The 205782-nt window shown below is 60.9% G+C and carries 209 protein-coding genes, 2 tRNA genes, 2 pseudogenes and 2 riboswitches; of the genes and pseudogenes, 121 read left to right on the top strand and 92 right to left on the bottom strand.

All coding sequences use genetic code 11. From position 1 onward, the window contains the following. Positions 1-105 precede the first annotated feature (105 nt). Positions 106-1122, bottom strand: a complete 1017-nt coding sequence (locus HX839_RS03455) for a DUF4917 family protein (protein ID WP_177066731.1) — start codon at positions 1120-1122, stop codon at positions 106-108. Between the two features lie 127 nt (positions 1123-1249). Here HX839_RS03455 and yiaY point away from each other — a divergent pair, with 127 nt between their 5' ends. Then, positions 1250-2398 (top strand): L-threonine dehydrogenase, encoded by a 1149-nt coding sequence (gene yiaY / locus HX839_RS03460; RefSeq protein ID WP_177066732.1) that lies wholly within the window; start codon positions 1250-1252, stop codon positions 2396-2398. Here yiaY and HX839_RS03465 read toward each other — a convergent pair. Then, positions 2365-3552, bottom strand: a complete 1188-nt coding sequence (locus HX839_RS03465; protein WP_177066733.1) for an MFS transporter — start codon at positions 3550-3552, stop codon at positions 2365-2367. The genes yiaY and HX839_RS03465 overlap by 34 nt on opposite strands. A 115-nt stretch (positions 3553-3667) precedes the next feature. Between HX839_RS03465 and HX839_RS03470 the strand changes: the two genes are divergently transcribed. The 5 genes from HX839_RS03470 (at position 3668) to HX839_RS03490 (ending at position 9013) form a co-directional block, all read left to right on the top strand. Further along, a complete protein-coding gene (locus HX839_RS03470; protein WP_102604145.1) occupies positions 3668-4342 on the top strand; it encodes an NAD(P)H-binding protein in 675 nt (224 codons plus the stop codon). Beyond that, the gene (locus tag HX839_RS03475; RefSeq protein ID WP_177066734.1) at positions 4343-5254 is read left to right on the top strand and encodes a LysR family transcriptional regulator; all 912 of its coding nucleotides are present in this window, start codon (positions 4343-4345) and stop codon (positions 5252-5254) included. It begins immediately after the preceding gene. 239 nt (positions 5255-5493) lie between these two features. Then, positions 5494-6687: a CaiB/BaiF CoA-transferase family protein gene (locus tag HX839_RS03480; protein ID WP_102604147.1), complete on the top strand. Its 1194-nt coding sequence runs from the start codon at positions 5494-5496 to the stop codon at positions 6685-6687. Beyond that, the gene (locus tag HX839_RS03485) at positions 6684-7622 is read left to right on the top strand and encodes a hydroxymethylglutaryl-CoA lyase (protein WP_177008902.1); all 939 of its coding nucleotides are present in this window, start codon (positions 6684-6686) and stop codon (positions 7620-7622) included. Before HX839_RS03480 ends, HX839_RS03485 begins: the two co-directional genes overlap by 4 nt. Before the next feature lie 59 nt (positions 7623-7681). Next, positions 7682-9013 carry an MFS transporter gene (locus HX839_RS03490; protein ID WP_177054976.1) on the top strand — a complete coding sequence of 444 codons (1332 nt, stop codon included), beginning with the start codon at positions 7682-7684 and terminating at the stop codon, positions 9011-9013. On the opposite strand, the gene HX839_RS03495 is transcribed toward HX839_RS03490, so the two are convergent. Further along, a complete protein-coding gene (locus HX839_RS03495) occupies positions 9014-9502 on the bottom strand; it encodes a DMT family transporter (RefSeq protein WP_003212086.1) in 489 nt (162 codons plus the stop codon). It abuts the gene before it with no gap. Positions 9503-9570: 68 nt separating this feature from the next. Between HX839_RS03495 and HX839_RS03500 the strand changes: the two genes are divergently transcribed. Together HX839_RS03500 and HX839_RS03505 are read left to right on the top strand one after the other, a co-directional pair. Beyond that, positions 9571-10494 (top strand): LysR family transcriptional regulator, encoded by a 924-nt coding sequence (locus HX839_RS03500; RefSeq protein WP_177066735.1) that lies wholly within the window; start codon positions 9571-9573, stop codon positions 10492-10494. 156 nt (positions 10495-10650) lie between these two features. Continuing rightward, the gene (locus HX839_RS03505) at positions 10651-11178 is read left to right on the top strand and encodes a DUF4142 domain-containing protein (RefSeq protein WP_003212082.1); all 528 of its coding nucleotides are present in this window, start codon (positions 10651-10653) and stop codon (positions 11176-11178) included. Between the two features lie 56 nt (positions 11179-11234). Here HX839_RS03505 and HX839_RS03510 read toward each other — a convergent pair whose 3' ends face one another. The 6 genes from HX839_RS03510 to HX839_RS03535 all read right to left on the bottom strand — a co-directional run bounded on the left by HX839_RS03510 (position 11235) and on the right by HX839_RS03535 (position 14382). Beyond that, positions 11235-11648 carry a low affinity iron permease family protein gene (locus HX839_RS03510; protein ID WP_177019708.1) on the bottom strand — a complete coding sequence of 138 codons (414 nt, stop codon included), beginning with the start codon at positions 11646-11648 and terminating at the stop codon, positions 11235-11237. Positions 11649-11758: 110 nt separating this feature from the next. Beyond that, positions 11759-12241 (bottom strand): methylated-DNA--[protein]-cysteine S-methyltransferase, encoded by a 483-nt coding sequence (locus tag HX839_RS03515; protein WP_003212078.1) that lies wholly within the window; start codon positions 12239-12241, stop codon positions 11759-11761. An 89-nt stretch (positions 12242-12330) separates the two neighbouring features. Next, on the bottom strand, positions 12331-12663 hold the full coding sequence (locus tag HX839_RS03520; RefSeq protein WP_003212076.1) for a hypothetical protein: 333 nt from the start codon (positions 12661-12663) through the stop codon (positions 12331-12333). A gap of 22 nt (positions 12664-12685) precedes the next feature. Beyond that, positions 12686-13096 carry a type II toxin-antitoxin system HicB family antitoxin gene (locus tag HX839_RS03525; RefSeq protein ID WP_003212074.1) on the bottom strand — a complete coding sequence of 137 codons (411 nt, stop codon included), beginning with the start codon at positions 13094-13096 and terminating at the stop codon, positions 12686-12688. Between the two features lie 23 nt (positions 13097-13119). Then, the gene (locus HX839_RS03530) at positions 13120-13302 is read right to left on the bottom strand and encodes a type II toxin-antitoxin system HicA family toxin (RefSeq protein WP_003189411.1); all 183 of its coding nucleotides are present in this window, start codon (positions 13300-13302) and stop codon (positions 13120-13122) included. A 171-nt stretch (positions 13303-13473) separates the two neighbouring features. Next, positions 13474-14382 carry a LysR family transcriptional regulator gene (locus tag HX839_RS03535; protein WP_102604152.1) on the bottom strand — a complete coding sequence of 303 codons (909 nt, stop codon included), beginning with the start codon at positions 14380-14382 and terminating at the stop codon, positions 13474-13476. Positions 14383-14477: 95 nt separating this feature from the next. On the opposite strand from HX839_RS03535, the gene HX839_RS03540 reads away from it, so the two are divergent. Next, complete coding sequence (locus tag HX839_RS03540) at positions 14478-15641, top strand: MFS transporter (RefSeq protein WP_177066736.1); 1164 nt, start codon at positions 14478-14480, stop codon at positions 15639-15641. Then, the gene (locus HX839_RS03545; RefSeq protein WP_177066737.1) at positions 15638-16828 is read left to right on the top strand and encodes an MFS transporter; all 1191 of its coding nucleotides are present in this window, start codon (positions 15638-15640) and stop codon (positions 16826-16828) included. Before HX839_RS03540 ends, HX839_RS03545 begins: the two co-directional genes overlap by 4 nt. Here HX839_RS03545 and HX839_RS03550 read toward each other — a convergent pair. The 3 genes from HX839_RS03550 to HX839_RS03560 form a co-directional block, all read right to left on the bottom strand. Beyond that, positions 16821-17129, bottom strand: coding sequence for an addiction module antidote protein (locus tag HX839_RS03550; protein ID WP_003212064.1), 309 nt, complete (start codon positions 17127-17129; stop codon positions 16821-16823). The two genes, HX839_RS03545 and HX839_RS03550, sit on opposite strands and share 8 nt — an antisense overlap. A 2-nt stretch (positions 17130-17131) precedes the next feature. Further along, positions 17132-17425 carry a type II toxin-antitoxin system RelE/ParE family toxin gene (locus HX839_RS03555; protein WP_063032679.1) on the bottom strand — a complete coding sequence of 98 codons (294 nt, stop codon included), beginning with the start codon at positions 17423-17425 and terminating at the stop codon, positions 17132-17134. Between the two features lie 161 nt (positions 17426-17586). Then, the gene (locus tag HX839_RS03560) at positions 17587-18399 is read right to left on the bottom strand and encodes a helix-turn-helix transcriptional regulator (protein ID WP_008437810.1); all 813 of its coding nucleotides are present in this window, start codon (positions 18397-18399) and stop codon (positions 17587-17589) included. A 95-nt stretch (positions 18400-18494) separates the two neighbouring features. Between HX839_RS03560 and HX839_RS03565 the strand changes: the two genes are divergently transcribed. Together HX839_RS03565 and HX839_RS03570 are read left to right on the top strand one after the other, a co-directional pair. After that, a complete protein-coding gene (locus HX839_RS03565; protein ID WP_008437811.1) occupies positions 18495-19385 on the top strand; it encodes an SDR family oxidoreductase in 891 nt (296 codons plus the stop codon). A gap of 33 nt (positions 19386-19418) precedes the next feature. Then, a pseudogene (locus tag HX839_RS03570) lies at positions 19419-19660 on the top strand (GNAT family N-acetyltransferase); the annotation flags it as partial. Positions 19661-19709: 49 nt separating this feature from the next. On the opposite strand, the gene HX839_RS03575 reads toward HX839_RS03570, so the two are convergent. Continuing rightward, the gene (locus HX839_RS03575) at positions 19710-20060 is read right to left on the bottom strand and encodes a BrnA antitoxin family protein (RefSeq protein ID WP_102604155.1); all 351 of its coding nucleotides are present in this window, start codon (positions 20058-20060) and stop codon (positions 19710-19712) included. A gap of 3 nt (positions 20061-20063) precedes the next feature. Then, entirely contained in the window at positions 20064-20345 is a 282-nt protein-coding gene (locus HX839_RS03580; protein ID WP_008437813.1) for a BrnT family toxin, read from the bottom strand. 574 nt (positions 20346-20919) lie between these two features. On the opposite strand from HX839_RS03580, the gene HX839_RS03590 reads away from it, so the two are divergent. The 4 genes from HX839_RS03590 to HX839_RS03605 all read left to right on the top strand — a co-directional run bounded on the left by HX839_RS03590 (position 20920) and on the right by HX839_RS03605 (position 25442). Beyond that, on the top strand, positions 20920-21726 hold the full coding sequence (locus HX839_RS03590) for a polysaccharide lyase family 7 protein (protein WP_177066738.1): 807 nt from the start codon (positions 20920-20922) through the stop codon (positions 21724-21726). A gap of 222 nt (positions 21727-21948) precedes the next feature. Continuing rightward, positions 21949-22722 carry a 2OG-Fe dioxygenase family protein gene (locus HX839_RS03595; RefSeq protein WP_177066739.1) on the top strand — a complete coding sequence of 258 codons (774 nt, stop codon included), beginning with the start codon at positions 21949-21951 and terminating at the stop codon, positions 22720-22722. Beyond that, on the top strand, positions 22719-23642 hold the full coding sequence (locus tag HX839_RS03600) for a lysine exporter LysO family protein (RefSeq protein ID WP_177066740.1): 924 nt from the start codon (positions 22719-22721) through the stop codon (positions 23640-23642). Before HX839_RS03595 ends, HX839_RS03600 begins: the two co-directional genes overlap by 4 nt. Before the next feature lie 24 nt (positions 23643-23666). After that, positions 23667-25442 carry an amidohydrolase gene (locus HX839_RS03605; protein ID WP_256344677.1) on the top strand — a complete coding sequence of 592 codons (1776 nt, stop codon included), beginning with the start codon at positions 23667-23669 and terminating at the stop codon, positions 25440-25442. Positions 25443-25557: 115 nt separating this feature from the next. Here the strand turns inward: HX839_RS03605 and HX839_RS03610 are convergent. From HX839_RS03610 to HX839_RS03655, 10 genes are all read right to left on the bottom strand, one after another. Further along, positions 25558-25631, bottom strand: a tRNA-Gly gene (locus HX839_RS03610). A gap of 137 nt (positions 25632-25768) precedes the next feature. After that, positions 25769-26653, bottom strand: coding sequence for an alpha/beta fold hydrolase (locus HX839_RS03615; RefSeq protein WP_177066741.1), 885 nt, complete (start codon positions 26651-26653; stop codon positions 25769-25771). Between the two features lie 305 nt (positions 26654-26958). Then, positions 26959-27651: a pseudouridine synthase gene (locus HX839_RS03620; RefSeq protein WP_177066742.1), complete on the bottom strand. Its 693-nt coding sequence runs from the start codon at positions 27649-27651 to the stop codon at positions 26959-26961. Next, positions 27651-27863 (bottom strand): cysteine-rich CWC family protein, encoded by a 213-nt coding sequence (locus HX839_RS03625; protein WP_003212042.1) that lies wholly within the window; start codon positions 27861-27863, stop codon positions 27651-27653. The genes HX839_RS03620 and HX839_RS03625 overlap by 1 nt, the downstream gene beginning before the upstream one ends. Positions 27864-27936: 73 nt before the next feature. Next, positions 27937-31578, bottom strand: a complete 3642-nt coding sequence (gene uca, locus HX839_RS03630; RefSeq protein WP_177066743.1) for an urea carboxylase — start codon at positions 31576-31578, stop codon at positions 27937-27939. A gap of 305 nt (positions 31579-31883) precedes the next feature. Continuing rightward, the gene (locus HX839_RS03635; RefSeq protein ID WP_003212037.1) at positions 31884-32516 is read right to left on the bottom strand and encodes an urea amidolyase associated protein UAAP2; all 633 of its coding nucleotides are present in this window, start codon (positions 32514-32516) and stop codon (positions 31884-31886) included. A gap of 9 nt (positions 32517-32525) precedes the next feature. Next, a complete protein-coding gene (locus tag HX839_RS03640) occupies positions 32526-33251 on the bottom strand; it encodes an urea amidolyase associated protein UAAP1 (RefSeq protein WP_177066744.1) in 726 nt (241 codons plus the stop codon). Next, the gene (locus HX839_RS03645) at positions 33248-34012 is read right to left on the bottom strand and encodes an ABC transporter ATP-binding protein (RefSeq protein ID WP_003212032.1); all 765 of its coding nucleotides are present in this window, start codon (positions 34010-34012) and stop codon (positions 33248-33250) included. Before HX839_RS03645 ends, HX839_RS03640 begins: the two co-directional genes overlap by 4 nt. Further along, on the bottom strand, positions 34009-34824 hold the full coding sequence (locus tag HX839_RS03650) for an ABC transporter permease (protein ID WP_003212030.1): 816 nt from the start codon (positions 34822-34824) through the stop codon (positions 34009-34011). Before HX839_RS03650 ends, HX839_RS03645 begins: the two co-directional genes overlap by 4 nt. A gap of 12 nt (positions 34825-34836) precedes the next feature. Further along, positions 34837-35904 carry a putative urea ABC transporter substrate-binding protein gene (locus HX839_RS03655; RefSeq protein WP_008437831.1) on the bottom strand — a complete coding sequence of 356 codons (1068 nt, stop codon included), beginning with the start codon at positions 35902-35904 and terminating at the stop codon, positions 34837-34839. Between the two features lie 61 nt (positions 35905-35965). Next, positions 35966-36066: riboswitch (guanidine-I (ykkC/yxkD leader) on the bottom strand. Positions 36067-36368: 302 nt separating this feature from the next. Here HX839_RS03655 and HX839_RS03660 point away from each other — a divergent pair. Both HX839_RS03660 and HX839_RS03665 read left to right on the top strand, forming a co-directional pair. Next, positions 36369-36725 (top strand): hypothetical protein, encoded by a 357-nt coding sequence (locus tag HX839_RS03660; protein ID WP_177066745.1) that lies wholly within the window; start codon positions 36369-36371, stop codon positions 36723-36725. 160 nt (positions 36726-36885) lie between these two features. Then, positions 36886-37335: a DUF3757 domain-containing protein gene (locus HX839_RS03665; protein ID WP_177066746.1), complete on the top strand. Its 450-nt coding sequence runs from the start codon at positions 36886-36888 to the stop codon at positions 37333-37335. Here the strand turns inward: HX839_RS03665 and HX839_RS03670 are convergent. Next, entirely contained in the window at positions 37329-38441 is a 1113-nt protein-coding gene (locus HX839_RS03670; protein WP_177028564.1) for an enoyl-CoA hydratase/isomerase family protein, read from the bottom strand. The genes HX839_RS03665 and HX839_RS03670 overlap by 7 nt on opposite strands. A gap of 135 nt (positions 38442-38576) precedes the next feature. On the opposite strand from HX839_RS03670, the gene ung reads away from it, so the two are divergent. Further along, entirely contained in the window at positions 38577-39269 is a 693-nt protein-coding gene (ung, locus tag HX839_RS03675; RefSeq protein WP_003212020.1) for a uracil-DNA glycosylase, read from the top strand. Between the two features lie 68 nt (positions 39270-39337). Here ung and HX839_RS03680 read toward each other — a convergent pair whose 3' ends face one another. The 5 genes from HX839_RS03680 to HX839_RS03700 all read right to left on the bottom strand — a co-directional run bounded on the left by HX839_RS03680 (position 39338) and on the right by HX839_RS03700 (position 44768). After that, entirely contained in the window at positions 39338-40375 is a 1038-nt protein-coding gene (locus tag HX839_RS03680; protein WP_003212018.1) for an AbrB family transcriptional regulator, read from the bottom strand. Further along, entirely contained in the window at positions 40368-41882 is a 1515-nt protein-coding gene (locus tag HX839_RS03685) for a tripartite tricarboxylate transporter permease (RefSeq protein ID WP_087692609.1), read from the bottom strand. The genes HX839_RS03680 and HX839_RS03685 overlap by 8 nt, the downstream gene beginning before the upstream one ends. Before the next feature lies 1 nt (position 41883). Beyond that, on the bottom strand, positions 41884-42342 hold the full coding sequence (locus HX839_RS03690) for a tripartite tricarboxylate transporter TctB family protein (protein WP_008437838.1): 459 nt from the start codon (positions 42340-42342) through the stop codon (positions 41884-41886). Positions 42343-42472: 130 nt separating this feature from the next. Beyond that, positions 42473-43459, bottom strand: a complete 987-nt coding sequence (locus tag HX839_RS03695) for a tripartite tricarboxylate transporter substrate binding protein (RefSeq protein ID WP_166742143.1) — start codon at positions 43457-43459, stop codon at positions 42473-42475. Between the two features lie 28 nt (positions 43460-43487). Next, a complete protein-coding gene (locus HX839_RS03700; RefSeq protein WP_177066747.1) occupies positions 43488-44768 on the bottom strand; it encodes an OprD family porin in 1281 nt (426 codons plus the stop codon). Positions 44769-45004: 236 nt separating this feature from the next. Here HX839_RS03700 and HX839_RS03705 point away from each other — a divergent pair, with 236 nt between their 5' ends. Both HX839_RS03705 and HX839_RS03710 read left to right on the top strand, forming a co-directional pair. Then, positions 45005-45676, top strand: coding sequence for a response regulator (locus tag HX839_RS03705; RefSeq protein ID WP_003212008.1), 672 nt, complete (start codon positions 45005-45007; stop codon positions 45674-45676). Continuing rightward, positions 45669-47054: a sensor histidine kinase gene (locus HX839_RS03710; RefSeq protein WP_003212006.1), complete on the top strand. Its 1386-nt coding sequence runs from the start codon at positions 45669-45671 to the stop codon at positions 47052-47054. The genes HX839_RS03705 and HX839_RS03710 overlap by 8 nt, the downstream gene beginning before the upstream one ends. Here the strand turns inward: HX839_RS03710 and HX839_RS03715 are convergent, their stop codons facing one another. After that, positions 47055-47876 carry an HDOD domain-containing protein gene (locus HX839_RS03715; protein ID WP_003212004.1) on the bottom strand — a complete coding sequence of 274 codons (822 nt, stop codon included), beginning with the start codon at positions 47874-47876 and terminating at the stop codon, positions 47055-47057. 36 nt (positions 47877-47912) lie between these two features. After that, complete coding sequence (locus tag HX839_RS03720) at positions 47913-48854, bottom strand: folate-binding protein YgfZ (RefSeq protein ID WP_177066748.1); 942 nt, start codon at positions 48852-48854, stop codon at positions 47913-47915. 139 nt (positions 48855-48993) lie between these two features. Here HX839_RS03720 and HX839_RS03725 point away from each other — a divergent pair, with 139 nt between their 5' ends. Together HX839_RS03725 and HX839_RS03730 are read left to right on the top strand one after the other, a co-directional pair. Next, the gene (locus HX839_RS03725; RefSeq protein ID WP_003212000.1) at positions 48994-49248 is read left to right on the top strand and encodes a succinate dehydrogenase assembly factor 2; all 255 of its coding nucleotides are present in this window, start codon (positions 48994-48996) and stop codon (positions 49246-49248) included. Next, a complete protein-coding gene (locus HX839_RS03730) occupies positions 49232-49684 on the top strand; it encodes a protein YgfX (protein WP_177066749.1) in 453 nt (150 codons plus the stop codon). Before HX839_RS03725 ends, HX839_RS03730 begins: the two co-directional genes overlap by 17 nt. Here the strand turns inward: HX839_RS03730 and nadB are convergent. Further along, on the bottom strand, positions 49653-51269 hold the full coding sequence (gene nadB / locus HX839_RS03735) for an L-aspartate oxidase (RefSeq protein ID WP_003211997.1): 1617 nt from the start codon (positions 51267-51269) through the stop codon (positions 49653-49655). The two genes, HX839_RS03730 and nadB, sit on opposite strands and share 32 nt — an antisense overlap. Positions 51270-51736: 467 nt before the next feature. Between nadB and rpoE the strand changes: the two genes are divergently transcribed. From rpoE to HX839_RS03755, 4 genes are all read left to right on the top strand, one after another. Then, positions 51737-52318: an RNA polymerase sigma factor RpoE gene (gene rpoE, locus HX839_RS03740; protein WP_003172477.1), complete on the top strand. Its 582-nt coding sequence runs from the start codon at positions 51737-51739 to the stop codon at positions 52316-52318. Positions 52319-52349: 31 nt separating this feature from the next. Further along, positions 52350-52937 (top strand): sigma-E factor negative regulatory protein, encoded by a 588-nt coding sequence (locus HX839_RS03745; RefSeq protein ID WP_003172479.1) that lies wholly within the window; start codon positions 52350-52352, stop codon positions 52935-52937. A 16-nt stretch (positions 52938-52953) separates the two neighbouring features. Continuing rightward, positions 52954-53910, top strand: coding sequence for a MucB/RseB C-terminal domain-containing protein (locus HX839_RS03750; protein WP_003211995.1), 957 nt, complete (start codon positions 52954-52956; stop codon positions 53908-53910). Between the two features lie 245 nt (positions 53911-54155). Beyond that, on the top strand, positions 54156-55595 hold the full coding sequence (locus HX839_RS03755) for a DegQ family serine endoprotease (protein ID WP_003211993.1): 1440 nt from the start codon (positions 54156-54158) through the stop codon (positions 55593-55595). 67 nt (positions 55596-55662) lie between these two features. Here HX839_RS03755 and HX839_RS03760 read toward each other — a convergent pair whose 3' ends face one another. Next, on the bottom strand, positions 55663-57096 hold the full coding sequence (locus tag HX839_RS03760) for a M48 family metalloprotease (protein WP_087692605.1): 1434 nt from the start codon (positions 57094-57096) through the stop codon (positions 55663-55665). Between the two features lie 95 nt (positions 57097-57191). Between HX839_RS03760 and HX839_RS03765 the strand changes: the two genes are divergently transcribed. Together HX839_RS03765 and HX839_RS03770 are read left to right on the top strand one after the other, a co-directional pair. Then, a complete protein-coding gene (locus tag HX839_RS03765) occupies positions 57192-57431 on the top strand; it encodes a sulfurtransferase TusA family protein (RefSeq protein ID WP_003211989.1) in 240 nt (79 codons plus the stop codon). A 40-nt stretch (positions 57432-57471) separates the two neighbouring features. Beyond that, a complete protein-coding gene (locus HX839_RS03770) occupies positions 57472-58542 on the top strand; it encodes an AI-2E family transporter (RefSeq protein ID WP_003211986.1) in 1071 nt (356 codons plus the stop codon). A 133-nt stretch (positions 58543-58675) separates the two neighbouring features. Here the strand turns inward: HX839_RS03770 and HX839_RS03775 are convergent, their stop codons facing one another. After that, the gene (locus HX839_RS03775; protein ID WP_003211984.1) at positions 58676-59149 is read right to left on the bottom strand and encodes a peroxiredoxin; all 474 of its coding nucleotides are present in this window, start codon (positions 59147-59149) and stop codon (positions 58676-58678) included. 10 nt (positions 59150-59159) lie between these two features. Continuing rightward, positions 59160-59720, bottom strand: a complete 561-nt coding sequence (locus HX839_RS03780; RefSeq protein ID WP_003172487.1) for a glycine cleavage system protein R — start codon at positions 59718-59720, stop codon at positions 59160-59162. A 261-nt stretch (positions 59721-59981) separates the two neighbouring features. On the opposite strand from HX839_RS03780, the gene dapA reads away from it, so the two are divergent. The 11 genes from dapA to HX839_RS03835 all read left to right on the top strand — a co-directional run bounded on the left by dapA (position 59982) and on the right by HX839_RS03835 (position 67161). Beyond that, positions 59982-60860 (top strand): 4-hydroxy-tetrahydrodipicolinate synthase, encoded by an 879-nt coding sequence (gene dapA, locus HX839_RS03785; protein ID WP_003211981.1) that lies wholly within the window; start codon positions 59982-59984, stop codon positions 60858-60860. A gap of 17 nt (positions 60861-60877) precedes the next feature. Further along, entirely contained in the window at positions 60878-61993 is a 1116-nt protein-coding gene (gene bamC / locus HX839_RS03790; RefSeq protein ID WP_102604223.1) for an outer membrane protein assembly factor BamC, read from the top strand. A 4-nt stretch (positions 61994-61997) separates the two neighbouring features. Further along, positions 61998-62756: an MBL fold metallo-hydrolase gene (locus HX839_RS03795; protein WP_003211977.1), complete on the top strand. Its 759-nt coding sequence runs from the start codon at positions 61998-62000 to the stop codon at positions 62754-62756. A gap of 28 nt (positions 62757-62784) precedes the next feature. Further along, on the top strand, positions 62785-63498 hold the full coding sequence (purC, locus tag HX839_RS03800; protein ID WP_003211975.1) for a phosphoribosylaminoimidazolesuccinocarboxamide synthase: 714 nt from the start codon (positions 62785-62787) through the stop codon (positions 63496-63498). Positions 63499-63581: 83 nt separating this feature from the next. Further along, positions 63582-63671 (top strand) — tRNA-Ser (locus tag HX839_RS03805). Between the two features lie 121 nt (positions 63672-63792). Continuing rightward, entirely contained in the window at positions 63793-64188 is a 396-nt protein-coding gene (locus HX839_RS03810) for a nucleotidyltransferase domain-containing protein (RefSeq protein ID WP_087692601.1), read from the top strand. After that, complete coding sequence (locus HX839_RS03815; RefSeq protein ID WP_003211948.1) at positions 64178-64612, top strand: DUF86 domain-containing protein; 435 nt, start codon at positions 64178-64180, stop codon at positions 64610-64612. Before HX839_RS03810 ends, HX839_RS03815 begins: the two co-directional genes overlap by 11 nt. Positions 64613-64687: 75 nt before the next feature. Then, positions 64688-65245: a cytochrome b gene (locus HX839_RS03820; RefSeq protein ID WP_177066750.1), complete on the top strand. Its 558-nt coding sequence runs from the start codon at positions 64688-64690 to the stop codon at positions 65243-65245. 43 nt (positions 65246-65288) lie between these two features. After that, on the top strand, positions 65289-65840 hold the full coding sequence (locus tag HX839_RS03825) for a tetratricopeptide repeat protein (protein ID WP_017479232.1): 552 nt from the start codon (positions 65289-65291) through the stop codon (positions 65838-65840). A 59-nt stretch (positions 65841-65899) separates the two neighbouring features. Beyond that, the gene (locus tag HX839_RS03830; RefSeq protein ID WP_003211943.1) at positions 65900-66397 is read left to right on the top strand and encodes an RNA polymerase sigma factor; all 498 of its coding nucleotides are present in this window, start codon (positions 65900-65902) and stop codon (positions 66395-66397) included. Next, positions 66394-67161 (top strand): anti-sigma factor, encoded by a 768-nt coding sequence (locus HX839_RS03835; protein WP_177066751.1) that lies wholly within the window; start codon positions 66394-66396, stop codon positions 67159-67161. Before HX839_RS03830 ends, HX839_RS03835 begins: the two co-directional genes overlap by 4 nt. 2 nt (positions 67162-67163) lie before the next feature. Here HX839_RS03835 and HX839_RS03840 read toward each other — a convergent pair whose 3' ends face one another. From HX839_RS03840 to HX839_RS03850, 3 genes are all read right to left on the bottom strand, one after another. Continuing rightward, entirely contained in the window at positions 67164-68192 is a 1029-nt protein-coding gene (locus HX839_RS03840; protein WP_177066752.1) for an AraC family transcriptional regulator, read from the bottom strand. A 26-nt stretch (positions 68193-68218) separates the two neighbouring features. Further along, on the bottom strand, positions 68219-69040 hold the full coding sequence (locus HX839_RS03845; protein WP_177066753.1) for an SDR family NAD(P)-dependent oxidoreductase: 822 nt from the start codon (positions 69038-69040) through the stop codon (positions 68219-68221). Positions 69041-69152: 112 nt separating this feature from the next. Further along, on the bottom strand, positions 69153-70094 hold the full coding sequence (locus HX839_RS03850; protein WP_003211934.1) for a LysR family transcriptional regulator: 942 nt from the start codon (positions 70092-70094) through the stop codon (positions 69153-69155). Between the two features lie 159 nt (positions 70095-70253). Here HX839_RS03850 and HX839_RS03855 point away from each other — a divergent pair, with 159 nt between their 5' ends. The 5 genes and pseudogenes from HX839_RS03855 (at position 70254) to HX839_RS31810 (ending at position 75815) form a co-directional block, all read left to right on the top strand. Next, positions 70254-71564, top strand: a complete 1311-nt coding sequence (locus tag HX839_RS03855; protein WP_177066754.1) for an MFS transporter — start codon at positions 70254-70256, stop codon at positions 71562-71564. Positions 71565-71586: 22 nt separating this feature from the next. Further along, on the top strand, positions 71587-72816 hold the full coding sequence (locus tag HX839_RS03860) for a Zn-dependent hydrolase (RefSeq protein ID WP_177066755.1): 1230 nt from the start codon (positions 71587-71589) through the stop codon (positions 72814-72816). Positions 72817-72984: 168 nt separating this feature from the next. Then, positions 72985-74010: a histone deacetylase family protein gene (locus HX839_RS03865; protein ID WP_177066756.1), complete on the top strand. Its 1026-nt coding sequence runs from the start codon at positions 72985-72987 to the stop codon at positions 74008-74010. 179 nt (positions 74011-74189) lie between these two features. Then, positions 74190-74957, top strand: a pseudogene (locus HX839_RS31805) (MCP four helix bundle domain-containing protein); the annotation flags it as partial. Positions 74958-75005: 48 nt separating this feature from the next. Further along, the gene (locus HX839_RS31810) at positions 75006-75815 is read left to right on the top strand and encodes a methyl-accepting chemotaxis protein (RefSeq protein ID WP_371315622.1); all 810 of its coding nucleotides are present in this window, start codon (positions 75006-75008) and stop codon (positions 75813-75815) included. Here the strand turns inward: HX839_RS31810 and HX839_RS03875 are convergent. The 3 genes from HX839_RS03875 to HX839_RS03885 form a co-directional block, all read right to left on the bottom strand. Then, the gene (locus HX839_RS03875) at positions 75784-76635 is read right to left on the bottom strand and encodes a hypothetical protein (RefSeq protein ID WP_177066757.1); all 852 of its coding nucleotides are present in this window, start codon (positions 76633-76635) and stop codon (positions 75784-75786) included. The genes HX839_RS31810 and HX839_RS03875 overlap by 32 nt on opposite strands. A 127-nt stretch (positions 76636-76762) precedes the next feature. Continuing rightward, a complete protein-coding gene (locus HX839_RS03880) occupies positions 76763-77083 on the bottom strand; it encodes a type II toxin-antitoxin system RelE/ParE family toxin (protein WP_177066758.1) in 321 nt (106 codons plus the stop codon). Further along, positions 77080-77361 carry a type II toxin-antitoxin system ParD family antitoxin gene (locus HX839_RS03885; RefSeq protein WP_177066759.1) on the bottom strand — a complete coding sequence of 94 codons (282 nt, stop codon included), beginning with the start codon at positions 77359-77361 and terminating at the stop codon, positions 77080-77082. Before HX839_RS03885 ends, HX839_RS03880 begins: the two co-directional genes overlap by 4 nt. Before the next feature lie 382 nt (positions 77362-77743). Here HX839_RS03885 and HX839_RS03890 point away from each other — a divergent pair, with 382 nt between their 5' ends. Next, a complete protein-coding gene (locus tag HX839_RS03890) occupies positions 77744-78646 on the top strand; it encodes a LysR family transcriptional regulator (RefSeq protein ID WP_008437881.1) in 903 nt (300 codons plus the stop codon). On the opposite strand, the gene HX839_RS03895 is transcribed toward HX839_RS03890, so the two are convergent. Both HX839_RS03895 and HX839_RS03900 read right to left on the bottom strand, forming a co-directional pair. Further along, positions 78638-79396 (bottom strand): substrate-binding domain-containing protein, encoded by a 759-nt coding sequence (locus HX839_RS03895; RefSeq protein ID WP_177066760.1) that lies wholly within the window; start codon positions 79394-79396, stop codon positions 78638-78640. The genes HX839_RS03890 and HX839_RS03895 overlap by 9 nt on opposite strands. Before the next feature lie 12 nt (positions 79397-79408). Then, entirely contained in the window at positions 79409-80701 is a 1293-nt protein-coding gene (locus HX839_RS03900) for an MFS transporter (protein ID WP_003211917.1), read from the bottom strand. A gap of 198 nt (positions 80702-80899) precedes the next feature. Between HX839_RS03900 and HX839_RS03905 the strand changes: the two genes are divergently transcribed. Beyond that, complete coding sequence (locus HX839_RS03905) at positions 80900-81046, top strand: hypothetical protein (protein ID WP_003211914.1); 147 nt, start codon at positions 80900-80902, stop codon at positions 81044-81046. Between the two features lie 168 nt (positions 81047-81214). On the opposite strand, the gene HX839_RS03910 is transcribed toward HX839_RS03905, so the two are convergent. Beyond that, entirely contained in the window at positions 81215-81604 is a 390-nt protein-coding gene (locus HX839_RS03910; protein ID WP_177066761.1) for a VOC family protein, read from the bottom strand. A 134-nt stretch (positions 81605-81738) separates the two neighbouring features. Between HX839_RS03910 and HX839_RS03915 the strand changes: the two genes are divergently transcribed. From HX839_RS03915 to HX839_RS03940, 6 genes are all read left to right on the top strand, one after another. Then, entirely contained in the window at positions 81739-82461 is a 723-nt protein-coding gene (locus HX839_RS03915) for a GntR family transcriptional regulator (protein ID WP_003211913.1), read from the top strand. Further along, positions 82458-83246 carry an SDR family oxidoreductase gene (locus HX839_RS03920; protein ID WP_177019685.1) on the top strand — a complete coding sequence of 263 codons (789 nt, stop codon included), beginning with the start codon at positions 82458-82460 and terminating at the stop codon, positions 83244-83246. Before HX839_RS03915 ends, HX839_RS03920 begins: the two co-directional genes overlap by 4 nt. 82 nt (positions 83247-83328) lie before the next feature. After that, positions 83329-84261, top strand: coding sequence for a 3-keto-5-aminohexanoate cleavage protein (locus HX839_RS03925; protein ID WP_003211908.1), 933 nt, complete (start codon positions 83329-83331; stop codon positions 84259-84261). 69 nt (positions 84262-84330) lie between these two features. Next, positions 84331-85209 (top strand): SMP-30/gluconolactonase/LRE family protein, encoded by an 879-nt coding sequence (locus tag HX839_RS03930; protein ID WP_177066762.1) that lies wholly within the window; start codon positions 84331-84333, stop codon positions 85207-85209. A 75-nt stretch (positions 85210-85284) separates the two neighbouring features. Further along, positions 85285-86607, top strand: a complete 1323-nt coding sequence (locus tag HX839_RS03935) for an MFS transporter (protein WP_003211904.1) — start codon at positions 85285-85287, stop codon at positions 86605-86607. Between the two features lie 59 nt (positions 86608-86666). Continuing rightward, the gene (locus HX839_RS03940) at positions 86667-87992 is read left to right on the top strand and encodes an MFS transporter (RefSeq protein WP_102368305.1); all 1326 of its coding nucleotides are present in this window, start codon (positions 86667-86669) and stop codon (positions 87990-87992) included. On the opposite strand, the gene HX839_RS03945 is transcribed toward HX839_RS03940, so the two are convergent. Next, complete coding sequence (locus HX839_RS03945; protein ID WP_023659101.1) at positions 87947-88192, bottom strand: hypothetical protein; 246 nt, start codon at positions 88190-88192, stop codon at positions 87947-87949. The genes HX839_RS03940 and HX839_RS03945 overlap by 46 nt on opposite strands. A gap of 61 nt (positions 88193-88253) precedes the next feature. Here HX839_RS03945 and HX839_RS03950 point away from each other — a divergent pair, with 61 nt between their 5' ends. The 3 genes from HX839_RS03950 (at position 88254) to HX839_RS03960 (ending at position 90836) form a co-directional block, all read left to right on the top strand. Then, a complete protein-coding gene (locus HX839_RS03950) occupies positions 88254-89189 on the top strand; it encodes a LysR substrate-binding domain-containing protein (RefSeq protein WP_003211897.1) in 936 nt (311 codons plus the stop codon). 26 nt (positions 89190-89215) lie between these two features. After that, on the top strand, positions 89216-90403 hold the full coding sequence (locus HX839_RS03955; protein WP_008437907.1) for a low temperature requirement protein A: 1188 nt from the start codon (positions 89216-89218) through the stop codon (positions 90401-90403). 70 nt (positions 90404-90473) lie between these two features. Continuing rightward, the gene (locus HX839_RS03960; RefSeq protein ID WP_177066763.1) at positions 90474-90836 is read left to right on the top strand and encodes a 5-carboxymethyl-2-hydroxymuconate Delta-isomerase; all 363 of its coding nucleotides are present in this window, start codon (positions 90474-90476) and stop codon (positions 90834-90836) included. A 110-nt stretch (positions 90837-90946) separates the two neighbouring features. Here the strand turns inward: HX839_RS03960 and HX839_RS03965 are convergent, their stop codons facing one another. The 4 genes from HX839_RS03965 to HX839_RS03980 form a co-directional block, all read right to left on the bottom strand. Then, positions 90947-91882, bottom strand: coding sequence for a LysR family transcriptional regulator (locus tag HX839_RS03965; RefSeq protein WP_023659100.1), 936 nt, complete (start codon positions 91880-91882; stop codon positions 90947-90949). 137 nt (positions 91883-92019) lie between these two features. Further along, positions 92020-93207 (bottom strand): cyanate transporter, encoded by a 1188-nt coding sequence (locus HX839_RS03970; RefSeq protein ID WP_177066764.1) that lies wholly within the window; start codon positions 93205-93207, stop codon positions 92020-92022. Between the two features lie 231 nt (positions 93208-93438). Next, on the bottom strand, positions 93439-94881 hold the full coding sequence (locus HX839_RS03975) for an aldehyde dehydrogenase family protein (protein ID WP_177066765.1): 1443 nt from the start codon (positions 94879-94881) through the stop codon (positions 93439-93441). After that, entirely contained in the window at positions 94878-96503 is a 1626-nt protein-coding gene (locus tag HX839_RS03980; protein WP_177066766.1) for a 5-guanidino-2-oxopentanoate decarboxylase, read from the bottom strand. The genes HX839_RS03975 and HX839_RS03980 overlap by 4 nt, the downstream gene beginning before the upstream one ends. 111 nt (positions 96504-96614) lie before the next feature. Between HX839_RS03980 and HX839_RS03985 the strand changes: the two genes are divergently transcribed. Further along, positions 96615-97484, top strand: coding sequence for a LysR substrate-binding domain-containing protein (locus tag HX839_RS03985; protein ID WP_003210650.1), 870 nt, complete (start codon positions 96615-96617; stop codon positions 97482-97484). Between the two features lie 131 nt (positions 97485-97615). Here the strand turns inward: HX839_RS03985 and HX839_RS03990 are convergent, their stop codons facing one another. Both HX839_RS03990 and HX839_RS03995 read right to left on the bottom strand, forming a co-directional pair. Then, a complete protein-coding gene (locus HX839_RS03990) occupies positions 97616-98230 on the bottom strand; it encodes an NAD(P)-dependent oxidoreductase (protein WP_177066767.1) in 615 nt (204 codons plus the stop codon). Positions 98231-98264: 34 nt separating this feature from the next. Further along, positions 98265-99152 (bottom strand): MBL fold metallo-hydrolase, encoded by an 888-nt coding sequence (locus HX839_RS03995; protein ID WP_177066768.1) that lies wholly within the window; start codon positions 99150-99152, stop codon positions 98265-98267. Positions 99153-99256: 104 nt separating this feature from the next. On the opposite strand from HX839_RS03995, the gene HX839_RS04000 reads away from it, so the two are divergent. Continuing rightward, positions 99257-100162, top strand: coding sequence for a LysR family transcriptional regulator (locus HX839_RS04000; protein WP_003210653.1), 906 nt, complete (start codon positions 99257-99259; stop codon positions 100160-100162). A gap of 100 nt (positions 100163-100262) precedes the next feature. Continuing rightward, complete coding sequence (locus tag HX839_RS04005; RefSeq protein WP_162835184.1) at positions 100263-100439, top strand: hypothetical protein; 177 nt, start codon at positions 100263-100265, stop codon at positions 100437-100439. Here the strand turns inward: HX839_RS04005 and HX839_RS04010 are convergent. Next, on the bottom strand, positions 100423-101319 hold the full coding sequence (locus tag HX839_RS04010) for a helix-turn-helix domain-containing protein (RefSeq protein ID WP_003210655.1): 897 nt from the start codon (positions 101317-101319) through the stop codon (positions 100423-100425). The genes HX839_RS04005 and HX839_RS04010 overlap by 17 nt on opposite strands. A 189-nt stretch (positions 101320-101508) precedes the next feature. Here HX839_RS04010 and pobA point away from each other — a divergent pair, with 189 nt between their 5' ends. Then, positions 101509-102693, top strand: a complete 1185-nt coding sequence (gene pobA / locus HX839_RS04015) for a 4-hydroxybenzoate 3-monooxygenase (protein ID WP_173883010.1) — start codon at positions 101509-101511, stop codon at positions 102691-102693. Positions 102694-102767: 74 nt separating this feature from the next. Beyond that, positions 102768-104279, top strand: a complete 1512-nt coding sequence (locus tag HX839_RS04020; protein WP_177019679.1) for an MDR family MFS transporter — start codon at positions 102768-102770, stop codon at positions 104277-104279. A 144-nt stretch (positions 104280-104423) separates the two neighbouring features. Here the strand turns inward: HX839_RS04020 and HX839_RS04025 are convergent, their stop codons facing one another. The 3 genes from HX839_RS04025 to HX839_RS04035 are packed head-to-tail and all read right to left on the bottom strand — an operon-like array spanning position 104424 to position 106460. Further along, positions 104424-105263 carry a cache domain-containing protein gene (locus tag HX839_RS04025; protein WP_177019678.1) on the bottom strand — a complete coding sequence of 280 codons (840 nt, stop codon included), beginning with the start codon at positions 105261-105263 and terminating at the stop codon, positions 104424-104426. A 55-nt stretch (positions 105264-105318) separates the two neighbouring features. Next, positions 105319-105789 (bottom strand): cyanase, encoded by a 471-nt coding sequence (gene cynS, locus HX839_RS04030; protein WP_003210659.1) that lies wholly within the window; start codon positions 105787-105789, stop codon positions 105319-105321. A gap of 29 nt (positions 105790-105818) precedes the next feature. Beyond that, the gene (locus HX839_RS04035) at positions 105819-106460 is read right to left on the bottom strand and encodes a carbonic anhydrase (RefSeq protein WP_008437919.1); all 642 of its coding nucleotides are present in this window, start codon (positions 106458-106460) and stop codon (positions 105819-105821) included. A 112-nt stretch (positions 106461-106572) separates the two neighbouring features. Between HX839_RS04035 and cynR the strand changes: the two genes are divergently transcribed. After that, the gene (gene cynR, locus HX839_RS04040) at positions 106573-107439 is read left to right on the top strand and encodes a transcriptional regulator CynR (protein ID WP_003210662.1); all 867 of its coding nucleotides are present in this window, start codon (positions 106573-106575) and stop codon (positions 107437-107439) included. Here the strand turns inward: cynR and HX839_RS04045 are convergent. Continuing rightward, positions 107414-108190 (bottom strand): transporter substrate-binding domain-containing protein, encoded by a 777-nt coding sequence (locus HX839_RS04045; RefSeq protein ID WP_177066769.1) that lies wholly within the window; start codon positions 108188-108190, stop codon positions 107414-107416. The genes cynR and HX839_RS04045 overlap by 26 nt on opposite strands. A 387-nt stretch (positions 108191-108577) precedes the next feature. On the opposite strand from HX839_RS04045, the gene HX839_RS04050 reads away from it, so the two are divergent. The 6 genes from HX839_RS04050 to HX839_RS04075 all read left to right on the top strand — a co-directional run bounded on the left by HX839_RS04050 (position 108578) and on the right by HX839_RS04075 (position 116939). Then, positions 108578-109951 (top strand): glutamine synthetase family protein, encoded by a 1374-nt coding sequence (locus tag HX839_RS04050; protein WP_003210664.1) that lies wholly within the window; start codon positions 108578-108580, stop codon positions 109949-109951. A 145-nt stretch (positions 109952-110096) separates the two neighbouring features. Then, the gene (locus tag HX839_RS04055; protein ID WP_177066770.1) at positions 110097-110747 is read left to right on the top strand and encodes a class I SAM-dependent methyltransferase; all 651 of its coding nucleotides are present in this window, start codon (positions 110097-110099) and stop codon (positions 110745-110747) included. 122 nt (positions 110748-110869) lie between these two features. Continuing rightward, positions 110870-112003: a ribonuclease D gene (rnd, locus tag HX839_RS04060; protein ID WP_003210666.1), complete on the top strand. Its 1134-nt coding sequence runs from the start codon at positions 110870-110872 to the stop codon at positions 112001-112003. Beyond that, positions 112000-112293, top strand: coding sequence for a YcgL domain-containing protein (locus tag HX839_RS04065; protein ID WP_003210667.1), 294 nt, complete (start codon positions 112000-112002; stop codon positions 112291-112293). The genes rnd and HX839_RS04065 overlap by 4 nt, the downstream gene beginning before the upstream one ends. Before the next feature lie 117 nt (positions 112294-112410). Continuing rightward, positions 112411-113343 (top strand): D-2-hydroxyacid dehydrogenase, encoded by a 933-nt coding sequence (locus HX839_RS04070; protein WP_003210668.1) that lies wholly within the window; start codon positions 112411-112413, stop codon positions 113341-113343. A 209-nt stretch (positions 113344-113552) separates the two neighbouring features. Next, the gene (locus tag HX839_RS04075) at positions 113553-116939 is read left to right on the top strand and encodes a hypothetical protein (protein WP_256344678.1); all 3387 of its coding nucleotides are present in this window, start codon (positions 113553-113555) and stop codon (positions 116937-116939) included. Positions 116940-117019: 80 nt separating this feature from the next. Here HX839_RS04075 and HX839_RS04080 read toward each other — a convergent pair whose 3' ends face one another. Then, entirely contained in the window at positions 117020-117619 is a 600-nt protein-coding gene (locus HX839_RS04080; protein WP_008437924.1) for a nitroreductase family protein, read from the bottom strand. 153 nt (positions 117620-117772) lie between these two features. Between HX839_RS04080 and HX839_RS04085 the strand changes: the two genes are divergently transcribed. Next, positions 117773-118222, top strand: a complete 450-nt coding sequence (locus HX839_RS04085; RefSeq protein WP_003210671.1) for a YcgN family cysteine cluster protein — start codon at positions 117773-117775, stop codon at positions 118220-118222. Between the two features lie 12 nt (positions 118223-118234). Continuing rightward, positions 118235-119473, top strand: coding sequence for a hypothetical protein (locus HX839_RS04090; protein WP_177066772.1), 1239 nt, complete (start codon positions 118235-118237; stop codon positions 119471-119473). A 106-nt stretch (positions 119474-119579) separates the two neighbouring features. On the opposite strand, the gene HX839_RS04095 is transcribed toward HX839_RS04090, so the two are convergent. From HX839_RS04095 to HX839_RS04105, 3 genes are all read right to left on the bottom strand, one after another. After that, a complete protein-coding gene (locus HX839_RS04095) occupies positions 119580-119930 on the bottom strand; it encodes a DUF2892 domain-containing protein (RefSeq protein WP_003210673.1) in 351 nt (116 codons plus the stop codon). Positions 119931-119999: 69 nt separating this feature from the next. After that, positions 120000-120467 carry an RNA methyltransferase gene (locus tag HX839_RS04100; RefSeq protein WP_003210674.1) on the bottom strand — a complete coding sequence of 156 codons (468 nt, stop codon included), beginning with the start codon at positions 120465-120467 and terminating at the stop codon, positions 120000-120002. 163 nt (positions 120468-120630) lie between these two features. Next, a complete protein-coding gene (locus HX839_RS04105; protein WP_003210675.1) occupies positions 120631-121005 on the bottom strand; it encodes a YajD family HNH nuclease in 375 nt (124 codons plus the stop codon). Between the two features lie 148 nt (positions 121006-121153). On the opposite strand from HX839_RS04105, the gene HX839_RS04110 reads away from it, so the two are divergent. Beyond that, positions 121154-122068, top strand: a complete 915-nt coding sequence (locus HX839_RS04110) for a ParB/Srx family N-terminal domain-containing protein (protein ID WP_003210676.1) — start codon at positions 121154-121156, stop codon at positions 122066-122068. 573 nt (positions 122069-122641) lie between these two features. After that, positions 122642-123526: an EamA family transporter RarD gene (rarD, locus tag HX839_RS04115; RefSeq protein ID WP_023659097.1), complete on the top strand. Its 885-nt coding sequence runs from the start codon at positions 122642-122644 to the stop codon at positions 123524-123526. 34 nt (positions 123527-123560) lie between these two features. On the opposite strand, the gene HX839_RS04120 is transcribed toward rarD, so the two are convergent. Continuing rightward, positions 123561-124247: a spermidine synthase gene (locus tag HX839_RS04120; protein WP_003210678.1), complete on the bottom strand. Its 687-nt coding sequence runs from the start codon at positions 124245-124247 to the stop codon at positions 123561-123563. Positions 124248-124325: 78 nt separating this feature from the next. Here HX839_RS04120 and HX839_RS04125 point away from each other — a divergent pair, with 78 nt between their 5' ends. Beyond that, entirely contained in the window at positions 124326-124613 is a 288-nt protein-coding gene (locus HX839_RS04125; RefSeq protein WP_003210679.1) for a hypothetical protein, read from the top strand. Here HX839_RS04125 and HX839_RS04130 read toward each other — a convergent pair. Further along, positions 124610-125083 (bottom strand): cyclic nucleotide-binding domain-containing protein, encoded by a 474-nt coding sequence (locus tag HX839_RS04130; RefSeq protein WP_003210680.1) that lies wholly within the window; start codon positions 125081-125083, stop codon positions 124610-124612. The genes HX839_RS04125 and HX839_RS04130 overlap by 4 nt on opposite strands. Before the next feature lie 82 nt (positions 125084-125165). Next, a complete protein-coding gene (locus tag HX839_RS04135) occupies positions 125166-127220 on the bottom strand; it encodes a S9 family peptidase (RefSeq protein WP_177040338.1) in 2055 nt (684 codons plus the stop codon). A gap of 21 nt (positions 127221-127241) precedes the next feature. Between HX839_RS04135 and HX839_RS04140 the strand changes: the two genes are divergently transcribed. From HX839_RS04140 to HX839_RS04150, 3 genes are read left to right on the top strand one after another with little or no spacing between them, the layout of a single operon-like run. Then, positions 127242-127790: a hypothetical protein gene (locus HX839_RS04140; RefSeq protein ID WP_003210682.1), complete on the top strand. Its 549-nt coding sequence runs from the start codon at positions 127242-127244 to the stop codon at positions 127788-127790. Between the two features lie 30 nt (positions 127791-127820). Continuing rightward, the gene (locus HX839_RS04145; protein WP_003210683.1) at positions 127821-128597 is read left to right on the top strand and encodes a class II glutamine amidotransferase; all 777 of its coding nucleotides are present in this window, start codon (positions 127821-127823) and stop codon (positions 128595-128597) included. 11 nt (positions 128598-128608) lie between these two features. Beyond that, complete coding sequence (locus HX839_RS04150) at positions 128609-129151, top strand: DUF2937 family protein (RefSeq protein ID WP_177040339.1); 543 nt, start codon at positions 128609-128611, stop codon at positions 129149-129151. Between the two features lie 110 nt (positions 129152-129261). On the opposite strand, the gene HX839_RS04155 is transcribed toward HX839_RS04150, so the two are convergent. Continuing rightward, positions 129262-130200, bottom strand: a complete 939-nt coding sequence (locus HX839_RS04155) for a LysR family transcriptional regulator (protein ID WP_008437943.1) — start codon at positions 130198-130200, stop codon at positions 129262-129264. Between the two features lie 176 nt (positions 130201-130376). Between HX839_RS04155 and HX839_RS04160 the strand changes: the two genes are divergently transcribed. Genes HX839_RS04160 through HX839_RS04170 form a run of 3 tightly spaced genes read left to right on the top strand, consistent with a single transcriptional unit; the run spans position 130377 to position 132741 of the window. Further along, positions 130377-131120: a 5-oxoprolinase subunit PxpA gene (locus tag HX839_RS04160; RefSeq protein ID WP_177066773.1), complete on the top strand. Its 744-nt coding sequence runs from the start codon at positions 130377-130379 to the stop codon at positions 131118-131120. Next, positions 131117-131821: a 5-oxoprolinase subunit PxpB gene (pxpB, locus tag HX839_RS04165; protein WP_177066774.1), complete on the top strand. Its 705-nt coding sequence runs from the start codon at positions 131117-131119 to the stop codon at positions 131819-131821. Before HX839_RS04160 ends, pxpB begins: the two co-directional genes overlap by 4 nt. Beyond that, a complete protein-coding gene (locus HX839_RS04170; protein WP_177066775.1) occupies positions 131818-132741 on the top strand; it encodes a biotin-dependent carboxyltransferase family protein in 924 nt (307 codons plus the stop codon). The genes pxpB and HX839_RS04170 overlap by 4 nt, the downstream gene beginning before the upstream one ends. Before the next feature lie 136 nt (positions 132742-132877). Here the strand turns inward: HX839_RS04170 and HX839_RS04175 are convergent, their stop codons facing one another. From HX839_RS04175 to HX839_RS04185, 3 genes are all read right to left on the bottom strand, one after another. After that, entirely contained in the window at positions 132878-134056 is a 1179-nt protein-coding gene (locus HX839_RS04175; RefSeq protein ID WP_003210689.1) for a VWA domain-containing protein, read from the bottom strand. 11 nt (positions 134057-134067) lie between these two features. Then, positions 134068-134913, bottom strand: a complete 846-nt coding sequence (locus tag HX839_RS04180; protein WP_003210690.1) for a MoxR family ATPase — start codon at positions 134911-134913, stop codon at positions 134068-134070. A 142-nt stretch (positions 134914-135055) separates the two neighbouring features. After that, entirely contained in the window at positions 135056-136132 is a 1077-nt protein-coding gene (locus tag HX839_RS04185) for a DUF748 domain-containing protein (protein ID WP_087692565.1), read from the bottom strand. 123 nt (positions 136133-136255) lie between these two features. Between HX839_RS04185 and cysK the strand changes: the two genes are divergently transcribed. From cysK to HX839_RS04200, 3 genes are all read left to right on the top strand, one after another. After that, complete coding sequence (gene cysK, locus HX839_RS04190; protein ID WP_177019671.1) at positions 136256-137230, top strand: cysteine synthase A; 975 nt, start codon at positions 136256-136258, stop codon at positions 137228-137230. 186 nt (positions 137231-137416) lie between these two features. Then, positions 137417-138355: an aspartyl/asparaginyl beta-hydroxylase domain-containing protein gene (locus HX839_RS04195; protein WP_003210693.1), complete on the top strand. Its 939-nt coding sequence runs from the start codon at positions 137417-137419 to the stop codon at positions 138353-138355. A gap of 416 nt (positions 138356-138771) precedes the next feature. Further along, the gene (locus tag HX839_RS04200; RefSeq protein WP_023659095.1) at positions 138772-139632 is read left to right on the top strand and encodes a DMT family transporter; all 861 of its coding nucleotides are present in this window, start codon (positions 138772-138774) and stop codon (positions 139630-139632) included. Positions 139633-139663: 31 nt separating this feature from the next. Here the strand turns inward: HX839_RS04200 and HX839_RS04205 are convergent, their stop codons facing one another. Then, on the bottom strand, positions 139664-140560 hold the full coding sequence (locus HX839_RS04205) for a DMT family transporter (RefSeq protein ID WP_177040341.1): 897 nt from the start codon (positions 140558-140560) through the stop codon (positions 139664-139666). Positions 140561-140632: 72 nt separating this feature from the next. Beyond that, positions 140633-142258: a methyl-accepting chemotaxis protein gene (locus tag HX839_RS04210; protein WP_177040342.1), complete on the bottom strand. Its 1626-nt coding sequence runs from the start codon at positions 142256-142258 to the stop codon at positions 140633-140635. A gap of 411 nt (positions 142259-142669) precedes the next feature. Here HX839_RS04210 and aceK point away from each other — a divergent pair, with 411 nt between their 5' ends. From aceK to HX839_RS04240, 6 genes are all read left to right on the top strand, one after another. Further along, on the top strand, positions 142670-144391 hold the full coding sequence (gene aceK / locus HX839_RS04215) for a bifunctional isocitrate dehydrogenase kinase/phosphatase (RefSeq protein WP_177035901.1): 1722 nt from the start codon (positions 142670-142672) through the stop codon (positions 144389-144391). Between the two features lie 70 nt (positions 144392-144461). Then, entirely contained in the window at positions 144462-148373 is a 3912-nt protein-coding gene (gene hrpA, locus HX839_RS04220) for an ATP-dependent RNA helicase HrpA (protein ID WP_177066776.1), read from the top strand. Between the two features lie 355 nt (positions 148374-148728). Further along, complete coding sequence (locus tag HX839_RS04225) at positions 148729-149850, top strand: beta-ketoacyl-ACP synthase III (RefSeq protein ID WP_003210699.1); 1122 nt, start codon at positions 148729-148731, stop codon at positions 149848-149850. A 25-nt stretch (positions 149851-149875) separates the two neighbouring features. Next, complete coding sequence (locus HX839_RS04230) at positions 149876-150490, top strand: RNA polymerase sigma factor (RefSeq protein ID WP_177066777.1); 615 nt, start codon at positions 149876-149878, stop codon at positions 150488-150490. Then, complete coding sequence (locus tag HX839_RS04235; RefSeq protein ID WP_003210701.1) at positions 150484-150717, top strand: anti-sigma factor; 234 nt, start codon at positions 150484-150486, stop codon at positions 150715-150717. Before HX839_RS04230 ends, HX839_RS04235 begins: the two co-directional genes overlap by 7 nt. 339 nt (positions 150718-151056) lie before the next feature. Next, positions 151057-152391, top strand: a complete 1335-nt coding sequence (locus HX839_RS04240) for an OprO/OprP family phosphate-selective porin (protein ID WP_177066778.1) — start codon at positions 151057-151059, stop codon at positions 152389-152391. Between the two features lie 34 nt (positions 152392-152425). Here the strand turns inward: HX839_RS04240 and HX839_RS31505 are convergent, their stop codons facing one another. After that, positions 152426-152581, bottom strand: coding sequence for a hypothetical protein (locus HX839_RS31505; protein ID WP_177066730.1), 156 nt, complete (start codon positions 152579-152581; stop codon positions 152426-152428). Positions 152582-152620: 39 nt separating this feature from the next. Here HX839_RS31505 and HX839_RS04250 point away from each other — a divergent pair, with 39 nt between their 5' ends. From HX839_RS04250 to HX839_RS04260, 3 genes are all read left to right on the top strand, one after another. Beyond that, positions 152621-153745, top strand: coding sequence for a GNAT family N-acetyltransferase (locus HX839_RS04250; RefSeq protein WP_177035902.1), 1125 nt, complete (start codon positions 152621-152623; stop codon positions 153743-153745). 79 nt (positions 153746-153824) lie between these two features. After that, positions 153825-154103 carry a BrnT family toxin gene (locus HX839_RS04255; RefSeq protein WP_177050393.1) on the top strand — a complete coding sequence of 93 codons (279 nt, stop codon included), beginning with the start codon at positions 153825-153827 and terminating at the stop codon, positions 154101-154103. Continuing rightward, positions 154081-154329, top strand: a complete 249-nt coding sequence (locus HX839_RS04260) for a BrnA antitoxin family protein (protein ID WP_003210705.1) — start codon at positions 154081-154083, stop codon at positions 154327-154329. The genes HX839_RS04255 and HX839_RS04260 overlap by 23 nt, the downstream gene beginning before the upstream one ends. Positions 154330-154383: 54 nt before the next feature. Here the strand turns inward: HX839_RS04260 and aqpZ are convergent, their stop codons facing one another. From aqpZ to HX839_RS04285, 5 genes are all read right to left on the bottom strand, one after another. Then, the gene (gene aqpZ, locus HX839_RS04265) at positions 154384-155082 is read right to left on the bottom strand and encodes an aquaporin Z (protein WP_087692558.1); all 699 of its coding nucleotides are present in this window, start codon (positions 155080-155082) and stop codon (positions 154384-154386) included. 179 nt (positions 155083-155261) lie between these two features. Continuing rightward, on the bottom strand, positions 155262-157094 hold the full coding sequence (locus HX839_RS04270) for an ABC transporter ATP-binding protein (protein WP_102605387.1): 1833 nt from the start codon (positions 157092-157094) through the stop codon (positions 155262-155264). A gap of 83 nt (positions 157095-157177) precedes the next feature. Beyond that, positions 157178-157741 (bottom strand): peptidylprolyl isomerase A, encoded by a 564-nt coding sequence (locus HX839_RS04275; RefSeq protein ID WP_003210708.1) that lies wholly within the window; start codon positions 157739-157741, stop codon positions 157178-157180. Positions 157742-157744: 3 nt separating this feature from the next. After that, on the bottom strand, positions 157745-158548 hold the full coding sequence (locus HX839_RS04280) for an alpha/beta fold hydrolase (protein ID WP_177066779.1): 804 nt from the start codon (positions 158546-158548) through the stop codon (positions 157745-157747). Between the two features lie 13 nt (positions 158549-158561). Further along, positions 158562-159485 (bottom strand): LysR family transcriptional regulator, encoded by a 924-nt coding sequence (locus HX839_RS04285; protein WP_177066780.1) that lies wholly within the window; start codon positions 159483-159485, stop codon positions 158562-158564. Between the two features lie 49 nt (positions 159486-159534). Between HX839_RS04285 and HX839_RS04290 the strand changes: the two genes are divergently transcribed. From HX839_RS04290 to HX839_RS04300, 3 genes are all read left to right on the top strand, one after another. Next, positions 159535-159849, top strand: a complete 315-nt coding sequence (locus HX839_RS04290; RefSeq protein WP_026078195.1) for a hypothetical protein — start codon at positions 159535-159537, stop codon at positions 159847-159849. 151 nt (positions 159850-160000) lie between these two features. Then, positions 160001-160600, top strand: a complete 600-nt coding sequence (locus HX839_RS04295; RefSeq protein WP_177066781.1) for an FMN-dependent NADH-azoreductase — start codon at positions 160001-160003, stop codon at positions 160598-160600. A gap of 203 nt (positions 160601-160803) precedes the next feature. Next, positions 160804-161685, top strand: coding sequence for a carboxylate/amino acid/amine transporter (locus tag HX839_RS04300; RefSeq protein WP_177066782.1), 882 nt, complete (start codon positions 160804-160806; stop codon positions 161683-161685). Here HX839_RS04300 and HX839_RS04305 read toward each other — a convergent pair. Beyond that, a complete protein-coding gene (locus HX839_RS04305; RefSeq protein ID WP_177040345.1) occupies positions 161630-162535 on the bottom strand; it encodes a LysR family transcriptional regulator in 906 nt (301 codons plus the stop codon). The genes HX839_RS04300 and HX839_RS04305 overlap by 56 nt on opposite strands. 153 nt (positions 162536-162688) lie before the next feature. Here HX839_RS04305 and HX839_RS04310 point away from each other — a divergent pair, with 153 nt between their 5' ends. Then, positions 162689-163333, top strand: coding sequence for a hydrolase (locus HX839_RS04310; RefSeq protein WP_177066783.1), 645 nt, complete (start codon positions 162689-162691; stop codon positions 163331-163333). Positions 163334-163383: 50 nt separating this feature from the next. Here the strand turns inward: HX839_RS04310 and HX839_RS04315 are convergent, their stop codons facing one another. Then, entirely contained in the window at positions 163384-164682 is a 1299-nt protein-coding gene (locus HX839_RS04315) for a mechanosensitive ion channel family protein (protein ID WP_003210716.1), read from the bottom strand. A 193-nt stretch (positions 164683-164875) separates the two neighbouring features. Between HX839_RS04315 and HX839_RS04320 the strand changes: the two genes are divergently transcribed. Further along, positions 164876-166222: a DEAD/DEAH box helicase gene (locus HX839_RS04320; protein WP_063034035.1), complete on the top strand. Its 1347-nt coding sequence runs from the start codon at positions 164876-164878 to the stop codon at positions 166220-166222. Positions 166223-166268: 46 nt separating this feature from the next. Here HX839_RS04320 and HX839_RS04325 read toward each other — a convergent pair whose 3' ends face one another. After that, the gene (locus tag HX839_RS04325) at positions 166269-166544 is read right to left on the bottom strand and encodes a hypothetical protein (RefSeq protein ID WP_177066784.1); all 276 of its coding nucleotides are present in this window, start codon (positions 166542-166544) and stop codon (positions 166269-166271) included. A gap of 154 nt (positions 166545-166698) precedes the next feature. On the opposite strand from HX839_RS04325, the gene HX839_RS04330 reads away from it, so the two are divergent. Further along, positions 166699-167088: a hypothetical protein gene (locus HX839_RS04330; protein ID WP_003210719.1), complete on the top strand. Its 390-nt coding sequence runs from the start codon at positions 166699-166701 to the stop codon at positions 167086-167088. 3 nt (positions 167089-167091) lie between these two features. Here the strand turns inward: HX839_RS04330 and HX839_RS04335 are convergent, their stop codons facing one another. The 3 genes from HX839_RS04335 to HX839_RS04345 form a co-directional block, all read right to left on the bottom strand. Next, positions 167092-167958, bottom strand: coding sequence for a DUF6279 family lipoprotein (locus tag HX839_RS04335; RefSeq protein ID WP_003210720.1), 867 nt, complete (start codon positions 167956-167958; stop codon positions 167092-167094). 66 nt (positions 167959-168024) lie between these two features. Next, the gene (locus tag HX839_RS04340) at positions 168025-168750 is read right to left on the bottom strand and encodes a TorF family putative porin (RefSeq protein WP_003210721.1); all 726 of its coding nucleotides are present in this window, start codon (positions 168748-168750) and stop codon (positions 168025-168027) included. 208 nt (positions 168751-168958) lie between these two features. Further along, the gene (locus HX839_RS04345; RefSeq protein WP_003210722.1) at positions 168959-169138 is read right to left on the bottom strand and encodes a hypothetical protein; all 180 of its coding nucleotides are present in this window, start codon (positions 169136-169138) and stop codon (positions 168959-168961) included. 323 nt (positions 169139-169461) lie between these two features. Between HX839_RS04345 and HX839_RS04350 the strand changes: the two genes are divergently transcribed. From HX839_RS04350 to HX839_RS04360, 3 genes are all read left to right on the top strand, one after another. Beyond that, the gene (locus tag HX839_RS04350; protein ID WP_008438162.1) at positions 169462-170298 is read left to right on the top strand and encodes a S1 RNA-binding domain-containing protein; all 837 of its coding nucleotides are present in this window, start codon (positions 169462-169464) and stop codon (positions 170296-170298) included. A gap of 53 nt (positions 170299-170351) precedes the next feature. Continuing rightward, the gene (locus HX839_RS04355) at positions 170352-170759 is read left to right on the top strand and encodes a DUF2177 family protein (protein ID WP_177035913.1); all 408 of its coding nucleotides are present in this window, start codon (positions 170352-170354) and stop codon (positions 170757-170759) included. A 211-nt stretch (positions 170760-170970) separates the two neighbouring features. Further along, positions 170971-172413, top strand: a complete 1443-nt coding sequence (locus HX839_RS04360; RefSeq protein WP_008438164.1) for an NCS1 family nucleobase:cation symporter-1 — start codon at positions 170971-170973, stop codon at positions 172411-172413. On the opposite strand, the gene HX839_RS04365 is transcribed toward HX839_RS04360, so the two are convergent. Beyond that, a complete protein-coding gene (locus HX839_RS04365; RefSeq protein ID WP_003210726.1) occupies positions 172325-173533 on the bottom strand; it encodes an MFS transporter in 1209 nt (402 codons plus the stop codon). The two genes, HX839_RS04360 and HX839_RS04365, sit on opposite strands and share 89 nt — an antisense overlap. 104 nt (positions 173534-173637) lie before the next feature. On the opposite strand from HX839_RS04365, the gene HX839_RS04370 reads away from it, so the two are divergent. The 3 genes from HX839_RS04370 to HX839_RS04375 all read left to right on the top strand — a co-directional run bounded on the left by HX839_RS04370 (position 173638) and on the right by HX839_RS04375 (position 177332). After that, entirely contained in the window at positions 173638-174531 is an 894-nt protein-coding gene (locus tag HX839_RS04370; RefSeq protein WP_177066785.1) for a LysR family transcriptional regulator, read from the top strand. Between the two features lie 137 nt (positions 174532-174668). Continuing rightward, positions 174669-174791: a PA1414 family protein gene (locus HX839_RS31510; RefSeq protein WP_003210728.1), complete on the top strand. Its 123-nt coding sequence runs from the start codon at positions 174669-174671 to the stop codon at positions 174789-174791. Between the two features lie 441 nt (positions 174792-175232). Then, a complete protein-coding gene (locus HX839_RS04375) occupies positions 175233-177332 on the top strand; it encodes an FAD-dependent oxidoreductase (RefSeq protein WP_177066786.1) in 2100 nt (699 codons plus the stop codon). A 61-nt stretch (positions 177333-177393) separates the two neighbouring features. Here HX839_RS04375 and HX839_RS04380 read toward each other — a convergent pair whose 3' ends face one another. The 4 genes from HX839_RS04380 to speB all read right to left on the bottom strand — a co-directional run bounded on the left by HX839_RS04380 (position 177394) and on the right by speB (position 181790). Then, positions 177394-178776 (bottom strand): sodium:solute symporter, encoded by a 1383-nt coding sequence (locus HX839_RS04380; protein WP_003210730.1) that lies wholly within the window; start codon positions 178774-178776, stop codon positions 177394-177396. Between the two features lie 111 nt (positions 178777-178887). Further along, positions 178888-180393 carry a cytosine permease gene (locus tag HX839_RS04385; RefSeq protein ID WP_177028531.1) on the bottom strand — a complete coding sequence of 502 codons (1506 nt, stop codon included), beginning with the start codon at positions 180391-180393 and terminating at the stop codon, positions 178888-178890. 21 nt (positions 180394-180414) lie between these two features. Continuing rightward, positions 180415-180840 carry a nuclear transport factor 2 family protein gene (locus HX839_RS04390; RefSeq protein ID WP_003210732.1) on the bottom strand — a complete coding sequence of 142 codons (426 nt, stop codon included), beginning with the start codon at positions 180838-180840 and terminating at the stop codon, positions 180415-180417. After that, a complete protein-coding gene (speB, locus tag HX839_RS04395) occupies positions 180840-181790 on the bottom strand; it encodes an agmatinase (protein WP_003210733.1) in 951 nt (316 codons plus the stop codon). Before speB ends, HX839_RS04390 begins: the two co-directional genes overlap by 1 nt. 244 nt (positions 181791-182034) lie before the next feature. On the opposite strand from speB, the gene HX839_RS04400 reads away from it, so the two are divergent. From HX839_RS04400 to HX839_RS04430, 7 genes are all read left to right on the top strand, one after another. Further along, on the top strand, positions 182035-182928 hold the full coding sequence (locus HX839_RS04400; protein WP_003210734.1) for a LysR family transcriptional regulator: 894 nt from the start codon (positions 182035-182037) through the stop codon (positions 182926-182928). Positions 182929-182934: 6 nt separating this feature from the next. Beyond that, positions 182935-183531, top strand: a complete 597-nt coding sequence (locus HX839_RS04405) for a tRNA-uridine aminocarboxypropyltransferase (RefSeq protein ID WP_003210735.1) — start codon at positions 182935-182937, stop codon at positions 183529-183531. 100 nt (positions 183532-183631) lie between these two features. Next, a complete protein-coding gene (cysM, locus tag HX839_RS04410) occupies positions 183632-184534 on the top strand; it encodes a cysteine synthase CysM (RefSeq protein ID WP_003210736.1) in 903 nt (300 codons plus the stop codon). Continuing rightward, positions 184534-185886, top strand: a complete 1353-nt coding sequence (gene rlmD, locus HX839_RS04415; RefSeq protein WP_008438175.1) for a 23S rRNA (uracil(1939)-C(5))-methyltransferase RlmD — start codon at positions 184534-184536, stop codon at positions 185884-185886. The genes cysM and rlmD overlap by 1 nt, the downstream gene beginning before the upstream one ends. Positions 185887-186022: 136 nt before the next feature. Beyond that, positions 186023-188266, top strand: a complete 2244-nt coding sequence (gene relA, locus HX839_RS04420; RefSeq protein ID WP_008438176.1) for a GTP diphosphokinase — start codon at positions 186023-186025, stop codon at positions 188264-188266. A 153-nt stretch (positions 188267-188419) separates the two neighbouring features. Next, positions 188420-189253 (top strand): nucleoside triphosphate pyrophosphohydrolase, encoded by an 834-nt coding sequence (mazG, locus tag HX839_RS04425; RefSeq protein WP_177066787.1) that lies wholly within the window; start codon positions 188420-188422, stop codon positions 189251-189253. Positions 189254-189278: 25 nt separating this feature from the next. Beyond that, the gene (locus HX839_RS04430) at positions 189279-189824 is read left to right on the top strand and encodes a DUF2058 domain-containing protein (protein WP_003210740.1); all 546 of its coding nucleotides are present in this window, start codon (positions 189279-189281) and stop codon (positions 189822-189824) included. A gap of 224 nt (positions 189825-190048) precedes the next feature. On the opposite strand, the gene HX839_RS04435 is transcribed toward HX839_RS04430, so the two are convergent. The 4 genes from HX839_RS04435 to purM all read right to left on the bottom strand — a co-directional run bounded on the left by HX839_RS04435 (position 190049) and on the right by purM (position 192921). Continuing rightward, a complete protein-coding gene (locus HX839_RS04435) occupies positions 190049-190237 on the bottom strand; it encodes a hypothetical protein (RefSeq protein WP_003210741.1) in 189 nt (62 codons plus the stop codon). Positions 190238-190490: 253 nt separating this feature from the next. Continuing rightward, positions 190491-191204 (bottom strand): DUF3108 domain-containing protein, encoded by a 714-nt coding sequence (locus tag HX839_RS04440; RefSeq protein WP_003210742.1) that lies wholly within the window; start codon positions 191202-191204, stop codon positions 190491-190493. 8 nt (positions 191205-191212) lie between these two features. After that, entirely contained in the window at positions 191213-191863 is a 651-nt protein-coding gene (gene purN / locus HX839_RS04445; protein WP_008438189.1) for a phosphoribosylglycinamide formyltransferase, read from the bottom strand. Then, positions 191863-192921: a phosphoribosylformylglycinamidine cyclo-ligase gene (gene purM / locus HX839_RS04450; RefSeq protein ID WP_008438191.1), complete on the bottom strand. Its 1059-nt coding sequence runs from the start codon at positions 192919-192921 to the stop codon at positions 191863-191865. The genes purN and purM overlap by 1 nt, the downstream gene beginning before the upstream one ends. 359 nt (positions 192922-193280) lie before the next feature. Between purM and HX839_RS04455 the strand changes: the two genes are divergently transcribed. From HX839_RS04455 to HX839_RS04475, 5 genes are all read left to right on the top strand, one after another. Continuing rightward, positions 193281-194321, top strand: a complete 1041-nt coding sequence (locus tag HX839_RS04455; protein WP_003210745.1) for a DUF2066 domain-containing protein — start codon at positions 193281-193283, stop codon at positions 194319-194321. Between the two features lie 53 nt (positions 194322-194374). Beyond that, complete coding sequence (locus HX839_RS04460) at positions 194375-195448, top strand: AI-2E family transporter (RefSeq protein ID WP_177019653.1); 1074 nt, start codon at positions 194375-194377, stop codon at positions 195446-195448. 217 nt (positions 195449-195665) lie between these two features. Continuing rightward, the gene (gene hda / locus HX839_RS04465; RefSeq protein WP_003210747.1) at positions 195666-196370 is read left to right on the top strand and encodes a DnaA regulatory inactivator Hda; all 705 of its coding nucleotides are present in this window, start codon (positions 195666-195668) and stop codon (positions 196368-196370) included. Between the two features lie 213 nt (positions 196371-196583). Continuing rightward, complete coding sequence (locus HX839_RS04470; RefSeq protein ID WP_003210748.1) at positions 196584-197213, top strand: C40 family peptidase; 630 nt, start codon at positions 196584-196586, stop codon at positions 197211-197213. Positions 197214-197357: 144 nt separating this feature from the next. Beyond that, the gene (locus HX839_RS04475; RefSeq protein WP_003210749.1) at positions 197358-197900 is read left to right on the top strand and encodes a C40 family peptidase; all 543 of its coding nucleotides are present in this window, start codon (positions 197358-197360) and stop codon (positions 197898-197900) included. A 133-nt stretch (positions 197901-198033) separates the two neighbouring features. Here HX839_RS04475 and HX839_RS04480 read toward each other — a convergent pair whose 3' ends face one another. Beyond that, entirely contained in the window at positions 198034-199347 is a 1314-nt protein-coding gene (locus tag HX839_RS04480; protein WP_177066788.1) for a sorbosone dehydrogenase family protein, read from the bottom strand. Positions 199348-199446: 99 nt separating this feature from the next. Beyond that, positions 199447-199684: riboswitch (cobalamin riboswitch) on the top strand. 79 nt (positions 199685-199763) lie between these two features. Here HX839_RS04480 and cobO point away from each other — a divergent pair. Genes cobO through HX839_RS04510 form a run of 6 tightly spaced genes read left to right on the top strand, consistent with a single transcriptional unit; the run spans position 199764 to position 205745 of the window. Continuing rightward, positions 199764-200375 carry a cob(I)yrinic acid a,c-diamide adenosyltransferase gene (gene cobO / locus HX839_RS04485; protein ID WP_177066789.1) on the top strand — a complete coding sequence of 204 codons (612 nt, stop codon included), beginning with the start codon at positions 199764-199766 and terminating at the stop codon, positions 200373-200375. Beyond that, on the top strand, positions 200372-201763 hold the full coding sequence (locus HX839_RS04490) for a cobyrinate a,c-diamide synthase (RefSeq protein ID WP_177040351.1): 1392 nt from the start codon (positions 200372-200374) through the stop codon (positions 201761-201763). Before cobO ends, HX839_RS04490 begins: the two co-directional genes overlap by 4 nt. After that, on the top strand, positions 201760-202410 hold the full coding sequence (gene bluB, locus HX839_RS04495) for a 5,6-dimethylbenzimidazole synthase (protein WP_003210753.1): 651 nt from the start codon (positions 201760-201762) through the stop codon (positions 202408-202410). The genes HX839_RS04490 and bluB overlap by 4 nt, the downstream gene beginning before the upstream one ends. Beyond that, positions 202407-203315, top strand: coding sequence for an adenosylcobinamide-phosphate synthase CbiB (gene cbiB / locus HX839_RS04500; protein ID WP_087694822.1), 909 nt, complete (start codon positions 202407-202409; stop codon positions 203313-203315). The genes bluB and cbiB overlap by 4 nt, the downstream gene beginning before the upstream one ends. Further along, the gene (cobD, locus tag HX839_RS04505) at positions 203308-204297 is read left to right on the top strand and encodes a threonine-phosphate decarboxylase CobD (protein WP_177040353.1); all 990 of its coding nucleotides are present in this window, start codon (positions 203308-203310) and stop codon (positions 204295-204297) included. Before cbiB ends, cobD begins: the two co-directional genes overlap by 8 nt. Then, positions 204294-205745 carry a cobyric acid synthase gene (locus tag HX839_RS04510; RefSeq protein WP_177035910.1) on the top strand — a complete coding sequence of 484 codons (1452 nt, stop codon included), beginning with the start codon at positions 204294-204296 and terminating at the stop codon, positions 205743-205745. Before cobD ends, HX839_RS04510 begins: the two co-directional genes overlap by 4 nt. Positions 205746-205782 lie beyond the last annotated feature (37 nt).

Consider the following 205782-nt stretch of genomic DNA (forward strand, 5'->3'; position numbering starts at 1 on the left):
TTTAGGCGTTTGTAAAAAAGTGACTCGCTGTAAGAGCGAAACCATAAGTGGCCGTTACCGCAGCAACGGATATGTACACCCCACCTCACCTCACCCCAACTACCATCACCGCTCCACCGGCACCGAAAGCCCCGAATTCCCAAGCGCATGACTACGCGCATCAAAAAACCGCAACTCCACCTCCATCCCCTCAAACAACTCCGCAAAACGCCGCTTCTGCTGCTGGATAAACCCCGCACTGCGGCCAAACACCGAAATCGCCAACGTGCTGATCTTCGCCTGTCGAATCGCCTGCACCAGATGCACATCCTGCGCGCCGAGGTGATGCCCAAAGATGCATAGCCCACCTTCATGGCCCAACAACTGCTCGTAACAGAACGACAAATAGTCAGAACTGCGAATGGTCTTCAGCTTCTCCTCAACCTTGCCCTCGCTGACAAACAACGGCACATCATCCAGCGTCTTGATCGTATTGTTGATCGCAAAACTGCTAAGCAACGTGCTGTCAGTGGTCGGCAATTTACGCGCCGTACCGTCAAGGTTACGCACCAGGTGCAGGCCACCATGCAGATACAAAATGCGCGTGATGTCGCAGGCAGTATTGCGCAGGTCAAAGCTCGCATCCGCACTGCGAAACAGATCATCGATGCCCGGCGCATGCAGGATCGCCCAGTAGTTGAGCAGGTCGTAATTGCTGGTGAACACCGTCGGGTAACTCGCCAGCTCCTGATGGAGGGTCGCCAGTGTCGACGGCTTCACCAGGCGCCACGGAATATGCACGCTGTGGATCGTATTGATCAGCGCTTCCTTGATCGCGTAATAGCGATTACGCGGCGCAGCCGAGCTGACCGCCAGGGCCTTGTTGACCCGGCTGGTGGTTTTCAGTGCACCCAGCACCTGCTCGAAGCTGCGGGTCTGCATCGCGTCAAACACGCTGAGTTCGGACTGGCTCAGGGGTTTTTCTTCCACGGTGCGGGCGTTTTCGAACAGTGAGTCGTAGGCAAAATCTTCCCACACTGCGCGGCTGGCGCCGTTGCCGATCAGGATCCCGCTGATGGCGGTACTGCTGCGCAAGGCGTTCCAGTCTTCTAGGTGGGCATCAAAATCCTGGGAATCCTTCATTGCGGCGGGTCTACTCGAAATCGGCTGGGCGGTGACTTTATCACGAGCGGGCGTTGATCCTGGTCAAGATGCCGCAGGCAATCGAGGTCGATGCTGTAGGCATAACGACTTTAAAGGATTAGCCACCATGAGCAGCACCTTCTTCATTCCCGCCGTCAACATCATGGGCCTCGACTGCCTCGACGAAGCCATGACCGCGATTCGCAACTACGGTTTTCGCAAGGCGCTGATCGTCACTGACGCCGGGATGGCCAAGGCAGGTGTGGCCAGCATGATCGCCGAGAAGCTTGCGATGCAAGACATCGACTCGGTGATCTATGACGGCGCCAAGCCCAACCCGAACGTCGAGAACGTCGAAAAAGGCCTGGCACTGCTGCAGCAGAGCGCCTGTGATTTCGTGGTGTCACTGGGCGGTGGCTCACCCCATGACTGTGCCAAGGGCATTGCCCTGTGTGCGACCAACGGCGGGCACATCGGTGACTACGAAGGCGTCGATCAGTCGGCCAAGCCGCAACTGCCGCTGGTGGCCATCAACACCACCGCCGGCACGGCCAGCGAAATGACCCGCTTCTGCATCATCACCGACGAAACCCGCCACGTGAAAATGGCCATCGTCGACCGTAACGTCACGCCGCTGCTGTCGGTCAACGACCCGGCGCTGATGGTCGGCATGCCCAAGGGCCTGACTGCCGCCACCGGCATGGACGCGCTCACCCACGCAATCGAAGCCTACGTGTCCACCGCCGCCAACCCGATCACCGATGCCTGCGCGATCAAGGCCATCGAGCTGATCAGCGCCAACCTGCGGATTGCGGTGCGCGACGGTAAAGACCTGGCCGCCCGGGAGAACATGGCCTACGCGCAGTTCCTTGCCGGCATGGCCTTCAACAACGCGTCCCTGGGGTTCGTGCACGCCATGGCGCACCAGTTGGGCGGGCTGTATGACTTGCCTCACGGCGTGTGCAATGCGGTGCTGTTGCCTCATGTGCAAAGCTTCAACGCCAGCGTCAGCGCCGAGCGCCTGAGCCATGTGGCACGGGCCCTTGGCGCAGATATCAAGGGTACGTCGGTGGAAGAGGGCGCCCAGGCGGCCATCGCGGCGATTCGCAGCCTGTCCCTGGATGTGGAAATTCCTGCCGGGTTGCGGGAGCTGGGCGCCAAGTTGCAGGACATCCCGCTGCTGGCGTCCAACGCCCTGAAGGACGCCTGCGGCCTGACCAACCCACGGCGCGCGGATCAGCGTCAGATTGAAGAGATCTTCCGCAGCGCGTTCTGATCAGTCCTGGCCATGGCGACGCACAGCAGTGCGCCGCCCGCCAGCGCCACGCATAACACCGCCAACGGCCAGGCCTGCTGACTCGCCAGCAGGCTGGCCACGCCACCGATCGCCGCCGCCATCAACTGATGCATAAAGCCGCTCAAGGCCATGGCGTAGGAGCCGCTCACCGGTGATTCATCATTGGCCAGGGACAGGCTGATGGGATAACTCATCGATTGGCCGAACACCGCCAGGCAATACGGCAGCCACAGCAGGATCGCCAGCCCATTCGCAAACAGGCTGCCCAGCAACATCGTCGCGCTGCCGCACATCACCAACGCCACGCCCCAACTCATCATCGACAGGCGCCCGGTGCGGGCGACGAGGCGATTGACCATCAACGCCCCCGCCAGATACGCCCCGCTGATTGGCCAGCCGAGCCAGCCATATTGCGCCGCGCTCCACTCGAAATGGCCCTGCAAAATCAACGGTGCGCAGGTGTTGAACGCGATGATCACCCCGTAACCCAAACCGCCCGCCAACGCAGGCCGCAGGAACGCCGGATGGCGCAGGATCGTGCCGTAGATGCGCCAGGCCGAGACGTGTCCAGAGGCTTTTTCCAATCTTGGAAACACCACCCGTTGCAGCGCAATCATCAAGCCGACAGCCGCGACCGCCAGCCCATAAAAGATCGCCTCCCAACCAAACGCCACTTGCAACAGCGAGCCCACAAACTGCCCGATGCCCAGGGCGATCACGAACGTCATGCCCAGCCACGACAAACCTTTGGCCAACAGGGCACCGCTGAAGCTGTCACGAACCAGCACCCGCGCCATCACCGACACACCGCCCGCACCGAGGCCTTGAACCAGGCGCAGGCCGAGGAACGATTCGAGGCTGTAGGCGGACGGAATCGCCGCACTGGCCAGCGCATACAACGCCAACGCTGCCAGCAACACCGGCTTTCTACCCAGGCGCTCACCGAGGCTGCCCCAGAGCAGCATCGGCAACGCCATGCCGATCAAGTACACCGCCAGGGCCAGCGCCACCTGGTCCTCTGCAGCGGTCAATGACAAGGCAATCGCCGGCACGGCGGGCAGATAACTGCTGATGCCAACCTGGGACAAAAAGGCCGCGCTGCAGGCAATGGCGAGGGTCGTTGTGCTTTTCAAGGGGCAAAAGATCCTGTTGAGCAGTAAGCTGCAAGCCGCAAGCTACAAGTTGCCAGTGGGTTTGTCTCTACCTTGCAGCCTGAAGCTAACCGCTTGTCGCTTAGGAACCAACCTTATGAGAGTTCTATTATTCGGCGCCACCGGCATGGTCGGCCAAGGCGTGTTGCGCGAGTGCCTGCTGGCCAGTGACGTGCAGGAAGTCGTCGCCGTCGGCCGTACCGCGCTGACCCAGGAACACGGCAAGCTGCACCAGGTGCTGCATGCCGACATGTTCGATTTCCAGCCCCTGGAGCATCTGCTGCAAGGTTTCGATGCCTGCTTCTTTTGCCTGGGCGTGTCCTCGGTGGGCATGGATGAAGCCAAGTACACCCATTTGAGCTACGACTTGACGCTGGTGGCCGCCAGCACCCTGGCGCGGCTCAACCCGCAGATGACCTTTATCTACGTGTCCGGCGCCGGTACCGACAGCAGCGAAACCGGCAAAACCATGTGGGCACGGATCAAGGGCAAGACCGAGAATGCGTTGCTGCGCCTGCCGTTCAAGGCGGTGTACCTGTTCCGTCCCGGGGTGATCCAGCCGTTGCACGGCGTACGCTCGAAAACCCCGCTCTACCAGTCCATCTACACCGTGGTCGGCCCGTTGTTGTCGCTGCTGCGCCATGTGCGACCGGCCTGGGTGGTGAGCACTGAAACCGTTGGCCGCGCAATGCTCTCGGCCGTCCGGCACGGTGCACCTCTGCCGGTGGTGGAGCAGGCCGATATCAATCGCCTGGCCACCGAGCGCGCCTAGATGCTGCACAAAAGCCTGGTTCGCCGCCTTGACCTGATCACCCTGCAATTGTTTGTGGCAGTGCATGAGGAAGGCACGCTGACCCGCGCCGCCGCCCGTGAAGCTATCGCGGTCTCGGCGGCCAGCAAGCGCTTGATGGAGCTGGAACTGGTGCTGGGCGTCAGCCTGTTTGTGCGCCAGGCCAAGGGCATGCAGCTCACGGCTGCCGGCGAGACCTTGCTGCACCATGCACGGCAGATGCTGTTCAATGTCGAGAAGATGGGCCTGGAGCTGGGCGAACACAGTCACGGCGTGCGCGGTTATGTGCGGATGCTGGCGAACCTCTCGGCAATCATTCAGTTCCTGCCCGAAGACTTGCGCGACTTTTCCGCGCTGCATCCACAGGTGAAGGCTGACCTGGAAGAGCGGCCCAGCAATGGCGTGGTCCAGGGTGTGATTGACGGCGTTGCGGACCTGGGCATCTGTTCCAGCGACACCGATACCAAAGGCCTGCCCGGCGTGACCTATCGCCGGGACAAGCTGGTGGTGCTGATGCCGGCGGATTACCCGTTGGCCTCGCGCAAGACCCTGACGTTCGCCGAGACGCTGGACAGCGACTACGTGGGGCTGCATTCCGCCAGTTCGATCAACATGCGCACCCATGCGGCGGCGCGGGAGGCGGGCAAGGTGCTGCGCTTGCGGATCCATGTGCCGGGCTTCGATGCCATGTGCCGGATGGTCCAGGCCAACATGGGCATCGGCATCCTGCCGCAAAAAGCCTATGAACTGTTTGGCCGCGCGTTGGGCTTGCACGCGGTGCCGCTGACGGATGCCTGGTCGGACCGCAGCCTGATCCTGGTGGTGCGTGACGAGGCGCAGCTGTCGCCGGTGAGCCGGTTGTTGTTCGATTACCTGCGGCGGGAGCAGGCGTAAGCAAACCCTGTGGCGAGGGCGCTTGCTGTGGCGAGGGAGCTTGCTCCCGCTGGGGCGCGAAGCGGCCCCAAAATCCAGGGAGCGCTACGCACTCCAGCGGGAGCAAGCTCCCTCGCCACAACCAGTCCTTACTCAAGCGTTCGCATTTGGCGAACGCTCGTTGCCAACTGACGGTTGGATTTCTACTGCCTGCGTCCTCTAGCCTTGGCCCCACATTCCAAGAACAAGAGGTACACCCCATGACGGCTCCCCTGAGCGGTATCAAGGTGATCGAGATCGGCACCCTGATTGCCGCGCCCTTCGCCGCCCGGCTGATGGCCGAGTTTGGCGCCGAGGTGATCAAGATCGAAGCCATGGGGCAGGGCGATCCGCTTCGCAAATGGCGAAAGCTTCACGAAGGTACGTCGCTGTGGTGGTACCTGCAATCGCGTAACAAAAAGTCCCTGGCCCTGGACCTCAAGTCGGCAGAAGGCCTGGACCTGGTCAAGCAATTGCTGGGCGATGCCGACGTGCTGATCGAAAACCTGCGCCCCGGCGGCCTGGAAAAACTCGGCCTGGGCTGGGACGTGCTGCACGCCCTCAACCCCAAGCTGACCCTGGTGCGCATCTCCGGCTACGGCCAGACCGGCCCTTACCGCGACCGCCCGGGCTTCGGTGCCATCGGCGAGGCCATGGGCGGGATTCGCTACACCACCGGCAACCCGGATTCACCACCGGCGCGGGTCGGTGTGAGCCTCGGTGATTCCCTGGCGTCGCTGCACGGTGTGATCGGCGCGCTGATGTCGCTGCTGCGGGTCAAGACCGGCCAGGGCGACGGCCAGATTGTCGACGTGTCCCTGGCCGAAAGCGTGTTCAACCTGATGGAAAGCCTGGTGCCGGAATACGACATGCTCGGCCATGTGCGCGAACGCAGCGGCGGCGCCTTGCCCGGCATCGCACCGTCCAACACCTACCTGACCGCCGATGGCGCCTATGTGGTGATCGCCGGCAACAGCGACCCGATCTACAAGCGCCTGATGCTCGCCATCGGCCGCGCCGACCTGGCCGAAGCGCCGGAGTTTGCCCACAACGATGGCCGCGCTGCCAAGAGCGGCCTGCTGGACGCCGCCATCACCCACTGGACCAGCAGCCTGCCCATCGACGAGGTGCTCAGTGCCCTGGAAGCCGCCGAAGTACCGGCGGGGCGCATCTATTCAGTGGCAGATATCGTCGCCGATCCGCACTACCAGGCCCGCGACATGCTGCTCAGCGCCGACCTGCCCGGCGGCCTCACGGTGAAGATGCCCGGTATCGTGCCCAAACTGTCGGAAACCCCCGGCGCGGTGAATTGGCAGGGCCCGAGCCTGGGCCAGCACACTGATTCAATCCTCGGCGACCTGGGCCTGAGCGGCGCCGATATTCAACGCCTGAAATCCTCGGGAGTGGTGCAATGAAAAACTATTCCGATGCGCTGATCGTGCAGGAAGTCTCGCCCCGTGACGGCCTGCAAATCGAGCCGACCTGGGTCGAGACGGTCGACAAGATCGCGTTGATAGACCAACTGTCCATGGCCGGGTTTTCCCGGATCGAAGCCGGCTCGTTCGTGTCGCCCAAGGCCATCCCTGCGTTGCGCGATGGTGAGCAGGTTTTCCAGGGCATCACCCGTCATCCCGGGGTTATCTACGTGGCGTTGATCCCCAACCTCAAGGGCGCCCAGCGTGCCATCGAGTCCCGGGCCGATGAGTTGAACCTGGTGATGTCCGCCAGCCAGACCCACAACCTGGCGAATATGCGCATGCGTTGCGAAGCCTCGTTGGCGGCGTTCGGCGATATCGTGAGCTTTGCTGCCGAGCACCCGGTGCGCCTCAACGGCAGCATCGCGACCACCTTCGGCTGCCCGTTCGAGGGCAAGATCGATGAGGACCGCGTGCTGCAATTGGTCGATGCCTACCGCGAGCTGGGCATCCAGGGCATCAGCCTGGCCGACACCACCGGCATGGCCAATCCGCGTCAGGTCGAGCGTCTGGTCAAGCGCGTGCTGGAACGTGTTCCGGCGAGCGACCTGACCCTGCATTTCCACAACACCCGCGGCCTGGGTTTGTGCAATGTGCTGGCCGCCTACGAGGCCGGTGCGCGACGGTTTGATGCGGCATTGGGCGGCCTCGGCGGTTGCCCGTTTGCGCCCGGCGCGTCGGGCAATATCTGCACTGAAGACCTGGTCAACCTGTGTGATGAAGTCGGGATCCACACCGGCATCGACCTGCCGCACCTGCTGAAAATGTCGCGGCAATTGCCGGCCTTGCTGGGCCATGAGTTGCCGGGCCAGGTGGCCAAGGCCGGGCGCAATTGCGACCTGCATCCGCCACCGGCCTACATCGCCACCTTGTAAGCCGTAACCAGACAACAAAAACAATCGGATGCCTGCGAGCAGTCCGCTGGAGAGAATCGATGAGCCTTAATACGTTGGAGGCCGGCGTGCGCCCGGCCGCTGAACACGATGCCGAAAAAGCCCTGGTCAGCAAGGTCGCCTGGCGCCTGATGCCGCTGATCATGGTCTGCTACCTGTTCGCGTTTTTTGACCGCATCAACATCAGCTTCGCCAAGTTCCAGCTACAGGCCGATCTGAGCCTGAGTGACACTGCCTATGGTCTCGGCGCCGGGCTGTTTGTGGTGGGCTATGTGATCTTTGAAGTGCCGAGCAACATGATGCTGTACAAGGTCGGCGCCCGCCGCTGGATCGCTCGCATCATGATGTCGTGGGGGCTGGCGACGGCCGCTATGGTGTTCGTCACGGCCGAATGGCAGTTCTACGGCCTGCGTTTCATCATCGGTGCGATGGAGGCCGGGTTTGCCCCGGGCGTGCTGTATTACCTGACGTTGTGGTTCCCGCAGCACTTCCGTGGGCGCATCACCTCGATGCTGTTCCTGGCGTCGGCGTTTGCCGGGCTGGTGGGCGCGCCGTTCTCCGGGCTGGTGCTGGAACACCTCGATGGTGTGCTGCAAATGCGCGGCTGGCACTGGTTGTTCTTGCTCGGTGGCTTGCCCTGTGTGGGCCTGGGTTTCCTGGTGCTCAAGCTGCTCAAGGACCGTATCGAGGACGCCCACTGGCTGACCTCGACGGAGAAGACGTTGCTGGCCAGCCGCATTGCCGTGCATGAACCCCACAAGAGCGGTGGCTCGTTGCTGGCTGCATTGCGTATCCCAGGCTTCCTGATGCTGGGTTTTATCTACTTCCTGATCCAGGTGGCGTCCTACGGCCTGAACTTCTGGGCGCCGCAACTGATCCGCAGCGCCGGCACCCAGAGCCCGGTGATGATCGGCTTGCTGACGGCGATTCCCTACGTCTGCGGCGCCATCAGCATGGTGGTGATCGGACGCTTGTCCGACGCCACCGGCGAACGTCGCAAGTTCGTCAGCGGCCTGGTGGCGCTGGGGGCGGTGGGGTTCTTCTGTGCCGGGATCTTTGCCGATCACACCACGTTCCTGATCGTCGCCCTGAGCTTGCTGGGCGCGGGGATCATCGCTTCGATCCCGACGTTCTGGACGCTGCCGCCGAAGTTGTTGGCCGGTGCCGGCGCGGGCGCTGCTGGCGGGATCGCGGTGATCAACACGTTGGGCCAGTTCGGCGGCATCGTCAGCCCGGTGATGGTCGGCCGGATCAAGGACCTCACCGGCAGCACCACGCCGGCGCTGTATGTCATCGGCGTGTGTGCGTTGCTGGCGGCGGCGCTGTTGCTGTGGGGCTTGCCTCAGAAGCTGCGCACCCTCGACAAGCGCTGATCAGCCGGCGGTCACCAGCGAGCGGGTGGGTGCGGCACTGAATTGAATCAGGGCCACACCGCCAATCAACATCAGCGCCCCGATCAACCGGGGCGCGGTCAATTGGCGTTCCACCAGCCCGAACAAGCCGAAGTGGTCCAGCATCAACGAGGCGACGATTTGCCCGGCCATCGCCAGGGCGATAAACCCCGAGGCGCCGAGCTTGGGCATCAGGATCAACGCCAGCGAAATGAAGCACACGCCGAACGCGCCGCCGCTCCACATCCACAGCGGCGCCTTGGTGATAAAACCCAGGTTGGGCAGCGGCAGGCGCAGGGCCAGGATCACCGGCAGCAGCACGATGATGCTCACCAGCAGCGAGGCCAGGGTGGCCCACAGCGGATGCCCCAGGCCGCGTCCCAGGTTGGCGTTGATCGCGCTTTGAAACGGCACCACTGCCCCGGCGAACGCGGCCAACAGCAACAAACCTACCCAATGCAACGTCGTCATGATCAATCTCCCAGAGGTTTTGCTGGACTCTAGGCTATTCGTCGCGCAAATTTAAATTCCAAGTTCTTATGCAGAACATGCAGCTGATGAATGATCTACGACGCATCGACCTTAACCTGCTGGTGATCCTTGACGCCTTGCTCAGCGAGCAACACGTGACCCGTGCCGCCGAGCGCCTGCACCTGAGCCAGCCGGCGGTGAGCCACGCGCTGGCGCGGTTGCGGGACTTGCTCGGAGACGCGTTGCTGGTGCGCCAGGGCAGCTCGCTGGTGCCCACTGCTCGTGCTCTGGAACTGGCGATGCCGCTGGCGGAAGCGCTGGCCCAGGTACAGGCGCTGCTGGAGCCCAATCGTTTTGATCCGGCGTCGGCCAAGCGCACCTTCCGGGTCGCCATGTCGGACTACAGTGCGGCGATTTTCTTGCCGGGACTGGTGCGCACCTTGCGCCGGGAAGCGCCGGGGATTGATTTGCAGATTATCCAGGCCAGTCGCGAAGGCATGCTTGACGGTGTGCTCAATGGCGATATCGACCTGGCGGCCGGGGTGTTTCCCGACATGCCTGCCGAGCTGCGCAGCACGCCGCTGTTTGAAGAGCATTACGTGTGCCTGGTGGACCGCGACAGCCTGCCGGCAAGCGGTGTACTCGACCTGCCCACCTATCTGGCGCGGCCCCACGTATTGCTGGAAATGCGTGGCAGCGGCACCCCGGAAATCGAACGGGCGCTGACGGCGATTCGCGAGCGCCGACACGTGGCTATCAGCTTGCCTCATTGGGGTGTCGCGCCGCAGTTGATCCAGGGCACGGACCTGATTCTTACCGTGTCGTCTCGCGGGCTGCTGAACATTGATCACGAACAGTTGTTGGCGGTGCCGCCGCCGTTTCACATTCCGTCGTTTGCGTTTGTGCTGGCGTGGCATTCGCGGCGGGGTGGGGACGCGGCGTTGCAGTGGTTGAATGGGCAGGTGCAGGGCGTATTGTCTGAGCGCGGTTGATAAATACCGTGTTTGTTACCGGGCCTGTTTGGCAGCAGGGCATGACGACCGTTCGTCGCACTAACAAGTTTTTTCTAAACCTTTGCCGCCCTGAAAATTCAGATTCAGAGCGGGGCTCGTTTCCCTACACCTGTTTATTACCTGGAGGAACCCATCATGAGCCGCATGGCTATCCGGTTACGCACCGCCAGTTTCGCGATGCTGCTGGGCCTCGGCGCCAGCAATGCTTTCGCCCAGTCGCCTGCCGATTTCATCGAGCAGGCTTCGGCCAAGGGCATGGCCGATATCGAGACCAGCCGCATGGCACACGCCAAGACTTCGTCCCAGGAGATCAAGGACTACACCATCGAAGTCATCAATGAACGCACCCTGGCCAATCAGCACCTGGCGGCCATCGCCAAGAAGCTCGACTTGCCGGTGGCCCCACGGGACAAGATTGTCGACAAGGCCGAATCGCTGATGCCCGAGCTCAAGGACGGCGACTCCTTTGACGCCGCCTACACCGCCCAGCAGATCAAGGCCAACGAAGACGCGATCGCCTTGTTCAAGCAGGAGGGCGCCGAGTCGGATATCCCGGAAATAAAGGCTTTGGTGGATGAGACCTTGCCCAAGTTGGAAGAGCGCCTGGAGAAAGCCCGGGCGCTGGCGTCGACGTACGGTAAGGGTCACCAGGGCGACGGTTGATTGCCTTGACCCGTTCACAAAAAACGGCGGTTGGATAAGCTCCAACCGCCGTTTTTTTATGCCTGATTCAGGTCGGTCTTGGGCTGTGCGGGTTCAGTCGTCAGCGTGGTGACGGTGATGGTTTCGCTGTCGCCCATGGTCTTGTATTCCTTACGCAACTTCTCAAGCTGCTTGCGATCAAGGCCATCAAGGCTTAGCACCGCGTTTTGTGCGTCTTTGGTGGCGCGCAGCAGTTCGTCGATCTTGATATGCAAAATGTCGTTGTCGCGGTTTTGGGTGTTCTGGATCAGGAACACCATCAGGAAGGTGATGATGGTGGTGGAGGTGTTGATGATCAGCTGCCACGTGTCGTTGTAGTGGAAATAAGGCCCGCTCAAACTCCACAGGAGGATCAACGCTACCGCCGCGTAGAACGTGCGGGCGCTGCCTGCCCAGCGGGACAGGGATTGTGAGATGGCGGAGAATTTCATGACCGTTTTCCTATAAGGGTGGGTGATGAAAATACTGACCGCAGGCGCGCTCTGAAATTTCTTTTTACAATTGAGGATCTGAACAAAGTTGTACGTTTTCCTGCTGGGGGTCAGCCGTGATCCTCCAGCGCCAGCAGATACTGCTTGGCCTCAAGCCCGCCGGCGAACCCGGTCAAGCCACCCGACGCACCAATCACCCGATGGCACGGCGCAACAATCGAAATCGGATTGCGCCCGTTGGCGGCGCCGACGGCACGCACGGCCTTGGGGTTGCCTATCTGCGCAGCGATCTGGCTGTAGCTGCGGGTCTCTCCGAACGGGATGGTCAACAGCGCCTGCCAGACTTTCTTCTGGAAGTCGGTGCCGGCGAAGTCCAGTTCCAGCTCGAAACGATTGCGGGCACCGGCGAAGTACTCCTTCAACTGTCGCTCGGTCTCCAGCAGTACCGGGCTGTTGCTGGCTTCTTGCAGGGCACCCAGGCGAACGCGATTGGGCCGCTCTTTTTCCCAGAGGATGGCGGTGAGTTTTCCGTCACGGGCCACGAGGGTCAGTTGGCCGACGGGGGAGGGCATGTATTTGTATTCGTAGGACATGGTCGGGCTCCTTGAGTGGGTATGGCTCTACTGTAGAAAGGCCGGCCCAGGGTGGAACTACGTTTCTTGCGGTCGAATTCGCGAAAGACTTAGAAGTTCCAGTAAACCCAATCGGCGTAATACGGATACCAATAAAACCACGAGAACCAGTACAGCGCCTTGAGTACCGATGCCGTGCCAATGACAAAAAATGAAGCGATGTTGAGCAGCGTGATGATCACGGCAAATACGGTTACACGCCGACTGGCATGCAGTTGGGCAAACCGGGCGCCATAAACGGAGGCCGTGATGGATGCCAGCACCAACACGAGTCCCAGCGCAAAGGGCAGCCTGAGGAACGAGAGCAGCAGAGGAGCGATCAGTACCCAGCCCAGTACCTTGCGCAGTACGGGGCTGGGCGTGCGGTGTGAGGGAGGGAGCATTGCGCGGTTCCTTGAAGTGCTGTTACCGGTCCTGTTGCAATACCTTGAGGGCAGCAGACGCAAGAAAGCCCGAACGGCTTTTTTCTTCCGGATGATGCAGGACGTATTCGTCAATGCGGTTCAGCAGATAGCCGGGCAACGTGATATTGAGTTTCTGTGCCTTGCCCAGGTACTTGGTCACATCAATATCCACCACCGCCCACGTGCAGCCGGCATATTGCGGGTTGGCGGCATGGAGGGTGACTTTCTGTGCTGTAGGAATGGGCGCACCGTCTTCTGCGAGGATCTCGAAGTGGCCTTCGATCGCTTCGCGGGCCATGGCCATGGCGTCGTCCAGATCATCTCCAGCTGAGAAGCAACCGGGAATGTCCGGGACTTCCACACCCCAGGCATGGTCCTCGTCACCGGTTGAAATTGCGATTGGGTACAGCATGTTTGTTGTCCTCCACGAACGTGTTAGCTGAGCAGAGCTTGTTTCAAAATGCTCTTTGCGGTCTTGTCCAGCAGGTCTTTTTTAGGATGGGGAATCGTCACGAGCCCCGGCTTTGTGGGGTGCTTGAAATGATGATGGCTGCCTCTGATTCGCACCAGATACCAGCCATCCGCAACGATGTGACCTATCAAATATCGGCTGTCCACAGCACCTCCTTGTGGTGTGTGTTGGTGGAGACTATAACTGCTGAAAATAAATTATCAACACTCTACCTACCAGCGGTCGATGACCGGTGTTTCTGTAGGGGCTGTATTCAGTGTATGAGCGCATGGGGACGGTGCCCGACGGAGGTATTGCGAGGTTTTTCGAGAGAACAATCAGGCTTTCTGACGAGCCTGCAGCAACTCATCAATTACCGTGAGAAATGCCGTGACCATCAAGCTGCTTGCGCCGCTACGCGTAAGAACGAGCAGCCGTGCATACGCTTCCGCGTCCACCAACGGCCGATACGTCACGCCCTTGTTCATCAAACTCTGCGTACATTCCGGCACCAGCGCCACACCTTGTCCCGCCGCCACCAGTGCAATGATCGAGGTAATTTGCCGTCCCGACGGCCCGGCCCTTAGTGGCAAACCTTTGTGCCGATAAAGCTGCTCAATGGACTGGTTAAGCCCCGAGCCATAATCGGCTGGGAACAGAATCAACGGGTACCCACTCAACTGCGCCAGGCTGACCTCGGCCTGGTTGGCCAACGGGCTGTCGCTGGACACCGCCGCCACCAGCCGCTCCTCACCCAACGACAACGCTTGCACCTCAGTCTGACCGTCCTGGGGCAGTAACCGGCTCAGGCCGATATCCAGGCGGCCATCAGCCACCTGTGCGCCCAGGCTGCCGGAGGCGCATTCCACCAGCGTCAGTTGCACATCGGGAAAGCGTTGGGCGAAGGCTTGAATCGCCTGGCTGAACAAGTCCGACAGGGCTATCGAACTGACGTAACCCAGCGCCATTTGCCCGGCGGCACCCGCCGCCAATTTGCCCGCGATGACTTCAGCGAGGTCGACCTGCTCCAGCACCGCCCGTGCGTAGGGCAGGAACGCGCGCCCCTGGGGAGTGAGCGAAACCGTGCGACTGGTGCGGTCGAACAGGCGAAATCCCAGCTCAGTCTCCAGCGCGGAAATCTGCCGGGTCAACGGCGGCTGGGCCAGGTGCAGGCGAATGGCCGCTCGGCCGAAGTGCAATTCTTCGGCGACGGTCAGAAAGTAACGCAGCTTGCGTAGGTCGAGCATCCTGGCCCCAGGGTATTGATCGGTTCGAAATCGGTATTGGTCTCGGGTGTGCGGGTCATTCTATAAAGGCCTCAGATAATAAAACGAGAGGTTTCATGAAACCGCGCCTGCATTGTGCCCGTCTTGCCCTGTTCCTGTGTGGCTGCGCGGCGTTTCTCAACCTCTACGCCACCCAGAGCATTTTGCAGACCCTTGCCGCCAACTTTGAAGTGAGCGCCAGGGCGGCCGGTTGGAGCATTACCGTCACCACCTTGGCGGTAGCGCTGACCGCGCCCTTTGTCAGCCGCCTGACCGGGCGTTTTGAGCAACGCACGGTGATCTCGGCGGCCTCGCTGTTGCTGGCGTTGCCGGCTTTGATGACTGCCTATGCCAGCAGCTTTGCCGAACTGCTGGTGTGGCGCTTTATCGAAGGCATGCTGATCCCCGTGGTGTTCGCCACCAGCGTGGCCTACATCGGTGATCGCTGGCGCGGCGGCACCGTCACCGAAGTCACCAGCCTCTATGTGGCCGGCACCGTGCTCGGCGGGTTTGCCGGGCGCTTCGTCACCGGTGTGATGACCGAGTACGTCGGCTGGCGTGAAGCCTTCGAGCTGTTGGCAGTGTTGAGCCTGATGGTGGGCGGGTTTATCCAGTTCCTGCTGCCGGGCAATCCACCCCGAATTGCGCGACCTTCAACCACCTGGGCCGATGTGCTCGGCACGCCGTTGCTGGCAGCCTACGCCGTAGGATTTTGCGTGCTGTTCTCCCAAGTGGCGACGTTTACCTACGCTGGCCTTTACCTCAGCCAAGCCCCGTTCGACCTTGGCCCGGCGGCGCTGGGCACGATCTATATGGTGTTCCTGCTGGCCCTGGTGGTCATTCCCGTTGCCGGGCGCCTGAGCAAATCCCGCCCGCAATCCGAACTGCTGACGGCGGCTGCGGTGCTTGGCGTTTGTGGCTCGGGCCTGACCTTGCTGCCATCCCTGTGGTGCATCGTGCTGGGCCTGGCCCTCAGCTCCACGGGCGTGTTCCTCGCCCAGGCCGCGGCCAGCGCCTTTACCACTGCCACCGCCCGCCACAACAAGGCCGGTGCCGTGGGCCTGTACCTCACCTGCTATTACCTGGGCGGCAGCTTCGGTGCCATCGTCCCGGCGCTGATCTGGGGGCGTTGGGGTTGGGTGGGGTGTGTGGCGCTGATCATCGGTTTCCAGCTACTGTTGTTGCTGATCGCCCTGGCGGGCTGGAAGCCCCTCCAACCTGAACTGAGCAAGACCTCATGAACGATGCCGTTGCCCTGCCGGTACCCGAGACTTCCGCCCGTCGCCGCTCGTTGATCGCCGGCTGCAGCGCCCACGCGATTCACGATGGCCTGACCGATGTGATCTACGTGCTGCTGCCGATCTGGCAAGCGCAGTTCGGCATGACCTACGCCCAGGTCGGCCTGCTGCGCGGTGCCTATTCCGGGATGATGGCGGTGTTTCAGTTGATGGCCAGTCGTGCCGCCAAACGCTGGGGACGCACGCCGATGCTGGTGGGCGGCACGGCGCTTGCCGGTGTTGCCTATCTGTTGGTGGGGCAGGCGACCGGGTTGGGCATGTTGTTGCTGGCGCTGCTGTTGGGCGGGCTGGGGGCGAGTACCCAGCATCCGCTGGCTTCTTCGATGATCACCGACACCTACGAGAGCGGTGGTGGGGTCAAGGAAGCGCTGTCTCAATACAACTTCTCCGGGGACATTGGCAAAACCCTGGTTCCCGGGCTGGTCGGCCTGTTGCTGACCGTCATCAGCTGGCGCGCGAGCGTCACGCTTCTTGGAGTGCTGGGATTGGCCGCGGCGGGGTTGCTGTGGTGGCTGATCCCAACGCAGGCAGCGGCGTCTGCTTCCGGCAAAACCGCCAGGACACTGGTAGGAAGCGGCTCCGTCAGCGGCCTGCGTGCGCTGATCGTCACGGGCACACTCGACAGTGCCGTGCGCATGGGCTTTCTCACGTTTCTGCCCTTTCTTCTGCAAGCTAAAGGCGCCGGCACTGCGGGCATCGGTCTCGCGCTGACCATGCTGTTTATCGGCGGCGCCTTCGGCAAATTGCTCTGCGGCTACCTCGGCGCACGCATCGGCATGATGAAAACCGTATGGCTGACGGAGAGCAGCACGGCGGTGTTGATCGTTGCGGCGGTGTACCTGCCGTTGAGCGGGTTGATGGTGATGTTGCCGGTGTTGGGGCTGGCATTGAATGGCACGTCGTCGGTGCTTTACGGCGCGGTCCCGGACCTGGCCGGCGCGGGTAAACGCGAGCAGGCGTTTGCCGTGTTCTACACCGGCACCATCGGCGGTGGCGCGTTGGCGCCGGTTCTGTTTGGCGGGCTGGGGGACTCGATGGGCGTGCCGGTGGCGGTGATGGTGCTGGCGGGGATGTTGTTGCTGACGTTGCCGTTGGCGTGGGTGGTGCAGCGGGGCTGCTCACTCAAATAATCGAATGATTGGCGACATGCCCCGGCTGTGCTTGCAGATCGATACCCAGTGCGTGAAGCACCTTGAGTACCGTTTCGAAGCGGGGCTTTGCTCCAGGGGCAAATGCCTTGTACAGACTCTCACGGCCCATGCCGGTATCGGTCGCGACCCGCGCCATCCCGCGAGCTTTGGCCACGTACCCGACGGCCCTGAGGAACTCCTCGTTATCGCCGTCGGCCAGAACTTGAGAAAGGTATTCGCTGATGGCTTCATCACTGTCGAGCAGTGCCGCCATATCAAATGTCGTCAGTGTTTGGCTCATGATCAAACTTCCTTTGCCAGTTTTTTTGCTCGCCGGATGTCGGCGTCTTGTGAGGATTTGTCGCCACCGGCCAGCAAGACGATGACGGTTCTTCCTCGCTGCGTGAAATACACTCGATAACCCAGACCGATATCTACGCGCATTTCCGAGACACCATTGCCTACCGTCTTTATATCGCCCAGATTGCCAGCAGATGCGCGATCGATGCGCCGGGCGATGGCGATTTTTGCGCGTAAATCACGTATTGCTGAATGCCAGGTAATGAAGGTCTGCGTTTGCTGGACTAGATAGTTCACGGATTCTCACTGTATCCATATGGATACTTGCTGGCAATAGGCATGAGCACGTGCGCGCGGCGCGGTTAGGCGCAGGAGAATGATGTGAGTAAGGCTAAGGATTCAAATGGTCTCTTGTTGCGAGCGATTGCAGTGTCGAAGTCTCTTGCAGTTGCTGGCGCCTAATCCATCAAGGATGCGATCCGCTGCGCATCCTCCGGCGTCGCCGGGTTGTACACCACCATATTCAGATCCTTGCGCCCATCGACCGCAAACACCGAATACTCAAATTCGATCGGCCCCAACACCGAATGGCGTATCCGCTTGATGCGATCACCATGGGCGCCCTGAACATCGTTTTCGCTCCACATCGCCTTAAATTCAGGGCTGCGTCGACACAGTTCATCCACCAGCGGCTGCACCTGCTCCGCCGCGCCTGAGCGCGCCGTATCAATCCTGAAAGCCCCCAACACAAACCGCGCCACGCTTTCCCAGTCGTATTGGGCCGCGCGGGAATTGGGATCAAGGAACATGAACCGCAGGATATTTCGCTGTTCCGGCGCCTGGGATCCGTAGTCCATCAACATGACCGTCGCCGCCTGGTTCCAGGCCACCACGTCCCAGGTCGCCGTACGCAGGATCGCGGCGCTGGGGTTCAAGGCATCCAGTACCCGTTGCAGGCGTGGCGTCACCGTTTCGTTTTGCTGGTAGCGCACTTCGGGTGGGCGTCCGAAGGCCAGCAGGAACAGATGCTCGCGTTCGATATCGGTCAACATCAGCGCATGGGCAATCCGCTCCAGCACTTCCACCGACGGCGCGCCGCCACGGCCCTGTTCGAGCCAGGTGTACCAGGTGGGGCTGATGTTCGCGCGTTGGGCCACCTCTTCGCGGCGCAAACCTGGCGTACGCCGTCGTGCCGATGAGAAGCCGAATGCCGCCGGATCAAGCCGGGTACGTCGGTCTTTCAGATAGCTGCCCAACTGGTTTGCGCTCATAGCCTGTTAGCCTCTATACCCTGATAACTTCACTACTTTACCCGTATAGGGCAAGCGCACAGATTAGTCTCTGAATACACACGGAGATACGGTTCATGCGCATATTTATAACGGGTGCCAGCGGATTTATCGGGTCGGCTGTCGTCAAGGAACTGATCGCGGCGGGCCATCAGGTGCTGGGGTTGTGCCGCTCGGATGACAAGGTGGCAGCGCTGGAGGCCGCCGGGGCTCAGGTACATCGTGGGTCGCTTGAGGACCTGGGAAGCCTCAAGTCTGGTGTTGCCCAGGCGGATGGCGTGATTCACCTGGCGTTCAATCACGACTTCTCGAAATTCGTCGCGAACTGCGAGGACGACCGCCGGGTTATCCAGGCGCTGGGAGAGGCACTTGCCGGGTCGGATCGACCGCTGATCATTACCTCCGGTGTCGGAATTGCGAGCACCGTGCCGGGGCAGTTGGCGACGGAGGATGGTGCGGTGGTTACCTCAGCGCAAATTCCTCGTGCAGCGTCGGAAGAAGCGGCTAACGCTGTAGCCGCGACGGGGGTGAATGTGTCGGTGATGCGTTTGCCTCAAGTACACGACACCGTCAGGCAGGGGCTGGTTAGCCCGGTGATCGAGTTGTATCGCGAGAAGGGCGTTTGCGCTTACATCGCCGACGGGAAAAACCGTTGGCCGGCGGCACATATTCTGGATGTGGCTCGGCTCTACAGGCTGGCGATTGAAAAGGCCGAGCCGGGCACGAGGTATCACGCGGTGGCGGAGGAGGGTGTGTCGCAACGGGAGATTGCCGAGGTGTTGGGGACGCGGCTAGGGTTGCCGGTTAAATCCATTTCGGCGCAAGAGGCTCAGGGGTTTTTTGGTTGGTTGGCAAGGTTTACCGCTCACGATATGCCTGCATCCAGTGCGATCACGCGCAAGAAGTTGGGATGGGAACCGGTGGGGCCGGGGTTGCTTGCGGATCTTGCGCAGTTGGAGGGCTTTTAAGGTCGAATTGCTGGAGGGCAGATTACTAATGTTTTCGAGAACGGGTTTGTTTCATTAGTCGTTGTTTCTCCAGCATTCCAACGTCAAGGAATAGCGCTTCGGCTGCTTGCTGCGTCTGAGACCGCCTGCAAGACGATGAAGCTTTTTACCTCGGCAAATACGTCCAACGTCGCTTCCCAGAGACTCATCGCCAAGGCTGGTTTTTTCCAAGCGGGGTTATCGAGAACCCGTATGAGGATGATCCGGAGCTGGTTTATTTCAAACGTATTCGGTGAATGAGACGGGCCGTTTGATCATTGTGAAACACCACGCTTGAGGCCTGGCTTAGTGTTTGCCGGAGTTGTGTGCTCCTAACACACGATGCAACTCCCCCGCGACAGCAAGCAGTTGCTGTTCCAAGGCTTCCACATCGGATGCGTTGATCCTGTCATTGATGACAGGCAAGGTTTTCGCCCGCTTTTTCGGGGCGTTTACTAGGTTATGTGCATCCTGGGAGACCAGAGCCTGGCGCAGAATGTTATTGATCACCGTCTGATAGCCCGTACCGGCGTTTTCGGCGCATGTGCGTGCTGCATCGATCACGACGTCATCCAGCATGATGGTGATGCGTGTCTTGCCTTTGTTGCCTGCAATAGCACCGCGCTTCCCTGAGCTGAAATCGTATTCGTCTTTCATGGTTCAAACCTCCAGATACTGGCGTCGTTCACTTTTGGATGCGAGCCTTGCACTGATGATGCGTACGAAATTCGGATCACGGTAGGTGTAGGCCACCACCAATATTCGATCCTTTGCATCTTTGCCCACGACTACCCAGCGTTCTTCATCGTGGTCGCGGTCTTCTATCATCAATGCTTTAGCGTCGTGAAATACCGGTTCAGCATCGGCCAGGCTTACACCTCTGTGCTTTAGCTGATTCAGTGTGTTCTTGGTGTAGTCATACTGGATTCTGAAGGTTTTCATTATGCATATTTTATATGTATAAAAAAGCGATTGATTGGGGGATGGATCTTGAGGGAAGGGATGACGGATTTCCGTCGGTCGACGCTGATGCGCCCGGTATGAGGGGGATGCTTAGTGTGTAGGGAAGGTGAGGAACCAAGGGGGGATTGTTGAGCGCAGCTATCTGGAAGAGAGATCTTGCGGCTTTGCCTACACAGCCATCAGAATCGTCCCGGTTGTACGCCTTGGGCGACGTCTTTAAGGTTCGTCAGCCGCTGCCCATCAGCGGTCGGGTTTAGTAGCCCGATTTGATCAACGGCGTATGGCTGTGCCATTTTTCAGACGTTTGAATGTCTGGTCTTTATGGTGGCTGTACGCGGGGCGCCTTTGGGCGCGCCGGTTTCGTTGATCAACCGGTCTACTAACCCGCGTATAGCCGCCACCCTTTGTTTAGTAGCTTCGGAAGGTGGTCCTAACCGAGGATCAACAGATGTGTACTGGCTCGTATAACTCACCCACATTGATTCGCCCCCCCCAATCGCTGTCGGATTGCTGGCGTTGCAGTTGGCGCTTTGACGAATGATCGGTGACGGTGATGCACGCATTTAAAGTGTTTGGCGCTGGATTTAGCGTGGTGTCGGTCTTGGCCATCGGAGTGATTTTAAACGGTGGAAATGCCTTTGCCCTGGATGCCACAAAAACCCCAGGCGACAACCTGCCCAACCTGAGCCGTGCGTACGTTCTTCAGGATTTCAATGCGCAAGGTCAGCCAGAAGAAATAGCGATAGGCGAAAATCTTCAGAACGCCTATTTCTACACAAACTGTTATCGCTCATCGGGATGCCATCAAGGTGTGCCGGAAGGAGCGCTGGTATTCAACACACCCTCGGGTCTTAACGCGACGCCCAACAGTCACTATCCCCGGGTTGAACTGCGGGCAAAAAGAGAGTTCACCGCAGGTGATGTGTTTGATAACACCCAGTCCGGCGAGCTTTACGTGGTGCAAAATCCAAGCACAAAATCGATCATTTTTGCCCAGATACATGGCGACAAGGCGGGAGGTTCGGAGCTGCTGAAGCTTCGCTGGGAAGGTGGCTCGATCGTCGCCGGGACCAAAACGCGCTATGGGCAAAAGGAGCAACGGACAGTATTGCTGACGGGGCTCGAGCTTAACGACAAGCTGAATTACAAGATTGAGGTCAAGGGCTCCGAGGGTGGCATGGTGCTGCTGGTTTCGGCTGCGGCGAATGGCAGGCAGGCCAGCCGGGAATTCGATATTTCGCCATCGGGTTGGCAGGGCATCAATCTGTATTTCAAGGCCGGGAATTACAACCAGACCGCTGAGCAGGACGGCGGGGCAGCTATTGTTGCGTACACCTCCCTGGATGTGGGTTACCAGTAGCAGTGTGCGCCGGTTCAGAGACTCCCCGGCCCAGCAACCCGCGTACAGTTTCACCCTGTCTGCGCAGTACTGCGTCAGTAATGCCGAGTAAAAAGATTCGTTCCCCCTCTCCCCATTAGCGTCCGACGTCGTTGTAAGACACTTCTCGTTGTTCGCGCCTCCATTGAAGTTCTCCACGGTGATTGCCTATGTTTGATGGCATCAAACCAAGGAGGAATGACCATGCCTCGAAGTGCCTTAGCAGAAGATGGATATCTGCATTACATGCCTCGTGTGAGCCAGACTCATTGCGTCGAAGAGCTCGCAGAATTACGTCGAGAGTTTGAACAGTTGGAGCCGGATGAGTACGCCCCGCCTGGAGTAAACAGGTTTCGACGGTATGGCAACGGAGTCATTCTTCCCTGGCAAGACACGCATGAAGGCCACTGGTTGCCAATCGTCAAAGATGGGGCAGGCCACGGACGCGCAGGTTACGACCAAGGCGGTAACAATCCGGATCACGCAAATATTCGCTACTTTCACGCGTTGAGTGATGCGGTAAAAAACAATCGCGTACTACTCGACCTGATCGATGAAGATTTTTCCCTGACGTTCTGGCAGCATCCTGGCCAGCCCCTTCCTATCTATTTTGGGGTGCATTTTGTAAAACTCACGTCCGCGAGTTCGGATCAGCCAGGTATAAGCTCACCGAACTTTTTTCACCAGGATGGAGAGCCCTTCACGTTTGCGCACTTGATCTACCGTTCTTCGAACATGACGGGTGGCATCAATTTTATTGGGCATCCGGAAATTCGAAACATGCTGTTTGAGGACGCGCGGGCAAGTCAGATTTGGGCGGAGTTTACCCTTTCGGAGCCTCTCGATAGTTTTGCCGTTCATGATCCGAAGGTTTCGCACTACATAAGCCCGATCAAGAAACTTGACGACGCCTCTCCCGGAGTCTGTGAGCGCTGTATTGTTTTGGTTGATTTCTCGCTAACCATTCAGAGGATATGACGGTGCAGGCGTTGAGCTCGGTATTGCCCATCTTGATTGCGTTGGGAATAGGCTATCTATCGAGCAAACTCTTGCTCCCGGATAAAGTTGTTGTCCGATTGGTCAGTCTGATCAGCCCTTTGGTTTGGGGGCTACTTTTTCTGATAGGCACTGAGTTCGGCGAAGTGGTTTCTTCGCCGGATGCGGTTGGGTATGTACTCAAGACATCTTCGCTTGTCGCGGTCGCAACAACAGTGGTGCCTTGCATGCTGCTGCTGGGCTTGGCGGCTTTGAGAGGGGCTGGACGAGAACCAGGCAGGGTTGCCAGTTTCGATATGCATGGCGCTGCTGCTCCTCTGAAAGAGTGCTTTATTGCGCTGCTGATGGTGGCCTTGGGCGTGTTGTTCACATATGCAGAATCAACCGTTGCAAGCTTGTGGCTTCCGCCCAGCAACGTGATGTTAATGGTACTGATCTTCTTGGTGGGACTCGACTTGTCGAGCATCAAGTTAGGTCGTGACTGGATCTCATGGGGCGTTCTATGCGTTCCGATTGCCGTGGTCATTGGCTCAATATTGGGAGCCTATGCGGTTCATTTCATCACTGGCGAAGATATCCGTTTGCTCCTGGCACTCTCGACGGGATTTGGATGGTTCACGCTATCCAGCGTCCTGGTCGGAGGGCTGTCCGGAGAAGTTCATGGCGCTACGGCATTGCTCGCAGACCTGGGGCGCGAACTGATCGCGATCGCTTTACTGTACCTGGTCGGTGGCTTCCACCCAAGGGTCGGTATTGCCGCCGCTGGGGCAACCGCTCTGGACTCGACGTTACCGATCGTGCGCCAAACCTGCCACTGCGACACGCTGCCTACCGCTCTCATGAGTGGTTTGATTCTGACGGTGTTAGCGCCCTTTTTTATAACCTTCTTTCTGACCGCATGACGTGACCTCTTACTGGAGGAAATCATGACTCCACGATTTTCAGGAGAAAAACCGAGTCTGCAACCATCAGCATTTAAAAGTCTCACGCTCGGCCCGATGCTTGCCGCGTTTGAACAGCTGCTGATGTGTATCAAAACTCAGCCCAAGGCGTTGATCCCGGTGGCTATGTTCCTGTCGCTGGCGGGGCCTGTCCGGGCGGAGCCAACGATTATGGAAAATGTGCGTGGTTATACCGTGAGTGGAGGCGGTCTGATGCGTTTTGATGCGTTGGCCTTTGATGCGTCGGGCAAAGTGATTTGCGTCGGTATGGCGGCCGATCTTGCTGGCAAGCATGCATTGGCGACGCGCATCGATGGTAAGGGTGCGTCCCTCTTGCCTGGGTTGACCGATGCGCACGGCCATATCAAATGGCTTGGAGAGTCCCTTCGAAGCATTGCTTTACGGGGCTCTCCAACACTGGTTGATACGCAGGAGAGGCTTCGGGTATTCGCTGCAGCGCGCCCCGGCGCCCGTTGGCTGACCGGCTCAGGCTGGAACCACGTTACCTGGAAGTTGGGGCGGTTTCCGACGGCTGCCGAAATTGATAAGGTCGTTGTCGATCGACCAGTGTGGCTAATTCGGGTGGATGCCCATGCCGGATGGGCTAATACCAAGGCGATGCAACTGGCGGGTATTACTAAGGACACGCCTGATCCGAAAGGCGGACGTATCGAACGGGATGCAGAAGGTAACCCGACAGGTGTATTTATCGACGCCGCTATGGGGCTGGTCGCGGATATTATTCCGCTGCCTGACGAGCAGGAGCGAGAGGTCGCGTTGCAGGCTGCATTGGAGCATCTCAATGCACAAGGCCTGACATCTGTGCACGATGCAGGTGCTGATAGGCAGATGATCAAGACGATGCGCGGTTTTGCCGATCGCGGCCGGCTTCCGTTACGTGTCTACTCGATGATCAACGGTGCGGGGGATGATTTCGCGGTGTTGTCCCAGGACGGCCCTTTGATCGGCTACGGCGATGATCGTCTTACCATTCGTAGCGTCAAGCTTTATGCCGATGGCGCTTTGGGAAGCCGTGGTGCGGCGCTGTTTGAGCCATACACCGACGACCCAACCAACAAGGGGTTGCTTTTTGAAAGCCGGCAGGAGATGAAGCACAAGATTGAGTCGGTACTGAAAGCCGGCTTTCAAGCTAATGTGCATGGCATCGGTGATGCTGCCATCGAGCAGGTCATGGATAGCTTTGAACAGACCTACGCCACAGTCGGTGGGCGCGCCTTGCGTAACAGGATCGAGCATGCGCAGGTGGTTGATGTGGCGCAGATACCGCGCTTTATCGATCTAGGGCTGATTGCATCGATGCAGCCTACACATGCTACCAGCGACATGAATATGGCTGAGGACAGGGTGGGTGTCGAACGGATCAAGGGGGCTTATGCCTGGCGCACTCTGCTTAACCAGGGAACGAAAATTGCGGCAGGGTCAGACTTCCCAGTCGAATCTGCCAATCCGTTCTACGGCATACATGCTGCCGTGACTCGCTCGGATCATGAGGGCAACCCCTTGGCTGGATGGCACCCTGAGCAGGCCATGACCCTCTTCGAGGCTTTCCGTGCATTTACGCTGGATGCAGCTTATGCAGCCCATCAAGAAGCTACCCAAGGCAGCATTGAGCCCGGAAAGTGGGCCGATTTTATCCTGGTTGATCAGGACATTTTTGCCGTCAGCCCGGCAGACATCTGGAGGACACGCGTCCTGCAGACTTGGGTTGGCGGGAAGAAGGTCTATCAGGCGATTGAATGAGCCCGGTTCGACCGTTTAATTTCCAAATCCCACCCATAAAAAAACCGGACACCAAGGACCGGTTTTTTTACACATCCCCCGTCAAAACCAGCCTGACGCAGGAGCAAAATCTGAGTGGAGCGGGTAGAGGGAATCGAACCCTCATCTAAAGCTTGGGAAGCTTTCGTTCTACCACTAAACTATACCCGCTCAGAGCGGCTGACTTTGTACCAGATGTGCTCGCGGATTTGAAGTTTTTCTTCGAAAATTCTGTGTTTTACGTGCCAACGGTCGATCGTGGGCAGGCGGCCCCCCTGGGAAATCCGGCCCGCCCACAACCCCACCGCTCATACGGCAAACGCATGCTGTGGCTGTGACGCGTGGTACCGCAACCGGCTTGGCTGCTGCTCCGGTCTCAAAAAGCCCATCAACGCCTCCCGGCTATCCCGGCACGCGGCCTTGTGCTCCATATCCAGAAAGTGCCCGGTTGCCTGAATCGTGCCGAAGGTGCTTTTCGCAATATGTTGCCCAAACAGCTTGGCATCCTGGGCACTGGTGTACTCGTCCCATTCGCCGTTCAAGAACAACACCGGTATATCAATCTGCTTAGCGGCCTTGAGGTAGCACAGCCGGTCGCTGTTGAGCACGTGGCTGATGTGAAAGTGCATCTGCCCATACTCGTGCTCGGCCAGGCTGCTCACGTGTTTGTGATTGAAGCGTTTGAACAGCGACGGCAGGTGTTTGCCGATGGTGCTGTTGACCAGGTGGCCCACGCGGTCGCGGTCGAGGTTGCCGAGGTAGTCGACACCGCGCTCCAGGTAGTCGCGCATCGGGGCGTTGATCACCGGGGAGAACGAGCTGATCACGGCCTTTTCCACACGGCGCGGGCGGTGGGCGAGGGCGACGAGGGTCGCGGCGCCGCCCCAGGAAAAGGACAGCACGTGTTCGGCGGCGAAGTGGTCGATGAGTTCCAGAAGGATCTGGCCCTCGACTTCTTTCGTCAGCATATGCTCGTGGCGGTTGTGGATTTTGGAGCGGCCAGCGTAGGGCTGGTCATACAAAACCACGTTGAACGTCGGGTGCAGGCTTTTCACGGTCTGGGCGAAAGACGCAGTGGTGGCCATTGAGCCGTTGACCAGGATGATGGTCTTGGCTGCTGCGTCCGCGCGATAGAACTCCGTGTAAACCCGATACTGACCCTGTATATCCAGCACAGCGATTTCTGGCCTCATGTCGTAAGACTCCTGGCAAGCGGGTAATGCGCGCAGATCACTCTGCACGAGCTTTGTGACAGGTAGGCATACGCCTGGAAGTGAGGGCCCATGTCGATCCGGTACTGGCTGGCCGACGGGTGTTGTTATGGCGGGCAATTTGCCGTGAGAGGCCCGCAGGTCAAGCGTGCGGACGGGCAAAGTGTTTCTTGTAGGTAGGGGTGACTCGCCAGTCAGATTGCGGCTGGCTGGGTTGATTCAAGCATCAGGGATGCCAGTTCGCCAGTCGATGGCGTGGGTTTTTGCCATCATCGGCTGAACGGTCATCAGACCTGTTGGATTTCAGCCTCTGTAAGCGCCCGGTAATGGCCTGGCGCAAGGGCTGCGTCCAACTCCAGCGGTCCCATGCGTTCGCGGTGCAGGCGTATCACTTTGTTGTCGAAGTGCCCGAACATGCGCTTCACCTGGTGATAACGCCCTTCAATGATGCTCAGGCGCGCCGTTCTGGGGCCCAATAGTTCCAGTTCCGCCGGTTGGGTGGTGAGGTCTTCAAAGGCGAAGTACAGGCCGGCGGCGAAAGTGGCCGTGTATTGCGGGCCGATGTCCTGCTCGGTCTCGACGTAGTACACCTTGGGCAACTTGGTTTGCGGCTGGGTCAGGCGGCGCGACCACTGGCCGTCGTTGGTAATCAGCATCAGGCCGGTGGTGTTGAAATCCAGACGACCGGCGATGTGCAGCTCGTGCTTGTCCGGTTCATCCAGCAGGTCGAGCACCGTGGGGTGTTGCGGGTCGGACGTGGCGCTGACGCAGCCCTGGGGTTTGTGCAGCATGAAGTAACGCGCGGGTTTGCCGGCTTGCAGCACTTCGCCATCCAGCAACACACGGCTGAACTCGCTTACCGGGTGGTGCGGATCGCTGATGGCCTGGCCGTCGACGCTGATCCGCCGCTCCACCAGCAACAGGCGAACCTGTTTACGGTTGAAACGCGGCAGGTTGCTGAGGAAACGATCTACGCGCATTACGACCGCTCGTTGCCGCGCAGTTGTTCGTCCACCTGGGCACAACGCGGGCACAGGCAGGCTTTGTTGCGCAGTTCCGCCGGCAAGGCTTCGAGCACTGCGGGGTCGATGCTGACGGAATAGCACCAGCATGCCTGGTCGGCAGTGCGCGGGTCGGCCAGGGCGCAATCGTTGCGGGCGCCGCAGGCGGGGCAGAGGGTTGGCGTGGTCATCGGTCGGTTCAGGCTGTATCGGACAAAGTCCCGGTGAAACCCGGTGTGCCTTGCACGATACAGCCCCGCCGCGTTATTGCAAATCACGCTCCAGCACCACCACCCGTTGGCCTGCACCAATGCCGCTGCCGGGCTGCACCGGAATTTCCCGCACGGTGCCGGCGAACGGTGCGACTACCGGGATTTCCATTTTCATCGACTCCAGGATCACCAGCACATCTCCCGCCGCCACGCGTTCGCCAGCGCTGACCTGCACTTGCCAGAGATTGCCGGCGATGTGGCTGTCGATGCTGTATTCGTTGGCCTGCAAGGGCGTGTCTGCGCCCTGTGGTGCGGCGAGTTCCTCGCTGTCGAAATGCGCCTGGCCGCTGACGATCCAGCGTTCGCGTTCGGCGTTGAACGCGCGCTGTTGTTGCCCGCGAAACGCGCCGATGCTTTCGGCTTCCTGCGCGAGAAAGGCCTGGTAATCCGTCAGGTTCAACTGGCTGTGTTCGATGCTCAGTTCAAACCGCCCAAGGGGGAAATCCCGGCGAATCTGCACCAGCTCATCGGCGCTCACCGGGTAAAAGCGGATCTGGTCGAAGAAGCGCAGCAACCACGGTTTGCCATCGAACGCGGCGACTTCCCGGTAGCGGTTCCACATCTGCAAGGTACGCCCGACGAACTGATAACCGCCGGGGCCTTCCATGCCGTACACGCACAGGTAGGCGCCACCGATGCCCACGGAGTTTTCGGCGGTCCAGGTGCGTGCCGGGTTGTACTTGGTGGTGACCAGGCGGTGACGCGGGTCCAGCGGCGTGGCCACGGGCGCGCCGAGGTAGACGTCGCCCAGGCCCATCACCAGGTAGCTGGCATCGAACACGGTGTGGCGCACTTCGTCGAGGTTGGCCAGGTCGTTGATGCGGCGGATGAACTCCAGGTTGCTCGGGCACCACGGGGCATCCTTGCGCACGGTGGTCATGTATTTTTCGATCGCCAGTTGGCAGGCCGGGTCGTCCCAGGACAGTGGCAGGTGGACGATGCGCGACGGCACCTGCAGGTTTTGGCTGGCGCAGACGTCGTGCCATTCGGTGGTGATCAGCGCCAGGAGGTCGGCGAGGGTAAGTTGTTCGGGCTGGTAGTGGATTTGCTGGGAGCGGATGCCGGGTGTCAGGTCGATGACGCCGTGCAGGGCTTGTGCTTCGAGGGCTTGCATCAGGGCGTGGGCGCGAAAGCGCAGCACCAGGTCGAGTTCCGGGGCGCCGATTTCCAGGAGCAGGTGGGTGTCGCCGGCGAGGCGGGCGACGAGGCGGGTGTCGGCCTGGCCGATGTCCAGAACAACAGGCGACCTGATCATTCCCACGCTCTGCGTGGGAATGCATCCTGTGACGCTCTGCGTCATTGCGTCGACAGCGGGACGCGGAGCGTCCCAGGCGGCATTCCCACGCAGAGCGTGGGAACGATCCCAGTTCAAGGCGAGGTTTCGGGCGGTCTTGATGTCGACGGGGGTGAAGCAGATTTTGTCACCCGCCTTGAGCTGGCCCAACTGCCACAAGTCCGCCTCGATCACTGTCACCGGGCATACAAACCCACCCAGGCTCGGGCCGTCGGGGCCGAGGATCACCGGCATGTCCCCGGTAAAATCCACCGCACCGATCGCATAGGGATTGTCGTGAATATTCGACGGATGCAACCCCGCCTCACCGCCATCCGTACGCGCCCACAGAGGCTTCGGCCCGATCAACCTCACACCCGTGCGGCTGGAGTTGAAATGCACTTCCCACTGGGTGGCAAAGAACGTCTCGATGTACTCGGGCTTGAAGTATTCCGGCGCGCCGTGGGGGCCGTAGATCACCCGCAGTGTTCGCACCTCGCCAAGCGGTTCAGGCACTAGCGTATTGCCGCAACTGAGATCCTCCAACGGCAGTAAGTGCAACACATCACCCGCCCGCAAAGCCCGCCCGCCATGCCCACCAAACTGGCCAAGGGTGAAGGTACTTTTGCTTCCCAGATAATCCGGAACCTGCAGCCCGCCGCGCACGCAAAGGTAGCTGCGAGCTCCGGCCCCGGCGATGGTGCCCAGGCTCAAGGTTGCGCCCGCCGGGATCAGCAACGCGGTGTTCATCGGTACCGCTTCATCATTCAAGCGCAGCACAATGTCTGCACCCGTCACCGCCACCACCGCCGCACAATTGAAGCGCAGCAACGGCCCGCTCATGGTGATTTCCAGCGCAGCGGTGCCGTCGGCATTGCCCAGCAGGCGATTGCCCAGGCGCAGCGCGCGACTGTCCATCGGCCCCGACGGCGGCACGCCTACGGCCCAGTAACCGAGGCGCCCCGGATAGTCCTGCACACTGGTTTGCGTGCCGGCGCTGAGCACTTCAAACGTGTTGGCGTGGTACACCAAGTCTTCAAGGCAGCGCGTCCACGGATGGCCACTGGCGAACGGTGTAGCGAGCAGAATCTGGCGCAGATAATCGCGGTTGGTTTCCACGCCGTACAGTTGGCTGTTGCTCAGGGCTTGATGCAAATCCAGGCGTGCCTGTTCGCGGGTCGGCGCCCAGGTGATGAGCTTGGCGATCATCGGGTCGAAGTAGGGCGGAATCTCGCAACCGGCCTCCACCCACGTGTCGATGCGCAGGCCTTCAGCGACCGGGAAGTCCACATACGTCAAAAGCCCCGGGCTTGGCTGAAACTCCCGGCCCGGATCTTCGGCGTACAGGCGTGCCTGAATCGCGTGGCCGTGAGGCTTCAGTTGCAGTTCCCGCAATGGCGGCATTTCCCCGGCGGCCAATTGCACCATCCAGCGCACCAGGTCCACGCCCCACACTTGCTCGGTGACGCCATGTTCCACCTGCAACCGGGTGTTCACTTCCAGAAAATAGAAGCGGCCATCGGCGCTATCAAAGATAAATTCCACGGTGCCGGCGCTGCGGTAATTCACTGCCTTGGCCAGGGTGATGGCGGCACGGCACAGCTCATCCGCCATGCCGTCGGGCAGGTTCGGCGCCGGGGTTTCTTCAAGCACTTTCTGGTTGCGCCGCTGCACCGAACAGTCGCGCACGCCGAGGGCGATGACCTCGCCGCAGCCATCACCAAACACCTGCACTTCCAGGTGCCGGGCGTGCTGGATGTACTTCTCGATAAACACACCGGCATCGCTGAAATTGTTCTGGCCCAGGCGCTTCACCGCCTCGAAACAGTCGCGCAATTCATCGGCGCTGTGGCACACGCGCATGCCGATCCCGCCACCACCGGCGGTGCTTTTAAGCATGATCGGATAGCCCACGGTTTCCCCGGCCAGTAGTGCGGCGTCGAGGCTGTTAAGCAGCTCGGTGCCTTCCAGCAGCGGGATGTTGTGCTGCCTGGCCAACGCGCGCGCGGTGTGCTTGAGGCCGAATACCCGCAGCTGTTCCGGCGTCGGGCCGACGAAGGCGATGCCTGCTGTTTCGCAGGCTTCGGCGAAGGCGGCGTTTTCCGATAGAAAGCCATAGCCGGGATGAATCGCGGTGGCGCCACAGGCCTTGGCCGTGGCGAGGATTTTCTCCACCGACAAATAGGTGCCGGCCGCCGCGCCTTCGCCCAGGCTGTAGGCCTCATCCGCTTGCTGGATATGCAGGCTCGCGGCATCGGCTTCGGAATACACCGCCACGCCCTTGACCGAAAGCTCAGGCAAAGTGCGCAGGATGCGGCAGGCGATGGCGCCACGGTTGGCGATCAACAGTTTTTCGAACATGGCAAAACCCCGCAGGCCGATGAGTGCTCGGCCTTGTCCTGGGATGCGGGCCGTCCCGCAAATGTGGATGGCGCTGCGGTCGTCCGCAGCGCAAATTTCAACACCAATGGAGATCAACTGTGGGAGCCGGGCTTGCCCGCGATGGCGGTGGATCAGTCACCCCATATGTTGGCTGATCCACCGCTATCGCAGGCAAGCCAGCTCCTACAGGTCATCTTCCACAGTTGATCTTCAGCGTTTACGCAGGCACTGCCCGGCGCGGGCCTGGCACAGGGCGAACAACCACTGGCGCAACCGCTTGATCTTCAGTTCCATACCAGTAACTCCGCAGGGGTTGGGTTGTAGCCGTTGCACGGGTTGTTCAGTTGCGGGCAGTTGGAGATCAGCACGATCACGTCCATCTCGGCCCGCAGGTCGACGTACTTGCCGGGGGCGGAAATCCCGTCCTCGAAGGTCAACCCGCCATCGGCGGTCACCGGCACGTTCATGAAGAAATTGATGTTCGGCCCGATGTCGCTTTTACCCAGCCGGCCATCGTGGGCGCAGGCCCGCAGGTAGTTGTCGCGGCAGCTGTGCATGTAGCGTTTTTCCAGGGCGTAGCGCACGGTGTTGCTCTCTTGGGCGCAGGCGCCGCCAAGGGTGTCGTGGCGTCCGCAGGTGTCGTCGACGATGGTCAGCATCGGCTGGCCGAGGTTGGAATACAGCACGCTGCCGGTGCTCAGGTACACGCTGTTTTGCCGACGCAGGGTGCGCTGCACGTCGTAGCGTTCCCTGGGGTTTTTCAGGCTGTAGAACAGCGTGTCGACCGCCTGGTTGCCCTCAAGGTCGAGGATGCGCAGGGTCTGGCCGGCCTTGACTTCCATCAGCCAGGGTTCGCCGGCGGGAATGGTCGCGCGGTACACGGCCGCGTCCGGTTGTTTGGCGAGTGCGATAGACATGGCAGGTCCTCAGGCGAACAGACGGTCGGTGTTGATAAAGCCGCGCTCGTTTTCCGGGCGCGAGGTTCGGCAGTGTTCGGCGACGCTTGGGTCGGCGTTCATCCAGCTGAGTTTCAGCGGCTGCGGCGCGTATTCGGGGTTGGGGTCCATGGGATGTTGCAGCGCGGTGAGCACCACCAGTGTGTCCATCGGTGCGTAGAGTTCGATGTAGTCGCCGGCCTTGGAGTGACCGGGGGCAAAGTGCAGGCTGCCAGCTTCATCTACCGTGACTTTGCTGAACAGGTTGAGGGTCATCAGCAGGTCGGACAGCCCCAGGCCCCACTTGCCCAGTTCCACCAGCAGGTTGTCGGTGCCGTTGCGGTAGAAGCCGTTGCGCAGCTCTTGATAGCGGCCTTTGCCGTATTTTTCCGCGACCTCGGAGGCGCATGACACGCCGCCGATACTGTCACTCCAGCCGCAGGTGTCGGCGGTGATGGCAGCCAGCACGCGGCCCATGTCCGAGTACAGGCAATGGCCGTTGGTGAGCTTGGCGGTGTGTTGGCATTTGAGGCTGTCGGGCAGGTTCAGGCGCTCGGTTTTTTCATTGGCATTGAGCAGGGTCAAACTGACGTTGGCGCCGCCGCGAATGTCGGTGAGGCGCAGCAGTTGGCCGCGCTTGAGCACAAAGGAACGGTGGCCGCCGCCGGGGAGCATTTCCTCGGCGAAGGGTGGGAACAATTGAGTTGAGTCGGTCATTTGGAAGTGGCTCCAAGTTCGGCGGCGATCGCCTTGCGGCGCTCGCTGTTCAAAGGGATGTCGTAGGTGATGCGGGCGCCGTAGGCGCCGGGGGCGTGTGGGTCGAGGCGCACCTTGTCGAATACCAGCAAGCGGGTGCCGAGGCTGAAGCCTTCACTCAGGTCGTGGGTGACCATGAACACCGTCAGCCTGGTTTCGCGCCACAGCTCCAGCAACAGCAGGTGCATGTCTTTGCGAATGCCCGGGTCGAGGGCGCCGAAGGGTTCGTCCAGCAGCAACACGCGGGGCTTCATGATCAGCGCCTGGGCGATGGCCAGCCGCTGCTGCATACCGCCGGAAAGCTGCGCCGGGTACTTGTCCAGGGCATGGCCCAAACCGACTTTATGCAGCAGGGCTGCGGCCTGTTCCCGGGCCTGTTTTTTCGCGCTGCCGAACAGGCGGCCGAGCAACGCTGAACGTGGCAACTCAAGGCCCAGCGCAACGTTGTCCAGCACCGTCAGATGCGGGAACACCGAGTAGCGCTGGAACACCACGCCACGGCTGGCATCGGGTTCGGCGGCGAGCGGTTTACCGTCCAGCAGGATCTCGCCATGGCTGGCGGTCTCCTGCCCCAGCAGCAGGCGCAGGAAGGTCGATTTGCCGCAACCGGAGGTGCCGACCAGGGTGCAGAATTCGCCTTCGGCCACGTGCAGGTTCAGGCGCTCCAATACCACCTGGTCGCCATAGCGCTGCCACACATTGTTGACGCTGATAAAACTCATGCCCGCGCTCCTTCGTACCAGGGGAACGCGCGCCGCGTCAGGGCCTTGAGGCCCCAGTCCATCAGCCAGGCCAGCAGGGTGATCCACACCACGTAGGGCAGGATCACGTCCATCGCCAGGTAGCGGCGCACCAGGAAGATCCGGTAACCCAAACCGTCGGTGGAGGCGATGGCTTCGGCTGCAATCAGGAACAGCCACGCCGAGCCGAGCATCAGGCGCAGGGAGATCAGCAAGCGTGGCAGCAATTGCGGCAGCACCACCCGCAGCATCAGGGTCCAGGTGGAGGCGCCGAGGGTCTGTGCCTTCACCAGCAACTCCACGGGAATTTCCCGTGCCCGCTGTTCCAGGTCCCGCGCCAGGGCCGGGGTGATACCGATCACGATCAGCATCACTTTCGACAATTCCCCCAGCCCGAACACGATGAACAGGATCGGCAGGATCGCCAGCGGCGGCACCATCGACAGCACCGTCAGTAACGGCGACAACGGTGCGCCAAACAGCGGCAAGGTGCCGGCTGCAATGCCCAGGCACAGGCCGGCGAGGGCGCTGATGCCCAGGCCGATCGCCAGGCGGCGCAGGCTTGAGGCGCTGTCTTGCCACAGCACGTATTCACCGGTGCGAGTGTCGGCGCTGAAGGCCAGGCGTTTCACTGCGTCGCCCATTTGTGCGGCGCTGGGCAGCAGCTTGTCGTTGGGGTTGTCTGCCAGGCGCTCGGCCGAGCCCACGAAGTAGGCGAACAGCAGCAGGGCGAAGGGCAGCAGCACCAACAGCAGGCGACTGGAGCGTTCCGGGTGACGGTTGATCAGGCGCATGGCCGCGTCCTCTTACAGCGTGCCGTCGGCGGCCATCTGTACGTAGCTGGGGTCGAAATGCAGCTTGAGGTTGGCAGTGTCGCCGCGGGTCACGCCATTGGCGAAGCTCATGCCCACGGCGTTGGTGTCCTTGGCACCTTCACCCAGCAGGCCGTGTTTAAACGAGAACTCGGCGACTTTGTCCATGGTGGCGGGCAACTGCGCGCTGGTGGCAAAGGCCAGGGCTTCCTTGGGCGTGGCGAACAGCTTGGTGGTGTCCAGTTGCGACTGGAAGCCCTTGAGGTCGGTGCCGGAGGCCTTGGCCATGTGCTCCAGGGCGTCGGTGCTGGCGGCGTTTTTCGCGTTCATCAGCGCCACCACTTCAAACCAGGCGCCGGTCAACGCTTTGCCCAGCTTGGGGTTGTCCTTGAGGGTCTGGGTGTTGACCACCATCATGTCCATGATTTCGCCGGGCACTTTGCTGGAGTCGAACACTTCGGTGACACCGGGCTTGGCCTTGATCTCCGAGAGCATCGGGTTCCAGGTGGTGACGGCCTTGACCTGGTCGGTGTTGAAGGCGGCGGCGATGTCGGCGTCGGAGGTGTTGACCACTTTCAGGTCTTTTTCGCTGAGGTTGGCCGACTCCAGGGCGCGGGCCAGCAGATAGTGGGACACGGAAAGTTCCACCAGGTTGACGTTCATGCCCTTGAGGTCGGCGACGGTCTTGCCTTCACCTTTGATGACCACGCCATCGTTGCCATTGGAGAAGTCGCTGACCACCAGCGCGGTGCTGTCCACGCCGCCGGCGGCGGGAATAGTCAGGGCGTCCATGTTGGTCATGGTGCAGCCGTCGAACTGGCCGGCAGTGTACTGGTTGATGGATTCGACGTAGTCATTGAGCTGCACCATGTCGATCTTGATGCCGTACTTCTTGGCCCACTTGTCGAGGATGCCTTGGCTGCCGGCGTATTCCCACGGCATCCAGCCGGCATAGATCGTCCAGCACACGCTGAAATGGTCTTTGGGGGCGGCTTGGGCGGAAAAACTCACCACGGCGGCGAAGGCGGCGGCGAGCAGGGCGGGTAAACGTATCGAGGGCATGGATGCTTCTCCAGTTGATCAAGGGCGAGCAGGAGCAACGCGGCACCGTGAACGGTGGCTTGTCTCCCGGGCTTTTATCCCGCCGTGTAACCTCAACTGGAGGTCGCCGACTCTCGGACCAGCCACTCGCCTTAGCGAGCCGGAACCCTAGTCAGCCATTGCAAATTGTGGTGCCGCGAACCTGTGATGACTCCTGCACGGGAGAGGTAAAGCGAGAGTCGTGCCAAGTGGCACGGGTGCAGTAATGGCGTGGGTTGGCGCCAGGAGGAGGGAGAAACGTGCAGGGAATATGCATTGTGGTGGTGCGGGGTTGCACTGCAATGAGGCGACCGGCAGATGTATCAATCTATGTCTAAATCGCACCAGATTCCGTTTTTGATGTCAGATATTTCGTCAGGCAGTGAAAGCTGTTTGCCGCCCCCCAGCGTCGCTGGGTGTGCTCTTCCGCGGTCCAGGAGGCCGCCATGTATCGTCGACTGCTTCTCATCGCTTTGCTCGGCTTGACCCTTTCTGCGTGCGCGCCTTATTACGGTGGCGGCCAGGCCTACTACCGTTCCGAGGTCTACACGGCGCCCGCGCCGGCGTATTACTACGGCGGCGGCCCGTATTACCATTACCGCCAGGGTTACTACCCGCCACCGCAGCGTTATTACCCGTCGCCGCGTTATTACCAGCCGGCGCCGCGCTATTATCCTGCGGGGCCGCGCGCGGGTTATCGGCCTTACCCAAACCAGGGTTGGGGCAACAGTCACTGGGGTAATGGTGGCGGACATGGCCAGGGTGGTGGTCAGGGTGGAGGCCGTGGCGGCGGTCATCGCTGATAGGAATAATTGGAAAAACGGCGCTCAGGCGCCGTTTTTGTTTACCGTTGGTCGGTACTGTCATATTTGACAGCTATCCTGTGGGTTACGCCTGTAGTTAATTGGGAGCAGTCGCCTGTTTGGCGTATCGCTTCCAGCATCGACTGATGGAACCCATGACATGAACGTCAGCCCGCTCTACCTGTTATTTTTTGCTTTTCTTGGCGTCAGTACGTTGGCAGCAGCGCAATCCTGTCCTTACCCGAGTGTTGTACGCTACGTTGACGGTCACTTTCAGGGAACTGACAGCGACTCGCCATGGATAAGCCAGGCAATGAGCGGCGGGGAATTCGTGGAAACCTTTGTCGGCGCGCTTTTTACTCCAAGCGAGCAGGACGAGCGCAAGCATGGCTATCTGGAAAAGTGCATTTATAAAACCCTGAGGGGTAAGACAGTCACCCTGAGGTACGGCACGGCTCAAGCCGGGGGCTCAATGTCGCTGGCAGATACCACGCATTGGGTACCGGGCACCGATGCTTTCGGGCAACAGATTTTCCAGTGCGACGACCACCAACCCGATAATTGTGCCTTCACGTTCGAGGGCAAAAAAGCGCCGACGGGCGCTCAATAGTCAGACAGGTCCGCCAGCGGATGCCGCCCTTCCCAGACCTTGTGGAAGTGCGCCTGCACCACGGCCTCGGGGATCAAGTTGATGTCCGGCCAGTGCCAGTGTGGCTGCTGGTCCTTGTCGATCAACCGCGCCCGCACACCTTCGCTGAATTCCGGGTGACGGCAGCAGTTCAGGCTCAAGGTGTATTCCATCTGGAACACCTGGGCCAGGGACAGGTGCCGCGCTCGCTGGATCTGTTCCCACACCAGGTGCGCGGTCAGCGGGCAGCCTTCGTTCAGGGTCTTGCCTGCGCGGCGGAGCAGCGGGTCGGTGTGATCGCGTAACTGGCTCAAGGCTCGCCACGCACAGCGCACATCCCCCACGTCCAGCCACTCGTCGATCTGCCCACGGCGCGGCAGCCATTGGGCTTCGGGCAACTGGCCGGTGGCTTCCTGGGCCAGGGCCTTGAGCAGGCTGTTGAGCTGCATGTCGGTCTGTTCCTGCCAGTTCAGTTGCAGCAGGCCTTCAAGCAGTTCGTCTTGTTGTTCATCCAGCAGGAAACGGTCAGCCAAGCCCAGGTCCAGGGCGTCGCGGCCATTCATATGGGCGCCGGTCAGGCCGAGGAACAACCCCAACTTGCCGGGCAGGCGAGACAGGAACCAACTGGCGCCCACGTCCGGGTACAGGCCGATGCTGATTTCCGGCATGGCCAGGCGGCTGCTTGGCGTGACGATGCGCACGGCGGCGCTTTGCAGCAAGCCCATGCCACCGCCCAGCACATAGCCGTGGCCCCAGCAGATCAGCGGTTTGGGGTAGGTGTGCAGGCGGTAGTCGAGGCGGTATTCCGCGGCGAAAAATTGCGCGGCCAGCGCCGGTACTTCGCCGGGATGTTCACGGCAGGCCTGGGCCAGGCTGCGCACTTCGCCACCGGCGCAAAAAGCCTTGGGGCCATTGCCGCGCAGCAGCACGCAGACGATTTGCGGGTCTTTGGCCCAGGCGTCCAGGCGTTCGCTCAGGGCCAGGATCATCGGCAACGACAAGGCATTGAGGGATTTTTCCGCGTCCAGGCTGGCGATGCCAACGCGGGCGCCGCCGGTGCCAATCAGCTCTTCGAAGTGCAGGTTCATCATGACCTCAATCGAGAAAGTGAAGGTTCAGTATGATCGCTTCGCAGGAAAGTGCGGTATCTGCGTCAGATCAATTGACAAGCAAGGTCGGCTTTCCTAGGGTTCGCCTCATTCTTTTGACTAGACAGCGTAACCATGACCACTGACGACCGTATCAAACTCGAACCCAGCTGGAAACACGCCCTGCGTGACGAGTTCGACCAGCCGTACATGGCCCAGTTGCGGGAATTCCTGCGCCAGGAGCACGCGGCAGGCAAGGAGATCTACCCACCCGGCCCGATGATCTTCAACGCACTCAACTCAACGCCCCTGGACAAGGTCAAGGTGGTGATCCTCGGCCAGGACCCGTATCACGGCCCGGGCCAGGCCCACGGCTTGTGCTTCTCGGTGCAACCGGGCGTGCCGGCACCGCCGTCGCTGGTCAATATCTACAAAGAACTCAAGCGTGACCTGAACATCGACATTCCCAACCACGGCTACCTGCAAAGCTGGGCCGACCAGGGCGTGCTGATGATCAACACCACCATGACCGTGGAGCGCGCGAATGCCAACGCCCATGCGGGCAAGGGCTGGCAGTTCTTTACCGATCGGATTATTGAAGTGGTGAGCGAGCATCAGCCGCACCTGGTGTTCTTGCTGTGGGGCGCCCATGCGCAGGGCAAGCAGAAGCTGATCGACGCTACCAAGCACCTGGTGCTGACGTCGGTGCATCCGTCGCCGTTGTCGGCCTATAGAGGGTTTATTGGCTGCGGGCATTTCAGCCGCACCAACAAGTTTCTTGAGCAGAATGGCGAGACGCCGATCGAGTGGCGATTGCCGCCGGTTTGACATAGCTCCAATGTAGGAGCTGTCTCGCTAAAGCTCGACAGCTCCTACAATTGAATGTCTCTTAGGCTTCAGATTTTGTCTGGCTGCCGGTTCCAGTGCCGAAACAAAGGCTCCGCCAGAAACAGCACAAACAACAAACGCATCACCTGCATCGCCGTCACCAATGGCACCGACAATTGCAGGGTTTCCGCCGTCAGGCTCATTTCCGCAATTCCGCCTGGCATCATGCCCAGTGTCAGCGAACGCAGGTCCAGATGTGTGAGTGCGCTCAAGCCCACAGCCGCCAGCGTCGCAATCAACATGGTCAACGCCGTACCGATCAACGTACGTCCCATGAACAACGGCGCGCGCCGGAAGAACTGCCGGTTGAAGTGGCAGCCCAGGCCGCTGCCGATCAGCCACTGGCCGATCTGGCTGCCGCCGTCGGGCAGCCCGATGTGCAAGTCCCAGGTAATGCTGGCGGCGGCACTGACCAGCAGCGGCCCGAACAGCCAGGGGTTTGGCTGACGCAAGCGCTGCCAGCCCCAGGCCACCAGTGCGCCGACGGGAAACAGCAGCGCCAGCCAGGTCCAATCCACCGTCGCCGGATGAAACTGCGGGGCACCTTCCCCCAGCAAATACTTGAACGCCGCCGGCACGCAGAGCACCACCACCAATACCCGCAAACTCTGGCCCGCCGCGACGCGGCTGAGCACTGCGCCATTGCGTGCGCCGAGGTTGACCATCTCCCCCGATCCACCTGGCATGCTCGAGAAAAACGCCGTGGCGCGGTCTTCACCGCTGCGGCGCATCAACCACACACCCACAATGCTGGAGAGGCTGGTGACCAGCGCTCCGAAGAAGATCAGGCCGAAGTGGCTCATCACCTGCTCGATCACCACCGGGGTGAAGTGCAGGCCGATGCCGATGCCCACCACCCATTGGCCGCATTTGCGGCCGCCGGGAATTTCCGCGAGCTGCCAGGGTGTCAGGCAGCGCACCAGGATGATCGCCAGCAACGAGCCGACCATGTACGGCAGTGGCCAGCCGATCTGGCTGGCGAGATACCCGCCCAGCAGACCGACCAGCGGTGTTGCCCACCAGTTTCTGAACGTGGCCTCAGACATCGGCCACGGCACGACGCTGCAGGGAACGCTTGCGCCAGATGCGCAGGAGCGGGAACAACAGCATCAAGGCCGTCAGTACCCACACGCCGAAGGTGATCGGGCTCGACCAGAGGATCTGCAATTCGCCGTTGGAAATCGACAGCGCACGACGCAGGTTCTGCTCCATCAACCCGCCGAGGATAAAGCCCAGCAGCACCGGCGAGAGCGGGAAATCCAGCTTGCGCAGGATGTAGCCGAAGATGCCGATGCCGACCATCAGGAACAGGTCGAAGGTGGTGGCGTGAACCGCGTACACACCGATCGCAGTGATGATGGCGATCACCGGCACCAGTGCCCAGTTCGGCACGGCAAGGATGCGGGTGAAGATGCGGATCATCGGGATGTTGAGGATCACCAGCATGATGTTGGCGATAAACAACGAGGCGATCAGGCCCCAGACGATGTCCGGTTGCTGTTGGAACAGCAGCGGGCCGGGGGTGATGTTGTACAGTGACAGGGCGCCGATCATCACCGCCGTGGTGCCCGAGCCGGGTACGCCGAGGGTCAGCATCGGCACCAGGGCGCCGCAGGCGGAAGCGCCGATCGCGGTTTCCGGAGCCGCCAGGCCGCGCATGTCGCCCTGGCCGAATTTACCGCTGGCACCGGCCAGGCGTTTTTCGGTCATGTAGGCCACGGCCGAGGCCAGTGTGGCACCCGCGCCCGGCAATACGCCCATGATGAAACCCAGCAGGCCGCAGCGAATATTCACGACGAATACCGCGCAAGCTTCCTTCAGGTTGAACATCATGCGTCCGGTGGCTTTCACGGCTTCCTGGCCACGGTGGGTTTTTTCCAGCAGCAACAGGATCTCGCTGATGGAGAACAGGCCCAATACAAGCACCACGAACTGGATGCCGTCGGTCAGGTGGATGTTATCGCCGGTGAAGCGGTATACGCCGCTGTTGGCATCGATACCCACTGCTGACAGAAACAGGCCGATCAATGCCGCGACAAAGGTCTTCAGCGGCTTGTCACCGGCCATGCCGCCCAGGCAGACGATGGCAAACACCATCAGTACGAAATATTCCGCCGGGCCGAAGGCAATCGCCCATTTGGCCAGCAGCGGGGCGAACAGCACCATGCCGCAGGTGGCGATAAACGCACCGATGAACGAACTCCACGCCGACAGCGACAACGCCACGCCCGCCAGGCCTTTGCGAGCCATCGGGTAGCCGTCGAGGGTGGTCATCACAGTGGAAGCTTCACCCGGGATGTTCAACAGGATCGAGCTGATGCGCCCGCCGTATTCGCAGCCCAGGTACACGGCCGCCAACAGGATCAAGGCCGACTCAGGCGGCAGCCCCAGGGCAAATGCGATGGGGATCAACAGCGCTACGCCGTTGATCGGCCCAAGGCCCGGCAACAGGCCGACCACGGTGCCGATCAAGGTGCCGCACAGTGCGGTGATCAGGTTGTAAGGGGTCAGTGCAACGCCGAAGCCCTGGCCCAAATAGCTGAACGTATCCATATCAGTTCTCCAGAACTTCAAGCAGGCCGAGCGGCAGCGGTACATCCATGGCCTTGTCGAACAGCAGGTAAAGACCGATGCTCATCAAGGTCACGATCACCACGCTGGGCATCCAGCGGCCGCCATACAGGCGCGCCATCGGAATGCCGATCAGCATGCTGCTGAGGATGAAACCCAAGGGTTCGAAGGTGCCGGCAAACACCAGCAGCAACCCGACGCAGATGCCGATCTTGATCAGGGTCTGGCGGTCCAGCGCGGGCTCTTCTTCTGTGTGCTTGGTGGGCTGTGGACGAAACAGCATGTAGATCAGGCCCAGGCCCATCAGCCCGAGCATCAGCAGCGGGTAGGCCCGAGGCCCTACCGGCTCGTAGGAAAACGACGCCTGATATGGCCAGGCCATCAGTGCGAGGCCGGCACATACCAGCAACATCACTGAGGCGAAAATGCGTTGTAAGAGCATGGGAAACTCCTTGGAGACTCTTGTAGGCGCGAGCTTGCTCACGAAGAACGCCAGGACGTCGCGTTTATACAGGCAGCACGCGTCATCGTTGAAGTTTTTCGCGAGCAAGCCCGCTCCCACAGAGGGGCGATTACTGGATCAGGCCGAACTCTTTGGCCAGCACTTTGTAGTCAGCCACCTGTTTCTTCACGTAGGTGTCCAGCTCCGGGCCGGTCATGGCGAACGGGAACAGCTCGCGCTGGTCACGCAGCTTGGCGAACTCTTCGGAAGCCAGCAGTTTGTCGAAGGCGTCTTTCCACCAGGCATAGTCTTCGTCGCTGACTTTTGGCCCGAGGTAGAAGCCACGCACCACCGGCCAGACGATGTCGTAGCCTTGTTCCTTGGCGGTCGGGATGTTCTTCATTTCCGGCTCGTCCAGGCGTTCGTCGGAGAACACCGCCAGCAGGCGCATGTCACCACTGAGGATGTGCGGCATGGAGTCGGAGATGTCGGTACTGCCTACCTGGATATGGCCGCCGAGCAGGGCGGTGGCGATCTCGCCGCCGCCTTCCAGTGCCACGTAACGCAGGTCACGCGGGTTGATGCCGGCGGCCTTGGCGATCAGGGCGGTTTGCATCCAGTCCTGGCTGCCGACGGTGCCGCCGGAACCGATGACCACGCTGCCCGGATCTTTCTTCAGGGCCTTGACCAGATCGTCGAGGTTTTTGTAGGGCGAATCGTTTTTCACCGCGATGGCGCCGTAGCTGGTGCCGACGGCCGCGAGCCAGCGCACAGCGCTTTCATCGAAGCGGCCAAATTTGCCCTGGGCCAGGTTCAACAGCGAGCCGCTGGACCACGCCACCAGCGTGCCAGCGTCGGCCGGACGCTGCGCCACGACGGCGTTGTAGGCCACCGCGCCCACGCCGCCGGGCATGTAGGTCACGCGCATCGGCTTGCTCAACAGTTTCTCGTTGACCAGCGCGCTCTGCGCCAGTTTGCAGGTCAGGTCGAAACCACCGCCAGGGGACGCCGGGGCGATGCACTCCGGGCGCTTGGGCTCGGCGGCCAGCAGTTGGCTGGCGAACAGCATGCAGCTGGCCGTCAGGGCAAATTTACGCAGTGAAAGGGTCATGTTCATCTCCATCATTGTTGTTATGAGGTTGCTGTTACCAGAGTGCGACGCTGTAGCTCACCAGCAGGCGCACTTCATCCGCATCACGGGCCGAATAGTTGGAACGGTAGGTGGCATTGCGCAGACGCACGGCCACGTCCTTGAACGTGCCGCTTTGCACCACGTAGCGGATCTCGCTGTTGCGTTCCCACTCCTTGCCGGTCTCGCCGTTCTTGAGCTTGATGTTGTCACCCGACAGGTAACGGCTCATGAAACTCAGGCCGGGAATCCCCAGCTTGGCGAAGTCGTAGTCGTAGCGGGCCTGCCAGGAGCGTTCTTCGGCGCCGGCAAAGTCGTTGATCTGCACGAAGTTGACAAGGTAAGGATCGCTACCGTCCACGTAGGGAAAGGCACTGTCGCCGGACATGTGCTGGTAACCGGCGCTGAGCTTATGGCCATTGAGGGCATAGCTGAAGAGGCCGTTGAGGGAGGTGTTGTCGATCTTGCCGCCGCGCGCCGCGCCGGTGTCGTCACTGACGGCCAGGCGCAGGTCGGCGCCGAAGGTGCCGGGGCCCATCGGGCGCGAGGCCACGAGGCCGAGGAAATGCTGGCGGTACACGTCGTCGAGTTGGGCGAAGTGGTAGCTGCCGGTGATCTTGTCGGCGAATTTATAGTCCACGCCGCCGAAGTCGAAATGCTTGCCGGTGGCGCCGCTGAGGAAGCGGCTGTTCTTGTTGTTGAGGCCGATGTCTTCGTAGTTGGTGTCGTCGCGGTCCTTGGCCTTGTTGAGGCGGCCGCCGGTGAACACCAGGTTCTTGAATTCCCTGGAACTGAGCAGGCCGCCTTCAAACGTCTGCGGCAGGATGCGCCCGTCGTTGGGCTTGAGGATCGGCAATTCGGGGATCAGCGCGCCGATCTTCAGCTCGGTGGCGGAGATCTTCACTTTGCCGGTCAGGCCGAGTTTGGAATATTCGTTGGCGGCGCGGCCGTCGTCGTGGGTCGGCAACAGCCCGGTGCCGGTGCGGTCGGGGCTGGAGTCGAGCTTGACCCCGAGCATGCCCAGCGCATCCATGCCGAAGCCGACGGTACCGTCGGTATAGCCCGACTGCAGGTTGAGCATGAAGCCCTGGGCCCACTCGTCGCGCTTGGATTGTTGTGCGCTGGTGCCGTCGCGAAAGTCGCGGTTGAAGTACATGTTGCGGGTTTCGAGGGTGGCGGTGCTGTCCTCGAAAAAGGCGGCCTGGCCTGCGGGCGAAAAGCCGGCGAGGGCGGCGGCACTGGCAAGGGCGGTCTGGGTGATACGATAAGAACGAGCAGGCGGCTGTGTGCGCAGCATCGTGGGTGTACTCCGTTATTGTTCTTATTTTGGCGAAAACGCTTCGAGGCGTTTTTCGGGCGCTATGGGTGAAATAGCTCGGCAGGCGAAACCCACCGTGGCTGGATGCTAAAGGGCGAAGCTTTCACTAACCTTTCAGTCGCCTTTCAATGTTTTCGGGCTTCACAGCGCAGGCCGCGCCTGTAAACTCCCCGGCAAAGCGTGGCGCCGACCACCCCCGAACGAGGTAAAAACCCATGCGTGTCCTTCTGGTCGAAGACCATTTGCAGCTAGCCGAAAGTGTCGCCCAGGCGCTCAAGAGCACGGGTTTGACCGTCGATGTGTTGCACGACGGAGTGGCGGCGGACCTGGCCTTGAGCAGCGAGGAATACGCGGTGGCGATTCTCGATGTGGGCCTGCCGCGCATGGACGGTTTCGAAGTATTGGCGCGCCTGCGGGCCCGAGGGAAAAATCTGCCGGTGTTGATGTTGACCGCACGCAGCGATGTGAAAGACCGCGTGCATGGCCTCAACCTGGGCGCGGATGACTACCTGGCCAAGCCGTTCGAACTGACGGAGCTGGAAGCCCGGGTCAAGGCGCTGCTGCGCCGTAGCGTGCTGGGCGGTGAGCGGCAACAGGCGTGTGGCGTGCTGATTTACGACCTGGACACGCGGCGCTTCACCCTGGGCGGCGAATTGCTGACGTTGACCTCCCGCGAGCAGGCGGTGCTTGAGGCGCTGATCGCGCGCCCGGGCCGGGTCATGAGCAAGGAGCAACTGGCTTCCCAGGTGTTTGGCCTGGATGAAGAGGCCAGCCCCGATGCCATCGAAATCTACGTGCACCGCCTGCGCAAGAAACTCGATGGCCAGCCTGTGGCCATCGTCACCTTCCGTGGCCTGGGGTACCTGCTGGAAGCCCGCGATGCATAAGCCCAGCAGCCTGCGCTGGCGCCTGCTGTGGAACCTGGCGCTGTTGCTGGTGGTGTTGATGATTGCCAGCGGCTTGAGCGCTTACTGGAATGGACGCGAGGCGGCGGACACGGCTTACGACCGCACGCTGTTGGCCTCGGCGCGGACCATTGCGGCCGGCCTGTCCCACCGCGACGGCACCTTGAGTGCCGATGTGCCCTACGTCGCCCTGGATACGTTCGCCTACGACAGCGCCGGGCGAATCTACTACCAGGTCAACGATATTCACCAGAAGCTGATTTCCGGCTACGAAAACCTGCCGGGCCCGCCGCCGGGCACTCCACGCACCGATGACTATCCGGCGCTGGCGCGCTTTTATAACGCCAGGTATCAGGGCCAGAACGTGAGAGTGGTCAGCCTGCTCAAGGCAGTCTCCGAGCCGAACATGAACGGCATGGCGGAAATCCGCGTGGCCGAAACCGACGAAGCGCGGGTGGCGATGGCGCGCAGCCTGATGGCCGATACCTTGCTGCGCCTGGGGATGCTGGCCATCGGTGCATTGTTGTTGGTGTTCTTTGCCGTGAGTGCGGCGCTGCGGCCGTTGGAGCGCTTGCGCACGGCCGTGGAAGAGCGTCAGCCCGATGACCTGCGGCCATTGCCGCTGGTGGAAGTGCAGCATGAATTGGGCCCGCTGGTACATGCGCTCAACCATTTCACCGAACGCCTGCGCGGGCAGTTCGAGCGCCAGGCACAGTTTATTGCCGATGCCGCCCATGAGCTGCGCACTCCGTTGGCAGCGCTCAAGGCACGCTTGGAGCTTGGCCTGCGTGCCGAAGACCCGGCTACCTGGCGCACCACCCTGGAAACCGCAGCCCAGGGCACTGATCGCCTGACTCACCTGGCCAATCAATTGCTCTCGCTGGCGCGCATCGAAAACGGCGCCCGGGCGATTGCCGAAGGCGGGGCCCAGTTGCTGGACCTGAGCCAGTTGGCTCGCGAGCTGGGCATGGCCATGGCGCCGCTGGCCCATGCGCGTGGCGTGGCCCTGGCGCTGGAGGCGGATGAACCGGTGTGGCTGCGGGGCGAGCCCACCTTGTTGAACGAGTTGTTGAGCAACCTGGTGGACAACGCCCTGGCCCACACGCCCCCGGGCGGCAACGTGATCCTGCGGGTCACGGCGCCGGCGGTACTTGAGGTGGAAGATGACGGCCCGGGCATCCCGCTGGATGAGCGGGACCGAGTGTTCGAGCGCTTCTATCGGCGCAGCCAGCAGGGCTTGGGGGCGGGCTTGGGGTTGGCGATTGTTGGCGAGATCTGCCGGGCACATCTGGCGCAGATCAGCTTGCATGACGGAGAGTTGGCGGGTTTGAAAGTGCGGGTCAGTTTTATCGCGGGGTAATCAGTAGAACATCGACCGTGCTTCATCCAGCTCGGCGCGCAAGGTGTCGCTGTAGGGGTCGAGTCGCAGCTTCTTGATCGCAGGTACCGTCAATATCGGCACGCTGGCCAGCGGGTGGTCAGTGTCGCGGTGGCAATACAACACGGCGACCTGCACCAGGTCGATATAGTCCAGGCGCTCGGAGTCGCGCTCAAGGTTCATGTACTGCGCCGGCAGGTTCACCAGCATTTCCGGGAAGTCCCAGCGCCGCAGCAGCTTGTCCCCCAGCAACGGGTGGATGCTTTCAATCACGTGATCGAGGCTGACCGGATCGGACAGCAGTTCATAGTGATCTTCGGCGAAGGTCAGGATCGGTAGCACGCCAATCTGGTGCACCAGCCCACCCAGCGCCGCCTGGTCAGGCTTCAACTGGCTGTGGTTGCGGCACAACGCATAGCTCACGCCGGCCACTTCCAGGCTGCGCCGCCAGACATCGCGCATCTTCTGTTCGACCACTTCGGAACGGGCGTGGAAGATCTGTTCCATCACCAGGCCGATCGCCAGGTTGCTGCTGTAGTTGGTGCCCAGGCGGGTGATGGCGGTGTGCAGGTCGGTGACTTCCTGGGTCGCGCGCAACAGCGGGCTGTTGACCACTTTGATCAGCCGTGCCGACAAGGCAGTGTCACGGCCGATCACTTTGCTCAGGTGGCTGATGCTGATGTCCGGGTCTTCGGCGGCCTGACGAATGTTCAGGGCTACTTCCGGCAGCGTTGGCAGAACCAGGTCATCGTTATCGATGGCCACAACCAACGCCTGTTGGACTTTTTCCGCCAGCTTGTTCATTCAAGATCTCTAGGGTGTAGCAAAAAGGTACGACGATCAGCGCTGGATCTCGCGATCACGGTCCAGCTGGTAGGGCAGGTCGAGCAGCTGAAGGCCCGGGCCTTCCAGCGTGCCTACATACACATCGCCACTCTCTGCTGCTTCGGCTTGCAGCACCGCTAGAAGTTCAATCGCCTGATCGGCACGGGCGGCAATCACCACCTCGCCGATGGCACTATTGTGATTCGGGGAAAACAGTGGGGTGCCGGGCTCAGGCAGCTCGCCGGCATTCAGGCTAAGGCGATACAGGCGACGCTTGAGTTTGCCCAAATACTGCATGCGCGCGACGATTTCCTGGCCGGTGTAGCAGCCTTTCTTGAAGCTGACGCCGCCGACGGCTTGCAGGTTGAGCATCTGCGGGATGAACAGTTCGCGGGTCTGGGGCATGACCTGGCCGATACCGGCACGGATCTGGCCCAGCAGCCATTGGTTCAGTTCACCTTCGTGCAATTGTGCGGCGAGTTGGCTGTGCAGGGTTTGAGCTTGGGCGGCGGGGGCCCAGAGTTCGGCACGGCCCGGCGATACGCGGATGGCGATCAGGTCGTCGCTGCGCACCACGCTGTCGGTCTCGGCGGGTAGTTGGAGGCCGAGGCCGGCCAGTACCTGATCGGCATCCGACACACCGAAACGCGCCCAGGCAGCGCTTTCGTCGGTGAGTTTGGATTTGGAGAACACGGCGTACTTTTTCAGGTCCGCCAGTTGTGGCTCCAGCAGTTCGGTGGCCATGGCCAGCAACACGCCATCGCCTTGCAGCAGGATGCGGAAGCTCGACTGCATGCGCCCTTTCTGGGTGCAGCGCGCGCCCAGGCTGGCCTGGGTGTCACTCAGGTAGTTAAGGTTGCAGGTCAGTTGTCCCTGGAGGAACTTGGCAGCGTCGGCACCGCGGACGGCGAGAACGCCTTCGTGGGACAGGGGGCAGAAAAAAGCAGAGTCAGCCATGGGTCATCGCAGGTTAAAAAGTCATGAGTGCATCATAGAGGGGCGCCCGGCAAATGGATAGTTTCCGTATGGCCGACCAAAGCCGACTGTTCCAGGCAGCTTCGGCCTGTATACTTGCGCTCTATTTGAGGAGCGCTCCATGGTCGAAGATGTAGAACTCAATCGCCTCTACTGGCACAGCCGCCGCGGCATGCTTGAACTGGACGTGTTGCTGGTACCGTTCGTCAGGGAGGTCTATCCGCACCTCAACGACGTCGACCGCGACTGCTACCGCAAGCTGCTGGAATGCGAGGATCAGGACATGTTCGGCTGGTTCATGGAACGCGCCGAATCGGAAGACCCGGAGCTGCAGCGCATGGTTCGGATGATTCTGGATCGTGTCCAGCCCAAGTAATACGTTCGAATGCCGCTGGCACGCCTCCGGGCAGTTGCTGGCGGCTTATCTTTTCGCCCAGGTGTTCGCACTGGGTGCGCTGTGGTTTCTCGATGTGTCCCCGTGGTTCGGAGCCTTTGGCGCCTTGTTGTGCCTGGCCCATGCCGGTTGGGTATTGCCGCGTCATATCCTGCTGACTCACCGTTCGTCGATCCGTGGCCTGCGTCGCGACGAGGATGGCTGGCAGTTGTGGAGCGCCGCGCGTGGCTGGCACAGCGTGCAACTGCGCCCCGACAGCCTGGCGTTGCCGTTGATCGTGGTGCTGCGCTTTCGGGTGCAGGGTGACTGGCGGGTGCGTTCGATCTGCGTGCCACGGGATTCGCAGGCTACCGATGTGCATCGGCGCCTGCGGGTGCGCTTGAAGTTCAGCCGCCGTAGGTGGTTGGCACCAGAATAGTGTCGCGCGCTTCGGGCAGCATTTGCGGGTAGTCGAGGGTGTAATGCAATCCCCGGCTTTCCTTGCGCTCCATGGCCGAGCGGATCATCAGTTCCGCCACCTGGGCCAGGTTGCGCAGCTCGATCAGGTCGCGGCTGACTTTATAGTTGCTGTAGAACTCGTCGATCTCATCCAGCAACAGTCGAACCCGGTGCTGCGCCCGCGCCAGGCGCTTGTTGGTGCGCACGATGCCCACGTAGTCCCACATGAAGCGCCGCAACTCGTCCCAGTTGTGGGCGATGATCACGTCTTCGTCCGAATCGGTCACCTGGCTGGCGTCCCAGCGGGGCAGGGCGGCCGGCACCGGAATGCGCGGCAGCTGTTCAAGGATGTCGGCGGCGGCGGAGCGGGCGTACACGAAACACTCCAGCAACGAATTGCTGGCCATGCGGTTGGCGCCGTGCAGGCCGGTGAAGCTGGTTTCGCCAATGGCGTACAGGCCGGGCACGTCGGTGCGGCCGTTCTGGTCGACCATTACGCCGCCGCAGGTGTAGTGCGCCGCCGGGACAACCGGGATCGGGCCCTTGGTGATGTCGATGTTGAACGCCAGGCAGCGCTCGTAGACCGTCGGGAAATGGGTCTTGATGAAGGCTTCGGGCTTGTGGCTGATGTCCAGGTAGACGCAGTCGATGCCCAGGCGCTTCATTTCATGGTCAATGGCCCGGGCGACGATGTCCCGCGGGGCCAGTTCTGCTCGTGGGTCGAAGCGCTGCATGAAACGTTCGCCGTTGGGCAGCTTCAGGTGTGCGCCTTCGCCGCGCAGGGCTTCGGTGATCAGGAAGCTCTTGGCCTGCGGGTGATACAGGCAAGTGGGGTGGAACTGGTTGAATTCCAGGTTCGCCACCCGGCAGCCCGAACGCCAGGCCATGGCAATGCCGTCACCGCAGGCGCCGTCGGGGTTGCTGGTATAGAGGTAGACCTTCGCTGCGCCGCCCGAGGCGAGAATGGTGAAGCGCGCGCCGTAGGTGTCGACTTCGCCGCTGGCCCGGTTGAGCACGTAGGCGCCGAGGCAGCGTTCGCCCGGCAGGCCAAGGCGCTTTTCGGTGATCAGGTCGACGGCGACCCGCTGTTCCAGCAGTTCGATGTTGGGGCGTTGCCGGGCCTGGGCGAGCAGGGTCTTGAAGATCGCGGCGCCGGTGGCGTCGGCGGCATGGATGATCCGCCGATGGCTGTGGCCGCCTTCGCGGGTCAGGTGGAACTCGAAGCCGCCGTCGTCGGTGCCGGAATGTTCGTCGCGGGTGAAGGGCACGCCCTGGTCGATCAGCCACTGGATGGCTTCGCGGCTATGCTCGACGGTGAAGCGCACCGCTTCTTCATTGCACAGGCCGCCGCCGGCATTCAGGGTGTCTTCGACGTGGGATTGCACGGTGTCGGTGTCATCGAGCACCGCGGCGACACCGCCCTGGGCCCAGAACGTCGAGCCATTGGCGAGGTCGCCCTTGCTCAGTACGGCTATGCGCAGGTGGCCCGGCAGGGTCAGTGCAAGGCTCAAGCCCGCGGCGCCGCTGCCAATCACCAGGACATCGTGTTGAAACTGTTGGCTCATTTGAAGGATTCCGCAAAAAGCGATCCGTAGGGGGCGCAAACAGGACGCCTGGATCGGCGAATCAAAGGGTGACACGGCCCACTAGTATATAGAGGGGGGGAGCGGCACAATAGCCGGGCATTCGTGGCATTGTGAGACTACGGGCAACGAACTGCACGGCTTTCATGAAACGGACAGCGATTGGGATGGGAACTTTTTGCATAGGCCCCGACTCAATAGCAGGATGCCCGAAAGCTGGGAACACGCTGGATTTGCTGAGCCGCGTCTGTGTCAGGCGCGTCAGGAAACTGGCGACAGATTATTCGCGCAGCCGGCATTGCCCGCGCTGCGTTTTTCGTGTGTGCCAAATCAGTGCGCGCCGGAAACTTGCTTGGAGGGGGAGAACTTTTGCGAAAAGTCCGAGTCTATGTTTGCAAGCCTGATCGATTAGTTATGCAAGCCTCCTTCAAGTACAACGAGGAGTGTTCATGCTAACCCAGGAAGAGGATCAGCAGCTGGTCGAGCGCGTTCAACGCGGCGACAAGCGGGCATTTGATCTGCTAGTGCTGAAATACCAGCACAAAATTCTCGGGTTGATCGTGCGGTTTGTGCACGACACCCATGAAGCGCAGGACGTTGCACAGGAAGCCTTTATCAAGGCATACCGTGCACTCGGTAATTTCCGCGGTGACAGTGCGTTTTACACGTGGCTGTATCGCATCGCCATTAACACGGCGAAGAACTATCTGGTTTCTCGCGGTCGCCGCCCGCCGGATAGTGATGTTAGTTCGGAAGATGCTGAATTTTATGATGGTGATCACGGCCTCAAGGATCTCGAGTCGCCGGAGCGTGCATTGCTGCGCGACGAGATCGAAGGAACCGTCCATCGCACTATTCAACAACTGCCAGAAGATTTGCGTACGGCGTTAACTTTACGTGAATTCGATGGTCTGAGTTACGAAGACATTGCGAGCGTCATGCAATGTCCGGTGGGTACCGTACGCTCCCGGATCTTCCGGGCTCGGGAAGCCATCGATAAAGCCCTGCAGCCGTTGTTGCAGGAAAACTGAGACAGCGGCGACAGCCAAGAGAGGAACCGCCATGAGTCGTGATGCCCTGCAGGAATCGCTGTCCGCAGTGATGGATAACGAAGCGGATGAACTGGAACTTCGTCGAGTGCTTAATGCATTTGATGATGCCGAAACCCGTGATACCTGGTCTCGTTACCAAGTCGCTCGGGCGGTGATGCACAAGGATCTTCTAATCCCTCGTCTGGATATTGCTGCGGCCGTTTCTGCTGCACTGGCTGATGAAGCCGTTCCGGCAAAAGCTGCTCGCGGTCCTTGGCGTAGCCTGGGCCGTCTGGCAGTCGCTGCTTCGGTGACCGTCGCTGTATTGGCAGGTGTTCGCCTGTACAACCAGGACGAAATCGCCGGTGCCGAACTGGCCCAGCAGACCCAGCAACCGGTCATGGCCGGCCCGCAGGTCAAGGGTCCAGCCGTACTGGCCGGCTACAAGGAAAGCTCCGATACCACCGGGCCTATGGCCAACGGTGTACTTCAAGGGCAATCCGGCTGGCAGGATCAGCGTCTTCCAGGCTACCTGCGCCAACACGCACAGGAATCGGCTTTGAAAGGCACTGAAAGCGCTCTGCCTTACGCCCGCGCTGCAAGCCTGGAAAACCGCTAGTCCGCCAAGGAGCTTTATGCGCGCCATACCGCTCCTTGCGCTTTTGCTCAGTGGCTGGTTTGCAGTCCCCGCCCATGCCGATGAAGCCCAAGACTGGCTGACGCGTCTTGGGCGGGCGGAGCAGCAGCAAAGCTTTCAGGGCACCTTCATCTACGAGCGTAACGGTAGTTTTTCTACCCATGACATCTGGCATCGTGTCCAGAATGGTCAGGTCCGTGAGCGGCTTTTGCAGCTCGATGGTTCTGCCCAGGAAGTCCTGCGCGTCGATGGCCGTACCCAATGCGTGAGCGGCACGCTGGTTGCCGGGCTTGGGGGCTCCCCCAATACCTCTGCGCGTACCCTTGATCCGCAAAAACTCAAAGCGTTCTACGATCTTGCCGTCATCGGCAAATCGCGCGTGGCCGGTCGGAATGCGGTGATCGTCTCCGTGACGCCCCGCGATCAATACCGTTATGGTTTTGAGCTGCATCTGGATCGTGAAACTGCGCTGCCATTGAAGTCATTGTTGCTTAACGACCAGGGCCAGTTGCTGGAGCGTTTCCAGTTCACCCAGCTCAATACATCGGTGCCTGACGATCGTGATTTGCAGCCCAGTGGCGAATGCACGCCGGTGGCGGTGACCAACGCCAAGGCCCCGGAGGTCGAGATCCCTCAGGATTGGCGCCTCGACTGGTTGCCACCAGGCTTTCAGCTGGTCAACAGCAGTGCCCATAAAGACTCCCACACCAAGGTAACCGTCAGCAGTCTGATGTATGACGATGGTCTGGCGCGTTTTTCGGTATTCCTGGAGCCGCTTAACGGTGCGACCGTAAACGAGACCCGCACCCAGTTGGGCCCGACAGTCGCCGTTTCACGGCGGTTGAATACCCTGGAAGGCGAGGTGATGGTGACCGTCGTCGGCGAGATCCCGATTGGCACCGCCGAGCGAATTGCGCTGTCACTACGCAGTGGCACCGTGCCCGCCAAGCCTTGAGTTGTTAATCCTATGTTCATCCTGATATTTCAATGTTGCGCAGGAGATAGTCGATGCCTGCCTCTGCCGAGAGACATGAAATGTCTGGATCATTTTTTTCACTTGCTAATATTCCCTATGTTTTTTATAGGTCAGGGCTTAACGGCCCTGGCCTTGTTTTGTTCGCGGAACAAAAATGTCGGTCGCAGTTTTTCGGCGTTTATTGAACCCTGTCGCTCAACCCTGCTCGTCGTAACGGGAGCTGTATGTCGATACCACGTTTGAAGTCTTACCTATCCATAGTCGCCACGGTGCTGGTGCTGGGTCAGGCCGTTACCGCGCAAGCGGCCGAGCTGCCTGACTTCACCCAGCTGGTGGAGCAGGCGTCGCCTGCCGTGGTGAACATCAGTACTACGCAGAAGCTGCCGGATCGTAAGGTCTCCAACCAGCAGATGCCCGACCTGGAAGGCCTGCCGCCGATGCTGCGGGAGTTCTTCGAACGCGGCATGCCCCAGCCGCGCACGCCGCGTGGCGGTGGTGGCGGCCAGCGTGAGGCCCAGTCCCTGGGCTCGGGCTTCATCATCTCGCCTGACGGCTACATCCTCACCAACAACCACGTGATTGCCGACGCCGACGAGATCCTGGTGCGCCTGGCGGACCGCAGTGAGCTGAAAGCCAAGCTGGTGGGCACCGACCCACGTTCCGACGTTGCCCTGCTGAAAATCGAAGGCAAGGACCTGCCGGTGCTGAAACTGGGCAAATCCCAGGACCTGAAAGCCGGCCAATGGGTCGTCGCCATCGGTTCGCCGTTTGGTTTTGACCATACTGTGACCCAGGGTATCGTCAGCGCCATCGGTCGCAGCCTGCCGAACGAAAACTACGTGCCGTTCATCCAGACCGACGTGCCGATCAACCCGGGTAACTCCGGCGGTCCGTTGTTCAACCTGGCGGGTGAAGTCGTTGGCATCAACTCGCAGATCTACACCCGCTCCGGTGGTTTCATGGGCGTTTCGTTCGCGATTCCGATCGATGTGGCCATGGACGTTTCGAACCAGCTGAAAACCGGTGGCAAAGTCAGCCGCGGCTGGCTGGGCGTGGTGATCCAGGAAGTGAACAAGGATCTTGCTGAATCCTTCGGTCTCGACAAGCCGGCCGGTGCCCTGGTCGCGCAGATCCAGGACGATGGCCCTGCTGCCAAAGGTGGCCTGCAAGTCGGTGACGTGATCCTGAGCATGAACGGCCAGCCGATCGTCATGTCTGCGGACTTGCCACACCTGGTGGGCGCGCTCAAGGCCGGCAGCAAGGCCAAGCTGGAAGTGATTCGTGACGGCAAGCGCCAGAACGTCGAACTGACCGTCGGTGCGATCCCGGAAGAAGGCGCGGCGCTGGATGCGCTGGGCAACAGCAAGCCAGGTGCCGAGCGCAGCAGCAATCGCCTGGGCATTGCTGTAGTCGAGTTGACCGACGAACAGAAAAAGAGCTTCGACCTCAAGAGCGGTGTAGTGATCAAGGAAGTCCAGGACGGTCCTGCCTCCCTGATCGGCCTGCAACCAGGTGATGTCATCACCCACCTGAACAACCAGGCTATCAACTCCACCAAAGAGTTCACCGACATCGCCAAGGCGCTGCCGAAGAACCGTTCGGTGTCGATGCGCGTCCTGCGTCAGGGGCGTGCCAGCTTCATTACCTTCAAACTGGCCGAGTAATCCGCTAGTCCAATAAAAAGCCCCGCTCTCGATGTTCGAGAGCGGGGCTTTTTTGTGGCTGAAAGGTTTAGCCCATCATGTCTTTGATCATGCGTTCCTGGTCGATCAGTTCACGCTGGCGTGCGTCGATACGTGACGAAAGCGGGAAGTTGCTGCCGGCGCGCCGCTTGGCGAAATCCAATTGCTGGATGGCCTGCTTGAAATCTCCCACCAGCGCGAAGTACTCGGCCCGGGCCTGATGCAGGCCGATGATATTGCCCGACAAGCCACGGGTTTCTGCAACCTGGTACCAGACGTCCGGATCGTCCGGGCGAGACTTCAACAATCCTTCCAGGGCTTTTTCCGCGTCAGCGTTGCGGTTCTGCTTGAGCAGCAGATCCACACGAACCTGGTTCAGCGGATAGTTGCCTGGATATTGCGTCAACATTCGGTCCGTACGCTGCTGGGCATCCGGCAGGCGATTGTTGGTCATGTCCAGCTCGATCTGCGCCAGGTTGTAGGTGATGTCGTTGGGCGCCTTGGCCAGCAGCGGCTTGAGGTTTTCCCGGGCCAGGTTGAACTGGGCACCCTTGATCTGAGCGATGGCGAGGCCATAACGCGCGATATCGTTCTTCGGATTTTCATCCAGCTGGGCCTGGAAACGTTTGGCGGCCAGCCCCGGGGTGTCTTCGTAATACAGTTGCACTCGAGCGCGGATCAGTTGATAGCGCAGGCTGTCCTCAATGCCACCCAGCTTGGCTTGCTCCGCACGGTTGCGGGTGTCGGCGATCCGCGATTCGGTTACCGGGTGAGTCAGCAGGAATTCAGGCGGCTTGGCATCGAAACGGTACTGGCGCATCAAGCGCTCGAACATGGTTGGCATGGACCGTGGGTCGTAGCCGGCTTTCTCCAGGTTGAGAATGCCGATGCGGTCAGCCTCTTGCTCGTTTTGCCGGGAAAAGCGCCGTTGCTCCTGGATCGCGGCGGCCTGGCTGCCGGCGATCGCGGCAATGCCCGCATCGCCTGCGCCAGCGGCGGCAGCGATGATGCCGCCGAGCAGCGCAGCCATCATCGGGATCTGCATGCGCTGCTGTGCTTCCACGCCTCGTGCGAAGTGACGCTGGGACAAGTGAGCCAGTTCGTGGGCCAGTACCGAGGCATATTCGCCTTCGGTCTGGGCGTTGAGGAACAGGCCGCCGTTGACCCCGACGATGCCACCCGGTGCGGCAAAGGCGTTCAACTGCGGGCTGTTGATCAGAATGAATTCCAGGCGCCGGTCATTGACCTGGCTGGTTTCCACCAGCTTATAAACGCTGGATTCGACGTAATCCTTGAGCTGAGGGTCGTTGAGTTGCGAGACCTGGCCACGCAGGTAGGCCAGCCATGCCCGACCCAGATCGTATTCCTGTTTTGGCGAGACAATGGCAGAACTGGCGTCGCCAAGTGACGGCAGGTCGTCGGCGAAGCCTGGAGAGGCAAGCAGGCAAGCCAGCGTCAGCAGGGTAGGGCGCAAAAAAGTCATGCACAAAGCCTTTCGACAAAGAGCTTACTGTAGCCGGACACTGAGCTTCGGACCAGATATTCTAAGCGCCCTCGACGCCCACCCGGAGTTAGACCATGACCGACGCTGTAGCCTTCGATGCCGAACTGGATGCCAGTGGCCTTAACTGCCCGCTGCCGTTGCTCAAGGCCAAGCTGGAGCTCAATCGGCTGGCCAGCGGCGCGGTGCTCAAGGTGATCGCCACGGACGCTGGCTCCCAGCGGGACTTTCGTACGTTTGCCAAGCTGGCCGGCCACACCCTGCTGCATGAAGAAGACGAAGCGGGCGTCTATCGTTACTGGTTGCGCAAGGCCTGAATCGCTTGAATATGCTGTCCTTATCGCCTGAGGTTTATTGATGTTCAAAGTGTTACGTGACTGGATTCAGCGCTACTTCTCCGACGAAGAAGCCGTGGTGCTGGCCGTCCTGCTGTTTCTTGCCTTTACGGCCGTGCTCACTTTGGGCGGCATGCTGGCGCCGGTACTGGCGGGGATGGTGCTGGCGTACCTGATGCAAGGCCTGGTCTCCATCCTGGAGCGTCTGCGCTTGCCGGGTGGGGCAGCGGTGGGTCTGGTGTTTGCCTTGTTCATGGGGCTGTTGCTGGTATTTATCGTGATCGTGGTGCCTTTGCTGTGGCACCAGTTGATCACCTTGTTCAACGAGCTACCGGGCATGCTCGCCAAGTGGCAGTCATTGCTGCTGCTGTTGCCTGAGCGCTATCCGCACCTGGTGTCGGACGAGCAGGTCCTGCAGGCCATTGAGGTGGCTCGCGGCGAAATCGGAAAGTTCGGACAATGGGCGCTGACCTTTTCCCTTTCGAGCTTGCCGCTGCTGGTCAACATCATGATCTACCTGGTACTGGTGCCGATCCTGGTGTTTTTCTTCCTCAAGGACCGCGAGATGATCGGTCGCTGGGTGCGTGGCTATCTGCCCCGTGAGCGTGCGCTGATTACCCGGGTCGCCGAGGAAATGAACCGGCAGATTGCCAACTACATCCGCGGCAAGGTTATCGAGATTTTTATCTGCGGTGGCGTCACTTACATCGGTTTTGTCGCGCTGGGGCTTAACTACGCTGCCCTGTTGGCGCTGCTGGTGGGTGTTTCAGTGGTGGTGCCATACGTTGGCGCGGTGGTGGTGACGGTGCCGGTGATGTTGATCGCGCTGTTCCAGTGGGGCTGGAGTGATCAGTTCATCTACCTGATGGCGGTGTATGGCATCATCCAGGTGCTGGACGGCAACGTGCTGGTGCCGCTGCTGTTCTCCGAGGCGGTGAACCTGCATCCGGTGGCGATCATCTGTGCGGTGTTGTTGTTTGGCGGGTTGTGGGGCTTCTGGGGGGTGTTCTTTGCGATTCCCCTGGCGACGCTGTTCAAGGCGGTGCTGGATGCCTGGCCTCGGCAGGAGCCGGTGGTGGCGCCGTTACTCTGATATTTGTGGTGCCGGTGCAGGGCCTCATCGCGGGCAAGCCCGGCTCCCACATTGACTGAGTTGTCCTGTCGAACAATGATCACAGGTGGGAGCTGGCTTGGCTGCGATAGCTATTTCAAAGCCAGCAGGTGAATCAAGCCTGGTTCAGCGCCTGCGCCGCTTCGAGCACTGCATCCACATGGCCTGGCACTTTCACACCGCGCCATTCCTGGCGCAGTACGCCATTCTTGTCGATAAGGAAGGTGCTGCGATCAACACCCAGGTATTCCTTGCCATACAGCTTCTTCAGCTTGATCACATCAAACAGCTGGCAAACCGCTTCGTCCTTGTCGCTGATCAGCTCAAAGGGGAATTCCTGCTTTGCCTTGAAGTTCTCGTGGGACTTCACGCTGTCCCGGGACACGCCAAACACCTCGGTGTTGGCCGCCTTGAACGCAGCATGCTGGTCACGGAAGCCCTGGCCTTCAGTGGTGCAGCCCGGGGTGCTGTCTTTCGGGTAGAAGTAGATCACCACTTGCTTGCCCTTGAGCCCGGCGAGGCTGAAGGTTTGCCCGCTGGTGGCCTGGGCTTCGAAGTCGGCTACCGGTTGGTCGATCACTACAGACATGAAGACTTCCTTACATAGGGTTCTGTGGGCGCCAAGGCTCGATCAGCGCGTCGAGGTTCAGGGCATCGGCGAAATCCAGGAACTGGTCGCGCAGCCAACTGATCTGTACGCCGGCCGGCAAGGTCACGGTAAAGGTGGCGTTGAGCATGGTGCCGCCGGTCTGCGGAGCCTGATAGGTGTCGCAGGTCAGGTTTTCCAGCTCGACGTTGTGGTCGATAAAGAACTGGCACAGCTCGTTGACGATGTCCGAGCGGTAGGCCGAACTGACATAGGCCACGTAGGGCAGGGCCTGCGGACGGTTCTCCAGGGCGGCGCTGCGCACCACGTTGACCGTGAAGTCATGCTTCTTCGCCAAACCCGGTAAACCGGTTTCAAGGCGGGCCAGGGCATCCCAGGTCCCGGAAATCTGCAGGACCAGCGCACTGCACTCGCCATGGCGGGTCAGGCGGGAGGTCACGACGGCGCAGCGGTTTTCATGGCTGGCGCGGCACAGGACGTTAGTCAGCTCCATGGGGTTGGCGCCAAGGGCACTGATGACAAGGAATTGTTCGCGGACTGTGGGGGTGGACATGCAGCCTTCCTAAAGCGATGAGCGGTCGATACGATGCAAGCGGTATCAATCAAAGGATGAAGGGTAGCGAAAACCATCGCCAAGGGCTAGGAGGTGGCGTTTTCATTACGTAATCAGCTTCATCAAACCCCGCTTTGGCAGAATGATGGCGCTGCTGCGAACTAAGTTGATCCAGAACGCATCCTCAGGCGGTACTTCGCTTGTACAAGCATCTTGGCGCCAGTACCATTACCGCTCTCTTTTTCCGGCAGGAGCGGTTGCATGATTGCGGGCAGTATGGTGGCACTGGTCACACCCATGGATGCACAAGGTAATCTCGACTGGGACAGCCTGGGCAAACTGGTGGACTTCCACCTGCAAGAGGGCACCAACGCCATCGTGGCGGTCGGCACCACAGGTGAATCGGCCACACTGGATGTGGAAGAACACATCGAAGTGATCGAGTTCGTGGTCAAGCGCGTTGCAGGGCGCATTGCTGTCATCGCCGGCACGGGCGCCAATTCGACCCGCGAAGCGATCGAATTGACCAGCAACGCCAAGAAAGCCGGCGCCGATGCCTGCCTGCTGGTCACGCCGTACTACAACAAGCCGACCCAGGAAGGCCTGTACCTGCACTTCCGCGCCGTTGCCGAAGCGGTCGATATCCCGCAGATCCTCTACAACGTACCCGGTCGCACCGCCTGCGACATGAAGGCCGAGACCGTGATCCGGCTGTCCACCGTACCGAACATCATCGGTATCAAGGAAGCCACCGGTGACCTGCAGCGCGCCAAGGACATCCTGGCCGGCGTCAGCAGCGACTTCCTGGTGTACTCCGGTGACGACGCCACGGCGGTCGAGCTGATCCTGCTGGGCGGCAAAGGCAACATCTCGGTGACTGCCAACGTTGCACCGCGCGCCATGAGCGAGCTGTGTGCCGCGGCCATCGCCGGTGATGCGGTCAAGGCCCGGGCGATCCACGAACAACTGGCACCGCTCAACAAAACCCTGTTTATCGAATCCAACCCTATCCCCGTGAAATGGGCGCTGCATGAGATGGGCCTGATGCCGGACGGTATCCGTCTGCCGCTCACCTGGCTCAGCGAAGCCTGTCACGAACCGCTGCGACAGGCCCTGCGCCAGTCCGGCGTCCTGGTTTAATTGAGGAAGCACTACGCATGAAGCGATTGGCCGGACTTTCCGCACTTGCCTTGATTATCTCCAGCACCAGTGGCTGCGGTTGGATCTGGGGCCCGGAAGGCTACTTCCGCGACCGCGGTAGCGATTACCTGGAAGCCCAACAAACCGCCCCGATGAAATTGCCGTCGGACGTCAATGTCGCCAAGCGCCTTGACCCGTTGCTGCCGATTCCGCGCAACGTGGCCGACGACACCGTCAAGGGTGAATACGAAGTGCCGCGTCCACAGCCGTTGTCGGCCGTGGCCGACGCCAGCGACTACAGCCTGCAGAAGAGCGGCGACACCCGTTGGGTCATGGCCCAGCGCCCACCTGCCGAAGTCTGGCCGGTGGCGGTCCAGTTCTTCCAGGACAACGGTTTCCGCATTGACGAACAACGCCCGCAGACCGGTGAATTCACCACCGCGTGGCAGCACACCAGCGAACTGTCGGCATCCATGGCCAAGCGCCTGCAGGCCGGTGGTGTAGCCAATGACAGCGAAGCCCGCATCCGCGTGCGTATCGAGCCAGGCGTGCAACGCAACACCAGTGAGGTCTACGTAGTCAGCGCCGAGCGTCCTGCCGGCAGCACCGCCAACGTCGACTTCACCCCACGTTCGGTCAACACCGGCGTGGACGCTGCCCTGGTCGACGAAATGCTCGCCAGCATGAGCCGTATTTCCGAGAAGGGCGGTTCCGTCTCCCTGCTCGCCGCCGGTAGCTTTGACACACCTAGCCGCGTCAGCCTCAGCGAAGACGGCAGCGGCAACGTGGTGCTCAACCTGGGTGAAGACCTGGACCGCGCCTGGTCGAGTGTCGGCCGCGCGCTGGAGCACGGCGAATGGCGCGTTGAAGACATCAACCGCAGCCTGGGCCTGTACTACATCAACCTGGCCGAAAAAGCCGAGAAGAAAGACGACGAGCCAGGTTTCTTCAGCAAGTTGTTCGGCAGCAAGCCGACCAAGGAAGAGATCGAGACCCGCGCCGAGCGTTACCAGGTTCGTTTGAGCAAGGTAGGCGAAAGCGTGCAAGTCACCGTCGAGAAAAACATCAACACCGTGGCGCCGGCAGAAGTGGCACGCAAAGTGTTGGGCGTGATTCAGGACAACCTGGGCTGATCCGATGCGTTTTGCCGTTCTCGGCAGCGGTAGCCAAGGGAACGGCACGCTTGTAGCCCATGACGACACGTACGTCCTGGTTGATTGTGGTTTCTCACTGCGGGAAACCGAGCGGCGCCTGCTGCGCCTGGGGGTTCACCCCGCGCAGCTGAGCGCGATTCTGGTGACCCACGAACATGCCGACCACGTGCATGGCGTGGGTTTGCTGTCTCGGCGCTACAATCTTCCGGTGTACCTGAGTCGCGGCACCTTGCGCGGGATGCGCAAACCGATTGAACCCGCAGGTTTGCTGGCCGGTGGCGAACAATTGCAGATCGGTGCCTTGAGCATCGATGTGATTGAAGTGGCCCACGATGCCCAGGAACCGACGCAATACGTATTCAGTGACGGTGAACGGCGTTTTGGCCTGCTCACTGACCTGGGTTCGTACTGCGCCAAGGTGCTGGACGGTTACCGGGACCTCGACGCATTGATGATCGAGTCCAACCACTGCCGTGACCTGCTTGCGCGTGGCCACTACCCGGCCTTTCTCAAGCAGCGGGTCGGCGGGCAGTTTGGACATTTGAACAACCACCAGGCGGCGTACCTGGTGTATGAGTTGGGCTGGCAAGACCTGCAACACCTGGTCCTGGCCCACCTGAGCAGCAAGAACAACCTGCCGCAGCTGGCCCGGCAATGTTTTGTCGACACCCTTGGGTGCGACCCGGACTGGCTGCAACTGGCCGATCAAGATTCAGGGCTCGACTGGCGACACATCGCCTAGCCCACCTACTTAGCAAGCGGAGCCCATCATGGAAAAACGTGAAGAACTCTACCGCGGCAAAGCCAAATCGGTTTACAAGACCGACGACGCCAACCGCTTGATCCTGCTGTTTCGTAACGACACCTCGGCGTTCGACGGCAAGCGCATCGAACAGCTCGACCGCAAAGGCATGGTGAACAACAAGTTCAACGCCTTCATCATGCAGAAACTCGAAGCGGCCGGCATTCCGACCCAATTCGACAAACTGCTGGGCGACAACGAATGCCTGGTGAAAAAACTCGACATGATCCCGGTCGAGTGCGTCGTGCGTAACTATGCGGCCGGCAGCCTGGTGAAGCGTTTGGGCGTGGAGGAGGGCCTCAAGCTCAACCCCTACACCTTCGAGCTGTTCCTGAAAGACGACGCCAAGGGTGACCCGTTCATCAACGAATCCCACGTGGTTGCATTTGGTTGGGGCACCGCTGAGCAACTGGCTCGCATGAAGGAGCTGTCGCTGAAGGTCAACGACGTCCTGAGCAAACTGTTCGACGACGCCGGCCTGCTGCTGGTGGACTTCAAACTGGAATTCGGCGTGTTCCACGACGGCTCCATCGTCCTGGGCGACGAATTCAGCCCGGACGGCTGCCGCCTGTGGGACAAAGACACTCGCAAGAAGATGGATAAAGACCGCTTCCGCCAGGGCCTCGGTGACGTTATCGAAGCCTACGAAGAAGTCGCCAACCGTCTCGGCGTACCGCTGTAATCGACGCAAGCATCTGATAGCACGGAAAAAAATCGCTTTTGCGCTTTGCTTCCAGGAAACAGGCTGTTATGATGCGCGCCGTTGGAGAGATGCCAGAGTGGCCGAATGGGACGGATTCGAAATCCGTTGTACCTTCACCGGTACCTAGGGTTCGAATCCCTATCTCTCCGCCATTATTGAAAAATGAAAAACCCCCGATAACTTCAATGTTGTCGGGGGTTTTTTGCTTTCAGTCAGAAATTGCATAATGAATTCTGCTACGGTCTTCGTTAATTGGCGCTTCGGACATCGGTCATGAATTTTAAAAAAGTACTGGCGCATTTGCAGGCTGAAGTTCCCGAGCTATTGGCTGTGTATGTGTTCGGTAGCCAAGTGACGGGTGAGGCAGGTAGTGAGAGTGATCTGGATGTTGCGGTCCTTTCTGCGGGAGTGGTCGAGCCTTTATTGCTATGGCAGCTTTCCGGGGAGTTGGCCGATATCGTTGGAGTTCCCGTCGACTTGCTTGATTTGCGCGCAGCCTCAACGGTAATGCAATACCAAGTATTGACCACTGGGCGTCGGCTCTGGTCCGGGAACGTCCAGGCGGGTCTATTCGAGAGCTACGTCCTGAGCGAAAAAACCGCGCTGGACACGGCAAGGGCTGAGTTGTTGGCGGATATCCAGAAGGAAGGGAAAGTTTATGGTCGATGATGTTCTCATCAATAAAGCAGCCAGTATTGAGCGTTGCGTTGCGCGCGCCCGTCAGGAATACGATAAGGATCCCACCAGCTTCACCACCGATTTCACGCGCCAGGATGCGGCGATTTTGAATATTCAGCGTGCCTGTGAGGCAGCGCTGGACATGGGCCAGCACTTGATTCGTCGTGAGCGCCTGGGTGTTCCACAAGGAGCTCGTGACGTGTTTGAGTTGTTATGTCAGGGCGGTTGGGTCAATCCTGCGTTGCTGACCAACCTGAAGAACATGGTCGGGTTCCGTAACATTGCTGTTCACGAGTACCAGACGCTTCAATTGCCGATTACTGTAGCGATCATTACAAAACACCTGGATGAGTTTCTAGCATTTAGTTCGCATATTTTGACCAAGGATGCGGGGTTGGAAAATAAACAAGTCTAATCTGTAAATTTTCCATCCCTCTGAATAAGTTTTCCTGCTGCGGTGTTCACCACACAGACCACTCAGGAAACGCCCATGAACAATCCCGCCGACCGCTACGACCGCCTGACCCGCACCTTCCACTGGCTGACCGCCGCCCTGGTGATCTTCATGTTCGCCAGCGCCCACGTCTGGGAAAACCTGGAAAAAGGCACGCCACTGCGCAAGGCCCTGCAATCGGTCCATATCTCCCTGGGCATCGCCATGGCGGTGCTGATCGCTGCACGTATCCTCTGGCGTGTGTTCGGCGGCAATCACCCAAAGGCCGACAATCACCCTGCGCTTAACGTGGCCGCCAAAATCGCCCACGGCTGTCTATACCTGTTGTTACTGACGCAGGTGACCCTGGGCTTCCTGTTCCGCTGGGCCCAGGGCGAGCCCTTCAACTTTTTCGGACTGTTCCCGGTGCCAGCGCCTTTTGTGATCGATCACGAATTGCGAGGCACCCTGGGTGGCCTGCACAACAATGTCGCCTGGGCGATCATCGTACTCGCCGGGCTGCATGCCTGCGCCGCGCTGTGGCATCACTACATCCAGCGCGACAGCACGTTGCGCCGCATGCTGCCGGCCCCTCGTGGCGATCTTCCCTACTGAGTTTGCTGCTGTACTTTCCCTATCGTTACGGAGCATGAATGCCATGAAGAATCGTCCCGAGCACGCCGTTGGTTACCGCACCGCTTTGTTCTTCGGCGCCTGTATGGCCGCCGCGCTATTGGCCGGCCAGGCCCATGCCTCCGGTGACGAATCGGCGCCGCCCAAGCCCAACTGCCCCAAAGGCCAGGTCTGGGATACCAAGACCGGCAAGTGCGTGCTGCAAACCAGCAAGGCCACGTCGGACGCCGACCGCACCGACTACGCCTACCGCCTGGCCAAGGACGGGCGTTACGAAGAAGCCCTGTCACTGCTCGACACCCTGCAAAACCCGAACACCGCCAAGGCCCTGAACTACCGCGGCTACGCCACCCGCAAACTGGGGCGCACCGATGAAGGCATCAGCTACTACCTGAAGTCCGTGGCACTGGACCCCAACTACGCACAAGTCCGTGAATACCTGGGGGAGGCCTACGTCATCAAGGGCCGTGTGGACCTGGCCCAGGAGCAACTGGTGAAGATCAAGGCGTTGTGCAGCACCACCTGCGAAGAGTACGAAGACCTGGCTGAAGCCATCGCCGCCGCGCCTCAGGCTTGAAGCTGTGAGCGAACAGCCGGGAGATTGCCATCACCACAGACGCTGAGTTGCGCCGAGAGTTGAGCCAGCTGTTGCCACGTTTATGGCGATACGGGCTGGTGCTGTCGCGACAAAAGCATGTGGCTGATGACCTGGTGCAAGCCACCTGCGTGCGGGCGTTGGAGCGTGCAGGCCAGTTCGTGGCTGGCACGCGGCTGGACCGCTGGTTGCTGACGATCATGCATTCGATCTGGCTTAACGAATTGCGCGCCCAGCGAGTACGGCAAGGGCAGGGGTTTGTCGACGCCGAGCAGGCGTTGTCGTTCGACGGTGAAGCCCTGGCTCAGGACCAGGTCCTGGCCGCGCAGGTGATCAAGCGCGTCAATGCATTACCCGAAGCGCAGCGGGAGACTGTTTTTCTGGCCTACGTCGAAGGCCTCTCATACAAGGAAATTGCCGAAGTCCTGCATATTCCCGTAGGAACGGTGATGAGCCGGTTGGCCGCTGCACGCATGAAGCTGGCTGAAACTGCGCACTCAAGCGGCTTGTTGGATAAATCGAGCGGAGAACGACGATGACTCAAAATACACCACCGTCGGATGAACTGCTGGTGGCTTACCTGGACGGTGAGTTAGACCCTCAGCAGCGTCAGGTTATCGATAACCTGCTGGGGATCGATCCTGCCGTGACAGCCCGCTTGGAGCTGCTCAAGCGCGGCCACTTGCCGTTCAAATCAGCCTTCGATTCGGTTCTCGATCAAGCCCCTACAGAGCGTTTGCAGGTGATGCTCGATGCCTTGCCGCCGGCACAAACACCCACCCTGAGTCGACGCAAATTTCTCGCGGTAGCAGCAAGCTTTGCGGTGGCCGGTGTGGTCGCTGATCGATTGTTCATGACCTGGCCCCGGCCTGAGCCCGGTTCGGGCTGGCGTGCCTCGGTGGCCGAATACATGGCGCTGTATACGCCCCAGACCCTGGAAAACCTCAGCGCCGATCCCGACTCCCATATCGCCCAGCTGAGTTCGGTCGGGACCCAGCTCGGCCTGTCGTTGAACCCGGATGCAGTACACCTGCCTGGCGCCGAATTTCGCCGCGCACAAATCCTCGATTATGACGGCGTACTGATCGGCCAACTGACCTACCTCGACGCGCGCCACGGCCCGCTGGCGCTGTGCATTACGGCGGCGAAAAAAGGTGCGGTGGCCATGGCCACCGAACAGCGCCGGGGCATGAACGTGGTGTTTTGGTCCAGCCCGTCCCATGCGTTCATGTTGATTGGCAGAAACCCGTTCGAGGATTTGCAGATCATGGCGCGCAGTGCCGAGAAGGCTTTGTCGGCATAGCTTCAATGAGACGATGAGGGCGTTTGCAACGCCCGCCACTGAGCCGGCGTCGTCCCCTCCCAGGAACGAAACGCACGATAAAACGAGTTGGTATCTTCATAGCCCACCAGGCACGCGATCTCGTCTATCTCAATTGACGGCTCGGTGAGCAGATGCCGCACCACTTCCTGGCGGGTTTCCAGCATCAGTTGCCTGAAACTGGTGCCGGCCTCGGTAATGCGCCGTTGCAACGTGCGTTCGCTCATGCCCAGCTCCCGCGCTACCTCGACCATCTCGGGGCGGCCACTGGCCAGGAAGCGCTTGAGGGTGATCTTGACCTGATGGCTGATGCTGGCCGGTGTCGAGGCCTCGGCAAGCGCTGCCACCAGGCCCGGGTTCAGCATTTCGAGCATTTGCGGGTTGTACCCCGGAAAAGGTCGGTCCAGATCGGCGGCGTCCAGTATCAGCGCGTTGCGCCCGGCACCAAAACGCACGGAGCAACCGAAAAACTCGGCCAGTGCACGGCTGCCATCGTCCGGGCGAACCAGTTCGACCTGCAGGGGAGTGATCTGCGTCCGTGCTCCCCGTCGCCCCAATTCAACAAACGTCGCAAACGCCGCATCCACCAGCAGCGCAGGCGGTAATTCTGGCGTGTGCAACCAGTCGATGGTCACCGTACAGGTACGGCCATCCTCGCAAACCTGCAGGCGCTCGGGTGTGCACAATTGCTTGAAGCGGGCGAGGCGGTGCAGGCCATCGCGATAATCCCGGGCGATAAAAGCGGCAAAGCTGGAGGGTGGAAGCGCGGTGATATCCAGCCGCGTCACCAGTAATATCCCGACAGCCGGATCAGGATTAAGTATGCGCACCGCCTCCCACAAGCGAAAGAACTCCAGCGTCGTCACCTGCCGCCGGTCTCGCCGCTCGCGGATATGCAGGGTCATGGGCAAGCGTGCCTGACGCAACACCACCGACGGCTCCAGCCCGACGCTCTGCAGCGCCAGCCAGAACACATCCGGTATGTTGAAACGGGGTTGGGTCACGTCAGGCATGCGGCACCTTTTTCAAAAGCGTGAGATTAATCCGAGGCTGACACGCTGAGGTCATGCCACTTCTTATCCGACTCGGCCAAGTCTGCCGCTGCCCGGGCGGCGTATTGCACGGCATCGCTGCCGATCAGCAAGCGTAGCGGGGCGTCTTTGTTCAGTGCCAGCTCCAGCACGATTTCGGCAACCCGGTCCGGACCCGTCGGCAGGATGCCGGGGGAGTTGAGCAATTCAACCAGGGCGCCGACCGTTTGTTGGTAGGGCTCACTGATGGCCGGAATCGTCATGGAACTGCCCGACCAGTCCGTGCGCATGCCGCCCGGCTCCAGCACGGTCACCTGGATGCCCAGTGGTGTGACTTCCTGTGCCAGTACTGTGGAAAATCCACCGACTGCCCATTTCGCACTCTGATACGCGGCCAGGCCGGCCATGCCGATGCGGCCACCCAACGACGATACCTGGAAGATATGCCCACGGCCCTGGGCGCGCAGCACCGGCACCACCGCCTTGCTCACGTGCACCACACCATAGAAGTTGGTGCTGATCTGCGCGGAAAAATCCTCCAGCGTCACATCTTCCACCGACGCCAGGTCACCGTAGCCGGCGTTATTGACCACCACATCCAGGCGACCAAAATGTTTCACCGCGGCATCCACCGCTTCCAGCACCTGCTGGTTATTGGTCACGTCCAGCGCGACCGGATAAATCGCCTCGCCGTATTCGGCCACCAGGTCATCCAACTGCTTGGGATTGCGCGCGGTGGCAACCACACGATCACCGGCGCGCAGGGCGGCTACGGTAATCGAGCGGCCGAGGCCGCGGGAACTGCCGGTGATAAACCATATCCTGGACATTCGAACACCTCTTCGTTTGAGACTGCGGGAGTAACCTGTGAACGAATGATGGTCGACCGGCTTCTCTCATACACTAGCAAGAGGCCGCCAAGTGACTTGCATATCACGCCCTTTATTCTGCGGCCAACCGTGCCGACAGGCTTTCGATAAACACCGTCTCCGCCCGGCTCATCTTCTGCTCACGGTTCCACAGCAGGTGGATATCCACGTCGGTAATCCCTTCGTCTGGCGGCAAGCGCCAGAGCAACCCATGCTTCACATCCTCGGCCACCACATGAATCGGCAGGCAGCCCAGGCCAAACCCGGCAATCACCAACCGCCGCACTTCCTCCAGGCTGGAGGACGACGCCACGATGCGCCCGCTGAAGCCCTGCTGGTCGCGAAAGATCGTCAACGGCGAGAGCATCCCGCCGATCTGGTCGCTGGTAAAACTCACGAAGTTCTCCGACTGCAAATCTCCCTCCGCCAGCCCGGTGCGTCCGAACAACGGGTGATGCCGCCCGCAAAAAAATGCATAACGCTGACGTAGGAACAGGTGCTGCTCCAGCCGTGGTTGCGGCCGGCGATTGAGGCTCAGGCCCAGCGTCGCGGTTTTCTCCAGCAGGGCGGCGACGATGTCAGAGCTGCGCATCACCTCAACGTCCAGGTCGACCCGGGGATGCTGGCGATGGAAGTCCGCCAGGAAGTCATCAAAGGTGTCCGAACTGATCCGGCTGATCATCAGCAACCGCACTTTGCCAAGCACCTCGTCGCCAGGCTTTTGCAGGGCGTTGCTCATCTGCGAGACCTGGCCATACATCTCGCCGGCGATCGCGAAAATCTGCTCGCCGGCTTCGGTCAGCACGAAGCGCGGGCCGCGCCGGGCGATCAACTGGCAGTCGAGCTGTTCTTCCAGGCGCTTGAGCGCCTGGCTGATGGCCGGCTGGGTGAGGTGCAGGCGGGCGGCGGCGCGACTGATGCTCAACTCCTGGCCGATCACCCGGAAGGTGCGCAACAGGTTCCAGTCCAGGCGGTCATTGAGCAGCGGATGAACATCGCGGCGATTTTCAGGCATGTCGACAGCTCGATAATAAGCAGGATTTATAATCGGAATAATAAATAGAAAATTGACTAATCATAGGGCCGAGACGAAAAATCACCCTCAACCAGCGCCATCAGAGCGCGTGCGCCAGACCTTTCTCCTGCCAAAAAAATAACCAAAGGAGCCAGCCCCATGAAGCCTTCCGCTTCGCCGCAGCCGCGCCGTGCCGCGGCCGCCGCTTTCATCGGCACCATGATCGAGTGGTACGACTTTTACATCTACGCCACCGCCGCCGCGCTGGTGTTCGGTCAATTGTTCTTCCCTTCCGACGACAAACTGTTCAGCACCATGGCCGCGTTCGGCACCTTTGCCGTGGGCTTTTTCGCTCGGCCATTGGGCGGCATTGTGTTTGGGCATATCGGTGACCGTATCGGTCGCAAGAAATCCCTGGTGATCACGCTGGTGATGATGGGCGTGGTCACCGTATGTATCGGCCTGTTGCCGACCTATGCGCAGATCGGCGTCGCGGCGCCGGTGTTGCTGGTGCTGCTGCGCATCGTGCAGGGCATCGCCGTTGGCGGCGAGTGGGGCGGGGCGGTGCTGATGGCCGGCGAACATGCACCCAAAGGCCGTCGCAATTTCTTTGCCTCCTTTGCACAGTTGGGCAGCCCGGCGGGTTTGATCCTGTCGTTGCTGGCCTTCAGTGCGGTAACCCGTTTGCCGGAGGCCGACCTGCTCAGTTGGGGCTGGCGCGTGCCGTTCCTGGCCAGTGCCTTGTTGTTGATCGTCGGTCTGGCAATCCGCCTGGGCGTCAACGAATCGCCTGAGTTCCTGGAAGACAAAGCCAAGGCAGAAAAGGCCCGGGCCATCACCCAGGATCAGGCCCCGGTGATCGAAGTGCTGAAAACGGCCTGGCGCCCGCTGCTGCTGTGCATCGGTGCCAACACCCTGGGGATTGCCGGGGTGTATTTCACCAACACCTTCATGATTGCCTACACCACCCAGCAACTTAACCTGCCGCGCTCGTTGATTCTGGAATGCCTGTTTGTCGTGGCCATCATCCAGTTCTGTGCCCAGCCGCTGGCGGCCTGGGTGGCGGAGAAGGTCGGTGCCACTCGTTTTCTGTGTGCGATGAGCGTGCTTGCGATGGCCTCGCCTTATCCGATGTTCGTGCTTGTCAGCAGCGGCCAGGCGCCATTGATCATCCTCGGCATCGCCCTGGCCGTGGTGTGCATGGCCTCGTTTTATGCGGTGATTGCCGGCTTCGTCAGCGGCTTGTTCGAAACCCGCGTGCGCTACACCGCCATCTCCCTGGCCTACCAAGTGTGCGGCGCGCTGGCCGGTGGCCTCACGCCGTTGATCGGCACCTGGCTGGCCCATGAATACCAGGGCCAGTGGTGGCCGATGGCAGTGTTCTACAGCGCGATCGCGGCGGTTTCGCTGCTGTGCGTACTCGCGTTGTCCCGTCGTCACGCCACCGCCCACCGTCTTGAAATGGCTTGAAGCGTTTGATTGGAGAATGTGTATGTTGAAGATTAATGGCGAGCGTCTGTGGGCCAGCCTGATGGCCATGGCCGAGATCGGCGCCACGGCTCGCGGAGGCAGCTGCCGCCTGGCGTTGAGCGCCGAAGACCAGGCCGGCCGCGCACTGTTCAGCCGCTGGTGTGAAGAGGCCGGGCTGACCCTGAGCGTCGACGCCATCGGCAACCTGTTCGCCCGCCGCGCCGGCACGGACAATGAAGCGGCCCCGGTAATGATGGGCAGCCACCTCGACACCCAGCCGGAAGGCGGGCGCTTTGATGGCGTCTATGGTGTGCTGGCCGGACTGGAAGTGATCCGCAGCCTCGACGACCACGGCATCAAGACCCGCAAACCACTGGAAATCGCGGCATGGACCAACGAGGAGGGCGCCCGGTTTACCCCGGCCATGCTCGGCTCGGCGGTGTTCACCGGCACCTTGGCGTTGGATAACGCGCTGGCCACCCGGGATGTCGCCGGTGTCAGCGTGGCGGATGCGTTGCGCAGCACCGGCTACAACGGCCAGCGCCCATTGGGCGGCGCGGTGGATGCGTATTTTGAAGCGCACATCGAGCAAGGTCCTATTCTGGAAGACAACGCCAAGAGCATTGGCGTGGTTACCGGTGGGCAGGCGATTCGCTGGCTCGATGTGCGCGTGGAAGGCATGGCCGCCCATGCCGGGACTACGCCGATGCTGCTGCGCAAGGACGCCTTGTACGGCGCCGCGCAGATGATCCAGTCGCTGGAAAACCTGGCGGCTGATTTTGCGCCTGAGGGCCTCACGACCGTGGGTGAATTGAGCATCGCCAAGTCGTCGCGCAACACCATTCCCGGCCTGCTGAATTTTACCGTCGACCTGCGCCATCACCGCGACGCCGACATAGAAGCCATGGAGCAACAGGTGCGTGCCCGCTTGCAGGACATCGCCGCCCAACGTGGTCTGAGCGTCACCGTCAGCCCGCACTGGATCAGCCCGGCGACACCGTTTGATGCCGAGTGTGTCGCCTGTGTGCAGTCCGCCGTGGATGCGTTGGGTTATGCCCAGCAATCGATTGTCAGCGGTGCTGGCCATGACGCCATCCACCTGGCGCGGTTCTGCCCCACGGCGATGGTGTTCATTCCGTGCGTGGGAGGCTTGAGTCATAACGAAGCCGAAGATGTGCTGCCCGAGGACGTTCGCCAGGGTACCGATGTATTGCTCAATGCCGTGTTGAAACGTGCCGGCCAGGCTAATTAACGAAACATTTCTGCAAGGTTGAACACGATCAAAATGTAGGAGCTGGCTTGCCTGCGATAGCGTTGGTTCAGGCAACAAATTTGTATCTGAGCCACCGCAATCGCAGGCAAGCCAGCTCCTACAGGTCCGGTATTCAACCGCAGATGTGTGCCCATCAGGAGAAATCCCATGCGTACTTATTTCCACCCCGAACAACTCCTGCACCATCCTCGCAGCTACTACTCCCGTGGCCAGATGCGTACCCCGCAGGAAGTCCCGGAGCGCGCCCGCAATCTGCTGCTGGCCGCACAAAACCTGGGCTTCGACATCCAGCAACCCCACGACCACGGCCTTGATCCACTGCTGGCTGGGCACGGTGCGGCCTACCTGGCCTTCCTCCAGGAAGCCCACCAGCGCTGGAAAGAAATCCCCGAAGACTGGGGCGACGAAGTCATGTCCAACATCTTCGTGCGCGAGCCCAACGCCCTGCGCGGCATCCTTGCCCAGGCGGCGCGCTACCTCGCCGACGGCAGTTGCCCGATTGGCGAACTCACCTGGCGCTCGGCCTATTGGTCCGCCCAAAGCGCCGTCGCTGCCGCCCGGGACATCCTCGACGGCGCACCCGCGGCCTACGCGCTGTGCCGCCCGCCAGGCCACCACGCGCGTTTTGATGCAGCCGGTGGGTTCTGCTATATCAACAACGCGGCGGTTGCGGCGCAGGCGTTGCGCGCTGGCTTCGAGCGCGTCGCCGTACTCGACACCGACATGCACCACGGGCAAGGCATCCAGGAGATTTTCTACGAGCGTGATGACGTGCTGTACGTGTCGATTCACGGCGACCCGACCAACTTCTATCCGGGGGTTGCAGGCTTTGCCGAAGAGCGCGGCGCTGCTGCGGGTGAAGGCTTCAACCTCAACCTGCCGATGGCGCATGGCGCGAGTGAGGCGGTGTTTTTCCAAAAGCTGGAACTGGCATTGAAGGCAGTGAAGGACTTCTCGGCGGACGTGCTGGTGTTGTCGCTGGGGTTCGATATCTACGAGCTGGATCCGCAAAGCAAAGTGGCGGTGACGCGGGAAGGATTTGCGCGGCTGGGGGAGTGCATTCGTGGATTGGGGTTGCCGTGTGTGATCGTGCAGGAGGGCGGGTATCACCTGGAAACGCTGGACAGTAATGCTCAGGCTTTTTTTGCAAGTGCGCAGGCGTGGTCAATGTAACCCGCTGAATAAAGCGCCCCGGACTGCCTTGGAAATACATTCAAGGCGCGTCCGACCCGTGGGCCTTTTACGTCGATAATTTATATCTCTTAACTTCTGGTCGACACCCCTAAAGTCCCGCCCTGACTGGCCGAAACTCTGTCATACGATGTCGTATGCCCATAATGAGAACAATCGCCATGTCGCTCCGCAGCCTGTCCATCGCCCGCCGTGCGGGTCTCGGTTTTGCCTTGATTGCCTTGCTCGTGGCGCTGTTGGGGTTCTTTGCGCTCTCGAACATGGCAAGCATCCGCGAAAGCGCCGTGCAGGTTGAAAGTGGCCTGGTGCCGAAGATGCGCCTGGTCTCGGACATTCGCGAAATCATGCTGCGTATCCGCACCATTTCCCTACGCATGGCCCTTGATCCCAATCCCGCGAGCCTCTCGCAATACCGTAGCCAGATGGACACCCGCAGCCAGGATCTGACGAAGAAACTGGCCGACCTGAATGCGGTGATTGATACCCCCGAGGTACGCAATCTTTATGATCAGTTCCAGGTCTCCCTGCGTCAGTATCAGCAAGGTCTCACTCAGTCATTCATCCTCGCCGACAAGCAGCAGACCGCCGAGCTGAACAAGTTGCTGCTGGTGGACATGAAGACCGTGGTCGACGGTTCCGGCAATCAGCTCAATGCCCTGGCCGACTATTACAACGCCCAGATAAACCTGCAGGGCCAGACGGCCGAGTTGCAGTACAGCCGCTCGCGCACGATGGTCTTCGGCTTCGTGCTGCTGGCGGCGTTGAGCACCGTGGCCTTGGCCTGGTTGCTGACGCGTAGCATTGTCGGCCCGCTCAGCCACGCGGTGCGTGCCGCCGAAAACGTCGCTCAAGGCGACCTGACCCAGACCGTTGACGTCACCGGCGATGACGAAGTGACCCGCCTGCTGGTGGCACTGCAGAGCATGCAAGGCAGCCTGCGCAGTACCTTGCAGCTGATTCGCCAGTCGGCCGGGCAGATGGCGGCATCGGCCACCGACCTCAACGGCATCACCGACCAGAGCCGCCGTAGCCTGCAAAAGCAGACCGCTGAAATCGAGCAAGCCGCCACCGCGGTCAACGAGATGACCTCGGCCGCCGATGAGGTGGCACGTAATGCGGTCTCCACTTCCGAATCCACCCGGCTCTCCAATGAAACGGCCCGTGACGGCCAGCAGCGCGTCGGCGAAACCGTCAGTGCGATTCAGGCGTTGAGTACCAACATCGGTGAAACCTCGAGCCTGGTGCAAAACCTCGCCGATCAATCGCGGGACATCGGCAAGGTGCTCGATGTGATTCGCTCCATCGCCGAGCAGACCAACCTGTTGGCCCTGAACGCCGCCATCGAGGCGGCGCGTGCCGGTGAGTCCGGGCGTGGCTTTGCCGTGGTGGCCGACGAAGTGCGTGCGCTGGCCCATCGCACCCAGCAATCGACCCTGGAAATCGACCAGATGGTCACCGCGATGCGCAGTGGCTCCAGCGAGGCACTGACCTCAATGCAATCGAGCACCCAGCGGGCCAGCGAAACCTTGATCCTGGCCGAAGGCGCCGGTGGAGCCTTGAGCCAGATCACCGACTCCATCGACCAGATTCACCAGCGCAACCTGGTCATCGCCAGCGCCGCCGAGGAGCAGGCGCAGGTGGCCAAGGAAGTGGATCGCAACATCGTCAATATTCGTGACCTGTCTGCGCAGTCGTCTTCGGGAGCGGGGCAGATCAACGGGTCGAGCCAAGAGCTGGCGCGCTTGGCCGTGTCGCTCAACGAGGCGGTGGCGCGGTTTCAGCTGTAACCGGGTCTACCCGTGCCACGGAGGGCACCAGTTCCAGGATACGGTCACGGCCACCTTCGGCCACCAGGTACGTTCCCTTCGTCGTACGCACAATCGACTGTGGCGCCTTCAGGAAAGACAGGATCGTCTGCTGGCGTCCTTGCTTGTCGATCAACAACAAACGCGCCCGGTGGGTGGAATCCTCGTTGATCCATAACCCGCGTTCATCGCACATCAGGAAGGTGGGTTTGTTCAAATGGCTCAGTACCACCGGGTCGCTACCGTCGATGGTCAGCTCTCGCACCACGCCCTTCTTCTTTTCTGTGTAGAGCATGCGCCCATCCGTGCAGCGAACAATCGACTCGCCTTCGCTGAGTTGGTCACGCACGACGCTCAAGGTCCTGTCGCTCCAGTGATAGCGCAGAATCCGCGCCCCGACCTTGCGGTCTTCGATGGCATACAAGTACTCGCCGTCGTCCCATAGCCCTTGCACGCTTTCTCCCCTGAACAGCTCGGTGACGACGCCGTCCTTGAGGAAGCTGACCGGCGCGCCGTCCACTTCCTGGCTGAACACCCAACCGCCCTGAGTGGCGACCATGCCATCGGGCTTGGATAGTTTTCCTACAACCAGCTCGCGTTTTCCGTCGGGCAAGATGCGCACGATACTGCCAAGCCCATCGCTCAATTCCTGGCTCACCATCAGCGTACCGTCGGGCATCGGCATCAGTGATGCGGCCTTTGCTACGTCTCGGTGGACGACATGAACACTCCAGTCTTCGGCTGCGCTGACCGGGTAGAAGCTTTGCCAGGCGAAGAAGCCCAAAGCTGCAAGGCAGAGCAAACCCAGGAGCCACAACCCCGCTCGAAGCGCTCGATAGAGAGGCGCAGGGCTGGAAGTCCTTTTTATTGTTTCATCCATTGATTGCGTTACCGGTAGCTATTCGTGAATAGAACGATTGGAGCCGAAGTTAACCGTTGTCCTCGTCCTGCAAGAGGGCTGCGTAATCTTGCCCTCCGTAGAACACCCCTAGAATCGATACCGTTTCAGTGTCGGCATCTACTGTAAAAGCGATGATGGTGGTGTGCCGATAGTGAGTGGTACGTAGAGTGGGTAACAAGTCTTCACGGCTGATGCCGCGCAGAGGAAACAGATACAGGTTTTCGCAGTAAGTGATGATGGCATCTACATAGCGCGCAGCGATGACGGGTGAGCCGGCCTGGGTGATGTAGTCTTCAAGTTCTTCGAGTTGCGTTACTGCCTTGGGTGAAAAAGCTACCGTGTAGGTCACGACTTACGGTTGCCTTTCTGTTGGCGTTTGGCTGCCATGTGTTCGCGGACCTGGGCGGCAGACAGCGCGCTGTCTGGATCGGCCTTGAGGGCGACGGCTGCTGGAATCACTTGATCCTGAAGCCAGTTTTCCATTGCTCGTTCACGTGCCAGCAAGATTCGCAGCCCGTCGCGTATGACTTCACTTTCACTGGCATATTCGCCAGTGCTCACTTTGGCTTTGACGAGTGCGGCCATCTCAATCGGCAAGGTGATGCTCATTTGCTGGGTTGAGCGCATGGTAGCGTCCGCTTTTGCTGGGTAGGATTTAATCCTACTCAACGCTGGGCGTGTTGCAAGCGGTAACTGACCAGTGTGAGTCGCTGGAGTCTCCTGAACTGACCAGCGTGCTGTCTGTTTCGTGCAGATACTGATGGGGTAATCCATCGTCAAAAACTTTTCCATAGTGGGCCTAAAAGTGAGAGCTGGATTTGAGGCTGTCAGTATTGACGCTTTTCAGAAGTCTCGTTTCCAACCCACGCAAATTCCCTGCTGATATGTATGACCGCATATTTTCCGTAGGGTTATTGGCTGATCCCGAGTCTGTGGCCCGCGCCAATAGCATCCCGCCAGCCCCCATACGATAATGCCCGCCACATCTGTTCAACCAATGGCTGCCCCCGTGATCATCAACTTCGACCTGAACGACCTCCAAGCCTTCCGTGCCGTCGTAGACAAGGGCAGTTTCCGTGCGGCGGCCGAAGCCATCCGTATCTCCCAGCCGGCCCTCAGCCGGCGCATCGAAAAGCTCGAGTCTGCCCTCGACGTCAAACTCTTCGAACGCACCACGCGCCGGGTCAGCCTGACCATGGTGGGTCGCGCGTTCCTGCCGCAAGTCGAGCGCATGCTCGATGACCTGGACATCGCCCTGATGGGCATCAGTAACGTGGCTTCAACCCGTATGGGCAATGTCACCATCGCCTGTGTGCCGTCTACGGCGTACTACTTCATGCCCCACGTGATCTCCGAATTCCACAAGCTCTATCCGAAGATTCGTCTGCGGGTCTTGGACGCCAGTGCGGGCGAGGTGTGTGCGGCGGTGGAAAGTGGCGAGGCGGATTTCGGCGTGAGTTTCAGCGGCAGCCTGGCAGACGGGGTGGAGTTCGAGCTGTTGTTGCAGGAGCGTTATGTACTGGCCTGTCGCCGGGAGCACCCGCTGGCGGACCGCGCCAGTGTGACGTGGGCCGAGGCGTACGAGCACGACTACATCACCGTGGACAAGACCTCAGGCAACCGCTTCCTGCTGGACCAGGCCCTGCGCGGCGTGCGGGTGAAGAAACCAAGCATCTGCGAAACCCATCACGTCACTACGATGATCGGGCTGGTGGAGGCGGGGTTGGGGGTGGCGATGGTGCCGTCGATTGCGATGCCGGGCGGCGAACATCCGATTCTGACGAGCGTGCCGCTGGTGGAGCCGGAGGTGGTGCGCAACGTGGGGTTGATCAAGCGCCGCGGGCGTACGTTGACGCCGGCGGCACTGGAACTGGAGCGGTTGACGCGGGAGATGCCGTTCCGGTCAGTGTGAGACCGAATCCAGGCCGGTGGATTGCACCGCCGGTTGCGCCTGGGGCGAGGCGAGGAATTGCAGAAGCTTTTTCGCCTGCGCGGGGTGCTGCGCATTTACCGGAATGCCGGCGGCAAAACGGGTGACGGACTGCACGTCTTCGGGGATCTTTCCGACGTAGGTCACGCCCGGAATCGGCAGCAGTTCGGACACCTGCTGCAAGCCCACCTCGTAGTCACCCTTGGCCACCTGGGAGGCCACCGGGATGCGTTCGATCATGGTGCCCTTGGACGGCATGCCGAGCTTCTTGAACAGTTCCTTTTCGACGTAGACGCCGCTGGCGCTGTCCGAGTACGCGACGGATTTGGCGTTGGTCAGTACCGTCTTCAGTTCGGCATCGGTGGCAATCGAGGGCTTGGCCGCGCCTTCCTTGACCACCAGGCCGATGCGCGAGTCCGCCAGTTCAACGCGGGACGCCTTGTCGACCTTGCCTTGCTTGATCAGCTCATCCAATGCGTAGCCGACCATGATCACAACGTCGGCGTGTTCGCCACGGGCCAGGCGGTTGGGAATCGCTTCCGGCGCCTTGCCCATCGACGGGCCGAGGATGGTGTCGAGGGTGTCGCCGCTCTGGGTGGCGTATTGCGCACCCAGCACCTTGTAGGCAGCGGTGAAGCCGCCGGAGGTCATGACTTTCAGCTCTTCGGCGTGGGCGACCATCGCCAGGGAACCGATCGCCAGTGCCGCCAGTGTTTTCAGCATGGGGTTCATCAGTGCGGCTCCTCAGGCAACTTGCAGACGGGCGCTGGCGCGGCGATACAGCGCGAACGTCGCGCACAGGGCGCACAGCGCGGCGAACATCAGCCAGTAGGCGGGCGATGCCTTGTCGCCTGTCTCATGGATAAACCAGGTGGAAATCGCCGGGGTAAAACCGCCGAAGATCGCGGTCGCCAGGCTATAGGCCAGGGAGAAGCCGGCCACACGCACTTCTACCGGCATGATCTCGGTCAGGGCCGGGATCATGGCACCGTTGTACATGCCGTAGAGGAAGGAGAACCACAGCAGGGTTTCCAGCATGTGCGCGAAGCTTGGCGCATTGACCACGTAGGAAAGTGCCGGGTAAGCGGTCAGCACGGTCAAAGCAGTCATGGCGATCAGCACCGGCTTGCGGCCAAAACGGTCACTGAGGGTGCCACCGATGGGCAGCCAGATGAAGTTCGACACGGCCACCAGCAAGGTCACCAGCAGGGCGTCGGCGGTGGTCAGGTTGAGTACGGTTTTGCCGAAGGTGGGTGCGTACACGGTGATCAGGTAGAAGGCCGTGGTGGTCATCGCCACCATCATCATGCCGCCGATCACGATGGTCCAGTTCTTCACCAGGGTGGCCAGCACTTCGCGCATGGTCGGGCGATGCTTGCGGTTGGCGAACTCTTCGGTTTCCTGCAGGTTGCGGCGCAGGACGAAGATGAACGGGATGATCACGCAGCCGATGGCGAACGGAATGCGCCAGCCCCAATCGGCAACCACGGCTGGTTCCATCCACTGGTTCAGGCCATAACCCAGGGCGGCCGCGACCACGATGGAGATCTGCTGGCTACCCGATTGCCAACTGGTATAGAAACCCTTGCGGCCCGGGGTGGCCATTTCGGCCAGGTACACCGACACGCCGCCCAGTTCGGCACCGGCCGAGAAACCTTGCAACAGCCGGCCCATCAGCACCAGCAGCGGTGCCCACAAACCAATGGTGTGATAGCCGGGCACCAGCACGATCAGCAGGGTGCCACTGGCCATGATCGCCAGGGTCACGATCAAGCCTTTGCGACGGCCCACATCATCGATGTACGCGCCGAGGATGATAGCCCCCAGCGGACGCATCAAAAAGCCCGCGCCGAACACGGCGAAGGTCATCATTAATGACGCAAATTCATTAGCGGCAGGGAAGAAGGCGGCGGCGATATAGGTGGCATAGAAACCGAACAGAAAGAAGTCGAACTGTTCGAGAAAGTTGCCGGAGGTGACGCGAAAGACCGCGCCGACTTTGGAGCGGGCAGAGTCAGGCCGTGAAGGGTTTTGCATTTTCTTGTGTCTCCAGCGTTCTTTTTAAAGTGCTTGTTTCGCTTAAGACCGCGGATAGTGGCTGACACATTTGGAAATGATAAGTGAGTTGTTTACATGTATTGATGCGTCGTGGTTATCAATTGCCGGATGCACACAAAACCGCTCCCTCATCTATGCTTGCCCAGTGTGTCCAATTCTTACGGATGGGAGGTGGGTATGAGCAACGAACAGAAGCAGCGCGAAGAGTTGGAGCAGGAGCGGGCGAGGAAGCTTCGCGAGGAAGAAAAGCCGCAGACCTGGAAGCATCCGGACGATGGCACCGAGCTGTCGGAGCGCGATCAGGAGCGCCCGCTCAGGCCTTGATGCAGGCATTTCATTGTGGAGAGGGAGCTTGCTGTGCCGAGGGAGCTTGCTGTGGCGAGGGAGCTTGCTCCCGCTGGGCTGCGCAGCGGCCCCAAGATTTTTGGGAGCGCTTCGCACTGGAGCGCCAGCCCGGTCCAGCGGGAGCAAGCTCCCTCGCCACAGTACGATTCACTGAATCGGCGTACACAACTCCACCAGCGTCCCATCCGGGCACCGCACATACGACACCACCTGCCCCCAAGGCTTGGTGCTCGGCGCAGCAAGTTCTGTCGCACCCTCGGCCAGCGCTCTGGCATGAGCCTTTGACACATCCTCGGTAACAAACCCCAACTCCATCCCCAGCGGTTGCTGTGAAGCATGCGCCTCCACATGCCCGCCCTTGAAGTTCATCTCGCCCAACTCATGCGCTGCAAAAGAGAGGGTGGTATCACCGGTATCCAACTCGCCATAGGTCCCCGATTCATGCAGGAAACGGCGACTGAAGCCGAAGGCTTTTTCGAAGAATTGCAGGGATGCAGCGACGTCCGGGACGTAGACGATGGTGTAGGCAAATTTCATGGTTCAGCGGTCCTTGCTGGAGAAAGGGCTCATTAGAGTCAGCGTCGTGCATACCGTCAACGGGAAACTATTTGACATATTTGATTTGTGATCACATATTGGAGCCATAAGAACGACAACACAGGTTTTGACTCATGACAGATGGCCCGCTTCTCCTTCCCACCTTGCGCCAGGTGTCCCGCGATACCTTGCAAGACCAGGTCTATCGCCAGATCCGCGAAGCCTTGATGAGTGGTCGTTTCCAGCCCGGCCAGAAACTCACCATCCGCGGCCTCGCCGAAGCCCTCGGCTCCAGCCCCATGCCAGTGCGCGAAGCCCTCCAGCGCCTCAGCGCCGAAAACGCCTTTGAAGTCACCGAAACCTCCCGTCTGCGGGTACGCATGATGACGGTCGAACGCCTGCGGGAAATCCGCGATGCGCGGGTCGCCCTGGAAGGTTTGCTGGCAGAAAAGGCCGTATTGCTCCTGGAAAAAGCCGACCTCGACGAAATTTCCGACCTCTGCCAACAGATGCAACAGGCCGCCGACGAAGTCGACGTTTCCCGCTACCTGTGGACCAACTTCGCCTTTCACCGTCGGATCTATGCCGTCGCCCAGGCCGAATTGACCATGGCCGCCGTGGAAAACTTCTGGCTGCACATGGGCCCGTGTTTTGCCCTGGTCGCCCCCGATAAAGCTCACTTGCAACGCTCGATGGAGGCGCATACGCGCATCGTCGAAGCCCTGGCCGCCCGCGATGGCGCCGGTGCCCGCGCGGCCGTGACCGATGACATCATGCAGGCCGCCGATTCCCTGGCGCGCCTGCTCGTCAAGAACGACCGTTCGCGGTCGTCTGTTTCAGGAGGTAAACGTGCATGAGTATCCTACAGCGGCTGCAGCCTTATCCTGGGTTACGTGTGTTGATTTCCGGCGGGGCTGCCGGCATCGGTGAAGTGTTGGCGGCGGCCTATCTGGAGGCGGGTGCCAAGGTGCATGTGTGTGATGTCAGCGAAGCGGCCCTGGCGGCGTTTCGCGACAAGTACCCGGGCACTGTCGCCACCCGTGCCGACGTGAGCGATGCCGCGCAGATCGAGGCGGTGTTCCAGGTGCAGCGCGAGCAATTCGGCGGGCTGGATGTGCTGGTCAACAACGCCGGGATTGCCGGGCCCACCGGCGGCATCGACGCCATCAGCGATGCCGAGTGGCAAGCCACGATCAATATCAACCTGACGGCGCAATACCGCTTTGCCCACCACGCGGTGCCGATGCTCAAGGAATCGTCCCACGGCCATCTGCTGCATATCGCCTCGGTCGCCGGGCGCCTCGGCTACGCCTGGCGCACGCCGTATGCGGCGACCAAATGGGCCATCGTCGGCCTGATGAAATCCCTGGCCTCGGAGCTGGGTGAAAGCGACATCCGCGTCAACGCCTTGCTGCCCGGCATCGTTGAAGGCCCGCGCATGGACGGCGTGATCCGCGCCCGTGCCGAACAGGTCGGTGTGCCGGAAGCCGAGATGCGCCAGGAATACCTGAACAAGATCTCCCTCAAGCGCATGGTCACCGCCGAAGACGTCGCGGCCATGGCCTTGTTTCTCTGCTCGCCCGCCGCCCGCAATGTCACCGGCCAGGCGATCAGTGTCGACGGTAACGTCGAGTACCTGTAGGCCGCGTCAGCGTTTAGCCAGGGAAGAACACACAAGTTACACCCGGGATTTTTTTCATAAGAATAAAAGTCGGAGAATCGTCATGTCCAAAAATCGTCCTGTGATCATCACCTGCGCCGTCACCGGTGCCATCCATACGCCGTCGATGTCGCCGCATTTGCCGATCACCGCGCAGGAAATTGCCGACGCCGCCATCGGTGCCGCCGAAGCCGGCGCCGCCATTGTCCACCTGCATGCCCGTGATCCCATCGATGGCCGTCCCAGCCAGGACCCCGCGCTGTTCGCCGAATTCCTGCCGCACATCAAGGCCGCCAGCGACGTGGTGATCAACATCACCACCGGCGGCGCACCGACCATGGGCGTCGAAGAGCGCCTGCAACCGGTGATGCAGTTCAAGCCGGAACTGGCCTCGCTGAACATGGGCTCGATGAACTTCGGCCTGTACGAAATGCTCAACCGCTTCACCGAGTTCAAGCATGACTGGGAGCGTCCGTACCTGGAAGAAAGCGACGACCGGATCTTTCGCAATACCTTCCGCGACATTACCCACATCCTCAATTCCTGCGCCGAGAACCGCACCCGTTTTGAAATCGAGTGCTACGACATCGGCCACCTGTACACCGCCGCCCATTTCCTGGAGCGCGGCCTGCTGAAACCACCGTTGTTTATCCAGTCGGTATTCGGTTTGCGTGGCGGCATCGGCGGCCACCCGGAAGACCTGGCCCATATGCGCCGCACCGCCGACCGCCTGTTTGGCGACGACTACGTGTGGTCGATCCTCGGCGCCGGCCGTGGGCAAATTCCGCTGGCCACCATGGGCCTGTCCATGGGCAGCAACGCCCGGGTCGGCCTGGAGGATTCGCTGTGGGATGGCCCGGGCAAACTGGCCGCGTCCAACGCCGACCAGGTACGGCGCATTCGCACAGTGATCGAAGCCCTCGGCCACCGCGTCGCCACGCCGGATGAAGCGCGGGAAATCCTCGGGCTTAAGGGGCGCGACCAGGTCAATTTCTAAGTGACAAACCGGCCGCGTCACGGCGCGGCCATGCCCATCCCGCACAACAACAAAAAAGGGGATAACACCATGCGTATCGAAGTGCTTGTGGACGTGAAGACCACCCTGGGCGAAGGCCCGGTGTGGGACGTCGAACAACAACGGTTGTACTGGATCGACAGCGCCGACGGCCGGATCCTGCGCTGCACCGAGGATGGCCGCGAACTGCGGGCCTGGGATGTGGGCCAGAAAATCGGCTCCATGGCCCTGCGCCATAGCGGCGAGCAAGCCATCGTCGCCCTGCAAAACGGTGTGCACCTCCTCGACCTCAGCAGCGGCGAACTGGCCCTGGTGATCGACCCGGAACCCGCACTGCCCAACAACCGCCTCAACGACGGCAAGGTCGACCGCCAGGGGCGCTTTGTCTTCGGCTCCATGGACACCCTCGAAGACAGCGCCAGCGCCAAACTCTACCGCCTCGACGCGGACCTGAGCCTGCACACCCTGGACGAAGGCATCATCGTGTCCAACGGCCCGTGCTGGAGCCCGGCGGGCGATACGTTCTACTTTTGCGACACCTGGTCCGGCGAGATCTGGGCCTATGACTACGACCCTGCCAGCGGCGCGGTGAGCAATCGACGCACCTTCGCGAAGGTCGATACCAGCGGCGGTGGCGCTGCCGACGGCTGCACCGTGGATGCCGAAGGCTGCCTGTGGCAGGCGCTGGTCTACGCCGGAAAACTGGTGCGCTACACACCCGACGGCGAGGTCGACCGGATCATCCAGATGCCGGTGAAAAAGGTCACCAGCCTGACCTTTGGCGGGCCGAACCTGGACACCCTGTTTGTCACCTCCATGGCCAAGCCACCGTTGCCGCGTTTCCCGGCCGACGGTCAGCAGCGCGGGGCGCTTTTTGCGATCACCGGGCTGGGCGTGCAAGGAATAGCCGAGCGACGGTTCGCCAGCTAGCGCGTTTTTTTCAACAAGGCACTTTCCTTTCGCAACCTTGTGTCAGTGCGCGCCCTCGCGCGCCTGGAGAAACCCATGGCAACCTTGAAAAAAGCCTCGCTGCGCAGTATTCACCGGCACTCCTGGGTGTCGCTGCTGGTGTGCTGGATGATCTGGATCCTCAACGCCTACGACCGTGAGATCGTGCTGCGCCTGGGGCCGACCATCTCCAAGCATTTCGATTTGTCGGCCGACCAGTGGGGCACCATGGCCACGGTGATCATGCTCGCCCTGGCCCTGCTGGATATTCCCGGCTCGATGTGGAGTGACCGCTACGGCGGTGGCTGGAAGCGCGCACGGTTCCAGGTGCCGCTGGTGCTGGGCTACACGGCTATTTCGTTCCTCTCCGGGTTCAAGGCCCTGAGCGGCAACCTCGCGACCTTTATCGCGCTGCGGGTTGGCGTCAACCTCGGCGCAGGCTGGGGCGAGCCGGTGGGCGTGAGCAACACCGCCGAATGGTGGCCGGTGGAGCGTCGTGGTTTTGCCCTTGGCGCGCACCACACCGGTTACCCGATCGGCGCCATGCTCAGTGGCATCGTCGCCAGCTTTGTCATCAGCACCTTCGGTGAAGACAACTGGCGCTACGTGTTCTTCTTCGCGTTTGTGGTGGCGTTGCCGCTGATGATTTTCTGGGCGCGGTATTCCACCGCCGAACGCATCACCGCGCTGTACGTCGACATCGCCGCCAAGGGCATGACCCCGCCGGACAACGCACCGGCCAGCCAAGTGAAGGGCCACGCCTGGCGCACGTTTATCGCCACATTGCGCAACCGCAATATCGCCCTGACGGCGGGTAATACGATGCTGACCCAAGTGGTGTACATGGGCGTCAACATCGTGCTGCCGGCCTACCTGTACAACATTGCCGGGCTGTCCCTGGCCGAGTCGGCGGGGATGAGCGTGGTGTTCACCTTGACCGGGATTCTCGGGCAACTGGTATGGCCGTCGCTGTCGGACATCATTGGCCGGCGCGTCACCCTGATCATCTGCGGGGTGTGGATGGCCGCCAGTGTCGGTGCGTTCTACTTCGCCAACACCCTGACCCTGATCATCGTCGTGCAACTGCTGTTCGGCCTGGTGGCCAACGCGGTGTGGCCGATCTACTACGCGGTGGCCTGCGACTCGGCCGAGCCGTCGGCGACTTCCACCGCCAATGGCATCATCACCACCGCGATGTTTATCGGTGGCGGCCTGGCGCCGGTGCTGATGGGCAGCCTGATTGCCATGGGCGGCGGCTGGACCACCTTGCACGGCTACACGGTGTGCTTCTTCGTGATGGCCGGCTGTGCCCTGGGCGGGGCGCTGCTGCAACTGTTTTCCCATCGCCCGCCGGCGCTGGTTGCGCAACTCGAACCCTAGAACAACACCGATGCGTCCCCCAGCCGTTGCGCTGGCGGGGCGCCAAGAGGAATTGCCCGATGAAGACTGCCAACACCGCCCGTGAACCACGGGAGTTGAACAAACTGATGTTCGTCAAGCTGATGCCCTTGCTGATCATCGCCTACGTGCTGAGCTTCCTGGACCGCACCAACATCGCCTTGGCCAAGCACCACCTGGACGTTGACCTGGGGATTTCAGCAGCGGCCTATGGCCTGGGCGCCGGGCTGTTTTTCCTGACCTATGCGCTGTCGGAAATCCCCAGCAACCTGATCATGCACAAGGTCGGCGCGCGGTTCTGGATAGCCCGGATCATGGTGACCTGGGGCCTGATTTCGGCGGCCATGGCGTTCGTCCAGGGTGAGACCTCGTTCTATATCCTGCGCCTGCTGCTGGGCATTGCCGAAGCCGGCCTGTTTCCCGGGGTGATGCTGTACCTCACCTACTGGTTCAACCGCGAGCAACGGGCGCGGGCCACCGGGTATTTCCTGCTCGGCGTGTGTTTTGCCAACATCATCGGTGGCCCGGTGGGCGCGGCGTTGATGCGCATGGACGGGCTGCTCGGCTGGCACGGCTGGCAGTGGATGTTCCTGCTCGAAGGGCTGCCGGCAGTCGCGTTTGCCTGGGTGGTGTGGTGCAAGTTGCCGGACCGTCCGAGCAAGGCGCCATGGCTCTCGGCCGCAGAGGCGCGCGGCATTGAACAGCGCATCGCGATGGAGACCGAAGAGGGCGCAGGCGAGGGCGGGCATTCCCTGAAGAACTGGCTGACACCGCAGATCCTGCTGGCGATCTTTGTGTATTTTTGCCATCAGATCACCATCTACACCGTGATCTTTTTCCTGCCGAGCATCATCAGCAAATACGGTGAATTGAGCACCATGAGCGTCGGCTTGCTGACCTCATTGCCGTGGATTGCCGCAGCGGCCGGCGCTGTGTTGCTGCCGCGCTTTGCGACCACGCCCACCCGTGCTCGGCGGCTGTTGATTACCGGTTTGCTGACCATGGCGTTGGGGCTGGGGATTGCCTCGGTGTCGGGGCCGGTGTTCAGCCTGCTGGGCTTTTGTGTGTCGGCGGTGATGTTCTTTGTGGTGCAGTCGATCATCTTTCTCTACCCGGCCTCGCGCCTCAAGGGCGTGGCGCTGGCGGGCGGGCTGGGCTTCGTCAATGCCTGCGGATTGCTCGGCGGGTTTGTCGGGCCGTCGGTGATGGGCGCGATCGAGATGAGCACCGGCAATGCCACGAATGGCTTGAAAGTGATTGCCGTGGTGCTGGTGGTGGCCGCGTTGGCCGCCTTGCGTTTGCGTCAGGGGCAGGAGCCCGGTCACACCAGCAACGAGGTAGGAAACCCCGAAGCCAGCACCAGGTAAGCCACGACTGCCGCCAGGCACAAACCGACAAATACCCGTAACAGTGTCCTGGCGGTGGGATGTGCGATGAATTTGATGGCCCAGAGCAAAATCCCGGCAACCAGGACGCTCAAGGCAGAAATGACCAGCACGATGGTGTTCTCGCAAGCCTTGGAAGCTGCTTTATAGTCCCAAAGGCCCGTGTTGAACAGTGTGCGCATAGACGCAGGGCCCCGGGTGTTTCTAAACTGCGACTTATCCAGGGCAGTGGGGCGGTCGCCGATGAATCGCAATGAATTACGCAAGGCCGACATCAATTTGATGGTGGTCTTTGAAACCTTGATGCTCGAACGCAACGTGACCCGGGTGGCGGAGAAGCTGTTTCTCGGGCAACCCACCATCAGTTCGGCCCTCAACCGCCTGCGTACGTTGTTCAATGACCCGCTGTTCATTCGTGTCGGCCATCGGATGGAACCTACCGCGCGGGCCGAGGAAATCATCAAGCACCTGTCGCCGGCCCTCGACTCCTTGTCGTCGGCCCTGAGCCTGACCCACGATTTCGACCCGTCCATCAGCACCATGACCTTTCGCATCGGCCTGTCCGATGACGTCGAGTTCGGCCTGCTGCCGCCGCTGCTGCGGGCCTTGCGCCAGGAAGCGCCGCAGGTGGTGTTCGTGGTGCAGCATGTGGATTACTGGCGCATCCCGGACCTGCTGGGTTCCGGGGATATCACCGTCGGCATCACCCAGACCCGCGGCCTGCCGGCCAATGCCAAGCGCAAATTATTGCGGCATATCCGCCCGTGCCTGCTGCGGGCGGACGCCTCGGACAAACCCCTGACCCTCGACGAATATTGCGCACGGCCCCATGTGCTGGTGTCCCACACCGCCAACGTGTCCGGGTTTGCCGATGAGTGGCTGGCGGAAATCGGTCGCAAGCGCCACGTGGTGCTCTCGGTGCCGCAATACAGCGCATTGCCGGCGCTGCTCGCCGGCACCGACATGATCGCCAGCCTGCCGGATTACACCGCCCAGGCCATGGCCGCCGGAGGCAATCTGTTCTGTGAACCGTTCCCGTTCGAAACCCCGACCCTGGACTTGTCGATGGTCTGGCTCAGCCACGTTGACACCGATCCGGCGGAGCGCTGGATGCGTTCGCGGCTGGAGGCGTTCATGAGCGAGCGGGACATGCTGCCGGTGGTCGCCCCCAAATCTTGAGATAAAACCTTCAGGGAGATCCAGGCATGGCCCCATCCCGTTCCTTGCTGCGTGGGCGCGGCAGTCATGACAGCGGCAAGGTTGGCATGGTCGAGCTGTTTTTCGACCTGGTGTTCGTGTTTGCCGTGACCCAGTTGTCCCATTCGCTGCTCGCCCACTTGTCCATCGGCGGTGCCGTGCAGGTGGCGTTGATGATGGTCGCGGTGTGGTGGGTGTGGATCTTCACTTCGTGGGTCACCAACTGGCTGGACCCGGAAAAAATCCCGATCCGCATCGGCCTGTTCGGCTTGATGGTGGCGGGCCTGTTGCTGTCCTCGTCGATCCCCAAGGCGTTTACCGATCGCGGGCTGTTGTTCGCCGGCGCCTATGTGTTCATGCAGGTAGGACGCACGCTGTTTGCGTTGTGGGCGGTGCGCGGCGAGTCGCTGAACATGACCCGCAATTTCCAGCGGATCCTGGCGTGGATGCTGTTTTCCGGGGTGTTCTGGATCACCGGTGCGCTGCTCGAAGGCGAGCAGCGCCTGGCCTTCTGGGCCCTGGCGCTGTTGATCGAGTTGATTTCCCCGTCGGTGTATTTCTGGGTGCCCGGGCTTGGGCCCTCGACGCTTGCGGACTGGAATGTGGAAGGCAACCACATGGCCGAACGCTGCGGCCTGTTTGTGATCATCGCCCTCGGTGAGTCGTTGCTGGTGACCGGCGCGACCTTCGCCGAACTGCCCTGGAGCGTGGACGGGCTGGCGGCATTCCTGGTGGCAGTGGTGGGCAGCATCGCCCTGTGGTGGATCTATTTCGACAGCGGCGCCGAGCGCGCCCACCATCGCATTGCCAGCTCTGCCGACCCGGGCCGTCAGGCGCGGATCGCCTACACCTACCTGCATGTATTGATCGTCGCCGGGATTATCGTCAGCGCCGTGGCCGACGAACTGGTGCTGGTGCATCCGGGGCATGCCAGCCAGGCGGGCGTGGTGGCGATCATCGCCGGCCCGTGGTTGTTCCTGCTGGGCAGTGCGCTGTTCAAGTGGGTGATGAGCGACCGGCCGTTGCCACCGTTTTCGCACCTGGGCGGCTTGCTGATGCTGCTGGTATTGCTGCCGCTGGGATTGCAGCAGGTGTTTTCGGCGTTGGTACTGGGGGCGTTGACGTCGGCGGTGTTGGTGATCGTGGCGATCTGGGAAAATCGCTCGCTGCACAGCCTGACCGAAGTTTCACACTGAAAGCGGTCTGATTCCGCCCGGCCCCGTGCTATATGTATGACTCTTTTCCTACAACAACTCGGAGCCTTTCATGCCGCATCTGCATCTGGAATACACCGCCAACCTCACAGAGCTGGCCGTTGAGAAAACCTTATTGCGGCTCAACAACGTGCTGATGGCGTCCGGGCAGTTCGGTTCCGAGTTCGATATCAAAAGCCGCGCGCTGAAGGTGGAGACATTCCAGGTTGGCACGTCCATCAGCCCGCGCGCTTTTATCGCGGTCAAGCTGTCGCTGCTCAGCGGGCGTTCACCGCAGGTCAAGAAGCAATTGTCGGAAAGCCTGTTGGCGGCGCTGCAGGACCTGGGCGATTGGCCTGCAGACCTGCAGGTGCAGCTCAGCGTCCTGCTGGTAGACATGGATCGCGATTCCTACAGCAAAGTCACCATCGGCTAACTACTGTAGGAGCGAGCTTGCTCGCGAAAAACTAACAGACGACGCGGGGATCCTGAATGCCCGTGTCATCGTTAACGTTCTTCGCGAGCAAGCTCGCTCCTACAAAAAAGTTATAGCAACCCCTGATCCGCACACACCTTCACCACCTGCTCCCTGAACCACGTGTTGGCGCTGTCCTGCGCGCTGTGTTCATTCCACTGCATATCCAGGGTAAACCCCGGCAAACCGTTCGGCGCTTCGCAATGGCCGAACACGGTCGTGTCTGCCAGCAGCTTCAGCACTCGACGGGGCAAGGTGACGATAAAGTCAGTGCCGGTGATCATCTTCAGCGCCGCGCTGTAGCTGTTGGCGCGGGCGATCACCTGGCGTTTGTGGGACTGGCGCGCCAGCCAGCCGTCGATCATGTTGGTGTCGGAACTCCAGGGCGTGGGGAACACATGGCGCCGGGCGACGAAGGATTGCAGGCTGAACGCCGGTTCCCGGGGCGCCGAGTGTTTGTCGAACACGCACACCAGGTCGTCCTCCAGCAGCATCTGGGTCTTGATGTCCTTGTGCTCGCGATGAAAGTGCGGCCCGAAGCAAATCACCAGGTCCAGACGCCCGTCGCGCAAGGCGTCGGCCGGGACCTCGGTTTCGAGCTTCTGCACGTTGACGATCACCGGCAGGTCGGCGCGGTCGAAGTTTTTCAGCAGGCGCGGCAGGATCAACTGTTCGAAGTATTCTGGGGCGCAGACGTTGAAGGTCACAGCCTTCTGGGTGGGGTCGAACGTTTGGCTGCCGGCATGGCACAGGTTGATGCTTTCGAGGATTTTCTGCACATGCCCGTACATGGTGGCGGCTTTGTACGTAGGACGCATGCCCGCCCGGGTGTTGATAAACAACTCGTCTTCGAAGCTGGTGCGCAGCTTCTTCAGGCTGTAGCTCACGGTGGACTGGCTGACGAACAGGGTTTCGGAAACCTCGGTGACGCTGCTTTGGTCGTAAACAGCGACAAACACCATCAGGTCCTGCATATCGAGCTTTCTAAGCAAGTTGCTGTTTAGCATCCGTTCCGTCCGCAAGCGCTTTGTACCGAACTCGGTACAAGACAATACAAAATGTTAACGGAACGCTCGTACCAATAGAAAGCTCTGTCGGACCTTTCTCTGTTTGAGGTGGGACAAATAATGTTTACAACACGACCTCAGCGAATATGCCGCGCGTAATGCCGGGGATCGAAGCGCAGTACGATCAGCAGCATCACCACCACCACGGCCGTCAATGACCACCAGGCCCACTCGAAGCTGCCCAGCTGGTCGCGGATCATCCCGGCAATCAACGGCGACAACCCGGCGATCAGGTAGCCGATGCCCTGCACAAAGGCCGTCAGGCCACCGGCGCGGCGCGGGTTGTCGAGGTGGTCGAGGGACAGGATCAGGCTCATCGGAAACAAGCCGCCAATCCCCAGGCCGAGCAAACACGGCCACAGCAGGCTCAGGTATTGCGGGCTCAGGATCAGTCCGCAGAAGCCGGCGATGATCAGCACCAGCAGCACCGCGACCACACCCCGCTTGTCCCTCCGGCGGTTGGCGATGGCCGGGGTGATCAGGCCGGAGACCACTTCCATGGCCGTCAAAAAGCCCAGCAACAGGCCGGCGTTCTGTTCACTCCAGCCTTGTTCCACGTAGTACGGCGCCAGCCAGGCCAGCACGCAGGTGTAGGACGCGGTACCGAGGCCGAAGAAAATCGCCAGCAACCAGGCCCGGCGATTGCCGAAGAATGACGCCTGCGGGCCTGCGCCGGCTTGCGGCAGCGGCGGCAGCACCGAGCGTTGGGCGTACCAGAACACCAGCGCCAATACCGCGAGAACCGCCCAGATGGCCAGGCCGATGCGCCAGCTGCCGGTTTGCACCTGGATAAACGGCGAGAACGAAGCGGCGAGGGCCGCGCCGCCCATGATCGCGGTGACGTACAGGCCCATGAACAGGGAAACGTTGTCGCTGAAGCGCGACTTGATCAAGGCTGGCATCAACGCCTGGATCATCGCGATCCCCACACCGGCGGCAATGGCGCTGAGGATCAGCTCAACCGCCGAGTCCAGGAACAACCGGGAGACGGTGGCCAGGCCGATCACCACCAGCGACAGCACAATGCTGCGATGCTCGCCGAAGCGTTTGGCCACGCCCATGCCAAAAAACATCGCCAGGCCCATGGCCATGACGGGCAGCATGGTCAGCAGGGAGGCCGTGCTGAACCTCAGGGCCACATCGGCGCGAATCGACGACAACAACGGGCCGACGGCGGCCATCGACGGGCGCAGGTTGAGGGCGACCAGCACAACGCTGATCATCAGCCAAACGGCGGTGGCGGGTTTTGCGCGGACGTTTTCCATGGGCAGGCCTTGAACTGACAAGGGCAGTATTAGGCCGGGCGTGGGGGAGGGCGGCAAATGAGAAAGTCGTTGGGGCTATTGAAAAAATGCATCTGCTGACACGGCACAAATCAACAGGTAGGAGCTGGCTTGCCTGCGATAGCGGTGGGTCAGGCAACACATCTGTGTCTGATAGACCGCAATCGCAGGCAAGCCAGCTCCCACAGGGAACAGTGGTGCTCTTGAGTGTTTCTACACCGCCCGGATCACATGCTTGATCTCCTGAAACGCCTGCAACCCCCAAGGCCCCAGTTCGCGGCCAATGCTGCTCTGCTTGTAACCACCCCACGCCGTTTGCGGGAAGATCACCTGCGGCGCGTTGATCCACACCAAACCCACCTGCAAAGCATTGGCCACTCGCTCAGCCGCTTCCACGTTGCAGCTCAGCACGCTCGCGACCAGGCCAAACTCACTGTCATTGGCCAGCGCCACCGCCTCGGCCTCACTGGCAAAACTGCGCACGCACAGCACCGGGCCGAAGATCTCCTCGTTCCACAACGCGCTGTCCAACGGCACTTCAGTGAAGACCGTCGGGCGAATGAAATACCCATGAGGCAAATCCGCCGGGCGCCCGCCGCCACACAGCAGCTTCGCGCCGGCTTGCAGGCCACGTTCGATATGCCCCAGCACCCACTGGTACTGCGCACGGTTGACCAATGCGCCCATTTCCACGTCTTCGGCAAACGGGTCCGCCACGCGAATGCTCTCGGCCCTGGCCTGCAAGCGGGTGAGAAACTCGTCCGCCAGTTCGTCGGCCACCAACACCCGGCTGGTGGCGGAACACATCTGCCCGGCGTTGAAGAAACCACCGCCGCAGGCCAGTTCCACGGCCAGGTCGAGGTCGGCGTCCGCCAGTACCAGCAACGCGGATTTGCCGCCCAGTTCCAGGCTCACACCCTTCACCGTTTCGGCGGCGCGCTGCATCACCTGCACGCCCACGGCATTGCTGCCGGTGAAGGAGATTTTCGCGATCCTTGGGTCAGCCGCCATCGGCGCGCCCACCGCCAGGCCAGTGCCGCAGACCAGGTTGAACACACCGGCAGGCAAGCCCACCGAGGCGATGATCCGGCCCAGTTCCAGCTCTGCCAGCGGCGTCACTTCCGAAGGCTTGAGCACCACGCAGCAACCGGCCGCCAGCGCCGGGGCGAGTTTCCAGGCGGTGGTCACCATCGGGAAATTCCACGGCACGATCAGGCCCACCACGCCGCAGGGTTCACGGCGTACACGGGCGCTGAAATCCTCAGTGGGCAGTACCACCGGACGATCCTGGGTGGCATCCATTTCGTCGGCCAGGTTCGCGTAATAGGCAAAGGTGGCGATCACGTCATCCACATCGATGCCGGCTTCAAACAGCGGCTTGCCGTTGTTGCTCGATTGCAGTTGCATCAGGTGTTCACGCTCTGCGCTGACACCCTCGGCGATCTTGCGCAACAGCGCGGCGCGGTCGCGGCCGGTGCTTTTTGACCAGCCCGGGAAGGCCGCGCTGGCGGCGCCGATGGCCTCAGTCACCGCGCCTGCATCACCCACGCTCACTTGGGCCAGGGTGGCCTCGGTGGCCGGGTTGATCACGTCCAGCACGTCATGGCCGGCACGCCACGCGCCATTGATAAACAGCCCATTCAATACCGCGCTCATACCGCCACCTCCTTCATCCAAAGCCCCTGGTCGATTTCAATCAGCGTCGGGCCCTGGCGATCAGTGGCGGCACGCAAGGCGCTGCGTAATTCCTCAACACCCTGGATACGCTGGGCAGCAGCGCCGAGGGCCTTGGCCACGCCGATAAAGTCCGGGGTGTAGATGTCCACGCCCACCGGTTCGATGGCGCGGTTGACCATGTATTTCTTGATCTCCTCATAGCCCTGGTTATTCCACAGCAGCACGATCACCGGCGTGCGCGCTTCCACGGCGCTGGCCAGTTCCGGCAGGGTGAATTGCAGGCCGCCGTCGCCGATCAGGCACACCACCGGCGCACCGTTGCCGCGCCCCAGCCACGCACCGATGGCCGCCGGCAAGGCGTAGCCGAGGGTGCCGTAGCCGGTGGAGGAGTTGAACCAGCGGCGCGGCTGGTCGAGGTTCAGGGTCAGGTTGCCGGTGTACACCGGTTGGGTGGAGTCGCCCACCAGTACGGCGTCGGGCAGTTCGTCCAGGACGGTGTTGAGGAACAGGGTTTGCGCGCGGGTGGCGGCATCCCAGGTGGGTTCCAGTTCGCTCCACAGGCGGGCGACGCGGTGGGCGCCCCAGTTGCTGTCCCGGGCGGCCAGGGGTTTGTTGCCCAGCTCGGCAAGCAGTGCCTGCGCAGCGATTTGCGCGTCGGCTACCAGCGCGACTTGCGGCGGGTAATTGCGCACGGTCTGGTCGGAATCGATGTCGATGCGCAGCAGGGCGCCGGGAATGTCGAAGCCGCCGGCGAAGGTCACGTCGTAGTCGGTTTCGGCCAGCTCGGTGCCGATCGCCAGCACCACGTCTGCCTCGGCCACCAGCGCGCGGGTGGCGACCAGGGTTTGGGTCGAGCCGATCAGCAGCGGGTGATTGGAGGCCAGCATGCCCTTGGCGTTGATGGTCAGCGCCACCGGCGCGCCGAGGGCTTCGGCCAGCTGCGTCAACTCGGGGGCTGCGTCGATGGCACCGCCACCGGCGAGGATCAGCGGACGTTTCGCCGCTGCGAGCAACTGGCTCATCTGCTTGACCGCCGACGGCGCAGCGCCAGCGCGGGAAACGCTGACCGGTTCGCTGCCGAGCAACGCGTCGGCGTTTTCCACCAGCACATCCAGCGGGATTTCGATGTGCACCGGGCGCGGTCGTCCGGCCTGGAACAGCGCAAATGCCCGGGCCAGTACACCGGGCAACTCGGCCGCCGACATCAAGGTATGGGAGAACGCCGCCACGCCCGCGATCATCGCGTTCTGGTTCGGTAGCTCGTGCAGCTTGCCGCGCCCGCCGCCCAGCTGGCTGCGGGACTGCACGCTGGAGATCACCAGCATCGGGATCGAGTCGGCGTAGGCCTGGCCCATGGCGGTGGTGATGTTGGTCATGCCGGGGCCGGTGATGATGAAACACACGCCGGGCTTGCCGCTGGTGCGCGCATAGCCGTCGGCCATGAAACCGGCGCCCTGTTCGTGGCGCGGGGTGACGTGGCGGATGCTCGAGCGCGCCAGGCCCCGGTAGAGTTCCACGGTGTGCACGCCGGGGATGCCAAACACCTGGTCCACGCCGTAGCCTTCCAGCAGGTTGACCAATACTTCGCCGCAGGTCGCCATTGTCGTCGCTCTTATTGTTGATAAAGGCCCGTATTGGAACGGCTGGCCCGTAGCGGCAACAATCGATAAAAAGTCATACTAGCCATGTCCTCACGTCATGGCTGCGCCCTTATGAAACGTCTTCCGCCGCTGCCGGCCCTGCACACCTTTTGGGTCACGGCCCAGTGCTGCAACTTCACCCGAGCCGCCGAGCAATTGCACATCACCCAGGGCGCGGTGAGTCGGCAGATCGCCGGGCTGGAAAGTCATCTGGGCTATGCGCTGTTCCAGCGCCAGGCTCGTGGCTTGAGCCTCACCGAAGAGGGCCGCGAATGGTCACTGCGGGCGCAGCAGGTGTTCGGCCTGATCGGCGAGGCGGTTGAGCAGATCGGCACCCGCCGCGAGACCTTGCAGCTCAAGGCCTCCACCTGCGTGATGCGCTGGCTGTTGCCGCGCCTGATGCAGTGGCAGCAGGAACGCCCGGATGTGCCGGTGGAGTTGACCACCACCGTGGCCTACACCGTCGACTTTCGCCGCGAGCAGTTCGATGCCGCGGTGATCTACGCGCCGATTGCCGAGCAATCGGCCCAGGCCCGGCATCTGTTCGATGAGCGCCTGACACCGGTGTGTGCGCCGGCCTTGCTCGGTGGCTTGCACACGCCCGCCGATTTGCAGCAACAGGTGTTGTTGCACCCTACGCGGGATGAGCGCGATTGGGCGTTGTGGTTGAAAGCGGCGAATACACGCTTGAGCAATCTGGCCCAGGGGCATCATTTTGAAACCCTGGACCTGGCGATGACGGTGGCGTCCCAAGGCTCGGGCGTGGCAATTGGTGACAGTGCGCTGATTGGCGAGGACCTGAAGGCGGGGCGGTTGGCCACGCCGTTTGAACTACGGGTGCCGACGGGGATGGGGTATTACCTGGTGTACCCGCCGGGCACTGAGCCCTCGGCGGGGTTGGAGCAGCTTATGGATTGGCTGGTGAGCCAGGCACAGGCTTAATAAATGATCGTTCCCGCGCTCTGCGTGGGAATGCCGCCCTGGACGCTCTGCGTCCGCTCTAGGAGCCGTGACGCGGAGCGTCACAAGATGCATTCCCACGCAGAGCGTGGGAACGATCGAGCGTAGGGGGATCAGTAACCTATGGTAAACCGCTGGCGTGAATGCTTCGGTGTTTCCACTTCATCAATCAGCGCAATCGCAAAGTCGGCAAAACTGATCCAGCTGCGGCCTTCACTGCTCACCAGCAATTCATCCTGGCCCAGGCGGAATGTGCCGGTGCGTGCGGTCTCCACGAACTCCGCCGAAGGTGACAGGAAGGTCCAGTCCAGGTCTTTTTCCTGGCGCAGGGTATCGAGGAAAACACTGCCGGCGCTGGCTTCGGCTTTGTATTCCTCGGGGAAGCCCGGGCTGTCGATCACTCGGCTGCCGCCCGGCAACAACAGCGAACCGGCACCGCCGACCACCAGCAGGCGCTTCACGCCGGCTTTTTTCACCGGGTTGATCACCGCTTCCGCAGGCAGGGTGGCGAAGTGCGCCGCGCTGATCACCACGTCGTTGCCGCGGATGGCCTGTTCCAGCGCCTGGGCATCCAGCGCATCGACTTGCTTGGCGGTGACGCCAGGGCGCGCGCCGATCTTGTCGGTATTACGTGCGATGGCCGTGACGGTGTGCCCGCGACGCAGCGCTTCTTCCAGCAGTTGGCTACCGGCACGACCGGTGGCACCAATGATTGCGATCTTGCTCATGACGTTCTCCAGTACGGTTAAGGGTTGAATCAACTCACCACTGCATTTCGCCCTTGGCGACTTTGGCGCCCAGTTCCAGGGTGCTCTCGTCACCCAGGTTCGGGTAACGCTTTTGCATCGCCGCAATCAGGGCGGCGGAGTCCTTGGCCTTGGCGGTTTCTTCGTCAAAGGCCTTGATGTAGTCGGCGGTGAACGCCACGGATTTGAGCGACGGCGTGCCCAGGTAGTGACCCGGAATCACCGTGCGCGGTTTCAAGTCCTGGATACGTTGCAGGGTGGCCAGCCAATCGGTGTGGGACTTCGCGGTCTGCGTATCGGCCATCCACACATGAATGTTTTCCGCGACGACTACACCACCGACCACCGCCTTGATCGACGGGATCCACACAAAGGTGCGGTCCGGTTGTGCGCCGTCGAGGCCGATCACCTCCAACTGCTTGCCTTCGAGGGTCAGGCTGTGGCCCTCAAGCACCTGGGGAATGACGGCTTTGCCAGGCTTGTCCGCGCCCAGTTTCGGGCCCCAGAACGCCAGTTTGTGTTCAACGGTGGCCTTGATATGGTCCACCACCGGCTGCGGTGCCAGGACTTTGGCCTGGGGGAAGGCGGCGGTCAGGGTATCGAGGCCGAAGTAGTAGTCCGGGTCGCCGTGGCTGATGTAGATGGTAGTCAGGCGCTTGCCGCTGGCGCGGATTTTTTGCACCAGTTGCTCGGCCTGGGTCTTGCCGAATTGGGCGTCCACCAGGATCGCATCTTTGTCGCCGCTGACCAGTACCGAGGTGACCGGCATCATCGCGGTTTCGCCCGGGTTGTAGGCGTCCAGAGTCAAGTCGGCCGCCACGGCGTGCGCGGCGAAGGCCAGGGAGGCGGCGGCCAGGGAGGCGGCGGCCAGGGCCACGCGCTTGAGCGGGGAGAATCCAAACATGTGCAGCTCCAGTCATGGGTAAGGTGTGGACAGAGCTTAGTTGCACCAAACGCTACAAAAAATGCGATGCTTGGACATAGTTTGTTTCTAAAAGCGGGCAAATCATGGATCGTCTTCAAGCAATGCGGGTGTTTGTCGCGGTGGTGGACTTGGGCAGCCAGTCGGCGGCAGCCGACCATCTGGACCTGTCGCGCCCGGTGGTGTCGCGCTACCTGGCGGAGCTGGAAGACTGGGTCGGCGCGCGCCTGATGCACCGCACCACCCGCAAGCTCAGCCTGACCGCCGCCGGCAGCGAAACCCTGCCCCGTTGCCGGCAGATGCTGGAGTTGTGCAGCGACATGCAGGCCGCCGTCAGCGAACCCGACGAAGCGCCTCGCGGCCTGCTGCGCCTGAGTGTCAGCACCTCGTTCGGCCAGGCACAGCTGGCCGATGCCATGGCCGAATACGTCAAGCGCTACCCGCTGGTCAACATCGATATGCAGATGCTTGATCGCACGGTGAACCTGGTGGATGAGCGCATCGACCTGGCGATCCGCACCAGCTTCGAGCTGGACCCCAACCTGATCGCCCGCCGCCTCACGCTGTGCCGTTCGGTGATCTGCGCATCGCCCGCTTACCTGCTGGAGCATCCGCAGCCGCGGCAGGTACAGGACCTGGCCCGGCACAATTGCCTGACCCACTCCTACTTCGGCAAAAGCCTGTGGCACTTCATGGAGAACGGCGAGCCGGTGTCGGTGCCGGTGCAGGGCAATATCAGCGCCAACGAGGCCAGTACCTTATTGCGGGTGACGCTGGCGGGAGCAGGGGTGTCGCGGCTGCCGAGTTATCAGGCGGGCGACTACATCCGCAGTGGCGAGTTGATCCGCTTGTTGCCCGAGGCCGAGCCGCAGCAGATGAACATCTACGCGGTGTACGCCTCGCGCAAGCATATGCCGGCGGCGCTGCGCAGCCTGCTGGATTTCCTGGTATTGAGGTTTCCGGAAGAGCCGGTGTGGGACGTCGGTCTCTAAGCCGACATAAACAGGTTGAATGTCGCCCGATAATGGCGACTTGCCCCAGCTGACCTATGCTTATCAAAGCACCTTCTTGATCGGATCAGAGGTCAGCATCATGTCGATCAAAACAAGAAAGTACCTGATGATTTTCACCCTGTGCGCCGCCGCCACCGCGCTCTATGGCACTGCCGCCTACCGCGTCGAACAGACCCGCATGCAGCCGGGCTTCGCCTCCAGCTGCAATCACGGTCAATGCGTTGGCCACATGGCTGCCTTCAGTTCGCTTCGCTAGCGTCCTGGTCGGCTTTCAACTGCTCCCGAAACGCCTTCGGGGAGAACCCGACGCGTCGGCGAAACAGCCGTGAGAAGTTGGTCGGGTCGGAAAAGCCCAAAACCTCCGACATTTCATTGATGGTCATGCTGGTGTAGGTCAGCAGGCGCTTGGCTTCCAGCAACTGGCGGTCGTGCATGATCTGCAACGCGGGCTGCCCGCCCAACTCCCGACACGTACCGTTCAGGTGTGAGACCGAGATCCCGAGCTTGTGGGCCAGGTCTTCGATTTTTGGGTGCTCGCGATAATGTTGCTCTACCAGCTGGGTGAACCGGCGGAAGTATTCGCGGCCCCGCGGTGCCCGTGGATGGCGGCGCTGGATGGCCTGGCGGCTGATCCACACCAGCAGCACGCTGACCAGGGCGTGCATCATCATGTCCCGCGCCGGTTGGTCGCTGGCGTATTCCTCCTGCAGGCGCGCAAACAGGCTGTTGAGGTAGTCACTGTCGTTGCCGGCAGGGTAGCTGCCCAGGGCATTCAGGCCATCCAGCGCCGCGCCCAGTTGCCCCTGCAGGTGCGCCATCAGCGGCGCGGCCAGGGTGACCACAAACCCCTCGACGTCTTCGGAAAAGCGAAAGCCATGCACGCATAACGGCGGCAGCACCTGCAGCGTCGATTCATTCAGGGTGCTGCGCTGCCCCTCGATCTCCAGTTGTGCCTGGCCTTTGTGCACGTAAAGCAACTGGCACAGGTCCGCATGCCGGTGGGGCTGGATTTCCCACTGGTACTCACGGCTGCGCCGGGAGATGGTTTCACAGTGCAACAAATCCGGGGTCGGCCATTGCTGGCTCTCACCGTAGAGTTTGAACACTGGAATCGCGGCACTGGCAGTTTTGGTCATGGCTTCATCCGATACTTCGGGAGAGTTGTGCGGTAATCGCCCCAATTGGCGAAAAGCGCAGCTTTGGGCTCAGTTTTCACCTTCTTATGCCGGGCACTCAAGTGAAAAATGCCAGCAACACCTTCAATGACAACTCTTTCACCGGATACGTTCGGATGAAGCTTGCGGGCCATAAAAATAATGAAAACGCTGAAAACCCAAGTCGCCATCATCGGTGCCGGTCCCTCGGGGCTGCTGCTCGGTCAACTGTTGCACAACGCCGGGATCGAAACCCTGATTCTTGAGCGCCAGACGCCGGATTACGTGCAAGGGCGCATCCGTGCCGGGGTGCTGGAACAAGGCATGGTCGACCTGCTGCGCCAGGCCGGCGTGAGTGCGCGGATGGATGCCGAAGGCCTGGTGCATGAGGGCTTTGAGCTGGCGCTGAATGGGCAACTGACCCATATCGACCTCAAGACGCTGACCGGCGGCAAGACGGTGATGATCTACGGGCAAACCGAAGTCACCCGCGACCTGATGGCCGCGCGCCAGGCCAGCGGCGCGACAACGTTGTATGAAGCCGGCAACGTGCAGCCCCATGATCTGAAAAGCCCGGAGCCGTGGCTGAGCTTCGAACATAAAGGCGAGCATTACCGGCTGGACTGCGACTACATCGCTGGCTGCGATGGATTTCACGGTGTGGCGCGTCAGTCGATTCCCACCGAGGCATTGAAAGTCTTTGAACGGGTCTATCCGTTTGGCTGGCTGGGCATCCTCGCCGACACCCCGCCGATCCACGATGAACTGGTGTACGCCAAGCACGAACGCGGTTTTGCCCTGTGCAGCATGCGTTCACCGACCCGCAGCCGTTATTACTTGCAGGTGCCGGCCGATGAGTCGGTGGACGACTGGTCCGATGCACGCTTTTGGGATGAACTGAAAACCCGCTTGCCCAGCTCACTCACCGAGCAACTGGTGACCGGCCCGTCCATCGAAAAGAGCATCGCGCCACTGCGCAGTTTTGTGGTGGAGCCGATGCAATACGGTCGCCTGTTCCTGCTCGGCGACGCCGCCCACATTGTGCCGCCCACCGGCGCCAAGGGTTTGAACCTGGCGGCCAGCGATGTCAGTACCTTGTTCAATATCCTGCTCAAGGTGTACCGCGAGGGCCGAGTGGAATTGCTGGAGAAGTACTCGCAGATTTGCCTACGGCGGATCTGGAAGGCCGAACGGTTTTCCTGGTGGATGACCTCGATGTTGCATCAGTTTCCTGAGGCAGACGGCTTCAGCCAGCGCATTGCACAGAGCGAATTGGAGTATTTCGTGGACTCAGAGGCGGGGCGTAAAACCATTGCAGAAAATTACGTCGGACTTCCTTACGAGGCTATCGAATAGTCAGCTATCTAGTACACTGACGAGCATTCCCGTGGGCCTCCTTTTCCCGCGGGCCCTTGCTCGCAGGTTCTGCCGTGACCAACCTCAATCAGCCCGCCACACCCGCCGTGCGCAGTGTCCTTGTCGCCTTGATGATGGCGATCTTTCTCGGGGCTTTGGACCAGACCATCGTCGCCGTCTCCATGCCGGCGATTTCCGCCCAGTTCCATGACGTCAACCTGCTGGCCTGGGTGATCTCCGGCTACATGGTGGCAATGACCGTGGCCGTGCCGATCTACGGCAAGCTCGGCGACCTGTACGGGCGCCGGCCAATGATGCTGATCGGCATGGGGCTGTTCACCCTCGCGTCACTGTTCTGCGGCATGGCCCAGAGCATGGAGCAACTGGTGCTGGCGCGGATCCTCCAGGGCATCGGTGCTGGCGGGATGATTTCGGTCAGCCAGGCGATTATCGGCGACATTATTCCGCCCCGTGAGCGCGGGCGCTACCAGGGTTACTTCAGCAGCATGTACGCGGTGGCGAGCGTGGCCGGCCCGGTGTTGGGCGGCTACATGACCGAGTACCTGTCGTGGCGCTGGGTGTTCCTGATCAACCTGCCGCTGGGCGCGGGCGCCTGGTGGGTGGCCCATCGCACGCTGGTGGGGCTGCCGGTGCCGCAACGCAAGCCGGTGATCGACTACCTCGGCACTGTGCTGATGATCGTCGGTTTGACGGCGCTGTTGCTGGGTATCACCGAAATCGGCCAGGGCCATCATTGGCGCGACGATGAAGTGCTGGGGCTGTTGGTCTGTGCCGTGGTGGCGTTGACGGTGTTTGTGTGGCACGAGCGTCGGGCGCGGGAGCCCTTGTTGCCGATGCACCTGTTTGCCAACCGCAGCGCGGTGTTGTGCTGGTGCACGATTTTCTTTACCAGTTTCCAGGCGATTTCCCTGACGGTGCTGATGCCGCTGCGCTACCAGACCGTCACCGGTTCCGGTGCCGACAGTGCCGCCTTGCATTTGCTGCCGCTGGCGATGGGCTTGCCGATGGGGGCGTATTTTGCCGGGCGCATGACCTCGGTGACCGGGCGTTATAAACCGATGATCCTGATTGGCGCCTTCTTGAGCCCGATCGCGATTTTCGGCATGGCGTTGAGTGCGCCTCAGGCGGTGGCGGTCACCAGTCTGTTTATGTTGCTGTGCGGGATTGCCGCCGGGATGCAGTTTCCGACTTCCCTGGTGGGTACGCAGAACTCGGTGGAGCAGCGGGATATCGGGGTGGCGACCAGCACCACCAACCTGTTCCGTTCCCTGGGCGGTGCGGTTGGGGTGGCATGCATGTCGGCGCTGTTGCTGGCGTTGTTGCAGGACTCCAGTTTTGCGCACCTGGCCAGTGGGGCGCTGGTCGCGGAAGGGAGTTCGGGGAATGTGCTGCTGGATGGCTTGAATGCGGCGCCTGGGCCGGCGCAGGATGCCTTGCGGGGGGAGTTGTTGATTACCTTCAGGCATTTGCTGATGGTCAGTGCCGGGGTGTCGTTGTTGGGGTTGGCGGCGGCGATTGCCATGCCTGATCGGGTGTTGCGGGGGCGGGAAGACAAGGCCAAATAGTTGGACCAATGAAGATTAAATGTGGGAGCGGGCTTGCTCGCGAATGCGGTCTGTCAGTTGATAAATAGGTTGGCTGATACACCGCATTCGCGAGCAAGCCCGCTCCCACATTCGATTGCGTTCCAGCATTTAAATAGCTGACCTTCACGGGCTGTAATACCCCACAGCCACCATGAAATGTCCGGTTTTGCGCAAATACGCATGCTTGTTCTCAACCTTTCCGGTCACCGGATTTTTCCAGCGGTACTTGTATTCCCCCTGATCCTGCTCGGCCATGACCGCCAGGATCGGCTCACCCACCGGCTTCCCGTCGGGATCCTTGATCTTGCTGAAATCCGTATTCACCAACCGCGGAGTCGTGCCATGGGCCACGTAGCGCTGGGTGTCGAGGTCAACCACAAACACATACAAATCGTCCTGTAGAAAACCACCCTGCATGGCGTTGATCGCCTTGAGCGTTCCAACCGGGTCTTTCTCCAGCGCCTTGACGGCTTTGTTCCGCAGCGCTCTGGCATGTTCCGGCGTCGCCCGCGGCAGGTAGTAGCCAACGGCCAAAATCCGCTGCCCGACGCGCTGGTAATACACATGTTTGCGCTCCACCTTGCCGTCATTCCAGTTCTGCCACCGGTAATCGGCCTGCTGGATGCCACTGCCTTCCGGCACCGCCAACGCCTCCTTGAACGACTTGTTCAAATCCGGCCCCAGTACCTCGGAAACATCGCGCCCGATCAACGCGGAAGAGGGCCCACCACTCGCCAGCAGCACGCCCTTGGTGTTGACCACGAACACATAACGGTCCTGGTCGACGAATTCACCCTGGCGGCTGAACGCCGCAAAAGCCTTGTCACCGTTCGTCTGGTAATACGCCAAGGCCTTTTCCAGCAAGGCCTTGGCGGCTTGGGCATCCGCCTCCTCAGCGGTGGCGGCGTGCACCTGGCCAACACATAACAGCAGCAGCCAGGTGGCTCGGAGCATTGCCTTCATTACCCGTCCCTCGATCTTGTTGGTGTGCCAAGAGCGTAGACGGTTTGCCGGCAAATCAGAACGGTTTGGTCGGCAGGTATTTGCCATCCAGGGTGATCACCGCGCGGGAGCCGCCGTCCGGGTCTTCGACCTTCTTGATGTCCAACTTGAAGTTGATCGCGCTGATGATGCCGTCGCCAAATTGTTCGTGCACCAGGGCCTTGAGGGTCGAACCGTAGACCTGCAGCATTTCATAGAAACGGTACATGGTCGGGTCCGTCGGCACGCCGCCCGGAAAGCTGCCGCGCAGGGGCACGGTTTGCAGCAGGCGGCTGGCGTCCTGGTCGAGGCCAAGCTTGTCGCAGACCACATCGGCAGCGTCCTTGGGCAGCGGATGCTGGCCGAGCAGGGCAGCGGTGACGAACGCCAGGCTCAGGCCGGTGCCGTCAGTGAGGTCCTGCCATGACAGGTTCTTGCGCGCCTTGATGTCGATGACGGTGTCGGCCAGGGCCAGGCGTGGGGATTGGGCGAATTGGGATTGCAACATGGTGATGTCCTCTTGGGTTTGAATAAGGTTCAGGCGGCGTAGGCACGGGTGGCCGGGTGGTCGAGCAGCGACACGAAGCGCCCGCTGCGGCCATCCAGGGCGTCGATGGCGCCGCTTTCGATGTCGTAGACCCAGCCGTGCAGGCTCAGCCGGCCTTGTTCCAGGGCCAGGGCCACGGAAGGGTGGGTCTTGAGGTTGGCCAGTTGGGCGACCACGTTTTCCCGTACCAGCGAGTTCAGCCGGTCGGCATCCGATGCGTGAGCGCGGGCGGCATTGATCACCTTGGCCGACTCGGCGTGGCGCAGCCAGTTGGCCACGGCGGGTAAGTGGTCGAGGCATTTGCAGGTGGAGATCGCGGTCATGGCACCGCAGTCGGAGTGGCCGCAGATCACGATGTCGCTGACGCCGAGAACGGCCACTGCGTATTCGACGGTGGCCGACACGCCGCCAGGCTCCGGCCCGTAGGACGGGACGATGTTGCCGGCGTTACGGATCACAAACAGGTCTCCGGGTTCCTGCTGGGTCAGCAGTTCCGGGACTACGCGGCTGTCGGAACAAGACACGAACAACGTGCCGGGGTTTTGCGTGGTAGCCAGGTGTTTGAACAGGTCGCTGCGTTGGGTGAAGGCTTCACCCTGGAACTTGCGAAAGCCGTCGATGAGATCTTGCATGGTGGTTCTCCTTGCGTCGCTGATGGGGCAAGGATGGAAGTTTTCAGCTATAGCGTCCAAGACCGGCTTATTATGGTTTCTATAAGTCATGCCTATAGTTGGAGCGCCTTCCATGTTGCTGCGTCATATCCGCTACCTGCTGGCCGTTGCCGAGCACCGTAATTTCACCCGGGCGGCGGAGGCGCTGCATGTGTCGCAGCCGACCTTGTCGCAGCAGATCCGGCAACTGGAAGACACTCTCGGTGCGCCACTGCTGGACCGTTCCGGCAGAAGCGTCAGCCTGACCGATGCAGGCGAGGCCTATGTGCGGTTTGCGCGCCTGGCCTTGCAGGATCTGCAGGCCGGCACCCGCGCCATGCATGACGTGCAGGACCTGAGCCGTGGCAGCTTGCGCCTGGCGATGACGCCGACATTTACCGCCTACCTGATCGGGCCGCTGCTGGCGCGATTTAACGGGCTGTATCCGGGGATTACAGTGAGTGTCGAGGAGCTGACCCAGGACCGCATGGAGGCGGCACTGACGGAGGATTTGCTGGATATCGGCATCGGTTTTACCGGCGAGCATTTGCCGGATATCGAGTGTGAAGGGGTGTTTGTCGAGGCGTTGAGCGTAGTGGTGAGCGCCGGTCATCCCGGCATTGATCGACAGTCGTGGCTCCAGCAGCCGTTGGTGCTGCTGAATGCCGGCTTCGCCACGCGTCGCTATATCGATGAGTATTTTCGCAGCCAGGCGGTGAAACCGCTGATCACCATGGAGGCCAATTCCATCAGCGCGATTATCGAAATCGTACGAAATACGCAGTTGGCGACCATCCTGCCCAGCGCGATTGCCCAGGTGCAGCCGGGGTTGCAGGCGGTGCCGCTAAGCCCGCCGTTGCCGCAACGCACGGCGGCGTTGCTCAGCCGCAAGGGAGGCTATCGAAGTGCTGCGTGCAGGGCGTTTGTCGAGCTGGTCAGGGCGCAGCCAGCCACTGATTGATGATGCCGTCGTACACGCCGGTCACCGTGCTCAAGTGCAGCCACTGGTCCACATAACTCTTCCATGCGACATCATCGCGGGGCAGCAGGAACGCTTTCTCGCTGTACTGCATGTACCGCTCGGGATTCACCGCGCACAGTCCCGGCTTGAGCTTCTGCTGATACCGCGCCTCGCTGGCGTCGGTGATCATCACGTCCGCCTTGTTCGCCAGCAGTTCCTCGAAAATCGTCACGTTATCCGGGAACAGCGTCAGTTGTGCCTTGCCCAAATGCGCCCGCGCAAATACTTCATTGGTGCCGCCCGCAGGCTCGATCACGCGTACCTGCGGCTGGTTGATCTGCTCCACCGTCTGATAGCGCTGCACATCGGCGCAACGCACCAGCGGGATCTTGCCGTCGACGCCCAATGGCTGGCTGAAAAACGCCTTTTTCTGCCGCTCCAGGGACACTGAAATACCACCCACCGCAATATCACAGCGCTGGGCCAGGAAGTCCGGCATCAGGGTTTTCCAGGTGGTCGGCACCCACTTCACCTGCACCCCAAGGCTCTTGGCCAGCGACTGGGCCATCGAAATGTCGATGCCTTCGTAGCTGCCGTCCGGGCGTAAATAGCTGTAGGGCTTGTAGTCGCCGGTGGTACAGACGCTCATTTCGCCGCGCTGGAGCACTTCATCCAGGCGCGACGCAGAGCTGTCGGCCAGGGCCTGGGCAGACAGGCCGGCCAGCAGGGAAAGGGTCAGCAATGCTTTCATGCGGTCGGGTCCTTGGGCATGGGCAGGGCCGCCATTATTTGCAAATGTTTAGCCACTTCACAACCAAACTCCATCAAGACTGGATTTAACGGCTTAACCTCGCGTGTGAGGCTGCCCGGCATCTCTTTACTGTGAATCCCGCATGGACGGTTCCCCCGACACACACCCTGAGACATCGCCAGGCGCCACCGCGTCCAGCCGTCCGGATCGTCGTCGAGTCACCGCTGATGCCCTCCCTTCCGAACTCGCCTTCTGGGCGCTCTGGCACTGCCGCCACGCACGCCCACCGGACACCTTTCTCCGACGTTGATTTGCCCGAATGGATGCCCCGCGCATCTGCCCGGCAGCGCCCGCGCGCCTGCCTGACGCGAACGTATGAGAATGCCCATGAGCACGCCCTTTGCCACCCTGCACGAAGCCCAGTCCTTTCTTGAGCAGAACCCGGATATCGAGATGTTCGAGCTGTTCATCCTCGACAACAACGGTGTGCCTCGCGGCAAACTGCTGCACCGCGATGAACTGCTGGCGGTCTATGAAAGTGGCCGGCCGCTGCCGAGTACCATCCTCGGCCTGACCATCAATGGCGACGACGTGGAGAACTCCGGGCTGGTCTGGGAAGTCGGTGATATCGACTGCCGCGCTTACCCGGTCAGCGGCAGTTTGCAGCGCATGCCGTGGCGCCTGATCCCGACGGCAGCAGTGCAAGTCAGCATGCACCCCACCGAAGGCATGCCCGCTACCGTGGCCGATCCCCGGCACCTGCTGGCCAGGGTGATTGACGACCTCAAGGCTGACGGCTATTACCCGGTGATGGCGGCGGAGCTGGAGTTCTATTTGCTCGACCAGAAACCCGACAGCAACGGCCGCCCGCAACCGGCGCGGGATGTCGACGGCGGGCGCCCGCGCTCGACCCAGGTCTACGGCCTGCGGGAGCTGGAGCAGATCGAACCGTTCCTCGCCGACCTCTACAGCGCCTGCAAACTCCAGGGTATCCCGGCGCGCACGGCGATTTCCGAATACGCCCCGGGCCAGGTGGAAATCACCCTGGAGCATCGCAGCGATGCCCTGCAAGCCATGGACGAGGCGGTGCGTTACAAGCGCCTGGTCAAGGGCGTAGCCCACAAGCACGGGATGACCGCGTGTTTCATGGCCAAGCCGTTCGACGATCTGGCCGGCACCGGCATGCACATGCACGTCAGCCTGGCGGACCGCGACGGCAATAACCTGTTTGCCAGCGAAGCGCCCGACGGCACGCCGCTGTTGCGCCACGCGGTGGGCGGCATGCTCAGCACCTTGCTCGACTCGTTGCTGATGTTCTGCCCCAACGCCAACTCCTATCGACGCTTCCAGACCAACAGCTACGCGCCGCTGGCCGCGACCTGGGGCGTGGACAACCGCACCGTCACACTGCGGGTGCCCGGCGGGCCGGCGTTTTCCCGGCATATCGAACACCGTATCTGCGGCGCCGACGCCAACCCGTACCTCGCGGCGGCCGCGATTCTGGCCGGTATCCACCGGGGCATCCGCGAACAGCGCGACCCCGGCGCGCCGGTGGAGGGCAACGGTTATGCCCAGGCCAAGGAGTTGCTGCCCACCGATTGGCTGACCACCTTGCGTGCGCTTGAAGGCTCGGTTTGGGCGCGTGAGGCGTTCGGCGGCGAATTCCTCGGCGTGTACCTGGCGGTCAAGCGGGCCGAATACCGTCAGTTCATGGGCGAGGTGGGCGAGCAGGATTGGCGCTGGTATCTGCACCAGGCCTGAAGATGAAGGCGCTGATCACAGACAGTTAACAGACAGGCAGCGGGCTGGATACTGGTTCTGCATTAACGGCGAACAATCCTTCGACCTTTTTTTCACGAGACGGTGGTTAAGCTGCGAATGTCTGATCCATTAACAGAGTCGTGTGATGCCGTCGCAACCGCCGTCTTCCATCGAGATTGAATTTGCCGAACGCGCTGGCCAGCAGCATGCCCTGGTCTGCGCCGACACGCGCCCGCCGGGGCTGTTGCGGCGCCTGGGGTTGTGGCGCGATGAGCAATTGGTGCGCCGTGCGCTGAAGATCGCCGGCGAGCCAGGGCTGATCCTCGACCTGGCGTGCGGCTCCGGGCGCTTTTGGCCAGTGCTGGCCGAGCACAGCAACCGGGTGATCCTGGCGTCGGACAACTCCCAGGACATGCTCGACCACGCCCGTACCCATCACGCGCCGGGCTTGCTCAAGCGGGTCAAGACCTTCCAGGGCTCGGCATTTTCCATCGGCCTTTCGGCCAACGCGGTGGACTGCATTTTTTGCCTGGAGTTGTTTCGCCATGTGCCAACGGCAGAAGGGCGCCTGGCCCTGCTCGGTGAGTTTCATCGGGTAAGCCGCGACACGGTAATTGTTTCGGTCAACAGCGACAGCGGCTACCGGGCGTTGCAGCCTGGCCCGGCGGCAGTTGCCAGCCACCGGGCGCAAGTGGAGGCGGAGTTTCGCCTGGCGGGTTTCAAGGTCCTCGGTCAACAGGAGTTCATGCCCGGCTCAGCCATGTGGCGGGTGTATGTCCTGCGTAAGAGAGGATAAGTACCGACTGTCGGACTATTCTTCAGCTCCTATAAGAGTTTTCATGGCGGATGCTGTACTGCGAATGCTCGCAACTCCCTTTCGCGATATATACTGCGCGCCATTCTTCAAGGGAGAGCCGTGTGGCCATCGATATTCACTGGATCTGCGACAACGATAGCCTCGGCCAGCACTGCGCCGAATGGCAGCAGTTGCCATTCGTCGCCCTCGACACCGAATTCATGCGGGTCGACACTTTTTATCCCATTGCCGGGCTGATCCAGATCGGTGATGGCGTGCGCGCTTACCTGATCGACCCCCTGACCATCGACAACTGGCAACCCCTGGCCGCCTTGCTGGAGAACCCGGCGGTGATCAAGGTGGTACACGCTTGCAGCGAAGACCTGGAAGTGTTGCTGCGCCTGACCGGCAGCCTGCCGGTGCCGTTGTTCGACACGCAACTGGCGGCGGCCTACCTGAACCTCGGCTTCTCCATGGGCTATTCGCGGTTGGTGCAAGCCGTCCTCGATATCGAGTTGCCCAAGGGCGAGACCCGCTCCGACTGGTTGCAGCGGCCATTGTCCGAGACGCAAATCAGCTACGCCGCCGAAGACGCGGTGCACCTGGCAGAAGTCTACACACGCCTGCGCCCGAAGCTTTCCGACGACAAATACGCCTGGGTCCTGGAAGACGGTGCCGAACTGGTGGCCAACCTGCGCCGCGAAGTCGACCCGTACGAGGTTTATCGCGACGCCAAGCTCGCCTGGAAACTCTCCCGTGCCCAGCTCGCCGTATTGCGCGAACTGTGCGCCTGGCGCGAACAGCAAGCCCGTGCCCGTGACCTGCCGCGCAACCGGATCATCCGTGAGCACTCGTTATGGCCCCTGGCCAAATCCCAGCCGGATAACCTCGCCGCGCTGGGCAAGATCGAAGACATGCACCCGCGCACCGTGCGCCAGGACGGCGAGTTCCTGCTGGGCCTGATCAAGCGCGCCGGCAGCGTGCCCATGGACCAGTGGCCACCGGCGGTTGCCGAGCCATTGCCGGTGGACGCCGCCACGCTGATCAAGCAACTGCGCGCCCTGGGCCAGGCCGAGGCCGAACGCCTGGACATGGCGCCGGAACTGATGCTGCGCAAGAAAACCCTTGAAGCCCTGGTCAAGAGCGGCTACCCCGAGGGGCCTTACCAATTGCCAGATTCGCTGCGTGGCTGGCGCCGCGAACTGATGGGCCAGGCGCTGCTGGACAGCCTGGCCACTGCCGGAGAACAGCCTTGAAACGTATTTGCTCCATCTATCGCAGCCTCAAACGAAACGAGATGTACCTCTACGTGCTGAAAAGCGATGCACTGGAGCGTGTGCCGGAAAGTCTGCTGGCCGCCTTCGGCAAGCCGCACCACGCCTTCGACCTGGTGCTGAGCCCGGAGCGCAAGCTGTCCCGCGAGGACATCACCGTGGTTCTGGAGAACCTCGAAAAGCAGGGTTACCACCTGCAAATGCCGCCGGCCGAGGACGAGTACATCGAACACTTGCCCGAAGAGCTGCTGCGACGCAATGACCCGATGTGATCGGTCAGTGCCCCGTCCGGGGCACATTCATCAATGGAATTCAATTTTTGGCGGCGGCCGCACGGTACAGTGAACTGGACCGGCGGCCGCCTGCAGTGTTTTTGAAAGGTTTGAACCATGCGCGTTCTGATTGCTGAACACGATCACCCGCTGTACGCCCGGCTGCTGCGCGAAGCGGCGCCGGACCTTGAGGTCATGACCAGCGGCGACTCCGCCGAATTGTCGCGCCTGGCGGCCGATTGCCCGGTGTGGCTGGGCCAGCCGGATCTTCTGGCCACCTTGCTGCGCCAGGGGCACCAGCCACAATGGCTGCAATCCACCTGGGCCGGCATCACGCCGCTGCTGGCCGACGGCCTGCCGCGGGATTACCGCCTGACCCGCGCCGTGGGCATTTTTGGCCAGGTGATGGCCGAATACGTGCTGACTTACATGCTTGGCCATGAGCGTGAAGTGCTGGCGCGGCTGGTCAGCCAGGTCGAGCGCAAGTGGGATAACCGCATGGGCCAGAGCCTGGCGGGGCGCAAAGTGCTGATCGTCGGTACTGGTGATATCGGCCGCAGCGTTGCGCAATTCCTGCAGCCGTTTGGCGTTGAGCTGTACGGCATTGCCAGTGAGGCCCGTGAGCAGGCGCCGTTTGTCGAAGTTGCCGGGCTCGACGCGTTGCCGCGCCTGGTGGGTGAGGTGGACTACGTGGTCAACCTGCTGCCCAACACACCGAACACCCATGATTTGTACAATGCTGCGCTGTTCAAGCAATTCAAGCCGACCGGGTTGTTCATCAACGTCGGGCGCGGTGTGGCGGTGGTCGATGCGGACCTGGTGGAAGCATTGAAGGAAGGTCATCTGGCCGGCGCGGTGATTGACGTTTGCCGTCAGGAGCCATTGCCACAGCGCCATCCGTTCTGGACCGCCTGGGGCTTGCTGTTGACCGGCCACAGCTCGGCGCCGACTTCGCCGGGGATGATGGTGCAATTATTTGTCGAGAATTTGCGCGCGTACCAGGCGCAGGAAACGTTGCGCGGCGAAGTGAGTTTCGAGCGCGGTTACTGACAGCGCGAAGGCCCGGCAAAGCGTGTTGCCGGGCGCTTACAAATTTCTGCAAACACTAATCAGATGTTCGTTTCGCAGGCCGTATGTGAGGCTCGTACCCCTCTCCAGATGGGTACATTCTCATGTTGAATGCTGGCACTGTGTCTCTCCCTCCACGGGTAACTTCGCAACTTTCCCTGCTTTCTACCGAGCCGGCGGCGCTCCCTCTATTGCCCTCTGCTCTGGGTGCTACGGCCGATCTCAATACGCAGGCCCTCGCCCCAGTCCCCCGGCAATCCGGTCTCACCGCGGCGTTGGGCGACCGCGAGAATCTGCGGACACTGGGCCAGAAGCTAAACGAAATCGCCAGCCGTCTTGGCGTGAATGCCAGCCCTCAAGCGGTGCTGGCCGCGCTGCAAACGACACCGATGCAAATACACCCCGACTCGTCCTACCCGACCCAGGCGGGTAAAGCGGCGACGGTAGAGACCTTTCTCAGAAGTATCGGCTTGGGGTTGCCCACCAATCATTTTCAGCTGACCGGTCATGCCCATGCGGTGAGTGACAGGGCACTGGAGCATCCGCTCGGCAATTTTGGCGGCGGGTTGTCCTGGCCTGTTCCCATGAGCGCCGCTGAACAGCGCAGGGTACTGGCGGCGGCTACCGACCATGGCAGCCAGAACCCCAACGCACCGCACATCGGCGCAAGCGTGGGTGTACTGGAATATCTGAACGCGAACCAGCCGTTGTCAGGCGAGGCATTGGCTGATCCTGCCAAGGCACTCGAAACCCTCGTCAGCTCCACCCGCGGGCAGGCACTGGGGCAAGCCATACAGGACCAGCTTGGGGGCGCCGCCTCCGAGACCAGCGTGAACGAATACGCACTGAGCGCAATCCACCTGCTGCTGGATCCCGAGTCCATTACGGCGCCGCACCGAAACCGTGTGGCAGGTTTCGACCTCGCGCAACAGGCCCACTGGGGCAAGCCGGCTTCGACAGTGCTCGAGCGCCTGAGCACTTACCTGCACGAAAATCACAAGACCAGTCCCGAGATGGCCAAGGCCGGCGCCTATTTGTTACTGGCACGAAAGGCCCCCGAGTTTTTGATCAAGGACATCCCCGACCGCGTGACCTACGGCAGCCCGGCCTGGGTAAGCCTCGCGGTCGCAGCGGCGGCCATAGAGGCGCAGTTCCCCGGAAAGGTGGCGCACATGACCTTTGCCCAAGTCATGTCCAGCGCGGAAAACGCGATCCTGACGAATCGAGCCGCCGCCGAACATGCACAAAAGGCGGCATTGGTGGACTGGGCCGTGGTCAACGGGATCGTCACATGCCAGCCAGATGATCGTTACAGCGACGATGAGATAGACCGTGCAAGGACGGCATTCAACGCACAACTGAAGTCGACGCTTGCGGCTACCGGTTTGTTGGAAGCCGAGATTCCAAGCCGTAAAGACATTGCGTTGGCCCATTTGAAGGAGCGGTTTGGCGAACACGTACCTTTTGAAGAGAATCGACTGAAGGTCGTTGACTCGAAACAACCGTCAGCCCAACCACTTTATGATCCGAACCGGGCGCCCGGCGGGCTTTTCTCGTTGTTGGACATCGCCATGAGCGGACTTGGCCAATACCCATGGGAAACCAGGGACCCGAGCATTGCCGAGGCAATCAAAGGCAAGAGCCTGGATTTCAGCGTGAACAAAATCTTCAACGAAGAATTTGAACAAGCAATCACTTCTCGCCAGCAAGGGGTTCGCAGCGTCATCAGGCACCTTGTCGCAACACTGCCCTTGGTTGACCGGGAAAACCTGGAGTTTGCAAAGCTCGAGTTTTTTCAGAAAAACACTTATGAACTGGGCCTCGACTTCACCTCTAAAAAACGGCAGGGCGCGGAAAACAAACTGTGGATCAAGGCCACCGGAAGAAATGGCAACACCGTTTATGAAATTGATTTGAACGCAGGTGCAATCAAGTCGGTGCCGGCCTCGGAGTTAACAACAAAACGCGAGCGGCAGGCCAACAAGGAGTTCAAGACGGAGCCCTTCAAGCCCAAGACCGTGAGCGAGGCTGCCCTTGGCCAAAAGAGCCAGGACGGCTTGTCAACGCCGCCCCCCAGTTTTTCCAGTGCGCGAACCCAGCACATTGCCGATGCCTTTGTTGAGCATCTTGATCTCGACAGTGATGACATAAAAACCTATGCCCGGGGTGTCACCTCATTCGATAAACAAATGGCAACCGAGTGGAACGTCACCCACTTTTTTCTTGACCTGATTCCGCTCAGGTCCGCCATCGTGAATTTTTCCAGGGGTAACCACGTGGAAGGGGCCAGTGACCTGGCGCTGGATGTCTTTGGTTTTGTCACGGCGGGCGCGGGTGTGGCGGCGAAAGTCACGAAGGCGGGAGCCAAGGTCGCGAGCGCCGCCGCCAAGGCCATTCAAGTGGCAAAAGTCATCGGTGTGGCTGCCATTGAAGCATTCAACCCATTGGATGGCTTCAGCGAACTGGTCGCGGGCGGTGCCCGGTTGCTGGGCAAAGGCGCCAACTTTGTACGCGCCACGGGTGCAGAGGTGGTCAACAAGCTCAGGGGCGCGAGCGGCAGCTATGACCTGTTGAAGGCTGCCAGTAAACACTATGACGCAGCAGCGACGGGTACCTTCAAGGTCGCCGGGCAAAGCGTTGATGGAGGCGCGGTACTCCAGAACGGTCGATGGTATGCGTTTGATGTGGACAGGATGCGGCCTTACGGCAGCCCTCTTGAAGGCTTCACCGCAAAAACGAGTGCGATGGATGGGGCGATCATCACCACGCCTGCCGAGCCGGGCAGCGCCCTGAACAACCGGTTGCTTGGCGACTACAGCGTGGCCGAATCGAAAATAGCCGGGCTTGCGCGCAACAGTCAGGGGATCTATGTGGCGGCGGACGGTCACTTGTCCCACATCCGCCATACCGATACTGCCGGCAACACTGCGGTCTACGAAGTGCGGCAAGTGACTCGCACCGCCGACGGTGCCGTACAGGGGCAGATTTATCACAACAACCGGCAAACGCCGCTGCTGGTGCAGCACCTGCAGGGGGACCAATGGCAGCGCCTGGGGGCACGCGGCGGTAACCCGCCTTCTGTGGCATCAGACCTGGGGCCGGAAATTGGCGGGGGCGGTGAGGGGACGATCTACGACAGTCTCGACGGGAAAAGTGTCTATAAGGACTATGGCCCTTCATCCATGACTTCTGCCGACGACTTTGTCGATAACGAGACCCTGTGCCTGAACAGCTATTACGGTGACGGCTTTGCAACCACGATATTTGAAAATGGTCGCCGTTATTTGAAAATGGGCAAGCTGGACGGGGTGGATGTAAATACCCTGGCAAGGGGAAGTTTGCCCCCAGAGGCCAGGCTTTTACTGGATGACGCATTTCGGCGCATGGAACAGAAAAATCTTTACCACAACGATCTGCAGTTAAGTAATTTCCTGTATTCAGCGAGGGATAATAAAATCTATCCAGTGGACTTGAACGCAAACGGTCTTGAAGACATGACACCGTTTCTCGCCAATATGTACAAGCGTGATCGAGACGAGCTGCGCAGGGCCTATTACGCGCTGATCGCCAAGGCGTAGCTGCACTTTTGGCGGGTGTACCCTGCTGTGATCGCAGCAGCAGGGTTTTGACGTGACCGTCAACGACTGCCAGAGCGTGTTCAGTCCTGGTGGTTGAAGTCGCCTTCGGACACCAGCTCGTTCAATGGACGACGCGGGCTCGGGGTTTCCCGGGCTTGCAGGTAGTCGGCCAGGGTCGATTTGTCGCCGAGCTTGCCAATCGCCACCGCAGCGTGCAGGGCGTAACCTTCAGGAATCTTCAGTTCCTTGCGGGTCAGTTCCTGGTCGAAACCGGCCATGCCGTGGGTGTGCCAGCCGCTGAGGCTGGCTTGCAGCGCCAGGTGGCCCCAGGCCGAGCCGGTGTCAAAGGTGTGCCACAGGGCCGGGGTTTCTTCGGTGGCACCAGGCACGGCAAAAGTCGTCTTCGACGCGACGATCACCAGGGCCGAGGCATGCTGTGCCCAGCCACGGTTGAATTCGTTCAGCAGGCCCAGGAAACGTTCCCAGTTCGGCGTGTCGCGGCGCGCATAGAGAAAACGCCATGGCTGCGAGTTGTAGGCCGAAGGTGACCAGCGCGCGGCTTCGAAGAAGCTCAACAGGGTGTCCACCGGGATGCTTTCGCCGGTGAAGGCGCGCGGCGACCAGCGGTCGGTGAATTGTGGGTGGATCGGATAGTCGGCGACGCGTGGGTTGCTGCTCATTGGGCTGATCCTGATGAAAAACCGGGGTTCAAAGCTACTTCGCCGCCGGGTGGCTGACAAGTCTTGTTCTACCGACAGTCGTAAGCGCTTGGCCCCGGGGGCCATGGGCACTAGACTGGCGGCCTTTTAACATACCGATATTGATGTAGAGCCATGGCCGCCAAAGTCGAACCTTTCTGGATCCGCAAAACCCTCGAACAACTCGACCAGGATGAGTGGGAGTCGTTGTGCGACGGCTGCGGCCTGTGCTGCCTGCAAAAGCTCGAGGATGAAGACGACAACAGCGTCTACTACACGCGCATCGCCTGCAAACTGCTGGACCTGAAAACCTGCCAGTGCACCGATTACCCCAACCGTCGCGCCTCGGTGCCCGATTGCATCCAGCTCACTCCGGGCCAGGCCGACCAGTTCAAATGGCTGCCGCCCACCTGCGGTTACCGGCTGGTCAGCGAGCGCAAGGATTTGCCGCTGTGGCACCACCTGGTCTGCGGCGATCGCGACGCTGTGCACCAGGAACGCATTTCCCAGTCCGGGCGCATGCTCAGCGAAGGCAGCGTGCCCGAGGATGACTGGGAGGATTACCTGATTTTTCGTGCAGGCTGAGAAGGAGTGTGTATGACGGTTGGAGCCAGGCTGGCGGCGAGCCTGCTGTTGTTGGTATTGAGTGCGCCGGCGTGGGCAGCGAAGAAAGTTGACCTGGACTATTACGTCAAGCTGTTGCCCCAAAGTGATCAGGCAGAAGTGCGCCTGAGCCTGTCCCAGGGCTCGGCGGTGCGCAGCCTCAACTTTGACCTGGGCCGCGACGGCGACTACAGCGACTTCAAGGCCGATGGCCAGTGGCAAGTGTTGCCGGGCAATACCCCGGGTGACAGCCGCGGCCTGTGGCAACCGAGTGCCGACAAGGCCAGCCTGACCTACCGTGTACGCCTCACCCACGCCCGCAAGAAAGGCGTCTACGAAGCGCGGATGACCCCGAGTTGGGCGCTGTTTCGCGGCGAAGACCTGGTGCCCACTGCACGTCTGGATCAACAGGACGGCATTGAACTGGTGTCGCGCCTGGTGTTTGAACTGCCTGCCGGCTGGAAAAGCGTCGAGACGTCCTGGCCGCGCATCGGCAAGAACAAATTCCGCATCGATAACGTTTCCCGCCTGTTTGACCGGCCCACCGGCTGGATGCTCGCGGGTACGCTGGGCAGTCGCAGGATGCGCCTGGGGGAAACCGAAATCACCGTGGCGTCGCCCAAAGGGCAAGGCATGCATCGCATGGATGTGCTGACCTTGCTGACGTTTGTCTGGCCGCAAGTGCAAGCGGCATTCCCACGGCACCCGGCGAAATTGCTGGTGGTGGGCGCCAGTGACCCGATGAGGCGCGGTGCGTATTCGGCGCGGGACTCGATTTACCTCAACAGCCGAACGCCGTTGGTCAGCGAGAACGGCAGCAGCCCGTTGATCCGTGAAGTGGTGCAGGCTATCGGCCGCTTCAACGACCACCAGGGCAGCGACTGGATCAGCGAGGGCTTGGCGCAGTACTACGCCATTGAACTGATGCGCCGCGCAGGGGGGATCAGCGACGATCGTTATGCCGCCCTGCAGGCCCGGCTGGCCAACGAAGGCAAGGACGTGACCACCCTGCGGGTCGAGCACGCCAATAGCGCGACCGTCTCACGAGCGGTGGTGTTGTTGCAGGAGCTGGACCGCGAGATTCGTGTGAAAACCCACAACAAGCGTTCGCTGGATGATTTGACCCAGGCGGTGATGCGCCTGAACAGCATCAGCACCAAGGAATTTGTGCAGCTGGGGGAGAGCATTATTGGCGAGTCGTCGGTAGTACTCGATACCAAACTGCTGCACTGAAACCAAGGTGGGAGCGGGCTTGCTCGCGAAAGCGGTGTATCAGAAACACAGTCAGTGACTGACACTCCGCTTTCGCGAGCAAGCCCGCTCCCACATTTGATCGGTGTTAACCCACAGTTTTGCTGGCGTTTTCAGCCGCCACTTCAGCCTTGGTCTTGAGGTTTTTCAGTTCCTCACCGGCGCGTTCGATCTTGGTTCGCACGCTGTTCATTTCCTGGCGGCTGCGCTCCAGCAACTCTTTCGCCGAGCTATGCCCGCTGATCCCGCGTGCCAGCGCTACGCCGCCAATCGCCACCTGGATCAAACCGAAAAAGCCGCCACGGCGCAGGCCTTTGCCCATCATCACCACACCGCCAGCCAGGGAGCCGATGCGTTCCCAGCCCTGGACGTTTTGCGTGGGTTGGGGCTCGAACGGGGTGGACCGGATAACGGGTCGCAGGGTTTTGCTGTCGCTCATGATCTGTCTCCAACAAGGGCTGATTGATATGCAGCTGACTGCACACAGGCCGCGGATGTTCCCAAAAAATCAGTATTTGGGGCCCGAACGGGTGTTGTTGCCCTTGGCCAGACGGTCGTAAAGCACCACGTTGACGGTGGCGGCGAGGTTCATGCAACCGGTGGTCGGGATGTAGATCACGTCTTCACACCAGTCGCGAATCTCTTTGTCGAGGGAGCCGTCTTCCGGGCCGAAGATATACAGCGCACGGTCCGGATGGGTGTATTCGGGGAGAGGGCGGGCGCCTTCCACCAGCTCGACGGCGACGGGGATGCAGCCCAGGGGCAGGATCTTTTTCAGGTCGTCGATACCGATCAGCGGAATGTCGTGGTGGACCTTCTTGGTGTCGGTAATAAAGTCCCGGGCCCGCTCATAGCGCTTGCCGGTGTAGAACACCGAGGCCACGCCGTAGCAGCCGGCGGCGCGCATCACCGAGCCGACGTTTTCGGGGGATTTGGGGTTGTACAGACCGATGCAGCTGTAGCGTTTATTGCCCACGGGAAAGGGTGCCTTCGAGAAAAACCGCGATTATACGGCCTCGGGCTAATGCATTGCTTGGGCGATCGCTATCGCGGGCAAGCCCGGCTCCCACATTTGGAATGCAATCCCTTGTGGGAGCCGGGCTTGCCCGCGATGAGGCCGTCACATTCAGCGAAGATACTCAGTCGTCTTTCTTCATCAACCCGGCCAACGCCGCAAACGGGTTGTGCGTCGCCTTGGCGATCGTCGGGCTGCTGGTGGAGCCTTCGCCGAAATACTGCTGGTCGGTATAACGCGAGTGTTCGTTGTCGTGGCAATACAGGCACAGCAACTCCCAGTTGGAGCCGTCCTGGGGGTTGTCGTCATGGTTGTGGTTGCGGTGGTGCACGGTCAGTTCGCTCAGGCGCTTGCCGGCGAATTCACGGGCGCAGCGGCCACATACGTGGGGGTACATCTTCAGGGCTTTGTCGCGGTAGCCCATTTCCCGGTCGCGCTGGGCATCGGCGAGGATGCGATCCAGCTTGGCGGTGTGGGAGGGCGGGTTGGTCGAGCTCATCATGGCTCCTGTCTTTTAGTGGATCACGGATAGCGTTGATTCTAGCTGCTTGCGGGCTAATAAACCTCCGGCTTTTTCAGGCGCTGTCATGCCGGTGAGGGGGATTGTTTGTAGTATCGACGAACTGAATTCATAAGGAGCGGTACTCATGCGGATGCATTCATGGTTGTGGGCGCTGCTGTTGTGCGCCGTCAGTGTTCAGGTCCAGGCGTTTTCCACGCCCCAGCCAGGCGAGGTGATCGATGTGGCGCTGGAGCAGCTCCACCCGACCCAGGCCGTCATCGGTTTTGATCAGATCCATTACAAGCTGGGGGTATTTGCCGAGTCGCCCAAAAAAGTGTTCGACGAATACTGTGAAACCAACGGCCAGGGCGGTGTCGACAAGGTGCCTGAAGATGCCGATCTGCATAAGCCGGGCAGCTTCACCTGCAAAGACCCGGTAGGCGCTCACCCGGCGGACATGAAAACCGTGGTGGTCGGCCCCGCTGGCCAGTTGTACCTCACTGACGGCCACCACTCGTTCAGTACCTTGTGGGAGCAGCCAGGTGCCGGCGCCAAACTGAAGATGTGGGTGCGGGTCACCGATAACTTCAGCGACAGTCCCGACCTGGCGACTTTCTGGAAACGCATGGAGCAGGGCCGCAAGGTCTGGCTCAAGGACGGCCAGGGCAAGACCATCACACCTGAGCAAATTCCGGCACACCTGGGCTTCAAGGACCTCGGCGACGATATGTTCCGCAGCCTGGTTTACTTCTCCCGCAAGGCGTCCTACGGCAAGCCGACCTCTGGTGAGGTGGTGCCGGAATTCCTGGAGTTTTACTGGGGAGGATGGTTGCGCACGCAGATTGACCTCGGCGCGTTCAACCTGAACAAGCAAGGCGGGTATGAAAAGGCAATCGAGGCGGTAGCCAAGCGCATGGTCAGCCTGGCGCCCGAGGCACCGGTAGGGGACAGCGGCTTCAGCGCCCGGCAGTTGGGCGGCTTCACGTCACTTGACCGCAAAGAACTGAACGATACGTTCAAGAAGAAAGTGCCCTACGTTATCGACAGTAGAAGTAACTAAGTGACGAACCGGCAGGGGCGGCCCTGTGCTGTTTCTGTCGGGCGTATAACGGCTTAATATACAGTAAAGATCCGGCAAATATTGATTTAAATGCCGTGGGGCATTTAATTGGCTTCAGGGTGATAAAGTGTTGGACTAACTTTGCCAGTTTGTTTAATGTGGCGCCTCTTGGCCTACTGCCGTTAGTGTGTTCTGTGGTGGCGTCAGGTAGTCAATACGTCAGGTCTTTCCTGGCGACTGTCAGTTTCCCGCAAGCCGGGCTTTCCTTTCACGATATCAACCCCCGTGGTTGGCGTTGTGGCGTTTCAAATCAGAAGCGCTCATCCAGAGCGTACTGCTTCCAATAACCGAAGTCGGGTGGTTGAAGTGTCTGATGATCGTCGTGCAAATAATAAAAGATCGACGCGTTACCCTGTTGTTATAACTTGAAGATTCGGGATAAGTGTCCCGTGCAAGTTGTAAGCTTATGGTGCCCGTTAATAAACTTCTGATGTTCATCTCACTGACATTCACACTGCGTGAATGCAACGGCCTGCTTCAATTGAATACATGCAATTTTTTGTAGAGGCTGTTGTGTCTAAAGGCGTTGTTCTGGCGGTTTCCGCTTCCTTCCTGTTTGGTGTGCTGTATTTCTTTACCTCCCTTCTTGAACCCTTGAATGGCCAGCAGATATTTGGCTGGCGAATGCTCATCTCGTTGCCCTTCATGACGTTGCTGTTGTGCCTGTCCGGGGATTGGAAGTGGGTGCCGTTGATCTACAAGCGTCTGCGGGAGAAACCCGCATTGCTGCCTTGTGTCGTGCTCACCAGTGCCCTGGTGGGTGTGCAGTTGTGGATATTCATGTGGGCGCCCCTCAATGGCCACGGCCTGGATGTATCGCTGGGCTATTTCCTGTTACCGCTGACCATGGTCATCACCGGGCGCATCGTTTACGGCGAACGCCTTTCCCATCTGCAAAAAATTGCCGCAGCGCTGGCGGCGGTGGGCGTGGCCAACGAGCTGTATCGCACGGGCGGGTTCTCCTGGACCACCCTGGTGGTGTGCGTCGGTTATCCGCTGTATTTCGTGCTGCGCAGGCGTTGTGGCACCGACAACCTCGGCGGGCTGTGGCTAGACATGATGCTGATGATTCCGGTCGCGCTGTGGTTCGTCCTCGGTAGTGAGCCCATCAACGAGACCCTGGCGCAGCGCCCGGCGCTCTATTGGCTGGTGCCACTCATGGGGTTGGTCAGCGCGGCGGCGGGTTATTCCTACATCCTGGCCAGCCGGCTGTTGCCGTTCAGCCTGTTCGGTTTGCTCAGTTACGCGGAACCGGTGCTGCTGGTGGCCGTGTCGCTGATGCTGGGAGACGCTCTCAAACCGGGCCAATGGATGACCTACCTGCCGATCTGGCTGGCGGTGGTGGTGTTGGTGCTGGAAGGCTTGAGGCATTTGAATCGACTGCGCCGGTCGATCTGACCTACGACCCGCGCAGTGAATTCAGGCGGCTGTTTCAGCCCTTGAGTTTCTCGGCAATCCAGATGGTATGCCGCGTGCCCTTGTTGCCATGGGCAAACACTTGCACTTCCTCGGCCTTGAAGCCGGCCTTGCGCAGTTTGTCGCTGAACTGCTTGTCGGCGCTGGCCGACCACACCGCCAGCACGCCCTTGGGCCGTAGCGCCTTGGCGCAGGCGCTTAGGCCACCGGCGGAATACAGCCAGCTGTTGGCTTTTTGCGTCAGGCCTTCGGGGCCGTTGTCGACGTCCAGCATGATCGCGTCAAACCCCTGGGGCTCGGCCTGCAGCACCTTGGCCACGTCTTCCAGACGGATCACGGTGCGCGGGTCCAGCAGCGGGCGGCCGGACTTTTCCCCCAGGGGCCCGCGATTCCACTCGACCACGCCGGGCACCAGCTCGGCAACCACCACTTCGGCAGTCTTGCCCAAATGCTTGAGCGCTGCCGCCAGGGTGAAGCCCATGCCCAGGCCGCCAATCAACACCCTGGAGCCGGGCCGACCGGCGACTTTGCGGCACGGAATCTCCGCCAGCGCATCCTCGGAACCGTGCATGCGCGTGTTCATCAACTGGCCACCGTCACCGCCCTGAATCTTGATGACAAAATCCTCACCGTACTCGAACAGGCACAAGGCACCGCCGTTGTCGGGGATCGGAGTAGTGTCCAGCAGAACGAAACGTTTCATGGAAATCTCATTGGGAAGGGCATTCTTGCGCGGTTGGGAGTAGCCTTACGACTTTACGGTCAGGCCATGGAGCCATCGATGAAGTGCAGCATTCTAACGGTCATTGTGTGGAGCGCGCTCGCCCTTGGCGGTGTGGCCCAGGCTCAGGAGTCGCAAACCGTGCCGATTACCCCCGCGCCCACGGCGGGTTCACCGGGTACTGCAACGCCCACGCCTTACCCGCAAGTCACGCCACCGGCGACACCAAAGGCGGCCGGCAGCGGTGAGCCATTGTTGGCGCCGATCGTGCTGCCCGCGCCGCCGAAGGACCAGACGATCCCCGGCTTGCAGCAAAACGACATCAAGCCCAAGACCCCAGGCGGCTAAAACTGCTGGGACAGCAATTGCCCGTCCGCCATGCGCAGGCGCCTGGACAGGGCGATAGCAATCGCACGAATGATCTTGGCCGCGATTTTCGGTGCATCGTTGAGCATCTTTTCCAGGGAATCCTTGCCCAGGTTCAACAGCACGCAATCGCTGGCCGCCACACAGCTGGCGGAGCGGCGCTCGCCGTCCAGCACAGCCATCTCGCCAAAGGTCCGCCCGCTGCGCAAGGTGGCGATAGTCAGGCGCTGGCCTGCATGGTTGGTCTTCTGCACCGCCACCTGGCCTGAGTGAATGATGCACATGAAGGTGCCCGCGTCGCCCTCGAGGAAAATCACCTCATCGCGGGCGATGCTGCTGATGTTGAAATAGCCCGCCGCTACGTGGAAGTCTTCCGGCAGCAACGGGTCGAACAGGCCGCAATCCATCAGCATGTCGCGGATTTCGTTATTGAGTAAGGTCGGTTCTGGCATGAGGCTTACAGTCTTTGTCCATAAATCGTGCAGGGCGCGCCCGGCGGTCAAGTGTTCAGACCGGCCCGCCAGGCGGAGTTCCTTAAATCAGCCCCAGCGCCTTGAAAACAAATGCATATTCGAGTGCTACGTCACGTAATCCCTGGTAACGACCACTCATGCCGCCGTGGCCAGCGCCCAGTTCGGTCTTGAGCAGCAACAGGTTGTCGTCGGTCCTGGTGTCGCGCAGCTTGGCCACCCACTTCGCCGCTTCCCAGTACTGCACGCGGCTGTCGTTGTAGCCGGCGATCACCAGCGTCGCCGGGTAGGCCTGGGCGCTGACGTTTTCGTACGGCGCGTAGGCCTTGATCCGCTCATACACCTCCGGCTCTTCAGGGTTACCCCATTCGTCGTATTCGGTGATGGTCAGCGGCAACTCGGGGTCGAGCATGGTGTTGAGCACATCGACGAACGGCACTTCGGCAATCGCCGCCTGGAACAGCTCCGGGCGTTGATTGAGCACCGCGCCGATCAACAGGCCACCGGCGCTGCCGCCGCTGATGGCCAGTTGCTTGGAGGTGGTCAGGCCCTGGGCGATCAAGTGTTCGGCGCACGCGATAAAGTCGCTGAAGGTGTTTTGCTTGTGCTCCTGCTTGCCGCCGCGATACCAGGCCTCACCCAGTTCGCCACCGCCGCGTACATGGGCAATGGCGAAGGCCACGCCACGGTCCAGCAGACTCAGGCGGGCGTGGGAGAACCACGGGTCGAGGCTGTGGCCGTAGGCGCCGTAGCCGTACAGATACAGGGGCGTCGGCTTACCCAACTGATCGCGTCGGACGACAAGACTGATCGGCACCTGAGTGCCATCGGCCGACGTTGCCCACAGGCGTTGGCTGACGTAGTCGTCGGCGTTGAACACACCCAGCACCGGGGTTTCCTTGAGCACTTGTTGTGCGCCGCCGGCCAGTTCCAGCTGACGAACCTGGGCCGGGCGGTTCAGCGCCTCATAGCGCAGGCGGATCTTGTCGCTGGCAAATTCCAGGCTGTTTTGCACATAGAGGCTGTAGGCCGCGTCCGGTAACTCCACGCGATAAGCGGCTTGCCCCTGTGGGTGCACTTCGATGATCGGCAGGCCGCCGATCCGCAGGCTCAGGGTCATGGCCCGGGCATTGAGGCTTACGCCATCGAGCATTACCGCGTCGTCGTGGGGGATCAGGTTCAGCCAGTCGTCCTGGGTCGGCACACTGCCGGTGTCGGCCGCCTGGAACAGCGCAAAGTTGATGCCGTCACGGTTGCTGCGGATAAACCAGGTCCACTGGTCGTCCAGCTTGCCGTGGTCGACGTCATATTCATGGCCCTCGACCCGTGGCGCCATGCAGGTAAACGCCTGCTGCGGCTTTTCGGCGTCCAGGGCCCAGATCTCGCTGGTGGTCTTGCTGCCCAGGGCCAGCAGCAACTGACGCTCGGAGCTGGAGCGGTAGCAGTGCAGGAAGAAACGTCCGTCAGGCTCGTGGAACACTTCTTCGGCGGCAGTGCCGTCCAGGCGATAGCGATACAGCTTGTGCGGGCGATGGGTGTCGTCCAGTTCGGTGAAGAACAGGGTCAGGCTGTCGTTGGCCCAGGTCATGCTGCCATCGCAGTCTTCAAACTCCAGTTCGCTGACCTTGCCGGTGGCCAATTCCTTCACGTAGAGGGTGTAGATCTCTTCGCCGCTGGTATCCAGGCTGTAGGCCAGGCGCTGGTGGTCCGGGCTGATGCTGAAGGCGCCGAGGGAGAAAAAGCCGCCATTGGCCAGTACGTTCGGGTCCAGCAGCAGCTCTTCCGCGCTTTCGTCGACCTGTTGGCTGTCGTCCGCCGGGCGCGGGCAGCGGTAGTGGCGGGCGTATTCGTCGCCGGCGGTGGTGCGGGTGTAATACAGGTACGGGCCCCAGGGCGAGGGCAGGGACAGGTCGGTTTCGAGAATGCGGCCCTTGATCTCCTCGAACAGGGTCTCGCGCAGCGCCTGCTGGTCGGACAATTGTGCTTCTTGCCAGGCATTTTCCGCCTTGAGGTAATCGAGCACCTCGGCGCTGTCACGCGCTTGCAGCCAGGCATACGGGTCGGTGCCTGGGGCCTTGCGGGCGATCGGGGCGGCAGTGATGTGGGTCGATGGGGGCATGGATCACTCTCTGTCTGGCGGTTGGCCGACGGCATTGCAGCCTCGGCACTGAAAAGCCGTTATCATAGCGGCCTGTTTGCCTACCTTGCCATGGACACCATGACCGAGAACGACTATCTGATCGCTTGGGGCCTCTACGCCTTCGCAGCCCTGGGTTGCCTGTTGGTGTGGTTTGCCATGACCCGCTGGATGTGGCGCTGGCTGCGCGAGCCGCTGCGGTTGCTGGTGGCGGTGCTGCTGTTCAGCCCGACCATCGTCGACCCGGTGAAGACCCAGTTCGCCCCGGCCGTGGCCATCACCGCCCTGGACCTGGTGCTCAAGGTCGGCAACAACGCCTGGCGGGCGATCTCCGATCTGTTCATGTATTGCATGATCGCGTTCGGCGTGTACCTGGTGTTCGTGCTGATCCGCTGGCCCATCGAGCGTGCCGCCAGGGTTCGTCGTGAGCAGAAGGCCGCCGCTGCGGCAGCCGCTGCCGCCGAGCCGGAGGATGACGACGAACCCTTCGCCGATGAGCGTTACGGTCGCCCGGCACCTGTCAGCGGTATGCGGGTCGAACCGCGCCTTTAACGTTGTACGCCCTGTATCGAGAAGCCTGGCATGTGTGAATTATTGGGCATGAGTGCCAACGTACCGACCGATATCGTCTTCAGCTTCACCGGGCTGATGCAGCGCGGCGGACGTACCGGGCCCCACCGCGACGGTTGGGGCATCGCCTTCTACGAGGGCCGTGGCCTGCGGTTGTTCCAGGACCCGGCGGCCAGCAGCGAATCGGAAGTCGCGCTGCTGGTGCAGCGTTATCCCATCAAGAGTGAAGTGGTGATTGGCCATATCCGCCAGGCCAATGTGGGCAAGGTGTGCCTGTCCAATACCCATCCGTTCGTCCGTGAACTGTGGGGCCGCAACTGGTGCTTTGCCCATAACGGTCAACTGGCGGACTTCAACCCCCGCGCCACGTTCTACCGCCCGGTGGGCGATACCGACAGCGAAGCGGCGTTCTGCGATTTGCTCAACCGAGTCCGTGAAGCGTTCCCGGAACCGGTGGACATCGAACAGGTGCTGCCGGACCTGATCGCCGCCTGCAGCGAATACCGCAGCAAGGGCGTGTTCAACTGCCTGCTGAGCGACGGTGACTGGCTGTTCTGCTATTGCTCGACCAAACTGGCACAGATCACCCGGCGTGCGCCATTTGGCCCCGCACGGTTGAAAGATGTCGACGTGATCGTCGATTTTCAGGCCGAAACCACCCCCAATGACGTGGTGACGGTAATTGCCACCGAACCCCTGACCGAAAACGAGACCTGGACCCGCTACGAACCGGGCCAGTGGAGCCTGTGGCGACGCGGCGAATGTGTCAGCCAAGGTAAAACGGAATAAGGACGTCGAATATGTTGCTCAGCTATTTGCGACTGGTGTTGTTTGCCGTGGGTCTGTTGGTCGGTGTGCAGGTGCCGGGGTTTATCAGCGACTACGCCAAGCGCGTCGAAGCCCACTTGATCGAAGCCCAGACCGGCTTGCGCGGCTTCGATGCCACGGCGCAACAGTTCTTCAACGGTGACTTGCAGGCGCTGGTGGCCCATTACCGTGCCAGTGACGACCCGGTGTTTCGCAGCGATGCCAACAGCCTGGGCACCTTGCTCGACCGCCAGGCAGCGCTGGATAAGCAGTTCCAGGCGATGCAGGGCCCGTGGTACATCCGCGCGCTGCAAGTGGCGGTGGCCGCCGACCCGGCGATTCGCCAGGAAACCTGGAACGGCTACAGCTACATGCTGTTGCTGACCCCGGAAGCCATGGGCTGGGGCCTGGGCGGGGCGATGTTGTTGTCGTTCGGCATCGAGTGCCTGTTCCGCCTGATCGACTGGGTGGTGTTGGGCGGCAAGCGCCTGCGCCAGAGCCGACCGATTGAAGAGCGGGACCTCAAGGGGCTTTAAAGGCTGACGCGGTCAAATTGTGGGAGCGGGCTTGCTCGCGAATGCGGTGCGTCAGTGACATAGGGGTTGGCTGGCACACCGCATTCGCGCGCAAGCCCGCTCCCACAGTTTTAAATCGGTTCCTTCAGTGGCATGGGTTTGCTCAACACCATCAAGTCCTCGCCCACCTTCTGCGCATACTGCTGCACCACGCTCTGGCACAGCGCCACAATCTCCTCCACCAACTCCACGCCCACTCGCCACGACACCACCACCTGCAGGTTCGGCGGCCGTTGTTCCATGGGCAGCATGGTCAACTCACCTCGTGCCAGCTCTTCACTGACCAATACGGGCGGGAACGCACCAATCCCGAACCCGTCCCGCAGCAGGCGGGTGATCGCTGACACCGAGTTCACACAGTTCATCCGTGGGGCGGATACGCCGTTAGCCTGCATCAGGCTGAGCACGTCCTGGTGCGGACAGGAGTTTTTCGAGTAGGTGATGATGCGCTCCTGGGCCAGTTCGGCGAGGGACGCGTAGTCGCGGTTGTAGATCGAGTGGCTGGCGACGATCCAGCCCATGGGGTGGCTGGCCAGTTCCAGGCTGCGCAAGGTTTCCTGGCGCAGCAGGTCGGTTTGCAGGATCAGGTCGAGAAAGCCTTTTTGCAACTGATCGCTGAGGTTCAGCGCGGTATCGGCGACCAACTCGATTTCTACCCGCGGAAAGTTGTCCGTCAGTTCTGCCACCAGCGCGCTCAGCCAGGTGTGGATCACCGTGTCCATCACTCCGATGCGGATACGCCCGACCTTGCTGCTGGTGGTTTCCAGGGACTGCTTGAGCCCTTGCATGGTGGCCATCATCTGCTCGGCATAATCGAGCACCTTCAAGCCTTCCGGCGTCAGGCTCACACCTCGGGAATCGCGCAGGAACAGCTTCACCCCCAACTCGCTTTCCAGCACGGCGATGCGGCTGGAGATCGAGGCCTGGGTGGTGAACAGCTTCTCTGCCGTGAGGCGAAAGCTCTTGAGCTTGGCCACCCAGACGAAGGTTTCGAGGAACTTCAAATTCATGGGATCAACTTTTCTTATGCATGGATTGTTTTTTATTAGTTGGACGCAGCGTGCCGCAACCGCCAAAAATCGAGCTGTCTCACGATAAGCGTCGTTGGGGCTCGGGACAACATCGTTGCGAGATCTTGGTAAAAGATCCCACACTACAAAAAAATAAAGCCTACAGGAGCCCTACCGTGAGCCGCCTGCTATTGAACTGCGACATCGGCGAAAGCTTTGGCAACTGGACCTTGGGTCTGGACGCCGAAGTCATGCCGTTCATTGATTGCGCCAACGTAGCCTGCGGTTTCCACGCCGGCGACCCGAGCATCATGCGCAAGACCGTCAGCCTGGCCTTCGAGCATGGCGTTCAGGTGGGCGCGCACCCGGCGTACCAGGACCTGCAGGGTTTCGGCCGCCGCTCCATGGCCTACACCCCGCAGGAAATCCAGGACCTGTTGCACTACCAGGTCGGCGCCCTCGACGGTATTTGCCGGGCCCAGGGCGGGCGGGTCAGCTACGTCAAACCCCATGGCGCGATGTACAACGACATGATGGCCAAGCCTGCGCAATTGCGTGCGGTGATCCAGGCCGTGGCGGCCTACGACGCCAGCCTGCCATTGATGCTGATGGCCACCCGTGACAACAGCGCCGCCCAGGCCTTGGGTGAGGAATATGGCGTGACCCTGTGGTTCGAAGCCTTTGCCGACCGTGCCTACGACAGCGCCGGCCATCTGGTCTCCCGCCAGTTGCCGGGCGCGGTGCATCATGACCCGGAAAAGATCATCCAGCAGGCCTTGATCATCGCCCGGGGAGAACAGTTGGTCGCCAGTGATGGCAGTCCGTTGCACCTGCAAGCCAATACCTTGTGCGTGCATGGCGATAACACCAGCTCAGTGGCTGCCGTGCAGCGCATCCGCGAGGCGTTGACCCCAGCATGAAGCCACGGATTGAAGTGGTGGCCATCGACTGCCTGATGGTGCGCCTGTTTGAGTTGATCGCCGAAGACAACATGCCCTGGATGCTCGCCGCCACCCGCCGTTTGCGCGAAGGTTTTGGCCCGGCGCTGGTGGACCTGGTGCCGTCCTACACGACCCTGATGGTGCATTACGACCTGCTGGCGCTGGACCCTGGCCAGGCACGGGCGTTGATCGACCAGGCGCTCAAGGAATTGCAGCCCGAACCCAAGGGCAGCGGGCGATGCCATGTGTTGCCGGTCTGGTATGACCTGAGTGTCGGCCCGGAGTTGGCGTTGCTGGCGCAGCGCAGTGGCCTGGCAGTGGAGGAGGTGATTCGCCGTCACAGCCAGCATGAGTACCAGGTATTCGCCTTGGGCTTCGCCCCGGGGTTTGCCTTTATGGGGCTGGTGGATGAACAGCTCGCGACACCGCGGCTCAACACCCCGCGCAAGCGGGTGGCGGCGGGCAGCGTGGGCATCGCCGAGCGGCAGACGGCGGCTTATCCGGTGGTCTCGCCAGGCGGCTGGAACCTGATTGGCCGCACGCCGGCCAAGCTGTTTGACCGTGAACGCGAGGGCTACAGCCTGATGCAGCCGGGGGACACCGTGCGTTACGAAGCGGTCAGCCATCGCGAATTCATCAACCTGGGTGGCGATGACACGCCGTTGGAGGCGCAGGCATGAGCCGCTTGCTGATCGAGGCCAGCACGCCGCTGTGCCTGTTGCAGGACGCCGGACGTTTTGGCGTCAGGCATTTGGGCGTGACCCAGGGCGGCGCGCTGGATTGGGTGTCGATGTCGTGGGCCAATTGGTTGCTGGGCAATGCCCTGAATGCGCCGGTGGTGGAAATCACCTTGGGTGGCTTCACCGTGCAGGCCGAGGCCTATTGCCTGCTGGCGCTGGCCGGGGCGGACTTGGGCGCGTATGTCGACGAGCGCGCGATCAGCCCGGGGCGCAGCTTTATTCTGCAAAAGGGCCAGCGCTTGCGTTTTACTCAGCCTTTCAGCGGTGCGCGGGCTTACCTGGCAGCGCCGGGCGGGTTTGATGCGCCGCAGGTGCTGGGCAGTTGCGCCACGGTGGGCCGTGAAGAACTGGGCGGGCTGGATGGCTTTGGCCGGTCACTGGCCGAAGGTGCGCAATTGACCTATTCGGGCGTGGGCGGTGCGATGCAGGTGTTGTCCGCCGGGCAATTGCCGAAGCTGGATTCCAAGGCGCCACTGGAGGTGATCCTCGGGGCGCAGATCGGTCAGTTTGGCGGGCAGAGTCTGTTTGATGTGTTCAACAGCGAGTGGACCCTCGACAGCCGTGCCGACCGCATGGGCATGCGCTTGCTTGGCATGCCGCTGGAGTATCAGGGGCCGTCGCTGATCTCGGAAGGCATCCCGCTGGGGGCGATCCAGGTGCCGCCGGACGGGCAGCCGATTGTGTTGCTCAATGACCGGCAGACCATTGGCGGCTACCCACGATTGGGCGCGTTGACGCCATTGGCGTTGGCGCGGCTGGCGCAGTGCTTGCCGGGGGAGAAGGTGAGGTTGGCGCCGGTGGTGCAGGAAACGGCGCATCGCCAGCAAGTGGAGTATTTGCAGTACCTTGCCAGAAACTAAAGACCGCCGCAGGACAAAATGTGGGAGCGGGCTTGCTCGCGAAAGCGCAGTGTCAGCCACCGAATATATTGGCTGATACACCGCCTTCGCGAGCAAGCCCGCTCCCACATTTGATCGTGGTTGTCTGGGAAACAACTTACTTCGACAAAAAGCGCATCCCTTCCTCAAGCCCGCGCAACGTCAACGGAAACATCTGGTCCTCGATCAAATCCCGGACAATCCCGGTGGACGCCGTATAGCCCCAGGTATCTTTCGGGTACGGATTAATCCAGATCAGCTTCTTGTACTTCTCCATGAACCGCTGCATCCACACATACCCGGGCTCTTCATTCCAGTGCTCGACGCTGCCGCCGGCCTGGGTGATTTCATACGGCGCCATGGCCGCATCGCCGATAAAGATCACTTTGTAGTCGGCACCGTACTTGTGCAGCAAATCCTGGGTCGAGGTGCGTTCCGAGCCCCGGCGCATGTTGTTCTTCCACACCGATTCATAAATGAAATTGTGGAAGTAGAAATACTCCAGGTGCTTGAACTCGGTCTTGCACGCCGAGAACAACTCTTCGCAAGTCTTCACATGGGCATCCATCGAGCCGCCGATGTCGAACAGCAGCAACAGCTTGATGGTGTTGCGCCGCTCCGGGCGCATCTGGATATTCAGCAGCCCGGCATCGCGGGCCGTATGGTCGATGGTGCCGTCAATGTCGAGCTCTTCCGCCGCACCCTGGCGTGCGAACTTGCGCAGGCGGCGCAGGGCGATCTTGATGTTGCGCGTGCCCAGTTCCACCGAATCATCGAGGTTCTTGTACTCGCGCTGGTCCCAGACCTTGACCGCCTTGCCCTGGCGCTTGCCGGCATCCCCCACGCGTATGCCTTCGGGGTTGAAGCCGCCAGAGCCGAAGGGGCTGGTACCGCCGGTGCCGATCCACTTGTTGCCGCCGGCGTGGCGTTCTTTCTGTTCTTCGAGACGTTTCTTGAATTCTTCGATGAGCTTGTCGAGGCCGCCGAGGGACTGGATCTGTGCGCGCTCTTCGTCGGTCAGCGAGCGTTCGAATTCCTTGCGCAGCCAGTCTTCGGGGATCAGCGCCTGCAGGTGATCGTCGAGTTTTTCCAGGCCGTTGAAGTAGGCGCCGAAGGCCCGGTCGAACTTGTCGAAATGCCGTTCGTCCTTCACCAGGATCGCCCGGGCCAGGTAGTAGAACTCGTCCATGTCGGCGAAGGTCACGCGCTGTTTCAGCGCGTTGATCAGGTCCAGCAGCTCACGCACCGACACCGGCACCTTGGCTGCACGCATTTCATTGAACAGGTTGAGCAGCATGGCAATCGCCCTTATCGGTTACCGCGACGGCTCATGAACGCCAGGCGTTCCAGCAACTGCACGTCCTGCTCGTTCTTCACCAGGGCACCGGCCAGGGGCGGGATGGCCTTGGTGGGGTCGCGCTCGCGCAGTACCGCTTCGCCGATGTTGTCGGCCATCAGCAGTTTCAGCCAGTCCACCAGTTCGGAGGTGGACGGTTTTTTCTTCAGGCCCGGTACTTTGCGCACGTCAAAGAATACGTCGAGGGCTTCGCTGACCAGGTCTTTCTTGATGTCCGGGTAGTGCACGTCGACGATCTTTTGCAGAGTGGTGCGGTCCGGGAAGGCGATGTAGTGGAAAAAGCAGCGGCGCAGGAACGCGTCCGGCAGCTCTTTTTCGTTGTTGGAGGTAATGATGATGATCGGGCGCTTCTTGGCCTTGATGGTCTCGTCGATTTCGTAGACGTAGAACTCCATCTTGTCGAGTTCTTGCAGCAGGTCGTTGGGGAACTCGATGTCGGCCTTGTCGATTTCGTCGATCAGCAGGATGACCCGCTCCTCGGACTCGAAGGCTTCCCAGAGCTTGCCCTTTTTCAGGTAGTTGCGTACGTCGTGCACCTTGTCCACGCCCAGCTGCGAGTCCCGCAGGCGGCTCACCGCGTCGTACTCGTACAGGCCCTGGTGCGCCTTGGTGGTGGACTTGATGTGCCAGGTGATCAGCTTGGCGCCAAAGGATTCGGCCAGTTGCTCGGCGAGCATGGTCTTGCCGGTGCCCGGTTCGCCCTTGACCAGCAGTGGCCGCTCCAAGGTGATGGCGGCGTTGACGGCCAGTTTCAGGTCATCGGTGGCAACGTAGGCCTGGGTGCCTTCGAACTTCATCTATCAATCCTCGAACGTGACGCCGAACGGTGCAGGACCGAAGCGGGCGAGTAATCAGCTTGGCCCGACTATACCGCGCAGCCCCGGCGACTGTGAACGCAGACGGGCTATTCAGTCTCTGAATGGGCAGTCACGTTGAAGATCAATCTGTCGAGGGCTTGGGTTGTTCATAGCGGGCGTTGAAGGCCTGGACAAAACCATTGCGCAAAATCTGCAAAAACGCCTGGAACGCGCTGATATCTTGCTGGTGCACGTTGCCGCTGAGCTCCACGCGGGTGGCGAACTGGTTTTTCTGCTGGTTCTTCAGCACGGTTTCGCTGACGCCAACCACCGCCTCCCAGATCGACCGGAAGATGCCCTTGTCCTTGTTCTCGACATCCTGCTGCCAGTTGAACACTTCGACATTGCGCAGCAAAGGCTTGATGTAGCCGGTCAACTGGCCTTTTTCGGCCTGGGCTTCCACCACCAGGTCGCCGGTGCCGGCATTGAAGTCGAACTTGCCGTAGGCCGAGGCGAAGTCATTCATGCGCTTGAGTTCGATATCCCGGGCCCGGAAGCGGAATTCGAAGTTTTCGAAATTGCTCAAGGGGTCGAACGTCGCCGTGGCTTCCAGCGGCGCCTGGCCCAAAAACAGCGCCTTGCCGTCGAAACGTGCGTCGCGCTGGCCTTTGACATCCACCACGTTGGTCAGGTTGTAGAAGCTGGCGTTGACCTGGGTCGCGTACATATTGACCGGCGGTTTCGAACTGAAGTTATGGAACGCGATCTTTCCGTCGTCGATGCGTACCTCGTTGAGGGTGATCGGCAACAGTTTGCTCAGTTGTGCCCGCCAGTCGGTGCCCTGACCGGTCTGGGACGCCTGTTTGTTGGTGCCGCCGTCGACGAAGTTCAGCTCCGGCTTGATGAACTGTGCCTCGGCCACCACTGCGTGGTCGTACCACAGCGAATGCCAGCTGACCGACAGGTCGATCACCGGCGCCTTGACGAACGGTACCGGCACCTTGCCGTCGACCTTGACGATCTGCAAGCCGTTGATCCGATAGGCGCCGCGCCACAGTGCGAGGTCGACATCGGTGACCTGGCCGCGGTAATCGCCCATGTCGGCGAGTTTGTCATTCAGGTAATTGCGCACCAGATAGGGCAGGGCGATATCCAGGACGACCAGCAGTACCACGACCCCGACGAGGGTCCAGAGCGGCCAACTGTAGCGACGTTTCATAGGAAAATTCTCCATCCGTGTAGGCGATTGACTGCTGGCGCCGCCGGACGTTCGCTTGACTGGACGCCTTGCAGCACGAGGCATACCCTTGGGGCCTTCCTGAAATTGCCTTAAGGACCCGTCATGAGCCGCATTTTTGCAGACAACGCGCACTCCATCGGTAACACGCCCCTGGTTCAGATCAACCGTATCGCGCCGCGTGGCGTGACTATCCTGGCCAAGATCGAAGGGCGTAACCCGGGGTATTCGGTGAAGTGCCGGATTGGCGCAAACATGATCTGGGATGCCGAAGGCAGCGGCAAACTCAAGCCGGGCATGACCATTGTCGAGCCGACTTCCGGCAACACCGGGATCGGCCTGGCATTTGTTGCCGCCGCCCGTGGTTACAAGCTGTTGCTGACCATGCCCGCCTCCATGAGCATCGAGCGCCGCAAGGTGCTCAAGGCCCTCGGCGCCGAACTGGTGTTGACCGAGCCGGCCAAGGGCATGAAGGGCGCGATTGAAAAAGCCGGCGAAATCCTTGCCAGCGACCCGGCCAAGTACTTTATGCCGGCCCAGTTCGAAAACCCGGCCAACCCGGCGATCCACGAGAAAACCACCGGTCCGGAAATCTGGAATGACACTGATGGCGCGGTGGACGTGCTGGTAGCGGGCGTGGGCACTGGCGGCACCATCACCGGGGTGTCGCGCTATATCAAGAACATCCAGGGCAAGCCGATCCTGTCGGTGGCGGTGGAGCCGATCAGTTCGCCGGTGATTACCCAGGCGCTGGCCGGTGAAGAGATCAAGCCCAGCCCCCACAAGATCCAGGGTATCGGCGCCGGTTTTGTGCCGAAGAACCTCGACCTGTCGATGGTCGACCGGGTCGAACTGGTCAGCGACGAAGAATCCAAGGCCATGGCGTTGCGCCTGATGCAGGAGGAGGGGATTCTGTGTGGTATCTCCTGCGGCGCGGCGATGGCCGTGGCGGTGCGCCTGGCGCAGAAGCCGGAAATGCAGGGCAAGACCATCGTCGTGGTGCTGCCGGACTCCGGTGAACGCTACCTGTCGAGCATGCTGTTCGCCGATTTGTTCACCGATCAGGAAAACCAGGCTTGATTCAAATCAGCGCGATGGCGTGGCCCTTATGCATAATTGGCCCGTTATCGCGCACCGCTAGATGCTGATTGTTGGAGTGCGCGGGTTTTTCCCGAGGCCCGGAGTGTTTATCATGGCCGGCTGCTACGTCTGGTTTCCCCGTAACGGGAGGCTAATGGCCAGACGCCTATTTCCAGGAGTTGCTGCATGACCTTTTCTTTGGCCGCCAAACTGTCGGTGTTGCTGCTGTTTATCGGCAGCACGCTGTATGTGCATTTGCGTGGCAAGGCCCGTTTGCCGATGTTGCGTCAGTTCGTCAACCATTCAGCGCTGTTCGCCCCGTACAACGCCTTGATGTACATCTTCTCCGCCGTGCCGTCCAAGCCGTACCTGGACCGCAGCAAGTTCCCGGAGCTGGACGTGCTCAAGGACAACTGGGAAGTGATTCGCGAAGAGGCCATGCACCTGTTCGACGAGGGCTACATCCGCGCCGCGGAGAAGAACAACGACGCCGGTTTCGGCTCGTTCTTCAAGAAGGGCTGGAAGCGTTTCTACCTCAAGTGGTACGACAAACCGTTGCCGTCGGCTGAACTGCTGTGCCCGAAAACCGTGGCCCTGGTCAGCAGTATTCCCAACGTCAAGGGCGCGATGTTCGCCCTGTTGCCAGGTGGCAGCCACCTCAACCCGCATCGCGACCCGTTTGCCGGTTCGCTGCGTTATCACCTGGGGCTGTCCACGCCGAACTCCGATGACTGCCGTATTTTCGTCGACGGCCAGGTGTACGCCTGGCGCGACGGTGAAGACGTAATGTTCGACGAGACCTACGTGCACTGGGTGAAGAACGAAACCGAGCACACCCGGGTGATCCTGTTCTGCGACATCGAACGCCCGCTGAGCAACCGCCTTATGACCCGCATCAACCGTTGGGTCAGCGCGCAACTGGGGCGCGCCACCGCACCGCAGAACCTGGATGACGAACGCGTTGGCGGGATCAACCAGGCGTATGCCTGGAGCAAGCGCTTCAGCGACAGCTTCAGTGGCGTGGTCAAGCAGTGGAAGCGCAAGCATCCGAAGGCTTATCGCATCCTGCGGCCAGTGCTGGCGGTGGTGGTGCTGACGGCGCTGGGGTATTGGTTGTTTGGTTAAGGCGTTTGCAGGCTCGAAAAAACCGCTCCGATGAGCGGTTTTTTTATGCGCTGGATTTGTGCGGGCGAAGTTATTGCAAAGCATGTCCCCAGCTGGTTATAGTCGGCCGCAGGTGTTTCCAGACACCTTGTTCATCCCTCCATAAAAGATCAGCACATGCCAGCTTCCCTGCGCATAGCGGTAGTCGATTCAGCGGTCAACGCTGCGGTCGTGCCGTGCGGGAGCCAGCAGCCTGCGCAGATCAGTCACTACCCCCCACCTGTCAGTAGCACGCCGGTGTACGCAGTCGTATCACCGCCGGGTGTTGGCATTTCGGGCTGATCAGCTGATGGCTGTTCCCCTGTGCCCGCCTGAAAAAACCTACTGAATTTCAGCTGTTGCTGAGTTGGCTTTTTGCCTGATCACAGGTGGTATCCATGTCTGTTCTTTCGAAACAATCCGTGGCCGCGGCGGCCTCGACGAGCCTGTTTGTCTTGCTGTGGAGCAGTGGGGCGATTTTCTCCAAATGGGGCCTGGCCCACGCTTCACCCTTTGCGTTTCTGCTGATCCGTTTCGCCATCGCCCTGGCGGGGTTGGTGATACTGGTACCGATCCTCAAGCTGAAGTTGCCGCGTCCCGGCAAGCCGATGCTTTACGCGGCGGCTACCGGGCTGGTGCTGTTGGGGGCCTACCAGATTTTCTATCTGCTGGCCCTGGACCTCAAAGTCACGCCCGGCATGATGGCAACCATCATGGGCGTGCAGCCGATCCTGACCGTGGTGTTGATGGAGCGCCGGCGCTCCTGGAGCCGGATGTTCGGCCTCGCGCTGGGATTGGCGGGGTTGATCATGGTGGTGTACCAGGGCATCGGGATGTCCGGCATGTCCCTGGCAGGCATGCTTTTTGGCCTGTTGGCCCTGGCCAGCATGACCTTTGGTTCGATCATGCAGAAGCGCATCACCGATAACCCGTTGGGCACGCTGCCTGTGCAATACCTGGCAGGCTTGCTGTTGTGCTCGGTGTTTGTGCCGTTCCAGCCGTTCCACTTTGAACACAACACCGGCTTTTTCGTGCCGGTGCTGTGGATGGGGCTGGTGGTGTCGTTGCTGGCGACGCTGTTGCTGTACCGGCTGATTGCCCGGGGCAACCTGGTGAATGTCACCAGCTTGTTCTACCTGGTGCCCGCGGTGACGGCGGTGATGGACTACCTGATCTTCGGCAACAAGCTGGCAATGTTGAGCTTGCTGGGGATGGGCTTGATCATCGTCGGATTGGCTTTTGTGTTCCGTAAGGGCTGATAAACCCAATGCTGTAGGAGCCAAAAAGCTCCTACAGCTTGCTGGCCAATTTCCCCGGCCGAAGCACCAGCCACAACGCCCCCGCAATCAACAACCCGCCATACAGATGCGCCATGGACAACGGCTCATCCAGCAGCAACGCGCCCCACAACACCCCGAATGGCGGAATCATGAAGGTCACGGTCATCGACTTCACCGGGCCGATGGACGTCAGCAAGCGGAAGTACAGGATGTAGGCAAACGCCGTGCATACCAGCCCCAACCCCAGCAGCGACAACCAAACAGGCCAGCCACCCCAGCTGACCGGTGGATGGCTGATGGCACTCCAGGCAAACAGTGGAAACAGGAACAGCGTGGCCCCGAGCATGCTGCCCAGGGCCGCCAGGCGACTGTCCAGCCCGCCCTGTTGATCGAGCCAGCGGCGTGCCAAAAAGCCGGCAAAGCCATAGCAGGTGGTCGCCAACAGGCATGCCAGCGCACCCATCAGCAATTCCATGTCGAAGGCCACCGGCCCGGCGCGGGTCAGGATGCCAACGCCGAACAGGCCCAGGCATACCCCGGCGATTTTCGACGGCGTGAGGCGCTCACTGAAAAACAACCCGCCAATCAGCACGCCCATCAGTGGCGTCGTGGCATTGAAGATCGCCGAGTAACCGGCCGGCAGCACTTGGGCCGCCACTGAATACATGGTTGCGGGAATGCCCGAGTTGATCACCCCGAGCAACAGGACCGTCTTGAACTTGCCCTGGAAATCCCAACTCACCCGCATCATGGCGAGGATCACCAGCAGGCCGGTGGCGGCAATCGACACCCGGAAAAACGCGGTAGGAAGGGTGCCGATTTCCGGCGCGATAATTCGCATGAACAAAAAACTCGCGCCCCAGATAGCGGCCAGCACCAACAGGTGCAGGGTGTCGACAGGTCTCACGGAGGAACTCCAGTTTGATAAGGGCGGAAGTGTTGCCCACCGACCTGTCTGACACAATCGCTAATACATGTTTTACAGTACGAAACGCGTCACCAAGCCATTGAGGTCCACCGCCAGCCGCGACAGTTCCTGGCTGGCCGCCGAGGTCTGGGTGGCACCGGCGGCGGTTTGCGTCGACAGGTCCCGGATGTTCACCAGGCTGCGGTCCACCTCACGGGCCACCAACGCTTGCTGCTCGGCGGCGCTGGCGATCACCAGGTTGCGCTGGCTGATCTGCGAGATCGCCGCCGTGATTTTCTCCAGTGCACTGCCGGCGCTGTTGGCCCGCTGCAAGGTCTGGCCGGCGTGTTCGGCGCTGCTGTTCAGGGCGCCGACGGTGTCCTGGGTACCTTGCTGGATACCGTTGATCATCTGCTCGATTTCTTCGGTGGAGTCCTGGGTGCGTTGTGCCAGGGAGCGCACTTCGTCAGCCACCACGGCAAAACCACGACCGGCCTCGCCCGCGCGGGCCGCCTCAATCGCCGCGTTGAGTGCCAGCAGGTTGGTCTGCCCGGCAATCCCGCGAATCACTTCAAGCACCTTGCTGATGTCCTGGGCCTGCGCCGCCAGGCCCTCGGCCTTGGTCGAGGCACCGAGGACTTCGTCCACCAGGTTCTGGATCGAGCTGATGGTTTCGCTGATCTGGTAGTGACCGTGCTTGCTGTCTTCGTCGGAGGCCTTGGAGGCTTCGGCGCTGGAAACCGCATTGCCCGCCACTTCATCGACTGCCGCGCTCATCTGCGTCACGGCGGTGGCAGCCTGTTCGATCTCGTCGTTCTGCGCTTGCAGGCCGCGGGTGCTCTGCTCCATTACCGAACTCATCTCTTCCGCCGCCGAGGCCAACTGCTGCGACGATTCGCTGATGCCACGGATGGTTTCCTGCAGGTTGGCCTGCATGGTGGCCAGCGCGGTGAGCAGTTGCGCCGGCTCATCCTTGCCCTCCACGACGATCGGCCGGCTCAGATCGCCGGAGGCGATGGTGCGGGCCACTGTCAGTGCCTGGCCAATGGGCGCGGTGATGCTGCGGGTCAGCAGCCAGGCCAGCAGCAAAGTTGCCATCAGGGCGGTGACGATGATGGTGCCGACCACCCATTGGGCGCTGGTGTACATCTGCGCCGCCGATGTTGCGGCGTCTTCCACACCTTTTTGGTTGAAGGTGATCATGTCTTCCAGGCTTTTGTTGAGGACCATGCCTTGGGGGGCGAGGCGGCTGTTGAGCAGGTCCATGGCGTTTTGCTGCTGGTCCTGGTCGACCAGTTGAATCATCTGGCCGACGATCGTCATATAGCTCGCAACGTTGGCTTTCAACTGTTTGAGCAGGTCGCGTTCCTGCTCGTTGCTCAGCAGGGTTTCGTGACGGTTCAGCAGTTCTTCAAGGTCGCCACGCTGGCGGGTGATCAGGTTTTTGCTGTTGTCACGCACCCGGGACTCATCGGTGGTGAGCAAGCGCAACGCTTCCAGACGGATGCTGGCGACGTAGGCGGCGCTGTCGTGAATGTTTTCAATACTCGGCATCCACGCCTCTTCGATGATCAGTGCGCTTTCCCGCAGCTTGGCCATCTGGCCTAAACCAAACAGGCCGACCACGATCAACAGGCTGGCCAAAACCCCAAAACTCAGACTGGCGCGCAGGCCGATCCCCATATTCCTCAATGACATCTCAATGCTCCTTTGGCGGTTAGAACCTGATCCCGGATCGGTCTTCTGACCTTGTTAGGTGGGAGAGGGCGCGCTATATAGCAAAGTGCCACTAGCTAGGGTAGTCAGGGTTTCCCTTACGTTGGATCCAATGGTCGAGAAGCCACCAGTAACGGAGCAGTAGAGCAAAGACTCTTATTTACCCCGGCTCGCACAGGCAGGCCACGTCACACAAGGCCTGTAGATGAAACGTTTAATGCGGGGAGGGTGACGCGCGGGTTTTTTGTTGACCAGTTAGTCGAATTAAATAAAGAGTAAATAAATGTACGAAATGAACAATCTTGTACAAGTCTGAATGAAAAATGATCCTTCTCCTGTTCCCGCACACTGGCTAAGCTCAGCTCACTCCAAATGCCCGCAGAGGTTTCCCGAATGCCGCAGCCAACGCCCGCCCTCGACATTGCGCAGATGATCCTCGACGGCTTCGACGACTACCGCGAGCACTTCCGCCAGATCACCGACGGCGCCCGGGAGCGCTTTGAAAAGGCGCAGTGGCAGCAAGGGCAGGCGGCATCGGCTGCGCGCATCAATCTTTACGAAGAGAAGGTCAGCGAAGTCACGGCGCGGCTGCGCGCGGCTTTCGATGAAGCCGTGTTGCTCGACATTGCCGCCTGGCCGCTGGTGAAAAGTGCCTACATCAGCCTGATCGACCTGCGGTTTGACGATGAGCTGTCCGAGACCTGGTACAATTCGACGTTTTGCGGCCTGTTCAGCCATGACCTGATCAGCGATGGCTGCATGTTCATCCACACCACCCGGCCCAGCCTGCGCCGCGCCCGGGCGGCGCAAACCCGCACCTACAAGCCGGGCGGCAAGCTGGCGGGCATGCTGGAGCAGATTTTCGCCGACTACAGCTTCAGCGAACCCTACGCCGACTTGCCCGCCGACCTGCGCCGCCTGGAGGCGCAATTGCGCGAAAACCTGCCGGACTGGGTGTGCAAGGACCCGGACCTCAACGTCGAACTGTTTTCCTCGGTGCTGTACCGCAACAAAGGCGCGTACCTCGTAGGGCGCATCTACACCCGCGACGAACAGTGGCCGCTGGTGATCCCGCTGCTGCATCGGGAAGGGCGCGGCATCCAGATCGACGCGCTGATCACCGACGAGGCCGATGTGTCGATCATCTTCTCGTTCACCCGCTCCTATTTCATGGTGGACGTGCCGGTGCCGGCGGAGTTTATCGGCTTCCTCAAGCGCATCCTGCCGGGCAAGCACATCGCCGAGTTGTACACCTCCATCGGCTTCTACAAACACGGCAAATCCGAATTCTACCGGGCGCTGATCAACCACCTTGCCACCACCGATGACCAGTTCATCATGGCGCCGGGCGTGCGCGGCATGGTCATGAGCGTGTTTACCCTGCCGGGCTTCAATACCGTGTTCAAGATCATCAAGGACCGGTTTTCACCGTCGAAAAACGTCAACCGCGCCACCGTGATCGAGAAGTACCGGTTGGTGAAAAGTGTCGACCGGGTAGGGCGCATGGCCGACACCCAGGAGTTCGCCGACTTCCGTTTTCCGTTGAGCAAATTCGAGCCTGAATGCCTGGCCGAACTGCTGGAAGTCGCCGCCGGTACCGTCGAAGTCGAAGGCGATACGGTACTGATCCGCCACTGCTGGACCGAGCGGCGCATGACCCCGCTGAACCTCTACCTGGAAAACGCCAACGAAGCCCAGGTGCGCGAAGCCCTGGAAGACTACGGCCTGGCGATCAAGCAACTGGCGGCGGCGAATATTTTCCCGGGCGACATGCTGCTGAAGAATTTTGGCGTCACCCGCCACGGTCGCGTGGTGTTCTACGACTATGACGAAATCTGTTTCCTGACCGAGGCCAACTTCCGCCACATCCCGGCGCCGCGTACCCCGGAAGATGAAATGGCCTCCGAGCCCTGGTATTCCATCGGTCCGCTGGACGTGTTTCCCGAGGAGTTTCCGCCATTCCTGTTTGCTGATTCCGGCCAGCGCCGCCTGTTCGACGAACTGCACGGCGAGCTGTACAACGCCGACTACTGGAAAGGCCTGCAAGAGGCGATTCGCGCCGGCAAGGTAATCGATGTGTTTCCTTACCGGCGCAAGGGCCTGGACAATGAATGAGGGGAGCGCGCGGCGGCGCTTTTCTGCGACAATCCGCCCCCTGCCTACATAGACGACCTTTGCGTACCTGATGACTGACCAAGCGCCCGCTATCGACCAACTGCTGAAAAACCTCGATCACGCCATGCTCGCCGACCGCCACCGCTTGCGGCGGCAGCTGCTTGAGCTGCGCAAGAAACCCGATGAGGAAAAACTTGCGCAGTGGGTGACGCGGATGCAGGCCTCCTGCGCCCAGGTGACGGCGCGGCGCGCCAGCCTGCCGGTGATTCGCTATGACGACAGCCTGCCGATCGCCGCCAAGCGTGACGAGATCAAGGAAGCGTTGCTCAAGCATCAGGTGCTGATCATTGCCGGTGAGACCGGTTCGGGTAAAACCACCCAGTTGCCGAAAATCTGCCTGGAAATCGGCCGCGGCCAATACGGCCTGATCGGCCACACCCAGCCGCGGCGGATTGCGGCGCGCAGCGTGGCGAGCCGGGTCGCGGAAGAGTTGGCGACGCCGCTGGGTTCCCTGGTGGGTTATCAGGTGCGGTTTGAAGACCAGAGTGATTCCAACACCCTGATCAAGCTGATGACCGACGGTATCCTGCTGGCCGAAACCCAGAACGACCGCTACCTCGAACGCTACGACACGATCATCGTCGACGAAGCCCACGAACGCAGCCTGAACATCGACTTCCTGCTGGGTTATCTGAAAACCCTGCTGCCGCGTCGCCCGGACCTCAAGGTCATCATCACCTCGGCCACCATCGACCTGGAGCGCTTTTCCAAGCACTTCGACGATGCGCCGATTGTCGAGGTGTCGGGCCGCACCTTCCCGGTGGAGACCTGGTACCGCCCGCTGACCCTGGAGCAGGACGAGGAGGGCAACCGCGTCGAGGACGACCTGACCGTCGACCAGGCGATTCTCGCCACCCTCGATGAGATCGCCGCCTTCGAGCGCAGCGAGCGCAAGAGCCCCGGCGATGTGCTGGTGTTCCTGCCCGGCGAGCGCGAGATTCGCGACGCCGCCGACATGCTGCGCAAGGCCCAGCTCAAGCACACTGAAATCCTGCCGCTGTATGCGCGCCTGTCGCCGGCGGAGCAGCAGCGGATCTTCCAGTCGCACCCAGGCCGGCGTGTGGTGCTGGCGACCAACGTCGCGGAAACCTCGCTGACCGTGCCAGGCATTCGTTATGTGATCGACAGTGGCACCGCGCGCATCAGCCGCTACAGCTACCGGGCCAAGGTGCAGCGACTGCCGATCGAGGCGATTTCCCAGGCCAGTGCCAACCAGCGTAAAGGCCGGTGCGGGCGGGTCGAACCCGGTATCTGCGTGCGCTTGTACAGCGAAGAGGATTTTATCGGGCGCCCGGAATTTACCGACCCCGAGATTCTTCGCACAAACCTCGCGGCCGTAATCCTGCAGATGCTGCACCTGCGCCTGGGCGAGATCACCGATTTCCCGTTTATCGAGCCGCCGGACGGCAAGGCCATCAGCGACGGTTTCAACCTGCTGCAAGAGTTGTCCGCCGTTGACCGCAACAGCCAGCTGACACCGATGGGCCGCCAGTTGGCGCGTCTGCCGGTGGACCCACGCATGGGCCGCATGTTGCTGGAGGCAGCCAAGCTTGGCAGCCTGCAGGAAGTGCTGATCGTCGCCAGCGCCATGTCGATCCAGGACCCGCGCGAGCGTCCGCCGGAGCGCCAGCAAGCCGCCGACCAGGCTCACGCACAATGGAAGGACGCGGATTCGGACTTCGCCGGGTTGGTGAACCTGTGGCGGGGTTTTGAAGAGCAGCGCCAGGAATTGACCGCCAGCCCGCTGCGCAATTGGTGCCGCAAGAATTTCCTGAACTACCTGCGCCTGCGGGAATGGCGTGACTCCCACCGCCAGTTGAGCCTGATCTGTCGCGACATGCAGTTGACCGTCAACAAAGAACCGGCGGACTTCCCCAAACTGCACAAGGCGGTGCTGTCCGGCCTGCTCAGCCAGATTGGCCAGAAGACCGAAGAGGGCGATTACCTCGGCGCGCGTCAGCGGCGTTTCTGGATTCACCCGTCGTCGGGTATTGGCAAGAAGCGTCCGCAATGGCTGATGACCGCCGAGCTGGTGGAAACCACCAAGCTGTACGCGCGGATGGTGGCCAAGATCGACGCCGACTGGATCGAGCCGTTGGCCGGGCACCTGATCAAGAAAAACCACTTCGAACCCCATTGGGAAAAGAAGCGCGGCCAGGTGGTGGCGTTTGAGCAGATCACCCTGTTCGGGTTGATCATCGTCGGGCGCCGGCCGGTGCATTACGGGCCGATTGATCCGGTGACGTCCCGCGAGCTGTTTATCCGCGAAGGCCTCGTGCGCGGCGAGATCCAGTCCCGGGCCCGCTGCCTGACGGCCAACCAGCAATTGCTGGAGCAGCTCGACGAACTGGAAGCCAAGGCCCGCCGACGCGATATCCTGGCGGACGAGGAAACGCTGTACGCCTTCTACGATGCGCGCCTGCCCGCCGAGATCCACCAGACTGCGACCTTCGACAGTTGGTACAAGGTCAACAGCCAGAAAGACCCGCAGCTGTTGATCATGCGCGAAGAAGACGTGCTGGCCCGCGAGGCCAGTGAAGTCACCGCCGCCCATTACCCCGACACCTTGCACCTGGGCGACCTGGCCCTGGCCTTGAGTTATCACTTCGAACCCAACCATCCACGGGACGGTGTGACCCTGCGCGTGCCGGCGCCGCTGTTGCCGGCCTTGCCACCCGAGCGCCTGGAATGGCTGGTGCCGGGTGTGATCGAGGCCAAGTGCATTGCCCTGGTGCGCAACTTGCCCAAGGCCCTGCGCAAGAACTTCGTGCCGGTGCCGGATTTCGTCAAGGCGGCGTTGCAACGTATCGAGTTCGGCCAAGGCTCGTTGCCTCAGGCCTTGGGGCGTGAGCTGCTGCGCATGACCGGGGCACGGGTCAGCGATGAAGCCTGGGCCGAGGCTGCGCAGCAGGTGGAGAGCCACCTGAAGATGAACCTGGAAGTGGTCGACGGCCAGGGCAAGTTCCTCGGTGAAGGCCGCGACCTGGCCGAGTTGACCGCGCGTTTCGCCGAGGCCAGCCAAGCTGCGTTGGCGGTGCCGCAGACTGCGAAGAGCCAGCAGCCGGTGGAGGCCAAGGTGTTCGCGGCGGTGGCCGAGAAAACCCAGCAAAACATCGCCGGGCTTTCGATGACGGTGTATCCGGCCTTGGTCGAAGAAAACGGCACGGTCAAGGAAGGGCGTTTCTCTACCGCTGCCGAGGCTGAGTTCCAGCACCGTCGAGCCTTGCAGCGCCTGCTGCTGCAACAACTGGCCGAGCCGGCAAAGTTCCTGCGGGGCAAATTGCCGGGCCTGACCGAGTTGGGGTTGATGTACCGCGAGCTGGGGCGTATCGAAGCCCTGGTGGAAGACATTCTGTTGGCCAGCCTCGACAGTTGCGTGCTGGAAGGCGAAGCCAGCCTGCCGCGGGACGGCGCCGGCCTGGAAGCCCTGGCCGAGCGCAAGCGTGGCAGTTGGACCGAGCACGCCGAGCGCCAGGCGCGCCTGACCCTCGAAATTTTGAAACTGTGGCATGGCCTGCAAAAACGCTTCAAGGGCAAGATTGACCTGGCCCAGGCGGTGGCGCTGAATGATATCAAGCAGCAACTGAGCAATCTGGTGTATCCCGGTTTCGTACGGGAAACCCCGGCGCAATGGTTCAAGGAACTGCCGCGCTTCCTCAAGGCCATCGAGCTGCGCCTGGAGAAACTGCCAAGCCAGGTGCAGAAGGACCGGGTCTGGAGTACCGAGTTGGGCGGCTTGTGGAGCCAGTATCAGAACCGCCTGAACAAACACGCCCAGGAAGGCAAGCGCGACCCTCAGCTGGAGCTGTATCGCTGGTGGCTGGAGGAATACCGGGTATCGCTGTTTGCCCAGCAGTTGGGCACCAAGGTACCGATTTCCGACAAGCGCCTGAGCAAGCAATGGAGCCTGGTCGAAGCGTGACCGACGTGCGGCAAGCAACTGTGGCGAGCGAGCTTGCTCGCGCTGGGCTGCGAAGCAGCCCCATAAGGTCTCTCTGAAACACCCGGGTCACTTTATTGGGGCCGCTTCGCGACCCAGCGCGAGCAAGCTCGCTCGCCACAGGGAAGGTGTTTGCGCGGGATAGGCGCCAAGTGTCCGATGTTGTGGCAAACTTCGCGGTTATAAATGCCGGGATCGTCGAGTTGGGCTGGTGCAGCCGTGGCGCGATGGAATAAAGCGTTTCCAGTTTGAAGGCCGCTGGGCGGCATAAAACTACTTACGGTTTGGTACGACGGTACCAATACCCTTCTGCCTGAACAGATTTAGAGGAACGACCGTGCATAACGTCGTCATCAGCGGCACAGGCCTGTACACCCCGGCCAACAGCATCTCCAACGAAGAGCTGGTGCAGTCTTTCAATGCTTACGTGCAACAGTTCAACCTGGATAACGCCGCCGCCATTGAACGCGGTGACGTGGAGGCCCTGACCGAATCCAGCGCCGCCTTTATCGAGAAGGCCTCGGGCATCAAGAGCCGCTTTGTCATGGACAAGGCCGGCATTCTCGACCCGCAACGCATGGCGCCACGCCTGCCCGAGCGCTCCAACGACGAATGGTCGATCCTCTGCCAGATGGCCGTCAGTGCTGCCGAGCAAGCGTTGCAGCGTGCCGGCAAGACCGCCGCCGATATCGACGGTGTGATCGTCGCCTGTTCCAACCTGCAGCGGGCGTACCCGGCGATTGCCATCGAAGTCCAGGAAGCGCTGGGTATCCAGGGTTTTGGCTTTGACATGAACGTGGCGTGTTCCTCGGCGACCTTCGGTATCCAGAACGCCGCCAACAGCATCCAGCTGGGCCAGGCGCGGGCGATCCTGATGGTCAACCCGGAGATCTGCACCGGCCACCTGAACTTCCGCGACCGCGACAGCCATTTCATCTTTGGCGATGCGGCCACCGCCGTGATCCTGGAGCGGGCCGACCTGGCCACTTCCGAGCATCAGTTCGATGTGGTGAGCACCAAGTTGCTGACCAAGTTCTCCAACAACATCCGCAATAACTTCGGCTTCCTCAACCGCGCGGCGGAAGAGGGGATTGGTGCCCCGGACAAGCTGTTCGTGCAGGAAGGCCGCAAGGTCTTCCGTGATGTCTGCCCGATGGTCGCCGAGTTGATCGGCAAGCACCTGTCGGAAAACCAGCTGAATGTTGGCGATGTGAAGCGTTTCTGGCTGCACCAGGCCAACCTCAGCATGAATCACCTGATCGTCAAGAAACTGCTGGGCCGCGAGGCTTCTGTGGAAGAGGCGCCGGTGATCCTCGATACTTACGCCAACACCAGTTCGGCGGGTTCGGTGATTGCGTTCCACACCTACCAGGACGACTTGCCCAAGGGCGCTGTGGCTGTGCTTAGCTCGTTTGGCGCAGGGTATTCGATTGGTAGCGTGATCCTGCGCAAACGCTGATCATGTTTTGAAATCGAGGTCTTGAATGGCAGCAGCGGACGACGCGCACCTGCTTGAACGATTGCTCAAGGGTGAGCAGCGGGCCTACAAGGAGTTGGTCACCACCTACCAGAGCGCGATGCGTGCCGTGGCCTATGCCATCGTTGGCCAGCGCCATGCCGATGAGGTGGTGCAGGACGCCTGGCTCTCGGTGGTGCGTAACCTGGCGAAGTTCGAGGGGCGTTCCAGCCTCAAGACCTGGCTGCTGACCATTACTGCCAACTCGGCAAAGGGCCGCTACAAGCAAAACCGCCGGGAAGTACTGCTCGATGACTTGCCGGCGCCCCATGGCACCATCGGTGATGATCGCTTTGTGCCCGACGATGGCCACTGGGCCGTCGCGCCGTTTGCCTGGCATCAGGACACGCCCGAAGCCCTGCTCACTGAAGACGAACTGCGTAAATGCCTGGAGCACACGCTGGCCAGTCTTTCCGAGCTGCAAAGCAGCGTACTGCTGCTGCGTGAGCGCCAGGGGCTGGAGTTGGAGGAGATTTGTAATCTTCTGACGCTATCGCTCTCCAATGTTCGTGTGCTGTTGCATCGAGCACGGCTTAAAGTCTTCGCCACGGTGGAGCATTTTGAGGAAACCGGCGAATGTTGACCTGTAAGGAACAAGTGGCACGTTCCAGTGACTATCTCGATGGGCAACTGACCTTTCGCGAGCGCCTGCTGGTGCGCCATCACCTGATGTTCTGCCCCAACTGCCGGCGCTTCATCCGGCAGATGCGCTTGATGCAGGCGACGCTGAAGATCCTGCCCGAGCCGCCTATCGCCGATGTTGATGCGTTGGCCGAACGCCTGGCCGCCGAGCGCTCCCGCGACCAATAATATCCATCACTTTTCACACTGAAACGAAGCCCGCATCGATAAAAGATGCGGGCTTTTTTTTGCTCAAAAAACAACCAAGATGAAAAATATTTCATTTTTCTCGGGTGTTTTTACATTTTGTATCATCTGCCATTTTCACCAGTTTTCAGAGCTGGAGCCTTGATTTCCGTAGGCTCTGGCTTATTTCGAATGGCTATTAAAAAGTTCCCGAGTAACAAAATCTTTATGTTTCGGCAACCCAGCTGAAATATCCCCTCGCCAAGATCGCCCCCCAACACCAGCGGCTCTAAACCGCGTGTTTTACCAATGCACAAGACCATCAATTAGGGGAATTCTTCGATGATCCGCAAGCACTTCGCCGGTTTCGCGGCCAGCGCCTTGGCCCTGGCCGTTACCGCCCAGGCTTTCGCCGGTACTGTCACTACTGACGGTGCCGATATCGTTGTCAAAACCAAGGGCGGCCTTGAGGTTGCAACCACCGACCAGAATTTCAGCTTCAAGCTGGGTGGTCGTTTGCAGGCCGATTACGGCACGTTTGATGGCTTTTACACCAAGAATGGCAACTCGGCTGACGCCACATACTTCCGACGTGCCTACCTCGAATTGGGCGGCACGGTGTACAAGGACTGGAAATACCAGATCAACTACGACTTTTCCCACAACTCCGGCAATGCCGATGATGGCTACTTCGACGAAGCGTCCTTCTCGTACGTAGGCTTCAAGCCAGTGGTGATCCGCGCGGGTCGTTTCGACCAGGACTTCGGCCTGGAAAAAGCCACCAGTTCCAAATGGGTGACCGCCATCGAGCGTAACCTCGGTTATGAAGTCGCCGACTGGATCAACTCCCACGAGAACGGCATGGGCCTGCAGGTCAGCGCCGTGGTGGCTGACATGGCCTACCTGTCCTCCAGCGTGTCGTCCAAGGACATCAACGACAAGGACGGCAAAGGCGTGAAGCAGTTCAACGGCCGTGCCGTGTTTGCGCCGATGCACGACAGCGGCAACGTCTTGCACCTGGGGGTGGACGTGGCGGTGCGTGACCTGAAGGACACCTCGTTCGACTCGCGGATCCGTCCTCGCCTGGACGCTCGTGGCGTTGCCACCAACGGCGGTAACGATGCCGGGGCCAACGGCAACCGTGCGACCTTCGGCGGCGGTGTAGGGCTGGACTCCGGCAACCTGACCGCGAACGACGCCTACGACACCGACACGGTGTTCGGCGGCGAATTTGCCTTCGCCCGCGGTCCGCTGTCCCTGCAGGCCGAATACCTGAACCGCAAGATGAAGGCCGACAGCAGCGCTTATCAGGATGTGAAGGCCACGGGTTTCTACGGCCAGGTGGCCTACACGCTGACCGGCGAGTCCCGGGTCTACAAACTCGACGGCGCCAAGTTCGACACCATCAAGCCGCAGAACAAGCAGTTCGGTGCGTGGGAAGTGTTCTACCGCTACGACAACATCAGCGTTGACGACAAAAACGTGGTGCGTAACAGCGCGACCCGTGAAGTGGGTGACGCCAAGGCAAGCCTGAACACCATCGGTGTCAACTGGTACGCCAACGAAACGGTGAAGGTGTCTGCCAACTACCTCAAGGTCAGCACTGACAAGATCCAGAACGCCAATGGCGACGACAGCGGCGACGCCATCGTGGCCCGCGTGCAATACGTGTTCTAGGCAACCTGTAATACCGCTCCAAAGCGCTCTTTCTTCATCCGTCAAAGCGCTCCTCATTTGGTTTGCCCCGCCGTTTGGCGGGGTTTTTTTTTGCGCCGTGTCCTGTAGGCGCGAGCTTGCTCGCGAAGAACCCGAGATCACCGCGTTCTGTCAGAATGGTCGCGTTGTCGTTAACGATCATCGCGAGCACGCTCGCTCCTACACAAAGCCGTGACCGTCGGGGAATGGGATGCCGTTACAACGTTTGAATAACCTGTCCGAGATTGCGCCCGATGAATGGAACGCGTTGGTCCCCGTCGATCAGCCGTTTCTGCGCCATGCGTTCCTCAGTGCCCTGGAAGACAGCGCCAGCATCGGCCCGCACTCCGGCTGGCAGCCCGAGCATTTGCTGCACTATGAAGGTGGACGGCTGATTGCCGCGTTGCCCAGCTATCGCAAATGGCATTCCTATGGCGAGTACGTGTTCGACCACGGTTGGGCCGATGCCTGCGAGCGGGCGGGCATCGACTACTACCCGAAATTGCTGACGGCCGTGCCCTTCAGCCCGGTCAGCGGCCCGCGCCTGTTGGCCGCCAGCGCCGAGGACGGTTTCGAATTGCTTAAAAGCCTGCCCGGTTACCTGGAAATCGAAGGCCTTTCCAGCGCCCATATCAACTTTACCGACGCCCTCGCAGACACCGCACTGGCCCGGCAGCCGGGTTGGCTGCAACGCCTGGGCTGCCAGTTTCATTGGCAAAACCGCGGCTACCGCGACTTCCAGGACTTTCTCGACGCGCTGAGTTCGCGCAAGCGCAAACAGATGCGCAAGGAGCGCGAGCAAGTGGCGGGGCAGGGCATCGAGTTCGAGTGGCTGCAAGGTCATGAGTTGAGCGAGGCGCAGTGGGATTTTGTCTACGCCTGTTACGCCAATACCTACGCCATACGCCGACAATCGCCGTACCTGACCCGGGCGTTTTTCAGTCTGCTGGCCGAGCGCATGCCCGAGGCGATTCGCGTGGTGCTGGCCAAGCAAGGCTCACGGCCGGTGGCCATGGCCTTCAGCCTGATCGGCGGCAACAGTTTTTATGGGCGTTACTGGGGCTGCCTGGCCGAGTTCGACCGGCTGCATTTCGAGACTTGCTTCTACCAAGGCATGGATTACGCGATTGCCCATGGCCTGCAGCGTTTCGACGCCGGCGCCCAGGGCGAGCACAAGCTGATTCGCGGGTTTGAGCCGGTGATCACGCACTCCTGGCATTACCTGCGACACCCGGGATTGAAGACCGCCGTGGCGGATTTCCTGGAGCGCGAAAGCGTGGGGATCCTGGCGTATGCCGAGGAGGCGAGGACAGCCCTGCCTTATCGGCAGGGCTGAACCACTGATCGATTGACAGGTGCCGAGGGCGGGAGCACTTCGCTATAGTGTATGTACAAAAGTAAATACAGGATGCACCATGCGTTTTGAGTGGGATGAATCCAAAAACCAAATAAACATCCGCAAGCACGGCATAGACTTCAACGACGTATCGGATATTTTTCAACATCCAATATTGTCACAACGTGATACTCGAACGGATTATGACGAAGAACGCTGGGTCAGCATTGGCTGGATAAAATTACTGGTAGGTGTAGTTGTATACACCGAGAGGCGGGGTGACGTAATTCGCATTATTTCCGCCCGAAAAGCAACCAAACAGGAGGCCAAATACTATGTCGAAAGCATCGAAAACTGACTGGGAGCGCCTGGCTAAGATGGACGATCGGGAGATCGATACCAGCGACATCCCCGAGTTGGGAGAAGACTTCTTCCGTCGTGCCGAATTGCGTGTGCCGGTCAAGCAGGCAGTTACTATCCGTCTGGATGCTGACGTTCTTGAGTGGTTCAAGGGGCAAGGGACTGGCTATCAGACGCGCATCAATCAGTTGCTGCGCCAGTATATGCAGGCACATCAAGGCTGATAGAGCACTGGCGAGGGCAGCCCTGCCTTATCGGCAGGGCTGAACCTGTCTGGCTCAGGCGGTTTTTTCCGTGCCGAGCCATCGATAGGTAATGCCGCCGACCACTGCACCGAGGATCGGCGCCAGCCAGAACATCCACAACTGCTGCAGCGCCCAACCGCCGACGATCAGCGCCGGGCCGGTACTGCGGGCCGGGTTGACCGAGGTGTTGGTGACCGGGATCGAGATCAGGTGGATCAGCGTCAGCGCCAGGCCAATGGCAATGGGCGCGAAGCCCGTCGGCACACGACGGTCGGTGGCGCCGAGGATGATCAACACGAACATCGCCGTCATCACCAGCTCGCACACAAACCCCGCTGCCATCGAATAACCACCAGGCGAATGCTCGCCGTAGCCGTTGCTGGCCAGGCCCGAAGCCAGTTCGAACCCCGGCTTGCCGCTGGCTATGAAGTACAACAGTGCAGCGGCAACGACGCCGCCGATTACCTGGGACACGATGTACGCCGGTAACTCCCTGGCCGGAAATCTTCCGCCCACTACCAGCCCCACCGACACTGCAGGGTTCAGGTGACAACCGCTGATGTGCCCGATGGCAAATGCCATGGTCAGCACCGTGAGCCCGAACGCCAGGGCCACACCGAGCACACCGATCCCGACCGGGGACGATGCGGCCAGTACCGCACTGCCGCAGCCACCCAACACCAGCCAAAACGTACCCAGTCCTTCCGTAACGGAACGTTTGAACAGTGACATGAACACATCCTTAATAGATTGCTCTATCTGATTAACGGGTCTGTGATGCATCCCTGCTGCCTTAAATCAGGGCCCTCCTGGGGCCTGATTGGAGTACAGCAGGATTGTGTAGCAAGACCAGCGGGATAGAGAAAACTGTCAGAATTGTTCGGAATTGAGGTTGCAGTTAACCAACGGAATCAGTCTATTCCGACGAAGCCACCGGTCTGGTGTTGCCACAATCGCGCATACAAACCGCCGTGTGCGAGCAATTCGGCATGGCTGCCGGTCTCGGCGATCTGGCCTTTTTCCAGCACCACCAGCCTGTCCATTCTGGCAATGGTGGACAGCCGGTGGGCGATGGCGATCACTGTCTTGCCCTGCATCAGGGTTTCCAGGCTTTCCTGGATCGCCGCTTCGACTTCCGAATCCAGCGCCGAGGTGGCTTCGTCCATGATCAGGATTGGCGCATCCTTGAGCAGCACTCGCGCGATGGCGATGCGCTGGCGTTGCCCGCCGGAGAGTTTCACCCCGCGTTCGCCTACGTGGGCGTCGAGGCCGGTGCGGCCCTCGGCGTCCGACAGCAATGGGATGAACTCGTCGGCGCGGGCCTTGTGCACGGCGGCCCAAAGCTCTTCGTCGGTGGCGTCCGGCTTGCCATACAGCAAGTTGTCGCGGATCGAGCGGTGCAGCAGCGAGGTGTCCTGGGTGATCATGCCGATCTGTTCGCGCAGGGTTTCCTGGGCGACGTCGGCGATGTTCTGGCCGTCGATCAGGATACGGCCGCCTTGCAGGTCGTACAGGCGCAACAGCAGGTTGACCAGGGTGGATTTGCCCGCGCCGGACGGACCGATCAGGCCGATCTTTTCACCCGGTTCAATCGCCAGGTTCAAGCCGCTGATGATCCCGCTCTTCTTGCCGTAGTGGAAATCCACCTGATCGAACCGCACCTCGCCATGGGGCACTTCCAGGCGCGGGGCATTTTCCCGGTCGGTCACTGCCAGCGGCTGGGCGATGGTTTTCAGGCCGTCCTGGACCATGCCGATGTTTTCGAAAATGCCGTTGACCACCCACATGATCCAGCCGGACATGTTGACGATACGAATCACCAGGCCGGTGGCCAGGGCGATGGCGCCCACCGAAATCAGGGATTGGGTCCACAGCCACAGGGCAAGGCCGGTGGTGGTGACAATCAGCAGGCCGTTCATGGTGGTAATCACGATGTCCATGCTGGTCACGACGCGGCTGGCCAACTGGGTTTTCTCGGTCTGCTCGACGATCGCTTCCCTGGCGTAGTTCTGCTCGAAATTGGTATGAGCGAACAGCTTCAAGGTGGTGATGTTGGTGTAGCCGTCGACGATCCGCCCCATCAGTTTTGAGCGTGCCTCGGAGGAGATGACCGAGCGCTCCTTGACCCGTGGCACGAAGTACCGCAGGGCCAAGCTGTAGGCGACGATCCAGGTGATCAGCGGGATCATCAGGCGCCAGTCGGCTTCGGCGAACAGCACCAGGGCGCTGATGGCGTAGATCGCCACGTGCCAGATCGCGTCCACGGCGGCCACTGCGGAGTCGCGCAGGGAGTTGCCGGTTTGCATGATGCGCTGGGCAATGCGCCCGGCGAAATCGTTCTGGAAGAAGTTCAGGCTCTGTTTGAGCACATAGCTGTGGTTTTGCCAGCGGATCAGGCTGGTCATGCCGGGGCTGATGGTCTGGTGCACCAGCAGGTCATGCAGGGCGCCGAAGATCGGGCGCAACAGCAGGGCGACCACGGCCATCCAGATCAGCTCGGTGGCGTGGATCTGGAAGAAGTTGGCGGGCGGCGTGCCCTGGGCCAGGTCGATGATGCGGCTCAGGTAGCTGAACAGCGCCACTTCGATCAGCGCGCCGATCAGGCCCACCACCAGCAAGGCGGCAAAGCTTGGCCATACCTGGCGCAGGTAATAGACGTAGAAGGGTAGGACTTTGTCTGGAGGGGCCGCGCTGGGAGGTTCGCGGAAGATGTCGATCAGTTGTTCAAAACGACGATAGAGCATTAGGTCTGACGCCCGCGCGGCGGGCTCTCCTGTTCAAATGCGCGCGACGCCTTGCGGGCCCCGCGCGAAACTCCCTGTAGCCTTCAGTCGATGCGCTTGGCCGACTTGATCAGGACAGGATCGATTGGCACGTTCTGCATGCCCTGTTTGGTGGTGGTCTGCGAGTTGACGATGATGTCGACCACGTCCATGCCCTTGACCACTTTGGCGAACACCGCGTAACCGGCATCACGGCCCGGGTCGAGGAAGGCATTGTCCGCAACGTTGATGAAGAATTGGCTGGTGGCGGAGTTCGGGTCGTTGGTACGCGCCATCGACAGGGTGCCGCGCACGTTATGCAGGCCGTTGCTGGCTTCGTTCTTGATCGGTGCTTCGGTCGGCTTTTGCGACATTTGCTGGGTAAAACCACCGCCCTGCACCATGAAGCCCGGGATTACCCGGTGAAAAATGGTGTTGGTATAGAAGCCCTTGTCGACATAGGCCAGGAAGTTCTTGGTACTGATCGGGGCCTTGACCGGGTCCAGTTCGATCTCGATGTCGCCATTGGTGGTGGTGATCAATACGTGGGGTGCCTTGGCGGGTTCGGCCGCCATCAGGTTGGCAGCGAACAGTACGGAACCGGCAAAGAAGGCGATTTTTTTCAGCATGGGTCAGTGATCCTGGGTTGTGGTTTCGACTGTCTTGAGAAAATCGAGCAGGGTGTTGTTGAAGCGTTCAGGTTGGTCCAGCGGCGTGGCATGGCGGGAATCCTCGATCACCACCAGCCGCGCATCGGGCAGCAGTTTTACATAGATTTCTTTCTGCGCCACGGGGGTGTAGTCGTGGTCGGCGCTGATGACCAGGGTTGGACAGGATATTTTCGAAAGTTGTTCCTGTACGCCCCAGCCAACAATCGCATCGAAGCTGGCGAGGTAAGCACGTTTGTCGTTTTTTGCCCAGCGTTCGGCCATCTTGCGCCGCAGTTCGGCCTGTTCGGGCTTGGGAAACAGCAGGCTGCCCAAGGCCTTGCCGATAGTGTTCAGGCTGAGGATGCGCGCCAGGCTCCAGCGCTTGGCCCACTGCCAATAGTCGCTGGCGCTGCGAACCTTGACCTGGGGCGCACTGTTGACGATGCACAGGCTCTTGAGCATTTTCGGCTCATCCACTGCCAGTTGAAAGGCGATCATGCCGCCCATGGACAGGCCGACCACGTGGGCCGGCGGCAAATGCAGGTGTTCGATCAAGGCCACCATGTCGGCGGTGAAGCCGGCGATGCTGTAGCGCTCACGGGGTTTGTCGGAGCGGCCGTGACCGCGCACATCCACCACCACCAGGCGATAGTGTTGGGACAGCACGGGCACTTGCAGTTCCCAGTCCAGGCAACTGGAGCCCAGGCCGTGGATCAGGATCAGCGGCGCGCCGTGGCCATATTCCTCGTAATGCAGGGTGCAACCTTCATGTTCGAAATAGGCCACGTGAACTCCTTGTTCAGGCTTGCTGCGGTGCGGCGAATGGCGCGTCCAGTGGTGCAGTGTCGAAGGTGCGCAGCAACTCGACGAGAATCTGCGTGGCCGGGCCCAGGGGTTTGTCCTTGTTCGAGTAAAGATAGAAGGTCGGGTTGCGGCTGCCACCCCGTTCCAGGAGCAGTAGCTTGAGCAGGCCTTCCTTGAGTTCGCGTTCGATCAGGTGTCGCGGCAGCCAGGCGAAGCCCAGGCCGCTGCTGACGAAGGTGGCGGCGGTGGGCAGGCTGCCGACGGTCCAGCGCTGCTCGGCGCCGAGCCAGCCGACGTCCCGTGGCTGCTGGCGGCCGGAGTCGCGGATCACCACCTGCATGTGGCTTTCCAGATCCTGGAAGCTCAGTTCGCGGTGCAATTGATGCAGCGGATGTTCGGGGTGGGCCACGGCGACAAATTCGACGTCGCTCATTTCCGTACCGAGGTAACCGGGAATGATGAACCCGCTGATGGCGAGGTCGGCCATGCCGTCCATCAACAGCTCTTCGACACCGGACAACACCTCTTCGCGCAAGCGCACCCGGCAGCCACGGCTTTGCGGCATAAAGGCAGTGAGGGCGCGCACCAGGCGGGCGTTGGGGTAGGCCGCGTCGACCACCAGCCGCACCTCGGCTTCCCAGCCTTGTTCCATATGGTGGGCCAGGTCTTCCAGTTGGCTGGCGTTTTTCACCAGTTGCCGGGAGCGGCGCAGCAGCACTTCACCGGCTTCGGTGAGCACGGCCTTGCGCCCGTCAATGCGCAGCAGCGGCACGCCGAGCTGATCCTGCATGCGGGCCACGGTGTAGCTCACCGAGGATTGCGAGCGGTGCAGCGCTTCGGCCGCCTGGGCGAAGCCGCCATGGTCGACCACGGCTTGCAAGGTGCGCCATTGATCAAGGGTAACGCGGGGCGCTTTCAAGATGAGCTCCTCTTGTCCTAAGCTGGCGGTCCTTATTGGAGACTGCCGAATGAGAAAATTCTGTTGTGTGCTGCTGGCGTTGCTGCCGTTGAGTGCGTTTGCATTCAGTACCGATGTGACGAAAGACATTCAGGGCGTGAAGATCGATTACAGCGCGTCAGACGTCGACAGCAATATCAGTTCGATCCAACTCACCAACTACGGCCCCAATGACGCGGAGTGCAAGGTACGCTTTACCAATGGTCCGGAAGCCCCGCGTACCCGCAAGGTCACGGTCGCGGCAGGGAAAACCACCAACACCACGGTCAATTTCAGCCGTGCCATTATCAAGATGCGTATCCAGCTGACCTGCGCACCGAAATAAGGCAAAAGCGGAGCTTGCGTACAGCAATACTCCGCTTATAAACAAATTTATAGATGGGTTATAGCAGTTTTTTACGCTTTTTAATCGAACGGACCCTGTCTAACCTTCACTCCATCGCCTTACAGCATTCACCGATGGAGCTTACATAATCATGGCCCGTGTTCTGATCATCGAAAGCAGTGCCCGTCAGCAGGATTCAATCTCCCGCCAGATGACCCAACAATTCATCAGCCAATGGAAAGTCGCCCATCCGGCTGATCAGATCACCGTACGAGACCTCGCCATCAACCCGGTTCCGCACCTGGATGCCAATCTGTTGGGCGGCTGGATGAAACCTGCCGAGCAGCGCAGCACGGTTGAACAGGCCTCCCTGGACCGCTCCAACGAACTGACCGATGAATTGCTGGCCGCCGATGTGTTGGTGATGGCCGCGCCGATGTACAACTTCGCGATTCCCAGCACCCTCAAAGCCTGGCTCGACCATGTGCTGCGTGCCGGTGTGACCTTCAAGTACACCGCCACCGGCCCCCAGGGCCTGCTGACCGACAAGCGCGCCTTTGTGCTGACCGCCCGCGGCGGCATTCACGCCGGTGGCAGCACCGACCACCAGGAACCGTACCTGCGTCAGGTCATGGGCTTTATCGGCATCCATGACGTCACGTTCATTCATGCCGAAGGGGTGAACCTGGGCGGTGATTTCCAGAAGAAGGGTTTGAACCAGGCCAAGGCGTTGTTGGCCCAAGTGGCGTGAGATGTTAATCGTCAGATAATCGCCCGCTGTTTAGATAGCTCCACGCAACCCTTCAAGTACGCGTATCGAACCTCCCTTTGCACTTTTTGCTCCTGAGTGCTCCCGCCCGACTGACGCTTTTAGCGAGGTCGGGTTTTTTTTGCCTTGAGTTTCGTAACGCGCGGAAAACCGCTAATGTCGCGCCCATTCAAAATGAGGCGAGCATGGGCTATCTACTTGTTGTGACGCTGATCCAGGCGTTTTCCTTCAGCTTGATCGGCGAATACCTGGCCGGTCACGTCGACAGTTACTTCGCGGTGCTGGTGCGCGTGTTGTTGGCCGGGCTGGTGTTTATCCCCCTGACCCGCTGGCGCTCGGTAGAACCGGCGTTCATGCGCGGCATGCTGTTGATCGGCGCACTGCAGTTCGGCGTGACCTACGTGTGCCTGTACCTGAGCTTTCGCGTACTGACGGTGCCGGAGGTGTTGCTGTTCACCATCCTGACACCGTTGCACGTGACCCTGATCGAAGACGCCCTGAACCGCCGCTTCAACCCGTGGGCGCTGGTGGCCGCACTGGTGGCGGTGGCGGGGGCAGCGGTGATTCGCTTCGACCAGATCACCCCGAACTTCTTCATGGGCTTCCTGCTGCTGCAACTGGCCAACTTCACCTACGCCGCCGGGCAGGTGCTTTATAAGCATCTGGTGGCCCGTCATCCAAGTGATCTGCCGCATTACCGGCGCTTTGGCTACTTCTATCTCGGCGCGTTGGCGGTGGCGTTGCCGGCGTTCCTGATGTTCGGCAAGGCCAACTTCCTGCCGGAAGCGCCGTTGCAATGGGGCGTGCTGGTATTCCTCGGGCTGGTCAGCACGGCACTGGGCATGTACTGGTGGAACAAGGGCGCGTGCATGGTCAACGGTGGCACATTGGCGGTGATGAACAACCTGCATGTGCCGGTGGGGTTGTTGCTGAACTTGCTGATCTGGAATCAGCATGAACCGTTGGGCAGGTTGCTGCTGGGCGGCTTGGTGATTCTCGGGGCGGTGTGGATCAGCCGGCTGGGCCTGCGGTCGTCGGTGCCAATTGCGTCAGCAAAAAATCAATGAATGCGCGGGTCTTTTGCGGCACGCGTCGCGCTGACGAATAAACCGCATTGATGGTGATTGCCGGCGCCTGCCATTCGCAGAGCACCGGCACCAGGCGCCCGGCGCTCAGGGCGTCTTCGACGATAAAGTCCGGCAACAGCGCGATGCCCATCCCGGCCTCTGCCGCCTGGGCCAGCAGGTCGCCGTTGTTGGCGTGCAGAGGGCCGGTAACGTTGACCCGCTGGGTTTCCTGGCCCTTGCTCAGTTGCAGGCTGACGCCGCTTTGCAGATACCCATAATTGAGGCATTGGTGGTGGCGCAGGTCTTGCGGGGTCTGCGGTGTGCCCGCGCGTGCCAGGTAGGCTGGCGCAGCCACCATGATCCGTGGCGCAGGTGCCAACTGGCGGGCGATCATCGTTGAGTCGGGCATGCTGGCGATGCGGATGGTCACGTCGAAACCACCGCGTACCGGGTCGACCTGTTGGTCGCTGAGCACCAGTTGCAGCTCGATATGCGGATGCTGTTCATGGAACAGCGGAATCAACCGCCCCAGGCGATGCAGCCCGAACGACATCGGCGCATTGACCCGCAACACGCCCCGTAGCTCACCGATACCATCCCGGGCCCGCTGTTCGGCTTCGTCCAGGGCGGCCAGTACTTCACGCGCAGCTTCAAAATACTCGGCCCCGGCCTCCGTCAAATGCAGGCTGCGGGTGGTGCGCTGAAGCAGTTGCACGCCTATGGCTTCTTCCAGCGCCTGAATCTGTTTGCTGACTTTTGAGCGCGGTACGTCCATGGCTCGCGCGGCGGCCGCGAAGCCGTTCTCGCCGACCGTGACGACAAACGCCCGCATGCATTCGATACGGTCCATGATTGTCCCTTTTTTAGAATCAATGATTCTCTATTTTAGGTAATTGTCTCGATTTTATCCATCCCATAAAGTTACTTCCAAGCCGCCAGCCAAGCTTCACAGCGGCGCTGAACGCACCCCTTACCGAATCGAAACCATTAAAAGGAAGTCACCATGTCTATTCGCGAATTGCTCAACCCAGCCAACTCCACCCTGATCCTGATCGACCACCAGCCGCAGATGGCCTTTGGCGTGCAGTCGATCGATCGCCAGACCCTGAAGAACAACACGGTGGCGCTGGCCAAGGCCGCCAGGATCTTCAACGTGCCGACCATCCTGACCTCGGTTGAGACCAAGAGCTTCAGCGGCTACATCTGGCCGGAACTGCTGGACGTGTTCCCGGACCAGCAGCCGATCGAGCGCACCTCGATGAACTCCTGGGAAGACAAGGTGCTGGTGGCCGCGGTGAAGGCCACCGGGCGCAAGAAGCTGATCATGGCGGCCCTGTGGACCGAGGTGTGCCTGAACTTCCCGGCCCTGGAAGCCCTGGCCGAAGGCTACGAGGTGTACATCGTCACCGACGCCTCCGGCGGCACCAGCAAAGAAGCGCATGACATGTCGGTGCAACGGATGATTCAGGCGGGCGCGGTACCGGTCACCTGGCAGCAAGTGCTGTTGGAATACCAGCGTGACTGGGCTCACAAGGAAACCTACGACGCGGTGATGGGCCTGGTACAGGAGCACAGCGGCGCTTACGGCATGGGCGTGGATTACGCCTACACCATGGTTCACGGCGCGCCGCAGCGTCAGGTCAAGTAAGGTCCAACGCAAAAAAAACGGCACAACTCGGGTTGTGCCGTTTTTTGTTGTTACATCACTGCCTTTTCCGCCGGGGGCAGGTGACTGGCCCCCAGCACCGCCGGCAACATCCCCGCCCGCAAGTCACCGCCGCTGGGCTGCTGGTACAGGCTCAAACCAAATTCCGGCAGCACCGCCAGCAGGTAGTCGAAGATATCGCCCTGGATCCGCTCGTAGTCGGCCCATGCGGTGGTGCGGGTGAAGCAGTAGATCTCCAGCGGAATGCCCTGGGCGGTGGTCTGCATCTGCCGCACCATGCAGGTCATGTTCGGCTGGATCTCCGGATGGCTTTTCAGATAGGCCAGGGCATACGCGCGGAAGGTGCCGATATTGGTCATGCGTCGGCGGTTGGCGGACATCGCCGCGACATTGCCCTGGGCTTCGTTCCAGGCCTTGAGCTCGGCCTTCTTGCGGCTCATGTAGTCGGTCAGCAGGTGTACCTGGGTGAGCTTCAGCTCTTCGTCGTCGCGGATGAAACGCACGCCGCTGGCGTCGATATACAGGCTGCGCTTGATCCGCCGGCCACCGGAGGCCTGCATGCCGCGCCAGTTCTTGAACGACTCGGACATCAGGCGCCAGGTGGGAATCGAGACGATGGTCTTGTCGAAGTTCTGCACCTTCACGGTGTGCAGGGTGATGTCGACCACGTCACCGTCGGCGCCGACCTGGGGCATTTCGATCCAGTCGCCGACCCGCAGCATGTCGTTGCTGGTCAGTTGCACACTGGCGACGAACGACAGCAGGGTGTCCTTGTAGACCAACAGAATCACCGCCGACATTGCACCCAGACCGGAAAGCAGCAGCAGTGGCGAGCGGTCGATCAACGTGGCGACGATGATGATTGCGCCAAACACGAACAGCACCATCTTCGCCAACTGCACATAGCCCTTGATCGAGCGGGTGCGGGCGTGTTCGGTGCGGGCATAGATGTCCAGCAGGGCGTTGAGCAGTGCACTGATCGCCAGCACCATGAACAGAATGGTGAACGCCAGGGCGACATTGCCGATGAACAGGGTGGCGGTCTTGCTCAGGTCCGGCACCAGGTACAGGCCGAACTGGATCACCAGTGACGGCGTCATCTGTGCCAGGCGGTGGAAGACTTTGTTGTGCCGCAGGTCGTTGAGCCAGTGCAGCGCGGGTTGCCGGCCCAGCAGCTTGACGGCGTGCAGGATGAGGTACCGGGCCACTCGTCCGAGCAGCAATGCCACTACCAGCAACACCATCAGCGCGAGGCTGGAATGCAGCAGCGGGTGTTCGTCGAGGGTGCCCCAAAGGTCTTTGACGTTGAGCCAGAGCTGTTTGATATCCATGGGTAAACGCGATTCTTCTGTAAGACGTGACGGGCGGATTAGAGCATTTAAGTACGTCAAAGTTGTGGTTGTGGACAAATCCCCTGACAAAAAAGCGCCTGATTAACCCAGTTCGCGTAAAGAAACTCGGCCTGAGCGCCCGAAACCGTTACCCTATGCAGCTGTTTTTTTGTATTTCTTCGAGGTAGCACCCGTGTTTTCCCAATTCGCCCTGCACGAACGCCTGCTCAAAGCCGTGGCCGAGCTTAAATTTGTCGAGCCAACGCCTGTGCAAGCAGCGGCCATCCCGCTCGCGCTCGAAGGGCGTGACCTGCGGGTGACGGCTCAAACCGGGAGTGGCAAGACCGCCGCTTTCGTCCTGCCGATTCTTAACCGTCTGATCGGCCCGGCGAAAGTCCGTGTCAGCATCAAGACCCTGATCCTGCTGCCGACCCGCGAACTGGCCCAGCAGACCTTGAAGGAAGTGGAGCGCTTCTCGCAGTTCACTTTCATCAAGTCCGGCCTGATCACCGGCGGCGAAGACTTCAAGGTCCAGGCCGCCATGCTGCGCAAGGTGCCGGACATCCTGATCGGCACCCCGGGCCGGATGATCGAACAACTGAACGCCGGCAACCTGGACCTCAAGGAAGTTGAAGTCCTGGTGCTCGACGAAGCCGACCGCATGCTCGACATGGGCTTTGCCGACGACGTGCAGCGCCTGGTGCAAGAGTGCGTCAACCGCCAGCAGACCATGCTGTTCTCGGCCACCACCGGTGGTTCGACCCTGCGCGACATGGTCGCCAAGGTCCTGAACAACCCTGAGCACCTGCAGGTCAACAACGTCAGCGACCTGAACTCGACCACCCGTCAGCAGATCATCACTGCTGACCACAACGTGCACAAAGAGCAGATCCTCAACTGGTTGCTGGCCAACGAGACCTATCAGAAGGCTATCGTGTTCACCAACACCCGGGCCATGGCCGACCGCATCTACGGTCGCCTGGTGGCTCAGGAGTACAAGGCGTTCGTCCTGCACGGTGAGAAAGACCAGAAGGACCGCAAGCTGGCCATCGACCGCCTCAAGCAAGGCGGCGTGAAGATCCTGGTCGCCACCGACGTTGCCGCCCGCGGCCTGGACGTGGATGGCCTGGACATGGTGATCAACTTTGATATGCCCCGCAGCGGCGACGAATACGTGCACCGTATCGGTCGTACCGGGCGTGCCGGCAACGATGGCCTGGCGATCTCGCTGATCTGCCATGGCGACTGGAACCTGATGTCGAGCATCGAGCGCTACTTGAAGCAGTCGTTCGAGCGCCGCACCATCAAGGAAGTCAAAGGCACCTACGGCGGGCCGAAGAAGGTCAAGGCATCGGGCAAGGCCGTTGGCGTGAAGAAGAAAAAGGTCGACGCCAAGGGCGACAAGAAGAAGGCCGGTGCCAAGTCGCCGACCAAGCGCAAGATTGCCAACCGTCCAAAGACCGACAACCTGTCGTTGGTCAGCAAGGACGGCATGGCGCCTCTGAAGCGCCGCAAGCCGGAAGCACCGGCTGCCGAGTAAGGCTTGAGCCATAAAAAAACCGGACAATGTCCGGTTTTTTTTCGCCTCAATTTTTGGCCTTGGCCGCTGCTTCGTCCAATTCCTTGAGGCGCTGGTCGATCAGTTGGCACTTGTCGGGCAGGTCCGCGCTGGCGGTTTCCAACTTCATGTTCTGCAATTCTTCGTTGATCTCCTTGGCCTTCTCCGGGTTCTGTTGGGTGAGCTTGGTCACTTCCTTGGCCAGTTGTTCACGTTTGGCGGTGGCTTCTTCGAGCGTGCAGCCCCAGGCGGGCAGGGCGGCAAGCAGCGTGGCGGCGACGGCCATATTCAGCAGGGTTTTCATGATTCGGACCTCCATGGCGGTGATGAACGGTTGAGGGCCGTGAGCACTGAAAAGTTCAGCGAAATCGCGTCCGTCCGCTAGGCTGAACGGACGACGGGTCCGGCATGTCACACCTTTGAAGGGCCTATTTCGTGTGCCTTCAGGAGGAATCAGGATGACGACTTACGATTGGGATTTGATCGAACGACTGTTGCATGAGGTACAGAACGGTGGCGCCAGCTTCGCCCCACGCAAATACGCCGAGGAAGAAGCGACTAAAAGGGCCGCCGCCGGAGAGCCCATCGGTAATCTCGATGAGTTTAAAAAGCTCGCGGCGGATTACGAGGCGTTGTTGTTCAAGCACGGCTTTATTGAGTCGCGGTCAGAGGAAGAGTGCGGCAATGGTGAGAACTTCAAATTGACCCAGCGCGGCTCACAGTTGCTGAGCCTGATCGACAGCTGTATCCCCGGTGATAATCACCCGCGTCAGGTGCTGGACGAGCAGGCGGATGCGCTGGATCCGGCGACGTTTGATGAACTGGCTTCCAAACCACAGATTGCCTGATGACTATGGGGTGCCAGCCTTCAGGCATTTAAGTGCCTTGAAGTCACTGCGCACCTTGTCGATCTTTTGTGTCAGCTTCTGGCGTTGTTGCACGGTGCTTTCCGCCATCAGGTCGACGATCAGGCTGCGGGCAGCGGCTTCGGTCTGGGCGTAGGCCTGGCGATATTCCGGCGTCCACAGGCTTTCGCGGTTCACCAGCAGTTGCTCGATCTTCTGTGGGAAATCGCTGCTGTGGCGGTCTTTGACGGCTGCGATAAATAGTGTTTGCCAGTGGGCGCGGTTGCCAATCCATTGTTGGTTCTGCTCACCCAAGGCGATCGACCAGGCGGTGACGCGATTCTGCTGGCTGGCACTTAACGGCCCGAGCCACGCATCGAGGCGCTTGTTCATGCGCTCGGCGCGTTCCTTGATCTGCTGCTCGAGGGGCGGTTTCAGGTATTCGTCCTGACGCTTGCGCAGGTCCTTGGCGAACGCTTGCTCCATATCCTGTACTTGCTGGTCGTCCAGCCCCTGCAGTAGCTCGACGGCGGACGGCGTGATCGCCCGGGCGCTCTCGGCAATAGCTTGTTTGGCTTCGGCGGTACGGGTTTGCAGGGCGGCGTCGGTCACCTGGTTGGTGTCGACCATCTGTTGCAGGCGATCGAGCCAGTCCAGGTAGCCCGGCAACTGGGTGGTGCAATGCCAGGCCAGGTGTTCCTTGAGTGTGTCGTTGAACCAGCTCTTCTGCCCGGCGTTCATTTCCAGGTAGTCGCTGAGGGTCCAGGGGATGATCACATCCAGATTGCGATAGGCCAGGCCCACCCGATTGCAGCCGGCAAGCACCAGGCTGAGGGTCAGCAACATCACCAGAAATTTTAACCGACGCAGCATGAGCGAGTCCTTGCGCAGACGAGAGTATTGCATCTGAACCCGTCAGGGCAGCGACAGTTCAGCCCATCAATAAAACGCCCGCTCGGCCTTCAGGGTCAACAGCCCGTCGCATTGCGAGTTGTGTCCGGAGTAGGCCGAGCAATCGCCGCCGCTGAGGCTGGAGTCGCTGTAGATCAGGTTCAGGTCGACGCCCATCCATGGCCTGGAAAATTGTACCGACCAGTCGCTGAAGCTGCGGATCGAGCTGCCATCGGCCACCGAGACCGGGGTGCCGAGCTGGTGGGTGGTGTATTTCATGCTGACGCCGATGCCGAACGGCTTGGTGCCGCCGAGGTCGGCGAACAGGGTGCTGTCCTGCCGGTCCGGGTCGTTGCTGAAGGAGGCGCCGAAGCGATTGCCCAGCAAGGTCAGGCCGCCGTAGAACTCCTGGCTGTCGAGGGGGCTCAGCTTGGGATAGCTGTAGTGAATCATCCCCAGTTCATAACCCAGGGTCTGGTCGAAGGGGCGTTTGAAACCCAGGTAGGAGTCGACTTCCAGGTTGCTGGTCGGGGAAATGCCCATGCTCGGTGAGAATTGGCCGAGGTACAGGCCGCTGCCGTGGCTCAGGTCCAGGCCGCCATGGAACGAGTCGCTCCCGGGTGCCGTGGGCTTTACCAGGCCTTGAGCCATGCTTCGGCTGGGTGTCGTGCCCAATTTCAGGTCGAAATCACCCAATTCACGCTGGAAAACCTGCGCTTCGGCGAGGGGGCTGGCCAACAGGGCACCGGCCAGGAATATGCAGGATTTGAGCATGCTTCACTCCATGAAAAGCGAGGAGCAGTAACGGGAAATATCAGGCAAATGCCCGATCTAGACGTGTGCAAGCATACCGGCGATGGTTCGCAGATGAGGCCCGTTCGTCGATTGGCGTAATAAAGGGGTGTATCAGAGGGTAGTGCGGGCTCTAGTCCTAGCGCCTTGAAAGGCAAAGCGCATAGGGACCAGGTGTAATGCGCGAGTCTTACTTTTTACCCAGGGTGATCTGCTTGGACGGGCCGAAAGTCTGGCCGCTTACGCCTTTGGCAATCTGCTGGATTTCGCCGCCCTGCTTGAGGAATGCAGCAATTTGGCTGTTGATCGATTCGCTGGTTTCAACGGCGGGAGCTGGCTTTGCTTTGCTGTTGGATGCTTTTACGCGCATGGCGGCCACTAACCTGTAGAGAATTAACTTGGCCATGCATCGTACATGAAATGCTTGACAATTGCTTGGCAAATATCCCCGTGAAATATACGCAGGGTTTATGAATCGCCTGGATTATTAAGTGAAATACTCACCTAACTTGCTGTTTTAACTCGAATCCCTCGAGGAAATCCGGCCGTGGGTACTGGCCGGATTCAGCCCGATGACCTGACGAGCGGGGCGCTTCTCGGCAAACCCATGATTTTTCAGGCCTGTACGCCGGTACGCGGGACCGCCGTCGTCAACTCGGGTAGAATGCCGCCCACGCAATGAGGGTATTTGAGATGGCTTTAGTCGGGCGCTACAACAGCTTGCAAGTGGTTAAACACACTAACTTTGGTTTGTACCTGGATGGTGATCAAGAGGGCGAAATCCTCTTGCCCAACCGATATATCCCCAAAGATATTCCCAGTGAAGATGAAGACTGGCTCAACGTTTTCATTTATCTGGACAGCGATGACAAACTTATCGCGACCACCGAAAAACCAAAAGTACAGGTGGGTGAATTTGCCAGTCTGAAAGTGGTTGAAGTCAACAGTATCGGTGTATTCCTCGATTGGGGCCTGCCCAAGGATCTGCTGCTGCCTTACTCCGAAGAAAAGCGCCAGCTGACCGCCGGTGAGTATTGCGTGGTACACGTCTACCTCGACAAACACACCAAGCGTATCACCGCCACCGCACGCCTTGACCGCTACCTGGACAAGACCCCGGCCACCTACAAGGTCGGCCAGGAAGTTGACTTGCTGGTAGCCGAAGCCACCGACATGGGCTTCAAGGCCATTATCAACAACAAGCACTGGGGCCTGATCCACAAGAACGAAGTGTTCAAGTTCCTGCGCCCGGGCAAGGAAGAGAAAGGCTTCATCAAGGAAATCCGCGCCGACGGCAATATCAGCCTGAGCCTGCAGCCTGTGGGTGAAGAAGCGGCCTCCAGCCTGAACTCGAAGATCCTCGCCAAGTTGCGCGACAACAACGGCACCTTGCCGGTCAGCGATAAAAGCGACCCGGCACTGATCAGCAGTTTGTTCGGTGTCAGCAAAGGCAACTTCAAGAAGGCCATCGGCGCCCTCTACAAGCAGGGTCAGATTGTGATCCACGCGGATCGCATTGAACTAAGCTGATCGCGGTTTGCTCTTCTGTAGGAGCATGCTTGCTCCTGCAGAAGGCCGCCTCAATGTCTAGAAAAACGCTTTTCGCCTACCTCGGTACGTTGCTTGCCTTTCTGATTCTTGACGGCCTGTGGCTCGGTGTCCTCATGGGCCCGACCTACAAAGCGCTGCTCGGCCCGTTGATGCTTGACCAGCCGCGCCTGTTCCCAGCCGTGGCGTTCTATCTCCTCTATGTATTCGGTTGTGTGGTGCTTGTCGTCCTGCCTGCGTTGGCGAGCGGCGGCTGGCAGCGTGCCGCGCGGCTTGGTGCACTCCTGGGATTGGTAGCCTACGGCACCTATGACCTGAGCAATTGGGCAACCCTGCAGGGCTGGTCGGCCGGTTTGGCCTTCATGGACATCGCCTGGGGCACCTTCCTGACTGCCGTTTGCTGCACCGTGGGCTATCAATGTGCGCGCAGGGTGCACAATTGATTGTGTACAGGATTGCCCTGCACCATCCCTGAGCGAATCATCACCGCTCAATCGTCTCTACGCCTCCTGAAGAGCCAAGCTCTACCGGGGATTGTGCCGAGTTTTATTGCATTGGCACGCATTCTGCTCAACAACTCGTATACAAACCATGTCGCCTCCCGTACGCACTCCCGTCGCGGGTGGCAGGCCGGTATTTACGAGGAGCCCTGCGATGACCGAACAATTGCCCAAAGGCTACAGCCCGCGCCTGTACAACCAGGACCTGGGACCGCTGCCGCAAAAATGGAACTGGTACAACATCTTCGCCTTCTGGATGAGCGACGTGCACAGCGTCGGCGGCTACGTATTCGCCGCCAGCCTGTTCGCCCTGGGGCTGGCCAGTTGGCAGGTATTGATCGCCTTGCTCGCCGGGATTTGCATTGTGCAATTGATCGCCAACCTGGTGGCCAAGCCGAGCCAGCAGGCGGCAGTGCCGTACCCGGTAATCTGCCGGTTGGCCTTTGGGGTATTCGGGGCGAATATCCCGGCGGTGATTCGTGGCTTGATCGCAGTGGCCTGGTACGGGATCCAGACATACCTGGCGTCCAGTGCATTGATCATCGTGGTGCTGCGCTTTTTCCCACAGATGGCGGTATACGCAGAGCCGCACTTTGCCGGTCTGTCGTACCTGGGCTGGTTCGGTTTCCTCAGCCTGTGGACGCTCCAGGCGCTGGTGTTCTGGGCGGGCATGGAGTCCATCCGTCGTTTCATCGACTGGGCGGGGCCTGTGGTCTATGCGGTGATGTTTGCCCTGGCAGGCTGGATCGTCTGGAAGGCTGGCTGGGCCAATATCAGCTTCACCCTGGCGGAAAAATCCCTATCAGGCTGGCAGGCGTTTGGCCAAATCATCGTGGCAACCGCGTTGGTGGTGTCGTACTTTTCCGGGCCGACCTTGAACTTCGGTGATTTCAGCCGCTACTGCCGCACGATGAAAGACGTGCGTCGCGGAAATTTCTGGGGCTTGCCGGTAAATTTCCTGGCGTTCTCCCTGGTCACCGTGGTGATCGTCTCGGGCACCTTGCCGGTGTTCGGCGAAATGCTCCACGACCCGATTGCCACCGTTTCGCGCATCGACAATGACATGGCTGTGTTGCTGGGGGCGTTCGCCTTTGTCACTGCGACTATCGGCATCAACATCGTCGCCAACTTCGTCTCGCCGGCCTTTGACTTCGCCAACGTGGCACCGAGCAAAATCAGCTGGCGTGCCGGTGGAATGATTGCGGCGGTGGCCTCGATCTTCATCACCCCATGGAACCTGTTCAACAACCCGCTGATGATCCACTACACCCTCGATATCCTCGCCGCGTTTATCGGGCCGTTGTTCGGGATTCTGCTGGTGGATTTCTACCTGATCAAAAAACAGAAGATCGACGTGGATGCGTTGTTCGATGACAGCCCGAGCGGGCGCTACTACTTTGACGGCGGCGTGAACTGGACGGCGGTCAAGGCACTGGTGCCCGCGACGCTGGTAGGCGTCGCGATCACCTTCACCCCGGCGCTGCAGGGCATGGCCAATTTCGCCTGGTTTACCGGCTGCTTCCTGGGTGGGCTGTTTTTCCTGGTGTTGGCGCGGCGTGAACAGGTTCGCGCGCCTGTGTCGATGGTTGCCGGCTGACCAGCACCGATCCGGCCACCAACAAACCGGCGCCTGCTACCACCAGCGCCGGTTGCAGGCCACCGCTGAGGTGGCTGCTCACCGACGCCAGCAACGGACCGCTCAATTGGCCGATCGCAAAGCTGGCGGTCAGCAACCCGGTGCTGCGCTGGTAGCCGTGGGGGGCGACCTCACGCAAGCGCGCCATCACCAGTTGCATGCACGCCAGGAATGGCCCACCGCACAGCAACACCCCCAGCGCCAGCCCCCAACCGTTGCCCAGCAGGCAGGCAAACACGCCTGCCGCTTGCAGCCAAAGGGTTGTCATCAGCCAGCGACGGGTGGTGTCCGGGTCCTTGCGGCGCAAACTTGCCGCCACCACGCCAATCGCGGCAGCCAGGCCAAAGCAGGGCCAGAACAGGTCTGCTTGCCATGCGCCCTTGAATTGCGCGCTGGCCATCTGTGACAGGAATGTCGCCGGGATGATGTAGCCAAGGCCATACAACACGTAGATCCAGCACAGATGTGTGATGCTGCCGTTGCTGGCCACGTCGGTGTGGCTGGCAGCGGGCGAGTCGGCAGCAGAAGGCTTGGGCAGGAACGGCAGGATTGCCAGCAGCATGACCAGGGCGACTACCCCATACACCAGCCACAAGGTTGCAGAGTCTTGCCCCAACAGGTTGGAGCCCAGCGCCAGCAACCCGGTCAACAGAATTCCCAGCCCCGGCCCGGCAAATACCAGCGCACCCAGGCGTGGGCGCCCGGCCGCAATGGCCAGCGGCTGGCTCAGGCTGGTAATCATCACCAGCGCCCATGCACTGGCTACACCGGTACCAAAGCGCAACAACAGATGCGGCCAGAACCCGTGGGCCCAGTACGACGCCAGGGTCAGCAGCACACACAGCCACAGCCCACCGTACAAACGCCCGCGTACATGGTGATGGCTGCGGGCAAAGATCGAATCCACCGCGCCGACGAAATAACCCAGGTAGTTGGCCGCCGCAATCAGGCCGGCGCCGGTCAGGTCGATCTGCCCTTCACTGAGCAAATGCGGCATTTGCGGGGTGAGCGCGAATCGACCTATGCCCATGGCCATCATCAGGGCGATAAAGCTGGCGAGTAAGCGGATCAGCGGTGACATGGTGGGTTTTCCTGGGAGCAGCGAGTGACCATCAGGTTAAAGCGGATTGACTTTCTTTAAAAATGAATAATAGTGAGTAACTTGTTCAGTTTTGGAGAATGGTGATGGAGTTCAGTCAATTGCGGATTTTCCAGGCCGTGGCCGAGGAAGGCTCCATCACCCGTGCCGCTGAGCGCTTGCACCGGGTGCCGTCCAACCTGTCGACCCGGCTTAAACAGATGGAAGAACAACTGGGCGTCGAACTGTTCGTGCGCGAGCGCCAGCGCTTGCAGCTTTCTCCTGCAGGCAAAGTGCTGCTGGACTACAGTGCGCGCCTGCTGGCCCTGCATGACGAAGCCTATGGCGCGGTGCAAGGCGGGCAACCGGCTGGAGACTTTGTGCTCGGCAGCATGTACAGCACGGCGGCGATTCATTTGCCCAAGCTGCTGGCGCGTTACCACAAGGCGTATCCGATGGTGAACCTGCAGGTGCAGTCAGCTCCCAGCGGTGAACTGCTGGAAGGCTTGATCACCGGGCGCCTGGACGCCGCATTGGTGGATGGGCCGTTGACCCTGGCCACCCTCGACGGCGTGCCGCTGTGCGAAGAGCGCCTGCTGCTGATCTGCGAGGCGGATCATCCGCCGGTGCGTGGGCCGCAGGATGTTGCCGGCCGTTCGGTGTTCACTTTCCGACGCAGTTGTTCTTATCGGGCGCGCCTGGAAGCCTGGTTTTCCCACGATCGCGTGGCCATGGGCCGGGCCATCGAGATCGAGTCGTACCAGGGCATGCTGGCTTGTGTAATCGCCGGTTCCGGCGTGGCGTTGATGTCGGAATCGATGCTCGACAGCCTGCCGGGCAAGGACAGCGTGTCCATTCATCCGCTGGCCGAGCCTTTTGCCAGCGCCACCACCTGGTTGATGTGGCGCAAGGGCATGCTCGGCGCTAACCTCAATGCGTGGATTGACCTGCAGCAGGAGGGCAAGGTGCTACCGGAAACCGAAACCCGAGCGATTGCTTGAACGATCCGTCAGGATTTTGATCAATTCAGTAATAGTTCGTTGTGGTTTCGTTCAAGCAATACGTAAGACTTAAGACTACTATCTGTAGGAAGCGGCCACAGAATTCCAGCCGCTCGGCATTACCCCAAGGGGGCACCATGAAAGAGAAACTGCAAAACTGGCTGCACGACCTCGGCGTCGCACTCGGCTTGATCGAGCCACCGCTGCAACCGGTGCCAATCCGCACCGATGACGAGCAGCGTCGCCCGCGTCGCAGGTAAGTCCTGGAAAGCGCTCAAGCATGTTTGTTTGGGCGCGGCCAGGTGGTTTGCCTGTGTATTGGAGTCATGATTGATCATGACCCGTTGCTGTGTACTTCAATTCTTCGTCTGGCTTTGGCCGGACGTTTTCATTTCCGGGGTTTGGTGATTTTCTCAAGACACCTGCTTTCGGAATAATCCTTAAAATATTTAATTTAACAATGCCACGGTAATACCGATTGGTAGTCCGGACGTGTGCGCGTCAGTCGCGTTTTGGCAATAAGTATCGGAATTGGACTACCTGTTTGTCAGAGTCGGCGGGCTTATTTGATTATTAGGGTAGGCGTAGGTTGAGTTTCATCACGAAAAGATTTGTAGCGTTTGCAGTTCTTGCAAGCCCCCAACTTCATTGAGTTGCGCTCTCCGGAGTAGGAGCCAGTCAGAACTGTTGGAGACAAAACCATGATGTTCTCTTCCGTTCCGCCAGTCGCCGCGTCACTTATTGCAACCACCGAAAACATCTTGCATATCGCCCCTGCATCGCGTGGCTGGAAAGCTGATGCACCCGGCAACGTGGTGTTTTTCCCGCCGACGTTAACCAAGCAGGCTCTGCTTATACAGATTGCACTGCTGCGCCCATCAACGCTCGTTGTCGCAGACCAGGTTATTGATGCCGACGTCATCAACCAATGGCGTATATCCCACCCATTTGGCGAACTCTATTTGGTCCGCAGAGGTACAAGTCTGGATAAGATCCGATTGGATCTGTGCGAGCGCAACAATGTTCGAGTGATTAACACGCCAGGGGTCAATGCGCCGCATGTTGCTGCCTATATTGCGCACTGGCTGACGCTGGCCGATGGCTCCTTGCCCCATGACATCTGTGTGCTGGGATACGGCAATGTAGGGAAAGAGCTTGTTAAGTTGTTGCTTGCTCGAGATCCGGATGTTCGGATTAAGGTGTTGGGTCGACGCGATCGAGTGCCGGACAGTTTCGCGAAAGCCTCTTCCGATTGTAGGGTTTCATTGGTTGACGACTGGCTTGAGGCGCTCGAGGGGGCCAATGCAGTCGCCCTATGCTTATCCCTGAATGATGAATCCATTTATCGCATTGATCGGACCCTCATTCAGTGCCTGCACAGAAAGGCTCGCCTTGTCTGTGTCGCCAAGCCGGATGTCTTTAGCGACGATGCGTTGCAGACCCTGGCAATCTCCGAAGACATCCAGCTCATATTGGACTACGGCCCCAGGACACTGGATGCGTTTCGGGTGCGCACACAAGCGCTCGGCTGCAGTGTCTCCACGTGGTACAAGCCGGCGACACTGACGACACAGGCGGCCACCACCGAAGCCTGCCATTGCGACCTCGACTATGCGGTCTCGGTGCAACTGAGCTTGATGGCCTTGCGCGGCCTTGTCCGGCGCAAGCTTGCACACTCATTGGCGATCCCCTCTCGGCAAGCCGATGCCGGTGCGCCGCGTGTGTCGATCATCGGCAGAGGTATCAACGGGCTGCTCCAAGCCGTGATGTTCCGCCTGGCAAATTATCAGGTCACGGTTTACGGAGGAAATCAGCAGCGCGATGGTGCCAGTCACAAGCAGGTGAACATGCGTCATCTGTCAGCAACGGAGACGACTGCAAAACCGCTGCCTAACGATTACCTGACTCCCGCAAATCAGTACCTGGCCATTGAGTGCAATCGCGCAGGCATCGAGCTGTTTGAAAAATTCCTGGCCGACAACCCATCGCTGGCACGATTTGCACGATCGCGAATTGTACGAGCCTATGTGGACGACTCCAGTGGCACGGAGGCCGCGATCCGCGAGCAATGGGATATTGAAAACAGGCCTTGGCCGAGTGGCAAGCCGGGGCGAGAGCTTGCAGAGATCAGTCAGCTGCAATTCCAGGCAATGTATGGAGTTCCCGAGGTCGGGCGGGCGATTGAGGTGTCGGGCTACGATCTGGAATTTATCCATTTAATGGATGAGATGGTGACGCTTTTGCAGCGCTCAGGGGTTGAGTTCCTGCCACGGCACCTGAGTCCGGTCCAAATTGCCGATCTGAGTAGAGAGCACTTTGTCGTCACGGCCATGGGGGTGGACGAGCCAGAGGTCATCCCGATCATTGGCTGGTTTTTCAAGCTGCGCGCCGTTGATGATGAAGGTGTCGACATGCGCGGACTCAAGCTGCAGTACGACCTGCCAATCGGCGTCATGAATTGCCGCCTGGACGGGAACTGCATCCTTGTCTCCGCCGGGCAGGTGCCGCCCGATTCGACGCCGCAGTACAAGGAGCAGATACGGGCGGCGTGCCTGGCTGCCGTTTCTCGACACTTTCCAAAGTCCTGCAGCCGCGCAATCGAACGTGGCGACTTGCAACAAATCGAATGTGCCAGGCCCGGCACCGCAGATGGACTTTCAATCGTGCATTGGTCCGCCTACAACCGCATTGTCGCGGGGGCAACTTATGCCGGGGGCACCACGCAGGGATTGGTATGGGCCTCTTTGGTCCAGGAAGTCATCCAGGCCAGAGCGCCGGGGGTTTCGGCAGTATGGGAATAAAAAAAACGGGTGCGACATCCGACGTCGCACCCGCTGAAGAAAGCTACTTTCAACTATTCGTTCAGATCGCCCGAGCCGCAACAGCCTCCGGACGACGGGACAGCAAACTCACCAGCACAAAACTCACCAGGCCCACGCCCAGGCTGTAGTAGATCGGTGTATTGGCGTCCAAACCATCCTTGATCATGAACACCAACGCGGTCACAAAACCCAGGGTCATGGAGGTGATCGCCCCGGAAGTCGTCGCACGTTTCCAGAAAATCGCCCCGATCAGCGGGATCAACATGCCGCCCACCAACAGGTTGTACGCCAGGGTCAGTGCGCTGATCACATCACTCACCACCAGCGCGATACCCAACACAGCGATACCGGTCAGCAAGGTAAACAGACGGTTGATCTTCAAGCTTGACTGCTTGCCACCACGCAGGCGCGGCAGCAGGTCTTCGGTCAATACGGTGGAAGCGGCGAGCAAGCCGGCGCTGGCGGTGGACATCATCGCAGCCAGTGCAGCGGCGATCACCAGGCCGCGGATACCGTCGGGCAGCGAGACTTTGACGATGGCGGCGAACGCATTGTTGACGTTGTCCAGGTCCGGGATCAGTACGTGGGCGGCCATGCCGATCAGCGCACAGGCCAGGCCGTAGAGGATGCAGTAGAAACCGGCGAAGGTGCCTGCGTACTGGGCGACCTTTTCGTCACGGGCGGTGAACACCCGTTGCCAGATGTCCTGGCCGATCAGGATGCCGAAGAAGTAGATCATGAAGTAGGTGATGATGGTGTCCCAGCCGATTTCAGTGAAGCTGAAATTCGACGCGGGCAGCTTGGCCACCAATTCATCCCAACCGCCGACGCGGTACAGGCAGATTGGTAGCAGGATAAACATCAGGCCGACCGTCTTGATCACGAACTGCACGATGTCGGTCAGGGTCAGCGACCACATGCCGCCAATGGTCGAGTACACCACCACCACGCCACCGCCTACCAATACCGACATCCAGAAGGGCAGGTCGAACAACACTTGCAGCACGGTGCCGATGGCCAGGATCGAGGTCACGCCGATCATCAGCGCGTAGGCCAGCATGATCACCGCACTGGCCTGGCGGGCCATGGGGTTGTAGCGTTTCTCCAGGACCTGGGTCACGGTGAAGATTTTCAGCTTCAGCAGCGGCTTGGCCAGGAACAGGTTCAGCGCAATGATCCCCGCGCCCAGCGCGGCGCACAGCCAGAAACCGGAAATACCATGTACATAGCCCAGGCGCACGGTGCCGACGGTGGACGCACCGCCCAGCACCGTGGCAGCCATGGTGCCCATGTACAGCGTCGGGCCGAGGTTGCGGCCGGCCACCAGGTAGTCTTCATGGGTCTTGGCGCGGCGCATGCCGTAGTAGCCGAGCACCAGCATGCCGGCGGCGTAGATGAGGACGACGAATAGATCTAAGGCCATGACGGCGAGTCTCCGATTATCTTTTTTATGTGGGGCTAAAGGGGGCTGTGTGGCGAGGGAGCGTGCTCCCGCTGGGCTGCATTGCAGCCCCAATCCATTCCACGCAATTCATCAGGCAGCCTCGCGACTGCTGCGCAGTCGAACGGGAGCAGGCTCCCTCGCCACAGTCGGTCCGTAGACGGCAGCCGGTTCAGGGAACACGCGAAGCAGTGTCAGGTACACCAGCGAGGCCAGGCCCAGGGTCACCGGCAAGCTGATGTCGATGCCGTCGGCGAGGTTGCCCAGCGGCCCGACAAACTGCCCCGGCAGGTTGACGAAGCACAGGCCCACCAGCGCACTCGGGATCCAGGCCCCCAGGCCGCGCCAGTTCCAGCCATGGCTGAACCAGTAGCGCCCGCCGGTTTCGCCGCGAGTGAACACTTGCAGGTCATCCGGGCAGTAGTAACCCCGGCGCACGATCAGGCCGATGATCATCATCACCATCCACGGCGTGGTGCAGGTGATGATCAGCACGGCGAAGGTCGACACGCTCTGCACCAGGTTGGCGGCGAAACGTCCGATAAAGATGAAGGCAATCGACATCACCCCGATCAGCAGCGTCGCCTTGACCCGGGACAGCAGGCGCGGGAATACGCTGGACATGTCCAGGCCGGTGCCATACAGCGAGGTGGTGCCGGTGGACATGCCGCCGATCACCGCGATCAGGCACACTGGCAGGAAGAACCAGCTCGGTGCCACCGCCAGCAGGCCGCCGACATAGTTGTTGGCCGCGATGTAGTCCGGTGCCTTGACTGCCACGATGGTCGCGGTGGCCAGGCCGAACAGGAACGGGATCAAGGTGGCGATCTGCGCGAACACCACCGCCAGCATGATCCGCACCTTCGAGGTTTCCCGCGGGATGTAGCGCGACCAGTCACCGAGGAACGCGCCGAAGGAAATCGGGTTGCTCATGGCCACCAGTGCTGCACCGATAAACGCCGCCCAGAAGCCGGTCTGGCCGAGGGCAACGGTGCCGGCGAAGTGGCTGTCGAAGGCCGGCGCGAAGGCGAAGATCCCCAGCAGGAACAGCAGGCTCGCCGCCCACACTGCGATGCGGTTGACCCACAGCATGAAGCGAAAGCCGTAGATGCACACCGTCAGTACCAGAATGGCGAACACGCCGTAGGCCAGGCCCAGGGTCAGGTCGGTTTCCGGCAAGCCCACCAGACGTTTCGCACCGCCCACCAGTGCATCGCCTGAACTCCACACCGACAGTGAGAAGAACGCGATAGCGGTCAGCAGCGACAGGAACGAGCCGACAATCCGCCCGTGCACACCAAAATGCGCACCGGAAGACACGGCGTTGTTGGTGCCATTGATCGGACCGAAGAGTCCCATGGGGGCGAGGATCACCGCACCCACCAGCACGCCCAGCACAATCGCCCAGACGCCGGCCTGGAACGACAAGCCAAACAGCACCGGAAAGCTCCCCAGCACGGCGGTGGCGAAGGTGTTGGCACCGCCGAAAATCAGGCGAAACAAATCCTTCGGCCCGGCGGTACGTTCGTGGTCCGGGATCTGTTCGACGCCGTTGGTTTCTATGTTGCGAATACTGTTTTCGTTGTTTTTATTATTCATGATCTGCTCCGATCACATTGGCTAATGGGGCGGCAGCCCTTCCGGCATAGCGGACAAATGTTCGTGACAGGCCAGCCACAGGCCTTCTTTTTGTTGTGTGCGATCCCCTTGCCGCTTGAAGACAATGGTCTCGCGTTCCTGGCTAAAGAATTGCTCCCCGTTCATGCGCAGCTCGGTGGCCACGTCATGCACAAATACCGCGACGTCACCGTGCAGGCTGACGAAAGCGTTGCTTGAAGTGCAGGAAAGCACCTCAAATCCCTCGTCCCGGCGCCAGCTGTCCCACAACACCTGGTAGGCATCGCGACTCAGCAGCGGCTGGGGGAGGGTGTAGAACACGAAGCTGGCATCGGCACTGAACGCACCGAAGTAGGCATCGCGATCATTGCGGGCGAAGGCCGACACCAGGTCGGCCGCGGCTTTTAATACCTCGGCCTGGGCGCTCATCAGCGGTGCGCCACGCCCGGCAATACGCAGAGCATTTCGTACAGCAGGTTGGCGCCCAGCAGCGAGGTGTTGCCGGTGGTGTCGTACGGCGGCGAAACTTCTACCAGGTCGCAACCAATCAGATCCAGGCCTTGGCAGCCGCGGATGATTTCAATCGCCTGGATCGTGGTCAAGCCACCGATTTCCGGGGTGCCGGTGCCGGGCGCCCAGGCTGGGTCGATGCCGTCGATGTCGAAGCTCAGGTACACCGGGCCACCGCCGACTTTCTCGCGCACTTCAGCCATCAGGGGCGCCAGCGAGTGATGCCAGCATTCTTCGGCCTGGACCACACGGAAGCCCTGTTTGCGGCTCCAGTTGAAGTCTTCGGCGGTGTAGCCCTGGGCGCGCAGGCCGATTTGCACCACGCGGTCGCAATCCAGCAAGCCTTCTTCCACCGCGCGGCGGAAGGTGGTGCCGTGGGCGATTTTCTCGCCGAACATGTGGTCGTTGACGTCGGCGTGGGCATCGATGTGCACCAGCCCGACCTTGCCGTGTTTCTTGTGGATCGCCCGCAGGATCGGCAGGGTGATGGTGTGGTCACCGCCCAGGGTCATCGGGATCACATTGTGTTCGAGGATCTCGTCGTAGGCTTCTTCGATGATGCGCACAGCGTCCAGCAGGTTGAAGGTGTTGATCGCCACGTCGCCGATGTCGGCAACCGACAGCGAGTCAAACGGCGCGGCGCCGGTGGCCATGTTGTAAGGGCGGATCATCACCGATTCGGCGCGAATTTCCCGCGGACCGAAACGGGTGCCGGCACGCAGGGAGGTGCCGATGTCCAGGGGCACGCCGACGAAGGCGGCATCCAGGCCCTTGGCCGATTGCAGATGGGGAAGACGCATCATGGTGGCGATGCCGGCGAAGCGCGGCATTTCGTTGCCGCCCAGTGGTTGGTGGAAAATCTTGTCCACGGGATTGCCTCATCGTTTTGTTTATTAGAAGCCGATTCTGCGAAATGCATGGGAAGGGAAGAATCGGCAGGGGCAAATACTTAGTTCAGATTTTTCTAAACTAATGCCTGAGGTAAACTCGGTTCAAATGTGGGAGCGGGCTTGCTCGCGAATACGGTGTGTCAGTCACGGAGGGTTCGATTGATCCACCGCATTCGCGAGCAAGCCCGCTCCCACAGGTTTTATGTTTGCCTCTGGAGAGCCCATGGCCAACGCCTTGCCCGACCTGAAACTCCTGCGCATCTTCGTCAGCGTCGTGCGGCACCAGGGTTTCGCCAATGCCCAGCACGAACTCAACCTGTCGACCTCGGCCATCAGCACTTACATGAGCCAGCTGGAAGCCGCGTTGGGCCTGGTGCTGTGCCATCGCGGGCGGGGCGGGTTCAGCCTCACCAGCAAGGGCGAGTTGTTCCATCAGGAAACCCTGCGCCTGCTGGGCGAGCTGGAAGGCTTCGAGCAATACGCCGCCGCGCTCAAAGGCGAACTGCGCGGCACCCTGAAACTCGGCGTACTCGACTCCACCGTCAGCGACAAGGCCTTGCCGTTTGCCGAAGTGATCGGCGCCTACAGTCAGGAACACCCGGCGGTGCATTTGCACCTGTCGGTGATGAGTCCTTACGAGTTGCAACTCGGCGTCCAGGACAATCGCCTGGACCTGGCCATCGGTGCGTTTTCCAACCGGATGAGCGGGCTGATCTATATGCCGCTGTACCGCGAACAGCACTGGCTGTATTGCAGCACCCGTCACCCATTGTTCAACGAGCGGCGCATTCCCGAACAAGTCATCACCCAGCAACGCATGGTCGGTCGTGGTTACTGGAGCCAGGCCGAACTGGCGCGTCACGGCTTCAAGCACAGCGCCGCCACGGTGGAAAGTATGGAGGCGCAATTGATCCTGGTGCTGTCCGGCGCCTACATCGGCTACCTCCCGGAGCACTACGCCCAGGCCTGGGCCGACAAAGGGGATTTGCGGGTACTGCTGCCGGCAACCTTTGGTTACCAGGCGCCGTTCTCGATGATCATGCGCCGGGGCCGCAGCCGCGAACCCCTGATCCAGACCTTCCGCGATTTACTCAAAGCCCAGCTCAACCAGGCCTGAAAACCCATGTCCAGACCCCAATGCTCCCGCTGCCTGCGGCCCACCACTCACTGCCTGTGCGCGCTGATTCCCCGGCTGGATAGCCGAACCCGGGTGTTGCTGTTGCAGCATCCGAGTGAGGTCAATCACGCCTTGAATACCGCGCGGTTGGCGGCGCTGGGCTTGGTGAATGCGCAGTTGGTGGTGGGGGAGGTGTTTGAGGATTTGCAGGCGTTGTTGAATCCGCCGGGTTATCAGGCGCGTCTGTTGTTTCCGGACGAAAATGCCCAACCCTTGCAGGCCTATACGCCATCCGACGAACCGTTGCTGTTGGTGGTGCCGGACGGTACCTGGCGCAAGGCGCGCAAGTTGCTGCACCTCAATCCTCTATTGGCGGCGCTGCCTCGGGTGACGCTGGCGGAAGGCGCCGTGTCCCGTTATCGGCTGCGCAAGGCACCGGGGCCCGGAGCGTTGTCGACGGTGGAGGCCATCGTGCAGGCGTTGCAGGTGCTTGAAGCGCCCACCTCATTTGAGCCGCTGCTGAAACCGTTCGAGGCATTGATCGAAGGACAGATTGCCGCGATGGGCGATGAAGTGTTCCAGAGAAACCACGGCCCCGCCTGACTTATTCCATTAAGCGATAAGCACCACACTTTGCGTGATATGGCCCGCCAGCCTTTCCCGGTATGATAGTCGCCCCCGCAGTCTGGATTGCGAATACGCCATGACCTTGCAGTACCCCACCATCGCCGATTGCGTCGGCAACACCCCGCTGGTCCGCTTGCAGCGCCTGCCGGGCAACACCAGCAATACCTTGTTGCTCAAGCTCGAAGGGAACAACCCGGCCGGCTCGGTCAAGGACCGCCCGGCGTTGTCGATGATCACCCGCGCCGAGTTGCGTGGGCAGATCAAGCCCGGCGACACCCTGATCGAAGCCACCTCCGGTAACACCGGGATTGCCCTGGCCATGGCCGCGGCGATCAAGGGCTACAAGATGGTCCTGATCATGCCCGACAACGGCAGCGCCGAGCGCAAGGCGGCGATGACCGCCTACGGCGCCGAGTTGATCCTGGTCACCCAGGAAGAAGGCATGGAAGGTGCCCGCGACCTCGCCGAGCGTATGGCTGCCGAAGGCCGTGGCCTGGTGCTGGACCAGTTCGCCAACGGCGACAACCCCGAGGCGCACTACACCACCACTGGCCCGGAAATCTGGCGCCAGACCCAGGGCACCATCACTCACTTCGTGAGTTCGATGGGCACCACCGGCACCATCATGGGCAATTCGCGCTACCTCAAGGAGCAGAATCCCGAGATCCAGATCGTCGGCCTGCAACCGATGGAAGGCGCAGCGATCCCGGGGATCCGTCGTTGGCCCGAAGAGTACTTGCCGAAGATCTACAACGCGGCTCGCGTCGATCGCATCATCGACATGGCCCAGCGTGAAGCCGAAGACACCACCCGCCGCCTGGCCCGTGAAGAAGGGATCTTCTGCGGCGTGTCGTCCGGTGGCGCGGTGGCCGGGATGTTGCGCTTGTCCCAGGAGTTGGAAAACGCGGTGATCGTCGCGATCATCTGTGACCGTGGCGACCGTTACCTGTCGACCGGCATTTTCGACGCGCCCAACTGATGGCCAAGCACGAGAGAGGCCTGCGCTTCCAACCGACGGGCGGCAGCCGGGCCCCACAGATTCCCGTAGGCAAGAAGCAGCGCCTGACCATCGAGCGCCTGGCCAACGACGGCCGTGGCATTGTGTTCTTTGAAGGCCGCACCTGGTTTGTCGTGGGTGCGCTGGCCGGTGAAGAGGTGGAAGCGCGGGTGTTGGGCGCCCACGGCAAAGTGGTCGAGGCGCGCACCGAGCGCGTATTTACCGCCAGCGAACTGCGCCGTCCGGCACCCTGTGTGCACGCCGGCCGCTGTGGCGGTTGCAGCCTGCAACACTTGCCCCATGACGAACAACTCGCCCTGAAACAGCGCATGCTCGCCGAGCAATTATCCCGTGTGGCCGGTGTCGAACCCCAGGAGTGGGCCGCGCCTTTGAGTGGGCCGGAATTCGGCTATCGTCGCCGCGCCCGCGTGGCCGTGCGCTGGGATGCCAAGGCGAAGAAACTTGAAGTCGGCTTTCGTGCCGTGGCCAGCCAGGACATCGTCGCCATCGACGATTGCCCGGTGCTGGTACAGGCCTTGCAACCGATCATGCAGCGTTTGCCCAACATGCTGCGGCGCTTGAGCAAGCCTCAGGCATTGGGGCATGTGGAATTATTCAGTGGTTCGTCGATTGCCGTGTTGTTGCGACACATGGCGCCCTTGTCCGAAGCGGACCTGACGATCCTGCAGGAATTTTGCACGTTCCATGAAGCCCAACTGTGGCTGCATGGCGAGGGCCAGCCGCAACCGGTCGAACCAGACCAGGCCTTGGGCTATCGTCTGGAACCGTGGGATTTGCAGTTGGCGTACCGCCCGGGAGACTTTGTGCAGGTCAACGCCGGGGTCAACCAGGCGATGGTCGCCCAGGCGCTGGATTGGCTGGCGCCGAAGCCCGACGAGCGGGTGCTGGATTTGTTTTGTGGCTTGGGCAACTTCGCCTTGCCGCTGGCCCGCCAAGTGCGGGAAGTGGTGGCGGTGGAAGGGGTGCAGGCCATGGTGGACCGGGCGGCACAGAATGCCGTCAGCAATAATTTGCATAATGTTCAGTTTTTTCAGGCCGATTTGTCCCAGCCTTTGACCGACGCGGAATGGGCCAAACAGGGCTTTTCTGCGGTACTCTTGGACCCACCCCGCGATGGTGCCCTGGAGGTTGTGCGCAAGCTCGCTACCCTGGGGGCTGATCGCCTGGTGTATGTGTCCTGCAATCCGGCAACGCTGGCGCGGGACACGGTCGAGTTGGTCAAGCAAGGCTACCGGCTAAAACGTGCCGGGATCCTCGACATGTTTCCCCAGACGGCCCATGTCGAGGCCATGGCGTTATTTGAAGCGGGCTAGGATGCCCGTTTAATCCGACTGGCCTGCATCTCCTGGGCCTGTGACCTGCCAGGGAGCGTGCACAAGCTTTTTTTGTAAAGCAGGTCAGCGATGATTTTGACGCACTAAAAGGTGCGTCGTAGGGAAGGTAAGCAAGATGGTACAGGTGAGAGCACACCAGCCGATCAACACCGACGGCAGTATCAATCTCGAGGCATGGCTGGATCATGCCATCAGTGTCGACCCGGCACTGGACCGTGAAGCCTTGAAAGCAGCCTGCGAGTTCGCTCGTGAGTCTGAACAGCAAGACAATGCGGCGAAGAACCTGTGGGCCGAAGGCACTTCAAGCTTTCGCACCGGGTTGGAAATCGCCGAGATCCTCGCCGATCTCAAGCTCGATCAGGATTCGCTGATCGCGGCGGTGCTGTATCGCGGCGTGCGCGAAGGGCACATTCAGCTGCCCACCATCAGCCAGCGTTTCGGCACCGTGGTGGCCAAGCTGATCGACGGCGTGCTGCGCATGGCGGCGATCAGTGCCAGCCTCAGCCCGCGCCAGTCGATGGTGCTGGGCACCCAGGGCCAGGTGGAAAACCTGCGCAAGATGCTGGTGGCGATGGTCGACGACGTGCGCGTCGCCTTGATCAAGCTGGCCGAGCGTACCTGCGCGATTCGGGCGGTGAAAACCGCCGACGACGAAAAGCGCAACCGCGTCGCCCGCGAGGTGTTCGATATCTACGCGCCGCTGGCCCACCGCCTGGGCATCGGCCATATCAAGTGGGAACTGGAGGACTTGTCCTTCCGTTACCTCGAACCCGATCAATACAAACAGATTGCCACGCTGCTCCATGAGCGGCGGCTGGACCGTGAGCGGTTCATCGCCGATGTGATGAGCCAACTGCGCACCGAATTGCAGGCCACCGGCGTTGAAGCCGACATCAGCGGCCGGGCCAAACACATCTATTCCATCTGGCGCAAAATGCAGCGCAAGGGCCTGGCCTTCAGCCAGATCTACGACGTGCGCGCCGTGCGTGTGCTGGTGCCGGAAATGCGCGACTGCTACACCGCGCTGGGTATCGTGCACACGCTGTGGCGGCACATCCCCAAGGAATTCGACGACTACATCGCCAACCCCAAGGAAAACGGTTACCGCTCATTGCACACGGCAGTGATCGGCCCCGAGGGCAAGGTGCTGGAAGTACAGATCCGCACCCACGCGATGCACGAAGAGGCGGAGCTGGGCGTATGCGCTCACTGGCGCTACAAGGGCACCGACGTCAAGGCCGGGTCGAACCAGTACGAAGAGAAAATCTCCTGGTTGCGCCAGGTGCTGGAGTGGCACGAAGAGCTGGGCGACATCGGCGGTTTGGCCGACCAGCTGCGGGTAGATATCGAACCTGACCGGGTCTACATCTTCACCCCCGACGGCCACGCGATCGACCTGCCCAAGGGCGCCACACCGCTGGATTTTGCGTACCGGGTGCACACCGAGATCGGCCACAACTGCCGTGGCGCCAAGATCAACGGGCGCATCGTGCCGCTCAACTACAGCCTGCAGACCGGTGAACAGGTCGAGATCATTACCAGCAAGCACGGTACGCCGAGCCGCGACTGGCTGAACCCGAACCTGGGCTACATCACCACGTCCAGGGCGCGGGCGAAGATTGTCCACTGGTTCAAATTGCAGGCGCGCGACCAGAACGTCGCCGCCGGCAAGACCTTGCTCGAGCGCGAATTGGCACGCCTGGGCCTGCCGCAGGTGGACTTCGACAAGCTGGCCGAAAAGGCCAACATGAAGATCGCCGAAGACATGTTCGCCGCCCTCGGTGCCGGCGATCTGCGCCTGGCGCAGTTGGTCAACCTGGCCCAGCAACTGGTTGAGCCGGAGCGTGGCAGCGAGCAGCTGGAACTGATTCCACGCAAGGCCACCGGCTACAAGCCGGGCAAGCGGGGCGATATCCAGATCCAGGGCGTCGGCAACCTGATGACGCAAATGGCCGGCTGCTGCCAGCCATTGCCGGGCGACGCCATCGTCGGTTACATCACTCAGGGCCGCGGGGTGAGCATTCACCGCCAGGACTGTGCCTCGGTGTTGCAACTGGGCGGGCGCGAGCCGGAGCGGATCATCCAGGTCAGTTGGGGCCCGGTGCCGGTGTTGACCTATCCGGTGGACATCATCATTCGTGCCTACGACCGTTCCGGGCTGCTGCGTGATGTGTCGCAGGTGCTGCTCAATGAGCGGATCAACGTGCTGGCGGTCAACACCCGCTCGAACAAAGAGGACAACACGGCGCTGATGTCCCTGACCATCGAGATTCCGGGGCTGGACGCGTTGGGTCGGTTGCTGGGGCGTATTTCCCAGTTGCCGAACATTATTGAGACCCGGCGTAATCGCACGCCATGAGTAGCTGGATGAGCGCGGACTGAAATGTGGGAGCGGGCTTGCTCGCGAAGGCGATGTGTCTGTCAAATATCAGGCAACTGACACGACGCCTTCGCGAGCAAGCCCGCTCCCACATTTGATCCTCAGCGTTCCCACTTCTGCGGAAAGAGACTGATGTATTCACTTGAAGACCTGCTGCACCTGATGAACCACCTGCGCGACCCGCAATACGGTTGCCCGTGGGACATCAAGCAAACCTACGCCACCATCGTCCCCCACACCCTGGAAGAAGCCTACGAAGTCGCCGATGCGATCGAGCGCGGGGATTTTGATCACCTGCAAGGTGAGCTGGGCGACCTGTTGTTCCAGGTGGTGTATTACAGCCAGCTGGCGCGGGAAGAAGGGCGCTTCGAATTCGCTGGGGTGATCGACAGCATTACCCGCAAGTTGATTCGCCGTCACCCGCATGTGTTTCCCACGGGAGACTTGTACGCGCCGCTGGATATTCCGCAGCTGAGCGAAGAGCAGGTCAAGCAGCGTTGGGAAGAAATAAAGGCCGAGGAGCGTGCGGAAAAGTCCGACGTCCCACAGCAGTTATCCCTGCTGGATGATGTGCCCACGGCCTTGCCGGCGCTTTCCCGCGCCGCCAAATTGCAAAAGCGCGCCGGGCAGGTGGGTTTCGACTGGCCGGCCGCGTTGCCCGTGGTGGATAACGTGCGCGAAGAGCTGGATGAAGTGCTCGAAGCCATGGCCGATAACGACCCGGCAGCCATCGCCGATGAAGTAGGTGACCTGCTGTTTGCGGCGGTCAACCTGGCCCGTCACCTCCAGGTCGACCCGGAAGCAGCCTTGCGTTTAGCCAACGCTAAATTCGAACGACGTTTCCGATTTATCGAACAGGCATTGCGCGAGACCCACCGTCCCATAGAAGATTGCACCCTCGAAGAGTTGGACGCCCTGTGGGGCGAAGCCAAACGCCAGGAAAAGAATCTGTCCAGCTGCGGCTGAGCCGTTGCCCAAGTGAGTAAGCACCATGAGCATTTCCCTTCGCGACCAGTTGCTCAAAGCAGGCCTGGTCAACCAAAAGCAGGCCAAGCAGGTCGGCAAAGAGAAACAGAAACAGCAGCGCCTGGTGCATAAAGGCCAGGCCGAAGCGGACGACAGCCAGGCGCGCCTGGCCATCCAGGCGCATGCCGAAAAGGTCAAGCGCGACCAGGAGCTGAACCGTCAGCAGCAGGAAAAGGCCGAGGCCAAGGCCCGCGTTGCGCAGGTCAAGCAATTGATCGAAACCTCGCGCCTGCCCAAGCTGACCACCGAGGACTACTACAACTTCGTGGATGACAAGAAGGTCAAGCGCCTGTCGGTCAACACGCTGATGCGTAACAAGCTGAGCAACGGCTCCCTGGCGATCGTGCATCACGGTGGCGGTTACGAGGTGATCCCGCGCGAAGCCGCGCTGAAGATCCAGGAGCGGGCGCCAGAGCGCATCGTCCAGATGAACGTGCTGACCGAAAGCCAGGTGCCGGATGAGGATGATCCGTACGCCGCCTACCAGATCCCTGACGACCTGATGTGGTAATGCGTTAGAAACACACATTGTGGCGAGACGGCTTGTTGTGGCGAGGGAGCTTGCTGTGGCGAGGCAGCTTGCTGTGGCGAGGGAGCTTGCTCCCGCTGGGGCGCGAAGCGCCCCCAAAATCCCAACCCCCAACCCCAAAAACACAAACCCCGCTCAAAAGGCGGGGTTTGTGTTTATAGACACTCCAGCTGCGTGGGGCTGGTTATCTACAGGATTTCAGAGTTTCAGGAGCTTTGCGCCTGGCGTTTCATCTCAAGGGTCTCGAGCTCGTTTTTATAATTATGAGCTTCGGCCTCGTCGTGAAACATGCCGACCAGCAGGTCTTGCTGGTGTACATCCCAGATGTGAATCCCGTGGGCTACTGCTTCGTGGGACATATGTTCATCGTCGCGTTCAGTTACTTTTACAGTCATCTGCTTGCTCCAATCTCTGGTTGATCTGCGGCAAGGCGTCGCAGGCCTTTGTTATATGATTTGTTAGCTTGCTAAGTAAATAACCAGGAATTGCAACACACCTTTACAGAAAATGGAGTAATCCCGCGAGCCCACGGAAACCGCGACATTGCGTCGCAGAGCGCTGAGTTTTATGACAAAAGTTTCATGTTGGCGTCAGGCGACAGGCGAAAAAAAGCCCCGCGTACGCGAGGCTCTTTCATTGCGCAGAGGATCAGCTGCCTTTGACAGCCTTGCCGTCAACGGTACCGTCTTGCAGCATGATGTTGTATTCCTTGCCGTCGGTCTCGACCTGGCGCAGGGCAACCAGGATGCCGCCCCAGTCCTTGGCAAACCACATTTGGGTAATGCGCTTGCTTTGAGTCGGGTCACGCACGCGCTCGACCTTGATCGCATCGATGGAGCCGGCTTTGGTCTGGACCTTTTCCGGGCCGATCACGCGGAAGTCGTAGGTATCGACATCAGTGCCTTCGACGACGTTGTAGCTCATGCTTTTCTTGCCGGCTGCCACATCGCGCTGCAATGCCAACTGGTAGGTCGACTTGTCGAGCATGCCGCTTTGAAGGGCCACGTTGACCGGGTCCTTGTTTTCAAAGCCGGTGACTTTCTTGGCCGTCTGATCGAAGTCGAGGTTGATCTTCTTCGTCTTGCCCAGGCCACCGCGTTCGAAGGTGTAGCTCACCGGTTGCAGGGCGTCTTTGTCGAAGCGGATCACGCTGGTTTCAGTCAGGCTGGCGATCATCATGGAAGCCTTGAAATTCAAGGTCCAGCTGCCGTTGTCATTCTTGGTCAGGCTGCGTTCTGCCGAACCACTCATGGGCAACTGTTTCCAGTCGGCGGTGTAGCTGGCGGAGAAAGGGTGAAGGTCTGCCGCTTGCACGGCAGGCAAGGCGAACAGCGCAAAAGCGAAGAGCAGGGCGCGACGCATAAAGTCTCCTAGGTTCGAATCAAGTGGCCGCTGGCCGCAAGTAACTGACCGTCCAATAATGCACCGTGGTCGCCAAGAATCAACCGCCCCTCAGCGAACCAGCGAACAGCCAGCGGGTAAATCCTGTGTTCCTGGGTGTGAACCCGTTGCGCAAGCGTCTGCGCAGAGTCCGCAGACTCTACCGGAACTACTGCCTGTACGACCAGAGGCCCGCCATCGAGTTCCTCGGTGACAAAGTGCACGCTGCAGCCGTGCTCGGTGTCGCCGGCCTCCAGGGCACGCTGGTGGGTGTGTAACCCTTTGTATTTTGGCAGCAGGGACGGGTGGATATTCAGCAGACGCCCGTTGTAGTGACGCACGAAGTCAGCGCTGAGAATGCGCATGAAGCCGGCCAGTACCACGAGTTTGGGGTTGAAGGCGTCGATCAGTTCGATCAAGGCGCTGTCGAAGGCCTCGCGGCCTTCAAAAGCCTTGTGATCCAGGGAGCGGGTGTCGATACCTGCGTCCCTGGCGCGTTGCAGGCCGTAGGCGTCGCTGCGGTTGGAAATCACCGCAGCGATGCGCACCGGGCTGTCGCCGGCGCGCGTGCTGTCGATCAGGGCCTGCAAGTTACTGCCGGTGCCGGAGAGCAGCACCACGACATCACAGGTTGCAGGCATCAGTGCGCCTTAAGGTTCTTCAGTTCAACCTGAGCCGCGCCTTCAGGGGCGGTAGCGATCTGGCCGATGACCCAAGGCTGTTCGCCGGCTTCACGCAATACGTTCAGCGCGCTTTCAACGTGCTCTTGAGCCACGCAGATGACCATGCCCACGCCGCAGTTCAGCACGCGGTGCATCTCGGTTTCGTTGACGTTGCCTTTCTCTTGCAGCCAGTCGAAGACTGCCGGGCGCTGCCAGCTGGCCACGTCGACAATCGCCTGGGCGCCTTTAGGCAGTACGCGCGGGATGTTGTCCAGCAGGCCGCCACCGGTGATGTGGGCCATGGCCTTGACCGCGCCGGTGTCCTTGATCAGCTTGAGCAACGGCTTCACGTAAATGCGGGTCGGGGCCATCAGCAGGTCGGTCAAGGGCTTGCCGTCGAGCTGGATGGTTTCGATGTCGGCGCCGGACACTTCGATGATCTTGCGGATCAGCGAGTAGCCGTTGGAGTGCGGGCCGGACGATGGCAGGGCCAGCAGGGCGTCACCGGCAGCCACCTTGGAACCGTCGATGATTTCGGATTTTTCGACAACGCCGACGCAGAAACCGGCCAGGTCGTAGTCTTCGCCTTCGTACATGCCTGGCATTTCAGCGGTTTCGCCGCCGACCAGGGAGCAGCCGGACAGTTCGCAGCCAGCGCCAATGCCGGTGACCACCTGGGTAGCGGTCTCGACGTTGAGCTTGCCGGTGGCATAGTAGTCAAGGAAGAACAGCGGCTCGGCGCCGCACACCACCAGGTCGTTCACGCACATGGCAACCAGGTCGATGCCGATGCTGTCGTGCTTGTTCAGGTTCAGTGCCAGGCGCAGCTTGGTGCCCACACCGTCGGTGCCGGAGACCAATACAGGCTGCTTGTAGCCGGCCGGGATCTCGCAGAGGGCGCCAAAACCGCCCAGGCCGCCCATGACTTCGGGGCGCGCAGTGCGCTTGGCGACGCTCTTGATGCGTTCGACCAATGCTTCACCGGCGTCGATGTCTACACCGGCGTCCTTGTAGCTCAGGGAGGGTTGCTTGCTCATGATCCAGGCCTTTAGGGGGGATTCAGGGGTAACGACCGAATGCGGCGGGTGTACCGAAACCTGAAGTTTCAGCACGGCCTGCCATTGACGGTCTGCGAAGGCGCGCGATTTTATCAGGCTTGAGGGGCAGCGGCCATCCTCGGGCCGACGGGCAGGGGCAATAGCTGTTAAAAAAATCGCTAATCGAGTCGGTCACAGGCCCTATTAAGGTATAGCCTTTAACTCGCTATCGTTATGACAGTACAAAAACTTGCCGAGACCCTGTGAATGTTTTGCCGGTCGCTGTGGTCACAGCCTTGCTCAACAGTGTTCACGCGGTCTGTTCCAACCGCTTATTTGCCGTTCGGGAATCTTCTTTCATGGGTCTGAGTAAATATTTTTTTGTGGGCTGCTTGTCGTTGGTCAGCCTGGCGAGTCATGCCGAAACCCTCAATGGTCTCTATCAAGTGCTGGAGCCGGTCAGCAGTCAGTCTCCCCAGGAGCGCGACCAGGCGACCCAGCGTGCCCTGCAAACCCTGGTGATCCGCCTGACCGGCGACGCCAAGGCCGCCGATGGCCCGGGCCTGGCGGCGATCCGCAAAGACCCGCAACAAATCATCAGTCAGTATGGCTACGACGCCGGCCCGCCGGAAAGCCTGCAGGTGGATTTCGACCCGGTCAGCACCGACCGCGCGTTGCGTGGCGCGGGCCTGGCGCTGTGGGGCAGCAATCGGCCATCGATCCTCGGTTGGTGGCTGAACGACTCCGTGGAAGGCAGCAGCCTGGTCGGTGATGGCCAGGCCGTCGCCCAGCCGCTGCGCCGCGCGGCCCAGCATCGTGGTTTGCCGCTGCGTCTGCCATTGGGTGACCTGGACGAACAGATCGTCGCCACCGCCCCGAATCTTGAAAGCCCTGACGCCACACCGCTGCGCGCCGCGTCCGAGCGTTATGGGGCCGATGCCTTGCTGGCGGTGCATGCTCGCGAAGACGGCGGCCAATGGTCGGCCAAATGGCGCCTGTGGCTGGGGGATAAAAGCGAGCAGGGCACCGCCACCGGCACTGATACTGCCGCATTGGCTGACGCCGTGCTGCTGGCCGTCAGCGAACGCCTGGCACCACGCTTTGCGGTCAAGGCCGGCGCTGCCACCAGTGATCAGTTGCTGGAAGTGCAGGGCATGAACCTCGAGCATTACGCCGCCCTCGGCCATCTGCTGGAACCGTTCGGTGCCCAGCCGGTGCGCGTGGACGGCACTCGCATCGTTTATCGGGTGAATGGCAGCGCCGAGCAGCTGCGCACCCAGTTGAGCCTGGCCAAGTTGCAGGAAATCCCGGCAGGTGAAGCTCCGGCTCCGCAGCCGGTGGTAGAAGGCGCGCAACCGGCACCGGTCGAGCCGACGCCGCAGCTACGTTTTCATTGGTAAGTGTTCTTCCTTCTTATATAGAAGCAGGAAGCAAATAACAGAGGGAGTGGTTTATGGCGGATACGCGTCGTTGGGTGTGGCTTGGCGGGATTGTCCTGCTGTGCGTTTTTGTGTTCCTGCTGCATTCGATCCTGACGCCGTTCCTGGTCGCGTTACTGCTGGCCTACCTGTTCGATCCGGTGGTGGATCGCCTGGAAAAGCTCGGCCTGTCACGTACCTGGGGCGTGGTGGCGGTGTTTGCGTTGTTCACCTTGATCATCACGGCGCTGGTCCTGGTGCTGGTGCCGATGTTGGCCAAGCAGCTGTTCAAGCTCTATGAGCTGGCGCCGCAGATGCTCGACTGGCTGCAACACACGGCCATGCCGTGGGCGCAGGCCAAGCTGGGGCTGGCAGACGGCTTCTGGAAGTTCGACAAGGTCAAGGCGGCCATCAGCGAGCACATGGGCCAGACCACCGACATTGTCGGCGTGGTGCTGAGCCAGGCGACGGCGTCGAGCCTGGCGCTGATTGGCTGGCTGACCAACCTGGTGCTGATCCCGGTCGTGGCATTCTACCTGCTGCGGGACTGGGACATCATGATGGCCAAGATCCGCGGCCTGCTGCCGCGCGACCGTGAGGAGCGCATTGTCTCCCTGGCCGAGGAGTGTCATGAGGTGCTCGGCGCCTTCGTCCGTGGCCAGTTGCTGGTGATGCTGGCGCTGGGGATCATCTACGCGGCGGGGTTGATGGCGATCGGCCTGGAACTGGGGCTGTTGATCGGCCTGATCGCCGGCCTGGCAGCCATCGTGCCTTATATGGGCTTCGTGATTGGTATCGGTGCGGCGCTGGTGGCCGGGTTGTTCCAGTTCCACGGCGACCTGTACCCGATGCTCGGGATTGTCGCGGTGTTCATGGTCGGCCAGGCCTTGGAAGGCATGGTGCTGACGCCATTGCTGGTGGGCGACCGGATCGGCCTGCACCCGGTGGCGGTAATCTTTGCGATCCTGGCGGGCGGCGAGCTGTTCGGCTTTACCGGCATCCTGCTGGCGCTGCCGGTGGCGGCGGTGATCATGGTGCTGGTGCGCCATGTGCACGACTTGTACAAGGACTCGGACATGTACGCCGGAACCGACGAACCGGAGTTATAACCGCAGCATCACAAACCCGGCTCAAGGCCGGGTTTGTCATTTATCGGCTCTGGCGTTTCGCCATTGCGTCAAACATTCCTCACCAAATCCAACAAGTTAACGCAAACCTTTGATTTTGCTTGTGGTCTGCTGCATTGTGCGCCCGGCGTCACGGGTATAAACTTTGCAAACTTTACACAGAGGTCACTAACGGTTCGATTGGAACCGTTCAGTCAGCATGAAACCGATTCAGCTGCCCCTAGGTGTGCGTCTGCGTGACGACGCCACCTTTATCAATTACTACCCAGGCGCCAATGCCGCTGCACTCGGCTATGTCGAGCGGCTCTGCGAAGCCGACGCCGGGTGGACCGAAAGCTTGATCTACCTCTGGGGCAAGCACGGCGTGGGGCGTACCCACTTGTTACAGGCCGCTTGCCTGCGCTTCGAACAGATGGGTGAACCGGCGGTGTACCTGCCGCTGGCGGAGCTGCTGGACCGCGGTATCGAGATCCTCGACAACCTCGAACAATACGAACTGGTCTGCCTGGACGATTTGCAGGCAGTGGCGGGGCGGGCAGATTGGGAAGAGGCACTGTTCCATCTGTTCAACCGCTTGCGTGACAGCGGCCGGCGTTTGTTGATTGCCGCCTCCACCTCGCCACGTGAGCTGCCGGTGAAGCTGGCGGACTTGAAGTCGAGGCTGACCCTGGCGCTGATTTTCCAGATGCGCCCGTTGTCCGACGAAGACAAACTGCGGGCCCTGCAACTGCGTGCTTCGCGCCGCGGGTTGCACCTGACCGATGAAGTCGGGCATTTTATTCTCACTCGCGGTACACGCAGCATGAGCGCACTGTTCGACTTGCTCGAACAGCTCGACCAGGCTTCCTTGCAAGCCCAGCGCAAGCTGACTATTCCCTTCCTCAAAGAAACCCTGGGCTGGTAGCCAGCCCTTTAAAACCGGGGCGTTCGGCAAATTACAGGCGCCAGAAAACCTGCGTTTGGGCCGTTTTGGCCACGCAAATGGCTGGCATAGGGTGTTAAGGGCTTAGATGTCATAGTCCAAACAAGAAGTCACATAGATCACGATTGAATTTGCAAATCGATGTGATAGAAGGCATAGTCTCGGCTTCTTTACACATCAGCCACGGTCGTGCCCATGCTAAATCGCTTCGCACCCCTCGTGCCTCTCGCACTCGTTACCCTGTTGTTTGGTTGCGCCACCCACACTCAAAACGTGGCTGAGCAGCAAAAACCAGTACAGCAGTCCCAGGCAAAATTCGTTGCGTCGCAGTCTTCCACTGTTTATCAGGAAGAGATCGCAACTGAAAAAGAACTCGCCGACTTCGCCGGCGCCAAGCCTTACCAGCTTCCCGTTCTGGCCGATAGCATTCTCGAACGCGGCATGTCCCTGATCGGTACCCGTTACCGTTTCGGCGGTACCTCTGAAGCCGGTTTCGACTGCAGCGGTTTCATCGGCTACCTGTTCCGCGAGGAAGCCGGCATGAACCTGCCGCGTTCCACCCGCGAAATGATCAACGTGGATGCACCGTTGGTCGCGCGGAACAACCTCAAGCCCGGTGATCTGCTTTTCTTTAGTACGGCTGGCCGTGGTCGTGTCAGCCACGCCGGTATCTACCTGGGCGACAACCAGTTTATCCACTCCAGCAGCCGCCGCAGCGGTGGTGTGCGAGTCGACAACCTGGGTGACAGCTACTGGAGCAAAACCTTCATCGAAGCCAAGCGCGCCCTGGCGATGGCCCCGACTACCGTTACCGCCAGCAAGTAAAGTTAAAGTGATACTTGAAGTTTGACGTGTAAGCGCTAGAATCCCTGGACATTGTTGTAAATTGATCGCGCGAGCTTTGCTTGCGCGTTCTGTTTTTCAACGTTCGGCAGCGAAAGCCGCATCCAGATCAGGATTGTTCTGCCCATGTCGACCTCGGCCCGCCTAATTCTTCTCGTTTGCGCCGCGCTGCTCAGCGCCTGCGCAAGTCGTCCTCCGCCTGCTCCCGTGGCCGTCAAGCCCAAGCCGGTGTTCAACACCTATGCCACCCAAAGTTTCTCGCCTGCGGCCGAAGACGTGCTTTTTCGTGCGCTGGGCCTGGTCGGCACGCCTTATCGCTGGGGCGGCAATACGCCGGACTCGGGGTTTGATTGCAGTGGCTTGATCGGTTTCGTCTACCGTGACGCGGCGGGCATCTCCTTGCCACGTACCACTCGCGAGCTGATCGTGATGCGCGCCCAGGACGTGAGCGAAAACAACCTGCAGACCGGTGACCTGATCTTCTTCGCCACGGGTGGCGGCTCGCAGGTCAGCCACGCCGGGATCTACGTGGGAGAAGGGCGCTTTGTGCATGCGCCGCAAACCGGCGGTACGGTGAAGCTGGACACGCTGTCCAAAGCCTATTGGCAAAACGCCTACCTGAGCGCCAAGCGTGTGTTGCCAGCCGAGCACCTGGCACGAAACCCCTAGGAAAACACGAAACCAAATGTGGGAGCGGGCTTGCTCGCGAATGCGGTGGATCAGTCGACAACAAGCTGACTGACACACTGCATTCGCGAGCAAGCCCGCTCCCACATTTGTTTTGGGGTGTTTGCGAAGCTGGCTATTTAGCCGCCGACACTCGCCACACCTTGTTCCCCACGTCATCCGCCACCAGCAAATCCCCCTGCTTGTCGATCACCACGCCGACCGGGCGGCCCATGGCTTTCTCGTCGCTGTCGAGGAACCCGGTCAGCACATCCACCGGCTGGCCTTTGGGTTTGCCGCCTTCAAACGGCACGAAGATCACCTTGTAGCCACTGTGTGGCTTGCGGTTCCACGAACCATGCTGGCCGATAAACGCGCCATTGCTGAATTGCGCCGGTAGCTTGCTGCCGTCGGCAAAGGTCAGTCCCAAGGAGGCTGTGTGCGGGCCCACCGCGTAGTCCGGGGCAATCGCCTTGGCTACCAGTTCCGGGTTCTGCGGACTCACCCGCACATCCACGTGCTGCCCGTAGTAACTGAAGGGCCAGCCATAGAACGCGCCATCCTTGACCGAGGTGATGTAGTCCGGCACCAGGTCGCTGCCGATTTCATCGCGCTCATTCACCGCCGTCCACAGCCTGCCGCTTTGCGGTTCCCAAGCCATGCCGTTGGGGTTGCGCAGGCCGGAGGCGAAGATACGGTGCTGGCCGGTAGCGCGGTCCACTTCCCAGATCGCGGCGCGGCCTTGTTCGGCTTCCAGGCCGTTTTCCGCGACGTTGCTGTTGGAGCCCACGCTGACGTACAACTTGCTGCCGTCCTGGCTCGCGACCACGTTCTTGGTCCAGTGATGGTTGATGCTGCCGCCCGGCAAGTCGGTCACCGTGGTGCCGGCTTCCTTGATCGAGGTTTCGCCTGGCTGATAGGGGAAGCGCAGCAGCTTGTCCGAATCGGCCACATACAGGTCGCTGCCCACCAGTGTCATGCCGAACGGCGAGTTCAGGTTCTCCAGGAACACCGTGCGGGTTTCGGCTATGCCGTCGTGGTCGGCGTCCCGCAGCAGGGTGATGCGGTTGGGGCTCGGCACGGCGGCCCCGGCGCGGCCCATGACTTTCTCCATCACCCAGCCACGAATACCCTTGGAATCGTCCGGCTTGGGTGGCGCATTGGTTTCTGCCACCAGCACATCGCCATTGGGCAGCACATACAGCCAGCGCGGATGGTCCAGGCCTTCGGCAAACGCCGCTACTTGAGTGCCTGCCGCCGCCGTTGGCTTGGTGCCTTCGGGCCAGCCGATGGCCGGGGCGATATTCACCGTGGGGATCAGGGTTTTATTCGGTTCCGGCAGTTTGGGCGAGGGCCCGGTGCCGTCGGACACTTGCAGGGTAGAGCTTTCGCCGCAGGCGGCGAGGGTGCCGGCGAGCATGATCAGTAGGGCAAGTCGGGTCTTGTGCATGGTTTTCTCCTTAATACCTGTAGCGGTAGAGGCACGCAGCGGCCCGATGGTTCACGCGCATGTCCGGCTTTAATTGACGCTCCACCCCCAACCCACTAACCTTCCCGGCTTGTTTCAGGTGCTCTGTGGCGTACGCGCCGACTGAGTGAAACAGGGAAGCCGGTGAGTGAGCGCATTTTTCTACAGTGCTGCCACGATCCCGGCGCTGCCCCCGCAACGGTAAATGAGTCAAGACGGTGCCTTAAGCCACTGTATCGCCCGCGATATGGGAAGGCGCACCTTCGGCATCCAATGCCACTCATGAGCCCGGAGACCGGCCTGATCCATCCAACAGCATCACGGTGGGCGATGCTTGGCTGTCTGTATGTGTCTTTTTCCTGCCCGCCGTTTTTGTCCAGCCCCAACGGAGAGCTGCCATGACTGAATCCCCCGAACGTGACGAACGCCACCTGGCGCGCATGCTGCGCAAAAAAGCCGTGATTGACGAGCGCATTGCCAATTCACCGAACGAGTGCGGGTTGCTGCTGGTGCTTACCGGCAATGGCAAAGGCAAGAGCAGCTCGGCCTTTGGCATGCTGGCCCGGGCCATGGGCCACGGCATGCAGTGTGGCGTGGTGCAGTTCATCAAGGGCCGCAACAGCACTGGCGAAGAACTGTTCTTCCGCCGTTTCCCCGAGCAGGTGCGCTTCCACGTGATGGGCGAAGGTTTTACCTGGGAAACCCAGGACCGTGCCCGCGACATCGTGGCCGCCGAAGCCGCCTGGGCGGTCTCCCGGGAAATGCTGCAGAACCCGGCCATCGGCCTGGTGGTGCTGGATGAACTGAATATCGCCCTCAAGCACGGCTACCTCGACCTGGACCAGGTACTCAGCGACCTGCAGGCGCGCCCGCCGATGCAACACGTGCTGGTCACCGGCCGTGGCGCGAAACCCGAATTGATCGAAATGGCCGACACCGTGACTGAAATGGGCATGCTCAAGCATGCATTCCAGGCGGGTATCAAGGCGCAGAAAGGCATCGAACTTTGAATCAGCCCCGTCACTGTCCTGCTGTGCTGATCGCCGCACCGGCGTCCGGCCAGGGCAAAACCACCGTCACCGCCGCGCTCGCCCGTTTGCACCGCAACCTGGGGCGCAAGGTGCGAGTGTTCAAATGCGGCCCGGACTTTCTCGACCCGATGATCCACGAGCGCGCCAGTGGTGCGCCGGTCTATCAATTGGACATGTGGATGGTCGGCGAGCAGGAAAGTCGCCGATTGCTGTGGGAAGCGGCGGGGGAAGCCGACCTGATCCTGATCGAAGGCGTGATGGGCCTGTTCGACGGCACGCCGTCCAGCGCCGACCTGGCGCGGCATTTTGGCGTGCCGGTACTGGCGGTCATCGATGGCACGGCCATGGCCCAGACCTTCGGTGCCCTGGCATTGGGCCTGGCGCGTTACCAGCCGGACCTGCCGTTTGCCGGCGTGCTGGCCAACCGCGTCGGCACATTGCGCCATGCGCAACTGCTTGAGGGCAGCCTGACCGAAGGCCTGCGCTGGTACGGCGCACTGTCCCGGGAAACCGGGATCGAATTGCCCAGCCGCCACCTTGGCCTGGTGCAGGCCAGCGAATTGAACGACCTCGACCTGCGCCTCGACGCCGCCGCCCAGGCCCTGGGCAGCAGCTGTGAGGTAGCGCTGCCACCGCCGGTGGAATTCGCTGCGCCCGAGGTGATCGAGGCCCAACCGTTGCTGGCCGGCGTGCGCATCGCCGTGGCCCGCGACGAAGCCTTCGCGTTTACCTACGGCGCCAGCCTCGACCTGTTGCGAGCGATGGGCGCCGAGCTGCGCTTCTTCTCGCCGATTCGTGACCGTGCATTGCCCGAAGCTGACAGCCTCTACCTGCCCGGCGGTTATCCGGAATTGCATCACCAGGCGCTGTCGGAAAATACCGCGATGCTCGACGCCATCCGCGCCCACCACGCTGCTGGCAAGCCACTGCTGGCCGAATGCGGCGGCATGCTCTATCTGCTGGACTCGCTCACCGATGTCGACGGCACCCGTGCCGAACTGGTCGGCCTGCTCCAGGGCGACGCCGTGATGCAAAAGCGTCTGGCGGCACTGGCCCTGCAAAACGTCGAACTGCCCGAAGGCCTCTTGCGCGGTCACACCTACCATCACTCGCTGACCAGCACCGAGTGGCAGCCGATTGCCCGGGGCCTGAGCCCGAATGGCGGGCGCGGTGCCGAGGCGGTTTATCGTCAGGGCCGGATGACGGCTTCCTACGTGCACTTTTACTTCCCGTCCAACCCGATGGCGGTGGCTGCCTTGTTTGCGCCAAGCCTTGAGACCGCCATCGCAGGCAAGCCAGCTCCCACACTTGACCGAGTTGAAACGCAATCCAATGTGGGAGCGGGCTTGCTCGCGAAGAGGCCATGACTGACAACGCCTTTCCGGAAGCCGACCGCGAAGCCGTCTACCGCGCTATCGCCGAACGCCGCGACATGCGGCACTTCAGCGGTGGCAGCGTGGCGCCGCAATTGCTCCATCGCCTGCTGCAAGCCGCGCACCAGGCGCCGAGCGTCGGCTTGATGCAGCCCTGGCGTTTTATCCGCATCAGCGACCGCAACCTGCGCGGCCAGATCCAGCAGCTAGTGGAAGAAGAACGCGTACGCACCGCCGAGGCTCTCGGCGAGCGCTCCGACCAGTTCATGAAGCTCAAGGTCGAAGGCATCAACGACTGCGCCGAAGTGCTGGTGGCTGCCTTGATGGACGACCGCGAGCGGCATATCTTCGGGCGCCGCACCTTGCCGGAAATGGACATGGCATCGTTGTCCTGTGCGATTCAGAATCTATGGCTGGCGGCTCGTGTCGAAGGGCTGGGCATGGGCTGGGTCTCGCTGTTCGAGCCCCAGGCCCTGGCCGATCTGCTGGGCCTGCCGCCCGGTGCCAAGCCGTTGGCCGTGTTGTGCCTGGGCCCGGTGGCCGAGTTCTACCCGGCACCGATGTTGCAGCTCGAAGGCTGGACCGAACCACGGCCGCTGAGTGACATGTTGTACGAGAATGTTTGGGGAGTGAGTCAATGAGTGTGGCCTTGCTGAGTGTCGCTGCCGTGGCGCTGGATGCGCTGCTGGGCGAGCCCAGGCGCTGGCATCCGCTGGTGGCGTTCGGTAATTTTGCCGGGCGTATCGAGCAGCGTTTCAACTCCGGCGGCCGTGGCTGGCGCAGCCATGGCGTTACCGCCTGGGTGATTGCGGTGGTGCCGCTGACCCTGCTGGCCACGGCCCTCTCGTGGGCGCCTTACATCGGTTGGGTCCTGGAAATCCTCGCGCTGTATTGCGCCCTCGGCATGCGCAGCCTCGGCGAACACGTGCTGCCGGTGGCGCAAGCGTTACGCAGTGATGATCTGGACGAGGCCCGCAAGCGTGTCAGCTATCTGGTGAGCCGCCAGACCAGCGAGCTGGATCGCACCGAAGTCGCCCGTGCAGCCACCGAATCGGTGCTGGAAAACGGCAGCGACGCGGTATTTGCCGCCTTGTTCTGGTTTGTGGTCGCTGGCGTGCCCGGCGTGGTGCTCTATCGCCTGAGCAACACCCTGGATGCCATGTGGGGCTATCGCAATGAACGCTTTGAGCGTTTCGGCTGGGCCGCAGCAAAGATCGATGACGTGCTCAACTACATTCCGGCGCGCCTGGTGGCGTTGACCTACGCGCTGCTGGGCAAAACCCGCCTGGCTCTCAAATGCTGGCGCACCCAGGGCCCGACCTGGGACAGCCCCAACGCCGGCCCGGTGATGGCTGCGGGTGCCGGTGCCCTTGGCGTGGAGTTGGGCGGTGCAGCGATTTATCACGGTGAGCTGCACCAGCGCCCGCCACTGGGCGAAGGCCCGCCGGCGGATGCGGATTCCATCGAGCGTGGCTGGCAACTGGTGCAACGCGGCGTGTGGCTGTGGTTGCTGATCCTGTGTGTGGGGGCTGAGTTTTATGCTTGAGCACGGTGGCCGCTTGCGCAAGGCGGCGATGCAGTACGGCATTCCAGAAGCAGACTGGCTGGACCTGTCCAGCGGCCTGGCGCCATGGCCGTTCCCGATTCCGGAAATCCCGCTGCGGGCCTGGGCACGCCTGCCTGAAAACGATGACGGCCTGGAGCAGGCTGCCTGTGAATATTACGGCACGCCCCATGTATTGCCGGTGGCCGGCTCCCAGGCCGCGATCCAGTTATTGCCGCGCCTGCGCCGGGCCGGCAAGGTCGGTGTGCTGTCGCCGTGTTACGCCGAACACGCAGAAGCCTGGCGTCGCGCCGGCTACATCGTGCGCGAAGTGCTGGAGCAGGAAGTCGACTTCTTCCTCGACAGCCTCGACGTGCTGGTGGTGGTCAACCCCAACAACCCCACCGGCCTGAGCTTGACGCCGCAACGCCTGCTGGACTGGCATGCTCGCCTGGCCCAACGCGGCGGCTGGCTGGTGGTGGATGAAGCCTTCATGGACATCACCCCGCAACTGAGCCTGGCGGGCCAGGCCCATCAAGTCGGCCTGATCGTGCTGCGCTCGTTCGGCAAATTCTTCGGCCTGGCCGGAGTGCGGCTGGGGTTCGTGCTGGCCGAGCGCAAGCTGCTCAAGCTGCTCGCCGAACAGGTGGGGCCGTGGGCCGTCAGCGGGCCGACGCGGGTGCTTGGGCAAGTATGCCTGCGCGATACGGCCGGCCATGCGCAACAGCGGCTGCGTTGCGAATCGGCCAGCCAGCGCCTGTTTGATGTGCTTGAACGCCACGACTTGCGGCCCCAGGGCGGCTGCGCGTTGTTCCAGTGGATGATCACGGACCGGGCTGAGCAGTTGCATGAATTCATGGCCCAGCGCGGCATTCTGCTGCGTTTGTTTGTCGACAACAGCAGCCTGCGTTTCGGCCTGCCGGATACCGAGGCCGACTGGTTGCGGCTGGAACAGGCACTGAAGGCCTACAAGGAAGCCTTATGAGTACCTTGATGGTGCAGGGCACCACCTCTGACGCCGGCAAAAGCACGCTGGTGACCGCACTCTGCCGCTGGCTGGTGCGCCAGGGCATCCCGGTGGTGCCCTTCAAGCCGCAGAACATGGCGCTCAACAGCGCCGTGACCGCCGAAGGTGGCGAGATCGGCCGGGCCCAGGCGGTGCAGGCCCAGGCCGCGAACCTGGCGCCCCATACCGACATGAACCCGGTATTGCTCAAGCCCAACAGTGACACGGGCTCCCAGGTGATTATCCATGGGCGCGCCGTGACCACCATGAATGCGGTGGCCTATCACGATTACAAAGCCATCGCGATGCAGGCGGTGCTTGCCTCCCACGCGCGCTTGAGTGCGGCGTATCCGGTGGTGATGGTCGAGGGTGCGGGTTCACCGGCGGAGATCAACCTGCGGGCGAATGATATTGCCAACATGGGCTTTGCCGAGGCGGTGGACTGCCCGGTACTGCTGATTGCCGACATCAATCGTGGCGGGGTGTTTGCGCACCTGGTGGGTACGCTGGAATTGTTGTCGCCGACCGAACAGGCGCGGGTCAAAGGCTTCATCATCAACCGGTTTCGCGGGGATATTGCGTTGTTGCAGCCGGGGCTGGATTGGCTGGAAGCGCGCACGGGCAAGCCGGTGGTGGGGGTGTTGCCGTATGTGATGGATTTGCACCTGGAGGCCGAGGACGGCATCGACCAGCGCCAGATCGACAAGGCGGCGCAGGTGCTCAAGGTGGTGGTGCCGGTGTTGCCGCGGATCAGTAATCACACGGATTTTGATCCGTTGCGCTTGCACCCGCAGGTGGATTTGCAGTTTGTGGGGCCGGGGCAGGCGATTCCTGCGGCGGACCTGATTATTTTGCCGGGCTCGAAGAGTGTGCGCAGTGATTTGGCGTATTTGCGGGCCAACGGGTGGGATACGGCGGTGGCTCGGCATCTGCGTTATGGCGGGAAGGTGTTGGGGATTTGTGGTGGGTTGCAGATGCTCGGGGAGCAGGTGCATGACCCGCTGGGTTTGGAAGGGCCTTGTGGTTCTAGCGCTGGGCTGGGGTTGTTGGCGTTCAGTACGACCCTGGAGGAGGAGAAGCAGCTGCGTAACGTGCGGGGGCGGTTGTTGCTGGAGGATACCGAGGTGAGTGGGTATGAGATCCACGCGGGTGTAACCAGTGGCGCTGGCTTGGTGCGGGCTGCGGTGCAGTTGGACGATGGGCGCCTGGATGGGGCTCAGAGTGAGGATGGGCAGGTTCTCGGGACCTATCTGCATGGGGTGTTTGAGACGCCGGCTGCGTGTAGTGCGTTGTTGCGGTGGGCGGGGTTGGAGGATGTGCAATCGGTGGATTATCACGGGTTGCGGGAGCGGGATATTGAGCGGTTGGCGGATCTGGTAGAGCGGCATTTGGATACTGGGTTACTGCGTTCGTTGTGTGGGGTTTGAGTTGTTTGTAATGGACCGTGTACATATCCGTTGCTGC

It is taken from the genome of Pseudomonas sp. I8001 (assembly GCF_013385345.1).
Classification (GTDB): Bacteria; Pseudomonadota; Gammaproteobacteria; order Pseudomonadales; family Pseudomonadaceae; genus Aquipseudomonas.

Excerpts from the sequence above, each read along its gene's own strand:
- HX839_RS03455 (WP_177066731.1), bottom strand. The coding sequence starts at position 1,122 with ATGAAGGATTCCCAGGATTTTGATGCCCACCTAGAAGACTGGAACGCC.
- yiaY (WP_177066732.1), top strand. The coding sequence starts at position 1,250 with ATGAGCAGCACCTTCTTCATTCCCGCCGTCAACATCATGGGCCTCGAC.
- HX839_RS03470 (WP_102604145.1), top strand. The coding sequence starts at position 3,668 with ATGAGAGTTCTATTATTCGGCGCCACCGGCATGGTCGGCCAAGGCGTG.
- HX839_RS03475 (WP_177066734.1), top strand. The coding sequence starts at position 4,343 with ATGCTGCACAAAAGCCTGGTTCGCCGCCTTGACCTGATCACCCTGCAA.
- HX839_RS03480 (WP_102604147.1), top strand. The coding sequence starts at position 5,494 with ATGACGGCTCCCCTGAGCGGTATCAAGGTGATCGAGATCGGCACCCTG.
- HX839_RS03485 (WP_177008902.1), top strand. The coding sequence starts at position 6,684 with ATGAAAAACTATTCCGATGCGCTGATCGTGCAGGAAGTCTCGCCCCGT.
- HX839_RS03490 (WP_177054976.1), top strand. The coding sequence starts at position 7,682 with ATGAGCCTTAATACGTTGGAGGCCGGCGTGCGCCCGGCCGCTGAACAC.
- HX839_RS03495 (WP_003212086.1), bottom strand. The coding sequence starts at position 9,502 with ATGACGACGTTGCATTGGGTAGGTTTGTTGCTGTTGGCCGCGTTCGCC.
- HX839_RS03500 (WP_177066735.1), top strand. The coding sequence starts at position 9,571 with ATGCAGAACATGCAGCTGATGAATGATCTACGACGCATCGACCTTAAC.
- HX839_RS03505 (WP_003212082.1), top strand. The coding sequence starts at position 10,651 with ATGAGCCGCATGGCTATCCGGTTACGCACCGCCAGTTTCGCGATGCTG.
- HX839_RS03510 (WP_177019708.1), bottom strand. The coding sequence starts at position 11,648 with ATGAAATTCTCCGCCATCTCACAATCCCTGTCCCGCTGGGCAGGCAGC.
- HX839_RS03515 (WP_003212078.1), bottom strand. The coding sequence starts at position 12,241 with ATGTCCTACGAATACAAATACATGCCCTCCCCCGTCGGCCAACTGACC.
- HX839_RS03520 (WP_003212076.1), bottom strand. The coding sequence starts at position 12,663 with ATGCTCCCTCCCTCACACCGCACGCCCAGCCCCGTACTGCGCAAGGTA.
- HX839_RS03525 (WP_003212074.1), bottom strand. The coding sequence starts at position 13,096 with ATGCTGTACCCAATCGCAATTTCAACCGGTGACGAGGACCATGCCTGG.
- HX839_RS03535 (WP_102604152.1), bottom strand. The coding sequence starts at position 14,382 with ATGCTCGACCTACGCAAGCTGCGTTACTTTCTGACCGTCGCCGAAGAA.
- HX839_RS03540 (WP_177066736.1), top strand. The coding sequence starts at position 14,478 with ATGAAACCGCGCCTGCATTGTGCCCGTCTTGCCCTGTTCCTGTGTGGC.
- HX839_RS03545 (WP_177066737.1), top strand. The coding sequence starts at position 15,638 with ATGAACGATGCCGTTGCCCTGCCGGTACCCGAGACTTCCGCCCGTCGC.
- HX839_RS03550 (WP_003212064.1), bottom strand. The coding sequence starts at position 17,129 with ATGAGCCAAACACTGACGACATTTGATATGGCGGCACTGCTCGACAGT.
- HX839_RS03560 (WP_008437810.1), bottom strand. The coding sequence starts at position 18,399 with ATGAGCGCAAACCAGTTGGGCAGCTATCTGAAAGACCGACGTACCCGG.
- HX839_RS03565 (WP_008437811.1), top strand. The coding sequence starts at position 18,495 with ATGCGCATATTTATAACGGGTGCCAGCGGATTTATCGGGTCGGCTGTC.
- HX839_RS03575 (WP_102604155.1), bottom strand. The coding sequence starts at position 20,060 with ATGAAAGACGAATACGATTTCAGCTCAGGGAAGCGCGGTGCTATTGCA.
- HX839_RS03580 (WP_008437813.1), bottom strand. The coding sequence starts at position 20,345 with ATGAAAACCTTCAGAATCCAGTATGACTACACCAAGAACACACTGAAT.
- HX839_RS03590 (WP_177066738.1), top strand. The coding sequence starts at position 20,920 with ATGCACGCATTTAAAGTGTTTGGCGCTGGATTTAGCGTGGTGTCGGTC.
- HX839_RS03595 (WP_177066739.1), top strand. The coding sequence starts at position 21,949 with ATGCCTCGAAGTGCCTTAGCAGAAGATGGATATCTGCATTACATGCCT.
- HX839_RS03600 (WP_177066740.1), top strand. The coding sequence starts at position 22,719 with ATGACGGTGCAGGCGTTGAGCTCGGTATTGCCCATCTTGATTGCGTTG.
- HX839_RS03605 (WP_256344677.1), top strand. The coding sequence starts at position 23,667 with ATGACTCCACGATTTTCAGGAGAAAAACCGAGTCTGCAACCATCAGCA.
- HX839_RS03615 (WP_177066741.1), bottom strand. The coding sequence starts at position 26,653 with ATGAGGCCAGAAATCGCTGTGCTGGATATACAGGGTCAGTATCGGGTT.
- HX839_RS03620 (WP_177066742.1), bottom strand. The coding sequence starts at position 27,651 with ATGCGCGTAGATCGTTTCCTCAGCAACCTGCCGCGTTTCAACCGTAAA.
- HX839_RS03625 (WP_003212042.1), bottom strand. The coding sequence starts at position 27,863 with ATGACCACGCCAACCCTCTGCCCCGCCTGCGGCGCCCGCAACGATTGC.
- uca (WP_177066743.1), bottom strand. The coding sequence starts at position 31,578 with ATGTTCGAAAAACTGTTGATCGCCAACCGTGGCGCCATCGCCTGCCGC.
- HX839_RS03635 (WP_003212037.1), bottom strand. The coding sequence starts at position 32,516 with ATGTCTATCGCACTCGCCAAACAACCGGACGCGGCCGTGTACCGCGCG.
- HX839_RS03640 (WP_177066744.1), bottom strand. The coding sequence starts at position 33,251 with ATGACCGACTCAACTCAATTGTTCCCACCCTTCGCCGAGGAAATGCTC.
- HX839_RS03645 (WP_003212032.1), bottom strand. The coding sequence starts at position 34,012 with ATGAGTTTTATCAGCGTCAACAATGTGTGGCAGCGCTATGGCGACCAG.
- HX839_RS03650 (WP_003212030.1), bottom strand. The coding sequence starts at position 34,824 with ATGCGCCTGATCAACCGTCACCCGGAACGCTCCAGTCGCCTGCTGTTG.
- HX839_RS03655 (WP_008437831.1), bottom strand. The coding sequence starts at position 35,904 with ATGCCCTCGATACGTTTACCCGCCCTGCTCGCCGCCGCCTTCGCCGCC.
- HX839_RS03660 (WP_177066745.1), top strand. The coding sequence starts at position 36,369 with ATGTATCGTCGACTGCTTCTCATCGCTTTGCTCGGCTTGACCCTTTCT.
- HX839_RS03665 (WP_177066746.1), top strand. The coding sequence starts at position 36,886 with ATGAACGTCAGCCCGCTCTACCTGTTATTTTTTGCTTTTCTTGGCGTC.
- HX839_RS03670 (WP_177028564.1), bottom strand. The coding sequence starts at position 38,441 with ATGAACCTGCACTTCGAAGAGCTGATTGGCACCGGCGGCGCCCGCGTT.
- ung (WP_003212020.1), top strand. The coding sequence starts at position 38,577 with ATGACCACTGACGACCGTATCAAACTCGAACCCAGCTGGAAACACGCC.
- HX839_RS03680 (WP_003212018.1), bottom strand. The coding sequence starts at position 40,375 with ATGTCTGAGGCCACGTTCAGAAACTGGTGGGCAACACCGCTGGTCGGT.
- HX839_RS03685 (WP_087692609.1), bottom strand. The coding sequence starts at position 41,882 with ATGGATACGTTCAGCTATTTGGGCCAGGGCTTCGGCGTTGCACTGACC.
- HX839_RS03690 (WP_008437838.1), bottom strand. The coding sequence starts at position 42,342 with ATGCTCTTACAACGCATTTTCGCCTCAGTGATGTTGCTGGTATGTGCC.
- HX839_RS03695 (WP_166742143.1), bottom strand. The coding sequence starts at position 43,459 with ATGAACATGACCCTTTCACTGCGTAAATTTGCCCTGACGGCCAGCTGC.
- HX839_RS03700 (WP_177066747.1), bottom strand. The coding sequence starts at position 44,768 with ATGCTGCGCACACAGCCGCCTGCTCGTTCTTATCGTATCACCCAGACC.
- HX839_RS03705 (WP_003212008.1), top strand. The coding sequence starts at position 45,005 with ATGCGTGTCCTTCTGGTCGAAGACCATTTGCAGCTAGCCGAAAGTGTC.
- HX839_RS03710 (WP_003212006.1), top strand. The coding sequence starts at position 45,669 with ATGCATAAGCCCAGCAGCCTGCGCTGGCGCCTGCTGTGGAACCTGGCG.
- HX839_RS03715 (WP_003212004.1), bottom strand. The coding sequence starts at position 47,876 with ATGAACAAGCTGGCGGAAAAAGTCCAACAGGCGTTGGTTGTGGCCATC.
- HX839_RS03720 (WP_177066748.1), bottom strand. The coding sequence starts at position 48,854 with ATGGCTGACTCTGCTTTTTTCTGCCCCCTGTCCCACGAAGGCGTTCTC.
- HX839_RS03725 (WP_003212000.1), top strand. The coding sequence starts at position 48,994 with ATGGTCGAAGATGTAGAACTCAATCGCCTCTACTGGCACAGCCGCCGC.
- nadB (WP_003211997.1), bottom strand. The coding sequence starts at position 51,269 with ATGAGCCAACAGTTTCAACACGATGTCCTGGTGATTGGCAGCGGCGCC.
- rpoE (WP_003172477.1), top strand. The coding sequence starts at position 51,737 with ATGCTAACCCAGGAAGAGGATCAGCAGCTGGTCGAGCGCGTTCAACGC.
- HX839_RS03745 (WP_003172479.1), top strand. The coding sequence starts at position 52,350 with ATGAGTCGTGATGCCCTGCAGGAATCGCTGTCCGCAGTGATGGATAAC.
- HX839_RS03750 (WP_003211995.1), top strand. The coding sequence starts at position 52,954 with ATGCGCGCCATACCGCTCCTTGCGCTTTTGCTCAGTGGCTGGTTTGCA.
- HX839_RS03755 (WP_003211993.1), top strand. The coding sequence starts at position 54,156 with ATGTCGATACCACGTTTGAAGTCTTACCTATCCATAGTCGCCACGGTG.
- HX839_RS03760 (WP_087692605.1), bottom strand. The coding sequence starts at position 57,096 with ATGACTTTTTTGCGCCCTACCCTGCTGACGCTGGCTTGCCTGCTTGCC.
- HX839_RS03765 (WP_003211989.1), top strand. The coding sequence starts at position 57,192 with ATGACCGACGCTGTAGCCTTCGATGCCGAACTGGATGCCAGTGGCCTT.
- HX839_RS03770 (WP_003211986.1), top strand. The coding sequence starts at position 57,472 with ATGTTCAAAGTGTTACGTGACTGGATTCAGCGCTACTTCTCCGACGAA.
- HX839_RS03775 (WP_003211984.1), bottom strand. The coding sequence starts at position 59,149 with ATGTCTGTAGTGATCGACCAACCGGTAGCCGACTTCGAAGCCCAGGCC.
- HX839_RS03780 (WP_003172487.1), bottom strand. The coding sequence starts at position 59,720 with ATGTCCACCCCCACAGTCCGCGAACAATTCCTTGTCATCAGTGCCCTT.
- dapA (WP_003211981.1), top strand. The coding sequence starts at position 59,982 with ATGATTGCGGGCAGTATGGTGGCACTGGTCACACCCATGGATGCACAA.
- bamC (WP_102604223.1), top strand. The coding sequence starts at position 60,878 with ATGAAGCGATTGGCCGGACTTTCCGCACTTGCCTTGATTATCTCCAGC.
- HX839_RS03795 (WP_003211977.1), top strand. The coding sequence starts at position 61,998 with ATGCGTTTTGCCGTTCTCGGCAGCGGTAGCCAAGGGAACGGCACGCTT.
- purC (WP_003211975.1), top strand. The coding sequence starts at position 62,785 with ATGGAAAAACGTGAAGAACTCTACCGCGGCAAAGCCAAATCGGTTTAC.
- HX839_RS03810 (WP_087692601.1), top strand. The coding sequence starts at position 63,793 with ATGAATTTTAAAAAAGTACTGGCGCATTTGCAGGCTGAAGTTCCCGAG.
- HX839_RS03815 (WP_003211948.1), top strand. The coding sequence starts at position 64,178 with ATGGTCGATGATGTTCTCATCAATAAAGCAGCCAGTATTGAGCGTTGC.
- HX839_RS03820 (WP_177066750.1), top strand. The coding sequence starts at position 64,688 with ATGAACAATCCCGCCGACCGCTACGACCGCCTGACCCGCACCTTCCAC.
- HX839_RS03825 (WP_017479232.1), top strand. The coding sequence starts at position 65,289 with ATGAAGAATCGTCCCGAGCACGCCGTTGGTTACCGCACCGCTTTGTTC.
- HX839_RS03835 (WP_177066751.1), top strand. The coding sequence starts at position 66,394 with ATGACTCAAAATACACCACCGTCGGATGAACTGCTGGTGGCTTACCTG.
- HX839_RS03840 (WP_177066752.1), bottom strand. The coding sequence starts at position 68,192 with ATGCCTGACGTGACCCAACCCCGTTTCAACATACCGGATGTGTTCTGG.
- HX839_RS03845 (WP_177066753.1), bottom strand. The coding sequence starts at position 69,040 with ATGTCCAGGATATGGTTTATCACCGGCAGTTCCCGCGGCCTCGGCCGC.
- HX839_RS03850 (WP_003211934.1), bottom strand. The coding sequence starts at position 70,094 with ATGCCTGAAAATCGCCGCGATGTTCATCCGCTGCTCAATGACCGCCTG.
- HX839_RS03855 (WP_177066754.1), top strand. The coding sequence starts at position 70,254 with ATGAAGCCTTCCGCTTCGCCGCAGCCGCGCCGTGCCGCGGCCGCCGCT.
- HX839_RS03860 (WP_177066755.1), top strand. The coding sequence starts at position 71,587 with ATGTTGAAGATTAATGGCGAGCGTCTGTGGGCCAGCCTGATGGCCATG.
- HX839_RS03865 (WP_177066756.1), top strand. The coding sequence starts at position 72,985 with ATGCGTACTTATTTCCACCCCGAACAACTCCTGCACCATCCTCGCAGC.
- HX839_RS31810 (WP_371315622.1), top strand. The coding sequence starts at position 75,006 with ATGGCGGCATCGGCCACCGACCTCAACGGCATCACCGACCAGAGCCGC.
- HX839_RS03885 (WP_177066759.1), bottom strand. The coding sequence starts at position 77,361 with ATGCGCTCAACCCAGCAAATGAGCATCACCTTGCCGATTGAGATGGCC.
- HX839_RS03895 (WP_177066760.1), bottom strand. The coding sequence starts at position 79,396 with ATGAACCCCATGCTGAAAACACTGGCGGCACTGGCGATCGGTTCCCTG.
- HX839_RS03900 (WP_003211917.1), bottom strand. The coding sequence starts at position 80,701 with ATGCAAAACCCTTCACGGCCTGACTCTGCCCGCTCCAAAGTCGGCGCG.
- HX839_RS03905 (WP_003211914.1), top strand. The coding sequence starts at position 80,900 with ATGAGCAACGAACAGAAGCAGCGCGAAGAGTTGGAGCAGGAGCGGGCG.
- HX839_RS03910 (WP_177066761.1), bottom strand. The coding sequence starts at position 81,604 with ATGAAATTTGCCTACACCATCGTCTACGTCCCGGACGTCGCTGCATCC.
- HX839_RS03915 (WP_003211913.1), top strand. The coding sequence starts at position 81,739 with ATGACAGATGGCCCGCTTCTCCTTCCCACCTTGCGCCAGGTGTCCCGC.
- HX839_RS03920 (WP_177019685.1), top strand. The coding sequence starts at position 82,458 with ATGAGTATCCTACAGCGGCTGCAGCCTTATCCTGGGTTACGTGTGTTG.
- HX839_RS03925 (WP_003211908.1), top strand. The coding sequence starts at position 83,329 with ATGTCCAAAAATCGTCCTGTGATCATCACCTGCGCCGTCACCGGTGCC.
- HX839_RS03930 (WP_177066762.1), top strand. The coding sequence starts at position 84,331 with ATGCGTATCGAAGTGCTTGTGGACGTGAAGACCACCCTGGGCGAAGGC.
- HX839_RS03935 (WP_003211904.1), top strand. The coding sequence starts at position 85,285 with ATGGCAACCTTGAAAAAAGCCTCGCTGCGCAGTATTCACCGGCACTCC.
- HX839_RS03940 (WP_102368305.1), top strand. The coding sequence starts at position 86,667 with ATGAAGACTGCCAACACCGCCCGTGAACCACGGGAGTTGAACAAACTG.
- HX839_RS03945 (WP_023659101.1), bottom strand. The coding sequence starts at position 88,192 with ATGCGCACACTGTTCAACACGGGCCTTTGGGACTATAAAGCAGCTTCC.
- HX839_RS03950 (WP_003211897.1), top strand. The coding sequence starts at position 88,254 with ATGAATCGCAATGAATTACGCAAGGCCGACATCAATTTGATGGTGGTC.
- HX839_RS03955 (WP_008437907.1), top strand. The coding sequence starts at position 89,216 with ATGGCCCCATCCCGTTCCTTGCTGCGTGGGCGCGGCAGTCATGACAGC.
- HX839_RS03960 (WP_177066763.1), top strand. The coding sequence starts at position 90,474 with ATGCCGCATCTGCATCTGGAATACACCGCCAACCTCACAGAGCTGGCC.
- HX839_RS03965 (WP_023659100.1), bottom strand. The coding sequence starts at position 91,882 with ATGCTAAACAGCAACTTGCTTAGAAAGCTCGATATGCAGGACCTGATG.
- HX839_RS03970 (WP_177066764.1), bottom strand. The coding sequence starts at position 93,207 with ATGGAAAACGTCCGCGCAAAACCCGCCACCGCCGTTTGGCTGATGATC.
- HX839_RS03975 (WP_177066765.1), bottom strand. The coding sequence starts at position 94,881 with ATGAGCGCGGTATTGAATGGGCTGTTTATCAATGGCGCGTGGCGTGCC.
- HX839_RS03980 (WP_177066766.1), bottom strand. The coding sequence starts at position 96,503 with ATGGCGACCTGCGGCGAAGTATTGGTCAACCTGCTGGAAGGCTACGGC.
- HX839_RS03985 (WP_003210650.1), top strand. The coding sequence starts at position 96,615 with ATGAAACGTCTTCCGCCGCTGCCGGCCCTGCACACCTTTTGGGTCACG.
- HX839_RS03990 (WP_177066767.1), bottom strand. The coding sequence starts at position 98,230 with ATGAGCAAGATCGCAATCATTGGTGCCACCGGTCGTGCCGGTAGCCAA.
- HX839_RS03995 (WP_177066768.1), bottom strand. The coding sequence starts at position 99,152 with ATGTTTGGATTCTCCCCGCTCAAGCGCGTGGCCCTGGCCGCCGCCTCC.
- HX839_RS04000 (WP_003210653.1), top strand. The coding sequence starts at position 99,257 with ATGGATCGTCTTCAAGCAATGCGGGTGTTTGTCGCGGTGGTGGACTTG.
- HX839_RS04005 (WP_162835184.1), top strand. The coding sequence starts at position 100,263 with ATGTCGATCAAAACAAGAAAGTACCTGATGATTTTCACCCTGTGCGCC.
- HX839_RS04010 (WP_003210655.1), bottom strand. The coding sequence starts at position 101,319 with ATGACCAAAACTGCCAGTGCCGCGATTCCAGTGTTCAAACTCTACGGT.
- HX839_RS04025 (WP_177019678.1), bottom strand. The coding sequence starts at position 105,263 with ATGAAGGCAATGCTCCGAGCCACCTGGCTGCTGCTGTTATGTGTTGGC.
- cynS (WP_003210659.1), bottom strand. The coding sequence starts at position 105,789 with ATGTTGCAATCCCAATTCGCCCAATCCCCACGCCTGGCCCTGGCCGAC.
- HX839_RS04035 (WP_008437919.1), bottom strand. The coding sequence starts at position 106,460 with ATGCAAGATCTCATCGACGGCTTTCGCAAGTTCCAGGGTGAAGCCTTC.
- cynR (WP_003210662.1), top strand. The coding sequence starts at position 106,573 with ATGTTGCTGCGTCATATCCGCTACCTGCTGGCCGTTGCCGAGCACCGT.
- HX839_RS04045 (WP_177066769.1), bottom strand. The coding sequence starts at position 108,190 with ATGAAAGCATTGCTGACCCTTTCCCTGCTGGCCGGCCTGTCTGCCCAG.
- HX839_RS04050 (WP_003210664.1), top strand. The coding sequence starts at position 108,578 with ATGAGCACGCCCTTTGCCACCCTGCACGAAGCCCAGTCCTTTCTTGAG.
- HX839_RS04055 (WP_177066770.1), top strand. The coding sequence starts at position 110,097 with ATGCCGTCGCAACCGCCGTCTTCCATCGAGATTGAATTTGCCGAACGC.
- HX839_RS04070 (WP_003210668.1), top strand. The coding sequence starts at position 112,411 with ATGCGCGTTCTGATTGCTGAACACGATCACCCGCTGTACGCCCGGCTG.
- HX839_RS04080 (WP_008437924.1), bottom strand. The coding sequence starts at position 117,619 with ATGAGCAGCAACCCACGCGTCGCCGACTATCCGATCCACCCACAATTC.
- HX839_RS04085 (WP_003210671.1), top strand. The coding sequence starts at position 117,773 with ATGGCCGCCAAAGTCGAACCTTTCTGGATCCGCAAAACCCTCGAACAA.
- HX839_RS04090 (WP_177066772.1), top strand. The coding sequence starts at position 118,235 with ATGACGGTTGGAGCCAGGCTGGCGGCGAGCCTGCTGTTGTTGGTATTG.
- HX839_RS04095 (WP_003210673.1), bottom strand. The coding sequence starts at position 119,930 with ATGAGCGACAGCAAAACCCTGCGACCCGTTATCCGGTCCACCCCGTTC.
- HX839_RS04105 (WP_003210675.1), bottom strand. The coding sequence starts at position 121,005 with ATGAGCTCGACCAACCCGCCCTCCCACACCGCCAAGCTGGATCGCATC.
- HX839_RS04110 (WP_003210676.1), top strand. The coding sequence starts at position 121,154 with ATGCGGATGCATTCATGGTTGTGGGCGCTGCTGTTGTGCGCCGTCAGT.
- HX839_RS04120 (WP_003210678.1), bottom strand. The coding sequence starts at position 124,247 with ATGAAACGTTTCGTTCTGCTGGACACTACTCCGATCCCCGACAACGGC.
- HX839_RS04125 (WP_003210679.1), top strand. The coding sequence starts at position 124,326 with ATGAAGTGCAGCATTCTAACGGTCATTGTGTGGAGCGCGCTCGCCCTT.
- HX839_RS04130 (WP_003210680.1), bottom strand. The coding sequence starts at position 125,083 with ATGCCAGAACCGACCTTACTCAATAACGAAATCCGCGACATGCTGATG.
- HX839_RS04135 (WP_177040338.1), bottom strand. The coding sequence starts at position 127,220 with ATGCCCCCATCGACCCACATCACTGCCGCCCCGATCGCCCGCAAGGCC.
- HX839_RS04145 (WP_003210683.1), top strand. The coding sequence starts at position 127,821 with ATGTGTGAATTATTGGGCATGAGTGCCAACGTACCGACCGATATCGTC.
- HX839_RS04150 (WP_177040339.1), top strand. The coding sequence starts at position 128,609 with ATGTTGCTCAGCTATTTGCGACTGGTGTTGTTTGCCGTGGGTCTGTTG.
- HX839_RS04155 (WP_008437943.1), bottom strand. The coding sequence starts at position 130,200 with ATGAATTTGAAGTTCCTCGAAACCTTCGTCTGGGTGGCCAAGCTCAAG.
- pxpB (WP_177066774.1), top strand. The coding sequence starts at position 131,117 with ATGAAGCCACGGATTGAAGTGGTGGCCATCGACTGCCTGATGGTGCGC.
- HX839_RS04170 (WP_177066775.1), top strand. The coding sequence starts at position 131,818 with ATGAGCCGCTTGCTGATCGAGGCCAGCACGCCGCTGTGCCTGTTGCAG.
- HX839_RS04175 (WP_003210689.1), bottom strand. The coding sequence starts at position 134,056 with ATGCTGCTCAACCTGTTCAATGAAATGCGTGCAGCCAAGGTGCCGGTG.
- HX839_RS04180 (WP_003210690.1), bottom strand. The coding sequence starts at position 134,913 with ATGAAGTTCGAAGGCACCCAGGCCTACGTTGCCACCGATGACCTGAAA.
- HX839_RS04185 (WP_087692565.1), bottom strand. The coding sequence starts at position 136,132 with ATGAAACGTCGCTACAGTTGGCCGCTCTGGACCCTCGTCGGGGTCGTG.
- cysK (WP_177019671.1), top strand. The coding sequence starts at position 136,256 with ATGAGCCGCATTTTTGCAGACAACGCGCACTCCATCGGTAACACGCCC.
- HX839_RS04195 (WP_003210693.1), top strand. The coding sequence starts at position 137,417 with ATGACCTTTTCTTTGGCCGCCAAACTGTCGGTGTTGCTGCTGTTTATC.
- HX839_RS04200 (WP_023659095.1), top strand. The coding sequence starts at position 138,772 with ATGTCTGTTCTTTCGAAACAATCCGTGGCCGCGGCGGCCTCGACGAGC.
- HX839_RS04210 (WP_177040342.1), bottom strand. The coding sequence starts at position 142,258 with ATGTCATTGAGGAATATGGGGATCGGCCTGCGCGCCAGTCTGAGTTTT.
- aceK (WP_177035901.1), top strand. The coding sequence starts at position 142,670 with ATGCCGCAGCCAACGCCCGCCCTCGACATTGCGCAGATGATCCTCGAC.
- hrpA (WP_177066776.1), top strand. The coding sequence starts at position 144,462 with ATGACTGACCAAGCGCCCGCTATCGACCAACTGCTGAAAAACCTCGAT.
- HX839_RS04230 (WP_177066777.1), top strand. The coding sequence starts at position 149,876 with ATGGCAGCAGCGGACGACGCGCACCTGCTTGAACGATTGCTCAAGGGT.
- HX839_RS04235 (WP_003210701.1), top strand. The coding sequence starts at position 150,484 with ATGTTGACCTGTAAGGAACAAGTGGCACGTTCCAGTGACTATCTCGAT.
- HX839_RS04240 (WP_177066778.1), top strand. The coding sequence starts at position 151,057 with ATGATCCGCAAGCACTTCGCCGGTTTCGCGGCCAGCGCCTTGGCCCTG.
- HX839_RS04250 (WP_177035902.1), top strand. The coding sequence starts at position 152,621 with ATGCCGTTACAACGTTTGAATAACCTGTCCGAGATTGCGCCCGATGAA.
- HX839_RS04255 (WP_177050393.1), top strand. The coding sequence starts at position 153,825 with ATGCGTTTTGAGTGGGATGAATCCAAAAACCAAATAAACATCCGCAAG.
- HX839_RS04260 (WP_003210705.1), top strand. The coding sequence starts at position 154,081 with ATGTCGAAAGCATCGAAAACTGACTGGGAGCGCCTGGCTAAGATGGAC.
- aqpZ (WP_087692558.1), bottom strand. The coding sequence starts at position 155,082 with ATGTCACTGTTCAAACGTTCCGTTACGGAAGGACTGGGTACGTTTTGG.
- HX839_RS04270 (WP_102605387.1), bottom strand. The coding sequence starts at position 157,094 with ATGCTCTATCGTCGTTTTGAACAACTGATCGACATCTTCCGCGAACCT.
- HX839_RS04275 (WP_003210708.1), bottom strand. The coding sequence starts at position 157,741 with ATGCTGAAAAAAATCGCCTTCTTTGCCGGTTCCGTACTGTTCGCTGCC.
- HX839_RS04290 (WP_026078195.1), top strand. The coding sequence starts at position 159,535 with ATGAGAAAATTCTGTTGTGTGCTGCTGGCGTTGCTGCCGTTGAGTGCG.
- HX839_RS04295 (WP_177066781.1), top strand. The coding sequence starts at position 160,001 with ATGGCCCGTGTTCTGATCATCGAAAGCAGTGCCCGTCAGCAGGATTCA.
- HX839_RS04300 (WP_177066782.1), top strand. The coding sequence starts at position 160,804 with ATGGGCTATCTACTTGTTGTGACGCTGATCCAGGCGTTTTCCTTCAGC.
- HX839_RS04305 (WP_177040345.1), bottom strand. The coding sequence starts at position 162,535 with ATGGACCGTATCGAATGCATGCGGGCGTTTGTCGTCACGGTCGGCGAG.
- HX839_RS04310 (WP_177066783.1), top strand. The coding sequence starts at position 162,689 with ATGTCTATTCGCGAATTGCTCAACCCAGCCAACTCCACCCTGATCCTG.
- HX839_RS04315 (WP_003210716.1), bottom strand. The coding sequence starts at position 164,682 with ATGGATATCAAACAGCTCTGGCTCAACGTCAAAGACCTTTGGGGCACC.
- HX839_RS04325 (WP_177066784.1), bottom strand. The coding sequence starts at position 166,544 with ATGAAAACCCTGCTGAATATGGCCGTCGCCGCCACGCTGCTTGCCGCC.
- HX839_RS04330 (WP_003210719.1), top strand. The coding sequence starts at position 166,699 with ATGACGACTTACGATTGGGATTTGATCGAACGACTGTTGCATGAGGTA.
- HX839_RS04335 (WP_003210720.1), bottom strand. The coding sequence starts at position 167,958 with ATGCTGCGTCGGTTAAAATTTCTGGTGATGTTGCTGACCCTCAGCCTG.
- HX839_RS04340 (WP_003210721.1), bottom strand. The coding sequence starts at position 168,750 with ATGCTCAAATCCTGCATATTCCTGGCCGGTGCCCTGTTGGCCAGCCCC.
- HX839_RS04345 (WP_003210722.1), bottom strand. The coding sequence starts at position 169,138 with ATGCGCGTAAAAGCATCCAACAGCAAAGCAAAGCCAGCTCCCGCCGTT.
- HX839_RS04350 (WP_008438162.1), top strand. The coding sequence starts at position 169,462 with ATGGCTTTAGTCGGGCGCTACAACAGCTTGCAAGTGGTTAAACACACT.
- HX839_RS04355 (WP_177035913.1), top strand. The coding sequence starts at position 170,352 with ATGTCTAGAAAAACGCTTTTCGCCTACCTCGGTACGTTGCTTGCCTTT.
- HX839_RS04360 (WP_008438164.1), top strand. The coding sequence starts at position 170,971 with ATGACCGAACAATTGCCCAAAGGCTACAGCCCGCGCCTGTACAACCAG.
- HX839_RS04365 (WP_003210726.1), bottom strand. The coding sequence starts at position 173,533 with ATGTCACCGCTGATCCGCTTACTCGCCAGCTTTATCGCCCTGATGATG.
- HX839_RS04370 (WP_177066785.1), top strand. The coding sequence starts at position 173,638 with ATGGAGTTCAGTCAATTGCGGATTTTCCAGGCCGTGGCCGAGGAAGGC.
- HX839_RS31510 (WP_003210728.1), top strand. The coding sequence starts at position 174,669 with ATGAAAGAGAAACTGCAAAACTGGCTGCACGACCTCGGCGTCGCACTC.
- HX839_RS04375 (WP_177066786.1), top strand. The coding sequence starts at position 175,233 with ATGATGTTCTCTTCCGTTCCGCCAGTCGCCGCGTCACTTATTGCAACC.
- HX839_RS04380 (WP_003210730.1), bottom strand. The coding sequence starts at position 178,776 with ATGGCCTTAGATCTATTCGTCGTCCTCATCTACGCCGCCGGCATGCTG.
- HX839_RS04385 (WP_177028531.1), bottom strand. The coding sequence starts at position 180,393 with ATGAATAATAAAAACAACGAAAACAGTATTCGCAACATAGAAACCAAC.
- HX839_RS04390 (WP_003210732.1), bottom strand. The coding sequence starts at position 180,840 with ATGAGCGCCCAGGCCGAGGTATTAAAAGCCGCGGCCGACCTGGTGTCG.
- HX839_RS04400 (WP_003210734.1), top strand. The coding sequence starts at position 182,035 with ATGGCCAACGCCTTGCCCGACCTGAAACTCCTGCGCATCTTCGTCAGC.
- HX839_RS04405 (WP_003210735.1), top strand. The coding sequence starts at position 182,935 with ATGTCCAGACCCCAATGCTCCCGCTGCCTGCGGCCCACCACTCACTGC.
- cysM (WP_003210736.1), top strand. The coding sequence starts at position 183,632 with ATGACCTTGCAGTACCCCACCATCGCCGATTGCGTCGGCAACACCCCG.
- rlmD (WP_008438175.1), top strand. The coding sequence starts at position 184,534 with ATGGCCAAGCACGAGAGAGGCCTGCGCTTCCAACCGACGGGCGGCAGC.
- relA (WP_008438176.1), top strand. The coding sequence starts at position 186,023 with ATGGTACAGGTGAGAGCACACCAGCCGATCAACACCGACGGCAGTATC.
- mazG (WP_177066787.1), top strand. The coding sequence starts at position 188,420 with ATGTATTCACTTGAAGACCTGCTGCACCTGATGAACCACCTGCGCGAC.
- HX839_RS04430 (WP_003210740.1), top strand. The coding sequence starts at position 189,279 with ATGAGCATTTCCCTTCGCGACCAGTTGCTCAAAGCAGGCCTGGTCAAC.
- HX839_RS04435 (WP_003210741.1), bottom strand. The coding sequence starts at position 190,237 with ATGACTGTAAAAGTAACTGAACGCGACGATGAACATATGTCCCACGAA.
- HX839_RS04440 (WP_003210742.1), bottom strand. The coding sequence starts at position 191,204 with ATGCGTCGCGCCCTGCTCTTCGCTTTTGCGCTGTTCGCCTTGCCTGCC.
- purN (WP_008438189.1), bottom strand. The coding sequence starts at position 191,863 with ATGCCTGCAACCTGTGATGTCGTGGTGCTGCTCTCCGGCACCGGCAGT.
- purM (WP_008438191.1), bottom strand. The coding sequence starts at position 192,921 with ATGAGCAAGCAACCCTCCCTGAGCTACAAGGACGCCGGTGTAGACATC.
- HX839_RS04455 (WP_003210745.1), top strand. The coding sequence starts at position 193,281 with ATGGGTCTGAGTAAATATTTTTTTGTGGGCTGCTTGTCGTTGGTCAGC.
- HX839_RS04460 (WP_177019653.1), top strand. The coding sequence starts at position 194,375 with ATGGCGGATACGCGTCGTTGGGTGTGGCTTGGCGGGATTGTCCTGCTG.
- hda (WP_003210747.1), top strand. The coding sequence starts at position 195,666 with ATGAAACCGATTCAGCTGCCCCTAGGTGTGCGTCTGCGTGACGACGCC.
- HX839_RS04470 (WP_003210748.1), top strand. The coding sequence starts at position 196,584 with ATGCTAAATCGCTTCGCACCCCTCGTGCCTCTCGCACTCGTTACCCTG.
- HX839_RS04475 (WP_003210749.1), top strand. The coding sequence starts at position 197,358 with ATGTCGACCTCGGCCCGCCTAATTCTTCTCGTTTGCGCCGCGCTGCTC.
- HX839_RS04480 (WP_177066788.1), bottom strand. The coding sequence starts at position 199,347 with ATGCACAAGACCCGACTTGCCCTACTGATCATGCTCGCCGGCACCCTC.
- cobO (WP_177066789.1), top strand. The coding sequence starts at position 199,764 with ATGACTGAATCCCCCGAACGTGACGAACGCCACCTGGCGCGCATGCTG.
- bluB (WP_003210753.1), top strand. The coding sequence starts at position 201,760 with ATGACTGACAACGCCTTTCCGGAAGCCGACCGCGAAGCCGTCTACCGC.
- cbiB (WP_087694822.1), top strand. The coding sequence starts at position 202,407 with ATGAGTGTGGCCTTGCTGAGTGTCGCTGCCGTGGCGCTGGATGCGCTG.
- cobD (WP_177040353.1), top strand. The coding sequence starts at position 203,308 with ATGCTTGAGCACGGTGGCCGCTTGCGCAAGGCGGCGATGCAGTACGGC.
- HX839_RS04510 (WP_177035910.1), top strand. The coding sequence starts at position 204,294 with ATGAGTACCTTGATGGTGCAGGGCACCACCTCTGACGCCGGCAAAAGC.